This is a genomic window from Pseudomonas sp. LBUM1648 (assembly GCF_059716145.1).
Genome location: NZ_CP166808.1, coordinates 4,331,919 through 4,562,604, shown reverse-complemented (window position 1 = coordinate 4,562,604; position 230,686 = coordinate 4,331,919). Strand labels below are relative to the sequence as shown.

Here is a 230,686-nt window from a genome sequence, read left to right as displayed (position 1 = left end):
CAATATTGCAGGCAACTGTCGCTGACTTCGCGACCAAGGCGCCCGGCCTTCAGCTTGGCCATCGAAGCGAGACGGGTGACGTCCTGGCCTTTGATGTACTGCTCGGTGGCCTGATAGACCAGCGCGCGCAGGCATTCGATTTCGGTCTGCAGTTCGGCGAGGCGGAAGTGGATCACCTGATTGTCGATCAGTGCACTGCCGAAGGTCTTGCGCTCCTTGCAATACTCAATGGTGCTGTCGATGCAGTATTCCAGGCCCTTGATCATGTTCGCCGCACCGAACAGACGTTCCTCCTGAAACTGCAGCATCTGCATCATGAAGCCTGCGCCTTCGTGACCGATGCGATTGCGCTGCGGCACGCGCACGTCGTCGAAAAACACTTGGGCGGTTTCCGAACTGCGCATGCCGAGCTTGTCCAGATGCGAACTGAGGCTGATCCCGGGCGTGTTCATCGGCACCATGATCAGCGACTTATTGATGTGCGGCTTGTCGTCCGAAGTGTTGGCCAGCAGGCAGATGAAATCGGCGCTCGGCGAGTTGGTAATCCACATTTTGCTGCCGTTGATCACGTAGTCGTCGCCATCCTTGCGCGCGCTGGTCTTGAGCCCGGCAACGTCAGAGCCGGCACCGACTTCGGAAACTCCGATGCAGCCGACCTGCTCGCCGGTGATCGCCGGACGGAGGAATTCTTCGCGCAGTTCATCGGAGCCGAAGCGCGCCAGCGCCGGGGTACACATGTCGGTCTGCACGCCGATCGACATCGGAATGCCGCCGCAGTGAATGGTGCCGAACTCTTCGGCCGCGACAATCGAATAGCTGTAATCGAGGCCCATGCCGCCGAATTTTTCCGGTTTGGAAATCCCTAGCAAACCGAGTTCGCCAGCCTTGCGGAAAATCTCGTGGATCGGAAAGCGTCCGGCCTTTTCCCATTCCTCGACGTGCGGATTGATCTCATGGTCGACAAACTGGCGGACGGTGCGGCGCAGCGCTTCGTGTTCCGGGGTGAAGATCATTTTTATTGTTCTCCGTAAGATCCGTGGCGGTCAGAACCGGCTGACGCCGAAGCTGTTGGGTTGCAGTGCGCGAATGTCCGCTTCGTGACAGATATCCAGCAGGTAGCCGAGCAGGGTGCGCGTGTCGCGTGGATCGATCAGCCCGTCGTCCCACAGGTTGGCGCTGCCATACAGCGCGGTAGATTGGCTGTCGAGTTTCTGCGCGGTGACCTGTTCGAGCATGTCGAGCATTTTTGGATCAGGCACCAGCCCGTCCTTGAGCTGTTTGGCTTCGGTGACGATGCGCAGCACCTTGCCGGCCTGGGCGCCACCCATCACCGCCGTGCGGCTGTTGGGCCAGGCGAAGATGAACCGTGGATCGAGACCGCGTCCGCACATCGCGTAGTTGCCGGCGCCGTAGGAGCCGCCGACGACAATCGTCAGTTTAGGCACCCGTGCGTTGGCCACCGCTTGAATCAGTTTCGAGCCGTGTTTGATAACGCCTTGCTGCTCGGATTCGGTACCGACCATGAAGCCGGTAGTGTTTTGGAAAAACAGCAGCGGCGTCTGGCTCTGGTCGCACAGCTGGATGAACTGCGCAGCCTTGCTCGCGCCGTTGGGGGTGATCGGGCCGTTGTTGCCGATGAAGCCGCAGGCGCGGCCCTGGATTTTCAACTGGCCGCAAATGGTTTGCTGATCGAACTCGCCCTTGAATTCGAGGAACTCTGATTCATCGGCGATGCGCGCGATGATTTCGCGCACGTCATAAGGCTTTTTCGGATCGTCCGGGATCAGCCCGAGCAGTTCGTCGATGGGGTAGAGCGGCTCCTTGTACTGCGGTTCCGGCAGCCACGGCAGTTGTTCATTCCACGGCAACATGCGCAGGATTTCCCGAACCTGACGCACGCCGTCGGCATCGTTCTCGGCCAGGTATTCGGCAGTGCCGGCGACCTGCGCGTGCATCTCGGCGCCGCCCAGTTCTTCATCGGTAGCCACTTCACCGGTCGCCGCTTTGAGCAGCGGAGGGCCGGCGAGAAACAGCTTGGCTTTGCCGCGCACCACCACCACGTAATCCGACAGCCCGGGTTGATAAGCGCCACCCGCCGTGGCCGAACCGTGAACCACGGTAATCTGCGGCAAGCCCATCGCCGACATGCGCGCCTGATTGGCAAAGCTGCGCGCGCCTTCGACGAAAATTTCCGCCGCGTAATTGAGATTGGCGCCGCCGCTTTCGGCCAGGGTGATCACCGGTAGTTTGTTTTCCTGGGCGATCTGTTGCAGGCGCAGGGATTTTTTCAGGCCGCTGGGCGAGATCGTCCCGCCCTTGATCGCGCTGTTGTTCGCCACCACCATCGCGCGAATGCCCGACACGTAACCGATGCCGGCAATCAGCCCGCCACCGGCCGCGCTGCCGTCCTTGTCATCGTGCAGTTTGTAACCGGCGAGGCTGGCCAGTTCGAGGAACGGCGCGCCGGGGTCGAGCAGCAGGTTCAGGCGTTCGCGCGGCAGCAATTGCCCGCGCTTGTCGAATTTCGCCTTGGCTTCGGCGGCCTTGTTCAGCAAGTTCTGTTCGAGTTGTTGCACTTGCTCGATGGCCGTAAGCATCGCCGCACGGTTGCGGGCGAATGCTTCGCTGTGCGGATCGAGTTGGGACTGGATCTGCGCCATGGCTTACTCCTTGTCCTTGAGTACGTCCGGAAGGTACGCCCGGTGGAAACCGTTGTACGACTCGCTGTGCGTCGCCTTGTGCAACGGCCATGCCCGACTGCCGAGACTGGCGGCGCCGTCGATTTTCAGCGTGCTGCCACTGATGAATGCCGCTGCCGGGCTGAGCAGAAACACAATCGCCGCGCTGACTTCCGACTCGGTGCCGATGCGTTTGAGCGGCACATGTTCGCGCAGGGTCGGGATCACCGCTTTGAACGCGCCTTCGTAGGTGTCCATGCCGCTGGACGCAATCCAGCCCGGCGCAACCGCGTTGACTCGCACCCCGGCATAACCCCACTCGAACGCTGCGGTCTTGGTGAAATTGTCCATGCCCGACCGTGCCGCGCCGGAATGGCCCATGCCGGGCATGCCGCCCCACATGTCGGCGAGCATGTTGACGATGTTGCCGCCGTGCTTGCTCATCGACTGGTTGAACACTTCCCGCGCCATCAGGAAACCGCCGACCAGATTGGTGCGCAGCACGGTTTCGAAACCTTTCTGATTGATAGAAGCCAGCGGCGACGGGTATTGGCCACCGGCGTTGTTGACCAGTCCGTGGATCGGCCCATGTTCTGAGATCAACTCGGTGACCAGCAGTTTGACGGCTTCTTCATCGCGGATATCGCATGCTTTCCAGTGCGCGTGACCACCGTCCTCGGCGATCTCGGCAGCAACCTTTTGCAGCTTTTCCGGCTTGCGCCCGACCAGCAGCACATTGGCGCCGAGGGCTGCGAGCTCATGGGCGGTGCAGCGACCGATGCCGCTGCCGCCACCGGTGACGATGATGGTTTGGCCGCTGAACAGATCGGCTGTGAAAATCGACGCGTAAGCCATGCAAACAATCCTCTAGTCGAACTGCTCGGCGATGCTCTGTGGCACCGGGATCTGGATTTCCAACAGTTGCTGGGCGAAGGCTTTGCCTTGCGGATCGATGCGCAGACTGGCCACGCCACCGCCGCCGAGGGCGTTTTCCAGGAGAAAATTCAGGCTGTGGGTGCCGGGCAAATACCAGCGTTCGACCCGACCGTGAATCGGGTCGAGGACATGGCTCATCCAGTCGACGATGACCGCCGGGGTCAACGCTTCGGCGATCCACGGCAGGTATTCGGGCCGGCGTGGCAGGACGCCAATGTTGCTGTGGTTGCCCTTGTCACCGGAACGCGCCACGGCCAGTTTCACCAGCGCAACACTGGCGTCGGCGCGGCCTTGAGGTTTGGGGGGTTGATCGGCGATTGGTAGATCGTGGCTGTCGAGTGCGGTCAGTGAGGGCAGGGCGCATGGATGTTTTTCACCGGCCATTTCGACGTGCAGCGCGCAGGCACTTTTGTCGATCAGGAACGAAAACAGCCGGATCACCGGATAGACCGTCGGCCGTCCGCCGACGATGCCGGTCAGCCCCGGGGCCATGCCGGTCGCGGCCTGGGCGATTTCCCGGGAGAACACAATCAGCGCCTGTTTGTGCGGATGGCGCACCGCAATTTTTATCACCACTTCGCGGCTGTCGCGCCGCTGGCCGTGGGGGCCGTAAGTGGCTTCGCTGCCCAGAAGTTCAATGTTGGTTTCGCTATAAGGTGCCCAGCCTCGTTGACTGAACATCTCGGCGGTCTTGTCGATGATCGCTTGGCTGACGCGTTGTGCTTTTTCCACCGCGTCGATGCCGGCGATCAGGCAACTGGCGGTGCAGCGGAAGCCGTCCGGCCAGGTGGCGCTGACTTTGTATTTGTCGCTGGGAGGCAGGCCTTTGGCGCCGTGCACATGCACTGCGTTTTTACCTTGTTGCTGAAGTTTGACCTGACTGAAATCGCAGACCACATCGGGCAACAGATAGGCCTGCGGATCACCGATTTCATAAAGCATCTGCTCGCCAACGGTCAGCGGCGTGACCAGTCCGCCGGAGCCTTCGGGTTTGCTGACGATGAATTGGCTGTCGGCGCTGACTTCTATGATCGGGAAACCGATGTGCTCGTAATCCGGCACGTCGCGCCAGTCGGTGAAGTTGCCGCCGGTGCATTGCGCGCCGCATTCGATGATGTGTCCGGCCAGCGCGGCCTGGGCGAGTTTGTCGTAGTCGTGCCACGACCAGCCGAATTCATGCACCAGCGCTGCGCTGACCACGGCGCTGTCGACTACCCGGCCGGTAATGACGATATCGGCGCCCAGTCGCAGGGCTTCGACGATGCCAGGGGCACCGAGGTAGGCGTTGGTCGATACGCACATCGGTGGCAGAGGGGCGCCGGTGAACATTTCGCTGATGCTGGTGAGTTGTTTGAATTGCGGTTGCAAGTCATCGCCCAGCAGGACGGCGATTTTCAGTTCGACGCCGGCCTTGTCGCACGCCGCTCGCAGCGCAGTAGCGCAAGCCTGAGGGTTGACCCCGCCAGCATTGCTGATGACGCGGATTTTCTGCTCGACCAACTGTGGCAGCAGCGGCGTCAGCACGTCGACGAAGTCACCGGCGAACCCGGCCTGCGGGTCTTTCATGCGTGCGCCGGCCATGATCGACATGGTGATCTCGGCCAGGTAATCGAACACCAGGTAATCCAGGCATCCTCCCGCCACAAGCTGCGCGGCGGCGGTTGACGTGTCACCCCAGAAGGCACTGGCGCATCCGATGCGAACGGTTGTGGGCATTTTTGTCTCCGACTCAGGAACCTGCGACAGAAGTGTCTGGAGGCTACCAAGCAAGCGCTTGGTTTGTAAACAACTGAAACTATCTTCTACCCAAGCGCTTGCTTGGTCGCCGTCGGCGGCTTAAATTGCGCGCAACCCTGCGGTTTCAGGGGGCAACAGACTGATCGACTGTAGGAGAGAACGGGTGGACGAGCAAAAAGCCCTGAGGGTCATGCGCGAACTGGTCGACGACGGCCAGTTGACCGACCCGGACAGCGCCCGTGGCAAATTGCTGCAAGTGGCGGCTCACCTGTTCCGCAACAAAGGCTATGAGCGCACCACCGTGCGCGATCTGGCCGGCGCGGTGGGCATTCAGTCGGGGAGCATTTTTCATCACTTCAAAAGCAAGGATGAAATCCTGCGCGCGGTGATGGAAGAAACCATCCGTTACAACACTGCCTTGATGCGCGCAGCGCTCGCCGACGCCAGCAATGTCCGCGAGCGGGTGTTGGCGCTGATTCGCTGCGAATTGCAGTCGATCATGGGCGGCAGCGGCGAAGCCATGGCGGTGCTGGTCTACGAATGGCGCTCGTTGTCCGAAGAGGGCCAGGCCAAAGTTCTCGCGTTGCGCGATGTTTATGAAGACATCTGGCTGCAAGTGCTGGGCGAGGCCAAGGACGCCGGATTTATTCGCGGCGACGTATTTATTACCCGGCGTTTCCTCACTGGTGCACTGTCTTGGACCACCACCTGGTTCCGTGCCGGCGGCAGTTTGAGCCTGGATCAGTTGGCCGATGAGGCGCTGATTCTGGTTCTTGAAGAGCGTTGAAGCACTTTCTATCGGGTCGGGAAACTGGCTAACTGGGCGAAACCGCCTAGCTTGAATGCATTGATCGGTACTTTTTCGGGGAGTGGGGTGTTTTGAAGTCTTCGCCAATTCGGACGGCCGCGGGGCTTGTGCTCGCAGCGCTGGCTGCAATATGGGTAATGCCCACACAGGCAGCGCAATTGGTGCGGGTGGGCGCGGCGCATTTTCCGCCCTACACCGTTCGCCCGGAAAACGGTGCCGACACCGGTCTCTTGCCACAATTGGTCGAGGCGTTGAATCGCCTGCAAAGCGACTATCAGTTCGTGCTGGTACCGACTTCGATTCCCCGGCGTTTCGGTGATTTCAAGCAGGGACGGATCGATATGGCGATCTTCGAAAACCCGGAGTGGGGCTGGAAGGAGATTCCCCACACCGACGTCGACATGGGGCTGGAGGACGCCGAAATTTTCGTCGCACAACGGGAAGAAGGGCGCAAGGAGAGCTATTTTGCCGATCTCACCGGCAAGCGTCTGGCCCTGTTCAGTGGTTATCACTACGAGTTCGCCAACTTCAATGCTGATCCAAAATTCCTTGCCCAGAACTTCAAGGCCACACTGACCTATTCCCACGACAGCAACCTGTTGATGGTGCTGCGCGGGCGCGCGGATATCGCGCTGGTGACCCGCTCCTATCTGAGTGATTACCTGCTGCGCAACGAAAAGGTGCGCGATGAGTTGCTGGTGTCGCAGCGCATCGATCAGGTCTACCACCACTACGCAATTCTTCGTCCAACCGCACCAATAACCGGTGATGCGTTCGGCAAACTGCTGAAAGGTTTGCGCGACAACGGTGAGATGCTGAAAATCTTCGATCCGTACCGGATTGCGGTAGTGCCGGTGCCCCATCACTGAAGCACTGATTGCTGCCCAAGCCTAAATTTCTCCGCTCGGCTCACGTCCCATCGTTGAACTGTCGACGATTATCGTGAGCCCGACCCATGTCCAATCTGAATGACCTGACTGCCCTGGCCTTGCCTTCGGGCAGCCAATTGGTAGCCGATGCAACCGAAAGCCGTCTGAGCCTGAGCCTGGATGGGCAACCATTGATTCGCCTGCGACTGGATCGTGAGGCCAAAGGGCCGATCCAGATCGATGAGCGTTTTGCCCTGCCGCCTGGCCAGGCGCTGTGGGCTGCCTGTTACTGGCTTTTTGCGCGGGACCCGGAGTGCCAGCAATTGACCTGGCAACTCGATCAGCCACCGACCGAGGCCTTGCTCAGCGGTTTGTTGGTAAACACCGATGTGCCCGGTGAATACCGCTGCGAGCGCACGCTGTTCTGGCAACTGCCGCAACCTTGGCTCGGCGCGTCGCTCACTGGCAGCTATCCGCAGCAGATGGTCATCAGCGCTGGCAAGCGCCATCCGTTGCGACCATTGAAGCCGCGCGGTGAGGTTTACCGGCGTTTTGATGCACGCCTGGGAGCGTGGATTTCCCTGCGTACGGTAGAGATCGAAGAGGATCTGCCGCGTTTCAATCGCTGGCAGAACAGTCCGCGGGTGGCCAGTTTCTGGCAGGAAGAGGGCAGCATTGAAAAGCATCGCGAGTACCTGAGCAAACTCGACGCCGATCCGCATGCGCTGACCTTGATCGGCTGTTTCGATGATCAGCCGTTTGCCTATTTCGAAGCCTATTGGGCCAAGGAAGATCGCATCGCACCGTTCTACGAAGCCGACAACTACGACCGTGGCATTCACATGCTGGTAGGGGAGGAGGATCACCGCGGTCCGCACAAAGTAGCGAGTTGGTTATCGGCGCTGGTGCACTACCTGTTTCTGGATGACCCGCGCACGCAGCGCGTGGTTGCCGAGCCGCGTGCCGACAACGCGAAGATGATCGGCCACATGCAGAATCAGTGCTTCCATTGCGAGAAAGAGTTCGACTTCCCGCACAAGCGCGCGGCGCTGATGATCCTGGGGCGTGAGCGGTTTTTTGATCGCTGCAAGTTGGCTTGAAGCAAAAGATCGCAGCCTTCGGCAACTCCTGCACGGGTATCGCGTTAACCCTGTAGAAGTTGCCGAAGGCTGCGATCTTTTTTGTGCGGACAACTCGGTTTCAGCGACGACCCACAGCCACCGCATCCCGACGACTGCCCGACACCTTGCGGCAGTGCACCAGAGCATCACGAATCATGAAGTTGACCAGGGTCGGCGAGACGCCGAGTTCCTTGGCGATGTCCTTTTGCGGCACGCCGTGCAGGCGGTACATCTCGAATGCATAGCGAGTGCGGCTGGGCAGCTCGGTCAGCGCATCGGCAATGTTTTCCAGGGTCGAGAAGTTGATGTGCGAGGTTTCCGGCGAAGCACCTTGAATGACCACGTTCAGCCCTTCCTCTTCAGGGCCGGAATACTTCTGCTCCAGCGCCTGTTTGCGGTAGTGATCGATGGCGAGGTTGCGCACGATCTGGAACAGATAACTCAGTTGAGCCTTGATCGACGACGTGATCGGTGGTGCTGATTGCAGTCGGAAAAACGCATCCTGCACGACATCCTCGGCACGCGAGCGGCAGCCAGTAATGCGCGCTGCAATCTTGACCAGAATCAGTCGGTTGTCGACAAACGCCTGGAGTAGCGGTGAATCGCACCTGCTTGTGGATACTTGTTCCGTCATGGAAATCACCTTGCTGCCAATTGGTTCGTGGGACGCCGGGGAGAGGAGGGGCGCCCTACACATCGAGCGACAAATTATGTTGAATGATAATGATTGTCAAATGAGAAAGAGAAGTAATGCTCTGAATTATTGCGATCTGAGAACTGCGACACGCCGCCGCACCCCGGTCCCATTGACGATCCAGCCTGCCGACTAATTATTTCAAGACGTCATCCGTTCTCATTGGTGAATGGTTCCGGATAAAGAGTCCCGGCCAGACAGCATTCCCATGCCTTGCGCGGTCGGCGTAGACCGCGTCCTGCATGCCCTCGAAGGGCGTGACGCAGCAACCCGATTCCACTAGCAAGCCGAATTCAGGCAGGAAACCTCATGACCGACGCGTTCGAACTCCCCAGCACCCTGGTCCAAGCCCTCAAGCGCCGCGCGGCCCTGACGCCGGATCGACTGGCCTTGCGTTTTCTCGCTGAAAACGAAGAGCAGGCTGTGGTGCTCAGCTATCGCGAACTGGATCAGCGCGCGCGCACCATTGCTGCCGCGTTGCAGGCCGAGGCCGAATTTGGTGATCGCGCGGTGCTGTTGTTTCCCAGCGGTCCGGATTACGTCGCGGCATTCTTCGGTTGCCTGTATGCGGGCGTGATCGCGGTGCCGGCCTATCCGCCGGAGTCCGCCCGCCGTCATCACCAGGAGCGTCTGCTGTCGATCATCGCCGACGCCGAGCCGCGCCTGCTGCTGACCAGCGCCGACCTGCGTGAAGCGCTGCAACAGATCGAAGGTGCGCCGCCGCTGTTGTGCGTCGATACCCTCGACAGCGCATTGGCTGATCGTTGGGTCGAACCCGATCTGCCGACAGACCACATCGCCTTTCTGCAATACACCTCTGGCTCTACTGCATTGCCCAAAGGCGTGCAGGTCAGCCATGGCAACCTGGTCGCCAACGAGTTGCTGATCCGTCACGGTTTCGGCATCGATGTGAACCCGGACGACGTCATCGTCAGTTGGCTGCCGCTGTACCACGACATGGGTTTGATCGGCGGATTACTGCAACCGATTTTCAGCGGCGTACCGTGCATCCTGATGTCGCCGGCGTACTTTCTTGGCCGTCCATTGCGCTGGCTTGAGGCGATCAGCCAATACGGCGGCACCATCAGCGGCGGGCCGGATTTCGCCTACCGTTTGTGCAGCGAGCGGGTCAGTGAATCGGCGCTGGAGCGTCTCGACCTGAGCCGTTGGCGTGTGGCCTATTCCGGCTCTGAGCCGATCCGTCTCGACACCCTTGAGCGCTTCGCCGAGAAGTTCGTGACCTGCGGTTTCAGCGAAGACAGTTTCATGGCCTCCTACGGTCTGGCCGAAGCGACGCTGTTCGTTGCCGGCACCCCGCGTGGCACCGGTATTCCCGCGCTGCGCGTGGATGATCAGGCGCTGGCGCAAAACAGCGCCGAGCCTGGCGATGGCAGCCCGATCATGAGTTGCGGCGTCAGCCAGCCGGAGCACGCGGTGCTGATCGTCGAACCGAGCAGCCTGGTAGAACTGGCCGACAACGCCGTTGGCGAAGTCTGGGCTGCCGGGCCGAGCATCGCTCATGGTTACTGGCGCAACCCCGAGGCCAGCGCCAAGACCTTCGTCCAGCACGCCGGCCGCACCTGGCTACGCACGGGCGACCTGGGCTTCATCCGCGAGGGTGAGTTGTTCATCACCGGTCGTTTGAAGGACATGCTGATCGTGCGCGGGCACAACCTGTATCCGCAGGACATCGAGAAGACTGTCGAAAACGAAGTGGAGGTGGTGCGCAAGGGCCGTGTCGCCGCGTTTACGGTTACTCAGGACGGCGAGGAGGGAATCGGTATCGCCGCGGAAATCAGCCGCAGCGTGCAGAAAATCCTGCTGCCGGACGCATTGATCAAAGCCATCCGCCAAGCGGTGGCAGAGGCATATCAAGAAGCTCCGAGTGTGGTGGTGCTGCTCAATCCGGGCGCGCTGCCCAAGACTTCCAGCGGCAAACTGCAACGTTCGGCCTGCCGCAATCGTCTGGCCGACGGCAGCCTCGACAGCTACGCAGTGTTCCCGTCGACCACTTCCGAAACCCAGGATGCGACGGCATCAGCCTCCGAACTCGAAACCCTGATCGGCAAAATCTGGGCCGAACAGCTGAACGTCAAACAGGTCAACGCCGACGATCACTTCTTCCTGCTCGGCGGCAACTCGATCGCCGCCACGCAAGTGATCGCCCGCGTCCGCGAAGAGCTGGGTCTTGAACTGAATCTGCGCCTGCTCTTCGAAGCCCCGACCCTGTCCGCGTTCGCCGCTGCGGTGGCGCAACAGCAACAGGACGGCGGCAGCGCTCAGGGCGAAATCACTGCCCTGTCGCGCACTGAGCCGATGCCTCAATCGCTGGCACAAAACCGTCTGTGGATCACCTGGCAGCTCGATCCGCAAAGCAGCGCCTACAACATTCCCGGCGGCCTGCGCTTGCGCGGTGAACTGGACGAAGACGCTTTGCGCGCCAGTTTCCAGCAACTGATCGACCGCCACGAATCCCTGCGTACACGTTTCTTCGAACGCGACGGTGTGGCGCTGCAACAGGTCGACGCGACAGCTGAATTCAATCTGCAACTGATCGACATCAGCGACCTGCCAGCCCATGAGCGTGAGGCCCGTGCCCGGCAGATCCGTGAGGACGAAGCGCGTACCCAGTTCGATCTGGAAGAAGGCCCACTGCTGTGGGTGACGCTGATCCGCCTCGACGATGAAGATCACCAACTGCTGGTGACGCTGCATCACATCATCGCTGACGGCTGGTCGCTGAACGTGTTGATCGATGAGTTCTCGCGTCTGTACGCCGCCGCTTCCCAAGGGCAACGTGCCGAACTCGCACCGTTGCCAACTCAATACGCCGACTACGGCAGCTGGCAGCGCCAATGGCTGGCGCAAGGCGAGGGCGAGCGGCAACTGGCGTATTGGAAAGCGCAATTGGGGAATGAGCATCCGACGCTGGAACTGGCCACCGATCATCCGCGTTCCGCCTTGCAGGTTCACAGCGCGGCACGACACAGCGTGCGCTTGGGCGTCAGCCTCAGCCAAGCGATCCGACAGACTGCCCAAGCGAACGATGCCACGCCGTTCATGCTCTTGCTATCGGCGTTCCAGAGCCTGCTGCATCGCTACAGTGGGCAGCGAGATATCCGCATCGGTGTGCCCAATGCCAACCGTCCGCGCCTGGAAACCCAAGGCCTGATCGGCTTCTTCATCAACACCCAAGTGCTGCGCGCTGACGTCGATTCGCGGCTGTCCTTTATCGAGTTGCTGGCGCAAACCCGTCAGGCTGCACTCGGCGCACAAGCGAATCAGGATCTGCCATTCGAACAACTGCTCGAAGCTTTCCCGCAGGCCCGCGAACAAGGTCTGTTCCAAGTCATGTTCAACCATCAGCAGCGCGACCTGAGTGCGCTCAAGCGCCTGCCGGGCCTGCTCGCCGAAGAATTGCCGTGGCACAGCCGCGAGGCCAAGTTCGATCTGCAACTGCACAGCGAGGAAGACCGTAACGGTCGCCTGACGCTGTCGTTCGACTACGCCAACGAACTGTTCGATGCGCAGACGATCGAGCGTCTGGCCGAACACTTCAGCAATCTGTTGCGCGACGTCTGCGAGCGTCCACAGCAGGCCATTGGCGATCTACAACTGCTGACCGCCACTGAACACGATCAGCAAAAAGACTGGAGCATCGCCCCGTGCGCCCCGGCGCAACAATGGCTGCCGGAGCTGCTCAATGAACAAGTGCGCCTGACCCCGGAACGCACTGCGCTGGTCTGGGACGGTGGCAGCCTCGATTTCGCCGAACTGCATGCTCAAGCCAACCGCCTGGCGCATTACCTGCGTGACAAAGGCGTCGGCCCGGATGTCTGCGTGGCCATCGCTGCCGAGCGTTCGCCGCAACTGCTGATTGGCCTGCTGGCAATCATCAAGGCCGGCGGCGCCTACGTGCCGCTGGACCCTGATTATCCGGCTGATCGCCTGGCCTACATGCTCAACGACAGCGGCGTCGAACTGCTGTTGACCCAGACCGAATTGCTTGACCGCTTGCCGGCCAGCGAAGGCGTCAGCGTTATCGCCATGGACGCGTTGCACCTGGAAAACTGGCCGAGCCAGGCACCGGTTTTGCACCTGCACGGCGACAACCTCGCCTATGTGATTTACACCTCCGGCTCCACTGGCCAGCCGAAAGGCGTCGGCAACACGCACGCGGCACTGGCCGAACGTCTGCAATGGATGCAGAACACCTATCGCCTCAACGAAACCGACGTGCTGATGCAAAAGGCGCCGATCAGTTTCGACGTGTCGGTGTGGGAATGCTTCTGGCCGCTGATCACCGGTGCACGTCTGCTGATTGCCGGCCCGGGCGAACACCGTGATCCGCATCGCATTGCTCAGCTTGTTCAGCAATACGGCGTGACCACGCTGCATTTTGTGCCGCCGCTGCTTTCGTTATTCGTCGACGAGCCGCTCAGCGCTGAATGCACCAGCCTGCGCCGTGTCTTCTCTGGCGGCGAAGCCTTGCCGGCGGAGTTGCGTAACCGCGTACTGGCGCAACTGCCAGCGGTGCAACTGCACAACCGATATGGCCCGACCGAAACCGCGATCAACGTCACTCACTGGCATTGCACAACGGCCGATGGCGAACGCTCGCCGATTGGTCGACCGCTGGGCAACGTGGTGTGCCGCATTCTCGACGCCGACCTCAACCCCATGCCGGCCGGCGTACCCGGTGAACTGTGCATCAGCGGCATCGGCCTGGCCCGTGGTTACCTCGGCCGCCCGGCGCTGACTGCCGAACGTTTCGTTGTCGATTCATTGGGTGAGCAGGGCGCGCGTCTGTACCGTACCGGCGACCGTGCATGCTGGACAACCGACGGCGTCATCGAATACCTCGGCCGTCTCGATCAACAGGTCAAGCTGCGCGGCTTTCGTGTCGAACCGGAAGAAATCGAAGCGCGGTTGCTCGCTCAAAACGGCGTCGCCCAAGCCGTGGTGCTGGTACGCGAAACCGCCGCTGGCGCACAACTGATCGGCTACTTCACCGCCACCTACGCCAGCGAAGATCAGGACGCGCAGATCACTCGCCTGAAAACCGCTCTGGCCGCTGAACTGCCGGAATACATGGTCCCGGCGCAACTGATATGCCTTGACGAAATGCCCCTCAGCCCGAGCGGCAAACTCGACCGTCGTGCCTTGCCTGAGCCGCAATGGCAAGTGCGCGAACACGTCGAGCCGGTCACTGAACTTGAGCAACAGATCGCCGCGATCTGGCGTGAAGTGCTGGGTCTGGCGCAAGTCGGCCTGCGCGACGATTTCTTCGCCCTCGGCGGTCACTCGCTGCTGGCCACGCAAATCATCTCCCGCAGCCGTCAGGCCTGCGACGTCGAACTGCCACTGCGCGCCTTGTTCGAACACAGCGAACTCGGTGATTTCGCCGAACAGATCCGTCTGATCCAGGTCAGCGGCCGCACCAATAAACAGCCGCCGATTGAAAAAGTTGATCGCAGCCAACCCGTGCCACTGTCCTATTCGCAACAGCGCATGTGGTTCCTCTGGCAGATGGAGCCGGACAGCCCGGCGTACAACGTCGGCGGCATGGCGCGACTGCGTGGCGTGTTGCATGTCGAGCGTTTCGAGGCAGCGTTGCAAGCGCTGATCCTGCGTCACGAAACCCTGCGCACCACGTTCCCGAGCGTCGACGGCGTGGCCCGTCAGCGCGTGCATGCCGAGACGGGCGTGCGCATGGACTGGAAGGATTTCTCGAAACTCGCGGCTGATGTCCGTGAGCAACGCGTCCAGCAACTGGCCGACGAAGAAGCGCACCAGCCGTTCGATCTGGAAACCGGCCCGCTGCTGCGCGCCTGTCTGGTCAAGACCGCCGAGCATGAGCATTACTTTGTTCTGACCCTGCATCACATCGTCACCGAAGGCTGGGCGATGGATATTTTCGCCCGCGAACTTAGCGCGCTCTACGAAGCCTTTGTCGACGACCGCGATTCGCCGCTCGAACCGTTGCCGGTGCAGTACCTCGACTACAGCGTCTGGCAGCGCAACTGGCTGGAGTCCGGCGAACGTCAGCGTCAGCTCGACTACTGGACCGCGCAACTGGGGCGCGAACATCCGCTGCTGGAACTGCCGGGCGATCGTCCGCGTCCGCCGGTGCAAAGCCATCAGGGTGAACTGTTCCGTTTCGACCTGAGCGACGACCTCGCCGCCCGCGTCCGTGCGTTCAATGCGCAAAACGGTCTGACCCTGTTCATGACCATGACCGCCGCGCTCGCCACGCTGCTTTACCGCTACAGCGGCCAGAACGATCTGCGTATCGGCGCGCCGGTGGCCAACCGCATCCGCCCGGAAAGCGAAGGGCTGATCGGTGCGTTCCTCAACACCCAGGTGTTGCGCTGCCAACTCGACGGCCAGATGTCGGTCGGCGAGTTGTTCGAGCAGGTTCGTCACACCGTGATCGAAGGCCAGTCCCATCAGGATCTGCCGTTCGATCATCTGGTCGAGGCATTGCAGCCACCGCGCAGCGCTGCTTACAACCCGCTGTTCCAGGTGATGTGCAATGTGCAGCGCTGGGAGTTCCAGCAGAGCCGCATGCTTGCCGGTATGACCGTCGAATACCTGGCCAACGATGCGTGGGCGACCAAGTTCGACCTCAACCTGGAAGTCACCGACCTCGACCATCGCCTCGGGTGCTGCCTCACGTACAGCACCGATCTGTTCGACGAACCGACCATCGCGCGCATGGCCAAGCATTGGCGCAATTTGCTGGAAGCGCTGATCGCCGATCCGCAGCAACGCCTTAGCGAACTGCCGTTGCTCGACAAACCTGAGCAGCAGCACCTGCTCGACAGCCTTGGCATCGAGCCGGGTGAGCATCGTCTCGATCAGTGCATCCATCACCTGTTCGCCGAGCAGGCCCTGGTGCGCAAAGACGCGCCGGCCCTGACCTTCGCCGGCCATACCCTGAGTTACGCCGAACTCGACGCCCGCGCCAATCGCCTGGCCTGGGCGCTGCGTGAGCGTGGCGTCGGGCCGCAGGTGCGCGTGGGGTTGGCGCTGGAACGTTCGCTGGAAATGGTCATCGGCCTGCTGGCGATCCTCAAGGCTGGCGGTGCCTATGTGCCGCTTGACCCGGAATACCCGCTCGACCGTCTGCACTACATGATCGAAGACAGCCGCATCGGTCTGCTGCTCAGCGACCGTGCGATGTTCAAAGCGCTTGGCGATTTGCCGCCGAGTGTGGCGCGCTGGAGCCTGGAAGATGACAGCGCGGCACTGGCGGATTACCCGGCCACGGAGCTGCCCTTTATCAGCCTGCCGCAGCATCAGGCCTACCTGATTTACACCTCGGGCTCGACCGGAAAGCCGAAAGGTGTGGTGGTCTCCCACGGTGAAATCGCCATGCACTGCCAAGCCGTGATCGAACGCTTCGGCATGCGCCCGGACGACTGCGAGCTGCACTTCTATTCGATCAACTTCGATGCCGCCACCGAGCGTCTGCTGGTGCCGCTGCTGAGTGGCGCGCAAGTTGTGCTGCGTGCGCAAGGTCAGTGGGACGCCGAAGAAATCTGCGGGCTGATTCGCACCCATCGCATCAACGTGCTGGGTTTCACCCCGAGCTACGGCAGCCAGTTGGCGCAATTCCTGGCGACGCAAAACGAAGTCCTACCGGTGCGGATGATCATCACCGGCGGCGAAGCATTGACCGGCGAACACCTGCAACGGATTCGCGCAGCGTTCAAACCGAGCCTGTTCTTCAACGCCTACGGCCCGACCGAAACCGTGGTCATGCCACTGGCCAGTCTGGCCCCGGATGTGCTGGAGGAGGGCGCCGGCAGTGTGCCGATCGGCAGCATGATCGGTGCGCGTGTTGCGTACATCCTCGACGCCGATCTGGCACTGGTGCCGCAAGGTGCGACCGGCGAACTGTTCGTCGGCGGCGCCGGTCTGGCGCAGGCTTACCATGATCGTCCGGGCATCACAGCCGAGCGTTTTGTCGCTGATCCGTTTGCCGTCGATGGCGGTCGCATGTACCGCACCGGCGATCTGGTGCGCCAGCGCGCCGACGGTCTGGTCGAGTACCTGGGCCGGATCGACCATCAGGTGAAAGTCCGTGGTTTCCGTATTGAGTTGGGCGAAATCGAAACCCGCCTGGTCGATCACGATTCGATCCGCGAAGCGGTGGTGCTGGCAGTGGATGCGCCGAGCGGCAAGCAACTGGTTGGCTACCTCGTCACCGAGATCGCAGAGCAAAGCGAACCCAAACAGGCCGAATTGCGCGAGGCCCTCAAGTCGCACCTCAAGACGCAATTGCCGGATTACATGGTGCCGACGCACCTGATCCTGCTGGCGAGCATGCCGCTGACCGCCAACGGCAAACTCGACCGCCGCGCCTTGCCGGCGCCGGACCCGGAGCTCAATCGTCAGGATTATGTGGCACCGAGCAACGAGCTCGAACAAACCCTGGCGCAGATCTGGTGCGAAGTACTCAACGTCGAACAGGTCGGGCTCAACGACAACTTCTTCGAACTGGGCGGCGACTCGATTCTGTCGATTCAAGTGGTCAGCCGCGCGCGCCAGCAGGGCCTTCATTTCAGCCCGCGTGACCTGTTCCAGCATCAGACCGTGCAGACCTTGGCCGCTGTGGCGAGTCGGAGCGAGCGGGTGACGGCCGAACAAGGTTTGGTCGCCGGTGAATCACGTCTGACGCCGATTCAGCACTGGTTCTTTGATAGCGATATTCCTCAGCGTCAACACTGGAACCAGGCGTTGCTGCTGGAGCCGACCGTTACGCTGGAACCGCACCGTCTGGAGCAGGCGCTGCTGGCAGTGATCGAGCAGCATGACGCCTTGCGTCTGCGCTTCACCGAGGCCAACGGCGCGTGGCAAGCGACGCACCAACAGGTGTCGGATGCGGCAGTGCTGTGGCAAGTGCGAGTGTCCTCGATGGACAAGTGTGAGGCATTGTTCGCCGATGCCCAGCGCAGTCTCGATCTGGAAAACGGCCCGCTTCTGCGCGCCTTGCTGGTCGATGGCCCGGAGGGTCAGCAACGCCTGTTCATCGCTATCCATCACTTGGTGGTCGACGGTGTGTCGTGGCGCGTTTTGCTCGACGATCTGCAAACCGTGTATCGCCAGCTGGACGCCAATCAGTCAGTCAAGTTGCCGGCGAAAACCAGCGCCTTCAAGGATTGGGCGGCAGGCTTGCAGGCTTACGCCGGCAGCGAATCCCTGCGTGAAGAACTCAACTGGTGGCAAACCCAACTGGCGGGCCCGAACGCTGATCTGCCATGCGAAAATCCACAGGGCGGCCAGCAAAATCGCCACGCTCAAACGGTCAGCGTGCGTCTGGATGCAGAACACACCAAACAACTGCTGCAACAGGCGCCAAGCGCTTATCGCACCCAGGTCAACGATCTGTTGCTGACCGCCCTGGCCCGCGTGATGTGCCGCTGGAGCGGACAAGAGTCGGCGCTGATTCAGCTGGAAGGTCACGGCCGCGAAACCCTGTTCGACGAGATCGACCTGACCCGTACCGTCGGCTGGTTCACCAGTGCCTATCCCCTGCGCTTGACTCCGCACAACATCGAAGAGGCCGCCGGGCAGGGCGCTTCGATCAAGGCGATCAAGGAGCAACTGCGCGCGGTGCCGCATAAAGGTCTGGGTTATGGCGTGCTGCGTTATCTGGCCGATGATTACAGCCAGCGCAGCATGTCGGCGCTGCCGAACGCACCGATCACCTTCAACTACCTCGGCCAGTTCGACCAGAGCTTCGGCAGCGATGCGCTGTTCCGTCCGCTGGATGAGCCGGTCGGCGCGGCCCACGATCCGCAGGCACCGTTGCCGAACGAATTGAGCATCGACAGTCAGGTCTATGGCGGTGAATTGCTGTTGCGCTGGACCTTCAGCGCTGAGCGTTACGACGCGCAGACCATCAATGATCTGGCCGACGCCTACCTCGCCGAACTGCAAAGTCTGATCAGCCATTGCCTGCAAGACGAGGCCGGTGGCCTGACGCCTTCGGACTTCCCGCTGGCCAGACTGACCCAGGCGCAACTCGATGCCTTGCCAGTGCCGGCCACGCACATCGAAGACGTTTATCCGCTGACGCCGATGCAGGAGGGCATGCTGCTGCACACCTTGCTCGAACCGGGCACCGGTCTGTACTACATGCAGGATCGCTACCGCATCAACAGTGAACTTGATCCCGAGCGTTTCGCTCAGGCGTGGCAAGCGGTGATCGCCCGTCATGAGGCGCTGCGTGCATCGTTCTGCTGGAACGTCGGCGAAGACATGCTGCAAGTGATTCACACCCCGGGCCGCACGCCGATCGAGTACCTCGACTGGAGCGCGATCAGCGATGCCGATCAAGAGCCAAAGCTGCAAGCACTGCTGAAAAGCGAGCGTGAGGCCGGGTTCGATCTGCTCAATCAGGCACCTTTCCACCTGCGCCTGATCAAGGTCGGGGCGGCGCGCTACTGGTTCATGATGAGCAACCACCACATCCTCATCGATGCCTGGTGCCGTTCGTTGCTGATGAATGACTTCTTCGAAATCTACACCGCCCTTGGTGAAGGTCGCGAAGCCCAGTTGAGCGTGCCGCCGCGTTACCGCGATTACATCGGCTGGCTGCAACGCCAGAGCCTGGCCGAGGCGCGCCAATGGTGGCAGCAGAACCTGCGAGGTTTCGAACGCACCACGCCGATCCCGAGCGACCGTCCGTTCCTGCGTGAACATGCCGGCGAAAGCGGCGGGATGGTCGTCGGCGACCGCTACACCCGACTCAACGTCGAGGACGGTGCCCGTCTGCGCGAACTGGCCCAGGCCCATCAACTGACCATCAACACCTTCGCCCAAGCGGCGTGGGCACTGGTGCTGCGGCGCATGAGCGGTGATCGTGACGTGCTGTTCGGTGTAACCGTGGCCGGGCGTCCGGTGGAAATGCCCGAGATGCAGCGCACTGTCGGCCTGTTCATCAACAGCATTGCGCTGCGGGTGCAGATCCCGGCGGACGATCAGCGCGCCAGTGTGCGTCAGTGGTTGAGCGGTTTGCTCGACAGCAACATGCAGCTGCGCGAGTACGAATACCTGCCGCTGGTGAGCATTCAGGAACAGAGCGAACTGCCGAAAGGCCAGCCGCTGTTCGACAGCCTGTTCGTCTTCGAAAACGCCCCGGTGGAAGTTTCCGTGCTGGATCGCGCGCAGAGTCTTAACGCGACTTCGGACTCGGGCCGCACCCACACCAACTTCCCGTTGACGGCGGTGTGCTACCCGGGCGATGACCTCGGCCTGCATCTGTCGTATGACCAGCGTTACTTCGACGAGTCGACGATCGAGCGGATGCTCGGTGAATTCAAGCGTCTGCTGCTGGCGCTGGTCGATGGTTTCCATAGCGACATGGCCGACCTGCCGTTGCTGGGCGCTGAGGAACAGGACTTTCTGCTTCACGATTGCAACCAGAGCGCCCATGACTATCCGCTGGAGCAGAGCTATGTTTCGCTGTTCGAAGCGCAGGTCGCGCAGCATCCACAGCGGATTGCTGCCAGTTGCCTCGATCAGCAATTGAGTTTCGAGGCGCTGAACCACAACGCCAACCGTCTCGGTCATGCACTGGTTGCGGCCGGGGTGCAGATGGATCAACCGGTGGCGTTGCTGGCCGAACGTAACCTTGATCTGTTGGGCATGATCATCGGCAGCTTCAAGGCGGGTGCCGGTTACCTGCCGCTGGACCCCGGCCTGCCGAGTCAGCGCCTGCAACGGATCATCGAGCTGAGCCGCACGCCAGTGCTGGTGTGCAGCGAGGTGTGCCGCGCCCAAGCGCAGACTTTGCTGGATGAATTCAGCTGCGCCAATCGCCCACGTCTGCTGGTCTGGGAAGAGGTGCAAGCAGCCGCGACATCCTTGGTAAACCCAGGCATCCACAGTGGCCCGGACAATCTGGCCTATGTGATCTATACCTCGGGTTCCACCGGCTTGCCGAAAGGTGTGATGGTCGAGCAGCGCGGCATGCTTAACAACCAGTTGAGCAAGGTGCCCTATCTGCATCTGACTGACGCTGACGTCATCGCGCAGACCGCTTCGCAAAGTTTCGATATTTCGGTCTGGCAATTCCTCGCCGCGCCGCTGTTTGGTGCGCGGGTCGACATCGTGCCGAACACCATCGCCCACGATCCGCAAGGTTTGCTGGTGCATGTGCAGGAACAGGGCATCACCGTGCTGGAGAGCGTGCCTTCGCTGATTCAAGGCATGCTCGCCTCGGATCGCCTGAGCCTCGACGGCCTGCGCTGGATGCTGCCGACCGGTGAAGCGATGCCGCCCGAGTTGGCGCATCAGTGGCTGTTGCGTTACCCGCAGATCGGCCTGGTCAACGCTTATGGCCCGGCGGAATGTTCCGATGACGTGGCGTTCTTCCGCGTCGACCTGGCCTCGACTCGCGGCAGTTACTTGCCGATCGGTACACCGACCGACAACAACTTGCTGTACCTGCTTGATGGCGCGCTGGAACTGGTGCCGTTGGGTGCGGTGGGTGAGTTGTGTGTGGCGGGCACCGGCGTCGGTCGCGGGTATGTCAGCGATCCGCTGCGTACTGCACCAGTATTTGTGCCGAACCCGTTCGGCGCGCCGGGTGAGCGTCTGTATCGCACGGGTGATTTGGCGCGACGTCGTAGCGATGGCGTGCTGGAATATGTTGGCCGGGTCGATCATCAAGTGAAGATCCGCGGCTACCGCATCGAGCTGGGTGAAATCGAAGCGCGTCTGCACGAACAGCCGGAAGTCCGTGATGCGGCGGTTGGCGTGCAGGAAGGCGTAAACGGCAAGCACTTGGTCGGGTATCTGGTTGCTGCGGGTTCGGCGGTCAATCCGAGTGAACGTCTGGAGCGAATCAAACAGCGCCTGCGTGCCGAACTACCGGAATACATGGTGCCGCTGCACTGGTTGTGGCTGGAGCAACTGCCGCTCAACGCCAACGGCAAACTCGATCGCAAAGCCTTGCCGGCGCTGGAGATCGGCCAGTTGCAGAGCCAGGATTACCTGGCCCCGCGCAACGAACTGGAGCAGACCCTGGCGGATATCTGGGCCGAAGTGCTGAAGGTCGACAAGGTCGGCGTGCGCGACAACTTCTTCGAACTGGGCGGCCATTCGTTGCTGGCGACGCAGATTGCTTCGCGGGTGCAAAAAACCCTGCAACGCGACGTACCGCTGCGGGCGATGTTCGAATGCAGCACGGTGGCGGAACTGGCCGAGTACATCGATGGGCTGGCGGCGAGTGATATCACCGAGGAGAAGGTGGATCGCTTGAATGACCTGATGGCGGAGCTCGAAGGTCTATGATTCTCTAGCGCCCTTGTCAGCGATGGCGTTAGTGAGTTCAACAAAATTCAACCTGTACATTCGCGTACATTTCCAGGGTTGACGATCCAGAACCGGCAGCTCAGTCTGCCGGTTCTCTTTTTTCCCGCGCAGGTGAATCGATGCCTTTTTTCACGGTGGACGGACAAGCCCTTCATTACATTGACCAAGGCAACGGCCCGGCTGTGCTGCTGGCCGGCAGTTACCTGTGGGACCAAGCCATGTGGGCGCCGCAGATCGCTGCGCTGTCGTCGCACTATCGGGTGATTGCGCTGGATCTGTGGGGCCATGGCGAGTCCGGGCGATTGCCGCAAGGCACCACATCTCTGGACGACATCGCCCGTCAGGCGCAGGCCTTGCTCGATCATCTGGATATCGATCAGGTGACTTTGGTGGGATTGTCGGTCGGCGGCATGTGGGGCGTGCGTCTGGCACTGGCGGCACCGCAGCGGCTCAATGGTCTGGTGTTGATGGACACCTATGTTGGTGTTGAACCCGAGCCCACCCGTCAGTACTACTTCTCGTTGTTCAAACAGATCGAAGAAACCGGCGAAATCTCGGAGCAATTGCTCGATATCGTCGTGCCTATTTTCTTCCGGCCGGGGATCGATCCACAGTCGGCGCTTTACCAGGACTTCCGCGCAAAACTGGCGGCGTATTCAGCCGATCGCCTGCGCGAAAGCATCGTGCCAATGGGCCGCATCACCTTTGGTCGCGATGATCTGTTGCCGCGTCTGGGCGAGCTGAATGCAGCGACCACGCTGGTATTGTGCGGCGATCAGGACAAGCCACGGCCGCCGTCGGAAGCCAAGGAAATGGCAGAGCTGATCGGCTGCCCGTGGGGGCTGGTACCGGAGGCAGGGCATATCTCCAATCTGGAGAATCCAGAGTTTGTGAATGAGGCATTGCTGAAGTTTTTGGCTGAGCGCAATTAAAAAGATCGCAGCGTGCCACAGCTCCTACAGAGGATCGCATTCTTCTGTAGGAGCTGCGGCACGCTGCGATCTTTTGATCTTGCTTACTTCGGCCCGAGAATCTTCACCAACTTGTCCGGCGTCGGTGCGCCTTGCTGCTGTTGCAGTTCACCCTTGTCGTCCATGTAGAAAATCGCTGGTGTGGCCTGCAACTCCAGGTCTTCCATCAACTGCATGTTCGCCGCGAGTTTGGTCTGCACTGCCGCTGGAATGTCTTTCAACGCCTTGAGCGAACTGCCCTTGCCGGCCTTTTCGTGATCTTCCAGGGCTTTACTCGGATCCTTGGCCGCCAGCAACGCGGCGGACTTGCCCGGGCTGTCTTCGCGGATGATGCCGACCATGATGTGGCGCAACTGCACCTTGCCGGCCTTGACCCACGGTCGGGCCTGTTCCCAGAACATGTTGCAATACGGGCAATTTGGATCGCTGAACAGGTACACCGTGCGCGGCGCATCCTTGTTGCCGTCCTGAATCCAGTTGCTCGCTTCGAACTTGGCCCAGACTTCCTTGGCCAGCGGCGCGTAGACCAGTTTTTGCAACGGTTCGCTGCTCAAGTCTTTGCCATCGGCGTCGTACAGATTGCCCAGCAGCACGTGTTTGCCGTCCGGGGTCAGGTACAGCGCCATGCCGCGGTTCTGGTACTGCGCCGCGTAACCGCGCAAGCCATCGGGGGCATCGAACTGGCCGACGATTTTTGCGCCTTTGGCTTCGATCTGTTTGATCGCCGCAGGCAATTCTTCAGCGGCCTGAACCGACGGCAGTTGCAGCAGGGCAGTGCCCAGAGTCAGCGTCAGCAGGTGGCGGAGGCGGGGCATGGCAGTTTCCTTGAAGAGGTGGACGGTGCGGCGGTCGGATTTGGGGTATCGAAGTTTTCCAGGGCGCGAGCCAGGCTGGCGTTCGACAACTCGCCCAGATGACTGGCCAACAATCGACCATCGGGGTTATAGAACAGGGTAGTCGGCAATGCCATGGAACCCACGGCCTGGCCCAGTCGGCCGCCGCGATCGAACAACACGTTGTTGAGGCTCAGGCCTTGAGTTTCGAGAAATGTCGCGACGCTTTGCATGCTTTCGGCCTGATTGACGAACAGGAACGTCAGGTCCGGGCGTTGCTGCTGGGCATTTTCCAGTACCGGCATTTCGCGCCGGCACGGTGGACACCAGGTCGCCCACAGGTTGATCACCAGCGGGCCGCCCTTATAGTCGCTGAGTTTGATGGTTTCCCCGGCAGCGTTACGCAGGGTGATGTCCGGCAGTCGGGTGCCTTGTTCGTAGATGTTCAGCGACAGCGTCGCCAACAGCCAGAAGGCCACACCGCTGGCGACGCCAAAGCCCAGCGGCCGACGCAGGCCCGGACGCCGCCAGCCGCGATACAGCGCGGCGAGCAGCAGGACGATCACCCCCGGCCAAGCGAGGAAACCGCCATCGCGCAGATCGACGATCTGCCACGGATCGTTGCGGTAGTGCGACCAATACAAAGCCACAAAGGCAATGCGCGCTGCCAGCATGCCGAGCAGAAAAAGACTGAACAGCGCCGACTCGGGATTATCGCCACCGCGTTTGGCCACTCGCCAACCGACGAAGGTTGCCAGTGCCAAGGCACTGATCAGCAGCAGGTGGTTAAGCGCGATGGCAAAGGTGCCGAGGGTGAAAGTCAGCATTAATTGGCGTCTCGGGTGGTGGTCCAGCGTTGCAGGAACGTATCGGCATCGACTTCGCCGGTGATGCGCTGGCTGCGGCGCTCTTCGCCATCGGCGCCGATCCACACGAAACTCGGTGGCCCGGGCACTTTATAACGGCTGAGCAATTCGCGACTGGCGGCGTTGTCGGCGGTGACATCCAGTCGAAGCAGACGTACATCGCTCAGCGCCTGCATCACCTTGTCCTTGCCGAACACCTGCTTTTCCATGACTTTGCACGATACGCACCAGTCGGCGTAGTAATCGAGCAGCACCCACTGGCCCTGAGCCTTGGCGGTATCGAGTTCGCGTTGCAGTGCCGCCGGATCCTTGATCGTGGTGAACGCGTCATGGCCACTCGGCGCGGCGCTGGTTGCACGACCGGCGCTGTAAACCTGCAATGGCTGATACGGATCATCGCTGCCGCCTGCCGCACCTACTACCAGCAAACCGCCCCATAACCCGAGCAGTAATCCAGTAGCACCAAACAGTTGGGCGACACGGCCAAAGCCATCGGACTGTTTCCAGGCGCAATAAGCAGCGATCAACAGCAGGGCACCACACAGACCGAGCCACAACGATGGATCCAGCACCGGGCGCAACATCAACAATGCCGTCGCGAGGAACAGGAAGCCGAAGATGCCCTTGAGCAGATTCATCCAATCGCCGGGTTTTGGCAGGAAGCGATTGCCGACCGTCACCAGCAGCAACAGCGGCACACCAATGCCGATCCCCAGCGAGAACAGGATCAACCCGCCGTGCAAGGCGTTGCCGCTTTGCGCGATATACAGCAGGGCACCGGCCAGCGGTGCGGTCATGCACGGACCGACCAGCAAGCCAGATAGCGCGCCGAGCACGCCAGCACCAATCAGGCTGCCGCCGCTGCGACTGCGTGAGGCGTGTTCCAGTCGATCACGCAAGGCCACTGGCAATTGCAATTCAAAGAAGCCGAACATCGGTAGCGCCAGCACCACAAACACTGCCGCGAAGGCGCCGAGCAGCCACGGATTCTGTAACCAGGCTTGCAAGTTTGCCCCGAGCAGCGCAGCAATCACGCCCATCGCGGCATACACCAGCGCCATGCAAATCACATAACTGCCGGCCAGCGCGAAACCACGGCGCGGCGTCGCGCCACTGCCGACAATCATCCCGGCCAGAATCGGCAACATCGGCAACGTACACGGGGTGAACGCCAATAGCAGGCCGAGGCCGAAAAACACCAGCAGGCTCCAGCCCAGCGCTCGTTGTTGCAGGCAGCTGGCCAGAGCTTGATCCGGTGCTTCGGCGCCTGCCGAGGCGGTCGCTTTGCCGCCCAGATCAATGACCCGGGTTTGCGGCGGATAACAAAGGCCCGCATCGGCACAGCCCTGATAACTGACTTTGATCTGCCCGGTGGCCGCCGCCGGGATCTTCACTTCCAGCCCTTGGCGATAGACCGGTTGTTCACCGAAGAACTCGTCGCTGTGGGATTCACCTTCGGGCAATGTTGGCTGCTGCTCGGCGGTCAGGCCGTCGAACTTCAGACGTTTCTGGTACAGGTAATAGCCGTCGGTGATCTGCCAGAAGAGCTGGGTTTCACCCGATTCCAGGCGTTCGGAGGTGAGTACAAACGCTTTGTCGACCGGCAAAAACTCCGGTTTAGTCTCAAAAGGATTATTCCCGGCCTGGGCCAGGCCCGAGATCAGAAGCGCAAACAGTAGAAAAATACGACGCATGGAGAAGCCTTGTCCCTGTGCAATTGAGGTGCAGAATGGGCGGCGGCGATTAACCGATAATTAACCGTATCCTACAAGGCTCCCCGGGTTCGGCCAATCAGTCACGCAGCAGTCCCGGCCAATTGCTGTCATTGATTGGGTGCGGGCCGGAGACCAGTCGATCCGTCTGAATGTTGTAAATCAGGTACTGGTTGTTGGTGAGAAAGATGTACCAGTAACTGTCTGCGAAAGTTCGATCATTTTGTGCGGCCGTGATCATTCGATTTTTAAACGGGATCAACGCGCCCAGACGATGTTGGCCGAACGGGTTGCGGGTCAGTGTTTTTGCTTTGTAGTTGAGCGTCAGGTAATGACCGTCATTGAGAATGAACCTGAACAGAAAAGGGTGCCCCGTTATTTCTGCCCACGTGCCGGCAATGATTTTGTCAAAGTAGGGAACAATCGGTTTCCAGAGCGTATCGGCGACTTTGTAAATACCGGTGACTCTATCTTCATCCTGGTTGTATTTGCACACGGCCGGTATGTCGCCGTAGTAAAAGAACAGCCAGGCGATGTCTTCGTCGCTTCCGGCGTTGAACCCCAGCGAGGTCGAGGTAAATCCGAAGCGCAGATCCTTGGCATGCAGATCAAATGCATCCCAGCGACCCATGATGGGGCGTGGATAGCCATCGGGTACCGTATTGTCGCCAATGCTGAATTGAGAGTAAGTGTCGGTGTTTTTGAAGAAGAAATAGATTCTATCGGGGCCGGAGCGCCAATCAACGGCAACGAAGTTTTCAAGTTTTGGCATGTTTGTTAATTCCTTTTAACGGGTTGTTTTAATGTGCAGGCAGGTTATCCGGCTGGATTAATTATCAGTAGTGCTTAAGTGTGGGATTTCATTTCTCGGGACTTATTGAAGTGCCGGCAGTGCGCAATTAAGGAATGTGTTCCGCCGGGTGCAGGCCTGCTCAATTCTGCGAGCGGCTTCCCGTCACTACCGAGGATGGCCATAATTGCCGCTTAATCCTCACCTGCTTCACTCGCATTTTTTTCAGGGAGCGCCCATGCACGTACTGGTTTGCGAAGACGATGAGCTGATCGCCAGCGGCATCGTTGCCGGCCTCACGGCTCAAGGGCTGACAGTCGAGCACGTCAACACCGCGTCCAAGGCGCGGGCGATGCTCAAGGTTGCCGAGTTTGACGTGATGGTGCTCGACCTCGGCCTGCCCGACGAAGATGGCCTGAAACTGCTGCAGCAACTGCGTCAGCACGGTCTGGAGATTCCGGTGCTGATTCTGACCGCGCGCGATTCGGTCACTGACCGGGTCGACGGCTTGCAGGCCGGTGCCGACGATTACTTGCTCAAACCGTTCGATCTGCGTGAGCTATTCGCCCGTCTGCAAACCTTGCTGCGTCGAGTGGCCGGGCGCAGCGTCAACCTGATTGAACACGGTGCGTTGACCTACGACCCAAGCAGCCGCGAAACCATGCTGGCCGGGCAACCGGTGGATTTGTCGCGACGCGAACAATCCCTGTTGCAGGCTCTGCTGCACAATCGCGGTCGGGTGCTGTCCACCGAGCAATTGAAAGACAGCGTCTACGGTTTCAATGATGAGCTGGAGAGCAACGCGTTGAACGTGCATATCCACCACCTGCGCAGCAAACTCGGCAAAGGCATCGTCGAAACCGTGCGCGGTCTGGGTTATCGCCTGGGGCCGGCCGATGGTGGAGAACAAGGCAAGTGATGAGCCTACGACTGCGCCTGAGCCTGACTCTCGGCGCCGCGTTTGCGCTGATCTGGGCGCTGGCGGCGGCCTGGATGCTCAGCGACCTGCGCAATCAGATGATGTTTTCCCTTGATCAGCGTCTGGTGGCGTCGGCGCGCATGGTCGCCGGTTTGCTGGAGCAACTGCCGACCCTGCCGAGCAAGGGCGAAGGCACCCATTTCAGTGCCGAACAACTGAACATTCCCGGTGGCATGGCCTGCCAGGTCAGTTCCTTGCGCGGAGAAATTCTCGCACGCAGCCACAACAATCCCGAACAAGCGCTGGAAGCCGAGAAAATGGGCTTCCACGACCAGATGATCGACGGTGCGCCGTGGCGCAGTTTCACTCTCGCCCGGGGCGATGTGCGGATTACCACAGCGGATCGGCAGATCGAACGTGAAGCGCTGAACATGTCGATCCTGCTGGCGGCGTCGGTGCCGGTGGGCGTGGCGTTGCTCGGCTGCCTGTGCCTGCTGTGGCTGGGGATCGGCCAAGGGCTGGCGCCGCTTAACCGTCTGCGTGAGGCCTTGATGCGGCGCAATGCCGATTCGCTCGAACCCTTGCAATTGCAGGCGTTTCCCAGCGAATTGAAGCCTTTGCTCGATACCCAGAATCAACTGTTCCAGCGCATTGGCAAGACCATCGAGCGCGAACGTCGGCTGACCGGCGACGCCGCCCACGAGCTGCGCAGCCCGCTCACGGCGATCAAGACCCACCTGCAAGTGGCGCGAATGACCGACGGTGCCGCCCGCGATCAGTCGCTGGCCAAGGCCGAGGAGGGCGCTGATCGCCTGCATCGCACGCTTGAGCAATTGCTGTTGCTGGCGCGGGTCGAGGGCAGCCTGTCGTTTGACGACGGCTCGCAGTGCAGCGCCGAGCAAGTGGCGCGGCTAGCGATTGCCGATGCCACGGGCGGCGAGCGCCTGCGAATCAAATTGCAACTGCCGGAACAGCTTTCGACAGCACCCTTGCAAATGCCGGCGGTGCTGTCGATTGCCGCGCTGCGCAATCTTCTCGACAACGCCCTGCGCCACACCCCCGAAGACTGTGCGGTCGAGTTGAGTCTGGAAACCATCGGCAACCGCGTACGTTTTATTGTGCGGGACCATGGCCCGGGCATCGCTCAGGATGATCTGCAACATCTGACCCAACGCTTCTGGCGCAATGGTCAGAGTACCGGCTGCGGCCTGGGCCTGGCGATTGTTCAGGCCATCGTCCAGCGTTGCGAATGTGCCCTGCATTTCGACAGCCGCCCGGATGGGCTGCGCGTTGAGTTGACCATGCCATTGCAGGCCATTTGAAACCGCTCTCGCGGGATCTGCATGCGGCACATCAAATGTAACCTCTCTCCAATGGCTATCCGGCTGTCGTGACGTTAAGGTCACGACAGCTTTGACTCAATGGATTGAGGGAACAGCGCCATGGAAGCACCCATCTGTATTCGTCCGGCCATCCTGGCCGACGTCGGCATCATCTGTCGCATCATCGAACGTTCGATCCGATTCGGTTGTGCGCTCGATCATCGCAACGACCCGCTTATCGTCAACGACTGGATCCGGCAGCAATCTGCCGATTTGCTCAGCGCCTGGCTTGCCGACCCGCATTTCTATCTGAATATCGCCTTGCTGGCGGACAAACCGGTCGGTGTCGGCCTGGCTCAGGGCAGTGGCGACATTGTGCTCTGCTATGTACAACCGGAATCCTTTCGCCGTGGCGCGGGGCGAGCGCTGATGAACGATCTGCAAGGCTGGCTGCGGGTGCGCGGTGTGCTCCATGCCCACCTCAACAGCACACGCACTGGCGAAGCGTTCTATCATCATCTGGGCTATCGCGAATCTGAACCACCCCTCATACACAAAGGCTTGCAGATCCTGCCCATGTACAAGCCACTGCCATTATCCGGATGACGAGTCGATCAAGGGGCTAAATCCTCGCCTCGCTTATGCGTTTCCAGAACAGGAAAACCTGCAAGTGCGCCCCGCGACCGGAACGCGCACCTGTCCGGTGTGCTGTTTTGGTCACAATCCATAGCGAATTGAGGGGTCGAGAGATGTCAGTCGCCACCAGCCTTATCGAAGAGTCGCCGGCCCGGGTTACCACGGTGCCAGCGGAAACGTTGTATCAGTTCAATGAATCGCCACTGCTGACCCGTCAGGCACAGCAGGAGTCCAATGCCCGTAGCTATCCGCGCCGCATTCCGCTGGCGCTCAAGCGTGCCAAGGGTCTGTATGTCGAAGACGTCGAAGGGCGCACCTTTATTGACTGCCTGGCCGGTGCCGGCACGCTGGCACTGGGGCATAACCACCCGGTGGTGATCGAAGCGATCCAGCAGGTATTGGCCGATGAGTTGCCGCTGCATACGCTCGACCTGACCACCCCGGTCAAGGATCAATTCGTTCAGGATCTGTTCGGCCTGCTGCCACCGGATCTGGCGGCGCAAGCGAAGATCCAGTTCTGCGGCCCGACCGGCACTGATGCAGTGGAAGCGGCATTGAAACTGGTGCGCACTGCGACCGGGCGCAGCACGGTGCTGTCATTCTCCGGTGGTTACCACGGCATGAGCCAAGGGGCGTTGAGCCTGATGGGCAGCCTGGGGCCGAAAAAGCCGTTGGGCGCGTTGCTCAGCAATGGCGTGCAGTTCATGCCGTTCCCGTATGACTATCGTTGTCCGTTCGGCCTCGGCGGCGCAGCCGGGGTGAAGGCCAACCTGAGCTACCTGGAAAACCTGCTCAACGATCCCGAGGCCGGCGTGCAATTGCCAGCAGCGGTGATCGTCGAGGCGGTGCAGGGCGAGGGCGGGGTGATTCCGGCGGATATCGAATGGCTGCGCGGCTTGCGTCGGATCACCGAGAAAGCTGGTGTGGCGCTGATTGTCGACGAAATCCAGAGCGGTTTCGCCCGTACCGGCAAGATGTTTGCCTTCGAACACGCTGGCATCATCCCGGACGTGGTGGTGCTGTCCAAAGCCATCGGTGGCAGCCTGCCGCTGGCGGTGGTGGTGTATCGCGACTGGCTCGACACCTGGCAGCCGGGCGCTCACGCCGGCACCTTCCGCGGCAACCAGATGGCGATGGCAGCAGGTTCTGCGGTGATGCGTTATCTGGTTGAGCACAAAGTGTGCGAACACGCCGCCGCCATGGGTGCGCGCTTGAGCGAGCACCTGCGCATCCTGCAGCGCGACTTCCCGCAACTGGGCGATATTCGCGGCCGTGGCTTGATGCTTGGCGTCGAACTGGTCGACCCGAACGGCGCGCCGGACGCACTCGGCCATCCACCAGCGTTTGCGCGGCTGGCACCGCTCGTGCAGCGCGAATGTCTCAAACGCGGTTTGATTCTGGAGTTGGGTGGCCGTCACGGCGCGGTGGTGCGTTTCCTCCCGCCGCTGGTGATCACCGCTGCCGAAATCGACTGCGTTGCCGAGATCTTCGGTCGTGCGTTGGCTGCTGCCATCGCCGCCGAGTAAATTTTTCGCCGCGCCGAACGTTCTTTCTACATACCCGGCTGCACCTGCCGTGCAGCCCCCCCCCTACAACGATGGAGAACCAGCATGACGTCAGTATTCGACCGCGAGGACATCCTCTTTCAGGTCGTGGTCAACCACGAAGAGCAGTACTCGATCTGGCCGGATTACAAGGCCGTGCCAGAAGGCTGGCGCACCGTGGGCAAGAGCGGCCTGAAAAAGGAATGCCTGGCCTACATCGAGGAAGTCTGGACTGACATGCGCCCGCTGAGCCTGCGGCAGAAAATGGAAGGGCAGGCTGCGGTTCAATAAGCTTCCGGCCAAAAAGAAACCCGCTGGACTGGAGACAGTCAGCGGGTTTTTTCATGTCCGGAACATGCGTTGTCTTTGCTGGCCTCATCGCCAGCAGGCTGGCTCCCACATGGAATCACCTAACCCTGTAGGAGTGAGCCTGCTCGCGATAAACGATAACGCGGTGTAACTGAACTTACGCCCCACTCAACCCCTTGAGCAGCAGATCCACATTCCCCTCAAGCTCCGCCACCGGATCTTCGGCATCAGTACTCAACACCACCAGATGACTACCGGACTCGGCGATCGCCGCTTTCACTGCGTCTGACGGTTGTCGGTGATGCAGCACCACCGCCACGTCATTGTCCTTGAGCGCCGCCGTCAATTGCTTCAAATCCTCCGGCGTCCACTCTGCATCAGGACGTGGATCCTGCCCGATCAGCTCCAGATTCAGGCTACCGATCAGATAGCCGAAGTGATCGCTCAAGCTCATCACACTCAGATTGTCTGCATTGGCCAGACGCGCCTCGCTGTCGGCGCTGAGTTTGAGCAGGCGCTGTTTCAATGCTGCCAGGTTCGCTTCGATCTTCGGCTTGGCGGTCGGTGCCAGACGCACCAGATCCGCTGCCATCACGTCTGCCATGCGCCCCATGTTGTTGCTCGCCAGCCATGGCTGGCTGTTCAGTCCATCGACCTTCAACCCTGGTTGCACGGCAATACCGGGCAGGGCACCGTCGACCGGGCGTGCGGCATCGACCTCAACAATACGGATGTTGCTGCGACGGGCGATCGGGTACAGCGGGTCATCGGCCCACAGCGAGCGCACGCCGATGACCGCGTCGGCATTACTCGCCAGTTTGTCCAGCGCCGGAGCGCCGCGACCCGTGAAGTAAGCGGTCTGGCGGCTGCCCGGCAAGTTCGCCGGCGCCGCGCGTTCCAGGTTGATATCGGTGCCTTTGAGCAATGCTTCGCCCAAGCCGTAGGTGATCGGTAGCGAGGCGAGCACCCGCAAGGGCTTGGCGCTTTCGGCGGCCATCAACGGGCTGCAGACCACGCCGCACAGCGCCATGCTCAGGGTCAGTTTTCTCAGTGAAAAAGCCATTTATCCAAGGTTCCCTTTCAGGCTGGGTACGACACCGCGCGCGATGGCGGCGAGGGCGAACGCAATGCCGGCGACCAGAATGATCGCGGCGCCGGACGGGATCGGCAGATCGAAGACGATCGGCGCAAGAATCCCGCACAAGGTGCTGACGGTGGCAATCAGTACCGAACACCAGAAGAAGCCCTTGAGCGACTGGCTGAGCAAACGCGCCGCCGCCGCCGGAATCACCAGCAGGGCACCGACCAGAATCGCACCGATGACTTTCACCGCCGCCACAGTGATCAGCGTCACCAGAATCACGAACAAGTAATCGAGGGTCTTCACCGCCACCCCGCGTACCGCCGCCAGTTGCGGATTGAAGCTGGCCAGCATGATGCGGTTGTACAGCGGCAGCGCGAGGGCCATGACCAGCGAACCGACGATGGCCAGCACCGCCAGATCATTGCCGTTGACGGTCAGCACCGAACCGAACAGCACGTTTTCCAGAATGTGTACGTTGATCTTGCCGGCCAGAATCAGCAGCAGGCTCGCACCCAGCGCCAGGGATACCGAGAGGAACACGCCGATCAAGGTGTCAGGCGCCAGACCCGTGCGGTTGCGCAGGTAGTTGAGCAGAATGCCGAACAGCAGGCAGTAACCGAACAGGCTGCCATACGGCCCGGTGTAGGGTTCGCCGAGCAGGATGCCGATGGCCACGCCGGTTAGCGCTGCGTGGCCGACTGCTTCGGAGAAAAACGCAAAGCGCTTGACCACCACCAGCGTGCCGAGGCCGCCGAGCACCGGGCCGATCAACAGACCCGCGAGCAGCGCATTGACCACAAAACCATAGGCCAGCGCTTCGGGCAGGTAACCCGACGAGGCCCAGCCCTGAACCATCAAACGAAAGGCTTCGTAACTCATCAGACAGCGCTCCGTGGATGGGTCGAAAACAGCGTCAGCAGACGCTCCGGGGTCAGCGCCTGTTGCGGTGTGGCATCGAACAGCACGCGACGGTTGAGACCGGTGACGCGATCGGCCAGACGTCCGACAGCCTCCAGATCATGTTCGATCCACAACACGGTGATGCCCGCCGCGCGCCAGCCCCCGAGCAGGCGTTCGAACACCTGAATCCCGGCCTCGTCGAGCGCCGACATCGGTTCATCCAGCACCAGCAGTTGCGGCGCCGGGATGAGCCCTTGGGCGAGCAGGACCCGCTGACGTTCGCCGCCGGACAGCGCGCCCATGCGTCGCTTGCGCTTGTCTTGCATGCCGACCCGTTCCAGCGCCTCACCGATGGCGCCAGCGTAGTGTTTGCTCAAGCCGAGAAACGCCGGGCGGCGCTGGCACATGGCGGCCATGAAATCGTCGACCGTCATTGGCAAGCCGCGGTCGAATTCCAGCGCTTGCGGCACGTAGCCAATGGTGTCGGGCTCGCCGGGCCATTGCAGGCTCAACTGGCCTTGATGCGGCATTTGGCCGAGCAAGGTCTTGATCAGCGAACTCTTGCCACCACCGTTGGGGCCGACCAGCGCATGCACGCTGCCGGGGTGTACCTGGAAGGTGACCTTGTCGAGAATGGTGGTGCGCCCAAGGGTCAGGCTGACATCAGCAAAATCGAGAGTCGGCCCGCAAACCTGTGGGAGCGAGCTTGCTCGCGAAGGTGTCGTGTCAGCCAACGGATGCGTTGAGTGTTCAACCGCATTCGCGAGCAGGCTCGCTCCCACAGGGGTTTCGGACTGGTCAGAGAAGGTTTCTTTGGAGGTCATGCCCCTGACTCCTGAATCGCCCGCACCACGGTGTTGAGGTTGCCGGTCATTTCCTTTTCGTACTTGTCGGTGGTGTATTCGCCGTAGGAAATGTGCGACAGCGGGTACAGCTTCACACCGGACTCTCGCTGAATGGTGTCGACGTAAGAGGACGGAAAGTCCATTTCCGAGAAGATCACTTTCACGTCCAGTTCGCGCAGTTGGTCGATGGTCTTCTTCAACTGGCTCGGGCTCGGCTCGATACCGTGGGCCGGTTCGACCACGGCCGTCACTTCCAGACCGAATTCGCGCAGCAGGTAATCGTAAGCCGCGTGAACGGTGGCGACGCGCAGTTCGGCGTTCGGTGCCTGGGTCAGCTTGGCCAGCGCGTCGGCGCGCATCTGCCGCAGACGTTTGCCGTAGGCACGGGCGTTCTGGGTGTAAGTCTTGGCGTTGTCCGGGTCGAGCTTGCCCAGTTCCCGGGCGATGTTGTTGACCTGGGCAATCGAAGCACTGATCGACAGGAACGTGTGCGGGTTGACCACTTTGCCGGCACCGCGCGCGGCAACTCCGGTGGCGGCCAGCAGCGGCACGTTTTCGTTGGCTTCGATGGTCTTGATGTTCGGTGTTTCGCTGGCGGCGATCATGCGGTCAGCGAAGTCGTCATGGCCGACACCGTTGAGCACGATCACGTCCAGGCCGCTGATACGTTTGATGTCCTCGGCCCGTGGCTCGTAAGCGTGCGGGTTGAAACCGGCCGGAATCAGCGGCACGACCTCGGCCTTGTCGCCGACGATGTTCGCCACGTAGCTGTAATAAGGATGCAGGGTAATGCCGATGCGCAGGCGTTTTGCCTGATCGGCACTGGCCAGTGGGCTCAACAGACAGGCACACAGGCCCATTAGAAACAGGCGCAACAACGGACGGCGTGGCGATGAAATAGACATGGGCAAACGGTCTTCTCTCGGGTGAGTGCGAGGAATCAATGGCGATGTTCGCGGGTAACCCCGGCATCGTATTGCGCGACGATCTGTTTCCAGCCGGCGGCGGACAGGGCCGCGTCGGTCAGCGCTTGAGGCGCCTTGAGTTCGGCTTGGCGGTTGAGCCATATATCTGGCGCCGCTTTGGCATCGGCATCGACGCGCATCAGAAACGAACCGGCGACGGCAGGCGTCTGGCTGTGACCGAAATAGGCGCTGTCGGCCTGCATTTGCCAGACGTGACCGCCACGACTGACGGAACTGGCGTCCTGGGCAAACGGAGCGAAACCTTCATCCGCCAGGTTTTGCGGGGTTGGCAGGGTTTTCTGCTCTTCACGCAGCAACTGGATTTCGTCCAGCGTCACCCGCAGGTCGGCATAGATGCCTTGCTCGGCGGCGCTAAGGTCACGCCGGGCATCGAACTGGTTGCTGGCGACGGGCTCCGGTTCATGGGAAACCCCGCGCCAGGCCACCGCGGAGCCGGCCAGCGCGAGGATCAGCAGACACAACAACAGGACGTTGAGGGTTTCGTGGCCGGCACCTGCCGGGCGCACGATTTGTGTGGTGGGCGTACTCATGGGGCTTCGATATCCGCTTGGTCGATTTCGACTACATGGCCGGGGCCCGCGTCGAACAGCACGTAGAACTCGGCGCCGGGTTTCTTGAAGGTCAGGGTTGAGTCACTACCGAGCTTGCCGGGCATCAGAATGGTTTCGTCGTAGCCAATCACGTCGAGGGTCACGCCCGGGGCGCCGCTGCCGTCGGAAAAACCGCCGGTGCATTGGATCTGCTCGTCGTCGATGGCTTTGCATTCACACATCGGGTTATGCGCCAGAGCGCTGGCGCTGAAACCGGCGAACAGCACCAGCAGCGCGGCGCTCAGCCGCAGGCGGGAAGGGCGAGAGCAGCTCATGGTTTGGCTCCTTGTGTGTTCAGCCAGGCAAGGGTGGCGGGAGAGGCCTGGCTCAGGGGAATCGAGGCCTGATGCATGCTGCCGTCCCAGCCTTCCATGGTGATCCACAGTTCGGCATCGGCTTTGGTTTTTTCCGGGACTGGCAGTTGGGCACCCATGCGGTAAGGGGTGCCGAAGAAAATCACTCCGGCGGCGCGCAGACTGCGGGGTTTGCCGATGCGCAGATAAGTCGCCTTGACCTTGTCGACGCAAGCGTCACACAGGGCGGCATTGAAGCCTTTCAGATAACCGGCCGGGCCGCCGCGCGGCGCTTCTTCGCGCAACTCGGCGAGGCGCAGGCTCCAGGGGCCGACCTGAATTTCGCCGACTTCCCGTTCACCGAGGCCACTGTCGCCGCGGAACAGGGCGGCATCGGCGAAGTATTTGGGCATGAAGCCCAGCGGAATCAGCAGCAACAGCACGTTGATGTGAAACCGCCATTTGTGCCAGAACTGACTCAGGCGTGAGGGTTGAGCGGCAGCAGTGGATTTGCTCACAGGTTGGCCTCCGACACTTCACGATTCATGGCCGGTTGGGGCAGGACACGATTCTTTTTACTTTCCCGCTTGAGTGCGTTGGCGGTCGCCAGGGCGGTGCGTTTGGTCCAGATCAACAGGCCGCTGAGCACCATCATGCTCAGCAGCAGGCCGAAGAAAAACCAGATCAGCTTGATCCACAATCCGCCAAAGTCCCCGGTATGCAGCGGGCGCATGGATTCGGTGACGAATTCCAGTGAGGAACGATCGGACAACAACCGCGAAGCCGCCATGTCACCGTTGTACGGATTGATCGTGGCGGTCTGGAACATCAGCGGATACCAGCCACGGCCACCGACACTCATATGGCTGTAGGCATTGCCCGGCAGGCTGACGAAACTGACCTCCAGGCCGGGGATCTTCTGCTGGGCGATTTCAATGGCGTGATCCAGGCTTATTCGCGTGGGCGGTGAGCCGTCCGGCGAAAGCGGTACAGCCTCACGGGCCATTGCCGGGATGATCGGTTCGCTGGAAATGGAAATCTGGTTATCCGACAGCAACGCCTGAATCAGGAACCAGGTGCCGGTGATGGAAATCACCGCAATGAACCAGATCGACCAGATACCGCTGAGACGGTGGAAGTCTCCCCAGAAAATCCGCGCGCCGTGGCGAAAGCGCAGGGTCGGGTTAAAGAAACCTTTCCAGAAGCGTTTATAAACCACCAGACCAGTGATCAGCGAAACCAGCAAAGGCAGGCCGAGGAACGACACCAGATACCAGCCCCAACTGAAACCGTTGGTGAACGGCACGAGCCACCAGCCATGCAATGCACGGGTGAACGCCTTGAAATTGAAGGTCGGTGCCGTGCCCTGGATCACCCCGGTGTAAGGGTTGACGTAGACCGTCAGCGAACGACCGTCCGGGTAGCTGACCTCTACGTCCAGGGCAAAGTGTGATTCGTCGGGGCGGCTGATGCTTTCGACCACGGTCTGTGGTTCGGCTTTCTTGATCGCCGCCAGCACCTGATCGTAGCTGAGCAGCGGTGCATCGTCCGACGGCTGACTGGCGCGCATCTGCGGATTGGCGAGCCAGACGATCTCCTGGCTGACCACCGCCAACGTCCCGGTCACGCAGACAATCAGGACGAAAAACCAGATGGGTAACGCGAGCCAGCTATGCACCAGGAACCACAGTTTGGAGCGGGATTTCTTCGACATGATTACGCGTCTTGATTTCGGTGGAAGGGAGCACGGCTACGGGCTTCGCAGCACGGGATTCCCCGAAAGGCGTTCGTGGCTTTTGCCTACGCGAACGGCCTGCATCTCTATAGGACGGATGAGCGAGGTAAATCCCGATGATCGATATGAAAGCAAATGTTTCGCAATTCGCATCTGCACCATTGAACCCTTGCGGGAGATCAAACACGATTCATGAATGACGCCATCACCCTCCGCCAATTGATGCCCGCCACCCGCTCCCTATGATGGAAATCACCCGGATTGCCTCAGTGAGCGCCTTTGATGACCCCCAGAACCCTCTACGACAAACACATCGATGCACACACGGTGTGCCGCCTCGACGATCAGGGCCACGTGCTGCTGTATATCGATCGTCAGGTGATCAATGAGTACACCAGCCCGCAGGCTTTCAGCGGTTTGCGCGATGCCGGACGTGACGTCTGGCGCCCGGGCACGGCGCTGGCGGTGGTCGATCACGTCAACCCGACTGCGCCTGTGCGAGTGGCGGCAATGGCTGATGCGGGCGGCGCGCGGCAAGTGTCGTATCTGGCGGAAAACTGCCGGGACTTCGGCATCGAGCTGCTGGATATCCTCGATAAGCGCCAGGGCATCGAACATGTCATCGCTCCCGAGCAAGGCTTCATTCTGCCGGGCATGGTGATCGCTGCCGGCGACAGCCACACCACCACCTATGGCGCACTCGGCGCCTTCGGTTTCGGCATTGGCACCTCGGAAATCGAGCATCTGCTGGCCTCACAGACCCTGGTCTACAAACGCCTGAAAACCCTGCGCGTGACCGTTGATGGCGAACTGGCCCCGGGGCTGACCTCAAAAGACGTGATCATGGCGCTGATCGGCCGGATCGGCGCGTCCGGGGCCACCGGCTTCGCCATCGAGTTTTGCGGTTCGACCATCGACGGTCTGAGCGTTGAAGCGCGGATGACCATCTGCAACATGGCGGTCGAGGCCGGTGCGCGCGGCGCATTCATGGCGCCGGACGACAAAGTCTTCGCCTACCTCAAAGGCAAACCCCGGGCGCCCGCAGGTGAGCTGTGGGAGCGCGGACTGACAGCGTGGCGTGAATTGCGCAGCGATCCGGGCGCGGTGTTCGACCGGGAAGTTCATCTCGACGCCAGCCTGCTCGAGCCGATGGTCACTTGGGGCACCAGCCCGGATCAGGCCGCCGCCATTGGTGCGCGAGTGCCGGATCCACAGGACATCAACGACCCGATCCTGCGTCAGGGCATGCGCCGCGCCCTCAAATACATGGGCCTGGAAGCGGGCATGGCGCTCAGCGATATCGTCATCAGCCATGCGTTTATCGGCTCATGCACCAACGCGCGGATCGAGGATTTGCGTGATGCCGCCAGCGTCGTGCGCGGGCAACGTGTGGCTGGGCATGTGCGGGCGATGATCGTGCCCGGCTCCAGCGAAGTCCGCGCCCAAGCCGAGGCCGAAGGTTTGGCGCAGATCTTTATTGATGCCGGTTTTGAGTGGCGCCAGTCGGGCTGCTCGATGTGCCTGGCGATGAACGACGACGTACTCGCTCCCGGTGACCGCTGCGCTTCGAGCACTAATCGCAACTTCGAGGGCCGTCAGGGCGCCGGCGCGCGCACCCATCTGATGAGCCCGGCAATGGTGGCCGCCGCTGCGATCACAGGACGACTCACCGACATCCGCCACTTTGGAGAACGCTCATGAGCCTGCAGCCCTTCACTCAGGTCAGCGGCCAGGCCGCGCCATTGCTGGCGGCGAACGTCGATACTGACGTGATCATGCCTAAACAGTTTCTCAAGGGTATCGATCGTCAGGGACTGGATCGCGGCTTGTTTTTCGATCTGCGGTTTCTGCCCGATGGCACGCCAAATCCCGAATTCGTGTTGAACAAGCCAGCCTGGCAAGGGGCGAGTTTCCTTGTGGTCGGGCCGAATTTCGGCTGCGGTTCCAGCCGTGAGCATGCGGTGTGGGGCTTGCAGCAGATGAGCATCCGCGCGCTGATCGGCAGCAGTTTTGCCGGGATCTTTTATGACAACTGCCAGCGCAACGGGGTGTTGTTGATCTCGCTGGAAGAGGCGCAGGTGCAGCGGATCGGGCAGCTTGTCGGCCAGCCTGACAGCGCGCGGATCAGTGTTGATCTGGAGGCACAGCAGATTGAATTGGCGGATGGCTCGGTGATTGATTTTCAGATTGATACGTTGCGCAAGACTGCGCTGTTGCTGGGGCTGGATGCGATCGGCAGCACGTTGCAGCGGCGCGAGCAGATCAAGGCGTTCGAGCGCGAGCATCTAGCTAACAACCCTTGGCTGTCCTGATACACCTCTGACCCTGTAGGCGTGAGCCTGCTCGCGATAGCGGCCATTCAGTCAATGATGATGTTGGCTGACACTGTGCAATCGCGAGCAGGCTCACTCCTACATTGGTTTTGTGGGGTTTTAACTACAGGGACAGATCCCGGAAATGCACCTGCAAAAACTCCACACACGCGCGCAATTTCCCCGAATGCGCCAACCGCGTCGGGTACACCGCCCAGACGTTGGCGCTCTGACTGTAATCGTCCAGCACCTGCACCAACCGTCCCTCATCCAGCAACGGCTTCACGTCCCACAATGAGCGCAGCAACATCCCACGACCATCCAGCGCCCATTGCAGGACGATCTCGCCATTGTTCGACGACAACGGCCCGCTGACCCGCACGCTTTCCTGCGTGCCGTCACGATGCAGATCCCAGATGCCGAACGCGTTGTCGCGCTCCTTGATCACCAGGCAATCGTGCTGCTGCAAATCATCTAGTGTCTGGGGCGTGCCGCGACGTTGCAGATAATCCGGTGCGGCACACAACACCCGTCGGTTGCTGACAAGTTGGCGAGCGATGTGCTGGCCGGGAATGTCATCACCCACGCGGATCTCCAGATCGAAACCCTCATTGACGATGTCCACCCCCCGGTCAAACAAATCGAGGCGAATCTCCAGTTGCGGGTAACGCTCGGCCAGCAACGACACTGCAGGCGCGACGTGATTGCGGCCGAAACCGAAACTGCTGCAGATGTGCAGACGCCCAGACGGGCTGTCATGGGCGTCGGAAAGTTCGTCGTGCAGTTGCTGGAAGTCATCGAGAATGCGCAACGCCCAGCGCTGCACCCTTTCGCCGTCCTCGGTCAGAGACACGCGGCGACTGGTGCGGTGCAACAGGCGCGTGCCGAGGGTGGTTTCGAGAATCTGGATGCGCTTGCTGACGTAAGCCGGGGAAAGGCCCAACTCATCCGCCGCAGCGGCGAAGCCGTTCTTGCGGATCACGGTGAGCAGCACGCGCAGGTCTTCGGGCAGGGGCACGGTGTCTTTCTTCTGGGTCATGGCAAAACGAGCACTTGCGGCACAAGCCGCCAGCATAGCATCGGCACTTGCAGGCTCGGTTCAGCGCAGAAAATCCAGCGCTTCGGCGAGCAATAGTTCGGGGATTTCTTCGGCGATGTAATGGCCGGCAGGCAAGGGTTGGCCGCTAACGTTGGCGGCGACCTGCTGCCATTCCTTGAGCGGATCGAAGCAGCGCCCGACCGTGCCTTCGGCACCCCACAAAACCCGCAGCGGCAGATTCAAATGGCGCCGCGCAACGATGTCGGCGCGATCATGTTCCAGATCGATGCCGGCGCTGGCGCGGTAGTCCTCGCAGATACCGCGAGCGCTGCCCGGCTGCTGCAAGCAGCGCAGGTATTCGCCGAACGCTTCGTCGGTAAATGGCTTGAGTCCGGCACTGCGACTGCCCATCACGCTGCGCAGGTAAGACTCGGGATCGGCCTCGATCAGGGTTTCCGGCAGCGGCGCCGGGCGAATCAAGAAGAACCAGTGCCAGTAGGCGCGGGCGAAGGCTTCGTTGGTTTGTGCATACATCGACAGGGTCGGGGCGATGTCCAGCAGCATCATGCGTTGCACGGCGGCGGGGTGGTCGAGCGCCAGGCGATGTGCGACCCGGGCGCCACGGTCGTGGGCAAGGACCGAGAACTGCTCGAAGCCCAGCGCCTGCATCAGTTCGATGTTGTCCCGGGCCATTTCGCGTTTTGAGTAGTTGTGGTGCAACTCGTCGGCGGCCGGGCGCCCGCTATCGCCATAACCGCGCAGGTCGGCGGCGACCACGGTGAAGTGCTCGGCCAGTTGTTCGGCAATCTTGTGCCAGATCACATGGGTCTGCGGGTGACCGTGCAACAGCAACAGGCCCGGGCCGCTACCGCCGAGACGATAGGCAATGTCGACGCCGTTGACGTGACGCTGGTTTTTGAGGAATCCGGCAAACATCGGGCTGATCCTTGTTCAGGGTTTTATAGATGCATCCTGAAATTGTCCGGGGGTTGGGGCAAGGGGCAAAGCGTGAGGGGCGGGTTCATGAAGTGTGTTGTCAGTGATGGCCTCATCGCGGGCAAGCTCGCTCCCACAGAGATCTGAGGGGTGACAGCTATTTATGCCACCCCGCGAAACACTGTGGGAGCGAGCCTGCTCGCGAAGAGGCCAGTGATAACACTCCAAAGCTCAACCTTGTTGAAACATCTCCATCGCCCGCTGCTTGATCTGCTCTTCAGTCAGATCTTCCTTGTGCGTGGCCAGAAACCACAGATGCCCATACGGATCCTTCAACGTCCCGCTGCGATCACCGTAAAACTGATCCTTGACCTCGGACACCACCGTCGCACCGGCATCCAGCGCCCGTTGGAATGATTTATCGACATCGGTCACGTATAGATGCAAACCGACTGATACAGCTTTGTCGGGATTGCTCAATGGCCCCTGATCGCACGGCGAGCCGAGCATGATTGCGCTGTCGCCAATACGCAGCTCCGCGTGGCCGATGCCGCCGTCGGGCATGGCCAGACGCATGACTTCGGTGGCACCGAAGGCTTTCTTATAGAAATCGATGGCCTCAGCAGCCTTTTGGATGCCGAGATACGGGGTAATGCTGTGATACCCCTCCGGGATAGGTTTGACGCTCATGACGTTCTCCCTGATTGTTGTTCTACGAGGTGTAGCTTCACCGGATTACCGGAAAAACCACTATAGGGCTGTCTTCGCGGCCAGGATTTTCGCCCGACGAGCAGCACCCATCATCAGTCCTGGATAAAGTGTGGCCCCGGCCCCTGTTCGCCCAACACGTCACCCTGATTGCGCAACGGGCAGGCTTCCATCGACAAACAGCCACAACCGATGCAGCCCGTGAGCCGGTCGCGCAGCAGTGTCAATTGATTGATCCGCTCATCCAGCTCCCGACGCCACTGCTCAGACAGAATCTTCCAGTCCGCTGCCGTCGGTGCTCGATCATCCGGAAGATTTTTCAGTGCCTCACCGATCTCTGCCAGAGGAATCCCCAGACGCTGCGCAACTTTGATCAACGCCACCCGGCGCAGCACGGTTCGTGGATAACGGCGTTGATTGCCGGCATTGCGCTGGCTCTTGATCAAGCCTTTGGTTTCATAAAAATGCAGCGCGGTGACCGCAACGCCGCTGCGCGCCGCGACCTCGCCGACGGTTAGCTGCTTGTGCACAGTCTCTTTGGTGATCATTTGAAGAGAGCTCTTGACCTTGACTTAACTAGAGGTTTTACCCTGCGCTTCGTCGAGTCGCAAGATTCGCCTTACAGCCAAGTGGGGACTTTTCATGCAAACATCAGCGAAAAACCGCAGCTTCACACAATTGATCGAATTCGAGATCGAGCCACGGCAGCAACCGGCGCTGGTCTCGGCGCTGTCGGTGCAGACCGAGCGTCTGGCCCAGCGCTACGGAGGTTTCGTCAGCGCGAGTGTGCAAGCCAGCGACGATGGCCGGCGGGTATTGAGCTTTCTGCAATGGCAGAGCCGCGAGGCGGGGGAGGCCGCATTCAGCAGTTTCGAAAGCGGCGAGCAGGATTTCTGGCAGTTGATCCGCACCCATCAGGCGAAAACCGTGACTTTCAACTCGTTTCAGGTATTGAGCAGCATCGCCCGCAGTCACGACGATGCACTGCACTGCAATCTGGTGAGTTAGATGGACAACTGGATCAGCTGCTTAGAACGTTTATCGATTTTTATAGATATCTAAGAGATAGGGGCAGTCATTGCTGATTCACTGATAGCCACTATTGAAAGCGTTGATTTCTGCGCGAGCGTACCGGGGCGTAGCCTTTCTCCATCGACCCCCACCGCTCGCCAGGACGCTCCCATGAATCGTTTACTGACTGTTTCTCTGCTGCTCGCTGTCTCCGTACTTGCCGGTTGTGCCTCTCACAACTCTCCAGAGCTGCGCCCCTACACCGAAGAAGAATCTCGGGAGTTGGCGATGGAAGCGCTGAACCGCAGTGGTTTGTCCTTTGACGAATACCACGCTAAGAAAGCTCAGTTGCTCGGCCAGTCGCAGTTCGACAAGAAGGCTGAAATGAGCGCGGAACGTGCCGTACAGCTGCACGGTCGGCCAAGCTGAAAACGAACTGTACTGCTAGAAGTTTTACCCAACTGTCCGTGGGTTTACCGGCCTGCGTGGGATAGGGTCTACACCTGAATGACCCTGACGGATTTGCCCACGATGACCCTCTCGCTTGATCTATTGTTGGGCTTTGCCCTGTTTGCTCTTGTCACCTCGATAACGCCGGGGCCAAACAACACCATGTTGTTGGCATCGGGCGTGAACTTCGGCTTTAACCGCACCATCCCGCACATGCTGGGCATTACCTGTGGCTTTTTTGTCCTGGTGGTGGCGGTGGGGTTTGGCCTGGGCGCGGTGTTCCAGACCTATCCGATTCTTTATACGATTCTGCGTTATGTCGGCGCGGCGTATCTGTTGTATCTGGCGTGGAAGATTGCTCATTCGGGACCGGTCGGTGACAACGTTCAAGGCGAAGCCAAACCGATCAGCTACCTCGGCGCAGCAGCGTTCCAGTGGGTCAATCCCAAAGCGTGGATCATGGCCATCGGTGCCATCAGCACGTACACGCCGATGCAGGGTTACTTCACCAATGTGCTGGTGATCGCTGCGGTGTTCGCCATCATCAATCTGCCGAGCGTCGGCGTCTGGGCGGCGTGCGGCACGCTCCTGCGCAATGTGCTGAAGGACCCGCGCTGGTTGCGCGTGTTCAACTGGGGCATGGCGGCGTTGCTGGTGGTTTCCCTGTACCCGTTACTTCTCGAAAGCTTTAGCTGACGCATTGCTTCAACCGCCGGCCCGATGCCTGTTAAGCTCGGCTTCAGGAGCGTTCCTACGCACTTTTAAATGAAGTTGTTCTTCTTTAACGGCATCCGATCAGGTATTGATGACGCTCTCGAACCGACGCGCAGCTCACAAGGCTGCGCTGTGCCGTTTGCAGATACGAGCCTCCTGATCCCGGAACACGCTCTGCGAGTCTTTTATGAACACACGTCCGTTGTATTTCGATTACGCCGCCACTACTCCGGTGGACGAGCGGGTCATCCAGGTGATGATCGAATGTCTGGGGCTTCACGGTAATTTCGGCAACCCGGCTTCCAGCTCCCATGCTTTTGGCCAGCAGGCCCGGCAAACGGTTGAGCAGGCCCGCCGACAAGTCGCCGAACTGGTCGGCGCGCAAGCCGAACAGATCGTCTGGACTTCCGGTGCTACCGAGTCCAATAACCTTGCTCTCAAAGGTGTAGCCCAAGCGCGCGGCGTGTCCGGCGGGCACATCATTACCAGCCAGATCGAACACAAAGCCATCCTCGATACCGCCCGTCAATTGCAGGACGCTGGCGTTGCCGTGACTTATCTGGTGCCGGACGCCGACGGCCTGATTACCCCGCAAGCGGTCAGCGAAGCGATGCGTGATGACACCTTTCTGGTGTCGCTGATGCTGGTTAACAACGAACTCGGCACCGTCAACGACATCCCTGCCATCGGTGAAGTCGTTCGCGGTCGCGAGGCGTTGTTCCATGTCGATGCGGCTCAGGGCGCGGGCAAAGTGGCAATCGATCTGACGCAATGGCCGGTTGATCTGATGTCGTTCTCGGCGCATAAACTCTACGGCCCCAAAGGCATCGGTGCGCTGTACGTCGGCCCGCGTGCGCAACAGCGCGTCCAAGCGCAGATACATGGTGGCGGGCATGAGAGCGGGTTGCGCTCCGGAACACTTGCGACGCATCAGATCGCCGCGATGGGTGCGGCATTCGCCTTGGCCGCTGCCGTATTCGATGAAGAGAAAAACTCCCTCGTCGCTTTGCGTGAATGCTTGCTCGAACAACTTTTGAGCCTGCCGGGCGTGCGCCTCAACGGCAGTGCCACGCAACGCATTCCGCATACCTTGAGCCTGACCTTCAGCGAAGGCGAGTTCAATAGTGCGGCGCTTAGCCATTCAATCGCATTCTCCGCGACCTCGGCCTGCAATTCCGCGAGTAACGCGCCATCCCACGTGCTGTTGGCACTGGGGCATGACACAAGGCTGGCCGGGCGTACGATTCGCCTGAGTCTCGGCCGTTTCACCACCGCTGAAGATATCGACAAGGCTTTTGAACTGATCAAGACCGCCTGCACCAGTGCTCCGGCATTCTGGGCGACAGGGCTTTAAACGCGCCGACCTGATGGCGACGAACAATAACGATGAAGTGATTGGCAGGAGACATGATGAGTACCCAGACTTTGACCGAGGGATCGGTTCCCCAGCGCCTTGCGCACACCCGTGAACTGATGCGCCGCGAAGGCATTCATGCGCTGTTGGTGCCTTCCGCCGACCCGCATCTGTCGGAATATCTGCCGGGGTACTGGCAAGGCCGCCAGTGGCTGTCGGGTTTCCATGGTTCGGTCGGGACTTTGATTGTCACCCACGATTTCGCCGGCGTTTGGGCCGACAGTCGTTACTGGGAACAGGCGACCAAGGAACTCAATGGCAGCGGCATCGAGCTGGTCAAGCTGCAACCCGGTCAGCCAAGCCCGCTGGACTGGCTAGCCGAGCAGACACCTGAAGGTGGCGTGGTTGCGGTCGATGGCGCGGTGATGGCAGTGGCCTCTGCGCGCACACTGGGCAGTAAACTTGAAGCGCGCGGTGCCCGTCTGCGTACCGATATCGATCTGTTGACGGAAGTCTGGAGCGACCGGCCGACGCTGCCGAATGCACCGATCTATCAGCATCTGCCGCCACAAGCGACCGTCAGCCGTGGCGAGAAACTCGCCAAACTGCGTGAATCCTTGCAGGAGCGCGGCGCCGATTGGCACTTCATCGCCACCCTCGACGATATCGCGTGGCTGTTCAACCTGCGTGGCGGCGATGTGTCGTTCAACCCGGTGTTTGTTTCCTTCGCCTTGATCAATCAGCAGCAGGCCACCTTGTTTGTCGCGCTGAGCAAGATCGATGTGCAGTTGCGCGCAGTACTGGAACACGATGGCGTGACGCTGCGTGATTACAGCGAAGTGTCCGACGCCTTGCGCGCCGTGCCGAGTGGCGCGAGCCTGTTGGTGGATCCGGCGCGCGTCACCAGCGGTCTGCTGGATAACCTCGACAGCGGTGTGAAATTGGTCGAAGGCTTGAACCCGACGACACTGGCCAAGTCGCAAAAAAGTGAAGCCGACGCCGCGCACATCCGTAAAGCGATGGAGCAGGACGGCGCAGCGCTGTGCGAATTCTTCGCCTGGCTGGAGTCGGCCTGGGGCCGCGAGCGCATTACCGAACTGACCATCGACGAGAAGCTCACCGCTGCCCGTGAACGTCGTCCGGATTACGTTTCCCTGAGTTTCAACACTATCGCGGCATTCAACGCCAATGGCGCGATGCCGCACTATCACGCCACTGAAGAAGAACACGCAGTGATCGAAGGCGACGGCCTGTTGCTGATCGATTCCGGCGGTCAGTATCTCGGCGGCACAACCGACATCACGCGGATGGTGCCGGTCGGTACGCCAACCGAAGAGCAGAAGCGCGATTGCACGCGCGTGTTGAAAGGCGTGATTGCGCTGTCGCGGGCACAGTTTCCGAAAGGCATTCTATCGCCGTTGCTGGATGCCATCGCTCGCGCGCCGATCTGGGCTGAAAGCGTCGACTACGGTCACGGCACCGGTCACGGCGTCGGTTATTTCCTCAATGTTCACGAAGGCCCACAGGTCATTGCCTATCAGGCAGTGCCGGCGCCGCAAACTGCGATGCAACCGGGCATGATCACTTCCATCGAGCCTGGTACTTATCGTCCTGGCCGTTGGGGCGTGCGTATCGAGAACCTGGCGATGAACCAAGTGGCGGAGAGTAGCGAGTTCGGCGAGTTTCTCAAGTTTGAAACCTTGACCCTGTGCCCTATTGACACGCGCTGCCTGGTGCCAGCGTTGCTGACTCAGGACGAGAAACAGTGGTTCAACGCTTATCACGCGCAGGTGCGTGAACGGTTGAGTCCGTTGCTCGACGGTGCTGCGCTGGAATGGCTGAACACGCGTACTGCGGCCATTTGATGGGTTGGCACTCAGGCGCTGAAGTCCGCGCTTGAGTGCCGGGATCAATCTAGGTCAAGGCTTCTTCGACGAAGTCCAGGCGATCCTGCCCGAAGAACATCTGGTTGCCGACAAACATTGTTGGGGCACCGAAAACGCCACGTTTAACCGCGGTTTCGGTGTTCACCTTCAGTGCAGCCTTCACGGTTTCATCGTTGGTCAACGCCAGGACTTCATCGGGATCGAACCCATGTTCGATCAATACGCCAGCAACGATTACCGGGTCGTTGAGGTTTGCGCCTTCCACCCACAACGCAGCGAACAGACAATCGATAAACGCCTCAAAGCGTTCCGGCTGGCGTAGCTGTATGCCAGTGACGGCGCGCATCAACAGCAGCGTGTTGATCGGGAAGTGCGGGTTGAACTTGAGGGACACGCCATAGCGTTTGGCGTAACGATCCAGATCCTGAAACATATAGCGACCCTTGGCCGGAATCATTGCCGGCGATGCATTGCCGGTCGCCTTGAATACACCACCGAGCAACATCGGAATGTATGTCAGCTCGCTATTGGTATCAGCGCAGATCTTTGGCAGCTGGGTGTAGGCCAGATACGTCGCAGGGCTGCCTAGGTCAAAATAGAATTCCACGGTTTTCGTCATTGTCGCTGCTCTCTATTTATTGTTTTGGGCGGTGGGTTCACCAGCGTTCGTTCCAGGGACGCAGATCCAGCTCAAAGGTCCACGCATCACGTGGCTGACTGTGCAAATACCAATAGTTTTCGGCGATGTGTTCGGGGTTAAGAATACCGTCCTGATCCTTGGTGGCGTATTTCTCAGGGAAGCTGTTGCGGATGAAGTCGGTATCTATGGCTCCATCGACTACCACATGGGCGACGTGGATGTTCATAGGGCCAAGTTCCCGCGCCATGCTTTGCGCCAGTGCGCGAATGCCGTGTTTAGCTCCGGCGAACGCGGCGAAACCTGACGCACCGCGAAGTCCGGCAGTGGCACCGGTGAACAGAATCGTACCGCGCTGACGGGTGACCATGCGTTTGGCTACTTCACGGGCATTGAGGAAACCGGAGAAACAGGCCATTTCCCAGATCTTGAAATACTTGCGCGCGGTTTCTTCGAGGATGCTGCAGGGCACGTTGGCGCCGATGTTGAATACAAAGGCTTCGATTGGACCGAGGCGGGTTTCGATGTCTTCAATCAGAGCGATTACGTCTTCTTCTTTGCGCGCATCGCAGGCAAAACCATGAGCTTCGCCGCCCTCAGCCTCAATGGCCTCCACCAGCGGCTGCAATTTGTCGGCGCTGCGCCGTGTAACACAGGCGATGAATCCTTCCTTGGCAAAGCGCTTGGCAATGGCTCCGCCGGTTGCATCGCCTGCACCGACAACCAATACGACCTTCTTGTTATTCATGGGTAGACCCCTTTAGTAAACGATCGTTAAGTGAACGAACGTTATGCTAGGATCCGATTAACGTCAAGGCGGTCAATTCGAGGGCAAACACATGCGTTACTCCGCCAGTCACAAGCTGGAAACCCGAGAGAAATTATTGCAGAGCAGTGCGCTGTCGGCGAAGCGATCCGGGTTTTCCACGGTCGGTGTCGATGGTTTGATGAAGGCTATTGGCCTGAGTGGCGCGGCGTTTTACAGCCACTTTTCGTCGAAAGATGCGCTGTTTATTGCCATCGTCGAGAGAGAGTTGGGGCAAAGCATGGAGCGATTGGGTGGGCAAAGCGAGCCGGATCGCGAGCGGCTGCAACGCTGCCTCAGACATTATTTGAGCATGGCTCATGTTGAACAACCCGAATCTGGCTGTGCTTTGCCTGCGTTAGGCGCGGAAATCGCTCGTTCGGATATTCAGGTACGCGAGCAGGCAGAGCTGTGGATCTGCCGGCTCCAGGAGAGTTGGGCGCGGATACTTGAGAGTGACAGTCTGGCATGGTCGGTTCTGTCGCAGTGCGTGGGAGCACTGGTGGTGGCGCGTATGTTGGCCAGCCCGGACATTCAGAGAACAGTGCTGAAGTCCAGCCATGACGAGATTTGTCGCCAGATCACCAGGCAGCCCTGACCTATTTACAGATGACTATCATGCTGCGGCTGGTATAGCCCGCAGGATTGAGGCCGAATGGATAGTCGCCAGGCTCCTCCACGGAATCCCCCGATTTGGCGATAACTTTGTAGCCTTTCGGAGCGCAGGAGCTGGCTGCGCTGTTATAGCACTGGTCCCAGGAGGACGAGAGCCCCGAGCAGTTGATGTGCAGCCCTTTTTTGCCGTGCTTTACCTGGGTTTTCGAGGTCGCCGCGCAACCCGCGATTGCGAGTACGGCGATCAATATCAAAATTCGTTTCATTCCCGTCCTTATAGCGGCCACGAGTCTGGCGCTCGGGTCTGCCTGTATTCGCCTGCGCTCAAAGCGTTTTGAAATCCCTGTACGAAAAAATCCATGTCTGGCATTGGGTTACGAGCCTAAACATGGCCTATATGAACGCCAATTGCCAGACCTTCGTTAAATCCTGTTTCAATCTGCCGCGATGGCAGGCTTGGCGGCACTGCCCATGGTCATGGTCGCGCCGACGGAAGCCAGAATAATGCACAGGATCGCCATCCATTGTGACAGCGTGAGGTATTCCTGCAGAAACAGCAGGCCCGACAATGCTCCGAACGCGGGTTCGATGCTCATCAAAGTACCGAAAGTGCGCGCGGGCATGCGGGTGAGCGCGACCATTTCCAGTGTGTAGGGGAGGGCAGTGGACAGGATCGCGACGCCAATCGCGATTGGAATCAGTGATGGCGTCAGTAGCGCAGCGCCAGCATGCACGATGCCTATGGGGGCTACAAACAATGCCGCAATCATCACGCCTAACGCTGCGGTCGTGACGCCGTTGTCAGCGCCGGCCTTCTGGCCGAACAGAATGTAAAGTGCCCAGCAGACTCCGGCACCCAGGGCGTAACTTGCACCGATCAAATCGATTCCGGCAGTGGTTGCTCCCGTCGGTATCAACAGCATGAGTCCGGCGGCGGCCAGGCCGATCCATAGAAAGTCGATGGCGCGACGGGATGCATATATAGCTACAGCGAGCGGGCCAGTGAATTCGAGAGCAACTGCTATGCCCAGCGGCACTGTGCGCAATGACATATAGAAGAGGAAGTTCATGCCGCCCAGCGCCATGCCGTAGACAATCACTGTGCGCAACGACTTGGATGTCAGCTTCGCGCGCCACGGACGCAGCAGTAACAACATGATCACGCTGGCGAAGATCAGACGCAGAGTGGTAGTTCCTTGAGCGCCCACTACGGGGAACATGCTTTTGGCCAGGGATGCACCGGACTGGATCGATGCCATGGCTATTAATAGCAGGCCAACCGGGAACAGCATGGAGGCAAGAGAGCGTGGTTGGTCATTCATTGCGCGGCATCGTCCGAAATAAGAGCAGAGTATTGTTTTGGCTATTGGGCAATATACTGCGCAATCTCGCCTATGCCGTCTATATATAAGCTGGGTTTTCAGCTGTTTCGATGAAAAGTAAAATTAACGGTTGACGGCAGATTCTGGAAGTCTATAATTCGCCCCACTTCCGGCGCAGTCGAAACGGAAAACTCCTTGAGATTCAATGAGTTATACGGTTTTTGATAGCGGGTTGCTTCAGTTCATCGAAGCCTGGAAGGAGTTGAAAGAGCGGTGATGTTTGGCTCTTTTAACGGTTCGATCTTCTCGGTCGAAAGCGGAGAAAAAGAGGTGTTGACAACAGCGACTAACGCTGTAGAATTCGCCTCCCGCTAACGAGAGATCGGAAGCGCAAGTGGTTGAAGTTGTTGAAGAATTCTTCGAAAACTTCTGAAAATAATCACTTGACAGCAAATGAGGCTGCTGTAGAATGCGCGCCTCGGTTGAGACGAAAGATCTTAACCAACCGCTCTTTAACAACTGAATCAAGCAATTCGTGTGGGTGCTTGTGGAGTCAGACTGATAGTCAACAAGATTATCAGCATCACAAGTTACTCCGCGAGAAATCAAAGATGTAACCAACGATTGCTGAGCCAAGTTTAGGGTTTCTTAAAAACCCAAAGATGTTTGAACTGAAGAGTTTGATCATGGCTCAGATTGAACGCTGGCGGCAGGCCTAACACATGCAAGTCGAGCGGATGAGAGGAGCTTGCTCCTGGGTTCAGCGGCGGACGGGTGAGTAATGCCTAGGAATCTGCCTGGTAGTGGGGGACAACGTTTCGAAAGGAACGCTAATACCGCATACGTCCTACGGGAGAAAGCAGGGGACCTTCGGGCCTTGCGCTATCAGATGAGCCTAGGTCGGATTAGCTAGTTGGTGAGGTAATGGCTCACCAAGGCGACGATCCGTAACTGGTCTGAGAGGATGATCAGTCACACTGGAACTGAGACACGGTCCAGACTCCTACGGGAGGCAGCAGTGGGGAATATTGGACAATGGGCGAAAGCCTGATCCAGCCATGCCGCGTGTGTGAAGAAGGTCTTCGGATTGTAAAGCACTTTAAGTTGGGAGGAAGGGCATTAACCTAATACGTTAGTGTTTTGACGTTACCGACAGAATAAGCACCGGCTAACTCTGTGCCAGCAGCCGCGGTAATACAGAGGGTGCAAGCGTTAATCGGAATTACTGGGCGTAAAGCGCGCGTAGGTGGTTTGTTAAGTTGGATGTGAAATCCCCGGGCTCAACCTGGGAACTGCATTCAAAACTGACAAGCTAGAGTATGGTAGAGGGTGGTGGAATTTCCTGTGTAGCGGTGAAATGCGTAGATATAGGAAGGAACACCAGTGGCGAAGGCGACCACCTGGACTGATACTGACACTGAGGTGCGAAAGCGTGGGGAGCAAACAGGATTAGATACCCTGGTAGTCCACGCCGTAAACGATGTCAACTAGCCGTTGGGAGCCTTGAGCTCTTAGTGGCGCAGCTAACGCATTAAGTTGACCGCCTGGGGAGTACGGCCGCAAGGTTAAAACTCAAATGAATTGACGGGGGCCCGCACAAGCGGTGGAGCATGTGGTTTAATTCGAAGCAACGCGAAGAACCTTACCAGGCCTTGACATCCAATGAACTTTCCAGAGATGGATTGGTGCCTTCGGGAACATTGAGACAGGTGCTGCATGGCTGTCGTCAGCTCGTGTCGTGAGATGTTGGGTTAAGTCCCGTAACGAGCGCAACCCTTGTCCTTAGTTACCAGCACGTAATGGTGGGCACTCTAAGGAGACTGCCGGTGACAAACCGGAGGAAGGTGGGGATGACGTCAAGTCATCATGGCCCTTACGGCCTGGGCTACACACGTGCTACAATGGTCGGTACAAAGGGTTGCCAAGCCGCGAGGTGGAGCTAATCCCATAAAACCGATCGTAGTCCGGATCGCAGTCTGCAACTCGACTGCGTGAAGTCGGAATCGCTAGTAATCGCGAATCAGAATGTCGCGGTGAATACGTTCCCGGGCCTTGTACACACCGCCCGTCACACCATGGGAGTGGGTTGCACCAGAAGTAGCTAGTCTAACCTTCGGGAGGACGGTTACCACGGTGTGATTCATGACTGGGGTGAAGTCGTAACAAGGTAGCCGTAGGGGAACCTGCGGCTGGATCACCTCCTTAATCGACGACATCAGCTGCTCCATAAGTTCCCACACGAATTGCTTGATTCATTGAAGAAGACGATAAGAAGCAGCCCGAAATTGGGTCTGTAGCTCAGTTGGTTAGAGCGCACCCCTGATAAGGGTGAGGTCGGCAGTTCGAATCTGCCCAGACCCACCAATTTTGTGTGGGAAACGCCTGTAGAGAATACGGGGCCATAGCTCAGCTGGGAGAGCGCCTGCCTTGCACGCAGGAGGTCAGCGGTTCGATCCCGCTTGGCTCCACCACTACTGCTTCTGAAGTTTTGAAAGCTTAGAAATGAGCATTCCATCAGTATGATGATGAATGTTGATTTCTAGTCTTTGATTAGATCGTTCTTTAAAAATTTGGGTATGTGATAGAAAGATAGACTGAACGTTACTTTCACTGGTAACGGATCAGGCTAAGGTAAAATTTGTGAGTTACTCTGAATTGAGTATTATCGAATTTTCGGCGAATGTCGTCTTCACAGTATAACCAGATTGCTTGGGGTTATATGGTCAAGTGAAGAAGCGCATACGGTGGATGCCTTGGCAGTCAGAGGCGATGAAAGACGTGGTAGCCTGCGAAAAGCTTCGGGGAGTCGGCAAACAGACTTTGATCCGGAGATGTCTGAATGGGGGAACCCAGCCATCATAAGATGGTTATCTTGTACTGAATACATAGGTGCAAGAGGCGAACCAGGGGAACTGAAACATCTAAGTACCCTGAGGAAAAGAAATCAACCGAGATTCCCTTAGTAGTGGCGAGCGAACGGGGACTAGCCCTTAAGTGGCTTTGAGATTAGCGGAACGCTCTGGAAAGTGCGGCCATAGTGGGTGATAGCCCTGTACGCGAAAATCTCTTAGTCATGAAATCGAGTAGGACGGAGCACGAGAAACTTTGTCTGAATATGGGGGGACCATCCTCCAAGGCTAAATACTACTGACTGACCGATAGTGAACTAGTACCGTGAGGGAAAGGCGAAAAGAACCCCGGAGAGGGGAGTGAAATAGATCCTGAAACCGTATGCGTACAAGCAGTGGGAGCCCACTTTGTTGGGTGACTGCGTACCTTTTGTATAATGGGTCAGCGACTTATTTTCAGTGGCGAGCTTAACCGAATAGGGGAGGCGTAGCGAAAGCGAGTCTTAATAGGGCGTCTAGTCGCTGGGAATAGACCCGAAACCGGGCGATCTATCCATGGGCAGGTTGAAGGTTGGGTAACACTAACTGGAGGACCGAACCGACTACCGTTGAAAAGTTAGCGGATGACCTGTGGATCGGAGTGAAAGGCTAATCAAGCTCGGAGATAGCTGGTTCTCCTCGAAAGCTATTTAGGTAGCGCCTCATGTATCACTGTAGGGGGTAGAGCACTGTTTCGGCTAGGGGGTCATCCCGACTTACCAAACCGATGCAAACTCCGAATACCTACAAGTGCCGAGCATGGGAGACACACGGCGGGTGCTAACGTCCGTCGTGAAAAGGGAAACAACCCAGACCGTCAGCTAAGGTCCCAAAGTTATGGTTAAGTGGGAAACGATGTGGGAAGGCTTAGACAGCTAGGAGGTTGGCTTAGAAGCAGCCACCCTTTAAAGAAAGCGTAATAGCTCACTAGTCGAGTCGGCCTGCGCGGAAGATGTAACGGGGCTCAAACCATACACCGAAGCTACGGGTATCATCTTAGGATGATGCGGTAGAGGAGCGTTCTGTAAGCCTGTGAAGGTGAGTTGAGAAGCTTGCTGGAGGTATCAGAAGTGCGAATGCTGACATGAGTAACGACAATGGGTGTGAAAAACACCCACGCCGAAAGACCAAGGTTTCCTGCGCAACGTTAATCGACGCAGGGTTAGTCGGTCCCTAAGGCGAGGCTGAAAAGCGTAGTCGATGGAAAACAGGTTAATATTCCTGTACTTCTGGTTATTGCGATGGAGGGACGGAGAAGGCTAGGCCAGCTTGGCGTTGGTTGTCCAAGTTTAAGGTGGTAGGCTGGAATCTTAGGTAAATCCGGGATTCTAAGGCCGAGAGCTGATGACGAGTCATCTTTTAGATGACGAAGTGGTTGATGCCATGCTTCCAAGAAAAGCTTCTAAGCTTCAGGTAACCAGGAACCGTACCCCAAACCGACACAGGTGGTTGGGTAGAGAATACCAAGGCGCTTGAGAGAACTCGGGTGAAGGAACTAGGCAAAATGGCACCGTAACTTCGGGAGAAGGTGCGCCGGTGAGGGTGAAGGACTTGCTCCGTAAGCTCATGCCGGTCGAAGATACCAGGCCGCTGCGACTGTTTATTAAAAACACAGCACTCTGCAAACACGAAAGTGGACGTATAGGGTGTGACGCCTGCCCGGTGCCGGAAGGTTAATTGATGGGGTTAGCTAACGCGAAGCTCTTGATCGAAGCCCCGGTAAACGGCGGCCGTAACTATAACGGTCCTAAGGTAGCGAAATTCCTTGTCGGGTAAGTTCCGACCTGCACGAATGGCGTAACGATGGCGGCGCTGTCTCCACCCGAGACTCAGTGAAATTGAAATCGCTGTGAAGATGCAGTGTATCCGCGGCTAGACGGAAAGACCCCGTGAACCTTTACTATAGCTTTGCACTGGACTTTGAATTTGCTTGTGTAGGATAGGTGGGAGGCTTTGAAGCGTGGACGCCAGTTCGCGTGGAGCCAACCTTGAAATACCACCCTGGCAACTTTGAGGTTCTAACTCAGGTCCGTTATCCGGATCGAGGACAGTGTATGGTGGGTAGTTTGACTGGGGCGGTCTCCTCCTAAAGAGTAACGGAGGAGTACGAAGGTGCGCTCAGACCGGTCGGAAATCGGTCGTAGAGTATAAAGGCAAAAGCGCGCTTGACTGCGAGACAGACACGTCGAGCAGGTACGAAAGTAGGTCTTAGTGATCCGGTGGTTCTGTATGGAAGGGCCATCGCTCAACGGATAAAAGGTACTCCGGGGATAACAGGCTGATACCGCCCAAGAGTTCATATCGACGGCGGTGTTTGGCACCTCGATGTCGGCTCATCACATCCTGGGGCTGAAGCCGGTCCCAAGGGTATGGCTGTTCGCCATTTAAAGTGGTACGCGAGCTGGGTTTAGAACGTCGTGAGACAGTTCGGTCCCTATCTGCCGTGGACGTTTGAGATTTGAGAGGGGCTGCTCCTAGTACGAGAGGACCGGAGTGGACGAACCTCTGGTGTTCCGGTTGTCACGCCAGTGGCATTGCCGGGTAGCTATGTTCGGGAAAGATAACCGCTGAAAGCATCTAAGCGGGAAACTTGCCTCAAGATGAGATCTCACTGGAACCTTGAGTTCCCTGAAGGGCCGTCGAAGACTACGACGTTGATAGGTTGGGTGTGTAAGCGCTGTGAGGCGTTGAGCTAACCAATACTAATTGCCCGTGAGGCTTGACCATATAACACCCAAGCAATTTGCGTCGAAAGGCCAGATTGCGGTGTGTGAAGACGAAACGAACCGAAAGTTCGATGTTCACAAAACACCGACAGCTGTCACATACCCAATTTGCTGAAGCGAGGCCAACCGGTCACGACTCAGTACCCGAATTTCTTGACGACCATAGAGCGTTGGAACCACCTGATCCCATCCCGAACTCAGCAGTGAAACGATGCATCGCCGATGGTAGTGTGGGGTTTCCCCATGTGAGAGTAGGTCATCGTCAAGATTAAATTCCGAGACCCCAATTGCGAAAGCAATTGGGGTTTTGTTTTGTCCGCAGGAAAGTTTTTTGCTCGCGTCAGCCACATCAAACCATCGCAACAGCTACCGCTGGGAAAATCGTTCTGAAGTGACCGGGTAGTTTTGGTATGGTGCAGCTCGTTTTTTCACGGACTGATGTCATGCCCACGGATCGGCACTCATTTATGTCAAAGAGTTGCTGTAGAAATGCCTGAGCCAATCCCGATCAAAGATCACGAAAAAGAGACGCGTCTGGTCAACACGCGATTGATCGCCTGCGCCTTGTTCGTCTTCGCTGTCAGCTGTGCCCTCGTCGTTCGCATGTACATTCTGCAAGTTGTGGAATTCGACTATCACTCGACCATCTCTGAAAACAACCGGGTGCACGTCTTGCCAATCCCGCCGACACGCGGGCTGATCTACGACCGCAATGGCGTGCTGCTGGCCGACAATCGTCCCAGTTACAACCTGACCATCACTCGTGAACGCGCGACTGATGTGAATCAGGAGCTGGATGAGGTTATAAATCTTCTGCATCTGCCTGCAGAAGATCGCACCGTGTTCGGCAAGGCTATGAAGCAGTCTCGGCATCCATTCACGCCAGTGACGCTGTTTTACGAACTGACCGAAGAGCAGATTGCCGTGTTAGCGGTCAATGAATTCCGTTTGCCTGGCCTTGATGTCGAAGCGCAGTTCGTCCGTGATTACCCTCTTGGTGCGCACTTCGCCCATTCAATAGGCTACGTCGGCCGGATCAACGAGAAAGAATCCAAGACCCTCGACTCGGTTGAATACCGTGGCACCCAGTCCATCGGCAAAACCGGTATCGAACGCTTCTACGAAGCACAACTGCACGGTCACGTCGGTTACGAGGAAGTTGAAACCAACGCGCAAGGCAGAGTACTGCGCGTGCTCAAGCACACCGACCCGGTGCCAGGCAAAAACATCGTCCTGAGTCTCGACGTCAAACTGCAGGAAGCAGCCGAGGCCGCGCTGGGTGATCGTCGTGGTTCAGTTGTGGCGCTTGATCCGTCCACAGGGGAAGTGCTGGCCATGGTCAGCAATCCGAGTTTTGACCCGAACCTGTTCGTCACCGGCATCAGCTCCAAGGAGTATTCGGCGCTGCGTGACTCCATCGACCGACCGCTCTTCAATCGCGTGCTGCGTGGCTTGTACGCGCCGGGCTCGACTATCAAACCGGAAGTGGCGATCGCCGGCCTAGACGCCGGCGTGGTCACGCCGCAGAGCCGCGTGTTCGATCCGGGCTATTACCAACTCCCGGACTTCGATCACAAGTACCGTAACTGGAACCACAGCGGCGACGGCTGGGTAGATATGGACGCCGCGATCATGCGTTCCAACGACACCTACTTCTACGACCTTGCGCACAAACTGGGCATTGATCGCCTGCACGACTACATGGCCATGTTCGGTCTCGGTGAGAAAGTCTCGCTGGATATGTTTGAAGAATCTCCCGGACTGATGCCGTCCCAAGCCTGGAAGCGTGCCACAAGGCGACAGGCTTGGTTCCCCGGCGAAACAGTCATCCTTGGCATCGGTCAGGGTTATATGCAGGTGACGCCGCTGCAACTGGCTCAAGCCACCGCACTGATTGCCAATAAAGGTGTGTGGAACCGTCCGCATCTGGCCAAGACCGTCGATGGCGTAGCACCTGTGGACGAGCACCCGATGCCGAACATCCTGCTCAAGGATCCGCGCGACTGGGAGCAGGTCAACCATGGCATGCAGATGGTGATGCACGATGCGCGCGGCATTGCCCGGGCGGCAGCAGCGGGTGCGCAATACCGTATAGCCGGCAAGAGCGGCACGGCGCAGGTGGTGGCGATAAAGCAAGGCGAGCGCTACAACCGCGAGAAGACGCTGGAGCGCCACCGCGACAACGCCTTGTTCGTCGGTTTCGCTCCAGCTGAGCATCCGAAGATCGCGATTTCGGTGATGATCGAAAACGGTGAGGCGGGTGGTCGTGTCGCAGGTCCCGTGGTGAGGCAGATCATGGACGCCTGGTTACTCGATCAGGATGGCCATCTCAAGCCGCAATACGCGGCGCCGAGCAAGGCGCCGGGTGATCCGCACGTTTAGTCGGGACTCAGACCTTTTCATCGATTCTTTTGGCATCGATTGCGGCATTGCGTGCGGCCACAATGGCTGCATCCGAGGCCGGCGTGCCCAGCTCACCTTTGCGCCATAACTGATGCGAGAAAAGGCCGTCTATGGCTTCAGCGCTGGGCGTCTTGCCCTTGGGCAGAAAAAGGGCTGCCATATCAATGGTGTTGGCGAAGTTTTCTTTGGTCAGGTTGTACTTGCCCAAATGGCTGCCTCCCCACCCGGCATCCGCCGCGACCAACTCGATGGACGTGTCCCGATAACTGAGTGCCGCCGTTTTCAATGCGCCTGAGGCATTGAGCAGTGAGTTGAGTTGATCCATGTCTGAAGCGCTCAGCTCGTTGTCGGGGTTCAGCGCTTTGAGGTTGCCATCGGCTTCAACAGTAAAGCCGAATTTCTTGTTGGCGATATCCGGGAAGGTGTAACTCAAGGCCGATTTGAAGTCTTCAAACGCCAGTTTCAGCGATTCGTGGGCGTTTTTGTGCTGTTCGGCAATTTGAGGGAAGTCAGCTGCCTGGGATCGGCCGAGCCAGACATCGATCGCTTCCATGGTCGGGCTGATTGTCTGGGCTTCATCACTGGGATGATAAACCGCCGCCGGATTGAGGTTGACCGCCGTCTTTTTGAGGTCTTCGCTGAGCGACGCTGTTGTCAATGGTTGGGCTGTTTTGCTCAGCTCAAAGGCTGATGGCTGGATAAAAGCAGAGTTTAAAGAGATCGCCATTTCGTCATTCCCTGATCGTTGGTTGTCAGCCCTTTATCGGCGAATAGAGGCTTGCCTTTAGTTATAGGGCGACAGTGAGCGTTACTGAATGTGTCGGAGGCATTTCAAAAATCATGCCCCGGGAACCGGGCAACTCATGTCACCTTCTTCACACTTCAAATACTGCTTCAGCGCCTCGACCCGCACCTTGGTCACAGCCGTCATGCAATTGCTGTAAACCCACGGATAAACACTCCCGCCTGTCACGCCGGACGACGAAAACTTGCACTCGGCATCACGAAACCCGATCCACGCCCGCTGCGCATTCACCAACAGCTTCTTGCCATCCGGGTTGTCCTTCAAACGCCCGGTGATCTGCTGATATACCTTATTCAACTCTTTGTCCGCCGCTTTGAAATCCTGGCCGGCACACTGGTTCATGGTGGCTTGGTCGCTGGCATTGGCGCAGTCGACGGCGGCGTGGGCGAGGGCCGGGAAGAGAAATGGCGTCAGGGCCAGGAGCAGGCGTGGGGACATAAGAAATGCTCATTTAAAGTTAAAGAGCAAGCAGTGTAGCCGGACTAAACAGAGTGCCGGGCAGCCGTTTGATACAACTTCAGGTTGGACATGTGGTCATACAAGCCTAGTGTTCAGAACAGGAGGTGACGTGTGAAACCAGTACCTAACAGCTTTGAACGCAAGATAACGCTCAAATCGCCACGATCGCATGTCTGGCGCGCGCTGGTGGATGCCGAGGCGTTCGGCCAGTGGTTTGGCGTAGCGCTGGAGGGCAGACGTTTTATTGCCGGTGAATGGACACAAGGTCAGGTCACATATCCGGGTTATGAACATGTGCTGTGGAATGTGCTGGTCGAGCGGGTCGAGCCGCAGCAGTTGTTTTCATTCCGTTGGCATCCGTATGCAGTCAATCCGAAGATCGACTATTCCCAGGAGCCGACGACGCTGGTCAAGTTCGACCTGCAGGATTACGAGGATGGCACGTTGCTAACGGTGTCCGAATCGGGTTTTGCCCATATTCCCGATATCCGCCAGAAAGAGGCGTATTACATGGACAGCCGTGGCTGGGAAGAGCAATTGAGCAGGCTCGAGCGCTTTCTCGCCGAAAGCGCCAAGGCCCGCCTGCGCGAAGACAGTGACGCTTCGTCGCTCGATGACTGACACGTCTAAGGGTTTTCGGAAGGGCTGCTATGGCGAATGTCTTACACGCGATGGTAGCTATTGCGACTATTGCCGATTGGATCCAGCGCGTAATCTACACACATCAACTGAAGCACAGGGAGTGCTTCAGGATCAGGGATGATCGACCATCTGCAAGGATCGCTGCCGACAGGGAGTCGATAATGGTCTTGGGAAAAACCCGCTTCGGCGGGTTTTTTTTCGTCTGTAAAAAAGTGCTGCGCTTAAACACAAACACCGCCGGATCGCGGTGTTTGTGCCTCGACAGGTTTACGATGCGATCAACTGCCGCAACACATAATGCAGAATCCCGCCCGACTTGAAGTACTCCACCTCATTCAAGGTGTCGATCCGGCACAGCACTTCGATTTTCTCCTGGCGCCCGTCTTCACGTGTGATCACCAGGGGCAGGTTCATCCGCGGCGTCAGTTCGACGCCGCTCAGGCCCAGAACTTCAAAGGTCTCCTTACCGGTCAGGTTCAGGCTCTTGCGGTTCTGATCAAGCTTGAACTGCAATGGCAGCACACCCATGCCCACCAGGTTGGAGCGGTGGATCCGCTCGAAGCTTTCCGCGATCACGGCTTTGACGCCCAGCAGGTTAGTGCCTTTGGCTGCCCAGTCCCGACTTGAGCCCGTGCCATATTCCTGTCCGGCAATCACCACCAACGGCGTTCCCGATGCCTGATAACGCATGGCCGCATCGTAGATCGGCATTTTCTCACCGGTGGGAATGTAAAGGGTGTTGCCACCTTCTTCGCCGCCGAGCATTTCGTTGCGGATGCGAATATTGGCGAAGGTACCGCGCATCATCACTTCATGGTTGCCGCGACGTGAACCGTAGGAGTTGAAGTCTCGCGGCTCCACACCTTTTTCGCGCAGATAGCGTCCGGCCGGGCTGTCGGCCTTGATGTTGCCGGCGGGGGAGATGTGGTCAGTGGTCACCGAGTCGCCCAGCAGCGCCAGTACCCGCGCAGCTTTGACATCCTTGATCTCCGGGAGCGGGCCGGAAATATCGTCGAAAAACGGCGGATGCTGGATGTAGGTCGAGTCGTCCTGCCACACATAGGTTGCCGCCTGCGGCACTTCGATGGCTTGCCACTGCTCGTCACCGGCAAACACCTCGGCGTATTCCTTGTGGAACATCGCGGTGTTGACTTGACTGACCGCGTTGGCGATTTCCTTGCTGCTTGGCCAGATATCACGCAAGTACACCGGATTGCCCTGCTGATCGTTACCCAGCGGTTCGCTGCTGATATCGGTACGCACAGTACCGGCCAAGGCATAAGCCACCACCAGCGGCGGTGATGCCAGCCAGTTGGTTTTCACTAGTGGATGCACCCGGCCTTCGAAGTTGCGGTTGCCGGAGAGCACCGAGGCGACGGCGAGATCGGCTTTCTGAATAGCCTTTTCGATCGGCTCGGGCAAAGGCCCGGAGTTACCGATGCAGGTCGTGCAGCCATAGCCGACCAGAGAGAAGCCGAGCTGGTCGAGGTACTGTGTCAGTCCGGCGGCCTTGTAGTAATCGGTGACCACTTTCGAACCGGGTGCCAGCGAGCTTTTGACCCACGGTTTACGGGTCAGGCCCTTTTCCACGGCTTTTTTCGCCAGCAGCCCGGCCGCCATCATCACGCTCGGGTTGGACGTGTTGGTGCAAGAGGTGATCGCAGCGATGACCACGGCACCGTTTTTCAGGCGATAGGTGTGGCCTTCATATTCGTACTCCGTTTCCCCGACCAGATCGGCATTGCCCACGGCCACGCCGCCGCCACCTTCACTTTCAAGGCGTCCTTCTTCTTTGCTGGTCGGCTTGAATTGCAAATCGAGGAAGTCGCTGAAGGCCTGGGCGACATTCGGTAATGAAACGCGATCCTGCGGGCGTTTCGGCCCGGCAAGACTGGCCTCAACGCTGCCCATGTCCAGCGACAGGCTGTCGGTAAATACGGGCTCCTGACCGGGCAGACGCCACAGGCCCTGAGCCTTGGTATAAGCCTCGACCAGTTTCACCACTTCTGGCGGCCGTCCGGACAGGCGCAAGTACTCCAGCGTGACGTCATCGACCGGGAAGAAACCGCACGTCGCACCGTATTCCGGCGCCATATTGGCGATGGTCGCGCGGTCGGCCAGCGGCAGATCGGCGAGGCCATCACCGTAGAACTCGACAAATTTGCCGACCACGCCTTTCTTGCGCAGCATCTGCGTTACCGTCAGCACCAGGTCGGTGGCGGTAATGCCTTCCTTGAGCTTGCCGGTCAGTTTGAAACCGATCACTTCCGGAATCAGCATCGACACCGGTTGCCCGAGCATCGCCGCTTCCGCCTCGATCCCGCCGACGCCCCAGCCAAGTACGCCGAGGCCATTGATCATGGTGGTGTGGGAGTCGGTTCCAACCAGGGTGTCGGGGAAGGCGTAGGTGCGGCCGTCTTCGTCCTTGGTCCACACGGTGCGGCCGAGGTATTCGAGGTTGACCTGGTGGCAGATCCCGGTGCCCGGCGGCACCACGCTGAAGTTGTCGAAAGCGCTCTGGCCCCAGCGCAGGAAGGCGTAACGCTCGCCGTTGCGCTGCATCTCGATGTCGACGTTCTGTTCGAAAGCGCTGGCGGTAGCGAATTTGTCGACCATCACTGAGTGGTCGATCACCAGATCCACCGGCGACAACGGATTGATTCGCTGCGGATCACCGCCAGCCTTGGCCATGGCGGCGCGCATCGCAGCGAGGTCGACCACGGCAGGGACACCGGTAAAGTCTTGCATCAGCACGCGGGCGGGACGGTACTGGATTTCCCGGTCGGAGCGACGCTCCTTGAGCCAGGCGGCGATTGCCCTGAGGTCGGCGCCGGTGACGGTTTTTTCATCTTCCCAGCGCAGCAGGTTTTCCAGCAGGACTTTCAGCGACATCGGCAGCGTGTCGATATTGCCGAGGCTCTTGGCGGCATCAGGCAGGCTGAAATAGTGGTAGGTCTTGTCGTCGATCTGCAGGGTCTTGAGGGTTTTCAGGCTATCGAGGGACGGCATTACAATCACTCCTTTGAATCCGCACGGCTACGGATTGAGGGGACGGGCAGAGCTAACAACGTAGCCCTGTTTTCAGTAGCTGGCTAATAACTGGACTCTATGGGCAAGTCCAAGGTTCCGACTTCGGCTATCATGCGCCGGTTTTCGTGACAGGCTTTGCTGCAACGCAAGACCTGAGCATCGCGCAGAGGGCGAATAATCGTCCTCTGCCCAGGAGTAAGAATGAACACCCTATTCATGCATTGCCGGCCCGGCTTCGAAGGCGAAGTCTGTTCGGAGATTTCCGACCTCGCGGCGCAGTTGAACGTGGCCGGCTACGCCAAGGCCAAAGCGGCCACCGCGTGCGCCGAGTTTGTCTGCACCGAAGAAGACGGCGCCGAGCGCCTGATGCGCGGTCAGCGTTTCGCCGAGTTGATCTTCCCGCGCCAATGGGCGCGTGGCGTCTTCATCGATCTGCCGGAAACCGACCGCATCAGCGTGATCCTCGCGAACATGGCCGAATTCCCGGTGTGCGGCAGCCTCTGGCTGGAAGTCGTCGACACCAACGACGGCAAGGAACTGTCGAACTTCTGCAAGAAATTCGAAGGCCCGCTGCGCAAGGCCCTGACCGGCGCCGGCAAACTGGTGGATGACGCCAGCAAGCCGCGTCTGTTGCTGACGTTCAAAAGCGGTCGCGAAGTGTTTCTCGGCATGGCCGACGCCGGTAACTCGGCGATGTGGCCGATGGGCATTCCACGTTTGAAGTTCCCGCGTGAGGCGCCGAGCCGTTCGACGCTGAAACTGGAAGAGGCCTGGCACCACTTTATCCCGCGTGATCAGTGGGAAGATCGTTTGCACAGCGACATGACCGGCGTTGACCTCGGCGCAGCGCCGGGCGGTTGGACCTGGCAACTGGTCAATCGCGGCATGCTGGTGACCGCCATCGACAACGGCCCGATGGCCGAAAGCCTGATGGACACGGGGTTGGTGCAGCACTTGATGGCCGACGGCTTCACCTTCAAGCCCAAGCAACCGGTGGACTGGATGGTTTGCGACATCGTCGAGAAACCGGCGCGTAACGCGGCGATGCTCGAAGAGTGGATTGGCGAGGGCCATTGCCGCGAGGCCGTGGTTAACCTGAAATTGCCAATGAAGCAGCGTTACGCCGAGGTGAAGCGCCTGCTTGAGCGCATCGCCGATGGTTTCAAGGCGCGCGGGATCAAGGTCGATATCGGCTGCAAACAGCTGTATCACGACCGTGAGGAAGTGACCTGCCACCTGCGCCGGCACGATGTGAAAAAGACCAAAAGATGACCGAACACCCGGCAATGCGCGACAATGCCGGCCAGTTTCAGGAGTGAATCATGAGTGAAATGATCGACACGCCGGTCGACGGCACCCTCGACGCCACCGGCCTCAATTGCCCGGAGCCGGTGATGATGCTGCATCAGCACATCCGTGATCTGGTGCCTGGCGGACTGCTCAAGGTGATCGCCACTGATCCCTCGACTCGCCGCGACATTCCCAAGTTCTGTGTGTTTCTCGACCACGAACTGGTGGGGCAGCACGAAGAGGCCGGTACTTACCTGTACTGGATTCGCAAGAAGTCCGGCTGACAGACAAAAAAAAGACCTGCAAATGCAGGTCTTTTTTTATGGCTGATCAGCCCAACGAACGACTGATACGAATGCGCTTGCGTGCGCTGCGTGTCAGCCTGATCGACAGCATCAGCGCCGCACAGCTCAAGCCCACGATCAAACCCTGCCACAAGCCGCTCGGACCACGCGGTTCGCCGAGCCAGTCGGTCAGGCCGAGGGCGTAACCCACCGGCAGGCCGATGCCCCAATAGGCAAACAAGGTCAGGATCATCGTCACGCGAGTGTCCTGGTAACCCCGCAGGGCGCCGGCGGCGGTCACTTGGATCGCATCGGAAAACTGGAACAACGCCGAGTACACAATCAACATCGCCGCGATGTGAATCACCGTCGGATCAGCCGTGTAGATCGCCGCAATCGGTTCACGCAGCAGCAACATCATGCTCGCCGACAGACAGGCATAAGCCAGCGCGGTGCCCATGCCGACGCCTGCGGCGAAACGCGCCTCGCGTGGTTCTTCGCGACCGAGAGCCTGACCGACGCGCACGGTCACGGCCATGCCCAGCGAGTAGGGAATCATGAACACCAGTGAGCTGACGTTCAGCGCAATCTGGTGCCCGGCCACCACGGTAGCGCCAAGGCTGCCGATCAGCAGCGCGATCACCGCGAAGATGCTCGACTCGGCAAACACCGCGATGCCGATCGGCAGACCGATCGCCAGCAGACGCTTGATCACCGCCCATTGCGGCCAGTCGAAGCGGCTGAACAGTTCGCTCGAACGATAAGCCGGTGCCCAGCGCTCGTAACCGGCCAGGCCCAGCGCCATCACCCACATCACAATCGCCGTGGCCCAGCCGCAGCCAACGCCACCCATGGCTGGCACGCCGAAGTGACCATAAATGAACACGTAGTTCAGCGGGATATTCAGCGCCAGCCCGCACAGGCCCAGCACCATCGCCGGGCGGGTACGACCGAGGCCGTCACTGAAGCAGCGCAGCACATGGTAGAACGCCACCGCCGGCAGACCACTGGCGATACCGTGCAAATACTGCATGCACGGGCCGATCAGCTCGGGATCGACTTTCATCAGGTGCAGCACCGGTTCGGCGGCAACCAGCATGGTGGTCGCGATCAGTCCGACCACCAGCGCCAGCCACAACGCCTGACGCACGATCGGGCCGATCTCGCTATGGGTGCCGGCGCCGTAACGCTGGGCGACTTTTGGCGTGGTGGCCAGCAGGGTGCCGGTCATCAGCAGGAACACCGGCACCCAGATCGAGTTACCCAGTGCCACGGCCGCCAGATCCTTCGGTCCGACGCGACCGGCCATCACTGCATCGACGAAGCCCATGGCCGTGGTTGCCAGTTGCGCGATGATGATCGGCAACGCCAGGGCGAGCAGGTTCTTGAACTCCAGGCGAATCCGCGCGGGGCGGGTCAGGGAGACGGCGACAGGTTGGTCAGTTACAGAATTCACAGGCAAAGCGTCCACGGAGATTGATGCGCAGGGCGCCGCATTCTACGCCGCTGACGCTTTAGTCAGGAAAAATCCTCTGTTGCGGATTTGTAATCACAAAGCCTGCTGGCCCAACCGTGCATCTGCACCTAAACTGCCGATCCGCCCAAGGAGCCCGCCATGCTGATTGTTGCCGACGAAAATATTCCGCTGCTCGATGCCTTTTTTGAAGGTTTCGGCGAGATCCGCCGGGTACCGGGCCGCTCCATCGACCGTGCGACGGTCGAGCAGGCTGACGTGTTGCTGGTACGTTCCGTGACCAATGTCAGCCGTGCGTTGCTGGAAGGCAGCAAGGTGCGCTTTGTCGGCACTTGCACCATCGGCACCGATCATCTGGATCTGGAGTATTTCGCTGAGGCCGGAATTGCCTGGTCGAGCGCGCCCGGCTGCAACGCCCGGGGCGTGGTCGATTACGTGCTCGGCAGTCTGCTGACCCTCGCCGAAATCGAAGGTGTTGATCTGACTCAACGCACTTTCGGTGTGGTGGGCGCAGGTGAAGTGGGCGGTCGTCTGATCAACGTCCTGAAGGGCCTGGGCTGGAACGTGAAAGTCTGCGATCCGCCGCGTCAGGCTGCCGAAGGTGGCGATTACGTCAGCCTGGAGCAAATCATCGAGCAGTGCGATGTGATCAGCCTGCACACGCCACTGACCCGCAGCGGTGATGGCGCGACGTGGCATCTGTTCGATCAGCAACGTTTGCAGCAACTCAAACCCGGCGCGTGGCTGATCAATGCCGCACGCGGTCCGGTGGTGGATAACGCTGCACTGCGCAAAGTGCTGCTGGAGCGCGAAGACCTGCAAGCTGTTCTGGATGTCTGGGAAGCCGAGCCCGAGGTCGACGTGTCACTGGCTGATCTCTGCGTCCTGGCCACGCCGCACATTGCCGGTTACAGCCTCGACGGCAAACAGCGCGGCACAGCGCAGATCTATCAGGCTTACTGCGACTTTATCGGTGTGCCTGCAAGCATCCAGCTCACTGACTTACTGCCAGCACCCTGGTTGTCGGAAGTGACCTTGCATGCTGACAGCGATCCGGCTTGGGCGTTGGCGATGTTGTGCCGTGGCGTGTACGACCCGCGCCGGGATGACGCAGATTTTCGTCGCAGCCTTGTAGGCAATGTCAGCGAGCAGCGTGCGGCGTTTGATGTGTTGCGCAAGCAGTACCCGGTTCGGCGCGAGATTGAAGGGCTGAAAGTACGGATCGCCGGGGATTCGCCAGTGTTGCAGCAGATTGTGGCTGCGCTTGGCGCGGTGGCAATCTAAGCCACCGCACTGGCAGACAGAAAAAACCCGGCCAAAGGGGCCGGGTCAGGAAGACGGTGGCTATATCACTTTTGTTCGGCAGGCTTGACCAATCGCTTATCCAGTTCGCGGCAGGCGTCCTGGATCATGTCTTCAGTGATCGGTACTTCGCGCCCCTGTTCATCGATAATCGAGCAACCCAGAGTCTGGCCGGGCTTGGTGCGGATCACTTCAATCTTGTCTTCGCTGCTTTGTTGCAAGGACATGGCCTGTCTCCTCATCAGGTTGTGCGCCTAGGTTAAAACCCCCACGTGACCGGGCTGTGACAACTCCCAGCGGTCTGTCGGCGGCGGCATCTCCACTCAAACAGAAATGACCGCTCGTCTCAACCGGGACTTTAGACCAATAGCAACTATGGCCTAGTCTTTGGGGGCATATTTAACCTGACTCATTGTGATTTACAGAGTTCCACCCCATTGAGTTTGTACGCTGGCCCTATTCATCCGCACAGATGTGAACCCGAATGATCTCGATGCTTTCCTCAAGGCACCGGCGCGCCCTGCGCCTGACCAGCCATTTTCTTGCGCCGTATCGTTGGCAGGCCTTCGGCGCGCTGCTCGCGTTGATCCTCACCGCTGGTATCACTCTGTCGATGGGGCAGGGCATCAAACTACTGGTCGATCAGGGATTCATGACCCAGTCGCCGCACCTGCTCAATCAATCCATTGGCCTGTTCATGCTGCTGGTGCTTGGTCTGGCGGTGGGTACATTTGCCCGGTTCTACTTGGTGTCGTGGATCGGCGAGCGTTGTGTGGCGGACATTCGTCGACAGGTGTTCAACCATCTGGTGTACCTGCATCCGGGGTTCTACGAGGACAACCGCAGCTCGGAAATCCAGTCACGCCTGACCGCTGATACGACATTGCTGCAATCGGTGATCGGCTCGTCGCTTTCGCTGTTTCTGCGCAATCTGCTGATGGTCATCGGCGGCGTGGTGTTGCTGTTTATCACCAATCCAAAACTTACCAGCATCGTCGTTATCGCCCTTCCATTGGTGATCGCGCCGATCCTGATCTTCGGCCGCCGCGTGCGTAACCTGTCGCGGCTGAGCCAGGACCGGATTGCCGACATTGGCAGTTACGTTTCCGAAACCCTCGGCCAGATCAAAACCGTGCAAGCCTACAACCATCAGGTACAGGACGAGCAGCGCTTCGCCACCACTGTCGAACAGGCTTTCGAAACGGCGCGCAAACGAATCTTCCAGCGGGCATGGCTGATCACATTGGTCATCGTGCTGGTGTTGGGGGCCGTGGCGGTCATGCTGTGGGTCGGCGGTATGGACGTGATTGCCGGGCGAATTTCTGCCGGTGAACTGGCCGCGTTCGTCTTCTACAGCCTGATTGTCGGCAGCGCTTTCGGCACACTGAGTGAAGTGATTGGCGAGCTGCAACGCGCGGCCGGCGCCGCCGAGCGGATTGCCGAATTACTGCGCTCGGAAAATATTATCCAGCCGCCAACCTCCGGATTGGTAACGTTGCCTGCGCGGGTGAGGGGCGAATTGGAGCTGCAGGATGTAAGGTTTTCCTACCCTTCAAGGCCAGAAAGCTACGCCGTCGACGGTTTGAATCTTACGGTCAGGGCAGGCGAAACCCTGGCATTGGTGGGGCCGTCCGGTGCCGGTAAATCCACGGTGTATGACTTGCTGTTGCGCTTCTACGATCCCGGCCAAGGCCGGATTCTGCTCGATGGCGTGCCATTGACGAGTCTGGATCCGCTGGATCTGCGTCGCTGTTTCGCCCTGGTTTCACAAACGCCGGCACTGTTTTTTGGCAGCGTGGAAGAGAACATCCGTTATGGCTGTCCGACGGCGACGCTGGAGCAAGTCAAGGAGGCGGCGCGGATTGCTCATGCTCACGACTTTATTGAGCAGATGCCCGACGGATACCAGACCCATTTGGGCGATGGCGGTCTCGGACTCTCCGGCGGCCAGCGTCAGCGGTTGGCTATCGCCCGGGCGTTGTTGGTCGACGCGCCGATCTTGCTACTCGACGAAGCTACCAGCGCCCTTGATGCGCAAAGTGAACACCTGATTCAGCAAGCCTTGCCGAGCCTGATGCACAACCGCACCACACTGGTCATTGCCCATCGTTTGGCCACGGTGAAGAATGCCGACCGGATTGCGGTGATGGATCAGGGCAAGCTCGTGGCAATCGGTACGCATCAGGAATTGATTGTGAGCAACCCGTTGTATGCACGGCTGGCGTCATTGCAGTTCAGTGATGGCCAGCACGCGACAACCAACTAGTTGGCGCCCCATAAAAAATGCCCGCATTTCTCAATGCGGGCATTTTCGTTTAATCGAACCGTAGTCGATCACTGATCATCAAAATAGCGTTCATGCCAATCCACCAGCGGTTGCGGCGAATTGAGCTTCTGGCCGTAGATCACCGAATAAGACAGCACGTTTTGCACGTACTGGCGGGTTTCGTCAAAGGGGATGCTTTCCACCCACACGTCGAAACTCAGGTGATCAGCGCCGCGCAGCCACTGACGTACGCGGCCGGGGCCGGCGTTATAGGCGGCGGAAGCGAGTACGCGGTTGCCGTTGAACTGGCTGTGCACCTGGCTCAGATAAGCAGCGCCGAGCTGGATATTCTTGTCCGGATCGAGCACTTGCTGCGGCGAGGCCAGCGGAATGCTGAACTTGCGCGCGGTTTCCTTGGCGGTGCCGGGCATCAATTGCATCAGGCCGCTGGCGCCGACGCCGGAGCGGGCGTCATCCATGAAGGCACTTTCCTGACGGGTGATGGCGAACACCCAACTCGAATGCAGGCCGCGAACCTTGGCTTCCCGCACGAGGGTTTCGCGGTGGGCCATCGGGAAGCGAATATCCAGATCGTCCCAGTACTGCGCCTGACTGATGGTGCGGATCGCCGGGAAATACCACTTCAGGTCGTAGGCAAGTTTGGCCTGGGCGACCATTTCGTCACGGTTGAAGTGGCGGCTGACGTGATACCACTCGCGGCGACCGTCGACGATCTGCCCGCGGGCATGGAATTCCAGCGCGCGGCGCACGCCCGGCGTATTGCGTACCTTGTTGATCAGCGCCTGACTGAGCACCAACGGCTTATTATTCAACGAGTACGGGGATTGGGAGCGATCGGCGGCGAGGAAGCCGTAGAAATCACGTTCTCGGGCGAGCCCTTTGTACAGCGTCTGTGCTTCCGGGTTTTGCGGTTGCGCCAGTTCCAGGCTGCGTGCCTGCCAGTAACGCCAGCGATTGGTGGTCGCCAGATCCTGCGGCAGGCGGCGGGTCAGTTGATAAGCGTCGTCCCAGCGAGCCAGGCGCAGCAACAGGCGCAGGCGCCATTCCGATACCGTGTTGTCACGCAGTTCCGGATCATATTTGGTCATCACGTCCAGCGCGCGGCTGTCGAAACGCCGAGCCAGAGTCAAGCCGATTTCCCGGGCGATCGCGACTTTCTCATCGCGGGAGAAATGCATGCTGCTGGCGTAACCGTCGAGCAACGCCATGGCCTTTTCCGGATCCTGACGGGCCAGGCGGCGCAGGCCAAGGCTGACCACGTCGGACATCGGCTCATCGGCCGGGGTGAAGCGCGATTGTTGATTCAACAGCTCGGGTTTCTGCGCCACATCGACCAGCAAACGACCGCGCGGGGCGAGGGTGCTCAGGCCGTTGACCAAGCTGTTGGCCAGCGGATAGTTGCGCGCCTGAGCCGCAAGTTTGGTGCGCTCCCAGCGTTTCTGTTCGGTCAACTGGCCGTCGGCGGCCCAGATGCCAAACAGCGCATCACATGCGGCGGGTTGCGATTTGCCAGTCAGCCAGAGCTTGTCGGCATTGGCGTAGCCCTCGGCTTTTTTACCGTGGGTGATCTGGTACTGCGCATTGAGGCAGTCCAGTTCAGTGAAGTTGAGTTTCGGGTCGTAATACTTGACGAAGGTCGCCCAGTCCCCACGGTCGGCGAGCCAGCGCAACCAGCGCAGCTTCATCCAGTTGGCCTGGGGCAGGTCGCCGTGTTCGGCGAGGAATTTCTCGATTTCCGCGTTGCTCGCGGTTTTCAGGCGCGCGGTCAGTTCGTCGTAGGCCAGATACGGTTCCAGCGGATAATCGGCCAGAGCCTGGCTGTATCGGAAATACGGGCCGGTATCGCCCTTGGCCAGCGCGCGCTTGGCTTCATCGTAATACTGGCGCTGGGTGGACAGGTCCACCGCCTGGGCGGATTGAACGGCAGTGGCGGTAAGTAGCAAACAGGACAAAACACTGAGAAGGCGACTGCGCATGAGACATCCGGGCAGAGAAATCATGACAAGTGCCGACAAGGATCAGCACTGAATTGTCTGTAGCTTAGCCTTTTGCCAGCAAGCGGCGAAAGCTTTGCCGGCCTCGCAGCACAAGTTCGCAACAAATGTTGTGCAGAGTGCTTCAACAGACAAATTGCCGGCCTGTTGAAGCCCTATCTCAGGTAGAATGCGCGCCCGGTTTTTGGAGAAGCTCATGACCCTGCTCAAATTCAGCGATGTGTCCCTTGCATTCGGCGCGATGCCGTTGTTGGACAAGGTGTCCTGGCAGATCGCCCGTGGTGAGCGGGTGTGCATCATCGGCCGCAACGGCACTGGCAAGTCCAGCATGATGAAACTGGTCAAGGGCGACCAGAAGCCCGATGACGGCTCGGTGTGGCGTGCCCCCGGTCTGAAAATCGGCGAATTGCCGCAAGAATTGCCGGTGGCCGACGAGCGGACGGTGTTCGACGTGGTGGCTGAGGGCCTCGACGGCGTTGGCGCATTGCTCGCCGAGTACCATCACCTGAGCCAGAACATCGTCACCGACGCTGATCTGGACAAGCTGATGCACGTCCAGCACGACCTCGAAGCCCGTGACGGCTGGCGCTTGCAGACTCTGGTCGACAGCACCCTGAGCCGCCTGCAACTGCCGGCCGACAAGACCCTCGCCGAACTGTCCGGCGGCTGGCGTCGTCGCGTACTGCTTGCGCAGGCGCTGGTGTCCGAGCCGGATTTGCTGCTGCTCGACGAACCGACCAACCACCTGGACATCGGTGCGATTGCCTGGCTTGAAGAAGCATTGAAGGATTTCCAGGGCGCCGTGTTGTTCATCACGCACGACCGTTCCTTCTTGCAAAACCTCGCCACGCGCATCCTGGAACTGGATCGCGGCGGCCTGATCGACTGGAACGGCGACTACGCCAGCTTCCTCGTGCACAAAGAAGCCGAGCTCGCTGCCGAAGCCACTGCCAACGCGCTGTTCGACAAGCGTCTGGCCCAGGAAGAAGTGTGGATCCGTCAGGGCATCAAAGCCCGTCGTACCCGTAACGAAGGCCGCGTGCGCGCCCTGAAAGCCCTGCGCGTCGAGCGCAGCGAGCGTCGTGAGCGTACCGGCAAGGCCAACATTCAGCTGGATACCGCCGACAAATCCGGCAAGCAGGTGATGGTGCTCGAGAACGTGAGCTTTGCTCATCCGGGCGGCCCGTTCCTGATCAAGGATTTCTCGATGGTTCTGCAGCGCGGCGACCGTATCGGTCTGCTTGGCGCCAACGGTACCGGCAAGACCACCCTGTTGAAACTGATGCTCAACGGTCTGCAACCGACCAGCGGTAAAGTGGAAGAGGGCACGCGCATCGACGTGGCTTACTTCGACCAGTTGCGTCATCAGCTGGATCTGGAAAAAACCGTTATCGACAACGTCGCTGAAGGTCGCGACTTCATCGATATCGACGGTCAGAGCCGCCACGTACTGAGCTACCTCGGCGACTTCCTGTTCAGCCCGCAGCGTGCCCGCACGCCGGTCAAGGCGCTGTCGGGTGGTGAGCGTGCGCGCTTGCTGCTGGCCAAACTGTTCAGCAAACCGGCGAACCTGCTGGTTCTCGACGAACCGACCAACGACCTCGACGTGGAAACCCTCGAGCTGCTCGAAGAAGTGCTGCTGACCTTCAACGGTACTGTGCTGATGGTCAGCCACGACCGGGCATTCCTCGACAACGTGGTCACCAGCACACTGGTCTTCGAAGGTGAAGGCAAGGTGCGTGAATACGTCGGTGGTTATCAGGACTGGATCCGTCAGGGCGGTTCGCCGCGTCTGTTGGGCGTGACCGAAAGCAAGTCGGGTAAGGCGGATCTGAATTCGGCGGTGGTAACTGCCGAGCCCGCGCCGGCAGCCGCTGCTCCGGCAGCCAAGAAGAAGCTCAGCTATAAGTTGCAGCGCGAGCTGGAAGCCTTGCCAGGCGACATCGACGCCAAGGAACAGCAAATCGCAGCGGTTGAAGCTGAAATGGCCGAAGGTGGTTTCTATCAGCGCCCTGCGGCCGAAACCGCCAAGGTGATTGCATCGCTTGAGCAGTTGCAGGCCGAACTGGATGCTCTGGTGGAGCGCTGGGCCGAGCTGGATGCCTGATTGATCCGGCAATAAAAAAGCCCGGCCTCATTCGCGTGAGGCCGGGCTTTTTGCAGGAACTGCCGAAGGGTTTAGCGTTTGACCAGATGCACCGCCAGCACATCACAAGGCGCGCCGTGCAGTACATCGTTGGCGGTCGAGCCGAGCAGCAGCGCCAGACCATGCCGGCCGTGACTGCCGACCACGATCAAGTCGCAGGTCTTTTCCTTGGCGAAATGGTGGATTTCCTGGCGCGGCTGGCCGTAGGCCAAGTGGCAGTTGGCACCTTCGAGTTCGGAGTACTTGAGCTTCAGGCGCTCAAGGCGTTCCTTGGCTTGATCGAATTGCTGCTGTTGCAGTTGTGACAGGTCCATCGGCACGTCGCCGCCGAATGCCATGGCCATCGGTTCGACAATATGTACCAGCGACAGCTGGGCGCCATTGCTCACCGACAGCTCTCGGGCGCGGTGGATAACAGGGTCGCACTCTTCGGTCAGATCTACGGCGACCAGGATGTGGTGGTAGGGCATGAGGTGCTCCTCCTGAGGTTTCAATATTGGTAAGTATGGCTGGTTTCAAGCGCATTGGTTCCAAAGTGACGCAATGGGCTCATCAAGATTCGGGAGTACAGATATGACGGTCTGGATAGTGGTGTCAATCCTGCTGGTGGTATTGAGTCCGCTGGCGTGGTTGCGCCCATCGCGGGCGCAGAGTGGCCGCATCGCCCTGCGCATGGAGGCTCGGCGCATCGGCCTGGCCATGCAACTGGCACCTCAGGAATGGCCGCACTGGCTGTCGCAAGAGCCGCCGAGCCCTTGTGCGCAGTACCATCGGCCGCGCCGTGGCAATCAGCCGGCGTGCTGGACGTACTGGCAGAAATCGCCGGGCGTGTGGGTCAATCAGTGGCAAGAAGTCTGCGAAGATGGGGCGTTGCTCAATCATTTCGAAAAATTGCCGGACAACGTCTTCAAGGTGGAGGCGGACAAGCAGATGATTGCTTTGTATTGGGGCGAGAAGGGCGAGGCGACGGTTTTGAAGGAAATCGACGCCACACTGAAAGCGCTGGCGTGACTCGCGGAATTTTCGCACTGCAACGGTGCGAAGGGTCCGGCAGACGAGCAATAAAAAGCCCGACATCATTCATCGGGCTGGGTTGGCCAGGCAGGCCGGTAACTCTTTTTCACTGAAGTAACGTCGGTAAGTCAGCAAATTTTTCTGTAGTCCTGCCAGCGTAGCCTGTTAAACAAGGCTTGCCGCGAATTAGGGCGACTTTTCTAACTATTGATCTTATGAATGGCTGCACATGCAGACGCGTGTGGCTGGTCTTCGTGGTACGGAAATGACCGCAAAGTCGCATTTCAACCCGTATTTTGGGCGATTGACAATTGTTGGAAATTCCGTGAAGGTGACGTACCCAAATCAAACGGGCGTATGAATTGAGCGTTTGTCTTACAGAGCGCTCCTACAGAATCCCGACTATCGCGTTGGCGGGTGTGCCGGGTGGATTGGCGTCAGCATCGACGAAAAAGCGTCCTGCCGAGCCATTCGCCTGCGTCCGACGTGTACTGTTCAGCTTCCATATCGTGGAGATCAGTTGATGATTTACGAAGGTAAAGCCATCACGGTTAAAGCTCTTGAAAGTGGCATCGTCGAATTGAAATTCGACCTCAAGGGTGAGTCCGTCAACAAGTTCAACCGTCTTACCCTGAACGAACTGCGTCAGGCCGTAGACGCCATCAAGGCAGATGCTTCGATCAAGGGCGTGATCGTCAGCAGTGGCAAGGACGTGTTCATCGTCGGCGCCGACATCACCGAATTTGTCGACAACTTCAAGCTGCCGGATGCCGAGCTGGTTGCTGGCAATCTCGAAGCCAACAAGATCTTCAGCGATTTCGAAGACCTCAACGTTCCGACCGTCGCCGCGATCAACGGTATCGCACTGGGTGGCGGTCTGGAAATGTGCCTGGCGGCTGACTACCGCGTCATGTCCACCAAGGCCAAGATCGGTCTGCCGGAAGTCAAACTGGGTATCTACCCAGGCTTCGGCGGTACTGTGCGTCTGCCGCGCCTGATCGGTGTCGACAACGCTATCGAGTGGATTGCCGCCGGTAAGGAAAACCGCCCTGAAGACGCCCTGAAAGTCAGCGCAGTCGACGCCGTGGTTGCTCCAGAGAAGCTGCAGGAAGCTGCCCTTGAACTGATCAAACGCGCCATCTCCGGCGAGTTCGACTACAAGGCCAAGCGTCAGCCGAAGCTGGAAAAGCTCAAGCTGAACGCCATTGAACAAATGATGGCTTTCGAAACCGCCAAAGGTTTCGTGGCCGGTCAGGCTGGCCCGAACTACCCGGCGCCGGTTGAAGCGATCAAAACCATCCAGAAAGCCGCGAACTTCGGTCGTGACAAGGCGCTGGAAGTTGAGGCTGCAGGTTTCGTCAAACTGGCCAAGACCTCTGCCGCGCAGAGCTTGATCGGTCTGTTCCTGAACGATCAGGAGCTGAAGAAAAAGGCCAAGGCCTACGATGAAATCGCCAAGGACGTGAAGCAGGCAGCCGTACTCGGCGCCGGTATCATGGGTGGCGGTATCGCTTATCAGTCGGCCTCCAAAGGCACGCCGATCCTGATGAAGGACATCAACGAGCACGGTATCGAGCAGGGTCTGGCCGAAGCCGCCAAACTGCTGGTTGGCCGCGTTGATAAAGGTCGCATGACCGCAGCGAAAATGGCTGAAGTACTCAACGGCATTCGTCCGACCCTATCCTACGGCGATTTCGGTCACGTCGACCTGGTGGTCGAAGCTGTGGTCGAGAACCCGAAGGTCAAGCAAGCCGTGCTGGCTGAAGTCGAAGACAAGGTCAAAGAGGACACCATCCTCGCGTCCAACACCTCGACCATTTCCATCAGCCTGTTGGCCAAGGCCCTCAAGCGTCCGGAAAACTTCGTCGGCATGCACTTCTTCAACCCGGTGCACATGATGCCGCTGGTGGAAGTGATCCGTGGCGAGAAGTCCAGCGAGCTGGCAGTTGCCACCACCGTTGCCTACGCCAAGAAAATGGGCAAGAACCCGATCGTCGTCAACGACTGCCCGGGCTTCCTGGTCAACCGCGTGCTGTTCCCGTACTTCGGCGGTTTCGCCAAGCTGGTCAGCGCCGGTGTGGACTTCGTCCGCATTGACAAAGTCATGGAAAAATTCGGCTGGCCAATGGGCCCGGCGTACCTGATGGACGTGGTCGGCATCGACACCGGTCACCACGGTCGTGACGTGATGGCTGAAGGTTTCCCGGACCGCATGAAGGATGACCGTCGCTCGGCCATCGACGTGCTGTACGAAGCCAAGCGCCTGGGTCAGAAGAACGGCAAGGGCTTCTACGCCTACGAGGCCGACAAGAAAGGCAAGCAGAAGAAAGTCGCCGATCCGTCGGTACTGGAAGTGCTCAAGCCGATCGTTTACGAGCAGCGCGAAGTCACAGACGAAGACATCATCAACTGGATGATGATCCCGCTGTGCCTGGAAACCGTGCGTTGCCTGGAAGACGGTATCGTTGAAACTGCCGCTGAAGCCGACATGGGTCTGGTCTACGGCATCGGTTTCCCTCCATTCCGTGGTGGTGCGCTGCGCTACATCGATTCGATCGGTGTTGCCGAGTTCGTTGCCCTGGCTGACCAGTACGCTGATTTGGGCGCGCTGTACCACCCGACCGCGAAGCTGCGCGAAATGGCCAAAAACGGCCAACGCTTCTTCGGTTAAGCGCCCCCAACTAGAGTGAGAGTGAACTTATGAGCTTGAATCCTAGAGACGTCGTGATTGTCGACTTCGGTCGTACTCCGATGGGCCGCTCCAAGGGCGGCATGCACCGCAACACCCGCGCCGAAGACATGTCGGCGCACCTGATCAGCAAACTGCTGGAACGCAACGCCAAGGTTGATCCTGCAGAAGTCGAGGATGTGATCTGGGGCTGTGTAAACCAGACCCTGGAGCAGGGCTGGAACATTGCGCGCATGGCGTCGCTGATGACCCAGATCCCGCACACCTCGGCCGGTCAGACCGTCAGCCGTCTGTGTGGCTCGTCGATGAGTGCTCTGCACACTGCTGCGCAAGCGATCATGACCGGCAACGGTGACGTCTTCGTGGTTGGCGGCGTCGAGCATATGGGTCACGTGAGCATGATGCACGGTGTCGATCCGAACCCGCACATGTCGCTGTACGCGGCGAAAGCCTCGGGCATGATGGGCCTGACCGCTGAAATGCTTGGCAAAATGCACGGCATTACTCGCGAGCAGCAAGATGCTTTCGGCGTGCGTTCCCACCAGTTGGCCCACAAGGCTACTGTGGAAGGCAAGTTCAAAGACGAAATCATCCCGATGCAGGGCTATGACGAGAACGGTTTCCTGAAACTGTTCGACTACGACGAAACCATTCGTCCGGAAACCACCCTGGAAAGTCTGGCGGCCCTTAAGCCTGCCTTCAATCCAAAGGGCGGCACCGTGACTGCCGGTACTTCGTCGCAGATCACCGATGGTGCTTCGTGCATGATCGTGATGTCGGCGCAGCGTGCGCAGGACCTGGGTATTCAGCCAATGGCGGTGATCCGTTCGATGGCAGTAGCGGGTGTGGATCCGGCGATCATGGGCTATGGTCCAGTTCCGGCGACACAAAAAGCCCTGAAGCGTGCGGGCCTTGGCATCAACGATATCGACTTCTTCGAGCTTAACGAAGCTTTCGCCGCACAGGCTCTGCCAGTGCTGAAAGATCTGAAAGTACTCGACAAGATGAACGAGAAGGTTAACCTGCACGGCGGCGCGATCGCCCTGGGTCACCCGTTCGGTTGCTCCGGTGCGCGTATTTCCGGCACCCTGCTGAACGTGATGAAGCAGAATAGCGGCACCTTCGGGGTGGCCACTATGTGCATTGGTCTCGGCCAAGGCATCTCTACCGTCTTCGAACGCGTTTAAGCGTCTCGTCGATGGAAGCCGGGGCCAAGTGCCCCGGTTTTTGTTTTTGTGGATTTATTTTGTTTTTATTTTGAAAAAATTTGAGTGAGGGCCAAACCATGCCGATACAACCTGGGCTCTACCAACATTACAAAGGTCCGCAGTACCGTGTATTCAATGTTGCGCGGCATTCCGAGACTGAAGAAGAAGTGGTCTTTTACCAAGCCCTGTATGGCGATTACGGCTTTTGGGTGCGTCCCTTGAGCATGTTTCTGGAGTCGGTCGAGGTTGACGGCGAGCAGGTGCCACGCTTTGCTTTGGTGCAAGCCGAACCGAGCCTTTTTTCCAAGGCCTGAGGCGAGTGCGCACAGAACCCTGTGCTTGACCTCACCTTGTATCAACTATATATAGCGGTGCCGCGTCAGGCGCCAACCGCCTTTCACTTCTAGAATTCAGGAATTTTCTGATCCATGGGCAAATCGCTGGTCATTGTGGAATCCCCGGCTAAGGCCAAGACCATCAACAAGTATCTGGGTAACCAATACGTGGTGAAGTCGAGTATCGGCCATATCCGAGACCTGCCCACCAGCGGTTCGGCTAGCGCCAGCAAAGAGCCAGCCGCCAAGCGCGGCAAGGCTGCCGCAGGCGAAGGTCCGGTGCTCACGCCGAAGGAGAAGGCGCGCAAGCAGCTCGTCTCGCGTATGGGTGTCGATCCCGATCATGGCTGGAAAGCCAAGTACGAGATCCTCCCGGGCAAAGAGAAGGTGATCGAAGAGCTGCGCAGGCTCGCCAAAGATGCTGACACCATCTATCTCGCAACCGACTTGGATCGCGAGGGGGAAGCCATTGCCTGGCACCTGCGCGAAGCCATCGGTGGTGACGACAGCCGCTACAAGCGCGTGGTGTTCAACGAAATCACCAAAAAGGCCATTCAGGAGGCCTTCTCCAAGCCGGGCGAGCTGGACATCGATCGTGTCAACGCTCAGCAGGCGCGTCGCTTCCTCGATCGCGTCGTTGGCTACATGGTCTCGCCGCTGCTGTGGGCCAAAATCGCCCGTGGCCTGTCCGCCGGTCGTGTGCAATCGGTTGCCGTGAAACTGGTGGTCGAGCGTGAGCGTGAAATCCGTGCGTTCAACCCGGAAGAGTACTGGGAAGTGCATGCCGATCTCGGCACCACCAAGGGATCGACAGTACGTTTCGAAGTCGCCCGCGAGAAAGGCGAAGCCTTCAAGCCGCTGAACGAAGCCCAGGCCATGGCCGCGCTGGAGAAGCTCAAATCTTCCAGCTACAGCATCGTCAAGCGCGAAGACAAACCGACCAGCAGCAAGCCGTCGGCACCGTTCATCACGTCTACGTTGCAACAGGCTGCGAGCAACCGCCTGGGCTTCGGCGTGAAGAAAACCATGATGATGGCCCAGCGTCTGTATGAAGCCGGCTACATCACTTATATGCGTACCGACTCGACCAACCTCTCGGCGGATGCCGTGACGATGGCGCGTGCTTATATCGAAGACGAGTTCGGCAAGAAATACCTGCCGGAAACGCCAAACGTCTACAGCAGCAAGGAAGGCGCACAAGAGGCTCACGAAGCGATTCGTCCGTCCGATGCCAATACCATTCCGAGCAAGCTTGCCGGCATGGAGCGTGATGCGGAGCGTCTCTACGAGCTGATCTGGCGTCAATTCCTGGCTTGCCAGATGCTGCCGGCGCAGTACCTGTCGACTACCGTCAGCGTCGGTGCTGGTGATTTCGAGCTGCGCGCCAAGGGCCGTATCCTGAAATTCGACGGTTACACCCGCGTCATGCCGCAAATTGCCAAACCTGGTGACGACGACGTGCTGCCCGATATGGCGCAGGGCGATGTGATGAAGCTGATCAAGCTAGATCCATCGCAGCACTTCACCAAGCCGCCGGCGCGTTACTCCGAAGCCAGCCTCGTGAAGGAAATGGAAAAGCGCGGCATCGGTCGTCCTTCGACCTACGCGGCGATTATTTCGACCATTCAGGATCGCGGTTACGTGACCCTGCATAACCGTCGTTTCTATTCGGAAAAGATGGGCGACATCGTTACCGAGCGTCTGTCGGAGAGCTTCTCGAACCTCATGGACTATGGCTTCACCGCCGGCATGGAAGAGAACCTCGATGACGTGGCCCAGGGCGAGCGCGACTGGAAAAACGTGCTGGACGAGTTCTACGGCGACTTCAAAAAGAAACTGGAAGTAGCCGAAAACCCTGAAAGCGGCATGCGTGCCAACCAGCCGGTAATGACTGACATTCCGTGCACGACTTGCGGCCGCCCGATGCAGATCCGTACCGCATCGACCGGTGTATTCCTCGGCTGCTCGGGCTACAGCCTGCCACCGAAAGAGCGCTGCAAGGCCACTGTCAATCTGGTGCCGGGCGACGAGATCGCTGCGGACGACGAGGGTGAATCGGAATCCCTGGTGCTGCGCGGCAAGCACCGCTGCCCGATCTGCAGCACGGCGATGGACGCTTACCTGCTCGACGAGAAGCGCAAGCTGCACATCTGCGGTAACAACCCGGATTGCGCGGGCTACGAAATCGAAGAAGGCAGCTATCGCATCAAGGGCTACGAAGGTCCGAGCCTGGAGTGCGACAAGTGCGGCAGCGAGATGCAGCTCAAGACCGGCCGTTTCGGCAAGTTCTTCGGTTGTACCAATGCGACGTGCAAGAACACCCGCAAACTGCTGAAAAGCGGTGATGCGGCGCCGCCGAAGATGGATCCGGTGAAGATGCCTGAGCTGAAATGCGAAAAGGTCAACGACACCTACATCCTGCGTGACGGTGCGTCTGGTCTGTTCCTTGCGGCCAGTCAGTTCCCGAAAAACCGTGAGACCCGTGCTCCGCTGGTGATCGAGATTCTGCCGCACAAGGACGAAATCGATCCGAAGTACCACTTCCTGTGCGAAGCGCCGCAGAAGGATCCTGATGGTCTGCCAGCGGTGATCCGCTACAGCCGCAAGACCAAGGAGCAATACGTGCAAACCGAAGTCGACGGCAAGCCTACTGGTTGGAAGGCGTACTTCGACGGTGGTAAATGGACGGTTGAAGACAAGCGCTCTGCAAAGGCCAAGGCTGAGTAAGCGTTAGGCTGATACTGAAAAGGCCGCATGAGAACCTATGGGTTTTCATGCGGCCTTTTTGTTTTGTGCTTGCGGTGAGATCGGCTGATCCACGACACTGTCCGGCCTGTGTGAAGCAATTATTTCGTTGTGGAGACTGCCGTCATGGCCCACGAGTTCTATACCCGTACCAATCAGAAAATCTATTTCGCCGGCCTGTCGCTGGAAGCCTTGGCTCGGGCTGAAGAGGGGCGGGCGATGAACTCCTTGGCGCTGATTCAGGCTGGGCGCGAATCGACGTTGTTCCACTTGTACGGCGCGCTGTTGGGTTTGTGTCACGAGATCGCCGGGTTCTATCGACTGCCGCAGGCCAATGCGCCACGGGCCGAGATGTTGCTGACACGCGAAGTGCTGGAGTCGATTGCCATTCCCGAGCTGGCTGAAATGGTTGAACTGGCGGGCAATCCGGAAACCTGGCTGGCAAAACTGTTGGCAGCGCATTCGGCGCTGTTCCAGCCGCCACGGGCGCCACGCAAGCCCAAGGGTGACGTCACACAGCCATTGATTCAGGCGGTTAACCTGGATGAGGAAGAGGCGCCGCAGGAGTTGAGTCGAGAGGAGCTTGAGAGTTGGCGGCAAAACCTCAAAGGTCTGGCCATTCGTTTTCGCGAAGGTTTGAACGAGTGCTGACGAGGATTGACACGGTGGCAATCTGAAACATGCTGCTGGTCAAGATCCCGAGCGAAGCCTGAATGATGTCTATATACTGCCTGCCTTTCGTGGAGAACAGACCTATATGCCAACGTCCTTTCTAGAAATTGTCGAGTTACCCGACGGCCGAATCGAACTGCGCAGGGCTGAGGACGAGGGTTCTTTGGTGACTCTGGATTTCTCCGAGGATGCCAAGACATTCCTGCAGGGCCAGCACGTGGAAATCGCCAAGGCGATGTTGAGCGTCGGCGTGCAGATGGCAGGCCGGATGATTGAAGGTGAGTTTGATAAGGAAGAAGGGCCTCGGGTTCTTCATTGATTCCCGACTGCTTTTGGTTCCTGTCGATACCGCTTCAGATCGGCTTCTCTATCCATGGAGAAGCCCTGCGCTTCAAACAGCGCACCAAACCAGCCAATCAACCCAATCGAATGTTCAGACTCTGAGCGTCGCCTGTGCGTGCAGCGCTGATCAGTTGTTGTCGTGAACTCGTGTTCAGTGGGTTGAGCCAAGTGACTACCGTATGGCTGCGACCTAGACGCAACGCTTCGCAGGCCAATTGATGAGCACTTTGTGTGCCTCTGGGCTGCAGCAGCAGAATGCGCTCGCGGTTCAGGCCTGCATCCCGCAACCATGATTGGGTCAGGCTGGCGGGTGGCGCAATCAGCGTCAGCCAGCGTGCGTCTTGATCGTCGCTCAATTCGCGAAGTATCGGGGCGAGCAGGTTCAGGCAGCTCCCGGTCGCACCGCGCAGTGACAGCTCACTGAATACTTCGGGTTCGGCATTCCAAGGGCGTTCGACCACGTCTTTCAGGATCGGCGCCATCGGTTGCGCCAGAAACGCTTCGAATAAAGGCAGTTGTGTTTGCTGAGGTGTGTGTGGGAACTGCATAAAGCCTCCTTTAGCGGCGGATTACGCCGACACTCAAGCCTTCGATCACCAGTTCCTGATCTTTCAGGTCGACTTCGATGGGGGCAAATTCAGGGTTTTCTGCTATCAGCCAGACTTTGCTGCCTTCACGCTTGAAGCGTTTGACGGTCACTTCATCGCCGATGCGGGCGACGACAACCTGGCCATTACGCGCTTCACGGGTGGTGTGGACTGCCAGAAGGTCGCCGTCGAAAATGCCAATGTCCTTCATGCTCATGCCGTGCACGCGCAGCAGATAGTCGGCACGTGGGTGGAAGAATGCCGGATTGATGTTGCAGGATTCTTCAATGTGCTGCTGGGCAAGGATCGGCGCGCCGGCTGCGACTCGGCCGATGATGGGCAGGGTAGAGTCGTCGGCCTTGGCTTCGAAACCTGGGATTCGAATGCCGCGAGAAGCGCCCGGGGTCATTTCGATGGCGCCCTTGCGGGCCAGTGCCTTGAGGTGTTCTTCCGCAGCATTGGGCGATTTGAAACCCAGTTCCTGAGCGATTTCCGCGCGGGTCGGCGGATAGCCATTGTCTTCGAGGCAACGTTTGATGAAGGCCAGAATCTCGGCTTGGCGTGGCGTCAGCTTTAGCATAATGATCGCTCTGTCTTTTTATACAGTGACTGGGATTATATACAGTGAAGCGGTCTTGGCAATGCCCGTTTTTTTGCAGGCCGCCGGACGGTCGGCAGACGTGCTTATTAATGCACTGGCCTTGTGTGGTTAAATAGCTGACCGACCATTCCCAAAACGAACAGGCAGGCTTGACAAGGCACAGGCTGAAACGTATGTTTCAAACAAGTGTTTGTCAGGCGGAGTAGCCATGGCCCAGTCGGAAACCGTTGAACGCATTCTTGATGCTGCCGAGCAGTTGTTCGCGGAGAAAGGTTTCGCTGAAACCTCATTGCGTTTGATTACCAGCAAGGCTGGCGTCAACCTGGCAGCGGTGAACTATCATTTCGGCTCCAAGAAAGCGCTGATTCAAGCCGTTTTCTCGCGATTCCTCGGGCCGTTCTGTATCAGCCTCGATAAGGAACTGGAGCGACGCCAGGCCAAGCCTGAAAACAAGCCGACCCTCGAAGAGTTGCTGGAAATCCTTGTTGAGCAGGCGCTCGTGGTCCAGCCGCGCAGTGGCAATGATCTGTCGATCTTCATGCGGTTGCTCGGTTTGGCGTTCAGCCAAAGCCAGGGGCACCTGCGTCGTTATCTGGAAGACATGTACGGCAAGGTGTTCCGCCGTTACATGCTGCTGGTCAACGAGGCGGCGCCGCGCATTCCTCCGATAGAACTGTTTTGGCGCGTGCACTTCATGCTCGGTGCGGCGGCGTTCAGCATGTCCGGCATCAAGGCTTTGCGTGCGATCGCAGAGACCGATTTCGGCGTTAACACCTCCATTGAGCAAGTCATGCGCCTGATGGTGCCGTTCCTTGCCGCAGGCATGCGCGCAGAGACCGGCGTCACCGACGCTGCCATGGCCACCGCGCAGTTGCGCCCGCGCAGCAAATCAACGCCGGTAGCCGCCAAGGTTTGACCGCACACGGGTGGGCGCGGCAGCTTGTATCCGCTAAGCTAGCCGCCCATGCCGACTCTCGTTCTGAACCCGTTCTCTATCGATATCGCTGACCTGCCGGGCACTGCCTTCGGTGGCGATCTCGTGCGCAACGGGTTTTTCGTTTTCAAGGAATCTCTATGACTGCTGGCCTGCAAGGCTCGTTGATGGTGGACGTCGCCGGTACCTGGTTGACGGCCGAAGATCGCCAATTGTTGCGCCAGCCCGAAGTGGGCGGCCTGATCATTTTTGCCCGCAATATCGAGCATCCGCGCCAGGTGCGTGAACTCAGCGCGGCGATCCGTGCGATTCGTCCGGATCTGCTGCTGGCGGTGGACCAGGAGGGCGGCCGCGTGCAGCGTCTGCGCCAAGGCTTTGTGCGCCTGCCGGCCATGCGCGCCATCGCCGACAATCCGAACGCCGAATATCTGGCCGAGCAATGCGGCTGGATCATGGCCACCGAGGTGCTGGCGGTCGGACTCGACCTGAGTTTCGCCCCGGTGCTCGATCTGGACTACCAACGCAGCGCCGTGGTTGGCACGCGTTCGTTCGAAGGAGATGCCGAGCGCGCCGCTCTGCTCGCCGGAGCCTTCATCCGTGGCATGAACAGCGCCGGGATGGCCGCCACCGGCAAGCACTTCCCTGGTCACGGCTGGGCCGAAGCGGACTCTCATGTCGCGATCCCGAATGACGAGCGAAGCCTCGACGAAATCCGCGCCAACGACCTCGTACCCTTCGCCAGACTCAGCAAGCATCTGGCTGCGGTCATGCCAGCCCACGTTATCTACCCGCAAGTCGATTCGCAGCCCGCCGGTTTCTCCCGCCGCTGGTTGCAGGACATCCTGCGCGGCGAGTTGCAGTTTGACGGCGTGATCTTCAGCGACGATCTGTCGATGGCCGGCGCCCATGTGGTCGGGGACGCCGCCAGTCGTATCGAAGCGGCACTCAGTGCCGGTTGCGACATGGGCCTGGTGTGCAACGACCGCGCCGCCGCCGAGTTGGCCCTGAGCGCCGCACAACGGATGAAGGTCAAGCCATCGGCGCGCATCGCGAGGATGCGTGGTCAGGCGTTCGCCAGCACCGACTACCGTCAGGATCCGCGTTGGCTCACCGCTATCGGCGCGCTGAAAGAAGCTCAACTGATCGATTGAGGATTTTTCGCTATGACGGTTTACGCAATCATCGGTGGCACCGGCCTGACCCAGCTTGAAGGTCTGAGCATTCGCCAATCGCTGGCGGTGGACACCCCTTACGGCGCGCCGTCGGCCGACGTGCAAATCGGCGAATATGCCGGCAAGGAAGTGCTGTTCCTTGCCCGTCACGGCCACCCGCATCGTTTCCCGCCGCACAAGGTCAACTACCGCGCCAATCTGTGGGCTCTGAAGCAGGCAGGTGCCGAAGCGATCATTGCGGTCAATGCCGTTGGCGGGATTCATCCGGCGATGGGCACCGGGCATTTCTGCGTGCCACATCAGATCGTCGATTACACCAGCGGGCGCGAGCACACTTACTTCGCCGATGATCTGGAACATGTCACCCACATCGATTTCAGCTTCCCCTACAGCGAGCCGCTGCGTCAGCAATTGATTGCTGCGGTGGCCGCCGAAGGTTGCGAGTACAGCGATCAGGGTGTTTACGCCTGTACCCAAGGCCCACGCCTGGAGACTGTTGCCGAGATCGTGCGACTGGAGCGTGATGGTTGCGACATCGTTGGCATGACCGGTATGCCGGAAGCGGCACTGGCTCGCGAACTGGATCTGGACTATGCGTGTCTGGCGCTGGTGGTGAATCCGGCAGCGGGCAAGACCGCCGAAGTGATTACCATGGCCGAGATCGAGCAGGCGTTGCATGACGGGCTGGGGAAGGTCAAGTCGGCGTTGGCGCGGTTGTTGGCTGGCTGAAGGGGTGAGAAACGCATGACGACAATCATCAGTCAGCTTCACTCGCTGCCGTGGACTGAGGCATTCAGCCGTAATGCTCTGGCCAAGGCTCGCGATTACGCCATCGAGGATCGGATAGAAATCCATTTAGTCGATGACGAGATGATTGAGGCGGCCTGCGCGGGTTCTGAAAACTACGTCTATCAACAGATCATCTACTTGATTAAAGATCAGCAGGAGCAATTCGGTCTGCGTTGCTTTTGCTCCTGTCCGGTCGAGATCAACTGCAAGCACAGCGCGGCGGTGCTCTTTCACTTGCAGGCTCGCGCCGATAAAGCGCCTGAAAGTGATGCCCCGGTTCAACTGAGCCGATCACTGGAACATTGGCTCTCCAGTATTCCTGTGGCGACCCAGCAGACTGAAGAAACCTCGCAAGCGGCCAGTACGCGGCTCTTTTACAAACTCAATGCAACACCGGTGCCGGGCAAGTGGCTGGTAGAAATCTTCAAGGTCTACCAGCTCAAGAGCGGAGAGCTGCGCGACGTCAAACCGTTGTTCTCGCTATCAGACATGCTGATGCGTCAGCCCGGTTATCTGACCGAACTTGATCTGCGAATTGCCAGGCTGCTCGTGGCCATGCACTCCCATCATGCCTATTACAGTGGCTATCCGCTGGAGGGCAGCAGTGGCGCCGAACTGCTCGAAATGCTGTTGAAAACGTCGCGCCTGTATCTGGATTTTGAAGTGTTGCAGCCGCTGACTGCGGGCGCCAGAAGAAGCGCGCAGTTTGCCTGGGCCGAACAAGCCAATGGCAGTTTTCGCCCGCAATGGAGCAGCGATGAGGCGTCGGTGGAAACCGTACTCGCGCTGGAGCCGCTGTATTATCTGGATCGCGAGCGGCACCACATCGGCCCGCTGTTTAACGAGCTCGATGAGAAACTCGCCTGTCATTTGGCATTGGCACCAGAGATTCCGGCCCGCCAAGCGATGCAGTTCAGCCATCGGATGAGTGCGGCAACGCAAGTGGCCCCGCCGCACCAGCTCACGGAGCGGATCGTCGATGATGTGTTGCCCAAGGCTCATCTGACCCTCGCCAGCGGCAAACGCTACACGCGCTGGCAGTACGAACCCGAGCATCGTGCAGCTTTGCTGTTCACCTACGACGGTCATCCCGTCCAGGATCGCAACCCGCAGGTGATGGTTCTTGCGGGCGTTGAAACCCTGCGTATTCAGCGTCAGCCTGCTGCCGAAAAAGCCCTGCGTCAGCAGCTACAGAAACACGGCTTCAAGAAGGCCACGCGCAAAAGCAGCGTTGATCATCCGGGTGAGAGATTTGACCTGCCCGATGATTCGACGTGGCTCACCTTTGCTCAAAATGGCATTCCCGCATTGCGCGAGGCAGGCTGGCAGATTGACGTCAGCAAGAACTTCCATTTCAACGTAGAGCCGGTCGAGCATTGGTACGCCGAGGTTGAGGAAGAGTCGGGACGGCAGTGGTTTGATTTGCAATTAGGGATTGTCGTTAACGGCGAACGCCACAGCCTGTTGCCGATTTTTCTGCACCTGTTGCGCACTCATCCACTGCTTCTCGATCCAGCCAGACTCGCTCAGCGCGGTGATGATGAGCTGCTGTTGGTCGAGTTGGGTGCCGGTCGCTTCAGCAATAACATCAGTGGCAAAGTCGCCCTGCCTTTTGGCCGGGTCAAACCGCTGATGGCCACGCTCAGTGAGTTGTATCTGGGCAATCATCTCGGCGATAAATTGCGCTTGAGTGCTCCCGATGCAGCGCGCCTGAGTTTGCTTGAAGGTGTATCGCTCGATTGGCAGGGTGGCGAGCGGCTGCGCAATTTTGCCAAGCGCCTGCGTGAGTCAACTCATACGCAAGTCGCCGCGCCGGCCGGACTCAACGCGCAGATGCGACCTTATCAGCTCGAAGGCCTCAACTGGATGCAAACCCTGCGCGAGCTGGAGGTTGGCGGCATTCTCGGTGACGATATGGGGCTGGGTAAAACCTTGCAAACCCTGGCTCACCTGTTGACTGAAAAGCAGGCCGGGCGGCTTGATCATCCGGCGTTGGCCGTGATGCCCACCAGCCTGATCCCCAACTGGCTGGACGAGGCACTGCGTTTCACGCCGCAGTTGAAGGTGCTGGCGCTGCATGGCACCGCGCGGAAAAAAGACTTCGCCAGTTTTGCTGAATACGATTTGGTGCTGACTACTTACGCCTTGCTGCCCAGGGATCTTGAAGTTCTGCAGCCGCGGCTATGGAGCGTGCTGATTCTAGATGAGGCGCAGAACATCAAAAATCCGCTCAGCAAGGCAGCTCAAGCCGCGCGTGATTTGCAGGCCCGTCAGCGCTTGTGCTTGAGCGGCACGCCGCTGGAAAACCACTTGGGTGAGCTGTGGTCGCAGTTCCACTTCTTGATGCCCGGTTGGCTCGGCGACAGCAAATCCTTCAATCGCGACTACCGCACGCCGATTGAAAAGCACGGCAACGCCGAGCGCATGCAGCATCTGACGGCGCGGATAAAACCCTTTTTACTGCGCCGCAAAAAAGATCAGGTGGCGACCGAGTTGCCGCCGAAAACCGAGATTGTCCATTGGGTTGATCTGAGCGACGGCCAGCGCGATGTCTATGAAACGGTTCGTGTGGCAATGGACAAAAAAGTGCGCGACGAAATTGCCCGCAGTGGCGTGGCGCGCAGTCAGATCATCATTCTGGATGCCTTGCTCAAGCTGCGTCAGGTCTGTTGCGACTTACGCCTGATCAACATGCCGTTGACGGCAAAGGCGCTGCGCTCCGGGAGTGGCAAGCTGGTCAGCCTGATGGAAATGCTCGAAGAGTTGCTGGGCGAGGGGCGCAGGATCCTGCTGTTCTCCCAGTTCACCTCGATGCTGGCCTTGATCGAGCAAGAGTTGCAGCAACGTGACATTGCCTATTCGTTGCTGACCGGTGAAACCACGGATCGGCGCACACCGGTGAAGGATTTTCAGGGCGGCAAGGTGCCGCTGTTTCTGATCAGTCTGAAGGCCGGGGGTACCGGTTTGAATCTGACCGCTGCGGACACGGTTATCCACTTCGACCCTTGGTGGAACCCGGCGGTGGAAAATCAGGCAACCGATCGTGCGTATCGAATCGGGCAAAACAATCCGGTGTTCGTTTACAAGCTGATAGCTCGTGGCACGGTAGAGAAAAAAATACAGGCGTTGCAGCAGGAGAAGGCTGCATTGGCTGTGGCGGTGCTCGAGGGTGGCACGACGGGGGGATGGAAATTGGAGCAGAGCGACATCGAGGCATTATTTGCGCCGTTGCCTGTTGCCAAGGGTTGATTGCCTAAGCCGGATACCAATATTTGATGGCCCCATCGCTGGCAAGCCAGCGATAGCTATTTAACAGGCGACGAACATCTCAGCGCTTGTCGAGCTTATCCGGCAACGGCGCAAACAACGCTTCAATATCGTCATTCTGCAATTTCCAGTCGCCAGCCTTGCGTCCATCCAGAACGCCCGCAGCCAAGTCGGACTTTTCCTTCTGCAGATGCTGAATCTTCTCTTCGACCGTGCCCCGGGCAATCATCTTGTAGACGAACACCGGTTTCTCCTGGCCGATCCGGTACGCGCGGTCAGTTGCTTGATTCTCGGTCGCCGGGTTCCACCACGGATCGTAGTGAATCACCGTATCCGCTTCGGTCAGGTTCAGACCTACGCCGCCGGCTTTCAGGCTGATCAGAAAGATCTGACGCTTGCCGCTCTGAAATTCCTTCACCGGCGTGCGCCTATCCCGGGTTTGGCCGGTCAATAAGGCGTAAGCGACATTGCGTTTTTTCAACTCGTTCTCGATCAGTGACAGCATCGAAGTGAACTGCGAAAACAGCAGAATCCGCCGACCCTCTTCGAACAACTCCTCAAGCATTTCCATCAGGCTGTCGAGCTTGCCCGAGGTGCTGCCGCGGGCGGGCAGGGTGGCGTCGTTGACCAGGCGCAAATCACAGCAGACCTGACGCAACTTGAGCAACGCCTCAAGAATGATGATCTGGCTGCGCGCTACCCCTTTGCGCGTGATCTCGTCGCGGACTTTCTTGTCCATGGCCAAACGCATGGTTTCGTACACGTCGCGTTGGGCTTCGTTGAGATCGACCCAATGGATGATTTCAGTCTTCGGCGGCAGTTCGGTGGCCACCTGCTCTTTAGTGCGGCGCAGCAGAAACGGCTTTATCCGACCGTTGAGGTGCTGAAGTCTGACTTCACTGCCGCGCTTTTCAATCGGCACTCGGTAATCGGCGTTGAAGCTTTTGACGTCGCCGAGCCAGCCGGGCAGCAGAAAGTGAAACAGCGACCACAGTTCGCCGAGGTGATTCTCCAGTGGCGTACCGCTCAGGCACAGGCGCTGGCGCGCATTCAAATCGCGGGCCGCTTGAGCGGCTTTGCTGTTCGGGTTCTTGATGTATTGCGCTTCATCCAGCACCAACACATGCAGCGGCTGTTTGGCCAGAATCTCGACGTCCTTGGGCAGCAGCGCGTAGGTGGTGAGGATCAAGTCGAAGTCGGCCAAATGCTCGAAGTGCTTCTTGCGGCTGGCGCCATATAGCGCCACGACTTTCAGTTGCGGCGTAAAGTGCGCCGCTTCATCGAGCCAGTTCGGAATCAGGCTGGTAGGCATCACCACCATGCACGGCCGATCCAGGCGTCCAGCGTTTTTCTCGCTAAGAATATGCGCCAGAGTCTGTAGGGTTTTGCCCAGGCCCATGTCATCCGCAAGAATCCCGCCGACTTCCAGTTGCCGCAGCGATTGCATCCAGCTCAAGCCTTCAAGCTGATAGGGGCGCAGCGTCGCGTTCAAGCCTTCTGGCGCTTCTGTGCTGAAATCACGGATGTCGCGCAGGCGCTGGGCGAACGTGCGGATCTGCTCGCCGCCTTCCCAAAGCAGCGGAATGCCTTCCAGCGAATTCAGGCGTGTGGCGTCGGCCTTGCTCAGGCGCAGGGTGGTTTCGCCGGGCTCTTGCAGATAGAACTCGCCCAGGGTCGCCAGCACCGGTTTCAGTCGGCCCAGCGGAAGCGCAACCTGCAACGGCCCGTGTTCGATATTGCGTTGGGGGACATTGACCAGAATCAGCTCGTCGTCGCGCCGGCGCGCGAGGCGTTCCGGATTGAGAATCTCGGCGTGCGAGCGCATCAGATTGAGCAGAATCGGCAGCAGGCTCAGGCGCTCGCCGTTGACGATGATGCCCAGTTCCAGATCAAACCAGTCGCGCTCCGGTGCCTGTTCGACGGTGGCGTACCAATCATCGACTGCGGTCAGGTCGAAGCCGAACTCCTCATCGATCTGCAATTCCCAGCCTTGCGTGCGCAGCTTTGGCAGATCGTTGAGGGTAAAGGTCAGCCATGCGCTGTCATTGACCATCTCGTAGAGTTCGCCGGCGCTTTCCGGGAGTGCTTTGCTTTGGCGCGTGGCGATGCGGAAACCGAGGATTCGTAACTGTTCGCGGTAGGACTGTTCGACTTCCGGATGGCGTTTTATCCGCAGTGTCTGGGTTTCCTGACGAATCAGGATGTCGCTGTTTTTCTGCCCGCTGACGTATTCGTCCAGATAACTGAACGACAGCGCCGCGCGATGTTGAATGTAGCGCTGCATCTTGCCGTTGCGCGGCTCGAAAGCGCTGAACTCGACACTGGCCAGCCACAGGCGCGGTATCGGTTGCACGTTGTCGACCAAAACCTGCGGCGGCGCTTTCGGGCTGCGGTTTTCCAACACGGCCTGAAGTTTTTCCAGTAGTTCGGCGTCTTTGGCGGCGGCGGGGTAGTCGAGGGTTTCCTGGATTTTCAGCAGCACCGCTGCGCAGTGCTTGCAGTTGCTGCGAACCGGGCAAGTGCATGCCGCGTCGACCAGCAGCAAAGTGCTTTTTGCCGACTCGCGCAGTTGAATGGTCTGACGGTAGACGTTACCGCCAGAGCCTTCGCAACTGGCTGTAATGGTCGCATCGCCGACTTGGGCGATGCGTACCCGGTTTTCCAAAGCGTAGCGGCGGCCACGCTCCAGGCTCTGTTCCTTGAATCGGCTGACCCAGGAGGGTGCCAACGGTTTACTCAGGGGCGCGGACATAAGGACTTCGGTCAGTCCGGAATGGCTTCAGGCGCTTCCCGTGGCGCAGGCGCCGTCAGGGAAGTGATCTTGATCAGCAGGGCCAGGTGGCCGTTGTCGAGATAATTGAGTTGGCCGTTTTTGGTGTGACTGTCCTGTTTCAGGCGCTCACTGGCGGTGACCATACCGTTGCTGTCGATCTGATTGACCCAGAAGTCGGCAGCCACGTCGGTGAAACGCCCGAGTTTCATCTCAAGCGTGCCCTCGATCGGGAACTGGCCGAACTGCTCCTGGCCGTCGCTGACCGCTACTTTCGCCGGTGCCTCGCCGAGGGTTTGCTTCCAGGCCCTGTGCATCAACACGCTGTACTCCCCGCTGGCAGTGAGCTTTGCGGCAACTTCACCCAGTGCGGGCGTGCGCTTGGTTTCATCGCCAAGTCGTTGTGCGCCGGCGGCCCAGTCTTCCGGCGCGGCGCGGCTGACAATGGCCGGTACGGCGTTCTGACGGACCAGAATCATTTCGACCTGATACGTGTCATCGGCAAACGCCGTGGGTGCTACCAAAGTCAGTAGCAAAGTCAGTGAGCGAAACAGGCGCATGCGGCGTCCTTCAAGCAGTTTTCGGAATGAGGCGCTCGAACAGCGCCTCTACAGTATTAAAGCGCTCTTCCGGGCGCTCCATCGGCACCTGAAACTTGAACATCGTGGCGCCTTCGAATTTGTAGCGTTTGGGCTGGCTCTGGATCAGTTTGATCAAGGTCATCGGGTCGACCGGCGTCTGCGCGGCGAACTCGATACGGCCACCTTGCGGGCCGCCATCGACCTTCTTGATGCCCAGCTGTTCGGCCTGCAGTTTCAAGGCCGTGATGCGCACCAGATTTTTGGTCGGTTCCGGCAGCAGGCCGAAGCGGTCGATCATTTCCACTTGCAGATCCTTCAGGCCTTCCTCATCGATGGCCGAGGCGATGCGCTTGTACAGGATCAGACGGGCGTGGACGTCCGGGAGATAGTCTTCCGGAATCAGTGCCGGAACCCGCAGGTTGACCTCCGGGCCACCGCCGAGCGGTTGATCGAGGTTCGGCTGCTCGCCCTTACGGATTGACTTCACCGCGCGCTCGAGCATTTCCATATACAAAGTGAAGCCCACAGCCTGAATCTGGCCGCTCTGGCCATCGCCAAGCAATTCGCCGGCGCCACGGATCTCCAGATCGTTGGTGGCCAGCACGAAACCGGCGCCGAGATCCTGGGTATTGGCGATCGCCTCCAGACGTTTTTCCGCGTCCGAAGTGATTTGCTGGCGCGGCGGTGTCAGCAAGTACGCGTAAGCCTGGTGGTGACTACGCCCCACGCGACCGCGCAACTGGTGCAGTTGCGCCAGGCCGAACTTGTCGGCGCGCTCGATGATGATGGTGTTGGCGCTCGGCACGTCGATGCCGGTCTCGATGATGGTCGAGGCGATCAGCACGTTGAAGCGCTTGTGATAGAAGTCGCTCATCACCTGTTCGAGTTCGCGCTCGCGCATCTGCCCGTGACCGATGCCGATCCGCGCTTCCGGCACCAGTTCGGCCAAATCGGCGGCGCATTTCTCGATGGTCTTCACGTCGTTGTGCAAGTAGTAAACCTGACCGCCACGCAACAGTTCACGGAGCAGGGCTTCTTTGACCGTGCTTTTGTTCTGTTCCATAACGAAGGTGCGCACCGACAGGCGTCGGGCCGGTGGCGTAGCGATGATCGACAGGTCGCGCATGCCCGACACCGCCATGTTCAGCGTGCGCGGAATCGGCGTAGCGGTCAGGGTGAGGATGTCGACTTCGCTGCGCAGGGCCTTGAGCTGTTCTTTCTGGCGCACACCAAAGCGGTGTTCTTCGTCGATGATCACCAGGCCAAGGTTTTTGATCTTCACATCGTCGGAAAGCAGCTTGTGCGTGCCGATGACGATGTCGATCTTGCCTTCTGCCAGATCAGCGATTGCAGCATTTACTTCCTTGGTCGATTTGAAGCGGCTCATCACTTCCACGGTCACCGGCCAGTCGGCGAAGCGGTCGCGGAAGCTGTTGTAGTGTTGCTGAGCGAGCAGGGTGGTCGGCACCAGAATCGCCACCTGGCGGCCGCCGTGCACGGCGATGAACGCCGCACGCATGGCCACTTCGGTCTTGCCGAAACCAACGTCGCCGCAGACCAGACGATCCATCGGTTTCGGCGCGAGCATGTCTTCGCGCACGGCTTCGATGGTGGACTGCTGGTCCGGGGTTTCTTCGAACGGGAAGCCTGCGCTGAACGTTGCGTAGTCGGCCTTCGGGTCGGCGAACGCATAGCCTTCGCGAGCGGCGCGGCGGGCATAAATGTCGAGCAGTTCGGCGGCGACGTCACGCACCTGTTCAGCGGCTTTGCGCTTGGCTTTCTGCCAGGTCTCGGAGCCGAGGCGATGCAGCGGGGCCAGCGCATCGTCACTGCCGGTGTAACGGGCGATCAAGTGCAGGTTGGCGACCGGCACGTAGAGTTTGGCGTTCTCTGCGTATTCGAGCGTGAGGAACTCGGCAGCCTGATTGTCGATTTCCAGAATCGTCAGGCCCAGATAACGACCGACGCCGTGGTCAATGTGCACCACCGGTGCGCCTTCACGCAGCTCGGTGAGGTTCTTGATCACCGCATCGTTGTTGCCGTCGGCACGCTTCTCGCGGCGACGACGCTGCATCACGCGTTGACCGAACAGCGGACTTTCCGCGACCAGTGCCAGCGCCGGATCGTCGAGCATCAAGCCTTCGTCGAGCGGGGCGATGGTGATCGCCAGGCGATCCTTGCTCGCGACGAAGTCCGGCCAGCTGTCGACGGTTTTCGGCCGCAGCTTCAAGCGTTCGAGCAACTCCAGCAGGACTTCGCGACGGCCCGCCGATTCGGCGGTGAACAATACGCGGCCAGGGAATTCGTCGAGGAAGGTCGAAAGTGCCGCCAACGGTTGTGTGGCTTTGGCTTCGATTGCCAGGTTCGGCAGTGCCTGCGCCGGGAAGCGTTCGCGGCCGACCCCGGTTTCCACGTCCTGCTGACTGGCAACTACGCGTGGCCAGTTCTTGAGTCGTGCAAAGCAGTCTTCCACCGGCAGGAACAATTCCGCAGGAGGCAATAGAGGACGCGATGGATCGACGCGGCGCTCTTCATAACGGTTACGCACGTCGTTCCAGAAGTTCTCTGCCGCTTGTTCGATGCCCGGTAGCGAGAACACTTGCGTGTCCTGGGGCAGGTAATCGAACAGGGTCGAGGTTTCGTCGAAGAACAGCGGCAGGTAGTACTCGATACCGGCCGGGGTGATACCGCTGCTCAAATCCTGAAAGATCGGGCAGCGCCGGAAGTCGACGTCAAAACGCTCGCGGAAACGCGCCTTGAAGCGAGTGACCGCATCTTTTTGCAGCGGGAACTCACGTGCCGGCAGCAGCTTGACCGAATCGACCTTGTCGATGGAGCGCTGGTTTTCCGGATCGAAGGTGCGCAGGGTTTCGATTTCGTCATCGAACAGGTCAATGCGATACGGCAGTTTGCTGCCCATCGGGAAGAGATCGATCAGCGCGCCGCGAACCGTGAATTCACCGTGCTCATAAACGGTGTCGACGTAGCGATAGCCACTGGCTTCAAGTCGCGAACGCATTTGCTCGACATCGAGCTTCTGGCCGACGTCCAGTACCAGGCTGCTGCCGAGCAGGAATTTGGTCGGCGCCAGACGATGCAGGGCCGTGGTGATCGGCACCACCAGTACGCCATGCGCCAGTTCCGGCAGCCTGTACAGGCTGGCGATGCGCTGGGAAATGATGTCCTGGTGCGGCGAAAACAGGTCGTACGGCAGGGTTTCCCAGTCGGGGAAATGCAGAACGGGCAAATCCGGGGCGAAGAAACTCAGCTCCTGTTCCAGCCGTTCGGCACTCTGGCTGTCGGCGGTCAGTAGCAGGGTGAAGCGCTTGGCAGCGCTGGCAGCCTCGGCAATCGCCAGGCTCAGGGCGGCACCGGGCAGATTGCCCCAGTGCTGTTTACCTGCCTCGGCAGGGAGAAGCGGTAGACGCAGAACAGGCACGGAAGGTTGAGCTCCAGGCGTTGCGACAAAGTCGGTAATTGTAGCGGCGTCCGATGCTGCCTGTCAGTTGCAGACTGCGTCTATCTTCACTGTTTGCGCAAAATGTAGTGGTAACCATAAAAAAGAGCACTTTTTTTGGGGTTATGTAGTGCCGAAACGGGGTGGTGTTACGGAGGGTTACAGACATCGTCTAACAGTCGTCGAAAAATTGACTGTGCTGGAGGCCCCGGTTTTACTGGGCTGGCGAGGGGCGTAATTTTTTTGAACGGAATTTTGTTACCGATTGCGCGACAAGCGCGCATTGCTACAAGAGGCTCGCGGCGGCATAATGTAGCCCCTTTTTTCTGCCCCTACATGTGGAAGGTTCCCGTGACTCAGAAGCCCGACCAGTGTCTTGGTGAATGGATCGACCGTGAAGCACTCGCAGAAGCGATGATCCCGCTTATCGGTCAGCTCTACCGCAATAACAACGTGGTGAGCTCGATCTATGGCCGCAGCCTGATCAACCAGTCTGTCATCGCGATTCTCAAAGCTCACCGCTTTGCTCGCCATCGTTCTTCCGACGATAGCGAACTCTCCGTCCACGAAACATTCCCACTGCTCAAAGCCATGAGCGAGCTCAAGCTCGGCGCGGCTTCGGTGGATCTGGGCAAGTTGGCGTTCAAATTCCGCAACGAAGCCAATGGCCGCACTGCCGAGCAGTTCGTCCGCGAAGAAATGGCTGACGTGGTTGGCCAGCAAAACGCTTCGGCCCGCAAAGGCACTGACGTTGTACTGTACGGCTTCGGTCGTATCGGCCGTCTGCTGGCGCGCATCCTGATCGAGAAAACCGGTGGTGGCGACGGTCTGCGTCTGCGGGCCATCGTGGTGCGCAAAGGCGCCGACAACGACCTGACCAAGCGCGCCAGCCTGCTGCGTCGCGATTCGGTACATGGTTCGTTCAACGGCACCATCACCATCGACGAAGAAAACAACACCATCACCGCCAACGGTAACCTGATTCAGGTGATCTACGCGAAGAACCCGACCGAGGTGGATTACACCCAGTACGGCATCAAAGACGCGCTGCTGGTGGACAACACCGGTGTATGGCGTGACGCTGATGGCCTGGGTCAGCACCTGGCGTGCCCGGGTATCGACCGCGTTGTTCTGACCGCGCCTGGCAAAGGCAAACTGAAGAACATCGTTCACGGCATCAACCACGGTGAAATCACCGCTGACGACAAGATCGTGTCCGCTGCTTCCTGCACCACCAACGCCATCGTGCCGGTGCTGAAGGCTGTGAATGACAAGTTCGGCATCATCAACGGTCACGTCGAAACCGTTCACTCGTACACCAACGACCAGAACCTGATCGACAACTTCCACAAGGGCGATCGCCGTGGTCGTTCCGCTGCGCTGAACATGGTAATCACCGAGACCGGTGCTGCCACCGCTGCTGCCAAGGCTCTGCCTGAGCTGGCCGGCAAGCTGACCGGTAACGCGATCCGTGTTCCGACGCCGAACGTGTCGATGGCTATTCTCAACCTGAACCTTGAGAAAGCCGCTACCCGTGAAGAGATGAACGAGTACCTGCGCTACATGGCGCTGCACTCCGATCTGCACAAGCAAATCGACTTCGTCAATTCGCAGGAAGTGGTATCCACCGACTTCGTTGGCTCGCGCCACGCCGGTGTGGTCGACGCTGAAGCGACCATCGTTCAGGACAACCGCGTTGTTCTGTACGTCTGGTACGACAACGAGTTCGGCTACAGCTGCCAGGTTGTTCGCGTGATGGAAGACATGGCCGGTGTAAACCCGCCAGCATTCCCGCGCTAAGCCTTAGCTGCAAATGAAAACGCCCCGACTTTGGTCGGGGCGTTTTTTTATGCCTGGTAAATCTCTGTTGCCTGTTCCGGCCTCATCGCCAGCAGGCTGGCTCCCACACTGGATCTTTGTCGTTCACAAATCCCCTGTGGGAGCGAGCCTGCTCGCGATGGCGTCCTATCGGGCGCCGCCAGCAACAGCCGCTTGCGCAGTGCGCAGTTCATGCTTGTTGCCCCGGAACAACACCAGCGTCGCAATCAACCCCAGCACCGCCGCACCACTGAGCCAGATCCCCGGCGCAGCCTTGTTGCCCAGCACATGAATCAGATAAGTGCACGCTGCCGGTGTAAAACCGCCGAAGGTCGCAGTCGCCAGGCTGTAGGCCAGCGAGAACCCGGTTGTACGCACTTCTACCGGCATGATCTCGGTCAGCGCCACCACCATCGCGCCGTTGTACGAGCCGTACAGGAAAGACAGCCACAACTCGACGATCAGCAAATGGCTGAAGCTCGGATTCGCCACCAGCCACGAAAGGGCAGGGTAAGCGGTCAGAATCGCCAGAATCGTCGCTGCCAGCAGTAGGGGTTTGCGTCCGATCTTGTCAGACACCGCACCCATCACCGGCAGCCAGAAGAAGTTCGACAGGCCGATGCACACCGTTACCAGCAGCGCATCCAGATCCGACAAATGCAGTTCAGACTTGCCGAAAGTCGGGGTGTAGGCAGTGATCAGGTAGAACGACACCGTGGTCATCACCACCAGCGCCATGCCGGCGAGCACGATGCCGAAGTTCTGGCCAATCGAGCGGACGATTTCCTGCAAAGTAGGGCGATGCTTGCGCGCCTGGAATTCCGGGGTTTCCTCCAGCGAGCGACGAATCACGAAGATCACCGGCACGATCATGCAGCCGATCAGAAACGGCACGCGCCAGCCCCAATCGCCCATTTGCTCCGGGCTCAGCCAGTGGTTGAGACCGACGCCGAGCAGGCCAGCGAACACCACGGCCGCTTGTTGGCTGGCGGACTGCCAACTGACAAAAAAGCCTTTGCGGCCCGGCGTGGAAATTTCCGCCAGATAAACCGAGACGCCGCCCAGTTCAACCCCCGCCGAGAACCCTTGCAGCAAGCGGCCAAGCAACACCAGCAAGGGTGCGGCGACACCGAGCGTCGCGTAGCCGGGGACGCAGGCAATCAACACGGTGCCGGCGGCCATCATCGCCAGAGTGATGATCAGGCCCTTGCGACGGCCATGGCGGTCAATGTAGGCGCCCAGAAAGATTGCGCCGAGTGGGCGCATCAGGAAACCGGCACCGAAGGTTGCCAGCGAAAGCATCAGGGAGGCGAAGGCGCTGTCTGTAGGGAAGAAAGTCTTGGCGATCGCCGTGGCGTAGAAGCCGTAGACCATGAAGTCGAACATTTCGAGAAAATTGCCGCTGACAACGCGAAAAATCGCCTTGCCTTTGCCGGTCGTTGAAGACATTTCTGGATACTCACTTTAAATCTTGTAAGAAAGCGTTTCGCTCGTATCCCATAATGGCCGGCGTGCTTTTGCGGGGAGATGAAGAATTGTTAACTGGACGGTGGCAGGGGGTTGTGGTGTTGGCGGTCGTCTTGTCCGGCTGCGGCAATGGCGACTCCATGGAGAGCATTGGCGGTCCGACCATGGGCAGCACGTATTCGATCAAATACGTACGTCATGCAGGTCTTGCTGATCCTGCACAAGTTCGCCGCGAAGTGGAGGGCATCCTCGCCGAAGTCGATCGGCATATGTCCACTTACCGCAGCGATTCGGACATCGAGCAATTCAACGCATTGCCCGCCAATAGTTGTCAGAAGATGCCCGCTTCCGTACTCGAATTGGTTCGGATCGGTGAACAGCTGTCAGAGCAAAGCGAAGGTTCCTACGACCTCACCGTCGAACCGCTGATGAATCTCTGGGGCTTCGGCCCGCAAGGTCGCGAAGAAAAAGTCCCAAGTGCTGCTGCATTGGCCGAGGTGCTGCAACGGGTCGGTCATCAGCATCTGCGAATCGATGGCGATCAGTTGTGCAAGGACGCCGCCGTTGAAGTCGACTTCAACAGCGTTGCCGCCGGTTATGCCGTCGATAGGATTGCCGCACGACTCGACGCCATGGGCATCCACGATTACCTCGCCGAAGCCACGGGAGAGCTCAAGGCCAAGGGCAAAAAACTCGATGGCTCACCATGGCGCATTGCCTTGGAAGAGCCCCGCGATGATCAGCGAGTCGCCGAGCGCATCATCAATGTCGATGGCTACGGCGTTTCCACCTCCGGCGATTACCGCAACTATTTCCTGCGAGATGGCCGGCGCTATTCCCACACCTTCGATGCGCGTAGCGGCGCACCTTTCCTACATGATCTTGCGTCAGTCACGGTGATTCATCCTTCAGCGTTGATGGCCGATGGACTATCGACGCTGTTGCTGATTCTCGGGCCTGAAAGGGCTTGGGACTATGCCGAAAAACACGACATTGGTGCATTCTTTGTGATTCGTGCCGATACAGGTTTTGTTATCCGCACCAGCAAGGCTTTCGAGCGGTTCAGTGGCGTAAAAACTGACTGAGGACAATACGAAAGCTGGCGTTGTAGTGCAGGCAAAAGTAGCCTACGACGCGACCAAGGGTTAATGTGCGCGGCGTTGACGCTTCTATAGACTGTGTCCGGGTTCATTACTGGCCCCCAATTGTTCCTTCGCGCCGCCGTTCGGCGTGATTTAGCCGCAGGTGCTGCTGGCACCGCGGCCTGTTCTGAGGAGTACGCATGGCTGTCTACAACTACGACGTGGTGGTGCTGGGTTCCGGCCCGGCGGGAGAAGGCGCGGCAATGAACGCCGCCAAAGCAGGGCGCAAGGTCGCGATGGTCGACAGCCGTCGTCAGGTCGGCGGCAACTGCACCCACCTCGGTACCATCCCGTCCAAGGCACTGCGTCACTCGGTGCGGCAGATCATGCAGTTCAACACCAACCCGATGTTCCGGGCCATCGGCGAGCCACGCTGGTTCTCCTTCCCGGACGTGTTGAAAAGCGCCGAGAAAGTCATCTCCAAACAAGTCGCCTCGCGCACCGGCTACTACGCCCGTAACCGCGTCGACGTGTTTTTCGGCACCGGCAGCTTCGCCGATGAGCAAACCATCGAAGTGGTCTGCGCCAACGGCGTGGTCGAGAAGCTGGTGGCCAAGCACATCATCATCGCCACCGGTTCGCGCCCGTATCGCCCGGCGGACATCGATTTCCACCATCCGCGTATCTACGATAGCGACACCATCCTCAGCCTCGGCCACACCCCGCGCAAATTGATCGTTTACGGCGCCGGCGTGATCGGTTGCGAATACGCCTCGATCTTCAGCGGTCTGGGTGTACTGGTTGAACTGGTGGATAACCGCGGTCAGTTGCTGAGCTTCCTCGACTCGGAAATCTCCCAGGCGTTGAGCTACCACTTCAGCAACAACAACATCACCGTGCGCCACAACGAAGACTACGATCGTGTCGAAGGCGTGGACAACGGGGTGATCCTGCACCTCAAGTCCGGCAAGAAGATCAAGGCCGACGCCTTGCTCTGGTGCAACGGCCGTACCGGTAATACCGACCAGTTGGGTCTGGAAAACATCGGCGTCAAGGTCAACAGCCGTGGCCAGATCGAAGTCGACGAGGCTTACCGCACCTGCGTGCCGAACATCTACGGTGCCGGCGATGTGATCGGCTGGCCGAGCCTGGCCAGTGCCGCCCACGACCAGGGCCGTTCGGCCGCTGGCAGCATCGTTGATAACGGTAGCTGGCGCTTTGTGAATGACGTGCCGACCGGCATTTACACCATTCCGGAGATCAGCTCGATCGGCAAGAACGAGCAGGAACTGACCCAGGCCAAAGTGCCGTACGAAGTCGGCAAGGCATTCTTCAAGAGCATGGCGCGGGCGCAGATTGCCGGCGAGCCGCAAGGCATGCTGAAGATCCTGTTCCACCGTGAAACCCTGGAAGTGCTGGGCGTTCACTGCTTCGGTTATCAGGCGTCGGAGATCGTGCACATCGGTCAGGCGATCATGAACCAGCCGGGCGAGTTGAACACTCTGAAATACTTCGTCAACACGACGTTCAACTACCCGACCATGGCCGAAGCCTATCGGGTAGCGGCGTACGATGGCCTCAACCGGCTTTTTTGACGGGCTCCGGCCGGTGGCCTGAGCCGGCCGGGGAGACCGATTTCAGCAATTCTCGAGGGTGGCAGTGGCCAAACCGGGAAAGTCTGTAATCAGGCTGTCAACGCCGAAGTCGGCGAGTCTGCGCATCAGCGCAGGCTCGTTGACGGTCCACACCGACACATGCAGCCCCTGACGCTGCGCCTTTTGCAGGCGTTCCGGCGTACACAGCGTCCAGTTCAGCGCAAGAATCTCACAGCCGTAGCTCTGGGCGACCTTCAACGGGTCGAGCCAGGCGTACTCGGCTACCAGTCCGCGTGACACGTCCGGCACCAGATCCAGCGCAGCTTTCAGTACTTCGCGCGAACTCGAGGTGATCGTCACCTTGTCCAGCAGGCCGTGGCGCTGAGCCATTTCACGAATTGCCAGCACCGTGGTTGCGGCGCGGGTGCGTGAGGCGCTTTTCACTTCAAGCTGCCAGTGCTCGAAATCACACTTTTCGAACAGCTCTTCCAGCGTCGGAATCGGGCACGGCTTGATCCAGCCCGGGCCGCCCTTGCGCGCGTCGTACGTCACCAGTTCGGCGGCGCTGTGCTCGACGACTTTGCCGCGACGCTCAGTGGTGCGTTTGAGGGTCGGGTCGTGGATGACCATCAACTCGCCGTCCTTGGACAGGTGCAAGTCAAGTTCGCAGCGGCGCACGCCGTGCTTGAGACATTCCTGAAAACTGCTCAGGGTATTTTCCGGTGCTTCGCCCTTGGCGCCGCGGTGGCCGTAGATGAGGGTCACGGTTCTTCCTTAATTTAAATGCCTGATTCGTTCTGTTCGCGGGCCAGACGTCGTTCCTGGGCCTGCTTCTGCAAGATATAACGAGCGAGCAGTTGGCGTTGGGCATCGGTCAGGTGTTCGAACTCGGTGCCGACGTCATAGCCGTCGCCCTTGCGGTCGCAATGGGTGACGCGTGCGCGTAACAGCAGGCCCAGCGCTTGCGGCATCAGCACCAGTTTCACCGACAGATGCGCGTCGGTAGCGATTGGCGTCGGATACTGAAAGTCGATCCCGCCTTCGGAGATGATCACCGGTTGCGGTTCGCCGATATGGCCGAGCACGGTCAGCGCGACCACCTGGCTCAGCAGGTCGATGCGTTTGTTCTGGGATTTCAGGAACGCGGCGATGGCCCGGTCGCGCTCGCTGATCTGGCGCAACAGGTGCTGCGACTCGAATTCGCTCAGGTGCAGTTCGCTGAGCAGGTTGAAGAGTGGGGAAGCATCCTGCAACACTTCCTGGCCTGCGGCTTCGGGAGCGGACAGGGGCCGAATTTCCAGTGCGATCGTGTCCTCGATACGGTAGTATTCGCGGCGATCTTCTTCATCTAATGTCGACATGGCGAACCCATGGTAGCGGCGGTGGTCTGAGTGTAAAGCTGGTTATCGACCCCCGCCACAAGGACGTTCCTTTTCCCTCCGAACAAGCCCCGACATGTTCAGACCTCTCTTCGTATTTATCGGCACGCGTTATACCCGTGCAAAGCGTCGCAATCATTTTGTGTCATTCATTTCCCTGACTTCGATGATCGGGCTCGCCCTTGGCGTGGTCGTAATGATCGTCGTGCTTTCGGTGATGAATGGCTTCGATCATGAGATGCGCACCCGTGTGCTGGGCATGGTGCCCCACGCGACCATCGAGTCCACTGAGCCGATCAACGATTGGCAAAGCCTGGCCACCCGGGTCAAGCAGAACCCGCAGGTGACGGCGGTTGCGCCGTTCACCCAGATGCAGGGCCTGCTGACCAACAACGGTCAGGTGTCCAAGGTGTTGCTCAACGCCATCGACCCTGCGCTTGAGCGCAATGTGTCGATCATCGACAACTTCATGAAGCAGGGCAAACTCGACAATTTGACGCCGGGCAGCTTCGGCATCGTGATTGGCGACAAGGCCGCGACCAAGCTGGGCGTGGGCATCGGTGACAAGATCACCTTTGTCGCACCGGAGGTCAGTGTGACCCCGGCCGGGATGTTCCCGCGCATGAAGCGCTTCACCGTGGTCGGCATTTTCCATGTCGGCGCCGGCGAGCTCGACGGCTATCTGGGCGTCACCAACCTGCAGGATCTGGCGAAAATGCATCGCTGGAAGCCTGATCAGGTGCAGGGCATCCGTTTGAAATTCGATGATCTGTTTCAGGCACCACGCGTAGCCTGGAATATCGCCCAGCAGCTCGGCGAAGACCATTACTACGCCCGCGACTGGACCCGTACCCATGGCAACCTGTATCAGGCCATCCGCATGGAGAAAGCCATGATCGGTCTGCTGTTGCTGCTGATCGTTGCGGTGGCGGCGTTCAACATCATTTCCACGCTGGTGATGGTGGTGAACGACAAGAAGGGCGACATCGCCATTCTGCGCACCCTCGGCGCCACGCCGGGGACGATCATGCGCACGTTCATGGTGCAAGGCACGGTCATCGGCGTAGTCGGCACAGCCATTGGCGCTGTGCTCGGGATCCTCGCTGCGCTCAACGTCAGCGCGGCGATTTCGGCTCTCGAAGGGCTGATCGGCCACAAATTCCTTAATGCTGACGTGTATTTCATTGATTATCTTCCGTCGCAGGTGCAGAGCCAGGATGTGGTCATGGTTTGCGCGGCTGCGTTGATCTTGAGTTTCCTCGCCACCCTGTATCCCGCCTGGCGTGCCGCGCGCACCCAGCCGGCGGAGGCGCTACGTTATGAGTGAGTCGGGCATGAGTGAAAAAGCAATCTTGAGCTGCCGCCACCTGGGCAAATCCTACGAGGAAGGCCCGGAGTCGGTGCAAGTGCTGGCCGGTCTGCAACTGGAGTTGCACCCGGGCGAGCGTGTGGCGATCGTCGGCACCTCGGGATCGGGCAAAAGTACTTTGCTCAACCTGTTGGGCGGCCTCGATACGCCAACAAAGGGCAGCGTCTGGCTCGACGGTGAAGAGCTGTCGGCCCTGAGCGAGAAGAAACGTGGTCTGCTGCGTAACCGCGCACTGGGTTTCGTTTACCAGTTTCACCACCTGCTGCCGGAATTCACTGCGCTGGAAAACGTCTGCATGCCGCTGCTGATCGGCACGACGCCGATCCCGGAAGCCCGTCAGCGCGCCACGGCATTGCTGGAGCGGGTAGGGCTGGGCCATCGCCTGGAGCACAAGCCGGCGGAACTGTCCGGTGGTGAGCGTCAGCGTGTGGCCATCGCCCGCGCCCTGGTGAACAAGCCGGGTCTGGTGATGCTCGATGAGCCGACCGGCAACCTCGACTCCCACACCGCCCAGGGCATTCAGGATTTGATGCTGGAACTCAGCACCTCGATGCGCACGGCGTTCCTGGTGGTGACTCACGACATGAACCTGGCTCGCCAGATGGATCGCGTCCTGCACTTGCAGGAAGGTTGCCTGACGCCCATCTGATTGGCTGAAACCCGGCGTCTGAAAAGGCGTCGGGTCTTTTATTTTTATACGGTGCCCCAGCGAATGTTCAGACCGTTATCGATCTTTATCGGCACGCGCTATACCCGCGCCAAGCGCCGCAATCGTTTTGTTTCGTTCATTTCGATGACCTCGATGATCGGCCTCGCCCTCGGCGTTTTGGCGATGATCGTGGTGTTGTCGGTGATGAACGGCTTCCAGCGTGAAATGAGCTCGCGCATCCTCGGTATGGTGCCGCACGCGACCATCGTCGGCGTCAAACCGATTGATGACTGGCAGCCCGTGGCTGCCGCTGCCATGAAAAACCCAGAAGTCACCGCCGCCGTGCCGTTCACGGAAATGGAAGGCATGCTCTCCTACAAAGGCCTGATGCAGCCGATCCAGATCAGCGGCATCGATCCGGCCCAGGAAGGCAAGGTGTCGATTGTTGCCCAGCACATCGTTCAGGGGCGTCTCGATGCTCTGAAGCCGGGCGAATTCGGCGTGGTGATCGGTGAAATCACCGCGCGTCGTTTCCGTCTGAATGTCGGTGACAAAATCACCCTGATCGTACCGGAAGTCAGCACCGCGCCGGGCGGCATCACGCCGCGCATGCAGCGCCTGAACGTGGTCGGCGTGTTCAAGGTCGGCGCTGAGCTGGACGGCTCGATGGGCCTGATCCACATGGCCGATGCTGCGACAATGCAGCATTGGGAACCGAATCAGGTGCAGAGCGTGCGTCTGGCGGTGAAAGACCTGTATGCCGCGCCGAAAGTCTCCTCGGACATCGCCGCCGGCCTCGGTGCCGACTTCAAGGCTGACGACTGGACCCACACTCAGGGCAGCCTGTTCAGCGCCATGAAAATGGAAAAAACCATGATCGGTCTGCTGTTGCTGATGATCGTCGCGGTGGCGGCGTTCAACATCATCGCGACCTTGATCATGGTGGTAAACGACAAGGGCGCGGACATCGCGATCCTGCGTACCATCGGCGCTACACCCCGGCAGATCATGGCGATTTTCATGGTGCAGGGCACGGTGATCGGGATTGTCGGGACGTTGATTGGCGGCGTGCTGGGCGTGATCGCGGCGCTGAATGTCAGCGAACTGGTGGGCTGGGTTGAGCGGGTGACCGGGCAACACATTTTCAGTTCGGATGTGTATTTCGTCAGCAATCTGCCGTCGGAATTGCAGGGCGGTGATGTGCTGTTGATCTGCTCCGCCGGGTTCATTCTGAGCTTCCTGGCGACGGTGTATCCAGCGTGGCGGGCGGCGAAGATCGAGCCTGCTCATGCGCTGAGATATTCGTAAACTCTGAAAACGCCATCGCGGGCAAGCCCGCGATGAGGCCTGTACTGCTGGCCTCAGTCTTCCTTAGGCAACTCAATCACAAACCGCGTCCAGCCCTCAGCCGATTCGCAATGAATCTGCCCACCATGGGCCCGGACAATCGATTGAGTAATCGCCAGCCCCAACCCCGCATGTTCACTGCTGCCTTCCTGCCGCGCCGGATCCGCCCGATAAAACCGGTCGAACAACCTCGGTAACTGGTCTGCCGAAATCCCTTCACCACTGTTCTCGACGGATATTCGCACTGCGTTCGCTTGATCGAGGATTGATAAGCGCACCACACCTTCAGTCGGCGTAAACCGCAGCGCGTTATCCAGCAAGTTCGACAAGGCCCGGCGCAACATGCTGCGATCACCTTCGATTCGTGCATGCCCTTCACGAGTCAGTGTCACCCCTGCGTCCTCAGCCAAGGGCGCAAAAAACTCTATCAGCGCCTCCGCTTCGTCCGCCAACTCCAATGGCTCACGCTTGGGCATTAACAAACCGTGATCAGCCTTGGCCAGGTACAACATGTCGTTGACCAGTTGCGCCATCCATTGCAGCTCTTCGAGATTGCTGTGCAGCGCTTCGCGGTAATCCTCAATCGGCCGTGGGCGGGTGAGGGTGACTTGGGTGTGGGTCAGCAGGTTCGACAACGGCGTGCGCAGTTCATGGGCGATGTCGGCCGAAAACGCCGAAAGACGCTGAAACGAGTCGTCGAGGCGTCCGAGCATGGCGTTGAAGCTGTGGGCCATTTCCGCAAGCTCTGGCGGCATTTGCGCTTCCGGCAGTCGGGCATTGAGCGACTGCGCCGAAATCCCACGGGCTACTGCGCTCATGCGCCGTAACGGTCGTAAACCGCTGCGTGCTGCCCAAGCGCCGAGCAGCGCGGTGGCCAGTGCTGACAATCCGACGGTCAGCCAGATCAAATGCTGCATACGTTGCAGGAAGTGTTGGTGATGGGTGATGTCCAGTAACAGCGTCAATTGTGGCGAGTCGGTTTTATCCGGGTAGAGCGGGGCGTTGAGAACGCGGTAGTCGGCGCCGTCATCGCTGATGGTCGACAGACCATTTTTTCGCGGCAAGTCTTGCGGTATGCGGGGCGAACTGTCGAACCAGCGCTGCCCCTGGGCCCCGGTGATACGCAGGGAAAGATCAGCCTGCCGGCTCAGCTCATCGGCCAGTCGTGCCTGGCTTTCACTGGGCTGAACATCCTGCAGGGCCCGGCGCAGGCCGATCAGTTTGCTGTCCAGTTGTTGCTGGTCGAGTTCGATGAAGTGCGCCTCGCTGGCACGATTGAACAGCACCCCGGCAAACAGCGAAACCACGGCGGTACAAGCGGCAAACAACAAGGCCAGGCGCGAACTCAGGGACAACCGGCGCATCAGGCTGAGCGCTCTTCAAGCACGTAACCCATGCCGCGCACGGTGTGGATCAGTTTGTTGGGGAATTCGTCGTCGATCTTCAGGCGCAGTCGGCGGATGGCTACTTCGATGACATTGGTGTCACTGTCGAAATTCATGTCCCAGACTTGCGAGGCGATCAGCGATTTAGGCAGCACTTCGCCCTGGCGGCGCAGAAGCATCTCCAGCAGGGCGAACTCCTTGGCAGTCAGGTCGATGCGCTGGCCACTGCGTTCGACCCGGCGTCGAATCAGATCAAGGCGCAGGTCGGCCAGTTGCAGGCTGGTTTCCACAGCAACGGCGCTGCCACGGCGCAACAGGCTGCGCACCCGGGCCAGCAGTTCGGAGAAGGCGAAAGGTTTGACCAGATAGTCGTCGGCACCGAGTTCGAGGCCGTGCACTCTGTCCTCCACTGTGTCTTTGGCAGTCAGAAAAAGTACCGGCGTATCGAGCCCGGCACTGCGCACCGCTTGCAGGATCTGCCAGCCATTGCGTCCTGGCAGCATCACGTCGAGGATCAACAGCGCGTAATCACCGCTCAGGGCCAATTGCTGGCCGCTGTCGCCGTCGGCCACCAGTTCGGTGTTGAAACCCGCCTCGGTCAGGCCCTGACGCAGGTATTGGCCGGTTTTCGCTTGGTCTTCGACGATCAACAGTTTCATGGGCGACTCGGTGTGTAGGAACTCGGATTTTAGGATCTCAGGCTTTATAACGTGAGAGCAGGCGACAAATGCCAACCTGACAAAGTTGTAATCTGCCTGTCAGGTAGATGCCAGCGCAGGCGCGCTAGAGTTTCCCACAGGCTGAACCTTATCTTGTGGGAGTACGACTATGTTTTTGCGTAAACCTTTGGCCTTGGCCGCGTGTTTGCTGGCGCTGGGCTCGCCCGTTTGGGCAGGGCCGGCACACACCTACGACTTTGGCCAATCGGCGCCTGCGGCCAACGCCACGCGCAGCATCGAAGTGGTGATGGGCGACATGTCGTTCGATCCGAAAACCATTCAGATCAAGGCCGGTGAGACCGTTCGCTTTGTGCTGGTGAATAAAGGTCAATTGCTACACGAATTCAACCTCGGTGACGCGGCGATGCACGCCGAGCATCAGCAGGAAATGTTGCATATGCAGCAAAGTGGCATGCTCACGCCTACCGGTATGAAAGAAATGTCCCACGATATGGCGGGCATGGATCACGCTGCGATGGGCCATGGCATGAAGCATGACGACCCGAACAGTGTGCTGGTCGAGCCGGGCAAAACCGCCGAGCTGACCTGGACCTTCAGTAAAGCAACCAGCCTGGAATTTGCCTGCAATATCCCCGGTCATTATCAGGCGGGCATGGTCGGCAAACTGACTGTCAGTCAGTAAGCACTCAAAGGCGCGGGCAAAGGCTGGTAGAATCCGCTGATTATTCAGTCAGGTTTCCGCCATGCATCCCGCAGCCGAACATTCGCCGCTGGGCAAATCCAGCGAATACATCGCCACGTACACACCGTCTCTGCTTTTCCCGATCCCGCGCACCGCGAAATGGGCCGAGTTGGGCCTGACCGCCGACACCCTGCCTTATAAGGGCGTGGACTTCTGGAACTGCTTCGAACTGTCGTGGCTGTTGCCGTCGGGCAAACCGGTGGTGGCCATCGGCGAGTTCAGCATTCCGGCGGATTCGCCGAACATCATCGAGTCGAAGTCGTTCAAGCTGTACCTGAACTCGCTGAACCAGACGCCGTTCGCTGATGTTGCCAGCCTGGAAGCGACGCTGGTCAAGGATCTGTCTGCCGCTGCCGGCAAACCGGTGGGCGTGCGGGTTCGCAGTCTTAAAGACGTGGAAGCCGAAGGTGTCGTGGCGTTGCCGGGTGTGTGCATCGACGATCTGGATATCAGCGTCAGCAACTACGAGCATCCGCGTCCGGAACTGCTGCGTTGTGATGATTCGAAGGTTGTGGAGGAGAGCGTGCATAGCCACTTGCTCAAATCCAACTGCCCGGTGACCAGTCAGCCGGACTGGGGCAGTGTGGTGGTGGAATATCGCGGTGCGGCGCTGGATCATGCCAGTCTGCTGGAGTACATCGTCAGTTTCCGCCAGCACTCGGACTTCCATGAGCAGTGTGTCGAGCGGATCTTCCTCGATCTGCAACGGTTGCTGAAACCGGAGAAGTTGACGGTGTTTGCGCGGTATGTGCGTCGTGGCGGGCTGGATATCAACCCGTATCGCAGCACTGAGAGTTTGCAACTGCCGAACCACCGTCTGGTTCGCCAGTAAGACCTACAGGCAGAAATGAAAAAGCCCTGTCAGTGATGGCAGGGCTTTTTGCGTTTCGGCGGGAATCAGATCCCCATGCTGCCCAGTGTATTGATGATGTTGCGCAGCGTGCCAGCAATGGCAGGGTGTTCGACTTCAAAGCGTTCGACGGCCAGGTTGACGCCATCAGCGAGGCTGGCATCCTGGGTCTTGGTTTCGAGTTCAAGCTCCAACTCGATCTGCTGCATCAGCGTATGCAGATCTTCCCGTTCGGCCTCAGTCAGTGGCGGATTCTGTTCCAACTGCTCGCGCAGGGTATCTAGCTGTTTCTGCAATTCTTGGGCGGGCATGGTGTTTTCCTTTTATCGAGAGGCACTGGCATTGACCGCAGACGCGCGCCAAAGGTCTATGGCTGACCTTTAGATTAATCCACTCTCGACCACCCTGCATGATCCCGATCAGGGCTTTTCGCCTTTGAGGCGGCGCAGGCTGATGTCCGCCAGACAGGTTTCGAGCTCGCCCAGATGATCAATCACCGAGTGCACGCCGAGTCCGAACAACTGCATTGTCGCCTTGCCGCGCAGTTGTTCGCGCTCCTTCTGGCTCAGGGCCTGCCATTCGCCCGGCGCGAGCCCGCACAGCGAACCGCAGGAGGCGAGCCCGATTGTCCATAACCCGGCATTCAATCCCGATTGCAGCAATCGTGGTTCACCGCTGACCAGCACGCAGCCGTCGAGACTGGCGACGTTCAAGTTCATCAACGCTTGCCAGCAGGCGTTGGGAGCAGGCCACGGATTGACTGTTGCTGAATGTTGCGCCGGCTTGATCCACGCCGGCAACGAAGCCGACAGCGGTTGTGCAAGGGCGGGGGGCAATTCATCAAGCCAGGCGCACGGAATCTGCTGGCGCTGCAAACCGAGCAGGCTGTCCAGCGCGCCCAGTGTGGCATCGGCATGTTCGGGCAGGGCGACACCTCCTTGTCGGGCGCGGGCACCGAAATCCACCAGACAGCCGCTGAGGCCGAACAGCACGGCAGTCAGTCCGGGAGCAGCGAGGGGCAAGGTTTCGGCGTGTGACATGGCAACGTCCCTGAAATAACGATCAGACTAGGGCGTGCCGGTGACAGTTGGATGACAACTGTGTGAAGGGCAGCGTAGGAAACTTCTCACAGGTGCCTTTATTCGCGGACTGCCCAAAAGACCTTTTACGCTTATACTAGCGCTCTTAACGCCCAGGCCCTCGATGCCCGCGCCAGTACAAATCCAAGGAGTTTTTCTATGCGCTGGAGCCCTCCGCTCGCTCAGCTTTGTGTATATGCCGGCCTGCTGCTGGCGCCGTTGGCTGCTCAGGCCGCCACGGAAGAAGACCCTTGGGAAAGCGTCAACCGTCCGATCTTCCAGTTCAACGACTTCGTTGATACCTACGCGCTCAAGCCGTTGGCACAGGGTTATGAGTTCGTGACACCGCAATTTGTCGAAGACGGCATCCACAACATGTTCCGCAACGTCGGTGATGTCACCAACCTGGCGAACAACATCCTGCAGGCCAAACCGGCTGCGGCTGGCGTCGACACTGCGCGCCTGATCTTCAACACCACGTTCGGCCTGCTTGGCTTCTTCGACGTCGGCACCAAAATGGGCCTGAACCGCAGCGACGAAGATTTCGGCCAGACCCTCGGCTATTGGGGTGTGGGTAGCGGCCCGTACGTGATGCTGCCGTTGATGGGGCCAAGCACTTTGCGAGACGCGCCGTCCAAGTACGTCGACGGCTATACCGGCCCTTACCGTTATATCAACGACGTGCCAGTGCGTAACTCGGTGTTCGGCCTGAATATCGTCGACACCCGTGCCAGCCTGTTGTCGAGCGAAAAGCTGATCAGCGGCGACAAGTACACCTTCATCCGCAACGCCTACTTGCAGAACCGCGAGTTCAAAGTGAAGGATGGCCAGGTCGAAGACGACTTTTAATCTCGACCAGTAAGAAGAAGGCGACCCTCGGGTCGCCTTTTTTGTGTGTGCGCTTATTTCATCTGCAGAATAGTCAGGCCGAGCTTTTGGCCGCCGCCATCTTGCGCCCGGACCCAGACTACTTCGGTATCGGCTTCAAGCCCGCTGAGCGCTGCATGCTCGGAATCGATGCGCACGCTCAAACGGTCACCTACCGCGAACTGGCGCGGCGCCTCGACCTGCATGCCACTGCTGGAGAGATCGATACACACCGCTGACACCTGATCCCCTTCATGAATCAACACGACATCGGCATCGACCCGCATGCGGATGAAATCGCGTTTTTCGCTGTAGTCCCGGCCGGTTTGACTCATGGCTTCATCCTTCCATTGGGTTACGGTTTGAGCCGTTCTTATAACTCTCGGTGATTTGACAAGTAAAGTCGTCAAGCGACCATCGGCGCATGCTTGAAACGCCCCGCGGATGGGAGTACCGTCTGCGCCTTAGAAGGGCACCTCTGGTGCAACCGTGTACGGAGCAAACGCTCTAAAGCGGTGCAGCAGAGAGGCTAGAAAGCGAATCCAGTAGTCAGTGCAGGGCCTGTCGCCCCGCCAACTACGCCAACCTAATTCTGGCGCCGTTTGCCCACATGCCAAAAACCAGTGCCACGCTGCTGATAATCGATGATGACGAAGTAGTGCGCGCGAGCCTCGCGGCCTATTTGGAAGACAGTGGTTTCAGCGTCCTGCAGGCCAGCAATGGCCAACAGGGTCTTCAGGTATTCGAGCAAGACAAGCCCGACCTGGTCATCTGCGATCTGCGCATGCCGCAGATGGGCGGTCTCGAACTCATCCGTCAGGTCACCGAGCTGTCGCCGCAAACACCGGTGATCGTGGTGTCGGGTGCCGGCGTGATGAACGACGCGGTCGAGGCGTTGCGCCTGGGCGCGGCGGATTACCTGATCAAGCCTCTCGAAGATCTGGCCGTGCTCGAGCATTCCGTGCGCCGGGCCCTGGATCGTGCGCGCCTGCTGCTGGAAAACCAGCGCTATCGCGAGAAGCTGGAAAAGGCCAACCGCGAACTCGAAGCCAGCCTGAACCTGCTCCAGGAAGACCAGAACGCCGGTCGCCAGGTGCAGATGAACATGCTGCCGGAAAGTCCATGGAGCATCGACGAGTTCAAGTTTGCGCACCAGATCATCCCGTCGCTGTACCTGTCGGGTGATTTTGTCGACTATTTTCGTGTCGATGAGCGTCGGGTCGCGTTTTACCTGGCGGACGTATCGGGTCATGGCGCCTCTTCAGCCTTCGTCACCGTGCTGCTGAAGTTCATGACCACGCGTTTGTTGTTCGAATCCAAGCGCAACGGCACATTGCCGGAATTCAAGCCTTCGGAAGTCCTTGGTCATATCAACCGGGGACTGATCAGTTGTAAGCTGGGTAAACACGTCACAATGGTCGGTGGAGTCATCGACGAGGAGACCGGTTTGTTGACCTATAGCATTGGCGGCCATCTGCCTTTGCCTGTGTTGTACACGCCTGACAGTGTTCGTTATCTCGAAGGACGCGGTCTGCCGGTGGGCCTCTTCAATGAAGCCACCTACGAAGACCACGTGCTTGAGCTGCCACCGACGTTCAGCCTGACGCTGATGTCTGATGGCATTCTGGATCTTTTGCCAGAACCTACGCTCAAAGAAAAAGAAGCGGCTTTGCCCGAACGGGTGAAGTCAGCGGGCGGCAGCCTGGATGGTCTGCGGCAAGTGTTTGGATTGGCCACGCTAGGGGAGATGCCGGATGATATCGCCCTGTTGGTGTTGAGCAGGAATCTTTAATGAGTACCGGTAGAATCCAGTTCGCCGAGCAGGACGGCACCTTCGTCCTGAAGTTCGTCGGTGAAGTTCGCCTGACCCTGTGTTCGGCGTTGGATGCGACTATTGAGAAAATCTTCACCGCGCTGAATTTCAACGCGATCGTGATCGATTTGACCGAAACCCGCAGCATCGACAGCACCACATTGGGCCTGTTGGCCAAATTGTCGATCCTGTCGCGGCAGAAGGTCGGCCTGCTGCCGACCGTCGTCACCACCCACGATGACATCACCCGTCTGCTGCAATCGATGGGTTTCGAGCAGGTGTTCAACATCGTCAACCACCCAGTGCCATGCCCGGAGTGCCTGGACGACCTGCCGGATCAGGATCAGTCGGAAGAGGTTGTGCGGATCAAGGTGCTGGAAGCGCACAAGATCCTCATGGGGTTGAACGATTCCAATCGTGAAGCCTTCCATGATCTGGTGAATGCCCTCGAACGGCACTGATCCTCTGAAGTGATGTTGTCTGGGCCGGCCTCTTCGCGAGCAGGCTCGCTCCCACACTGATGCGGCGTCGATCACAAATCCCCCTGTGGGAGCGAGCCTGCTCGCGAAAGCGGCCGCAAGATCACCAAGAATTTCCCAGCTGCCACAAAAAAGGGCGAACCCAAACGGGTTCGCCCTTTTTGCATTCCAGCGACTCAGATCACAGCTTGGCTTGCAGCAATGCCTCAAGCTTTTCCTGATCACGGGCAAACTGACGGATGCCTTCAGCCAGTTTCTCGGTGGCCATCGCGTCTTCGTTGGACAACCAGCGGAACTGCGCTTCGTTCAGGCTCAGACGCGCTTCACCGGCATGACCCGGCGCCAGTTTGCGCTCCAGCTTGCCGGTGTCTGCCGCCAGCTTGTCGATCAGGTCCGGGCTGATGGTCAGGCGGTCGCAGCCGGCCAGTTGTTCAATCTGGTTCAGGTTACGGAAGCTCGCACCCATCACCACGGTCTTGTAGTCATTGGCCTTGTAGTAGTTGTAGATGCGCGTAACCGACTGCACGCCCGGATCATCGGCACCGGTGTAGTCGTTGCCGTTGGCCTTTTTGTACCAGTCGTAGATGCGGCCCACGAACGGCGAGATCAGGAACACGCCAGCATCGGCGCACGCAGCAGCTTGTGCGAAGGAGAACAGCAGGGTCAGGTTGGTCTGAATGCCTTCCTTCTCCAGCACTTCGGCCGCGCGGATACCTTCCCAGGTCGAGGCGATCTTGATCAGTACGCGGTCGCGGCCAATGCCGGCCTTGTCATACAGCTCGATCAGACGGTGCGCGCGTTTCAGCACGGCGTCTTTATCGAACGACAGGCGCGCATCCACTTCAGTGGAGATACGGCCTGGAATCACTTTGAGGATTTCCTGACCCACCGCGACGCCAAAACGGTCGCTGGCCAGGCCCACATCGCCCTTGCAGTCGCTGACGCAGGCATTCAGCAGCTCGGCGTAAGCAGGAATGGCCGCTGCCTTGAGCAGCAGGGAAGGGTTGGTGGTGGCGTCGACCGGCTTGACCCGGGCAATCGCTTCGAAGTCGCCGGTGTCGGCAACCACGGTGGTCATTTGTTTGAGTTGTTCCAGCTTGGAAGTCATGTGTGTGCTCTGTCCTGTGGGTTTGACGACATTACCCGAGCGCTGACAGCCACTCAAGGGCGGGTGCGTGTATCGACGGCCCATGCGGCAACAACCTGAAAACGATTGTTTGAAAGGGAGGGCGCGGTATCGATGAATACGATGCCAAAACCGCTCACAGGTTCAACGCAACTGACCTGCGTACAGATCAGTCGCGCATGGCCTACTGCGCGTTCAATTGAGTGGCGGCGGCCATTTTTGCCGGTTTCGGTTGCCCGCCCGAGGTCAGCAGGCCGAAGTTTTTCTCGCGATCGTTACTGCCCGAGTCACTGTTCTTCCATTCGTATATCGATGTCAGCGGGATGTTGAGTCTTTTTACATCGGCGATGAATGCGCTGATTTTGTTGGCTTGTCCGTCATTGCCACCGTTGGAGGTGAGCGCCGAGATGCCCCATTCACTGAGGACGCCGGGCAGGTGGAAGTTCTGCTGGATGAAGGCCTGCGCATTGCTGATCTGCGTGGCGGTCATGCCGTAGGGGTGATAGGAGATCGCGTTCAGGCATTTCGGGTATTCACTGACGATGCGGCTCAGCGCCACGGTTGAGGCAGAGCCGGCCGTCGGTGGCCGGGCGAAACCGTAGCCGACCCGTGGCGTCGATTGCGGTTTGTCCTGCAACGACTTGCACACCGCGCTCATGAACGGCACGAACGTCGTGTCGAAATTGCGAGTCGGCCAATAGGTTTCAAGGTCCGGCTCATTCCAGATTTCAATCGCCGCCAATTGCGCGCTGTAGGTTGTCTCCAGACCGGTCAGCGCGTTGGCAAAGGATTCGCCAGCCGTTGCCAGTTCGGCGCTATTGCCTGACGCCGAGGTCAGCGGCTTGATGGCGCGCACGGTCAGCAAAACTGGCAGGCCAGCGGATTTGGCCGCTGCAAAGGCATCACTGACCTGCTTTTGATAGGCCTTGGCGCTCAGGCTGTCGCTCCACACGCCGAAGCGCACAAAGCTGAATCCTGCTTCTTTGATGTGTGCGGCATCTTCGGCGGTGAAGTTCTGAATCTTCACCTGAACACCGATGGTTCTGGCGGGGAGGTTGGGGAACAGTTCACTGGCGTGAACCTGCGTCGCGGCACTGAGCGCCAGTAACACTGAGGCGCTGAGCCGTTTGAGATGGGCTGATTTCATGTCGGTTCTCCCGATGGGAATGACAACGGCGAATAGTTATCTTGTTACATGAATTACGAAACTAACAACGACGCTTAGTGCGCGAATGTTATTAATTGTCAGGAAGTCATTATCCGAAAATCACAGTTATTTTTAGTCCGGTAATTCTGGTTGGGGCGCTTTTGGGCCTGTGGTACTTAATACGCTGTAGTAACAGGGCGAATCTATTTCTGAGTGCATGAAGATCTAGTGGGTTCATTAAAGTTCGCTCTAGATGTTGGCAGTTTGATATTACACAGGAAAGTAAACCTTGTTCAAAAAGATCCTTGTCGTCTGCGTGGGCAATATATGCCGAAGTCCGACAGCAGAACTTCTGCTGCGTAACGCGCTGGCGCCTTCAACGATCTCGGTGACCTCCGCAGGCCTCGCCGCACGTGTCGGCGAAGGCGTTGAAGCCTCGGCGCGGCAGGTGCTGGAGGATCACGGGCACAGTGCCCAGGGGTTTCAGGCGCGGCAACTGACAGCCGACATCGTCAATGAATCAGACCTGATTCTGGTCATGGAAAAACAACACGTAAATCAAGTATTGAAAATTGCCTCTCACGCCAGAGGCAAAGTGTTTTTGCTCGGCAAGTGGCAGAGCGAGCGCGAAATACAAGATCCCTATCGTCAAGGCAAGGCCGCTTTTATTCATGCCCATGCATTGATTGAAGATGCTGTCAGCTCATGGGCACAACGTCTCGCACGTTGATGAATATTCTTCAGATCAGTGAATGGTAAGAACAGACTTATGCAGTTACCGTCAGTAATCGCCAGCCGTGATAACGATCAAGACAGTATTGATCTGCTCGGCATATTCGGCAGTTTGATTGACCAGAAGTGGTTGATCGGCGCGTTCACCGGCGCCTTCATGGCCGCCGGTGTTGCCTATGCAGTGTTGGCCACGCCCGTGTACCTGGCGAACGCGCTGGTGCAGGTCGAACCGAAAAAGAACGACATGCTCGGTTTTTCCGACCTCAACAGCATGCTCGGTGGGCAATCGCCGTCGGTGACCGAAATCGGCATCATCAAGTCCCGCGCAGTGATCGGCAAAACCGTCGATGACCTGCGTCTGGATATCGATGTCACTCCCAACCGGTTCCCGGTTATTGGCGGTTTTCTCGCCCGCCGTTATCGCGGCGAAACCGAGTTAAGCGTCGCGCCGCCGCGTTTCGGCTTCAACAGCTACGCGTGGGGCGGTGAGCGTGTGGACATCGCCCGGCTCAACCTGCCGAAAGAGCTGTTGGGCAAGAAGCTTACGCTGATCGCCGGTGAGCAAAATCACTTTCAGTTGTTCGATGAGAACGACAATTTGCTGGTCGACGGCGTCACCGGCGAAGCCTTCGCTCAAGACGGTATTGAAGGCCTGATCGCGCAGCTTTCGGCCAACCCCGGCACGCGTTTCGAAGTGGTGCGTAATCCACGGATCGTGACCATCCAGAGCTACCAGGATGCGTTGGATATCACTGAACAGGGCAAAGAGTCGGGAATTATTCGTCTGGCGCTGGCCAGCTCCGATGCGCCCGAGGCGGTGAAGATCCTCAACAAGATTGCCGCGCTCTACGTGGAACAGAACGTGCGACGCACCTCGGCTGAAGCGGCGCAAAGCCTGGCTTTTCTGCAAAGCCAGTTACCGCAGGTCAAACGCGATCTGGCCAAGGCCAGCGATGCGCTCAACGCCTACCAGACTCACGGCAAAACCGTGAATATCTCCCTGGAAACCCAATCGGTGCTCGGTCAGTCCGTGGCGCTCGAAACGCGAATTTCAGAGCTGAAAATGCAGCAGGCGGAGATGGATCGCAAGTTCACCAAGCAGCATCCGGCCTATCGCGCGTTGATGAGCCAGATCGGTGAATTGACCCAACTGCAGAAGTCACTGGAAGGCAAGGTTCAGGACTTGCCGGCCACGCAACAGGAATTGCTCAACCTGACCCGCGATGTTGAAGTTGCCTCGCAGATCTACACGCAACTGTTGAACAAATCCCAGGAGCTGGACATCGTCCGGGCCGGCGCTGTCGGCAACGTACGTTTGGTGGATGCGGCGGATGTCGACCTGACCAGTCCGGTCAAACCGAAAAAACCTTTGATCGTACTCATCGCAACGTTCCTCGGCGCCTTCCTCGGCGTGGCGCTGGTACTGCTGCGCAAATCCCTGAGCCGTGGTCTGGAAGGGCCAGAGGCCATCGAGCAACTCGGCCTGCCGGTCTATGCGTCGATTCCCTATAGCGCACTGCAACAGGAAGAGGACGGGAAAAAAGGTCGCGCTCGCGACGGCGCCGACAAACCGGCGTACCTGTTGGCATTGCGCAACCCGACGGATCTGTCCATCGAATCGATCCGCAGCCTGCGCACCTGTCTGCACTTCGCCGGCCTGGACTCGACCAACAACCGCATCATGATTTCCGGGCCGAGCCCCCAGGTCGGCAAGACCTTCGTGTCCTCCAACCTTGCCGCCGTCATGGCGCAGAGCGGCCAGCGTGTGGTGCTGATCGATGCCGACATGCGCAAAGGGCATCTGCACAAGACCCTGAACGTACCGATCGAAAATGGTCTGTCGGACTTGCTGGTCAAACGCTGCAGCGTCGAACAGGCGATCAATAAAATCGAAGGCGCCGACCTGCACTTCATCAGTCGTGGCCAAGTACCGCCCAATCCTTCCGAGCTGTTGATGCACGCCAATTTCCGCGAGCTGCTGGCGCAACTCAGCGACATGTACGACGTGGTGATCATCGATACACCGCCGCTGCTGGCCGTGACCGACGCGGCGATTGTCGGCCGTGATGCGGGCATCAGCCTGATCGTCACGCGCTTCGGGGTGAACCCGGCCAAAGAGATCGAGTTGACCATTCGCCGCTTTGCCCAGAACGGCATCGAGCTCAAAGGCGCGGTATTCAACGGCGTCGAGAAGCGCGCGTCCAGCTATTACGGCAACGGCGGCTACGGCTATTACAACTACGAATACGCGTCCGACAAGTCCTGAGTTTCAGCGGTTGTCCTTACTTTTGAAGTGGGTGAATTGTGAAGAAAATACTGCACGTGGCTGAAACGATAAAAGGTGGCGTCGCGACGGTGATCCGCACGATTTCAACGTCCCCCGAAGACGACGCTGCCAACTATCAGCTGGTCTATCTGGTCCCGCAGGATCAGGAAAAAGAACTGCACGGCATCGCACCGCAGCAGATACGTACTTTCGCCCGTACCGGGCGCAATGTGCCGTCGCTGCTGCGTTTCGCCTGGCGTCTGGCCCAGGTGATGCTCAAGGAGAAACCGGACGTGGTGCATTTGCACAGCACCTTTTCCGGGGTAATCGGTCGTTGCGTGTGTGTGCTGTTGCGACCGTGGCGCAAACCGAAAATCGTCTACTGCCCACACGCCTTTTCGTTCCTGATGGAAAGCTCGCCGACCAAGCAGAAAGTCTATGCGTGGATCGAGCGCGTGTTGCAGAAGGTCACCGACGTGATCATTTGCGTCAGCCAGTACGAACTGGATAAAGCCGCACGGTTTGGCATTGATCGCAAGCGCATGAAGCTGATCTACAACGGCATTCATCACCGCGACGATGCGGCGAAAACCCACAATCCAGAGCCTATTCACCTGCTGTTTGTTGGCCGTCTCGACTACCAGAAAGGCTTCGACGTGTTGCTCAAGGCTTACGCCAAGGTGCAGCGCAACGATCTGAAACTGACGGTGGTGGGTAGCGCTGTCAACGAGGATGCGGTCGAGTGCCCACCCATGGACTCGGTTGAATACTTGCCGTGGGTTACGCCGAGCGAAGTGCACGCGCTGTATCAAAAAGCCGATGCGCTGATCGTCCCGAGTCGTTGGGAAGGCTTTGCCATGGTGCCGCTGGAAGGCATGGCCATGGGGCTGCCGGTGATTGCCAGCAATTGCACGTCGTTGCCCGAGTTGGTCACTGACGAAGTGTCCGGTTACGTCTTTCCCTCAGGTGACCATCAGGCACTCGCCGACGTGCTTTCGAAAATCCAGAAGCCACGGTTGCTCGACCTCGGCAACGAAGGTCGCAGCATCGTCCGCGAGCGTTTCAGCGCTGCGTTGATGATTCGCCAGACCTACGATCTGTATCGCGCTCCCTCTTATTAAGTAGAACTCAAGCTTATGAACGTAACGATTTTGCATGGCTACAGTGCGTCCAACTCCGGTGACGGCCTGCTCGTCGATCTGGCCATTGCCCTGGTGCAGCGCAACTTTGGTGATGACACCGCGATCAGCGTCGTGGCTTCCGATCCCGAGTCCTTCAGCTATTTGCCGCACCCGCGTTTTGACGCGCCGGTGATGGCGGCCAAAGGTTTGGGCCGGGTCAAGCAAGCCGTGTTTCTCAATCAGTCCTACGCGGGGCTTGCCGATCTGTTGAAGAAAACCGATCTGATCGTCGGCGTCGGTGGCGGGTACATGCGCTCGAAAAGCGCTTTTGAACACATCAAACTGAAACTGGGCCACGCCAAGCAACTGGAAACCGCAATCCTCAGCAAGGTACCGTCGGTCTACCTGCCGCAGAGCATCGGCCCGTTCCACGGCGAGAGCAGCAAGATCGTCGAGCATTACGCCAGCGCCGATGCGGTGTTCGTGCGCGACAATCGCTCTTCGGCGATCTTCGATGCCTGTGAAAACGTCTACCGCGCGCCGGATCTGGCGGTGCAGTCATTGGCGAGCAAAATCCTTCTGCAACCCAAGTTCACCCGCTGCGCCTCATCGCCGGCAACCGTCTGTGTGGTGCTGCGCAAGCCGCCAGAGTGGAGCAAGGAAAAGAAAGTCGCCTACGTGGCCAACCTGAAGTTGTTGCTGCAGCGCCTGAAAAACAAAAGCAAAGTCGTCTGCGCCGTACAAAGCGCTGTGCGTGGCAACGATGACGGTGCGTTCTATCGCGAACTGGGCATCACCGAAGACCTGCTGTCGCTGAAGGCCACCATTGCTAAATATCAACCGGACCTGGTGATCTCCGTACGCCTGCACGGCGCCATCGAATCGCTGCTCTCCGGCGTGCCGGCGTACCACATCAGCTACGAGCGCAAAGGCTTTGGCGCCTATCAGGACATGGGCGTCGAGGACTGGGTCATCAACGGCGGCGACATCGATGTCGACACCATCATCAACACGGTTTACGCACCGAATGCACTGTCGAATTTCGGCAAGCGCCTGACCGATACCTGCCGCGAGATCGAGGCGAAAACCGTGGCCATGGACGACATCATCAAAGGGATCGTTCGATGATATTTCGGCTACTGCTTCGCGGCGGTGCATTAGGCGCGAAGTTTTTGCTGGTGCTGGCCATCACCCATTTCCTCGGTTATGAGGCCCTGGGTTTTTACGGCGTGGTGGTCGCGGCGTCGTTGATCGCGTCGAAGTTCTACAGCGTCGGTTTCAGTTCCGAGATCAATCGGTTGATCAGTGTTGGTGGCAGTTCGCGCCGGGTTGTCGACAAGGTTTTACTGCTGTACCTGGCGGTGGGGCTGGTGTTGTCGCTGGTGACCGTGGGGATTTACTCACTGTTCCAGCAAGTTGATGCGCCGATCGCGCTGATCGCTTGTGTGACGCTGGTGTTGCTCACCGAGCACCTGTCGTTCGAAATCAACTCGTTCGTGTTTTCCGCACAGAAAGCCACGGCGGGTGCGTTGCTGTTTTTCATCAAGACCGGCCTGTGGGCGTTGTTGGCCGTGGGCGGGATGATGCTCGGCTGGGTGTCGGGCGTCGCCAGTGTGTTGTGGCTGTGGGTCGCCGCCAACGTGCTGGTGATCATCGCGGGTTACTTGATTGTGGTGAGAGTTCATCACGGGCGAGAAGCCGGGACGCTGGCTACGGGCGCCGTGTGGAAGGCCGGGTTGCCGTTCTATCTCGGCACCGGGTTGATCGCGTTGAGTCAGTACGCCGAGCGCTTTCTGATCATCGACCTTGAACCCTACGCCAGCCTCGGTAAATACGTATACGCGTGGTCGGCCGCCAACACCTTGCAGGCGTTGTCTTACGCGGTGGTGGCGGTGGTCGGCATTCCGGTGCTGGCCAAGCGTTTTCAGGCGGATCAACAGGCGTTCACGGTCAAGCAGCTGTTCGTAAACAAGTGGGTTGCACGTTCGCTGGTGGTATCCGCTGCCGTGGCGGTGGCGATTTATCTGTTCTTCAACATCGTGCTCGATTACGTCGCCACCAGCGTGCCGCGTCCGGATAACGCGCTGCTTGCCGTGCTGATTATCTCCTTCGCCCTGCGTGCGATTGGCGACATCGTCTGGGGCGGGTTGATCGCTTCGAAAAACAGTCGGGTGTCACTCGCCAGTGCGGCGATCTGCTTGCTGGTTTCGGTGCCGGTCAGTTACGTGCTGATCAAGCACTATTCGATCTATGGCGCGGCCTGGGGCAACGTCTTCGCGATCATTGTGCAACTCGGCGTGATTGCTCTGTTGACCCGCGTGACCGGCACGAAAAAGGCTGCCGTGTCATGGGCCTGAAGTTGCCGTGCATCGAGTTTCGTGGCAAGAAACTTGATTCATACGTCTCGTTCCTGATCCTCTTCACCGGTTTGTTTCTGTCGGTGGCCATGCCACTGCTGATCCCCCGTGATCCCGGCCCGGATGCCATGACGTTGTGGTCGTCTTACGCCCGCGCCGACAACTGCAATTTCTGGAACCCGTTCTCGCCGGATCGCTCCTCCTACGAGTGTTCGGCATTCCTGCTGCGGCCCACCGGGATCAACCTGACCAATGCCTGGGCCTATGGCATGTTCTGCAACTTTTTCCTCACGGCGATTCCGGTTGTGGTGTTCCGACGCATGCCGTTGGCGATCTTCGGCACCCTGTGTCTGTGGGGCATCGTGCGCTCGTTTTTCCTGGAAAACCTGACCAAGGAAATCATCGTATCGGTGGCGGTGTTGAGCATTTTGCTCAGCTCGTTGACACGCAAATATCGCGGCGGATTTTTCCTCTCGGCGGTGATCTACGGCGTACTGATCCGGCCGTACTGGATTCTGTTTTCGCTGTCCTGGGTCGGCGTCTGCGTGATGAAGAAGTACGTGTCGCGTTTCACCTTCTTCCTGATGCTGTTCCTGTTCTACCTGGCGGTGGCCATGGCGATCCAGGTGGCGCTCGGGTTTCCGGTGTCGTCGATTCGCGCCAGCAACAACGAGTTGCGCACGGCGGGGGAGGAGGGCTCGAAGTCGTTGATCGTGTCCTGGCTCAGCGGCAGTGACTTCGTCTCGCAAGCGCTGGATTCGATGATCATCTTCTTCCGGCTGTCGTTCCCGGTGGAGCTGATTCTGCTATCGGGGCCGGGCCAGGTGATCTTTGTGGCGTTGATGATCATGACCGCGCTGCTGCTGTTCAAAGTCATCACCTCGACCGATTACAAAGGCGCGCCGATCCAGACCAAACCCAAGGAACTGATCGCGATTCCGCTGGCGTTTTTGCTGGTGCAAGGCTTGTTCGAGCCAGACTTCGGCTCTTTCGCCCGGCACTTCTCGATGGTGGTGCCGGTGCTGTTTGTCGGCCTGGGATTGATGCTGCGCGCGAACAAACCGGTGCAGGTTGAATCAAGAGTTCTGAATTGAGGCAGATGCTTTATGTCGAGCAAGAAAAAGTCCCTGGAGATCGAAACCCTGCGTGGCCTGGCGTGCCTGCTGCTGGTGCTCTATCACGTCATCGGCCCGTTGGGCGGTGGTTTGAAGATTGATCTGGGCTCGCCGTTCCGGGTGCTCGCCGACTCGATGGTGTACGTGCGCATGCCGCTGTTCACCTTCATTTCCGGCTACATCTATTCCATCTACAAAATCCGCGGTAATGACTTTTCGACGTTCTTTTCCGGCAAGGTGCGGCGGTTGATCGTGCCGCTGTTTTGCGTGGGCGTGCCGTTCTCCGTGTTGCAAGCGGTAGGGCCGGGGGTGAACAAGGATGTCGGTGTGATGGACGCGTTGTTGTCGTTCTGGGTGCCGATCAATCACTTCTGGTTCTTGCAGGCGGTGTTCATCATTTTCATGTTCGTCGGCTTGCTGGAGTGGCGCGGCCTGCTGCGCTCGGCGACCCGCTTGTATCTGCTGTTCGCGTTTGCCGCCGTGGTATTTCTGCTGCCGCCGTTCACGTTCGACGCGTTCGGCATCAACGGCGCAATCTATCTGCTGCCGTTTTTCGTGGCGGGGATGATTGGCCAGGAAAACGTCAGCCAGTTGAAGCAGACGTTCAAGGTGATCGGCCCGTTGGTGTTTGTGTTGATCTCGCTGACGCTGTTGTATGTGGCGGCGGTGGATCGCGAGTTGATTGTTGATCGCCGCAGTCTGATTGGTCTGACCGTGGGCTGCGTGTCCTGCTTCGCGCTGCTGTCCAGTGACATGCGCTCGAAGTGGCTGACCTGGCTGGGCGGTTATTCCTATGCGATTTTCCTGTTCCATGTCTTGTTCGCGGCCACCTCGCGGTTTGTACTGGGGCGCCTGGGCGTGAAGGATGAGAGCCTGCTGGTGTTCGGTGGTGTGGCGTGCGGTTTGCTCGGGCCGGTGGTGTTGTCGATGATTTTCAGTCGGTTCAATTTCACTTCCGTGCTGTTTTTGGGTGAGCGTGCGGCGAGTAAAAAACCGCCGGCGACCATCACTCCGGTGGTGCAGGCCTGAGAATGCTAAAAGCTTCGCGAGCAGGCTCGCTCCCACACTGGATCTGTGTCTACACACGATCACTGTGGGAGCGAGCCTGCTCGCGAAGGGGGCCACTACGGACTAAAGGAAATTTTGCATGTTGGTAGTTGATGACACCCGGCCAGTTGCGGCCGCGATGGTTGAGGTGGGCGATGCGCGCGAGCGTTTTGCTCAATGGCGCGAAGGCAAGGCTGGCAAGGTTTTGTCCGTCTCGGTGATCGGCGACAGCTACAGCGCCGGGCAGGATTTCTATCTGAACAAACTGGTGCAGCGTGTGGCCGGCGAGGTGGGTTTTGCCGGCCCCGGTTACGTCGGCTTCAACCATGGCGCGGCACTGGGCGGCACCCATTTCAAATACACCCGCAGCAGCGAAAAGTACTTTGGTGGTGGCTGGGATGTGTCCAGCCTCGGCCAGGCCAGCCCCGACAGCCGCACGGTGACGGGGCGTCCCGGCGCCTGGTTGCAGATCGATGCCAACCCGACACCCAGGATCAGCACGGCGGTCACTCAGGCGAAGTTGCTCTATCTGGGCAATGGCGAGTCCAGTGAACTGCGCTATCGCTGGACGCCATCGGAAGACTGGAAGCCGTTGACGCTGGCCGGTTCCGGCGTTCAGGAAGTGCCATTGCCGGGCACGCCGACAGCGGCGGATTGGGCGTTCAAACTGGAAGTGGTGAAAGGCGCGCCGACGCTGTTCGGCGTGTGGATGAGCAATGATCAGAACGGTGTGCGGGTGTCGAAACTCGCGGCGTCCGGCGCGGCATCTGCTGACTTCTATCACAAGGATCCGCACTGGCAGATGCAGTGGAAAGCCGCCGTGTCGAAGATTCCCGCCGACGTTTACCTGATCATGCTCGGTGGCAACGATCAGGGCTTTGGGGTGAAGCCCGAGGCGTATCTGCAGAACGTTCAGGGGCTGGTGGGGATGATCCGCGAGATCCAGCCGAAGGCGAGCATCAACCTGATCATGCGGCAGGACACTACGCGCTCCAGTGCGTATCCGATGTCGGCGTATGCACAGGTTCTGCAACCCTGGGCGCATGAGCAGCATCTGGGTTACGCGAACCTGCAATGCGCCTTTGGCCCCGACGTTAAACGCTATGCTGCCGCGATGATTGGTCCGGACAAGATTCATCCGGTGCCGGCCACAGGCGGAAAGGTGATTGCCGATTATTTCTATGGCTGGATCGTGGGTGGCCACACAGGCAATTGCAGCGAAATACCTATCCGTTGATCGTTCCCACGCTCTGCGTGGGAACGATCAGGCCGCGTCAACTATTCGAAGGCCTCGACCTGATCGAGCAATTCCGTGAGCTTCTGCGGCATCAACCGCGTATCACAACGGGTTTCCACGTTGATGATGATCGCCGGGTCGTTACAGCAAATGCGCACGCGAAAGCGCCAGTCGCTGAAAATCACTTTCAGACCATCGCGGTCGTCGATTTCCAGCGCCTGTTCGCCGTAAAGCTTTTTCAGATGGGCGAGCAGGGGATAGGGATCGGCCATCGTCCGGCGAATATCGCCGGACGAAGGAAACATGCCAATGCGCTCCACCAACAGGATGGTGCCCAGCCAGGACTCGTTGGCGCTGGGCAACGGCTGGTGGCGTGACAGCCAACTCACCACCCCGAGGTTGCCCACCTCGCGTTCAATCTCTACGGAATGTTGTGCAATGTTCATGGTGACCTGCCTGAAGTGAAGAGTGGGCGTCGAGTGTCTGGGCCGTCTCAGCGGCCCTTGAGGTACACGTTTTCGTAGCAGAAGTTGGTCGCTTGCAGATAACCCTCGGCATCGCCGCAGTCGAAGCGCAGGCCCTTGAACTTGTAGGCCAGCACGCAACCGTTCTGCGCCTGTTTCATCAGCGCGTCGGTGATCTGGATTTCGCCGCCCTTGCCCGGCTGGGTATCGGCGATCAGGTCGAAAATGTCCGGGGTCAGGATGTAGCGGCCGATGATCGCCAGGTTCGACGGGGCGTCCTGTGGCGCCGGTTTTTCCACCATGTTGTTGACCCGGTAGATGCCATCGGAAATCAGCTCGCCAGCGATCACACCGTACTTGTGCGTTTGATCAGCCGGGACTTCCTGGATGGCGACGATCGAGCAGCGGAATTTCTTGTACAGCTGGATCATCTGCGCGAGGACACCGTCGCCTTCCAGGTTCAGGCACAGGTCGTCGGCCAGTACTACGGCGAAGGGTTCGTCGCCGATCAATGGGCGACCGCTGAGAATGGCGTGGCCCAGGCCTTTCATTTCTACCTGACGGGTGTAGGAGAACGTGCAGGTGTCGATCAGCTCACGGGTGCCGGCGAGAAACTTCTCTTTCTCGGTGCCGCGAATCTGGTGTTCCAGTTCATAGCTGATGTCGAAATGGTCTTCCAGCGCACGCTTGCCCCGGCCTGTGACGATTGCCATGTGTTGCAGGCCGGCGTCCCGAGCTTCTTCAACGGCGTACTCGATCAACGGTTTGTTGACGATCGGCAGCATCTCTTTCGGCATTGCTTTGGTGGCCGGCAAGAAACGCGTGCCGTAACCGGCAGCGGGGAACAAACATTTACGAATCATAAAAGTATCCTGGACAGTCATGGAACACAGCCAACGGGTGCGTGCACTAACGAAGGAGTGCAAGTTTCAATAGTTATTGAACGAATGCTTTAATACCTGAGTCAGGTTGTTAATGGCAAATAGCGGAGGCGGTAAAACACGACAATGTTATGCGATGTCGGTTAGAGCGTTATTAGTTATTTTTAGTCGGTATCTGTTGATAGTGATGAGTGCACTTGCAGTGCTAATAAGTACCGGGCAATACAGTGTGACCTGCAAAAATAAATATTGCCAGTCATTGAACTAGTTTTGTTTTCGGTTGTTGTCGCCTTGTTTGTGTGGATTGCGACACATCTCCACAACAAGAGGCTTGACACGCTACTTGGCACTTATCCAATTACGGACCCGCGCTATGAAGATTCTGGTAACCGGTGGCGCCGGCTATATCGGCTCGCACACCACACTTGCTTTGCTTGAAGCAGGTTATGAAGTTGTCGTGCTGGATAATCTCTGCAACAGCAGCGACGCGGCATTGCATGCGGTGGAAGCCATCTGTGGCAAGAGTGCGCTGATGATTCGCGGTGATGTCTGCGACCGGGCGCTGCTCGACCGGATTTTCCAGGAGCATGCCATTGGAGCGGTGCTGCATTTCGCCGGGCTCAAAGCCGTCGGCGAGAGTGTGCGCAAGCCGCTGGCGTACTACGAAACCAACGTCAGCGGCAGCATCACGCTGTGTCAGGCGATGGCAGCGGCGGGGGTGTTCCGGCTGGTGTTCAGCTCCTCGGCGACGGTGTATGGCGAGCCTGAGCAAATGCCGATCCGCGAGGATTTCCCGACCGGTAATCCGACCAATCCCTACGGCCAATCCAAACTGATTGTCGAAAACGTCCTGCGCGACCTGAGCCAGTCCGAGCCGCGCTGGAGCATCGCCTTGCTGCGGTACTTCAACCCGATCGGCGCGCATCACAGCGGTCAGATGGGCGAAGACCCGAACGGCATCCCCAATAATCTGGTGCCTTATATCAGCCAGGTCGCGGTGGGCAGCCTGCAAGAACTGTCGATCTTCGGCAACGATTACCCGACCGTCGACGGCACCGGCGTGCGTGACTACATCCACGTTGTGGATCTGGCGGACGGCCACCTCAAGGCTTTGCAGTCGATCACTGACCGCACCGGCATTCACACCTGGAACCTCGGCACCGGCGATGGCTACAGCGTATTGCAAGTACTGCGCGCCTTCGAGCAAGCCTGCGGGCAACCGGTGCCATATCGGATGATGCCGCGTCGTTCGGGGGATATCGCCGAGAGTTGGGCGGACGCTTCCAAAGCAGAGCAAGAGTTGGGCTGGAAAGCCACGCGTAGTTTGCAGGACATGGTCACCGATACTTGGCGCTGGCAATCGAACCATCCCAAGGGTTATCTCGGCTGATGTCGTTTTGATGCGAAATGTTAGTTTCGGTCAGGTGTTAGATATCGTCGGGAAAATACGCTGGAAATGCCTTTTGCAAGTCCGTAGATATAAACCTGCCGTTCGACTTTTATCAGTTGGGTAAGACTGTGAAAGAACAACGGATCTTGTTCGCATTTTTCGCGGACTTGAACTCTACCACCTCTAACACCAATCGGTTTTTAACAGATTGAATGTTAGAAAGGAGTTGATATGAAAAAAGTGATGGCAGTTGCCCTGTTGACGATGTTGAGCAACTGGGCTGCCGCAGCTGAAGCACCGCTGACGGCGGTGACCAATGTAGGTGGCAGTGTGGCGGCTTCTCAAGCGCCTGCAGCCAGTACTGCAATGGTTGCCAGTGCAGTAGCGGCGTCCAACAGCGGTGGCAGTGCCAACGGCGGTACCACCGGCACCACAGGTACCACCGGTACAACCGGCACGCATAACTAACAGAAGTTTTGTTAGTGCAGTACAGGGTCGCCCGACGCAAGTCGGGTGACTTCTTTTTAGATTCGCCCTTGAATAGCGTAGTGCCATTATGACTCGTAGTTTTTCTCTTTTGATGTTGGCAAGTTTCGCTTTACAAGGTTGCATGTTTTCCCCGGGCCAATACCTGAGTACCAGTGACATCACCCGCCAAGGGGCCAGTGAAAGCAGCCGGGTCGAGCTGATCCCGATCACCCCCAAGCTGATTTCCACCACCCGCGCCACGCACAAGCGCGAGTCGCTGCCGGCGGAGCTGTTGGCGACCCCGGCCGAGTACCGCATCGGTAACAACGATGTCTTGTACATCACGGTCTGGGATCACCCTGAGCTGACAGCCCCGTCCGGCGCGCAACAACAGATCGATGCCAACGGCCGACTGGTGCGCTCCGACGGCACGCTGTATTACCCGTTCATCAAGGAAGTCCAGGCCGCCGGCCGGACTATCCAGCAATTGCGCGCGGACATCGAACAACGGCTGTCGGCGTTCATCGCCGAACCGCAAGTGGATGTCGCGGTGCTGCGTTTCGCCAGTCAGAAAGTCGTGGTCACCGGCGCGGTGGCCAAGGGCGGCCCGCAAGCGATTTCGACCAATCCGCTGAGCGTGGTCGAAGCCCTCGGTTCCGCCGGTATCGATACCAACAATGCTGACTTGTCGGGCCTGACGCTGACGCGCAACGGCCGGGTTTATCCGCTGAATCTCGACTCGCTCAATCAGCAGGATTCCGAGTTGCAGGGTGTCTACCTCAAGGGGGGCGACCAGTTGTATCTGCCGTACAACGACAACAAGCGCATTTACGTCATGGGCGAGGTCAACCAGCCGCGCGCATTGAGCTTCAAGACCGCCACCATGAACCTGTCGGATGTGCTCGGCTCGGTCGGCGGCTTGAGCCAGACCACCTCCAACGGCAACGCGGTGTACGTCATCCGTGGCGTGGAAAACCTCGACGTCGAGCCGGCGAAGATCTACCAGTTGAACGCTGAATCGCCGACCGCCATGGCGCTGGCCACGCACTTCGAAGTCCGTCCCCAGGACGTGGTCTACGTCGGGCCTGCCAACGTGACGCGCTGGAACCGCTTCATCAGCCAATTGGTGCCGTCGGCGTCGATTGTCGGGACCGGGGCTTCCGCTGCGAAGAACTGGAGCGAATACAGTAACAACAGCAAATAAGGCCGCCGACTGTGAACACGTTGAAAGTTGGCGTCTGCCTGAGTGCGGCCCTGTTGTTGTGTGGCTGCAACCCGCTGATGAGCGCTTCGTTGAACAACCTCAAGTCGGCGGTGATCGGGCCGGACGAGGTGGACGTGACCGCGGCTCAGGTGGCCGAGGTCAACTATCCGCAACTCAAACTGACCACGCCGTCCGGCTCCGGGGTGTTGGCGCTGGTGCGCGAGCGTGAAGACCTGCAGTTCTGGGTCGCCTCCGGCAAACAAGTGTTGCTGCTGCGTGATGGCCTTGCCGTGCGCAGTATCGGTCTGGGCCTGGAAGGTGATCTGGACGGCACGCGTCTGGCGGATAACTCACCGTTCAAGCAAGGCCTGCATCAAGTCGCCGATGGTTACACCACTCGGCGCTGGATCGATCTCTACAAGGGCCAGGAAGTCGGGGTGATCGTCAACAGTCGCTTCTCCCGCAAGTCCATGGACACCCTGACCATTCTCAACAAGGACTACAGCGTGCTGCGTGTCGATGAGCAGATTGACGCCCCGGCCATTGGCCTGAGTGCGACCAATCGATATTGGGTCGATCCCGTCGACGGTTTCATTGTGCAGAGCGAGCAACAGCTGACGTCGCAGTTGCGCGTGAAGATCGTGCAACTGACGCCCGCGCGCAGGCATGTCCCGTGAAGCGCCTGAGGATTTTATCGGCATGCCTGCTGTTGATCTCCAGCGTCAGCCAGGCCGCAGTCACCGTCAGCGGTGACGTCGCCAACCCCGGGCCGGTCAAGCTACCGGCGGGCGGGCGCCTGCTCGATGTAATCAACGAGGCCGTACCGAATGCCGAAGGTTATTGGCTGGCGGGTGTTTTGTTGCGGCAGTCATTGCTGGAAGAACAGGCGCGGCTCAAGGCTGGCGTGCTGTTTGATCTGGACGTGTTGCAGCGCATGGCGTTGCTCTTCGACAAACCGAGCCGTGCAGCGCTGGCACTGCGTTTGACCGAGCAAGTTCGGCAGATGCAGGTGACGGGGCGGCAGGTTGCCGATCTCGATCCGGTCGCGGTGGAAGTCGGTTTCGCGCGCAACATTCGTCTCGACGATGGCGATCGCCTGATCTACCCCAAACGCGTCGATGAGGTCGAAGTGCTCGGTGCTGTCGCCGAGACCTGCCACTTGCCTTATCAGCCGCTGCTTGAAGCGCGTGAATACCTTGAAGGCTGCACGCCGCTGGACGATGCCGAGGTCGATTACCTGTGGTTGATTCAGCCCAATGGCGTGGTCCGGCGCGTCGGCATCGCACACTGGAATCGCGAGAGCGGGCACTTCCCCGTAGCCGGCAGCAAGATTCTGGTGCCGGTAAAAAATGATGATCTTGATCCGCCTGTCCCTGAGCTGAATCAGCAGTTGGCCGAATTGATTGCCACGCAGCTGGCCGAGGTGGTTCGTTGAATTTACGTTTTGCAGCTGTGTTGTTATTGCCGTGTGGTCTGGCGCATGCCGAGCCGCGCATCACTCAAAATGACTTCGGTGGCACCGGCCTGTTGCAGACGCCGACGGCGCGCATGGCGCCGGCCGGCGAACTGAGCGTCAACGCCAACCGCACCGAGCCTTACAGCCGCTACAGCGTGTCGCTGCAGCCGCTGGACTGGCTCGAAGGTTCCTTTCGTTACACCGCGATCACCAACCGGCCGTACGGCTCCGAGGCCCTCAGCGGCAGCCAAAGCTATAAGGATAAGGCGGTCGACGCCAAAGTCCGGCTGTGGCAGGAAAGCCATTGGCTGCCCGATGTAGCCCTGGGCTTCCGAGATATCGGTGGTACGGGTTTGTTCTCCAGTGAATTCTTTGTCGCCAACAAGCGCTTCGACAATTTTGATTTCAGCGCCGGCATTGCCTGGGGTTATCTGGGCAATCGCGGCGACATCGACAACCCGTTGGGCTATGCCAGCGATCGCTTCGATACCCGGCCCGCCCTCGAAGGCACCGGTGACGTCAACTCGGGTTCGTACTTTCGCGGCAAGCCTTCGTTTTTCGGTGGCGTGAGTTACCAGACGCCCTGGGATCGGCTCAGCCTGAAACTCGAATACGAAGGCAACGACTACAAGCACGAGCCGAAGGACAACATCATCAACCAGGACTCGCCGATCAACTTCGGCGCGGTGTTCAAAGTGGCGGACTCCGTCGATGTCAGCGCCGCGTGGGAGCGCGGCAATACGGCGATGTTCGGCATCACGTTCCACACCAATTTCGCCACCCGCAAGGCACCCGCCAAGACCTACGACCCAACCCCCGAACCGTTGCCGGCGAAGATGCCGACCACGTCGATGGAGCAGGTCGACTGGGCCAACGTCTCTCAGCGTTTGCAGCAGAACGCCGGCTACAAGGTCGAGCGCATCACCCAGCGTGATTCCGAGCTGATCGTGTATGGCGAGCAGCAGCGTTACTTTCATTCGTCCAAGGCTGTCGGCCGTGCGAGCCGGATTCTGGATAACAGCGTCAACGACGACATTAACTGGTTCACCATGGTCAACAAGCGCTACGACCTGCCGCTGGAAGAAACCAGCGTGCCGCGCCAGACCTTCCGCGAAGTGATCAACAACGAGGAACCGCTGCTGTCGCTGCACCGCACCACCGAGATCAATCCGGCGATGCCGCACAACGAGAAAACCCTCTACACCGAAGCGCCGCAGCACTTCAGTTATGGCGTCGGCCTGGGCTTCAAACAGAACGTCGGCGGCCCGGATGGCTTTCTCTATCAATTGAGTGCCGACGCGGACGCCGAATATCGCTTCAACCGCAACACCTGGTGGAGCGGCTTGCTCAGCGCCAACCTGATCAACAACTTCGACAAGTTCACCTACGATGCACCCAGCGGCTTGCCGCGCGTGCGTACGGATTTGCGTCAGTACCTGACCGAATCCGAGGTGACCATGCCGATGTTCCAGCTCAGCCATACCGAGCAACTGGATAAAGACTGGTATGGCATGGTTTATGGCGGTTATCTGGAGTCGATGTTTGCCGGGGTAGGGGGCGAGGTGCTGTTTCGTCCGACCGGTGAGCGCTGGTCGGTGGGCGCGGATCTGAACTACGTGCGTCAGCGTGAGTTTGATCAGGGCTTTGGTCTGCGTGATTACTCTGTGGTCACCGGGCACATCACTGGCTACACGGATTTGCCTTACGACACGCTCGCGGCCATTAGCGTCGGCCGGTATCTGGCCGGTGACTGGGGCGGCACGCTGGACATCTCCCGCGAGTTCTCCAACGGCGTGCGCTTCGGCGCCTGGGCCACCATCACCACAGCCAGCAGTGCCGAGTACGGGGAAGGTAGCTTCGACAAAGGTCTCTATCTGTCGATCCCGTTCGACGAAATGATGAGCATGTCGACCATGCGCCGCGCCAACCTGGTGTGGGCGCCACTGACCCGTGACGGTGGTGCGCGGCTCAATCGCGGTTACCAACTGCACTCGATGACCGATAGCCGCGATGACGACATGTTCTATCGCAACTTCGAGAAGATCACCGAGTAACGGCTGATCGATCAACGTTCAAGCCGACGCTATCCCTGTAGGCGCTGCGGCACGCTGCGATTTTTTGATCCTGATCCTTGAAGATCAAAAGATCGCAGCGTGCCGCAGCTCCTACATGGGTCATGTGACGAACCCCGGATCCTGGCCAACACGCGATCCCCTGTAGGAGTGAGCCTGCTCGCGATAGCGTCGGCACATTCGAAATCAACATTGACTGACTCACCGCTATCGCGAGCAGGCTCACTCCCACAGGGATCTTTGGCGGCCCCAAATCCCGCGCACAAAAAAGGGGACTTTCGTCCCCTTGCTGTGTTGCCTTGCGTAATGCTGAACCTCAGTAAATATCCTTCGACAGCAACGTAAACGGTGTCTTCACCAGGATCTTCAAGTCCAGCCACAGCGACCAGCTGTTGATGTACTGCAGGTCAATCTCGACGCGCTTCTGCATCTTGTCGAGGGTGTCCGTCTCACCGCGGCAGCCACTGATTTGAGCCAGCCCGGTAATGCCCGGTTTAATCCGGTGACGCGCCATGTAAGCGAGGATTTTGCCCGAGTAGAAATGGTTGTGCGCGACAGCATGCGGACGTGGGCCAACCAGTGCCATGTGCCCTTGCAGCACGTTGAACAGTTGCGGCAACTCATCCAGCGAAGTGCGGCGGATGAAGCGGCCAACGGGGGTGATGCGCGAGTCGTTGCGGCTGGCCTGTTTGACGTCTTTGTCATCGTGCACACGCATCGAGCGGAACTTCCAGACCTGAATCACCTTGCCGTTCCAGCCGTGGCGATCCTGCTTGAAGAACACCGGGCCTGGCGAGTTGATCTTCACCGCCAGGGCAATGATCGCCAACACCGGACTCAACACAATGATCGCCAGCAGCGCCACGGCTTTCTCCACCAGGCTTTTGCTCAGGGCAGCGGTCGGGCGACTGGTCAGCGGGCTTTCGTTCAGGTAGATCGCCGGCAGGCCGTCCACGACTTTAACCGAGTGATTGAGCAGCGTCAGACTGTTCAAGTCCGGCACCCACACCACATCGACGTTGGCACCGAGCAAATCGACATACATCGCTTCGATTTTCGCCGCTTCCGACAGGGGCAGGGTGATGTACAAACGGCGGATGTCGTGGGCCTTGATCAGCTCAAGCAACTGTTCCTGAGCACCGACGATGCGCGGGGCATCCGACTCCAGCGCAGGCACGGTACCGTTACTGATCAAACCTACCAGTGGCAGGTTCTCGATCTGGCTCAGCTTCTTCGCCAGACCCAGCGCCAGCTCACCCGTACCAACGATCAGGGTCTTGTGCTCGCTTTTGCGTGAACGCTGATAGAACTTCGAAAACGCATGCAACGGTGCATACAACAGCGCCTGTCCGAGGAAGCCATACACCGCCCAGCTGAGAATCACCTGTCGGGAAAACAGCTCATCGGCCTTGCAGATAAACGCGATGCACGCCAGCGCCGCCATGGTCATGGACCAGCCCATAAACAGGCGACCCAACCCCGTCAGATAGTTATCGCGTTTGCGATACACACCACTGAACGTATAAGCCGGCACCGAAGCCAGTACCGCCAGCGTTGCGCACATTCGGTAGTAGAACGCGACCGTACCGGTGTGCTGCTCGGCCAGTACAAACAACAGAGCAACGATAAATCCCTGTGCCAGCGCCCATTGGCCCCAAAAGGTCAGTCCCTTGAGGCCCGTGCTTCGATTGATACTGAGAGAAAGATCCATACGATATCCCCAAAAGACGTCCATTCAGGTTTCAACAGTTGAAAGCCGAGTTGTTAGTCAGAGTTATTATTTTTGTTTTAACGAGTGTCCTGAGGTAACAACGCCGATATGCCGAACTGTCGTCAGTCAATAGACTAAGTTATTGCCGGGAATGGTGTCTGACGAGTTCTAACAAGATGGCACAATGCCAACTTTTTAATAATTAAATATTAGGGTGTTAGAAAAGGTCGCAGAGAAGGGGGTGAATAATCGAAGGGGTATTTGTTACTGTTTGAGGGGTGGAGGCAGGGATTTTATTCATCAAGGGAGGTGAAGCCAAACAGAGTGCTCTTGTTGTATTTGTAGTCGCACTTTTTTCTGTTTGTAGTGTTCGCAGATATCGCTGTCTTTAAGCCACGATTTCTTGAATGAGGCAGTAGCCGCGGTTTCTTACAGCGCGGAACAGTCGCTCACCCTTACTGGCGCTTTTGAATTTGTCTTGCAGGCGACTCAGGCACATCTCCAGCCCACGATATTGCTCCGGCTCTCGGCCGATACTGAGGATCAGTTCATCGCGGCTGACTACGCGCTCTTCGTGGTGCAGCATTTTTCTGACCAGTGCAGTTTCGAGCCCGGTGAGACTGATCTCTACGTCTTCTTTGATCAATGCGCCTTGATCATTGTCGAGGTGCCAGGTCTCAGTGTAAGGAGCAGCACTGTCGAGAGCGGGAGGCGGGTTGCCGGCTTCAGCGGTTATTGCCGGAGTACTGTGAAATGGATTCGCCGATTGAGCGGCCAGCCATTCAGACTCAAGCGTGGCCAATATGCGCTGGGTGTCATGTTCAATTGTGCGAGCGACATTTTTACGGGTGCTGCCTGGGTAAGTGAACTCCATCAGCACGGGGGCGGAAGAGGGCGAAGTAGCACCTTCAATAAACATTTGCGCCTGAGACGTACCAAACGAATTGAATCGTTCGCTGGACAGAATGCTCTCAAGCTCACGTTGCGACGTTGTACTGTGAGTCACGACGACAAAATATTTTCTGGGGAGGGTTGTACTAGTTTCCATGTCTCTCTCCTTAACTGCGTACCAAAATTGGCTAAAAGGTAAATCGGCAGGCGAGCAATGACTTCCTCGGAAGTAATCGACAGGCAGGGTCTGGGCCCGAAAATGGCCCTCGATAAGTTCCACTCGTTCTGCTGCTATGTTGTTAAGTTTATTGTTATGTTGGCGCGCTCATTCAATCGCTTTGTTATTAGTAGGCGTGAAGTACAACTAGAGCTATATGGCTGCATCAGACGATCCTTCGTAAGCATGCAAAAGGGTGGCTGCCCTTGAATCAGGCAGTCGATATCAGGCCGCGCATCAGGCGATAGCCATAGCCGCGGATACTCTGAATCGCGTTTGTACCATACATGTCCTTGATTTTTCCACGCAAGCGGCTGATTGATTTCTCCAGCGCCCTTGGGTCGTAGAAATTGGTATTGAGCCCCATGATGTTGGCAATTTCATCATGGCTGAGGATGTGGTTGCCGGTTTGCGCAAACGCTTCCAGGATCTTCATTTCAGCGAAAGAGATATCCAGCTTCTTGCTGGTGCTCATCAGACAGATACGAGTAGGGTCGAGCGTCAGATTGATATCTCTTTTCCATTCTTCACTGTTGAAGAACTCGGCAAGCAACTCGGCACCTTCGTCGGAAAGGGTATTGAGCTTGATACAGAAGTCCGCCCCGGCAAGAAAATACTTGATCTTGTTGAAGGCGCCGCGACCAGTGATGACCGCACAAATGATGGGCTTCAAGTTATCGGTGCGCAGGTTCTCCACCAGCGCAAGATTGTCTTCAAGGGCTTGCGGGCTGTCGATGACAATGAAGATGGCTCGATATGAACCAGAGAGTTCATTCTGCTTATATGAGCTAGTGTACGAATTGGCATCAAGCGCCATGTCGGTGCGGACGTGCTTGGCGAGTAGCGCTCTAAAATGTTCAGCCACGCCACGGGTACGGCCCAGAGTAAGAACACCGGGTTCGTCGTTTGTCGGGCGCGGACTTCTAGTCGCCAAGTTCCCTGAGAGCATCATGCATTGACTCGAATTAGGTGCTGACATCGGGATGTTAAAGCACCGGTTCTCATCTGTGACTGACAATTGGTAACATTCGACCAGTTTTTAGACGTGGCTCCCGAGTTTTCTAACAATAATTAAGCTTTTCAGGCTTTTAGTTGATTTTTTCGGGAGTGTGAACTAGTCGTTAGATGGTGGCAATATGGAATTGTGCCACTATTTTGAACTCAATGCGACAGCTTTGTTTATGTCCTTTGGCCACTGTCTGGCCATCCAAGAGAATGTGATATTGATCACACTTTATTGGGCACGCAACTTTTTTCTATATAAAGGCCTAAATATTTCCCGAGTAGTTCGTAGGCGGACGATTACTAACATGGCTTGAGTGTGTCTTTTGATAAGACATATTCTGCGTCGCCTAGTCAGGCAACGGGTGTCGATATACCGATTGTTTCATTTCAGATACTCAATTCCTGAGTGCAGTTTAACGGGCCGCTCGCGATGAGCGCTCTGACGGAGGATTAATGGATTTCTGGACCTTTTTCCAGGTGTTGATTTTAGGCGCGGTAGAAGGCCTGACCGAGTTCCTGCCCATCTCAAGTACGGGCCACCAGATTATCGTCGCCGACTTGCTGGAATTCGGCGGTGAACGTGCCATGGCGTTCAACATCATTATTCAGCTCGGCGCCATTCTTGCCGTGGTCTGGGAGTTCCGGCCGAAAATCTTCGAAATCGTCAAAGGCCTGCCCACCGAACGCAACGCACAACGCTTCACCCTCAACCTGTTGATCGCCTTTCTTCCGGCCGTGGTTTTGGGCGTGCTGTTCGCTGATGCGATCCATGAATACCTGTTCAACCCGATCACCGTGGCCGTCGCTCTGGTCGTCGGTGGCATCGTCATGTTGTGGGCGGAACAGCGCAGCCACGTGGTGAGCGTCGATCATGTCGACGACATGCGCTGGTCTGACGCGTTGAAGATCGGTTTCGTACAATGCCTGGCGATGATTCCGGGCACCTCGCGCTCCGGCTCGACCATCATCGGTGGCCTGCTGTTCGGCCTCTCGCGCAAAGCCGCTACCGAGTTCTCGTTCTTCCTCGCCATGCCGACCATGGTCGGCGCCGCCGTGTACTCAGGCTACAAATACCGAGACCTGTTCGAACAAAGCGACCTGCCAGTCTTCGCCCTCGGCTTTGTCACGGCGTTCATCTTCGCCATGATCGCCGTGCGTGGCCTGCTCAAGTTCATCGCCAACCACAGCTACGCCGCGTTCGCCTGGTATCGGATCGCGTTTGGCTTGCTGATTCTGGCAACGTGGCAGTTTGGCTGGGTCAACTGGACAGCAGCGGCGGCAGGCTGATTACTGACTGCTGATCAACGCGGCGACGGCGAGGTCGTTTAACTCGCTGTCGGGGGATTCCTGGCGGAAGCGCTGCAAGGCTGAGGTGAAATACGCGGCTTGCAGCATGCCGTCGCTGGCGAGGTAATAACGCGCCGCTTCGATTTCTTCTACCGAATAAACACGTTTATTCAGTCCGGAAACGTTCGACGTCCCATCAAACGAAACCAGCGTCCCGGTGAAAACCAGAAAGCCAGACATCTGCGTAGATTGAAAAGGGCCATCTTCTCCATCACCGCAGCCCTTCGCAAAATCGCAGGATGCGTAGGCGTTGGCATAAAGAGTCGAGAGTAAAGCGAGGAGGGTGAATCGCTTGAATAAAACACGGCTAAACGCGGGCATAACCTGAAGACGTCCTGTCAGTACAACAATACTCCGGGCAACGCTCATTCGTTGCCCGCACATCCAACGCATCGATCAACGCCCCGCCAACAACTCCGCCGCCTGATCCAGCAACGCCAGCGGATCCTTGGCCTTGTGAATATCCACCGACAACAACTGGCGGAATTTACGCGCCCCCGGAAACCCGGTGCCCAGGCCCAGCACATGCCGCGTGATGTGATGCATCGACCCACCGGCCAGCAAATGCTCGGCAATATAAGGCCGCAACTGCGCCAACGCCTCGGCCCGACTGATCACCGGTGCCGAACTGCCGAACAACTGCTGATCCACCTCCGCCAGCAAATACGGATTGTGGTAAGCCTCACGCCCCAACATCACACCGTCGAACGTCTGCAAATGCTCATGGCAGGCCTCCATCGTCTTGATCCCGCCGTTCAGCACAATCTCCAAGTCCGGAAAATCTGCTTTCAGCTGCGCAGCAACGTCATAACGCAACGGCGGAATGTCGCGATTCTCCTTCGGCGACAACCCCTCCAGAATCGCAATCCGCGCATGCACCGTAAAACTCGTACACCCGGCATCCCGCACCGTCCCGACGAAATCGCACAACTGCTCGTAACTGTCCCGCCCATTAATCCCGATCCGATGCTTCACCGTCACCGGAATCGACACCGCATCCCGCATCGCCTTCACACAATCCGCCACCAACTGCGGATGACCCATCAGGCACGCGCCGATCATGTTGTTCTGCACTCGATCGCTTGGGCAGCCGACGTTAAGGTTCACCTCGTCGTAACCGTGCTCCTGAGCCATACGCGCGCAGGCGGCCAGATCCAGCGGAACGCTACCGCCTAGCTGCAAGGCGAGAGGGTGCTCGGCTTCGTTGTGACGGAGGAAACGTTCGTGATCGCCATTGAGCAGCGCGCCGGTGGTGACCATTTCGGTGTAGAGCAGGGCGTTCTTCGACAGGAGGCGTAGGAAGAAACGGCAGTGACGGTCAGTCCAATCCATCATTGGGGCGACGGAGAAGCGGCGGGAGAGTGGGGCTGGTGTGGCGGTGATAGGGGACATTGGCGGTTCTGGATTGGGTGAGGCCGGGAGGTGGAGGAGTTTATCAGGATTGGGGGGTGAGGGCTTATGGAAGTCAAATGGCGAAGGGAGGCCTTCTGCACATATGGGCGAAAGAGGGGTGTAAATAAATCGGTCCCCTTTTTCTCTTTTTCTAGAGCCACACGCAGACGATCGATGACCATTCGACCGAGTCCGTGGGTGGAGCAAAGAAGATCGAAGCGCTGGGCGCGCTCAAGCTGATGTCGGGCGGCTCCGCGAGCATAGCGGCGGTGGATGATCTGCACCAAGCAATCGGCCGGGATCTGAACGTGGTTGTGGGGCAGAAGCACAACTTTACGGTGGGAGAAGATATGAGGGAGCGAATTGAAGGGTTGCGCGAAAGCGTGCTGGAGTGAGCCAGCGCTTACAGGCGTCAAAAAATTGGGTCGGCTCGGAAAGTGTGAATTTGTTCCAGGTGGTTTGCGAAATTCTTGATTTGCTGAAACAGATGAACGCGCAGCTTTCTACACACAGACACATTTGCCCGCCCCGGCCTCTAATTCCGGTGATTCAACGATGTTTACAAATCTTGCGACGTCCGCTGCCACGCACAACCAGCGACTGAAGAAAGTCACGCTGTAAGCATTTGGATGGTGAAAAATTTGCTTTCCTGAGCGTTGCAGATGTAAAACCTGTAAAGGCTTCTGGCCAGCGTCCGCGCAGAGCGATTGGAATTTTTTATAGGGATTTTCTTGTGATTACAGATTGGATTGAGGTCGGTGAAGTATCCGCTGAGCGCGATTTGAATTTGACTCATTATTTTTTTGACGCGGGTGTATCGGCCGAACTCGTCAAAAACAAAAAGCAGTACCTTCTTCTTGGGCGCAAAGGTGCCGGTAAAACTGCCGTTTTTTTGCACCTTCTGCAAAAGCCAGCAAAAATTTTCAAAGAAAGCGATATTGTAATTGGGATGTCGCTCCAAAGTTATAACTGGCAGGCTCATCAGCTTCTTTGCAATCAGCTTCGCTCCGGTGGTTTTCAGCATCGGGACTCTTGGCGTTTTGTGCTGTGCGTAGAGAGTATTCGAGCTGCAATGAGTCATTTTGAAGAAAAACAACTAGCCGTCCCCAAGGAGATTCTGAAGGCTGCAAAAGTTCTTCAGAAATTATTCAATGGGCCAATTCCAACTTGGGTTGACTTGCTAGGAGCAAAGCTCTTTACCCTTGCCAATGCAAAGCTTCCTGAGCTTGGTGCGGGGGATGAAGGTATAACGGTCTCCGGCGGAGAAGTCAGCTTTGAGCAAATAAAAGATGATAGTTCTCTGAAGGGAAAGCTAAACCAGAATATCGAAAACTTGACTAATTGGCTTGAAAAGTCGTTAAAGACTTTGCCAGATGATATACGGATCTTCTTGATTTTTGACCGGCTAGATGAAGCTTGGGTTGCAAACTTCGTCGAGCAGTCGAAGTCGATTATTTCAGGTCTGCTCCATGCTTCAGAGCATGTTTTGCAAAATTTTAATGGTCGAATTCGGCCGCTTGTTTTTCTACGTGAAGATATTTTTTCGACCTTCGATATCAACGATAGGAACAAGCTGCGAGAAGACTGCAGCAGTAGCTTGCGCTGGACGCAAGACGCAATTGAAAAGCTAGTATTGGCGCGTATTAACTATTATGCAAAAGAAGCAAACCAGCCTGCCGTCGCTTCTTTGCATGATATTTTCCATGAGAGAGAAATGCGAAGCAGGACGCCGCCGGTTAAACATATCTTCAACCGGACAATGGGCCGTCCGCGTGACATGGTGGCGTTTCTAAGCCGTTCTTTCCGTACAGCACGAGAAGAGAATCTAGTAGACAATGACAGTGATAAAATTCAGGCAAAGGCAATTTATCTTGCTGAGCCTGGGTACAGTGAGTATCTATACGAAGAGCTTAGCGACGAATGGCGAAATCAAAATGCTCACTTTCATGATTATTTAGGAACACTAGAAAATCTGCGATACGCTGCCATTACAACTGTGGAGCTTGAAGAGGCATTGGCGAATAAGCACATCGTGTCTGACCGTGCCGGCTTCAGGAGTATTGTAAGATTCTTGTTTGAGAACTCCATAATTGGCATAACAGTAGGAAACTCTTCCCAATGGCGTTATCGCTGTTTTTACCCGACTCAAGCTTTTATCGACACTGACACCATTAAGGTCCACCCCGGCTTGATCAAGCGTCTTGGACTACTAGAGGGCAGCTCTGAAAAAGCTGGAGCAACCAATCACGCTGATGCTGCAGACGATTAAATATCTTTAGCCTCGATCCATTAGAACCCTCTAAATTAACAATTAAGATGGGTTTTTATTCTACGAAAAGGGGGCAGACTTATTTTTTGATATGGAGCTAAAGCTCGGGAAATAAATCTGTCCCTGTTTTTATTCAATCCGGGCATTTTATTTCCGATAGTACGTGGAGATCTCTCTCCAAACGTATTTGTATCGGAACTCAAGCCAACGGATTAATAGTTTGTCCCTCTGGCGTCGAAAGCGACTACTAGCTCGGGCTTCCAACATTTGCGCGATGTCAGAATTTAATTGCTCTCGGTTAAATGCAGACCAGATGATTGGAATCACGCAGTCAAAATTCGTGTGGCAGACAGGTGCGACTTCCTCGTAGAGCATTCGTTTTATCTCTAGCGGGTCGTAATCTTCGGTCTGTCGGGCGATAGATTCGTAGTCCACCTCATTGTCGACAAACGCATCGGACAATGCCCAGTAGATGTCATATCGATCTTTTGCAGTCATTGTCCGATTCAAATTAGCGTTGGTCGTTTTCATCGCGGAAACGCCGGCAACGACTTTGAATTCTGGTCGTACATGAGGGGCTGGGGTTTCAATGTGATACGTGCGGCTGGCTTCGCCATGTTTGACTCCCTGTCATCGAATTAACCGCTGCCGACTGTATCAGACTTGCTTTGGTCAGTGACTGGCGGCGATGCACTCGACGTTTTTCGTCAATCTAAACAGTAATGCTCGCGCTTGTTTAAATGAATCTCGCTGGCACAACCCTAGCCCTACACAACCTTGCGCCTCCCCCTACACCTAAGACAGAATCCGCCGGCTTGTGCGTCTAGCTCGCGGGTTCTATCGTTCCTGGGTCACTGAAAACCAGTGATCGGGTTTGGTAGCCCGTCTCCGTCAGAAGCACAAGACTACTGTCTTTCGAGGGCGTTTCTCGTCTTCGTTTTATGGTGGTCATGCGCGGGGCGTCTTCGGATGCGCCGGGGTTCCTGACGACCGGTCTACCAACCTGCGTATGGCCTCCACCCTTCGTTTGGTAGCGAGAGTGATGGCTCCTTTTCGTTAATCCGTCAGGAGTTACACCATGTTCAAACCAACACCCAACCCACCAGAAACCGATCCCGCATCCCCCTACGAATCCCCCCATTCCAAAAAGCTCCACGAAGCCGCCGAGCGTGCGCTTGATCACTATCTCCTTCCCGCCAGCCAGATCATGGCCAGCACTAACGAGCCCGAACGCATGTACTTCGCCAATCCGAAGTACGACACGGAATCCCTGCTGGCCAACGCCAGTGAAACGCTGAGTTCCGCGTCCGAGTTGCTCAACAACTTCGCTGCGCTGCTTGATCCCTCAAACCGCAAAACCGCGCTAGGCATTGCGCAGGTGGTGATGTTGGGCGAGTTGGCGGTGAATCAGGCGTTGGATCACGTCGAAATCAAGCCGTAAAACCCGTGTCCCTCTGCGGCGTGCGGCAGGCCGTCGCCGCAGAGGGGTGGGCATCTGAATCGGTTTTTCCAGCGTCTTTTTGCGACAGTAGCGATGTGCCACAATTTGTGATGGCAATGCGTCATCACGCGACTCTAAAAGTTCAACCATTGTACAAAAATAAAAAGTTGTACAAGTTTTCCTAAAGTTTATAGCATCACTTCCAGATACCTTTGCTGAATCGATAAATCTTGCGCCCAGACGCCCTGTTTGCGACGTGATGGTTTTGTCTGCCGATGCTTGTGTCGGGTCTCTTTGACGCATCAACAGCATCGCATTTTGCATTTCCGGGACAGCTGGAGCGTCCCGTTACACGCCTTGGATGACGACCCCCGAATGTCTGGACGGTGACTGCGGTTGCCGAAGATCTATTTTTTGTGCCTGGCGTTTCGCGTCAGGGCGTTTGAGGCTGAATATGGCAGTTGCATCGAATTTCCTGGGTGATATCAAAGTTTCCCGCAAGCTGGGAACCGGTTTCGGCATTCTTTTGCTGGCTGTTTTGGCGGTTGCTTTCATTGGCTATAACAGCAACGGCGTGCTGGTTGATCGCTTGAGTACGACGCGGCTGATCGGCACGTTGAATGACGCTACGCAAAATATGCGTCTGTCCGAGAAACAGTACGAAGCCGCTGCTGACGTTGCCTTCGTCGATTCTTATCACGCTCAGTTGAATGTCTTGCAGGGCCTTGTGAGCAAGGCGCTGGAAACGTTGACGCGCGCTGAAAACCAGCAAGCCTTGAAGGCGTTGCAAGCCACGATTGTTGCCTACGATCAGAAGGTAAAGCGGCTGATTGATGCCGATAAGTCGACGACGGATGCCCTGAAACCGCTGGGTGCGCTGTCGGACAAGTATGCACAGACCTTTGCCGGCATGCTTGAGAGCACCACAACCAATGCTCTGGCGTCCGCCGATGGCGAGAGTGTTCGGGAGTTGCGCACGGTGGCCGACTTGCGCAACGGCATGACGACGTTTCGCCTGATGTTGCGTCGTTACATTGCGGTGCCCGACGACGCGAACAAAAAAGTGCTGATGGAAACCATCGACACGTTTCTGAGTGATATCACCAAGGCGCGTACCAGCCTGCCGGCGACCCTGTCGAGTCAACTGGAAGAAGCGCACGCCGGGATGCGTCGTTATCGCGAAGTCTTGGTGGAAGTGGCCGGGCTGTTTGAGCAGAAGCAGAGCATGCGCCAGCAGGTCGACCAGGAAAGCAAGGCGATGGACAGCATCATGAACGGCCTGATGGACACCCAGCAGCGCCTGGCGCGTGAAGATCAGCGCTCAGCCTTTATTCAGATGGCGGTGTTGACCGTGTTGGCGCTGGTGGTCGGGCTGTTTGCTTCGGTGGTCATCTCGCGGCAGATCACTTTACCGCTGGCGCTGACGGTTGATCTGGCTCGACGTATTGCCAAAGGCGATTTGACGGTTCAGGCCAAATCGGCGCGCAAAGATGAGTTGGGCGATCTGCAAAACGCGATGCAGGACATGGCGCAGAACCTGAATACGCTGGTGCAAGGCATCGGCAACGGCGTCACGCATATTTCCACCTCAGCGGAAAAACTCTCGGCCATGAGCGAGCAGACCAGCGCGGGTGTTCGTCAGCAGAAAAGTGAAGTGGATCAAGTCGCCACGGCGATGCACGAAATGGCTTCGACGGTGCAGGAAGTTGCCCGTAACACAACAGACGCCTCGGCTGCCGCGACCTTGGCCGATCAGCAGGCGCGTCACGGCAGTACGGTGGTGAAGCAGGCGACGGTGCAGATCAGCGAGCTCGCTGTGGCCATTGAAGAGTTGGGCGGTGCGATGAACGTGCTGTCTCAGGACAGTGAGCAGATCGGCAAAGTGATCGATGTGATCAAAGCCGTCGCGGAGCAGACCAATTTGCTCGCGTTGAACGCCGCTATCGAAGCGGCGCGGGCAGGCGAGCAGGGCCGTGGTTTCGCCGTGGTGGCAGACGAAGTGCGTTCGCTGGCGCAGCGGACACAGGACTCGACCAAGGAAATCGAAGCGCTGATCGTCACCCTGCAACAGGGCACGCAAGCAGCCTCGACGCTGATGGCTTCCAGCCGCGAGCGCACCCTCGATACGGTGGTGTTGGCGCAGAAGGCCGAGCTGGCGATTACCGAGATCAATCAGTCCATCGGGACGATCCAGGAGATGAGCCTGCAGATCTCGGCCGCGGCCGAGCAGCAAAGTGCCGTGGCCGACGAGATCAATCGCAGCATCGTCAGTGTGCGTGATGTGGCCGACCAGTCGGCGGTTGCCAGCGAAGAGAGTGCAGCGGCGACGATTGAGTTGGCTTCGCTGGGGCAGGACTTACAGCGAATGACCGCGCATTTCCGCACTTGATTTTGTGAACGATGAGCCCACGGCGCCTTCAAAATATCCAGGCGCCGTTGGGCTACAGTTATGGCTGGGTAGCACATAACCGAACAGCTGCTTATTGATCACATGGACGTTTACAACCCGTTATCAGGGGGTTTCATGACCGAATTTCCAAAATCATCCGCCTCTCCCGGAGGCTGCCAGGGCTGTAAAAACAAAGGCGCGCCGGATCTGGATTTCGCCTTCGCGTTTCAGCCGATTGTGGATCTGCGCGATCAAACGACCTTTGCCCATGAGGCCTTGGTTCGCGGCGTGAATGGCGAAGGTGCGTTGTCAGTCCTGGAGCAGGTGGACGATCAAAACCGATATCGATTTGATCAACTGTGTCGTGTGCGGGCGATTTCCACGGCGGCTCAGTTAGGTATGACCGAGTACCTCTCGATCAACTTTTTGCCGAATGCCGTTTACCGTCCGGAATTGTGCATTCGCAGCACGCTTGAAGCAGCGCGCGCTCACGGGTTCCCGCTGGATCGTCTGATCTTCGAGGCGGTTGAGGGCGAGCACGTTGAAAAGAACAGCCATCTGACGAACATTCTGCGTGAGTACCGTGAGTTTGGTTTCAAGACGGCAATCGACGACTTTGGCGCAGGCTATTCCGGCCTTAACCTGTTGGCGGATTTTCAGCCGGATTTGATCAAGCTGGACATGGCGCTGGTCCGGGATATTCACCTTGATCGTGTGCGCCAGACCATCGTGCGTAACGTCGTGAACATGTGCAGAGAGTTGGGCGTTGAGGTGATCGCCGAGGGCATTGAAGATGCCCAGGAAAGAGACTTTCTCGCCGATTGCGGCATTTATCTGATGCAGGGTTTCTGGTTCGCAAAGCCTGCTTTCAAATCGCTGGCGCAGATCACCAAAGGTGCGTGGCTGGAGAGATGATCTCGTTCAGCTCGCACTGATCCGCTCGATAACGGCGGCCAGCGCAGGTCGCTTGTTCTGCCACTCAGCCTTGGTTATCCCCAACAAAACCACATCAATCCTAACGGCATCCTTCACCACGTTCTGCCGCCTCACACCTTCAATCTCAAACCCGAACTTCTGGTGCATCTTCACTACCGCTGAATTCATCGCCAGTACTTCGCAATTCAGCTTTTCCAGCCCCGCCACATCAAACGCGTAATCGAGCATCCAGAACTCGACCACGCTGCCCAAGCCCTTGCCCTGCAAGCCAACGTCCAGATAAAACGCCCAATCTGCGGTTTTCTGCGCAGCGTTGATCGCGTTCAACGAGACGATCCCGACCGCATGCTGATCCTTGATCACCACAAACACTTGCTGGCGTGGATTGCCCTGCAAGGACGCCAACCAGTTCGCGTGTTCCTGTTCGCTGATTTCATGGGAGGTGTACATGAACTTGCGCACGTCTTGCTGATTGCGCAGGGTACGCACATGCGCCTGGATGGCGGGGCTGGCGTTAGTGAGGGGGAGGAATTGCATGGTGATGTCCTTGTCTGGCGGTCAGGCGATACTGAACCGGCGCTGTCGATCCGGAAAATTTCATGTTGCGGTGTACGGGGCAGGCCTAGGATGTTGGCACAAGATCGTTGCTTTTCATCCCGAGGGGAATCGTGCCATGCGCCTTGATGTCTTCAAAGTGTTGTTGATTGCGGGAACGGTGTCGGTGTTGAGTGCGTGTTCGGGGGCGGGCGGGTTGACGACCAGCAGTTGTTTTTCGGCGGATTGTCAGTCGCTGGACGGGTAGAGCCATGCGACGACTTTGAAGTTTGGCGGGAGCAGTATTGGTAGTAGCTTGAACCAGTACAGCTCCGGGATGTTGCATGACGATTGAGTGTTTGTGCCTGAACCTGAAAAAAAGTGGGGCCGCTCGCGACCCGTCGGGGATAAATCCCCTCACCACAGGTTCAATGTGAGCCTGACTGCTCAGTGCAGGTCTGGTTGATTGAGTGTCAGGCTCGATTGCTTACTGCGGCACGGCCAGCCATTCACCAATGACCTTCTGGTATTTGCCAGTGACTTTGCTCAAGTGCAGCCACTGATCAACGTAAAGCTTCCAACTGATGTCATCACGCGGCAGCAAATAAGCCTTCTCCCCGTACTGCATGAACTGCTGCGGATTGACCGCGCACAATCCCGGTTTCAGCTTCTGCTGATACAGCGCTTCCGAGGCGTCGGTGATCATCACGTCGGCCTTGTTGTCGAGCAGTTGCTGGAAGATCGTCACGTTGTCGTGCAGGGCCAGTTGCGCCTTGGGCAGGAAGGCGTGGACGAAGGCTTCGTTGGTGCCGCCGGCGGGTTCCACCAGGCGCACGCCGGGCTGGTTGATCTGTTCGACGGTCTGGTATTTGGCTTGATCGGCGCAGCGCACCAGCGGGATTTTGCCATCGACGTCGAGGGTGTTGCTGAAGTAGGCCTTTTTCTGTCGGTCCAGCGTGACCGAAATCCCGCCCATGCCGATGTCGCACTTGCCGGCCTGCATGTCCGGCATCAGGGTTTTCCAGGTCGTTGGTACCCACTCGACCTTGACCCCGAGGCTGTCGGCCAGCGAGCGGGCCATGCTGATGTCGATGCCTTCGAAGTCGCCGTCGGTGCGTTTGAAGGTGTAGGGCTTGTAGTCGCCGGTGGTGCAGACGCGCAGTTGGCCTTGTTGCTGGATGGTGTCGAGGTGCGACGGTTGTTCCGCTGCCTGCGCGCTCAAGGTCAGGGGCAGGGCCAGCAAGGTACCGAGCAAGATTCTGGTTTTTGTCATGTCTGTCGGGCTTCAAAGGGATCGGAGCGAGAAGTTAACCACGTTCTCGGCGCTGATCCCTATCGTCGAAGTGCACTTACAAGCCCAATCCTTCCTGCACCACCTGCAACAGGTTGTTCTCGGTCAACGCAATGGCATCCAGCTCCTGCCCGGTTTCAACGGTCTGCAGCCACCAGTGGCTTTCGTGGTGTTCATCGACGGTGCGCAACAGATAAGTGTTTCGCTCCGGCAGGGTGATTTGTACCCGTCCAGAACCATCTTCGGTAAAGCGTGCGATGGGATCAAATGTCAGGGTTTGGTCATTCGCCTCGATCACCAGTTGGTCGATGGCGTAATCGTGGGATTCGCCATCCGGGGAGGTTTCGCAAATGTGCGTTGGATTGCGCCGAATCTTCAGGCCGACTTCGGTCACCGGTTGCAGCCACGCCTCGATGCGGTGGTACAGGTCGTAGACCTGCGCGGGCCAGCAATCGATCTCCAGTTCCGCGCAGGTGATGTCGGCCGCGTGGTTGTGCCGGGTTTGCTTGAGCTTCGCGGCGAGTTCGTCTGCTTTACTCATTTCGGTTCCCTGTATTTGATGGCTGCTTATTAATCGTAGACCTTTCAACGGGGTACGGCCTTGCCTTGCGTCATGCGCTTGCAACACTGGCGTGTCCAAATCAGCCCTGACCACGTCTGGTCAGGAACGAAAACCACGGACGCAGGCGTCCCAAGGAGCGGGTACATGAAAAAGCTGTTTACAATTTTGGCGGTGATTGCGCTGACGGCCGGTAGCATCGGTCTGAGTTCGGCGCGCCAATCCCAGTCCGGCAAGGTGCAGGCGGAATCGGTGGCGGGGGTATTCGATTACTACCTGTTGGCGCTGTCCTGGTCGCCGACGTTTTGCCTTACGCACAAGGATGACGTGCAGTGTTCGGGCAAAGGTTACGGCTTTGTCCTGCACGGTCTGTGGCCGCAATACGCCAAGGGCGGCTGGCCGGAGTCCTGCCCGCCACTGACCACGTTGTCGGCGGCGCAAAGCAACAAAGGCATGACGCTGTTCCCGACCAAGAAGTTGCTTGATCACGAATGGTCGAAACATGGCACGTGCAGTGGTCTCGGCGCGATGGGCTATCTGGATGCGGCGGATAAGGCTGTTGGCGCGGTAAAAATCCCGCAAGAGCTGCAACCGTTCAGCACCTCCTATTACTTTGAGGCGCAAGAAATCGCCGACTTGTTCCGCAAAGCTAACCCGGGGATTCCAGCGGATGGCATCGCGGTGATTTGCAGCGGCCCGGAATTGTCCGAGGTGCGCGTGTGCATGGGTAAAGACTTGCAGCCTGGCGCTTGTGGCAAGGGTGTGAAAACTCAGTGCCGGGCGGGGGATATTCGCGTGCCGCCGTCGCGCTGAGGTGATTTGAATCAGAATTGCTGAGCGCTGAGCGCTGAGCATTGAACAGAGAGCAGAGAGCAGAGAGCAGAGAGCACTGAGCACTGAGCTCTGAACCTGTGGTGAGGGGATTTATCCCCGATGGACTGCGCAGCAGTCCGGTTTCTTGGGGCCGCTGCGCGACCCATCGGGGATAAATCCCCTCGCCACAGGGGCCTCGTGTCCACGCTGCTTATCTACTGCAAAACCGATCGTAAAAATAAATCGACCTGTGGCGATCATCCAAATCCACCGTGCGCCGATACAACTGGGCGAGAGCGGGGTGTTTGCCCCCTGCATCCGTGTGAACTACGCTCACAAAACATAAGGGTTTCGGGCTTGCGCCCCTGTCGTACCTGCCCAGGACATGCTTTTGCCTATCCCCATTCACGATCCACAACAGGCCCCCGGCGCGCTTAAACGCTTGCCGCTGCGTAAAGCGGCAGCGTTGTTTGTCGTTGCGGTGAGCTTGTGCCTGTTTGGTCTGTTGTATCTACAGCTGGAGCAGTCGCGGCGTCAGGATCTGGCGGTGGCGCAAATGGCCTCGAGCAACCTGACCCGGGCGATGGCGCAGCAGGCAGAAGACACGTTTCTCGCGGCGGATCTGGTGATGACCAGCCTGGTCGACTGGATTCAGGATGATGGTTACGGCGCGGCGCAGAAGCCGCGGCTGCAAAGAACCTTCGCCCGCCGGGTGCAGCAACTAAGTCAGTTACACGGCATGTTCCTGTTCGACCAGCAGGGACAGTGGGTGCTTACCTCTTTCAACGATCTGCCCCATGACATCAACGTGGCTGACCGTGAGTACTTCAAGTTCCATCAGCAGAACGCCTCGACCGTGGCGCACATCGGCCCGGCGATTCGCAACCGCGAGGATGGTGAGTGGATCATCCCGATCTCCAAGCGCGTCAATGACCGCGCCGGCAATTTTCAGGGTGTGTTGCTGGCCGGAATCAAGATGGCGTACTTCGACCAATTCTTCAAAAGCTTCAGCCTCGACGACAACGGCATCATGTTCCTCGGCCTGACTGACGGCACCTTGCTCGCTCGTCGTCCGTTTGACGAATCGCTGATCGGTACGTCACTGGCCCAGGGCGAGATCTATCAAAAGCTGTTGCCCAACGCCGCGGCCGGTACGGCGATGTTCAATTCGGTGGTCGACGGCGTTAATCGTTTGTACGGCTATCGACAACTGGCGTCGTATCCGTTGGTGGTGTCTGCCGCGACCTCACGGGACACAATTCTCAAGGGTTGGTATGAACGTGCGTTCCAGTCCAGCGTGATCGTGGCGCTGGTGATCCTGGGCATTGGGCTGTTTGGCTGGGTGTTCATCCATCAGGTGCGCGACGGTGAGCGGATCGAGAAGAACCTGCGCAAGGCACAACGCTCGCTGGAGCAGATCGCCACCCACGACAGCCTCACCGGACTGGCGAACCGGCGACTGTTTGAACGGTCACTCGAAATCGAGTTTGCCCGGGGTGCGCGGCAGGTCAGCCCGGTCAGCCTGATCATGCTCGATATCGATTTTTTCAAGCGTTACAACGATGCTTATGGCCACGTGGCCGGCGATCATTGTCTGACGCAAGTGGCGCAGGTGCTGAAGAACTGCTGCCAGCGCAAGTCGGATCTGGCAGTGCGCTACGGGGGCGAGGAGTTCGCGGTGCTGTTGCCCGATACCGACATCAACGGCGCATTGGCGATTGCCGGGCAGATTCGCCGCAGCGTGATCGACAAACGCATTACCCACAGTGGATCACCCACCGAATATCTCACCGTGAGTCTGGGCTGTTATTCATTTATTCCCAATGGCAATGACAGCCCGGAAGTGTTTATCCAACGGGCGGATGCGGCGCTGTATCAGGCGAAAAATGCCGGGCGCAACCGGGCGGCGGTGCTGTCGCCGGAGGACGGTTTAGCGGAACTCATGCGCTCCGATCGCTAAAACCAAACCTGTGGGAGCGAGCCTGCTCGCGAAAGCGTTGTGTCAGACAAAAATGTTTGTACTGATTCACAGCATTCGCGAGCAGGCTCGCTCCCACATTGGTATTGCGGTTTACCAAGGGTGGCTCTTGTTCGTTCAGCCGCCCGTGCCACCGCCTGCGCCGCCCGTCCCGCCGCCGGCCGAACCCGTGCCGCCACCGGCACCCGAGCCCGAACCGCTGGCGCCGCCATTAGTGCCAGTACCGGAACCGGCGCCATTGGCACCGCTACCGCCAGAAGGCGCGCCCGGCGTGTTGTCTGGCGGCATGGTCGAGCCGCTGGTGGCGCCGGATTTGGTGCCGGTAGCATCAGCGCCATCGTTGGCCGCGAAGCTGGCGGCCGAAGCCGTGGCCAGCAGGCCGGCAAGCAATAACGAGGTGAATTTGCGCGTCATCATGGTAGGTCTCCAAAAAGGGGATTTACCTGATATTGGTCTGACGCGCCGAACGCTTGGTGCCGGTAGAGTGACGAGCGGTCAATCAAATGGCCTCCTGATCTTCGCGAATATTGGCTATTTGTCGAACCACGCGCCGGGACTAACGTAGCCACACATTCACTTGCCCTGGAATCCACCATGAAAGCCCGTACCGATTTCTACACCGCTTCCCCAGACGCTCTGAAAGCGATGATCGCCCTGGAAACGGCCGTCTCCAAACTGCCGCTGGAAAAAAACCTGATCGAACTGGTCAAGCTGCGCGCCTCGCAAATCAACGGCTGCGCGTTCTGCATCGACATGCACACCGCTGATGCGATCAAGGGCGGTGAAACGCCACGTCGTCTGTTCGCCGTGACCGCATGGCGTGAAGCGCCGTTCTTCAGCGACCGTGAACGCGCCGCGCTGCTGTGGACCGAATCGCTGACCCAGCTGAGCCAGACCCACGCCCCGGACGAAGATTACGACGTCGTCGCTGCGCAGTTCACGGCGAAAGAAATGGTCGACCTGACTGTGGCGATCAGCACCATCAATAGCTGGAATCGTCTGGCGGTGGGCTTCCGTAAAACGCCGCAAGCCTGAGGTCACACCGCAGATCAATGTGCATCGGCACTCGGCGCGGCCGGTGGTTGTACCTTGCGCATCAAGGGCACCATGGCGGTGGCGATGACGAAGCACACCATTATCATCAGGAACGTGTCGCCGTAGGTTTGCGTTTGCGCCTCGCGGTAGGTCAGCAGCCATAACTGACGCAGGCTGGCGGTGACGCCGATTTCGCCGCTCTGGCCCAGGGTGGCGAGGTTGCCGCCGACCTGGGACAGCCACTGATTCATCGCCTCGTTGCTGCTGTTCAGATGCTCGGCCAGCCGTGTGAAGTGCAGGTTGGTGCGGTCATTGAGAATGGTTGCGCAGGCAGCAATGCCAATCGCGCCACCCAGATTGCGCATCAGGTTGAACAGGCCCGACGCATGTTTGAGCCGCGCCGGCGCCAGCCCGCCGAGGGTCAGCGTCACCGCCGGCGGCACCGCCAGTTGCTGGGCAATCCCGCGCAGGGCTTGCGGCAGCATCAACTCTCCGGCGCCCCAGTCGTGGGTGATCGGGCTGAACTCCCACATCGACACCGCGAACAAACCCAACCCGATCATCATGATCCAGCGCAAATCCATCCGGTTGGCCAGAAAGGCGTACAGCGGAATCGCCATGATCTGGAACACCCCGGTGGAGAAAACCGCCAGACCGATGTCCAGCGCGCTATAGCCACGCACCCGGCCGAGGAACAGCGGCGTCAGGTAAATCGTCGCGAACAGACCAATCCCGGTGACGAACGAAAAAAAGCAGCCGAGCGCGAAGTTGCGATCCTTGAGTGCGCGCAGATCGACGATCGGATTCGCCACGTGCAACGTGCGGCCGATGAAGGCCAATCCCGCCAACCCGCTGATCCACGCGGTGGTCAGAATCGTCTGATCGCTGAACCAGTTCCAGCGCGGCCCCTCTTCGAGGGTGTATTGCAGGCAGCCGAGAAACAGCGCCAGAAACACCATGCTCAGATAATCCGCGCCTTTAAGCAGTGACAGTTCCGGTTGATCGATCTTCACCAGCATCGGCACCGCCACGGCAACGAAAATCCCAGGTACCAGGTTGATATAGAACAGCCAGTGCCACGACGAAATATCGGTAATCCAGCCACCGATCACCGGCCCCAATGTCGGCGCCAGTGAAGCGACCGCGCCGATGGTTGCGGCGGCAATCACCCGCTGTTTGCCGGTGAAGAAAAAGAACGCGGTGGTGAATACCAGCGGAATCATCGAGCCGCCGAGAAAGCCTTGCAGCGCGCGAAAGGCGATCATGCTCTGGATGTTCCAGGCCATGCCGCAGAGCAGGCTGGCGAGGGTGAAGCCGACCGCCGAGGCACAGAACAGCCAGCGCGTGGAGAACACTCGCGATAACCAGCCCGACAGCGGGATCACGATGATTTCGGCGATCAGGTAACTGGTCTGCACCCACGCGGTTTCATCGGTGCCGGCGGACAGTCCGCCATCTATATCGCGCAACGACGCCGAGACGATCTGAATATCCAGCAGCGCAATGAACATGCCGATGCACATCGTCGCAAAGGCGAAGACTTTGGTAGCGGTCGCCATGTTTGCCGCGTTGAACGGTTGCGCCGGGGCGGCGAGGGTGGTGCTCATGGCGCGGCTGCCACGGCGCTGTTTTCAGGTTGCGCGCGGGTGTCGACTTCAGCGGTCACTGACAGGCCCGGACGCAAATGGCCGAGCACGCCATCAGCCGGGTCGAGCCGAATTCGCACCGGTACGCGCTGGACGATTTTGGTGAAGTTGCCGGTGGCGTTTTCCGGCGGCAGTACGCTGAATTGCGAACCGGTAGCGGGGGCGAGGCTGTCGAGGCGTCCGTGGAATTGCTGACCTGATAACACGTCGGCACGAATGCTCACGCGTTGGCCGGGTTTCATCCGCGCCAATTGGTCTTCCTTGAAATTGGCATCGACCCACAAGCCGCTCGCCGGGACCACTGACAGTTGCTGCGAACCGGCCTGTGCGTAGGCGCCGACCCGCGCGCGGCGGTTGCCGATGACGCCATCGACCGGGGCGCGTAATTCGGTGTAGCCGAGGTTGAGTTGCGCCAGATCACGTTCGGCGCGCGCCTGCTGGAGAGCGGCGCGGGCTTGCTGTTTCTGCGTATCGATCACCGCCAGTTGACGTTGCGCGGCGAGCAGTTCGGCTTGCGCGCGGGCACTCAGGGCCTGGGCGGTTTTGAAGGTGGCGTCGGCGCGCTGGGCGCTTTCCACCGAGACGGCATTGGTGGTCACCAGACGTTTGTAGCGCGCGTTGTCATCCCGCGAGCGCGCGGTTTCGGCACCCGCCGCATCAATGCCGGCACGGGCCTGACCGATCACCGCGTGTTGCAGTTGCTCGGTGGCGTCGAGGTTGGCCAAAAGCGCTTGTTCGGCCGCCACCGCGCCTTCGGCTTTGGCCAGGTTGGCGCGGTAATCGCGCGCATCGAGGCGGATCAACACGTCACCCGCCTTAACCGGTTGGTTGTCGCTGACCAGCACTTCTTCGATGTATCCGGCGACCTTTGGCCCGATCACCGTGACGTCGCCTCCGATATAGGCATCGTCGGTTTCCTCGAGAAAGCGCCCGGTGCCCCACCAGTGCACGGCATACAAACAGGCGAACACCAGCGCGATCAAACCGGCACAGGGAATCAACAGACGTTTAAGCAGGGGAGGCCTGGCGCTGACCGGGGTGACGAGGGCAGGTTCGAGGGGGGGCATGCTGGTCATGGAGGGATACCTGCGGAAACGGGTCGTTATTACGGCCGTAATATGACGCAGGTAATATTTTGTGGCAATTGAAATCTTCGACCGATCGTCAGTTGTCCCTCCAAGGGATATATGCGGGTTCCAGGCGGGCCCTAGGGGAAACCCTGATGTCTGGCAAATCAATTGTTTAAGAAATGTAAGCGCTGTAGGAAGCGTCTTGCATTTGTGTAGGAGGGCTCCGACTATCACGATCATTGATAGGGTGGCATTACGCCATTTGATGATTGCAAGGATGTTGCGTGCCGTATTCGCTTCAAGCTGTGTTTCGTCGTTGTGCCACGCGTTGCCCGCTGTTGTCGGCCTTTGTGTTGAGTGTGTGTGCCTCCTCGCTTGAAGCGGCCGAACCTGTCGCGCCGGGCCAAGAAGTGCTGCGCCAGCAGCAACAGCAACAGCGCGATCTGCAACAACTTCAGCTTGAGCAAAGAAAGCGCCAACTGGAGCGCGGCGCGTTCGGCCCGGCAGCGGTCACTCCGACGATTCCCCAGACCGTAACCCCCGATGAGCGTTGCTGGCCGTTGAGCGGCACGCGCATCGGCGGCGTCACGTTGATCGACAGCGACAAACTCAACGCCCGGATCAAACCGCTGCTGGCACCGTGCATGGGCGTCGGCCAGATCAATCATCTGCTGGCGACCATCACCGCGATCTATGTCGAGAAGGGCTACATCGCCAGCCGCCCGTACTTGAGTAGTGCACCGGCGGCGGGGCAGTCGCTCGACGTCATGGTCGACGAAGGCTATATCGAGTCCATCGAACTGGCCGATCAGAGCCTGCCGGTTTCCCTCGGCGGCGCCTTCCCGGGGATGCTCGGTGGGCCGCTGAACCTGCGTGACCTGGAGCAAGGTCTGGATCAGTTGAACCGCTTGCGCTCGGTCGATCTCACCGCCGATATCACCCCCGGCAGCCAGCCCGGCGCCTCACGAATCATCCTGCGTTCGCGCACCTCCGGACAGTCACGCTGGGCCTTGAATGCGGGAATCGACAACCTCGGCAGTGCCAGCACCGGGCGCGACCGCGACATGCTCAGCCTGAGTCTCGACAGCCCGCTGGAGCTCAACGACCTGTTAAGTCTCAGTGCCAGCGACACGCTCAATCAGGGCGACCGCTATAACCGCAACGCCAGCCTGTATTACGCGATCCCTTACGGTTATTGGACCTACAGCGCATTCGCCAGCCACGCCGAATATCGCGCGCCGTTTAAATTGCCCAGCACCACTTTTCACAGCACCGGCATCACCGATCAAGTGAGCCTGCGCGCCGACCGCGTGCTGTGGCGCGACCAGAGCCGCCAGCTCAGCGCCAACCTGCAACTGGCGCACAAGGACGTCGACAGCTATCTGGAACACGTGCGCCTGGGGATTCAGAGCCCGACCCTGACCGTGGCCGAAGCCGGACTCAATCTGTTCTGGCTCGACCGCGCGGTGTGGAACCTCGATGTCAATTACGCCCAGGGCCTGCGCTGGTTTGGTGCAGATGACGACTCGCAGCATCCAGTCAAAAACCTGCCCAAGGCGCAATTCCACAAGTACCGCGCCGGCCTTAGCCAATGGCGCAACGGTCAGCTCGGCGCGCAAGCCTGGCAGTGGCAGAGCCAGCTCAATTTGCAGTACAGCCCCGATCCGTTGCCTGCCATCGAACAACTGCTCGGCACCGATGATTCGGCGGTGCGCGGTTATCGCGTCAGCAGTGCGTCCGGCGCCAGCGGCGCGATCTGGCGCAACACCTTGCGCCTGCCGCTGCGCGGTGAATGGCCGATGCAGATCACCCCGCGCGTCGGCCTCGACCACGGCTGGATCAAGGCCGATCACGGTGCCCAGGGCCAACGCCTGAGCGGCGCCAGTGTCGGCCTGAATCTGGGCTGGAAAAACCTGCAAGTGGACGTCGATTACCAACGCGCCCTCAACACGCCCAAGGGTCTGCAGCATGAGCCGCAGACCTGGCTGATGCGGGTCGGCTTACAGATATGAGCGCTACATAAACAAAGAATGCAGTGAACAAACAGCCGTCGGATCTGAGCGCGACAGCCACGGCCAGGAAAAATCGCGCGACGTGATGCCGTACTCACATGGAGACGTTTTTATGCCAGCACACACCTTTGCATTTCATCTTTCCCCACGGGGCAAATTGCGCTGGGCAATCGCCAGCCTGTTCTTCGCCGTGCACCTGCCCAGCGCTCTTGCCGGTGGTGTCGTCGTCGCCCCGGGCCCCGGCGGCACCGCGCAACTGCAAACCCAGGGCGGTGTGCCCATCGTCAACATCGTCGCGCCCAACGGTTCGGGCCTGTCGCATAACCAGTTCCTCGACTACAACGTCGACCGTCAGGGACTGGTGCTGAACAACGCCTTGCAGGCCGGACAATCGCAGCTCGCCGGGCAACTGGCGGCCAACCCGCAATTGCAAGGGCAAGCCGCGAGCGTGATCCTCAACGAAGTGATCAGTCGCAACCCGTCGGCGATCAACGGCGCGCAGGAAATCTTCGGTCGCGCCGCCGATTACGTGCTGGCCAACCCCAACGGCATCTCGGTCAACGGCGGCAGTTTCATCAACACGCCGAACGCCAATCTGGTGGTTGGTCGCCCTGAATTGAACGACGGCAAACTGCAATCGCTCAACACCCGCGACGCCAGCGGTCAGTTGCAGATTCAGAGCGGCGGCCTGCGTAACGCCGAGGGCTCGATCAACCTGATCGCCCCGCGTATCGACAGTCAGGGCGCGCTCACTGCCCGTGATCAACTCAACCTCACGGTCGGACGCAATCAGGTGGATTACGCCAGCGGCCAGGTGAAAACCGTGGACCCGGCAGGCAGCACCGCTGATCAGCGCATCGACGCCAGCCTGTTCGGCGCGATGCAGGCCGGTCGCATCAACATCGTCAGTACCGCCGAAGGTGCCGGCGTGCGGGTCGGTGCGGTGCAGGTGGCCGGGCGTGACGGGGTGCAGATTCGTTCGGCCGGTGACCTCAGTGTCAGCGGTGAGGCCGTGACCGACAGCCTCGATGTGACCCGCGCGGGTATTCGTAGCAGTCAGGGCGATGTCGGCCTGCACAGTGGCAAAGACCTGACCCTGGCCGCGACCGATGTCAGCGGCCGTGATGTGACTGTCGACGCCAAACGCAACCTGACCCTGAGCACCGTGGAAAGCCGCAAACTCCAGGAAAAGCGCGAAAACTGGAACAACAGCACCATCGGCATCACCTGGGAAACCTACGACCGCACCCAGACCGACAGCGAAGCGCGTCAGCACGGCAGCCAAATCGTTGCCAGCCGTGACGTGAAACTGTCCTCCGGCAAAGACACCGAACTGAACGCGGCCAAGGTCGAAGCGGCGAAGAATCTGGATGTGAAAAGCGGCGGCGATCTGCGCCTGACCGCCGCCACCGAAAGCCACACCCAGACCGATCAGGGCAACCACCGCAAGCACCTGTGGAAAGCCAATTGGAACACCAGTAGCGAAGAGCAACGCAGCGTCACCACCCAGTTGAAGGCTGGCAACATCGCCCTGCAAACCGCTGCATTGTTGCGCTCCGAAGGCGCCGAACTGGACAGCACGGGCGACCTGCAACTGGCCGGCAAACAAGTGGAAATCGCTACCGCCACACGCAGCAATCGCAGCAGCGACAATAGCTACTCCGGCGATCTGGTCGGCGGTGGCTTCTTCGGCAAGACCGGCGATGCCGACAAGGGCCAGAGCCAGCATCAGGGCAGCAAAATCAACGCCGCCGGCAAGCTGATCGTCAAGGCTGACGACGTGCGTATCAGCGGCAGTCAGGTGCGTGGCGGCACCGACGCGAGCGTGATCAGTGACAAGGGTTCGCTGATTGTCGACGGCGTCCAAGACACCTCGCATAGCAACAACCACGACAAGGACAGCAAGTTCTTCGGCATCACCAAAAACGAGTCGCGCCAGAATGCCAAGGACAGCACCACGGTACGCAGCGAACTGGTGTCTGACAGCAACCTCAAGCTCAAGAGTGCCAAGGACATCGAAGTCGCTGGTTCGACGGTGAAGGCGGGCGGCGCGCTGACGGCGGACGCGGCGGGGGATGTGAATGTGCATTCCGCGCAGAACACTCACGACAGCAGCACCACCACTGAAACCCGTGGCTTCGACGCTTATGCGAAAGAGCAAACGCCGGAGCAGTATCGCGCCGGGATTCATTACGAAGACAAGCAGCAAACGGTGACCAGCAACGACGTCACCCAGCAAGGTTCCAGCCTTAGCGGCGGCAGCGTGCAGGTGAAGGCTGGCGGCGACCTGACGATCAAGGGCAGCGAGGTGAAATCCACTGCGGGCGATACCCGCCTGAGCGGCCAAAACGTGTCGTTGCTGGCCGAAGAAGACAGCCACAAAACCTCCACCGACAAGAGCAGCACCGGCGGCGGTTTCTACTACACCGGCGGCCTCGACCGCGCCGGCAATGGCGTCGATGTCGCCCACAGCACGTCGCAAGACACCACGAGCAAAACCACTGCGCAAACCAGCAGCGTGCAGAGCAGCGGCGGTTTGACGATCAATGCCGACAAGCTCGCCACCGAAGGTGCTCAGGTGAGGGCCGGTAATGGTCTGAACATCGCGGCCAACGAAGTCGACAACCGCGCGGCCAGCAATAACGAAAGCAGCACCCACACCGAGAGCAATTGGTCGGCGGATATCGGCGCCAACGTCGAGTACAAAGACATCGCCCGGCCAATAGCCGGTGCGGTCAAGGATGTGCTGAACGGCAAGGTGCCGGACAAGGACGCGCTGGCCAATCTCGGCCAGCCGAACGTCGGCATTGATGTCGCGGTCGGTCACGGCAGCGCCAATAAAACCGAGCAAAGCAGCAACGCTGTAGTCAGCCGCTTCGACGCTGGTAACGTCGACGTGAAAGTCGCTGGCACGCTGCAAGACCAAGGCACCCAGTACAGCGCCGGCGCCGGCAAAGTGAACATCAGCGCCGACAAACTGGTCGCCGATGCCGCGAGCAACACCCACAGCAGTACTGATAACGCGGTAGATGCCAAGGTTGATGTGCGCGTCTACACCAAAACTGGTGAGGACGTGAATGTCGCCGGCAGCGGCGCGGGCGGCAGCAGCCAATCGAGCAAGGACAGCTCCACCGCGGTGGTCGGCGGTTATGCCGGCAGCCAGGGTGTGAACATCAAAACCGCAGGCGATGCCCAGTTCGAAGGCAGCCGTATCGACGGCGGGCAGGGCAGCGTGAGCATCAAGACCGGCGGCGATCTGGCGCTCAATCAGGCCACCGACCGCCAGAGCAGCAGCGACACCAGCCTGCGCGGTAATGGTTCGCTGACGGTCGGCACCTTGCCGGGCACCGACGGCACCAACGTTGACCTCGGCGCCGGGTTCCAGCTCGATCACAGCGGCAAGCAGACCTCTGATACTCAGGCCCATGTGGCGAGCATCAGTGGCAACGGCGTGCAACTGAGCAGCGGCGGCGATCAGGTCCAGCAAGGTACGAAAATCGACAGCGCGGGCGCCATCGATCTGAAGGCTGAGGGCAAGCTCGATCTGCAAGCGGCCGCCGACACCCACAGCGCTACCGGCAGCAATCTCGGCGGTGGTTTGAAGGGCGGTGGCAGCAAAACCAGCAGCGAGAAGAGCCGCGATCAGGGTGGCAATCTCAGCGGTAACTTCAACATTGGTCGGGTCAACGAGAGCTCGCAGACCCTGACCGGTGGCCAACTCAACAGCCAGAGCGGTATCGCCCTGAGCGGTGACTCGGTTCACTTGCAAGGCACACAGGTCACGGCGCCAAACGTCAGCATCAATGCGCAGAAGGGCGGTTATGTGCAGGAGTCGGCGCAGTCCACTGAAAGCCGTAACAACTGGAACGTCGCACTGAATGCCGGCGGCAACCTGAGCAGCAAAACCCCAACGGCCGCCGAAGAGAAGGCCAGTAGCGATCACGGCTTCAATGCCGGCGCCAAAGTGGGCGTGGATTACCTGCACGGCACCTCGCAGCAGAACAGCCAGATCAAGGCTGACACGGTGCTGCTGAACAGCGCGGGTGATGCAGAACTGGCGGGTGCGCGGATTGATACGAAGTCCGTCAGCGGCAAGGTCGCGGGTGATCTGACAGTCGAGAGTCGTCAGGACTCAAAGACTCAAGCCAAAGTTGATGTCGATCTTGCCCTGACCGCGAAAAAGAATCCGCCAAGCGACAAGGAAAAACTCGCCGGTACCGATTACAAGCCAACGCTGAAAGCGCAGGGCGAATACGCGCACAAGGACAGCGTGACCCAGGCTTCCGGCATCAGTGGCAGCCAAGGTGTGAGCTTGAATGTTGACGGCGCCACACAACTAACCGGCGCGCGGATCTCGGCGAGTGAAGGGAAAGTTGATCTGGGTGGTTCGAAGGTCAGCAGCACTGACCTGAGCAACTTCGATTACGGGGTAAAAGCCGGGCTTGATCTGCCGCAGAAGAAGGAAGAAAACGCCCCTAAGGTGACTCTTGAAAACGGCAACCTGAAGGTCGGCCCGGTCACCCTGAGTGGCCACTTGGACGGCCAGCCACTGCAAGCCGGGATCGACAACAAAGACTAACCGGCCCGCCCCTGTAGGAGCTGCCGCAGGCTGCGATCTCTCACTTTGATCTTCCAAAAAAAGATCAAGAGATCGCAGCCTGCGGCAGCTCCTACAGGGAAATTTTGCAGATGATCAGAATGATTTGCCGGGCTTAATAGGAAGCATTACTATTCACGCCCCTTCCCTCACCACGCCGCCCATACCCCCATGCGTCCCCGCAGACCCGGCTTTTTCGAGCATTACGAAGAGTTGATCGGCACCTGGACTCGTCGCCTGCGCAATCGCGCGCAGGCCGAGGATCTGGCGCACGACACCTTTGTGCGGGTGCTTGAGTCCGATTCGGCGGCAGTGCAGCAACCCCGGGCGTATCTGCATCAAACCGCGCGCAATATCGCGGTGGATGGGTATCGGCGTGAGGATCGGCGCGGTGCCATGGAGTCAGAGGCGATCGATCACAGTGTGTCGTCGTCCGGCGACCCGGAGCATTACATGCATGCGATCCAGTTGGCCGACTCCATCGAACGGGCGCTCACCGAGTTGCCGGTCAATTGCCGCAAGATTTTTGTCTGGCAAAAGATCGAAGGGTTGACCCAGGCGGAAATCGCCGAACGCCTTGGCCTGTCCAAGAACATGGTCGAAAAGTATATGATCCGCACCCTGCGGCACCTGCGTGATCGCCTCGACGGGCTGCAGTCATGAGCGGCCGCCGCTTTTCATCCCCAGCCCAACAGGACATTCCATGATGGATTCTCGTGATTGCGCGTGCGGGCAAACGACGGTGCGCGATGACGCGGCTCGCTGGTTTGTACGTTTGCAGGAGCCGGCCATCAGTGCCGACGAGCAGCAGCGCTTTGACGCCTGGCTGAACGAACATCCGCAGCACCGTGACGAATTTCAGTTGCTGCAGGGTTTGTGGACGGCGGCGGATCTGCTGCCGGCACCACGTCTCAAAGCCCTTGTTGAAACCACGCCTGCGCGCCGCGAACGGCGCCCGTTGCTGCGTTATGCGGTGGCGGCCAGTGTGCTGGCGGTGGCGCTTGGACTCGGGCTGTTCAGCGGTTTGAATCACCCGGGGAGTTACAGCGCCGAGTTTTCTACCGCCCTCGGCGAACGCAAACATGTGGCGCTGCCGGATGGATCAGTGATCGATCTGAACAGCCGCAGCCGCTTGCAGGTGCGCTATGAAAAGGACCGCCGCGTTATTGAGTTGAGCGAAGGCGAAGCGATGTTCAGTGTTGAGCATGACAGCGCCCGGCCGTTCGTGGTCGAGGCCGGTAGTGGCAAGGTGACGGTCACTGGCACTCGTTTCGATGTGCGCCGTGATGTGTCGCAGACCCGTGTCGCGGTGGAGCAGGGCACGGTGAAAGTGCAGGGGCATGATGCGCCCGAAAACGAGTTCATCAACCTGACCGCAGGCTTGGGCACTTATGTCGATGGGCAAGGCAAAGTCGCGGCGGCCTACGCGGTCAACCCGGCGGAACTGACGGCGTGGCGCAGCGGCAAACTGGTGTTCAACAACGCCAGCCTCAGTGAGGTTGCTGCTGAAGTGTCGCGTTATCGCGACAAGCCGCTGACGGTCGCCAACCCGGCCGTGGCCAGTCTGCGGCTGACCAGCGTATTCAAATCCGACAACACCGACGCCTTGCTCAAAGCCTTGCCGAGCATCCTGCCGGTGGCCGTTCGCACCCTCGCCGATGGCAGTCAGGAAATAATTTCAAAATAGCATTCAGGTTTTTTTCGAGTTCATCGTCTTCCTGTTCAACTGCAACTGGTTTGCATTAACAGCCGCACACTCTTGCGATCCACAGGACTACGTTCGACGTGAAAACCATCCCTGCCAACAACAAGAAATCTCCTTGGTTGCCGCTGGCCCTTGCGCTGGCGGTCAACGCTGCCATGCCTTTGGCATTCGCGGCCGACGCCATTCATATCCGCGCCCAGCCGCTGGGTCAGGCCTTGAGTGAACTGGGCCAGCAAACCTCGTTACAAGTGTTTTTCAGCCCGGAGCTGGTCGCCGGCAAACAGGCTCCGGCGGTCGATGGTGATATCTCGCCGGAGCAGGCGCTGCGCCAATTGCTGCAGGGCAGCGGTCTGGATTATCAGATCAACGAAGGTTCGGTGACCCTGTCGCCCACCGCGACTTCCGCCGCCACCAACGGCCCGCTGGAGCTCGGCGTGACCGACATCAAAGTGGTCGGCGACTGGCTCGGTGATGCCGACGCCGCCGTGGTGCAGAACCACCCCGGTGCGCGCACGGTGATCCGCCGCGAAGCGATGGTCGAGCAGGGCGCAATGAACGTCAGCGACGTCCTCAAGCGTGTGCCGGGCGTGCAGGTGCAGGACTCCAACGGCACCGGCGGCAGCGACATCGCGCTGAACGTCGGCGTACGCGGCCTGACGTCGCGTCTGTCACCGCGCTCCACCGTGCTGATCGATGGCGTACCGGCAGCGTTCGCGCCGTATGGTCAGCCGCAACTGTCGATGGCGCCGATTTCTGCGGGCAACCTCGACAGCATCGACGTGGTCCGTGGCGCCGGTTCTGTGCGTTATGGGCCGCAGAACGTCGGCGGGGTGATCAACTTCGTCACCCGCGCGATCCCGGAAAAAACCACCGGTGAAATCGGCACCACCCTGGAAACCACACAGTACGGCGGCTGGAAACACATTGACACCGCGTTCCTCGGCGGCACCGCCGATAACGGCATGGGTGTAGCGTTGCTCTACTCGGGCGTCAACGGCCACGGCTATCGCGAGCGCAATAACGGCAACGACATCGACGACGTGCTGCTCAAGACGCACTGGGCGCCGACTGATCAGGACGATTTCAGCCTCAACTTCCACTACTACGACGCCAGCGCCGACATGCCCGGTGGCCTGACGCAGAAGCAGTACGACGACAAACCCTACGATTCGGTGCGCGACTACGACAACTTCACCGGTCGGCGCAAAGACGTGTCGTTCAAGTGGATTCGCCAGATCGATGAGCGTACCCAGGCCGAAGTGCTGACCTATTACACCGACAGCTTCCGTGGCAGCACCATCGCCGCCCGCGACCAGAAAACCCTCAGCTCGTATCCGCGTTCCTACTACACCTTGGGCATCGAGCCGCGTGTGTCGCGCGTGTTTGACGTTGGCCCGACGACTCAGGAAGTCAGCGTCGGTTACCGCTATTTGAAAGAGGCGATGCACGAGCAGTCGAGCCGTCTGGCGCTGGTCAACAATCAGCCGGTGGTTACGCCGACCTCCGACGGCCATGTGTTTCAGGATCGCACCGGCGGCACGGAAGCCAACTCTGTGTATTTCGACAACAAAATCGACGTCGGCAATTGGACGATTACGCCGGGTATTCGATTCGAACACATCAGCACCGACTGGCACGACCGCGCCGTGCTCGACACTGCCGGCAAACCGGTACCGGAGAAAAACCGCAGCATCGAGAGCAACGAACCGCTGCCGGCACTGAGCGTGATGTATCACTTGTCGGATGCGTGGAAGCTGTTCGCCAACTACGAGACGTCGTTCGGCAGCCTGCAATATTTCCAGCTCGGTCAGGGTGGTTCCGGTGACAACACCGCCAACGGTCTGGAGCCGGAAAAGGCCAAGACTTACGAGATCGGTACGCGCTACAACGATGACGTGTGGGGCGGGGAAGTGACGCTGTTCTACATCGACTTCGACGATGAACTGCAATACATCAGCAATGATGTGGGCTGGACCAATCTTGGTGCGACCAAGCACCAGGGGATTGAAGCGTCGGTGCATTACGACATGGCAGCGCTCGATCCGCGCCTTGATGGTTTGACCGCGAATGCTGGTTTTACTTATACCCGTGCGACTTATGAGGGTGAGATTCCGGGGTTCAAGGGACGTGATCTGCCGTTTTATTCGCGTCAGGTGGCGACGGTGGGGTTGCGGTATGACGTCAATCGCTGGACCTACAATCTCGACGGGTTTGCTCAGTCCAAGCAGCGCTCGCCGGGTACCGGGGTGAATGCTGATGGCAGTTTCAATGGCAATTACATTACTGACGGTACGGCGGATGGGCAGTACGGCGATATTCCGGGTTATGTGACCTGGAACGTGCGCGGGGGGTATGACTTTGGGCCTCAGGTGTCGAATCTGAAGTTGGGGGCGGGGGTGAAGAACGTCTTCGATAAGCAGTACTTTACGCGTTCCAGTGATAATAATTCGGGGATGTATGTGGGGGCGCCGCGGACGTTTTTTGTGCAGGCCAGTGTGGGGTTTTGATTGATTGGTTGATTGGGTGAATATCCGTTTTTGGGGTGATGGCTGATTAGGGTTCCGCCCTTACGGCGGGTCACTTTGGCAAACGCCCCAAAGTAACCAAAGGTCTGTGCCCTGACGTACGGCCCTTGCTTAGGCTCGGGTTCCTTCGCTGCGGGATTGATCCGGGGGCATCGCCTCCGGTTTGCTGCGCTGCACCTCCTCTCGATGTGTTTGGCTTCGCCAAACGGTCGCTGCGCTCCCACCCCCGGATCAATCCCTCCACTCAGCCTGCCGACGGGCCTTCAGATCAAGAGCGGTACTCGAGCTAACGCTCATTGTGATGAGTGGTGCGGCTTTACCGCGTGCGGGGTGTACTCGTTTTCTTGTGGGAGCTGGCTTGCCAGCGATGGCGGCCTGATAGCCGACCAGGCTCTGGCGGGTCTACTCATTCCCTGTAGATACCGTCTTGCCCCTCATCGGGCAAGGGCAATTTTCGGGTCAAATGGCTGGCCCGATTTAAGAACGGCGTAGACAAAATGTAGGAGTTTGCGCATCGCTGCACAGATGATTTGCTTGGGGGCCTTGCCGTTGGCCTTCAAGCGGTCCTTCATGGCGATGATTGCCTTGTTGTGCTTCAGTGCAACCAACCCAGGCATGTATAGACCCGCCCGAACGCGAGCCGATCCGATCCTCGAAATCACTGTTCTGCCTTTGAATTTTCCCGAGTCCTGCAGCTTTGGGTTCAACCCGGCGGCAGCGACCAGCTTGCGAGGGTCGTCATATTTACGCAGGTCGCCCAACTCGGCCAGCAGCCGCTCAAGGGTTTTCTGGCCGATACCGTCGATGGTCACGATCAAGTCGCGCATTTGGCGCATGTCTGGATCATCGTCGATGTGTTTTTTGATTGATTTGTGAGTTTCAACGATCTCTTTCTCGATGTGACGCAGCACAGAGTTGATCGAGTCTTTGACCTTTTCGTCGGATACATCCAGGCGATTGAGCTCCATTTGCTCCATTTCCTGAAGGTCATCCAAGCGACGTACCATCGCCTTTAGCTGACGATATTTCAGCGGCTCTGGAGCCCAAAGCTGAAGCTTTTCAGCCTTTTCCCGAGCAAAGTCAGCGATCAATTTGGCGTCGCTTTTGTCGGTTTTGATCCGGCGCAGCTCGCTGTCGGCGTAAGCGTGGGTCGTAGCCGGATTGACGACGCAGACCCGGTAACCCTTGTTGTAGACGAACTCGGCAAGTTCCAGGTGATAAACGCTGGTGGCTTCCATCACGATCAGAGCTGTAGGCTCGACCTGCTTGTTCAGCCAGGCGTCAAACTCTTTGAAACCTTTTGAGTCGTTAGCCAGTTTGGCCTTGGTTTTGTGCTTGCCGTTTGGCAGGTGAGTGGCGATATCAAAGGTATTTTTAGCGACATCGACGCCGACGAAATTGGACATGACCGTTTCTCCATTAATCCGTTTTCGATCATCACTGCACTCTGTCCAACCTTGCGAATGCGGGCTCTCGCCAGAGACGGGCCCAAGATACCGTTCGAACTATACGAGTGAGTGTGGAGGGCTGGAGCACGATCTACATCACAGGCAAAAAGCCTAAGGAGCTGCACGGCTTCCAAGTCCCTCCCTCGATGATCAGTCGAGAACTATCGCTCCTGACGGAGCGATAGTCGAGATACAAGGAGCTGCCGAAGGCTAGGGCCGCGATCGGACGATCTTTTGATCTGCTTTGGCTTTGGCTTTGGCTTTGGCTTTTGATCTTGCTCTTGCTCTTCAGCCCATCGGCAGGCCGAGCGAAGGTGTTCATCCGGGGGGTAGGCGCGCAGCGCCGTGCGGCGAAGCCGCACACATCGAGAGGAGGTGCAGCGAAGCAAACCGTAGGCGATGCCCCCGGATGGACACCGTAGCGAGGGAACACTGAGCCTAGGCGAAGTGCCGTACGTCAGGGGGCAGCCTTTTTGGTTACTTTTTCGGCGCCTGGAAAAAGTGACCCGCCGTAAGGGCGGAACCCTAATCAGCAACACCCGCAGCAACGGATATGCCCCCAACCCCAACCCCAACCCCCAAACAACAATCTGGCAGATGCACTAAGTTCAGACTTTCAACACCTTCCCACCAATGGCCACCGCCACCAGCAACACCGCCATCAGCCCGAAAGCAAAACTCAAACTGCTGGCATGAGCAACAAAACCAATCACCGCCGGCCCCGCCAGAATCCCCGCATAACCCAACGTAGTAATCGCCGGCACCGCAATACTTTCCGGCATCACGGTTTGTTTGCCCACCGCCGTGTACAACACCGGCACGATATTCGAGCAACCGGCACCGACCAACGCATAACCGACCAGTGCAGCCTCCCAGCTCGGGGCGAACGTTGCCAGAAACAAGCCTGCCGCCGCCAACAGGCCACCAAACAAAATGATCCGCGTCGCCCCGACAATCCGAACAATCCGGTCACCCATCAAGCGTCCGGCGGTCATGGTCAGAGCGAACGCCGCGTAACCCAGCCCCGCATACGCCGTGTCGATCCCGCGCTCTTGCGCCAGGAACACCGCACTCCAGTCCAGCGCCGCACCTTCGGTGAGGAATACGATGAAGCACATCCCGCCGATAAACAGCACGATGCCGTGGGGGATGGCGAATGCAGGCCCGGAGCTTTCGCTGCCATAGGGCAACATGTGCGGTACACACTTGAACAAAGCGGCGATCAACACCGCCACCACCACCAGCATCGCGCCCAACGGCGAAAGGCCGAGGCCGAGCAGGGCGCTGACGCCTGCCGCGCCGACGATGCCGCCAAGGCTGAACAGACCGTGGAAACCCGACATCATGTTCTTGCCGCTCGCACGCTCGACGATCACCGCTTGCAGGTTTACCGTCGAATCCACCGTGCCGAGGCCGGCGCCGAACATGAACAGCGTGGCGATCAGCGCCGGAATCGACGACACCGTCGCCAGCAACGGCAATGCCGCGCAGATCAACAGCGTGCCGCCAGTTGCCACTCTGCGGCAGCCGAATCGCGTTGCCAGAATCCCCGCCATTGGCATCGCCAGAATCGAACCGACGCCCAGGCATAACAGCAACAATCCCAGCGTGCCCTCATCAAGCCCGGCCCTAGTCTTGGCGTACGGCACCAGTGGCGCCCATGCGGCAATGCCGAGCCCGGCGATGAAGAAAGCGATGCGCGTGGACATCTGTTGCAGGCGTCCGGGGACGAAAGTGTCTTGGGGGTTGAGGCTGGTCATATCGATCCTTGGCAAAAAACGTCGCGTCCCCGAAGGACAGTGATTGAGCGTCGAGGTTCGATCGCAGGTGTTCCGGGGACGTGCAGTCGACATCCTAACCTGTGGGAGTGAGCCTGCTCGCGATAGCGGTGGATCAGTCGACATTTTTTTGCCTGGCACACCGCTATCGCGAGCAGGCTCACTCCTACAGGTGGTTGCGGTTTACAGTGGACTACTTTGGCAGCAGGGCACAAAAGTGATGACGCAGTTCTACGATGCGCGGGGCAACATCTACGGAGTGATCTCTCCCGAGGCGCTACGCATGGCGGGAATCGACTTGCCGACCAGCGCTGGCGAATGTGCGTCATCACGCCAGACCTGGAGTCATCACGCCGTCGCTCTCTGCTGCGAATGGCCCGAAGGTCAGCGGCCAGCAGACAGCAAATCCCACCGCAGCGACGGTCTGCTCGTGGGTCCGTTCCAGACGTCGCCGCCATTTGACGTGCTGATCATCAACACCGACGGTACCCTCGCCGAGCGCAGTGGCAATGGCCTGACGATCTTCTCGCAAGCCCTGACCGAGCAAGGTGTACTGCCCGAGCAGGGCGCTCTGTTGCGCGTGCATCATGACAAAGGGAGCGCGGTTGAGACCTCTGTGAAACCGGCCGAAGTCGAAGGCGTGAGAGGATTCTGGCTGGATCTCGGCCAACCCGAATTCGGCCCGTCCGCGGTCGGTGCACAGAACGTAGAAAGCCGCGAATTCAACGGCTGTGGAACAAGCCATATTCAATCCCTGGCACAACTCGATCCGTCGTGGAGCCACAGCCAGTTCGTGCGTATCGGCAATCCGCACTGCGTGACGTTGCTGACAGAAGTTGCCGCGCTGCCCAGTAACGAACAGATGCGCGAATCGCCACTGAACGAAGGCCTGACGCGAATCGCTTATGCCATGCCCACCGGCTCAGGGCAGCCCTGTCAGGCGGGCGTAAATCTGCAATGGGCCGCGCGCGAGTCCGCACGATGTATCGTCGCCCGGGTGTTCGAACGCGGCGAAGGGCCGACGGCCTCCTCAGGCACCAGCGCCAGCGCAGTGGCCTCAGCGGCGTGGCGGGTCGGATGGGTCGAGGCAGGTGAAGTACACGTCGTCATGCCCGGCGGCACGGCGCCTATCCTGCTCGAAGAAGCAAATGGAGAATTGCTGCGCCTCAGCCTGTTCGGTACGGCCCAACCGATCCTCTAGCGCTGCCGAAGGTTTGCGATACCGTCAATGAGCCTTGAACAACGTCACGCTCACCACCTGATCACCCTCGACAACCAGCCGCAGCAACGCCTGCGGAGTGGGCAACGCCTCAAAACACTCAATAATCACCGAGTGCGCCGACGTCGCCAGCAACGACAAGCTTCGGGCGTGCCTCAACTGGCGTTTCACCGGGCGCCAGTCCCGAGGCCAAGCCGGTTTTGAGGTGTACGCTCAGCGGTGGGCCAACCATGCCCGAGGCTACGATCGCAGCGAATGACACCGCTCCACGCAGGCGCGGGTCGAGGCCGTGGCTAGCTGCAAATGCCCGTACACGACACCCTTAGACGAACTCCACCACCGGCATCTGCCGCTTCATCAACACCTCGCCGCCGCGAATCGAATACAGCGGCAAGCCCTGACTGCGAATAACCTCGTAATCGCTGTCCGCCGACAGAATCAGCAGGTTCGCCGGGCGCCCCTGTTCCAGGCCATAACGCTCGCCCAAGTGCATGGCTTTGGCGCTGTTGTCGGTCACCAGATCCAGCGCACTTTGCAGGTTGCGGTAACCGAGCATGTGGCAGATGTGCAGCCCGGCTTCCAGCACGCGCAGGATGTTGCCGTTGCCCAGCGGATACCACGGATCGACGATTGAATCCTGGCCAAAACACACGTTCATCCCGGCTTCCAGCAACTCGTTCACCCGGGTCACGCCACGGCGTTTCGGGAAGTTGTCGAAGCGGCCTTGCAGGTGAATGCTTTCGGTCGGGCAGGAGACAAAACTGATCCCGGAATGGCCAAGCAGGCGGAACAGTTTGGCGCAGTAGGCGTTGTCGTAAGAGCCCATTGCCGTGGTGTGGCTGGCGGTGACAAGGGCGCCCATGTCGCGGCTGCGTGCCTCTTCGGCAAGCACTTCAAGGAAGCGCGAATGCGGGTCGTCGGTTTCGTCGCAATGCACGTCGACCAGGCAACCGGTGCGCTCGGCCAGGTCCATCAGGAACTTCACCGAACTCACACCCTGATCGCGGGTGTACTCAAAGTGCGGAATCCCGCCGACCACGTCGGCGCCCATACGGATCGCTTCTTCCATCAGTTCGCGGCCGTTGCGGAACGACTCGATGCCTTCCTGCGGGAACGCGACGATTTGCAGGTCGATCAGATGACGACTTTCCTCGCGCACTTCAAGCATGGCTTTGAGTGCAGTGAGTTGCGGGTCGGTGACATCGACGTGGGTGCGCACGTGCTGGATGCCGTGGGCGGCCAGGGTCTGAATGGTTTTCTTGGCGCGGGTCTTGGTGTCTTCTTCGGTGATGGTGACCTTGCGCTCGCCCCAGCACTCAATGCCTTCGAATAGCGTGCCGCTCATGTTCCAGCGCGGCTCGCCAGCGGTGAGGGTCGCGTCGAGGTGAATGTGCGGCTCGACGAAGGGCGGCACCACCAGATTGCCGCCGGCGTCGAGGTCGTCCGGGCCGAGGGACGGCGCTTCGGTCTGGCGGGCGATGCTGCGGATCAGCCCGTCCTCAAGGTGCAATTCGTGCAAACCTTCCTGGTTGCGCAATCGGGCGTTGATGATGTGCATCAGGCGAATCCTTTTTTATAAGTCTTGAAGTGGCGCGCTGGCGCTGCGGGCGCCGAGCAGGCCGGTGACGATGACATACGTTAGCGCGGCAGCGGCGATGCCTACCAGCGGCGCAACCCACGGCGAGCTGAACGCGGCGACGGTGCCGACCCCGTAGGCCCCGAGGCCCGGCCAGTTGAAGGCCGGCAGCCGTGCGTCGGCCAGGCGCGGATAGTGCCCACGCCAGCGGAAGAAGAAGTCGGCCATGATCACCCCGCCAATCGGCGGGATCACCGTGCCGAGCAGAATCAGATACGGCACCAGCATGTCGTACATGCCCAGCAGGGCGAGCAGGGTGCCGATCACTGCGCCGGCCAGGGTTACGGTTTTGCGTCGGCCGGTGCGCAGCAGATTGCAGCCGGCGACGGCGAAGTTGTAGATGGTGTTGTCCTGGGTGCTCCAGATATTGAGTAGCAGCATGGCCATCGCGGCCATGGCGAAGCCTTGCAGGAGCAGCACTTCCACCACGTCCGGTTGTTGATAGACGATGGCGCCGTACGCACCGATCAGCACCATCAAGCCGTTGCCGATGAAAAATCCGATCAGGCTGGCCAACACCGCGACTTTTGCCGAGCGCGAAAAGCGCGTCCAGTTGGTCGCCTGGGTCGCGCCGCTGACGAAGGTGCCGAACACCAGGGTGATCGCGGTCGACCAATCCAGCGAGCCGCTTGGCACCACGCTGAGCAAGCCCTCGAAACCGCCGACTTTCACCGTCGCCACCCACATCGACAACATCAACAGCAGCATCATCGCCGGCACCGCGATGTACGACAGAATCTCCAGGCCGCGATAGCCGACATACGCCGTGGCGCAAAACACCAGGCCGAACAGCACCATCAAACCCAGCACCGCGCCTTCGCCCAGATCAAAGTATTTACCGAGCACCACCGCAGCGGTCGCTGTGCCCCAGGCGTACCAACCAATCTGGGTGAAGCCGAGGATCAGGTCGCTGAGCTTGCTGCCGACTTCGCCAAAACAGAAACGACCCATCAGCACCGAATTGAGACCGCTCTTGAAAGCGATGTAACCCAGGCCCGCCGCGTACAGGCCGAGCAGCAGGTTGCCGACGATGATCACCGCCATCATCTCGGCAAAACCGAACGCCACACCGAGCTTGCCGCCGGCAAACATGGTCGCGGTGAAGAAGGTGAAGCCCAGCAATACCATGGCGGTCGAGGCCAGGCCTTTGCGTGCATGCATGGGGACTTCACTGAGGGGGTAATCGTTGCCGGGATCGTTTTGCGTCATGGGGCGTTCCTTGCTGAAAAGGGGAGACGCGGGGGAGGGTTGCAGTGGTCGTGCCAGGTTTGAGTAGCGTCCGTCCCAATGTTTGAAGATGTCTAAGTTATTGATTGTTGAACATCTAAGTGTTGGATCAGTAGGCATGTCGTGTTCTAACGAATTTATTGTTTGTGTGAAAATCTTCATATTTTGAATTAAGTATGGATTGCTCCCATGGTCTTGTTGGAATAATCCTACAGGATATTAGTCTTATTCCTGCCTTTAATTTATTGACCGTAAAGGCTTGATCCAATATATCTATAAGTGCAAGTGATTCACGATTTTTCAGAAAATTCTAATGGCGATACAAGGATGTGCGATGAATATTCGAAACGTTGATATCGAAACTATTAAAGATGTTATTCGGGCGGACGGCGTTATGATGAGCGCTGGCTTTGGGGAGAAGTACGTAGATCCACTTCTTATGCAAGTTGAGAACACTCCCCCGGGAATGGAACTGACTAGGCCTGTACATACGGGGGCGGCAACAAGTAATTGTACTCAATGTTTCAGTCGGTGTTGCTATGCTTCTTACTCTCCGAAATCAATAAAAAGTGGCACCTGTTATGGACTGGTATCCAGAGCCAATGTAGTCGTTTTTAACTAGGTATGTGCCGCCTCAAGGCGGCATTTCAATTGACATAAGGAAGTGTTAGTGAGTGATTTCTCGATGGTTGATTCTATGGCGACTTATTCTGGCTCACACAGGGTTTTAGTGAATGAATTTTTAAATAGCCTGTATGAGAGTAAAAAGTTTGATCTTGCTTGTCTGATTGATAAGAAGCTGGCTAATGCCTTTGCTATACACGTGGCAAATAAGGTTGAAAGCTATGTTCGCCAATCCATCGAGGCAGAGGTGTCACATGTTAATGAAAACCTTGGGGTCAGTATGGCCTACGAGGATTTTTTAGAGCAGGACGAATTGTATCTCGAGTTTTTGAGGAAGTACGAGTCGCTGAGGTACTTGCTGGATAAACTTTTTGTGGATGAGCTAGAGAATTTCTCACTAGTTAAAGAGTGTTTTGCAAAGTCGCTTCCAGAATTGCTGCGTAGTGGTTTTTTGGATGGTCCTCATGAAGTGAGTGATGTGTTTTTGCTGGGAGACGAGAGTCACGATGGAAATAAAAACGTGGCACTTTTTTATGTTCAAGGATGCCCTGCTTTTGCCTTGAAGTTGCGTGATTTGGAGTTGGAAAGGAAAACAAGCGAGTTTCTTGGAGCTTTTTTCAATGAACAATGTGGTATTCGCGGTTGGGAGTTTCCAGAATATATATCGGGGCAGGGTTTCGGGTGGGTGAAGTGGTGTGATCAGGTTCCTTTGAAAAGCAAGGCGGAAGTAGAGAATTACTATAGATTGGCAGGTTATTTGATTGCTGCGGCTGCGTCGTTAGGAATTACCGACCTCCATTATGAAAATATCGTAACTCATCAAGGAAACCCCGTTCCGGTCGACTTGGAGGCGGTATTTCATCATGTCTATGTTGATGCGCCGCGTTTGGGAATACCCAGAACAGGGCTTGTGCCGAATGTTATTAAGTACACAGATGGACTTGCCGACACCGAGCACGCGGGCATAGGAAATATATTTCGGAAACAATCCGTTAGAAAAGTATCATTAAACACAAATCCAAATGCGGTGGTGTTTGATGGTGAGGTACAGAATCCAATAGACTATATTGAACATATCGTTGCAGGTTGTGTTGAATGCTACAAGGTCATAATTTATGAGTATCAGCGTTTTGTAGAGTTTTTGAATCAAACTTCTAATCTGAGAAATAGAATAATCTTGAGAGATACGGCTAACTATTGCTTGGTGATTGAGGCTTCCTATCATCCGCGGTTTCTAAAGAATAACCAGGATAGAAAAAAATACATCGAGTCTTGCCTAGGATCAGTCGAAGATCATCGGGCTGACTCCGCTCTCTTAAGGGCGGAGGTTGAATCCTGCTTTTTTGGGGATGTTCCCAGATTTACTTCTTGTGCGAAAGATCTTGCTGTTTGGTCAACTCATGCTGCTGAAAGTATTAAGCTGATTAATTATGTAAGCGGATACGACAGTGTGAGGGATAATTTATATCGCATAGTGAATGAGGGGTTTGGTAGCGAGATTCAATTTTTAAAGTGTGTATACCGAGAGGCGGAAAAAATAGTTGAATTGAACTGTAGGTTTAATCAGGTTCATGGTTTTGAGGAAGAAGAAGGTTCTAATTGCTTGGTTCTAAAAGCAACGCCTTCTGCAGTAAATATAACTGCTAAACACATGATTGATACTCGGTCTCCTCCTTTAATGTTTACTAGTAGGTGTGAAAGCTATCTCGAGTTAACTACCGTAGGGTTTGATTTGTTTTCAGGTTCGGGTGGGCTTGGTTATCTCGCTGCTACTGGGAGATTATTCGAATCAGAATCGGAGAATAAGGAGTTTTTGTTTGCATATTTTGAGATGATTTTAGGTGATGAGTTGCTATCGTCGTCTCCAATAGGTGGAGCATATGTCGGTGGGCTAAGTTCTATAGCGCCAATTTTTATAGATGGAAATTCCTCCTTTATTTCAACTGCAACCGATAAAATTGTTGCGGCTTTTTATTCTGAAGAATATAAAAATCTAGGTTCGGGCTTGATCTATGGTCTTGCTGGAGCTTTGGTGGTCGCCAGCTGTTATTTTCAATTGTCAAAGAAGGAGGAGTGGCAAGATGTTTCTAGATTACTATTCGAAGCGTTAGTCGCGAGATCTGAATTAGACGGTGAGCAGATAATATTCCCTAGTAATATCTCAATGCATCCTAAAAAAATATTATGTGGGCTTTCGCATGGGCAAGCAGGTATCGCTTATTCGATCGCTGTATATGCGATGGTTTTTGATATATCTGATCGAACGGTCGTTCCATTGATAAAAGGCGTAATTACGTCGGAAATCAACTGCTTTGAGCGGCAACTTGGCAACTGGCCAGATTTAAGGCATAAGCCTCGAAGCATAGAGCTTCAAAATGAGTTTGGATGGGCGCATGGAGGCGCGGGAATTATTTATGTTTTCGATTTTTTGAGAAGACATTTTAATATCGACGTGCTTGACAGGTTTTTGCAGGAGCACAATTTTCGAGCGATGTTCGAGAAGAATTTCAAAGCTTCGGCCAGTAAAGAAAATTTCTCAGTTTCAAACGGAGTGTTGGGGGTAGAGTTAATTTATCAGCGACTATTCAAGAAAGCTTTGAACGTCGATTTAGAAAGTAAGTATTGGTCGATTCAGGGGGCGTCTACTTTAGGGTGTGGTCTGATGAAAGGGTGTGCCGGAGAGCAACTAGCCCTGAATTCTCTAATGACGGGTGACCAATCTTTTCCTCTGTTGCCTCATGAACTGTTCAAGCTGAGTTTTCGGGAAGTATCCAAATGAATGTCAAAGGATTTGTTGATACTTATACGCTACTGAAGTTGTCCATGAAATCAAAGGACGTAAGTCGTTTGGCCTTTTTAGTAGTGTTGATTTTCCTTACCGCGATAGGTTTTGGTCTCGTACCGTTATTTTTGCAGAGGATGCTTGCGGTTGCATCAGGTAATCATGAGCAGTTTTTGATGTTTTTGAGCCTGGTAGTCGGCGTTATTTTTATATCTCAGGTGTTTTCTCATTTGTCCGATGTAATGACAATGATGTTTATCCAGCGGGTGAATATAAATCTTGGTGAGATGTTCATTAAGAGATCTATTCGTTTGTCTGCATGTGAGAGCCTGATAAAAGGCCCGGCGCAACTGGCGCAGGTGCTGCAATGTGCTTCTGCGAGTATGGATAACACAATTCGATCAATGCTGGTTAGTATACTGCCCTCTATCGTTCAAATATTCGTATCGTTAGTTGTGTTGTGGTTTTTTAAAGATTTTTTCGTAATGTTCATGATTTTTTTGTATGTTTTTACGTATGCAATTATTAGCTCTTCAATGATTGGGCGCTTGTCAGAGTTGTTCAAGGTTGTGATATTAAAAGAGATGGGGAGTTCAAAAACCATTCATGGCATTGTTTCTAATATTGAGACAATACGTATATATTTGGCCGATGAATTTCTGTTGCGTTTTTTTTCGTGAAGATCAAGAAGGTGTTTATCAGTCTTGGTTGGGTTTTTATAGGAGAAGTACTTGTCTAGAAGTTTTTAGGGTATGTGTTTTTTCGCTTGTTTTTTTTGTTGTTCTTTATGAGTCTTCACTAAGGTTACTTTCCGGAGAGATAGGTGTTGGTCATTTTGTAATGGTTGCAGCCTATATGTTTCAGGTGTGTCAGCCATACGATGCTCTTTTAAAAAGTATTGGTAGCATGATTGAATCACTCGGTGGCTTTGCACCCTTGCTGAAACATCTCGACGCTTGTGAAGTTCGGCATGTTGGTAAAGGTAATGAGCTTCCGAATATTAGTCATCACCTGGAATTTTCTAATGTTCGATTTTCTTACCCTGAGCGACCTACAGAAAAGGTGCTGCACGATTTGTCAATCCGATTTATTCCGGGTGAAGTAGTTGCGATCACCGGTCCATCTGGTGTGGGTAAGTCGACAATTGTCAAGTTGCTGATGCGGCTCTATACACCCTCTTCGGGTTTAATTAAATATGGTGGTGTTGCGATAGAAGATTTGTCTGATCAAGACTTCTATTCTAGGTTTTCTTTCGTATCCCAAGAGGTTGGTTTATTCAACGGGTCGTTAAGATTTAATCTAAGAATCGCTGATCAAAATGCACCTGATGAAAGATTAGAAGCAGTTTTAAAACTTGCTGACCTTGGTGGATTTCTAAAAGGCTTGCCATCCGGGCTGGATACGGAAATTGGAGACAGGGGTTTAATGTTGTCGGGAGGCGAGCGTCAACGTCTTGCCTTGGCAAGAAGTTTTTTGCGAGACCATAAGGTCGTCGTTTTTGACGAGAGCACGGCATTCCTTGATGAGGTTGCTGAGCGAGCAGTGATCTCAAATATCAAAAAATATAATGCGTCTAATATTGTGATCATTGTTGCTCATCGAGAGTCGATATTAAAGTTGGCTGATCGAGTGGTCTCGTTTAATGGCGAATTTTGCGTGGAGCTTTAATCGTGAGAATATTGTCTGTTTCAATTAAAGGGTACCGCTCTGTTGATGATGTGTTTCTGAATCTTGATGGTTTGAATATTTTTCATGGTGAAAATGGAGTTGGGAAAACTAATTTATATAATGCACTCAAGCTCGTGCAGGCTGCTGCAACGGGAGAGTTTTCGAAGTTTATCGTTCGGGAGGGTGGCATGCAGTCGATCCTTTCGGAGAATTCAAAGCGCAATGCAGACCGTTCAAAAATTATTTTTGAAGTGCGGTTCTCGACTTTTTCAGATGATGATGGCTATTACAGTTACGGAATCACAGCGGGACTAGTGCCGCAAAAAACCGCTTTTGGAGAAAAGATTGTATTGGGCGATGGTTTTGAGTTTGAACCTCAAATCAAAACTGAAAAACTGATTTTTCATAATGGACGGAAAAGTCATACTTTGATGTTCCGAGAAAATGGTTTCTTGAAGGTGATGGATCGAGAAATGGCCGTTCTCGACATGTCGAATGCTATTCGACTATTCCCCTCTGCTACGGCATTAAGCTCTCTCACGGATGCAGAACGTTTTCCGGAGGTATTACGCGTCAAACATGAAATTATGGGGTGGCGTTTTTATCACGGTTTCAGGACTGATATTGAGTCGCCCATTCGCAAGCCTTGCTACGCAGTTAGTGACACGGTACTTCATTCGTCTGGAGCAAATCTCGCTGCGGTTCTGGCGACGCATAAATATATAGTTCAAGATCTCGATGTTGTTGAAGAGTTGATTGCGGATACATTCGGAGGGGCTATTTTGGAGATTTCAAGGCCGGAACGTACCGTTTCTTTTGGACTTCGATTTCCTCAAAGTAACCGCACAAGCAATGCGTGGGAACTGTCTGACGGCACTTTGCAATATATTTGCCTAGCTGTTGCGCTGACATCCAGTTCTTTGCCTCCATTCATTGTTTTGAATGAGCCTGACAACAGTTTGCATCCCGATATGCTCAGGTCGTTGGCTGTTTTGATTAGTTCTGCCAGCAAGCGATCGCAGATTTGGGTTGTTACTCATTCACCGATATTGAAAGATATTCTTGAAGAGTCAGGGACGTCTAAATCTCGGCATGTCATTAAACGGGGGCTTCATACATGGATTGAAGGGTTGGCTCTAAATGGTGAAGTTAATACTTTTTGACACAATCGAAAGCTGGGATTTTGATTCACACAGCGCAGGGATAGGCATGAAATTGGTGCATTGATGATGCATCTTGGAACACTGATTCTTCGGCATTTAGCGACTCTATATGAGTGGTTTGGCCTTTGTGCACTTGCGCCATTCCGGGACGCGGACGCCGCGCGTCAAAGAAATCGCAGCAATGCAGCGACGATCGCTTCAGGGGCGTCTTCCTGGACGAGGTGGCCGGCGTTGGGGATTGGGTGAAATTGTGATCCCGGGATCATCTGGTGTAACGCCCGACCCCGTTCGATGGGAATCCATTGGTCGTCCTCACCCCAGAGAATCTGCACCGGGCAGCGTATCGCCGGGTACAGATTTTCGGCTTCACGGGTATAGCGTTCGTCCATCTGCGCGATCTGCCGATAGAACGCCGCTTGCCCCGGATCGCCGAGCCACGGCTGCACGTACGGGGCCAGTTCATCATCGGGAATATCCCGGTGTATCGCCCCGCGAATGTAGGTCGGCACGATGGCGCGCTGGATGTAATCCGGCAGGCCGCTGAACGCCGCTTCATGCTGGCGCACGTGCTGCACGAACGGTGACCCCCACGGCGTCAGCGCCACCGGGTCGATCAGCGTCAGGCTGCGGTAATCCTTTTCGTTGAGCAGATGCGTGCGCAGTACCGTGGCGCCGCCGAAGTCGTGGGCGACTACGTCGGGGCGCTGGATGTTCCAGTGATCGAGCAGTTGCGCGAGGAGTTGGTTTTGCACGCCGAGTGACACGTCAGCGTCCGGTTGTTCCGAGCGCCCGTAGCCCAGCAAATCGAAATAATGCACGCGGTGCGTGGCGAAAAAGTGCGGCGCGATGCGATGCCAGACATAGGACGAGAAGGGCGTGCCATGCACGAACACAAGCGGCGGGCCGTCGCCGCGTACGGCATGCCGCACCGGGTAGCCGTTGAAGTCAAAGACCTGATCCAGCAGCCAGTCCGTCATGGGCCTGTCCTCTTGGCGGGTTTGAGCCAAAGAGCATAGGCATAAAAAAACAGCCGGGGAGGCTGTTCTCTATTTCCCTGGATAAACACCGATCCCGTAGGAGCTGCCGAAGGCTCGGGCCGCGTTCGGCAGCTCCTACACGGGGTATCGGTGTTGGATCATTCGCCGCGATAGATGCAACCGCTGGTGCAGGTCTCATGAATACGGATCGCGCTGAGTTCCGGCAGCAGCGGCTTCATTTCATTCCAGATGAATTTGGCCAGCACTTCACTGGTCGGGTTTTCCAGGCCAGGAATGTCGTTCAGGTAGTTGTGATCCAGACGCTCGTACAGCGGCTTGAAAATCGCCTTGATCTCGGAGAAGTCGCGGATCCAGCCGGTGTGCGGATCAAGGTCGCCGCTGAGGTGAATCGCCACCTTGAACGAGTGACCGTGCAGACGCCCGCACTTGTGGCCGTCCGGGACGTGCGGCAGGCGGTGGGCGGATTCGAATGTAAATTCCTTGAAGATTTCCACAGTATTTTCAGCTCTGTTCAGATGGCGTTCGCCGCAGCGATTCGGGCAGGCCGCGAGTTTATCAGCTTGTGTTTGGCCGTGCTGACTAAAGGGTCAGCAAGCGTTCGGCGAGGCGACCGTTGGCAGTCAGTTCGAGGAATTCGTCACCGAGGCGCCGGCTCTCGTCCATTGCCGCGTGCCAGTACTTCTGCCGGCTCGACGCATCGCCCATGAAGCGTTTGAAGTCGTTCCTGTCGGGCAGTTTGCCGTAGGGCAGGCGCGCCAGATACTCCTTCGACGGCGCCAGCAACAGCACGTCCTGCAAGCGCTCCACCGATGCGCGGCGCCACGGCAGGGTTTTGTCGAACCAGCCCGGAATCACCCGGTCGGTGAAGTGCGGATAGAGCACGATGCCGTCGCCGCTGTAGGGCAGGTCGAGGTGATAGTCGAGCAGACCGCCGTCGCGGAACGTCCCCTCACCGGCGCCCGGCAAATCGCGCACGCCTTCCATCACCATCGGGATCGAACCCGAGGCCAGCAGCGCCTGACGCAGATTGCCGGCGTTGAGTTCGACGAAGCGCGAGGGGAAATCGTTCAGCGCATTGACCGGTGGCGCCAGGCGCGGATCGTGAATGATCAGCCGTTCGAAGTGCCGCGAGAGCCGCGCGCGACCACGCAGGTTGTCGGCGATCACCGAGCCCAGCGCCAGGCCAAGTCGGCCACGATGATCATCAGCGAGGCGGCCCTGGCTTTTGACCACCATGATGTTCAGGCGGTAATCGGCGTTGTTCAGGATGCTCGCGTCGCGACCGTCGAGCAGGTCGTTGAGCATGCGCTGCGAGCTCTGACTGATCTCGGCCATGGTCACGCCTTTGTTGAAATTCTGCTCGGCGTACAAGCGCCCGAGGCGGCGGATGCCTTCGGCGGCATCGGGCAGGCAGGCACTGGCGAAGCGCCAGGAACCGACCGAGGCGCCGATCAGCGAGCGCTCGCGTGGCGCGCTCGGCAGCCATTCACCGAACAACGCCAGATCCAGCCCCTGAATCCCCAACGCCTTCGGTCCACCGGCCGCGCCGGGCAGGGTGCCGACGTCGGCGGCGTTCAGACCCTGGGCTCGAATCCGCGCCATGGCTCGGGGGCCGGCCTTGAGGGTGAGGGCGGGGAATTTGATGTGGATGGCTGTCATACCGGTCTCGATCGTTAGCAAGCGAAGGATTATAGAACCACTGCTACCACAGGGGGACCCTTTATTGCCTTGGAGCAATGATGGCAATTCAGTTTCAGTTAAGTTGCTCCCGCTAAGGTGCCCACCGTCGCAACACATAAAAAATACGGAGACACCCATGAAAACCCTGACTGCCCTTTCCCTCGCCTCGATCCTCGGCCTCACCGCCAGCCTCGCTCACGCTCGCGATCTGGGACCCGATGAAGCCCTGCGTCTGCGCGACGCTGGTACTATCGTCTCCTTCGAGAAGCTCAATGCCACGGCACTGGCCAAACACCCGGGTTCAACGATCACCGAAACCGAGCTGGAAGAAGAGTACGGCAAGTACATCTACCAGGTCGAAATGCGTGATCCGCAGGGGCTGGAGTGGGATCTGGAATTAGACGCGGTCAGCGGGCAGGTTCTCAAGGATCATCAGGATACGTAATGAAGGTGAATGTTCGCGCCACCAGTCGCACTGCGTTGGCGCTTGTGATTTTCTGCTCGGCTGCGATGGCTCGCGACCTCGATCAGGACGAAGCCCTGAAGCTGCGTGAGCGCGGGGTGATTCTGCCGCTGGAGCAAGTGCTGCAGCAGGCCATGGATCGCTATCCCGGGGCGAAACTGCTGGAAGTCGAGCTGGAAGAGAAACATGACGTCTACATTTATGAAGTCGAGTTGCTGACAGCCGAGGGTGTTGCGCGTGAGCTGCACCTGAAAGCCGATACCGGTGAACTCGTGAAAGACAAGGAAGATTGATCGATGCGTTTGCTTCTGGTGGAAGACCACGTACCGCTGGCCGACGAATTGATCGCGGGCCTGCAACGCCAAGGCTATGCGGTGGATTGGCTGGCGGACGGCCGCGATGCGGTGTATCAGGGCAGCAGCGAGCCCTATGACCTGATCATCCTCGACCTCGGCCTGCCCGGTGTACCGGGGCTTGAAGTGCTGGCGCAATGGCGCGCGGGCGGTCTGGCGATTCCGGTGTTGATCCTGACGGCGCGCGATTCCTGGGCCGAACGTATCGAAGGCCTCAAGGCTGGCGCCGACGATTACCTGACCAAACCGTTTCACCCCGAAGAGCTGCACCTGCGCGTTCAGTCGTTGCTGCGTCGCTCCAAGGGCCAGGCCAATCAAAGCACGCTAAAGGCTGCCGGCCTTCATCTGGACGAGGGCCGCCAATGCGTGACCCGCGACGGTGCGGACATTCTGCTGACCGCCGCCGAATTCCGCCTGCTGCGCTATTTCATGCTGCATCCGGAACAGATCCTCTCCAAAAGCCACCTCGCCGAACACCTCTACGACGGTGAGACCGAGCGCGACTCCAACGTCCTCGAAGTCCACGTCAATCACCTGCGCCGTAAACTCGGCAAAAGCGTGATCGAAACCCGTCGCGGCCAGGGTTACCTGTTCGGCGGGCAAGCTTCGTGAGATCAATCCAGCGCCGCTTGAGCCTGGGGTTGATCAGCGTGATGGTGGTCGTCGGCCTGGTGCTGGCGCAGACCAGTCTGTGGTTGTTTGAAATGGGTTTGCAGCGCTACCTCGAAGCCGGGTTGCGTAACGACAGCGAGAGCCTGCTGGTGGCGCTGGTGCGCGGGCCGCAGGGTTTGCAACTGGATGAGCGACATTTGTCGCCGGCCTATCAGCGGCCGTTTTCCGGGCATTATTTCCGCATCGACTTTGCCGAGAGCCATTGGCGCTCGCGCTCGTTGTGGGATCAGGATCTGCCGCTGCTTGAACGCCCCGGCCTGCACAGCAACCTGCAATTGGGGCCGGACGGTCAGCAGTTGCTGGTGCTGCGTTCGGACTATCGGCGGCTGGGGCAATCGATATCGATCAGCGTCGCGCAGGATTACACGCCCGTTCGCGAAAGTTTCCAGCGTATGCGCCAGATCGGCCTTGGCTTGGGATTGGCCGGGTTGTTGCTGATTCTGTTTTTGCAACGGCTGACCGTGCGCCGCGCCCTGAAGCCGCTGGAAAAGGCCCGCGAGCAGATCGCTCAGTTGCAGCAGGGCCAGCGTTCACAACTGGACGATCAGGTGCCCGTTGAGCTGGAGCCGTTGGTAGCGCAGATCAACCATTTGCTCGCGCACACCGAAGACAGCCTCAAGCGTTCACGCAATGCCTTGGGCAATCTGGGCCATGCGCTGAAGACACCGTTGGCGGTGCTGTTGAGCCTGGCGTCGAGCGAAAAACTCGATGGCCATCCCGAGCTACGCAAGATCCTCAAGGAACAGCTGGAACAGGTGCAGCAGCGACTTAACCGCGAGCTCAATCGCGCACGGCTGTCCGGCGATGCGCTGCCGGGTGCGCTGTTTGATTGCGACGCGGAACTGCCGGGGTTGTTGGCGACGTTGAACATGATCCACGGCGAACATCTGGCGTTGAGCTATGTGGCGCCGCCGGGGCTGCAATTGCCGTGGGATCGTGAGGATTTGCTCGAGTTGCTCGGCAACCTGCTGGATAACGCCTGCAAGTGGGCGGATGCCGAAGTGCGCTTGAGCGTGATTGAACGAACCGACGGTTTTGCTCTGAGCGTTGAGGATGACGGGCCGGGGATTCCCGAGGAGCAGCGTGCTCAGGTATTCAGCCGGGGCGCGCGGCTGGATGAGCAGACTCACGGGCATGGTCTGGGATTGGGGATCGTGCGCGATATCGTCGATACGTGGGGTGGGTTGTTGGTGTTGGGCGAGAGCGAGTGGGGCGGGTTGAAGGTGGTGATCGAGTTGCCTAAACGCTGATCACCCAAACACCACCAATCCCTTGTGGGAGCGAGCCTGCTCGCGAATGCGGTGGGTCAGACACATCATCGTTTACTGACACACCGCTTTCGCGAGCAGGCTCGCTCCCACATTGGGTTTTGCAATGGGCCGTCAAACCCGAAACTGATCCATCAAACTCTGCTGCTGATTCGCCAGGCTGTTCAGCGACTGACTCACCCGCGCCGACTCATTCGCCTGCTCCGACAACGACTCCGTCACATCGCGAATCGTCGCCACGTTGTTGTTGATCTCCTCAGCCACCGCGCTTTGCTCTTCGGCGGCACTGGCGATCTGCAGGTTCATGTCGCTGATCACCGTCACTGCATCACCAATCTGCCGCAGTGCGGTCACCGCTTGGCCAACCTGCTCGACGCTGCCCTGGGCCTGACGATGGCTGTTGCCCATCGAACCGACCACATCCTGCGTGCCGCTCTGCAGTTGTTCGATCACCTGACGGGTTTCTTCCACCGACTCCTGCGTGCGGCGGGCGAGGTTGCGGACTTCGTCGGCGACCACGGCGAAACCACGTCCGGCCTCACCGGCACGGGCCGCTTCGATGGCTGCGTTGAGTGCCAGCAGGTTGGTCTGCTCGGCGATGGCGCGGATGGTTTCCAGCACGGCGCCGATCTTCTCGCTGTTGGCGGCCAGACCTTCGACCTGAACCATCGCCGCGCTCATGTCGGCGGCGAGGGTGTCGATGCTGGCGGTGGTGCGGTCGATCACGGTCAGGCCCTGACGCGTGGCGCGATCAGCATCCTTGGCCGCTTCCGCTGCTTGCGCGGCGCTGCGGGCGACGTCCTGTGCCGTGGCGCTCATTTCGTGGGAGGCGGTCGCAACCTGATCGACCTGACGGTATTGCTGTTCCATGCCGGCGCTGGTCTGGGTGGCGATCGCCGAAGACTGGTCGGCGGTGTTACGCGCGTCCTGCACCGAGCGTTTCACCTCGGCGATGATCGGCTGCAACTTGTCGAGGAACTTGTTGAACCAACCGGCCAGTTGACCCAGTTCATCCTTCTTGTCATAGGCCAGACGTCGGGTCAGATCACCTTCGCCGCTGGCGATGTCTTCGAGCATGTGCGCGACGCCGAGGATCGGTTTGGTCACGCTGCGCGCCATCAGCCACACCAGCAGCAGGCCGATTAACGCGGCGAGTACACCGAGGCTCAATTCGATCAGGGTACCCGAGGTGTTGCTCGCATCCAGTTGCTGCTTGAGTGCTTCGGCGCGCTCCACCAGCACTTTTTCCGGCACATCCAGCAACACCGCCCACGACGGCCCGCCGGGAATCGGCTGGAACGGCGACAGTACTTTCAACTGGCCGTTGCTGTGCAGGCTGCTGACGCTGGCGCTCGACGACAGCATACGCAACAGCTCGGCGCCGCTGGTCTTGTCCACGGCATCCAGGCGCTGGCTGAGTTTGCCGGCGTCCGGGCTGTAACCGGCGAGCAGGCCGACCGGGCTGATGATGCTCACGGCGGTCTGACCGTCGTAGAGCTTTTTGCTCGCGCCCTGACTGATCGCTTGCAGGCTGTTGAGGTTGATGTCCACCGACAGCGAGGCGATGACTTTGCCGTTGACCATCAGCGGGAAGACGATGCTGGTCATCAGCACGTTCTGGCCATCGATCACATAAAAGTACGGTTCAATCACGCACGGTTTGAGCGTGGTACGCGGGCAGGTAAACCAGGCGTTGGCCGCCTGACCGCTGGGGCCGGTGCTGGTGTCGGCCATGTCGCTTTCCGGCAGGGCCATCGAGGTGACTTTGCCCGGGGTCGGTTGCGACCAGTACAGGGCGAAGCGGCCCTTGTCGTTGCTGCCGAGTTCGGCCTGACCTGCGAACAATTCGTCCTTGCCGTCCAGTGCGTTGGCTTCGAACACCAGCGACAGGCCGAGCAAGTCAGGGTTGGCTTGCAGGGCTGACTTGACCTGACGGGTCATGTCTTCGCGCAGGTCGAAGGCATCGAGGAAGCGTTTTTCGGCCTGTTCACGCAGGAACAGCACCTGACGCGAAAAACCGTGGCCGTACTGATAAGCGTCCATGAACTGCTGGCGAATGCCCGCCGCTTGCACCTCGCCCTGAGACTCGATGCGCGCCTGCGCCGATTCAGTGAGCATCTCCATGCTCGAAGCTTTCACCAGTTCGGAACTGTGCTCCATGCGATACAGCGAAAGACCCACCAACAGGGTCACGATACCCGCCAGGCAAAGCCCGGCAAGCAGGGTGATTTTCCATTGGATGGAAAGTTGTCTGAGCGACATGGAAACATCCTTATTCGATAAATATCTGAGACTTTGCACTGTAACGGCCGCGTTTCGGCTTTCTTTATTTTTGAAACACAATATGACCAATTGCCGCATGCGGAGGCTGGAAACCCTGTTTGGGGTAAACACAAAACCTGTGGTGAGGGGATTTATCCCCGACCGGCTGCGCAGCAGTCGCAAAACCCGCAAATGCGGTGTGCCTGTAAGAATGCAGGAGGGCGGCTTCGCCACCCATCGGGGATAAATCCCCTCGCCACAAAGATTGTGCCTGGCCCTGGATAATGGGCAGTTGTTTTGACACCGCCGCCACTCTGCGGCACAGTGCGCGCCCTTCTAATAAGACCCTCTTTGCAAATCCGCCGGTGCTTCAAGGGCGGACTCATCCTGTCTGGCGGTGAATTGTCCACCGCAGTGTTTTTGAGGTAGTGAAATGAATGCAGTGATTGCTGCGGTCGGCGTCATGCTGATCCTCAGCCTGTCCCGCGTGCACGTGGTGATCGCCTTGATCGTCGGTGCATTGGTCGGCGGCCTTACCGGTGGTCTGGGCATCGACGCCACGCTCAAGGCGTTCAACAGCGGTCTGGGCGGCGGGGCGACGGTGGCGTTGTCCTACGCGTTGCTCGGCGCTTTCGCTGTGGCGATCGCCAAGTCCGGCTTGGCCCATGCGCTGGCCGACAAGGCACTGGCCATGGTCGACCGTCAGCACTCGACCGGTGGTGGCAGCGTCAAATGGCTGCTGATCGGCCTGTTGTGGGTGGTGGCGATTGCCTCGCAGAACATCCTGCCGATCCACATCGCGTTCATTCCGCTGCTGGTGCCGCCGCTTTTATATGTGCTGACCAAGCTGCAACTGGATCGCCGGTTGATCGCTTGCGTCATGACGTTCGGCCTGATCACGCCGTACATGTTCCTGCCGGTGGGTTTTGGCAACATTTTCCTCAATGAAATCCTGTTGGCCAACGTCGCCCGCAGTGGTGTCGACATCAGCGGCGTCAACGTCACTCACGCCATGGGCATTCCGGCGCTGGGCATGGTGTTCGGCCTGGCGATGGCGTTCATCAGCTACCGCAAAAAGCGTGTTTACGACCTGACGAAAATCGAGCAGGTCGAGCAGGTGGTCGTGCAGTACAACCCGATGAGTCTGATGATTGCCGGTGTGGCTATCGCGGCGGCATTCATCGTTCAACTGCTGCTGGACTCGATGATTATCGGCGCGCTGGCCGGCTTCCTGATCTTCTCGGTATCGGGCATTGTCAAGTGGCGCGAGACCGATGATTTGTTTACCGAAGGCATGAAAATGATGGCAATGATCGGCTTTATCATGATCGCCGCCTCCGGGTTTGCCGAAGTGATGAAGGCCACCGGACAGGTGCAGACACTGGTCGAGTCGTCGGCGTCGTGGATCAATCACAACAAGGGTGTTGGCGCGTTGCTGATGCTGCTGGTGGGGCTGCTGGTGACCATGGGCATCGGTTCGTCGTTCTCCACCGTACCGATTCTGGCTGCCATTTTCGTGCCGTTGTGTGTGCAATTAGGCTTTAGTCCGCTGGCCATCGTCTGCATTGTCGGCACCGCCGGCGCGCTGGGCGACGCCGGTTCGCCCGCCTCGGATTCGACCCTTGGCCCGACCTCCGGCCTGAACATCGACGGCCAGCATCACCACATCTGGGATACCGTGGTGCCGACCTTCCTGCATTACAACTTGCCATTGCTGGCGTTCGGCTGGGTGGCCGCGATGGTTCTCTGAACCCACAGGGGATTGGGGGGAATTGCTGACTCAACTTTTGATCTGGCGTGCCGTTAAAGCCTTTAACCACGCCAATAAAATCAAAAGAGTGAGCTTCCCCCATGCGCTTGAGTCTCAAGGCCAAAGTCCTGTCCCTTGCCGTTCTCCCGGTATTGCTCTTTGCGCTGGTCATCAGCCTGACCACGCTGTTCATCCTCCAGGAACAGGCGCACAAAGAGGTCGAACAGACCCGCGAACGCCTGCTCGGCGACGCCAAGGCCACTCTGCAAAGTTACGTCGCCGTGGCCATGACCACGATCAAACCGCTGTATGACGCTGCCGCCCCCGGTGATGCCGAGTCGCGCGCGCAGGCGATCAAACTGCTGTCGGGCATTCGCTACGGCAAGGACGGCTACTTCTTCGGCTACGACTCCGAGACCGTGCGCCTGTTCAAGGCCAACGATCCGGAAGGCGTGGGTAAAAGCTTCAAGGACAACCGCGACCCGAACGGGGTTTTCGTCAACCTCGGTCTGGTGAAAGTGGCGAAGGACGGCACGCACTATCTGCAATACAGCTCGCCGCTGCCGGGCAACGCGCAAGTGCTGGTGCCGAAACTCGGTTACACCGAATACCTGGCGAAGTGGGACATGGCGGTCGGCACCTCGGTCAACCTTGACGGCATCGAAGCGCAGGTGGCGCAGGTTGAAGCGCAGGTACAGGAACGCATGCAAGGCGTGATCCTCAGCATCGTCGGCGTGGCCGTGGTGGTGCTGTTGGTGATCGCGGCGGCGGGGATGCTGCTGGCCAACACGATTCTGCGTCCACTGACTCTGATGAAAGCCAACCTCGACGACATTGCGGCGGGCGAGGGCGATTTGACCCGTCGTTTGAACATCACCAGCCAGGACGAACTCGGTGAACTGGCCGGCTCGTTCAACCGTTTCGTCGACAAGATCCACGGCCTGGTGCGGCAGATCACCGAGATGACCACGCAACTGACCGGGCTGGTGACGCAGGTGTCGGATCAGGCCCAGCGTTCGGATCAAGCCATGGAGCGCCAGCGCCACGAGACTGATCAGGTGGCCACGGCGATCAACGAAATGTCTGCCGCCGCCCAGGAAGTCGCCAAGAGCGCGCAAAACGCTGCGGTCGCGGCCCAGCAGACCGACGAAGAAGGGCAGAGCGCCAAACGCGTGGTGGCCGGCAGCATCAAACAGATTCATGCGCTGGTGGATGACATCCGCAGCAGCGGTGTGTCGCTGGACAGTTTGCAGCAGGACGTGAGTTCGATTGTCGGCGTGCTGGGGGTGATTCGCTCGATTGCCGAGCAGACCAACCTGCTGGCCTTGAACGCCGCCATTGAAGCCGCGCGGGCTGGTGAGGCCGGGCGCGGATTTGCCGTGGTGGCCGATGAAGTGCGGGCGCTGGCCAGTCGTACGCAGATCAGTACTCAGGAAATTCAGGGGATGATTGATCGCTTGCAGGCGGGCACGCAGTCGGCGGTGGAAGCGATGCGCCGTTCCAGCGAGGCGGGTGATGGCACCTCGCAGCAGGCCAATCAGGCGGGGGCGTCGCTGGATGCGATGGCGGAATTGATCGCGACGATCAACTCGATGAACGCGCAGATTGCCAGTGCGGCGGAAGAGCAAACGGCGGTGGCCGAAGAGATCAACCGCAGCGTGCATCAGATTGCGGTGGCGGTGGACAGCGTGGCGGATGAGACTCAGTTGGGGGCGCAGACTTCGCGCAGTCTGGCGGATCTGGGGCAGCGACTGGGCAAACTGGTTGGGCAGTTCCGTATCTGAGTGTCAGGGAAAGCCCCTCACCCTAACCCTCTCCCGAAGGGAGAGGGGACTGATCGGGGGATATTGAGGATGTACGGCGACTTGAACCTGCTATACCGAATCCATAATCGACTCAATCTTTCAGGTCGATGCATGACGCAAGACACCTCGGTCAGTCCCCTCTCCCTCCGGGAGAGGGCCAGGGTGAGGGGCTCTTGATCTTCAACCTCTCAAGGCCTGTCCCAATAAGGCACTTCACCGAAACATTCGATGAAGAAATCAATCACCGTCCGCACCTTCACCGACAACCGACGACTCCCCGGCCACAGCACCGCAATCTGCTGCGGCTCCAGACTGTTCGATACCTGATATTCCCTCAGCACCGGCACCAGCGTGCCTTCGCGCACCGCTTCGCCAATCAGCCACGACGGAAACATCACCAGCCCCAGGCCTTGCTCGGCGGCTTGGGTGAGGGTATCGGCGTGGTTGCCGGTGATCGGACCTTTGACCGAGTAGGGCGTCCAGTCCTGCCCGTCACGACGGAAAAACCAGCGCTGCTGGCCGGTCGCGCCTTTGTAGGCCAGGCATTGATGCAGCGCGAGTTCGTCGGGGTGTTGCGGTGTGCCGTGACGTTTGAGGTAAGCGGGGCTGGCGGCGACCTGGAAGCGATGTGGCGCCAGAATCCGCGCCTGCATGCTCGAATCATGCAACGGGCCGATGCGGAACAGCAGGTCCGCACCTTCCTGCAACGGGTCGACGTAGTGGTCAGTCTGCTGGATATCCAGTTGCAACTTCGGATAACGCGCGCACAACTGGCCCAGCCACGGCGTCAGATGGCGCTGGCCGAACACCACTGGGGCGTTGATTCGTACAAGGCCGGTGGGTTCGCTTTGCTGCTCCTGCAACGCCTGTTCGGCTTCTTCCAGTTGCACCAGCACCAACCGCGCATGATGGCCGAGCATGCGCCCGGCCTCGGTCGGTGTGACCGCGCGGGTGTGGCGGTAGAGCAATTGCTGGTTGAGCGCCTGCTCCATCAACTGAATCTGCCGGGAAATCGACGAGGGCGCCACGCCTTCGCGGCGGGCGACTTCGGAGAAACTGCCGTGGTCTAGCACCGCCACAAATAGCCTGAGTGCCTTGAATCCGAGTTCGTTGAGCCCGTGCATGAATCATCCTGCTGTGCGAGTTACGCAAAAGTGTTGTCCGGATGCTCCCATTTATCGCAAAGCGCCGCCAGTCGATAATCCGCGCCATCGATTATTTGCGTGGGTTTTAGTTATGCAGACGTTGGATGAGGTGAGTGTTGCGCCGCCGGTGGCGAAACCGGGGTTGCGATTGTTGTTACTGCCGCTGGTGATTCTGGCGGGCATGGGGCTGTCGGTAGAGGCCGGGTTGCTCGGGCCGCTGGGGGTGCAGGTCGGACATTTGTGGGCGACCTTGAGCATTTTCGGCGTTGGGGCGGCGATTCTGTTTTTGCTGCTGTTGTTCAGCGGCCCGCAACAAGGACCGGCGCTGAACACATTGCCTCGCTGGCAGTTGATCGGCGGTATTCTCGGGCCGATCTACGTGGTGGTGCTGACCTTGGCGACCCCGCACATTGGCATTGCCATGACCATGATTGCGATCCTCTCCGGGCAGGTTGGCAAGAGTGTGTTGATTGATCACTTTGGCTGGTTCGGCGCGGCTCGCAAGAAGGTCAACGGTGAGCGCTGGATGGCGCTGCTGCTGATTGTTGCGGCACTTGTCTTGATTGCTCGGGGTTGATGATGAATCTGATTATTTTGTTGGCCGTGGTAGTCGCGGCAGGCGCGGTGTTGAGTGTTCAGGCCGCGATCAATGGGCGTCTGGGTGAAACCGTTGGGGTTTTGCGCAGTAGTTTGCTGACGTTTGCCGTGGGGGCGTTGGTTACGGGGTTGTTGATTCTGTTTTTTGAACCGGCCCATGCCGTGAGTTTGCTCGATGTGCCGAAATGGCAGCTCAGTGGTGCGTTGTTCGGGGTGGTTTACATGATTGTGATGGTTGGCGCTGTCCCACGGATTGGTACGGCGGTGGCGACGGTGGCGGTGATTGTCGGGCAGTTGGGGATGGGGATGTTGATTGATAATTTTGGCTGGTTGGGGAATCCGGCGATCGATCTTTCTTCGAGTCGGATTTTGGCGATGGTTTGTTTGGGGTTGGCTTTGGTGTTTATGTATCGCAGTAGTGTTCGCTCTTCTGACTGAGTACATATCCGTTATTTTTGTGAGGGCGACTTAGGGTTCCGCCCTTACGGCGGGTCACTTTTTCCAGACGCCGAAAAAGTAACCAAAAAGGCTTGCCCTGACGTACGGCCCGCTCGCTGAGGCTCGGGGTTCCTTCGCTCCGGGATTGATCCGGGCGCATCGCCTCCGGTTTGCTTCGCTGCACCTCCTCTCGACGTGTTTGGCTGCGCCAAACGGTCGCTGCGCTCCCACCCCCGGATCAATCCCTCCACTCAGCCTGCCGACGGGCGTTTGAGATCAAGAGCGGTATTCGAGCTTGCGCTCATTGTGTTGAGTGGGGCGGCATGCGCCGCGTGCGGGGTGTACTCATTTTCATGTGGGAGCTGGCTTGCGAGCGATGGCGGCCTGACAGCCGACCAATCTCTGGAGGGTGCACCCATTCCAATTGTAGGAGCTGCCGAAGGCTGCGATCTTTTGATCCGCTTCCGCTTCGGCTTCCGCTTCGGCTTCGGCTTCGGCTTCGGCTTCGGCTTTGGATTTGGCTTTGGCTTTTGATCTTGCTCTTCAGCCCATCGGCAGGCCGAGCGAAGGTGTTCATCCGGGGGGTAGGCGCGCAGCGCCGTGCGGCGAAGCCGCACACATCGAGAGGAGGTGCAGCGAAGCAAACCGTAGGCGATGCCCCCGGATGGACACCGTAGCGAGGGAACACTGAGCCTAGGCGAAGTGCCGTACGTCAGGGGGCAGCCTTTTTGGTTACTTTTTCGGCGTCTGGAAAAAGTGACCCGCCGTAAGGGCGGAACCCTAATCAGCAACACCCGCAGCAACGGATATGCCCCCAACTCCCAACCCCCAAACCCCCAAACCCCCAAACAAAATCAAAAGATCGTCCGATCGCGGCCCGAGCCTTCGGCAGCTCCTACACTGATTCCTACGGCTTGCCCTTCAAGCCTCAGACAACCACCACTGAAGGAGTCTGTCCCATGCCCGATAAAAAATGCGATTGTCCCGGCTGTAGCTGCACAATCAAGGAAAACGAACATTCATATGCCGTGCACGGCAAACACTATTGCTGTGAAGCCTGCGCCCACCACCACAAGGGCGGTGAAGAGTGTTCAAAAAAAGGCTGCCATTGCGCGCACCCTAAATAACAGCGCCCACAAAAAAGCGGAGCCTAATCAGGCTCCACTTCCAGTTTCAGACTTTCATCCTCCAGCCGTTCCGTATGCCGGACTGTTCCTTGCAATCGTCGCCCCTCAACCCTGACCACCACGGTTTTCGCTTGATCAAGATTTTCAGGAAACGGTGCCGGCACTCTCAGAGCAAAGCAATACGGATCATGTTCGACGGCTTCAAGCCCCACCTCACAATCGACACTTTTGGTGATACGTCCGAACAATGTGTCCAGGCCGTAATCCAGATGCGCCGGACTGCTGATGTGGCTCATTGTGCATTCCCCCGAATGATCCCGATCGCTGCGCAAAGCTTAGCTGGTCGGTCGCCAGACAACGTTTTCCACACCGAATTTTTCCGCCATCGGTTTGCTGGTCTTCTGTACTTTTTCGCGGCCGAAACGCGGGATTCGACCCACGCCCGCGTCGCAACTCGCCCAGTGCCACGCCTCGGCGTTGTCCATTTTGTCCGAGCGGATAATGAACGACTTGGGCGTGCCGTGAAGGGTGTATTCGATGACGTAGAGTTTTGCGTTGTTCATAAAGCCCGTATTCCTCCCTGTGGTAATAGAAGGATCGCAGCGCACCGGGAAAATTCACTCGGATTGTCCGACGGTATCTATCAAAGGCGACACACTGACGCACTGGTTACCATGGCGTCTTCGCCAACCCCAATGAATGCTCGCCATGGCCCTCGCCGCGCCGCCCGATCTCAGTGGCACCGATGTGCCCGTTCAGCCGCTGGCGCGCACGTATCCGCGTGGTTTGTATATCGAGCAGCACGCGGAAAATGCCGGTGCCGGCACTGGCCGCGTTCGGTCGCATCGCGATCATTGCCGCGCCGGTGGACGGCCATGTGCAGTTGCCAGCATTGGCGTTGTATCGCAAGGGCGGTTCGGTGGTCGGGATCAACTCGCTGCTGTACGGCGTTGAGGCGTGCGCGGCCATGCTGGAACAGTTCGGCCGGTTCTTCGATGAAGACTTGCTGCCGTTGCCGCAAGGTCTGGTCGAAGCACCGCTGGCCGAGGGACTTGCGCGATAGCGGAGTGTCAGTTGATGCATGGGTGACTGAAACACCGCTATCGCGAGCAGGCTCGCTCCTACAGTTGCTCCGCAAGGATTTCAGGATTGAGGTACGCCGTTTTCCCAGGCAGACCAGTTTTTGAGGATGTCCTGCACCAGCGGATTGCCGGTGCGATAGAGGTTTTCCAGCGCCGGGACAAAACCACCCTGATCGGCATACTTGAGCAAATTATCCACTTCACTACCGCCCGGTTCAGGACGGTCGAAGTCGGAGCCGGCGCGCACCACTGCCAGGCGTTGCACATCGACGAGTCCTTCACGGCTGGCGCGCAGCAGGGCTTCGTAGGTGGAGTTGTCTTCCTGTTGCGTCGTGCAGTACTCGCCCTTGTTGTCGGTTAGCAATTTGGTCCAGACCTCGGCCCGTTCACTCAGGCGTGTGCCGGAAAACCAGGTGTTGCCCGCCAGTGTGTCGCAACGGGTGACGACTGGCGGTTGGTTGGCGGGCGCTGACGGGTACTTCAAACGCCAAGCGGCGGATTCCTTGCTCTCGCTCAGTTCGACCTTGTGGCTCAGGGCGAAGGCCTTGGCCTGCAATGTCGGATTGAGCTCGAAGACTTCGGTCTTGTAATCCAGCGGCGGTTTTTCGTTCGGGCCTTTGGTGTTGATGCCGATGTAGCCGGTCGGCCAGGTCGAGGGCGCATCACGGGAATCCAGCTCCCACTGCGTGCCGAACTCCACCAGATAGTGCGCCCACGCGGCGGTGCCGATGGTCCCGTGTTTGGGGCTGATCCCGGCGATGCCGGCGATCAGGAAGTAGCTTTTGCGCAGGTCGAATTTCGGCGACATGGCCAGTGCCAGCGTCGAGGCTGCCGCGTTGGTCTGGCCCATGCCGGTGGTCAGCAGGCACACCTGCTGCGTGTTGCAGCGGATGCTCGGGTACTCGGCGGACAGGCCCGGCACGCGGACTTCCTGTTTGAGCTCAAGGCGATCGATCCAGTGCTGCGCCTCGGGGGCGAACATGGTGATCAGCACGACTTTGGGCTGGATTGGCGCATCGCTAGCCCATGCGGTGGAAGAGAGCAGGGCGGCAGCGGCCAGTGAAACTCGCATCATTGCTTGCATAAAAATCTCCTGATTTCAGAACTGATAACCGATGCCGGCGTAGTAACCCCAGCCGTTGGAACGCGCGCGGAAGTTACCGTCGCCGAAATTCAGCTCACTGCCGTCCTCCCAGTTGCCGCCGTTGTGGAAATAACGCCCGACCAGGGTAAAGCGCAAATGGGTGAACGAGTACAGCAAGACGTTGGTCGCCACCGTCGCGTTGGCGGTGCGCGCCGGGTTGTCCTTGTGCATGTCTGAGCCGAAATCGAAGTTGGTGAAGCCGATGTAGGTCAGCGAGGCGCCGTTGCTGAATTTGTCGATGGGCACGATGTACTTGAGCTGCGCGCGGTAGCCATCCCACGAATATTCATTGCTCGCGCCATAGTTTTCCCACTGGTAGCGCCCATAGAAGTTGGCTGACAGGTTGACTCGCGAATGGGTGTCGATGTCGGTGCCGAAGCCGCTGTACAGGGTGTTGGCGCGGTTTTCCTTACGGCTGCCATGGTCGTAGATCCAGTCGAACGCGACGTACCACTCCTTGAACGGGCCGATGGCCAGGCTGCGGCCGGCGAGGTAGTCGATGGAAATGCGCGGTTCGTGTTCCATGAACACCGGCGAGCCGTGGTCCCACACGCCTTTGTCGTGGCTGTTACCGATGTTGAAGATCTTCGGCACGTCGATGTAGCCGTACAGCTCGAAAGGGCCTTTGCGTCCGAAGTACTCGTATTCGAGATAGATGTCATCGGCCGGCTGCGGGCCGAAGCTGATGTCTTTGCTGCCGATCAGGGTCAGGTCCTGGTTGTACCAGTCCGACAGGTACGCACCTTTTTGCGGCGGACTGGCTTCGGGGCTGAGGGTTTCGCCCTGGGCGGATTCTTCGGGGAGCGCCGGTTGCGCCATCGCGCTGTGGCTGAGAACTCCGGTAACGCCGGTCAGTAGCAGGGAAACAGCAAACGTGCGCACAAACGGGGCGCGAAAAACGGAAGCGACGTGCATTCAAAGTCCTTTTTTGCGGATCAAGGCCCGGATTCTGTGGGCCTACTGGATGTGTGGCGAAAATGCCGGGATTGACGGTTCGCAAACGTTTGCATAAGCCATACCAACTCCTCCCGGTTGCCACTGTAGGAGCTGCGGCACGCTGCGATCTTTGGATTTTGCTTTAAAGATGAAGAGCAAAAGATCGCAGCGTGCCGCACCTCCAACAAGGGCGATGTTGTGCGTTCAAATCTCCCTTTCTATTGGCCGAAACCCTCGTCCTAGAGCGGCTAGTATTAAAGTATTAACACCATTTAATCCGTGCCCCATGTCTGGGCGTCTACTAGCGTTGTGAGCATTCAACGGTTTTCTGATGACCGTCGCGCTCTTGATTCGCGTGTGGAATAAGCAGGCTTCGCACGCCTTCAAGGAAGAATTGACCACGACAAGGAGTAGCCCGTGGAAGCAAGGTTTGGTGTCGCCCTCGTCTCGCGTTTTTCCCCTCTTTCCCTTGCTGTGCACCTGAGCGTCGCCGGACTGTTGTTGGGTGGCGTGAGCACCCCGGCGCTGGCCACGTGCTCCACGGCCGGCTCGACCGTAACCTGTACCGGCGTGCCGAGCCTGCCGCTGTTTCTCAACAACTTCAACAGCGCCACCAACGGCCTCACGGTCAACGTCAACAGCGGGGCGCAGATGAACGCGACCCTCGGCGGCCACGTGATGGACCTGACCGGGGTCAACATCAGCCTGAACAACTCCGGCACCATCGACCCGGCGTTGCTTGGCCTGGTCTCCGTACTGAGCGGCGGTGCGTTTATCGGTACCGGCGCGACGAGTACAGTCAGCGTGCTCAACAACGCCAGCGGGATCATCCGCGGGACGGGCATGTTGCTCGGGCTGAATCTGACCAGCATCGACGGCCTGGGCATTGCGGTGAACAACGCGGCGGCCGGCACCACCAGCATCACCAACAACGGCACCATCACCTCGACCGGGCTGTCGGTGGGCGGAATCACCTTGGCCGATACCCCGGTGGTGGGGGTCTACGGTGGCTCACAAGTCAACATGACCAACAGCAGCACCGGCATCATCAACGGCCGGATCGCCTTCGAGACGTCGGCGGCGGGCAACACCTTTACCAACGCCGGCACGATTACCGGCGGCGTTTCGATGGGCGCGAGCAGTACCAACACCTTCACGGCGGTGACCGGCTCCAGCGTCAACGTGGGTGACGGCGTACAGGTCAGTGTGGGGCTGGGTGGGCTGATCGGCATCAACCTGACCTTCGCCCCGACTGGTACGGTCGACGGTGGCGCGGGCGGCACCAACAGCCTGATCCTGCAGAATCCGATTGGCGTCGGCGGCGGCACCACGGGTGTCGGCACTGCGTCCAGCGCCACTTATGTCAACTTCAACAACCTGACCATCAACAGCGGCGCCTGGACCTTGCAGGGGCCGTTGGTCAGCGGTGCGACCACGCTTAACGGTGGTATCGCCCAATTCAACAACAACGCCACCTTCGGCAGCGGTGTGTTGACCTCTAACGGCGGGATTCTGCAGGCAAGCAACGCCGGGTTGAACATCAATAATCTGATTTCCCTCGGTGCCGGTGGTGTGACGGTGCAAGGCACCAACGCCACCACGTTGAGCGGGGTGATCTCCGGCAGCGGTGGCCTGACCAAAACCGGCTCCAGCCAACTTAACCTCAGCGCCGCCAACACCTATCTGGGTAACACCACGCTCAATGGCGGCACGGTGCAGGTCAGCAACAATCAGGCGTTCAGTACCGGCACCCTCAACGTGACTGGCGCGACGACGCTGAGTGCACCGGGCACCATCAGCCTGGCCAACGCCATCAGCCTCGGCGGCACATTGACGGCTGGCGGCACGGGAGCACTGACCCTCGGTGGCTTGATCAGCGGCGGTAGCGGCCTGACCAAAACCGGCACCGGCAGCCTGACCCTCAGCGGCGCCAACAGCGGTTATACCGGCACCACCACCCTGAGCGCCGGCAGCTTGCTGGTGACCAATAACGATTCGCTGGGCAGCGGCGCGCTGACCACCGCTGCTGGCACCAGTCTCGACAGCACCGCCAACGTGACCCTGGCCAATAACATTGCGATGACCGGCGCCCTCAACGTGCTCGGCAGCAATGCGCTGACCCTGGGCGGCGTGTTGTCCGGCACCGGCGGCATCACCAAATCCGGCACCGCCAGCCTGACCCTGACCGGTAACAACACCAACAGCGGCAATACCGCGCTGAATGCCGGCAGCCTGTTTGTCGGCAGCAACACCGCGCTCGGTACCGGTGCGCTGAACACGGCGGCCGGCACTACGCTGGACGCGACCGCTGCCGTCACCCTGGCCAACGCCGTCGCGCTGGCGGCAGATCTGACCATCGGCGGCACGCAGGCGCTGGGCCTGAGCGGCGTCATCAGTGGCGCCGGCAACCTGATCAAGAGCGGCACCGCAAACCTGACCCTCAGCGGCAATAACACTTTCACCGGCGGCACCGCGCTCAATGCCGGGACGCTGATCGTCGGCTCCAACACCGCGCTGGGTACCGGCGCATTGACCACGGCGGCGGGCACCACGCTCGACGCCAGTACCGCAGTGGCGCTGACCAACGCTGTCAGCCTCGGCGGCAATCTGGACATCGGTGGCAGCGCCAACCTGACCTTGGGTGGCGTGGTCAGCGGCAGTGGCGGGCTGACCAAACGCGGGTTCACGAGCCTGATTCTCAACGGCGCCAACACCTTTACCGGCGGCACGACGCTGACGGCCGGTACGCTCACCGTCGGTAATGATGCGGCATTGGGCACTGGCGCCTTGTCGGTCACCGACACGGCAACGCTGGACAGCAACACCGCCGTTAATCTGAACAACAACGTCAACCTCAACAGCGCCCTGACCATCGGTGGCAGCAGCGGCCTGACCCTTGCCGGTGTGATCAACGGTGCCGGGCAGTTGCTCAAGAACGGCGCGGCCAACCTGACCCTCAGCGGCGCCAACACCTTCACCGGCGGCACCACGTTGAACGCCGGTAGCCTGACCGTCGGCAACGGCGCGGCACTCGGCACGGGCGCACTGACCGTGGCCGGGGCAGGGACCCTCAACAGCAATTCGGCGGTGACGCTGAACAACGCGATCACCCTCAACGCCAACCTCACCGCCGGCGGCGCCAACGCGCTGACCCTCGGTGGCGTGATCAGTGGCGGCAACGGTTTGATCAAGACCGGCGCGTCGAGCCTGACCCTCAACGGCGCCAATACCTACACCGGCACCACGGCGCTGAACGCCGGCACACTGATCGTCGGTTCCAACACTGCGCTGGGCACGGGCAGCGTCAACGCGTCGAACGGCACCACACTGGATGCCAACACCGCAGCGACACTGGCCAACAACGTCAACCTCGGCGGCACCCTGACCCTGGGCGGTACCAATGCGCTGACCCTTGGCGGTGTGGTCGCCGGTATCGGCGGACTGGTCAAAAATGGCGCCGCCGACCTGACCCTCAACGGCGCTAACACCTATTTCGGCAACACCGCACTGAACACTGGCAAGCTGATTGTCGGCAGCAACACCGCGCTGGGCTCGGGCACATTGAATGCGGCGGCAGGCACGACGCTGGACGCCAACACCGCCGTCAGCCTGAACAATGCAGTGGCCCTGGCCGGTGCCTTGAATGTCGGCGGCACGGCCGATCTGACCCTGACCGGTCTGGTCAGCGGCGCCGGCAGTCTGGTGAAAAACGGCGCGGCCAATCTGATCCTCAACGCGGCGAACAACTTCCTCGGCGGCACGACCCTGAACGCCGGCACCCTGACTGTCGGCAACAGTTCGGCGCTGGGCAGTGGTGCCTTGACCGTGGGCGGCGCCGCAACGCTGGACAGCAATTCGCCGCTGGTTTCGCTGAACAACGCAGTCGCCCTCAATGCCGCACTGACCGTCGGCGGCACGCAGAACCTGACCCTCGGCGGCGTCACCAGCGGCACTGGCGAGCTGATCAAGAACGGCGCGGCCAATCTGACTCTCAACGGCAACAACACCTTCAGCGGCGGCACCACCCTCAACGGCGGCACCCTGACCCTTGGCAATGCCAACGGCTTGGGCAGCGGCGCGTTGATCGTCGGTGGCGCGGCGACGCTGGATAACAGCGCTTCCTTCGGCATCGGCAATGCGATCACGTTGAACGCCGGTCTGACCGTCGCGGGCAACAATGACCTGAGCCTCAACGGCATCATCGACGGCGCCGGCAGCCTGACCAAAAACGGTCTGTCTGACCTGACGCTGGCGGGCAATAACACCTTCACCGGCGCTCTGAACATCGTGTCCGGCAGCGTCACCACGTTGAACACCAATGCACTGGGCAGCACCTCAGGCGTGAATATCAGCGCTGGCGCGGGCCTGAATCTGGGCAGCGACGCCAGCCTTGGCGCGCTGACCGGCAGCGGCAATGTGCAGCTCACCGGCAGCAACACGCTGACCGTCGGCGGCGGCAACGTCACCAGCACCTTCGACGGCGGCCTCAGCGGCAGCGGTGGCCTGATCAAGGTCGGCACGGGCACGTTGAACCTCACCGGGATCAACGGCATTACCGGCAACACCGCCATCAATGGCGGCACCGTGGATCTCAGCGGTTCGCTGGCCAGCGCGCAGGTCAACGTCAACACCGGCGGCACTCTGAGCGGTACCGGCTCGGCGCTTGGCACGGTGAACATCAACAATGGCGGGCATCTGGCGCTTTCGTCGGGCAACACCTTGTCGGCAAGTGCGCTGACCCTCGCTGCCGGCAGCAACGTCGATGTGGCGCTGGGCACACCCTCGACCGCCTCGCTGATGAACATCGGTGGCAACCTCACCCTCGACGGCAATCTCAACGTCACCGACGCCGGCGGTTTTGGTGTCGGTGTGTATCGCCTGTTCAACTACACCGGTGCCCTGACCAATCTGGGTCTGGACGTTGCCGGCGTGCCGGTCGGTTACGCGCTCGGCGATCTGGTGGTGCAGACCGGGGTGGCCAATCAGATCAACATTCAAGTGTCGGCACCGAACTCCAACATCCGTTACTGGGACGGCAGCCAGGCCATTGCCAACGGCGTCGTCGATGGCGGCAGCGGCATCTGGAACGCGGTCGGCACCAACTGGACCGACGCCAACGGGCTGGTCAATCAGCCTTGGGCCGGCGACTTCGCGGTGTTCCAGGGCACGGCGGGTACGGTGACAGTTAACGGCACGCAGTTGGTCACTGGCATGCAGTTCCTCACCGATGGTTACAGCCTGGTCAACGGCACGGCGGGTCAGTTAACCGCCGTCAATGGCACTGGCGGGACCACGGCGGTGCGGGTCGATCCGGGCGTGACCGCCACCATTGGCGTGAACATCGATGGCAGCGGCATTCTCAACAAACTCGACACGGGCACCCTGGTGCTCAACGGCGCCAACACCTACAGCGGCGGCACGCAACTGGACGGTGGCAAGATTATCGTCGGCAGCAACACGGCGTTGGGCAGCGGCACGCTGACCGCTAATGCCGGTTCGCAACTGGACAGCAACGCAGCAGTGACCCTCGGCAACGCCGCAACGCTCAACGGCAACCTGACCGTGGTCGGCAGCAATGCGCTGACCCTCAACGGCGTGATCGGCGGCACGGGCGGTCTGATCAAAAACGGCGCGGCCAATCTGACCCTCGGCGGCAACAATGCCTTCCTTGGGCCAGTGGCGCTGAACGCGGGCGGACTGATTCTGGCGTCGAACGCGGCGCTGGGTTCGGGCACCTTGAACGCGGCGGGTGGCACCACGCTGGATGCCGCCACCGCAGTTTCGGTAAACAACGCGGTCAACCTGGCCGGCAATCTCGGCATCGGCGGCACGGCGAATCTGACCCTTGCCGGGACTATCAACGGCGCCGGCAGCCTGACCAAAAACGGCGCGGCCAACCTGACCCTGAGCGGCAATAACAACTTCCTCGGCGGCATCAACCTGAACGCTGGCACCCTGACCGCCGGCAGCAATTCGGCGTTGGGTCTGGGCAACTTGACGGTGGCCGGCGCCTCGGCGCTGGACAGCAACAGTGCGCTGAGCCTGGGCAACAACGTGGTGCTCAACGCCAACCTGAGCAACACCGGCAGCAACAACCTGACCCTTGCGGGAGTCGTCAGCGGCGCTGGCGGGCTGATCAAGAATGGCGCGTCGAACCTGACCCTCAACGGCATCAACACCTTCAGCGGTGGCACCACGCTGAATGCCGGCACAGTGACCCTCGGCACTGGCGCTTCGCTGGGTGCCGGCGCACTGACCGTGGCGGGTGCATCGACCCTCGACACCTCCGGACCGCTGGTGCTCGCCAACAGCTTCAACGTCAATGCCAATTTGAGCCTGGCCGGCAACAACAACCTGACCCTTGGCGGTGTGATCGCCGGGGCGGGCACGCTGACTAAAAACGGTCTGGCCGATGTGACGCTGTCTGGCAACAACACCTTTAGCGGCACCTTCGATGTGTTGTCTGGCAGCCTGACTACCCTCAGTGGCACGGCGCTGGGCAATAACGCCACGGTCAATCTCGGCGGTGGCGCGGCGCTCAACCTCGGCGCTTCCGGCAGTCTCGCCAGCCTCAGTGGCAACGGCACCGCGCTGATCGGCACCGGCAACACGCTGAGCCTCGGTGGCAACAACGTCAGCAGCACGTTTGCAGGCATTCTCAGCGGTGACGGCGGCTTGACCAAACTCGGCACCGGCACTCTGACCCTGAGCGGCATCAGCGACCTGACCGGCGACACCAACGTCAACGCCGGCACCTTGCAGGTCAACGGTTCGCTGGCCAGCGGTAATGTGCTGGTCAACAGCGGCGGCACCCTCGGCGGCGGCGGTACATTGACCGGTGCAGTGACGGTGGCCGATGGCGGTCATCTGGCGGGCGTTACCGGCAGCACCTTGTCGGTGGATTCTCTGGTGTTCAACGGCAACTCCAACTTCGACGTCGGCCTCGGTACGCCGGTGTCCGGTGGCGGTAATGCGCTGGTCAACGTCGGCGGCAACCTGACCCTCGACGGCGCTCTCAACGTCAGCGACATCGGCGGCTTCGGCAGCGGCGTCTATCGCCTGATCAACTACACCGGCGGACTGACCGACAACGGCATGCTCATCGGCACCGTGCCGGGCAGCGTCACCCCGGGCGATCTGACCCTGCAAACCGCGCTGGCCAATCAGATCAACCTGCTGGTTACCGCACCGGGCGTCACCGTGCAGTTCTGGGACGGCAATCAGCTGATCGCCAACGGTTCGGTCGATGGCGGCAGCGGCACCTGGGGAACTGGCATCACCGACTGGACCGACGTCAACGGCACCACCAATCAGGCCTGGACCAACAACTTCGCGGTGTTCCAGGGCGCGGCGGGCACTGTGACCGTCAACGGTGCGCAAACCATCACTGGCATGCAGTTCGTCACCGATGGCTACAGCCTGCAAAACGGCACGGCGGGTTCGCTGAATCTGGTCAATGGTTCACTCGGCAACGCTTCGGTGCGGGTCGACCCGAACGCCACCGCGACCATCGGCGTGGCACTCAACGGCGCCGGCACCCTCGGCAAATACGACACCGGCACGTTGGTGCTCAACGCCGCCAACGGCTACACCGGCGGCACTGCGCTCAACGGCGGCAAGATCGTGGTCGGCAACAACGCAGCCCTCGGCACTGGCGTGTTGACGGCGGCCAACGGCACCGCGCTGGACAGCAACACCAGCGTCAGCCTCGCCAACGATGTGGTGCTCAACGGTGGCTTGAACGTCGCTGGCTCCAACGCCTTGACCCTCGGCGGTGTTGTCAGCGGCAGCGGCAGTCTGATCAAGACTGGCGCCTCGAGCCTGACCCTCAACGGCAGCAACACTTACAGCGGTGGCACTCAGCTCAACGCCGGCACGCTGATTCTCGGCAACAACAGCGCGATCAGCAGCGGCGCACTGAGTGTGCTCGGCAACGGCAGCCTCGACAGTACCTCGGCGCTGCAACTGGCCAACGCCATCAACCTCGGCGCGCAACTGACCCTGGCCGGCACCCAGAACACCACGCTGCTGGGCGCTGTGACCGGCACTGGCAGTCTGGTGAAAAACGGCGCAGGTGACCTCGTGCTCAGCGGCGCCAACACCTACAGCGGTGGTACTACGCTGAACGGCGGCATTACTCGCGGCGACACCAGCAGCCTGCAAGGTGCGATCGTCAACAACGCGGCGCTGACCTTCGAGCAGAATGCTGACGGCAGCTACACCGGCAACCTCACCGGCACCGGTACGCTGAACAAAACCGGCAGCGGCGAATTGCTCCTCACCGGCAACAACACCTTCACCGGCAACACCTCGGTGCAGGCCGGCGCATTGACTATCAACGGCGTGCTCAACAGCGCCAATGTCAACGTCGCCAGCGGTGCGAGTATCGGCGGTGGCGGGCAACTCGGCGGGGCGCTGCAACTGGCCGACGGCGCAACCCTGGCCGGTGGCGGCACGGCGACACCGTTGTCAGTGGGCTCGCTGGCGTTGTCCTCGGGCACCGACCTGGACTTCAGCCTCGGTTCGGCCACCAGCTCTACAACAGTGGTCAACGTCGCTGGCAACCTGACCCTCGACGGCACGCTGAACATCAGCAACGCCGGCGGCTTCGGTACCGGGGTCTATCAACTGTTCAGTTACGGCGGCAGCTTGACCAACAACGGTCTGGTCTATGGCAGCCTGCCGGTCTCGGCGGCCAACTTGACCCTGCAAACCGCCATCGCCAATCAGGTAAACCTGCTGGTGCAGGGCACACCGGGGGAGGTGCAGTTCTGGAACGGCGGCACCACCAATCCTGATGGCAGCATCGGGGGCGGCAGCGGTGTGTGGGGGCCGGACACCAACTGGACCGATCCGACCGGCACCCAGGCGTTGGCGTCCAACGGTCAGTTCGCGGTGTTTGGCGGGCAGGGCGGTACGGTCACCGTCCAGGGCAATCAGAACTTCACCGGCCTGCAATTCCTCGCCAACGGTTACAGCCTTGTGCCTGGAGCTGGCGGCACGCTGACTCCGGTCAACGGTGCCGACGGCAGCCTCGCGCCAGTGCGGGTCAATGCTGGCGGCAGCGCGGAAATCTCCACACCGCTGGTGGGCACGGGCGGTATCGAGAAACTGGATTCCGGCACCTTGGTACTGAGCGGCGCCAACACTTATAGCGGTGGCACCACCGTCAGTGGCGGTACGCTGGTCGGCAACACCACCAGCCTGCAAGGCAACATTCTCAACAACGCTTCGCTGTTGTTCGTGCAGAACTTCAACGGTCAATTCAACGGGTCGCTGCGCGGACTTGGTGCGATGCTCAAACGCGGGACCGGTACCTTGCTGTTGACTGGTGATAATCCGTTCAGCGGTACCGTTTCGGTCGATCAAGGCGTGCTGCAGGTGGGTAGTCGTGCCGCGCGCGCCTCGTTGGGCGGGCAAATCACCGTGGCCAGCGGCGCGGCCCTGAGCGGTAACGGCAGCGTCGGTTCAATCGTCAACAACGGTCTGGTGGCTTCAGGTGGCGAGGCGGGAACCCTGAGCGTCGCCGGTAACCTGACCAATGCTCCAACCGGTGTGTTGGCGCTGACCATCAGTTCGCCAACCGCTACACCGCTGGCAGTCGGCGGTGCGGCGGCGCTTGGCGGCGGCTTGCAGGTGAATTCGCTCGCACCGTTCACCGGCAACACCGTGTATTCGCTGATCACGGCGGGCGGCGGTGTCACCGGCACCTTCAGCAGTGCCGATTTGCCGCAGTACGCTTTCCTCAACAGCTCGCTGGTCTACGGTGCCGATTCGGTGACCCTGGCGGTCAGCCGCAACGGCAACTCGTTCGCCGACGTGGCGGCCACGGGCAACCAGCGCAACACCGCGTCAGCGTTGTCGCGTAACGGTGCGGCGGGGGCTGCGTTGCAGAACGAAATCGTCAACCTCAGCGTGGCCGGTGCACGCAATGCCTTCGACAGTCTGTCCGGCGAAATCCACGCCAGCACCGCCAGCGCAATCCTTGAGGATTCGCGCTACGTGCGGGAGGCCGTCAACGATCGCATGCGCCAACCGTCGTGCAGCGCGCCGGATGATCCACGCCGCGCCCTGGCGCCAAGCGACAACCAACTGAGCAGCAACGGTTGCCACGGCGAAATGGTCGGCTGGGCGCGCGCACTCGGCGCTTGGGGTGAATCGGATGGCGACAGCAACAGCGCCAGGCTTGATCGCAACCTCAGCGGCTTCATGCTCGGCACCGACAAGCAGCTTGATGACCAGTGGCGCGTGGGCATGGCCGCCGGTTACACCCGCAGCGACCTCGACGCGCATGATCGTCGTTCGGATGCCACGGTCGAGAGCTATCACCTGGCGGCGTACCTCAACTCGCAGTTGGACGCACTGGCCGTGCGCCTCGGCGCGGCTTATAGCTGGCACGACATCGAGACCAAACGCGACGTCAGCGTCGGCACCTACAACGACCGCTTGAAGGCCAACTACGACGCACGCAGCGCCCAAGTGTTCGGCGAAGTCGGTTACACCATCGACGCCGCCGGTATTGCGCTGGAGCCGTTCGCCGGTCTGGCTTACGTCAACTACGACACCGACAAGGCCAAGGAAAAAGGCGGAGCAGGGCGCCTGAAGGCCGATGCCGATCAAGACATCACCTTCTCCACCCTCGGCTTGCGCGCCGGCAAAGTCATCACCCTGGCCAACGGCGGGCAATTCACCCCGCGCGCGGCCGTCGGCTGGCGGCATGCCTTCGGCGACACCAAGCCTGACGCGGATCTGACCTTCATCGACGGCGGCGCCTCGTTCAGCACTCAGGGCGTACCGATTGCCAAGGACAGTGCCATCGTCGAAGCGGGCGTGGACTTCCAGATCAGCCCGACCGGCAAACTCGGAATCGGCTACTCGGGACAACTGTCGAACGACAACAACGATCACGCGATGACCGTCAGCTTCAGCCTTGGCTTCTGATTTAGGGTCGAAGCACTTTTAGCCGCCCGAAAGGGCGGTTTTTTTTGGTTAAAGCAAAAGATCGCAGCCTGCGGCAGCTCCTACACGGGAATTCGCGTTTTCCTGTAGGTGCTGTCGCAGGCTGCGATCTTTTGATCTTTATTGTTGCGGATCGATATTGTCCAAGGCCCGATTGACTGCAAGTTCACCGAGCATGACGATCTGGGCGATGCCCAGCACGGTGTTTCGATTTTGGCCGTTCAGCACGGCGGCAAATTCGGCCAGCATCACGTTGGCAGAGGCCAATGATTCGCAGGCGTTGGCGAGTAGGGATTCGGTGTCGATGTTGGGCGCGACCATGAACATGGTGCTGGGGGGATTTGGACTTGGCTTGATCATGATGAATCTCCGTGTGAATAAAGAGACCACCTTCTGCCGCCAAGCAGATTGGGTGGCGGACTACACAAGATTGGCGGACCGGCTCACACGAAAAACCGGCATTCCCGAAGGAATCCTTGTGCAACCCGCCATGACAGATGTGTGAGGACAAGAAAGCATCGCCACTCATTTCAGGGTTGCTCGTATGAACAGATAAATCCGAGCCGCCAAGCCCGTTCGCTGAGACATTTCAGCGACGAGTAAACGATAGAGGCCACCCACCATGCACACAAGCCGGGCGATTCTGGCGTTGTTGTAGGCAAAGACGCAACCCGCCGTAGCCCAAACATGTAACCAGTGAAATCGGTGTAGGAACCGTCTAACAGTGGCAGATGATTTTTCATCAGGGCACTTTCTGCGCTTTTGCAGTGAAGTGTTCATTGACTGCTCGCGTAGGCGCCTTGACAGTCACCAGACAAATTGCAAGTTCCGCTCTCTGCTAGAATCCGCCCCATTCCCTGCCAGAGACCCTCCTGATGAGTGAGCCGATTCGTCTGACCCAATACAGCCACGGCGCCGGTTGTGGCTGCAAGATTTCTCCGCAGGTGCTGGAAGTGATTCTGGCCGGCAGCGGCGCGCAGAACCTTGATCCGAAGCTGTGGGTCGGCAATGCCTCGCGCGATGACGCGGCGGTGTATGAGATCGATGCCGAGCGCGGCGTTGTGTCGACCACTGATTTTTTCATGCCGATTGTCGATGACCCGTTCGACTTCGGCCGTATCGCCGCGACCAACGCGATCAGCGACATCTACGCCATGGGCGGCGATCCGTTGATGGCGATTGCGATCCTCGGCTGGCCGGTCAATGTGCTGGCGCCGGAAGTGGCGCGGGAAGTGATTCGTGGTGGGCGTGCGGTGTGCGACGCCGCAGGTATTCCGCTGGCCGGCGGGCACTCGATCGATGCACCGGAGCCGATCTTCGGCCTGGCCGTGACCGGTCTCGTCGAAAAACGCCACATGAAGCGTAACGACACCGCCACCGCTGGTTGCTTGCTGTACCTGACCAAACCGCTGGGCATCGGCATCCTCACCACCGCCGAGAAGAAGGGCAAGTTGCGCCACAGCGACGTTGGCGTGGCTCGCGACTGGATGTGCACGTTGAACAAACCCGGCAGCCGCTTCGGCAAACTGGCCGGCGTCACCGCGATGACCGACGTCACCGGTTTCGGACTGCTCGGGCATCTGGTGGAAATGGCCGATGGCAGCCAACTGACCGCGCGCATCCGCTATGACCTCGTGCCGCGTCTGGACAGCGTCGAGTATTACCTCGATCAGGGCTGTGTGCCCGGCGGTACGTTGCGCAATTTCGACAGTTACGCAAGCAAGGTTGGGCGCGTGCAGGAGTTGCACAAACGCGTACTGTGCGACCCGCAAACCAGCGGCGGCCTGCTCATCGCCGTCACGCCTGAAGGCAATGACGAGTTCCTCGCCGTCGCCGCCGAACTGGGCCTGAACCTTGCGCCAATCGGTGAACTGGTTGAGCGACAGACGAACGCAGTCGAGGTGATTTGATGTTCCGCGACTGCACTGATTACCGTGACATCTTCCTCAACGACCGGCCGATGATGGATGCCCGTGCGCCGATTGAATTCGCCCACGGCGCGTTTCCCGGCGTGGTCAACTTGCCGCTGATGAATGACCGTGAACGCGAACTGGTTGGCACTTGTTACAAGGAACACGGGCAGCAAGCCGCGATTGCCTTGGGTGAGCGGTTGGTGTCCAACGAGGTCAGGGAGCAGCGCATTCAAGGCTGGGTCGAGTTCGCCCGGGCCAATCCCGATGGCTACCTGTACTGCTTCCGCGGCGGCCTGCGTTCGCAGATCGTCCAGCAATGGATCAAGGAAGAGGGCGGTATCGATTACCCGCGTGTCGGCGGCGGTTACAAGGCTATGCGTACTTTTCTGCTGGAGACCGTCGATCAGGCGGTGGCCGAGTGTGAATTGGTACTACTGGGCGGCATGACCGGGACCGGCAAAACCGAAGTGCTGGTGCAGTTGAGCAACAGTCTGGATCTGGAAGGCCATGCCAATCACCGGGGGTCGAGTTTCGGCAAACGGGCCATCGGGCAACCGACCAACATCGATTTCGAAAACCGGTTGGCCGTCGATGTGCTGAAGAAGCGTGCGGGCGGGATCAGTCAATTTGTCCTGGAGGACGAAAGTCGAGTGGTCGGCAGTTGCGCCTTGCCATTGCCGCTGTACAAAGGCATGCAAGCGGCACCGCTGGTCTGGCTGGAAGACAGCATCGAAAACCGCGTCGAGCGCATCCTCCAGGATTATGTGATTGACCTGCACGCCGAGTTCGTCGCGGTGCATGGCGAGCAGGGCTTTGCGCTGTATGCCGAGCGGCTGATTTCCAGTCTGCACAACATTCAGCGACGCCTGGGTGGCGAGCGCCATCAGCGAATGTTTTTGCAGATGGAAGAGGCGCTGTCCGAGCAGGCGCGCAGCGGGTCAGTCGAGCTGTTCCGGGACTGGATCGAAGTGTTGCTGCGCGAGTATTACGACCCGATGTATGTGTTTCAGCGGGAGAAGAAGGGCGGGCGGATCGAGTTTGCGGGTGAGCGCGGGGCGGTTATCGAGTATTTGCGCGAGCGGGTCAGTTTGAAAGATTGAGGCTGATTTTACCGGCCCCTTCGCGAGCAGGCTCGCTCCCACATTGGGTTTTCGGTGGACACGAATCAGGTGCCTTCGTCAGCCCCTGTGGGAGCGAGCCTGCTCGCGAAAGGGCAGGCACGGACACCGCACAACTCAAGTCGGGCAAGATTCCTTGCCATTATCCAGCCCCTGCTTGTAGCTATGGCTCTGCAGACTGGCCTTGCCGTTGTGCCAGGTCAGGGTCAGCACATACAGCGAGTCAAAGTCGTTGCCCGCCCAGTCATCGGTGATGCTCTGCTTTTCGCCGACCGCGTTGCCTGCCACCTTGTTGATCAGCTCCGGCAGATAGCCGTGTGACCAGGCGGTGTAGATCGTCGAGTTGTGATACTTGTCATCAAGCAGCTCACGCGCCAGATCGCTGGTGTCGTTGGCCGAGAACTCGATGTTCACCGGCAGGCCGAGCTTGATCGCGGCCGGGCTGATGGTCATCAGCGGGCGAATGTAACTGTAGGAATTGTCCAGCTCGCCTTCCTCGACATTGCGCGTCGGATTGGCGGCGAACACGTAGTCAGCCTTGCCGAATTTCTCCGGCAGCAGCGTCGACAGGTCGATGGCACGGTTCAGGCCCTGGCAGTTGAGCTGGCCGAGACCGCCCTCGGGTTTTTCAGCGTGGCGCAGGAACACCAGAGTCTGCGTGCCGTCGACCGGCTGCGCACGGCTTTCACTGGATTCCAGCGACAGAAACAGCGCGCTGACCGCCAACAGGGAGGGCAGGGCCACATAAGCGCGATGTTTGAAGCGTTTGGCGAAACTCATAAGGTTCGTCATGAAATTAAGAATTCTTCAGCGTGTTCGGTTAAGGCTGACAAACCTTTACACCGCGGGCTCCCAGCACCGGGTGTTTTCCATGTCGTTTGCGCTTCCCTTGCGAAAGGCATAACTCAGAGTCCTCTGAGGCCGTTTGGTTCGATCGGCAAAAGTGCGCAGCACTCTATCGGCAACCCTCAATGGCTTGTTCGCAGGTTAGCGACAGGATGTTGCGAAATTAAGTAAGCAGGTGGCCGTCCGGGAAAAGAACCCGAGCTAGAGCGGATGATCCTGGATTATGCTCAGGCCTTTCATTTGTGACTGGATGCTTCCCATGACCGATCTGTCCGCGTTCCCGATCACCCAAAAGTGGCCCGCGCAGTACCCAGACTGGATTCAGCTCTACTCTTTGCCGACCCCCAATGGCGTCAAAGTCTCGATCATGCTCGAAGAGATCGGCCTGCCGTACGAGCCGCACCGCGTCGGTTTCGACACTAATGACCAGTTGTCCCCGGCGTTCCTGTCGCTGAATCCGAACAACAAGATCCCGGCGATCCTCGACCCCCACGGCCCTGAAGACCAACCGTTGCCGCTGTTCGAATCCGGCGCGATTCTGATCTATCTGGCCGACAAGAGCGGGCAATTGCTCGCTCAGGAAGGCGCGCTGCGCTACGAAACCATTCAGTGGCTGATGTTCCAGATGGGTGGTATCGGCCCGATGTTCGGCCAACTCGGCTTCTTCAACAAATTTGCCGGCAAGGACTACGAAGACAAGCGTCCGCGTGATCGCTACGTCGACGAAAGCAAACGCCTGCTCAAGGTGCTCGACACCCGCCTCGAAGGGCGCGACTGGATCATGGGCGAGCGCTACACCATCGCCGACATCGCCACGTTTCCGTGGGTGCGCAATTTGATTGGCTTCTACGAGGCCGGTGACTTGGTCGGCATCAGCAATTTCCCGAATGTCACCCGCGTGCTGGAACGCTTCCTGGCGCGACCGGCGGTGGTGCGTGGTTTGACTATTCCTCAATAAAGGCCTGTGTATGCGTTCATTCGATTTCAAGCAAGTCGACGTTTTCAGCCAGATAGCGCTCAAAGGCAATCCGCTGGCGGTGGTATTTGGCGCCGACTCCCTGAGCGATGAACGCATGGCTGCGTTTGCCGCATGGACCAATTTGAGCGAAACCACGTTCATTCTTGAACCGCGGGATCCTCGCGCCGATTATCGGGTGCGGATTTTCACCACGTTGAACGAATTGCCGTTTGCCGGTCATCCAACGCTCGGTACCTGCCATGCCTGGCTCGAGGCGGGGGGCACGCCAATGGGCGACGAGATCATTCAGGAGTGCGGCGTCGGGTTAGTGCGGATTCGGCGCGAGGGCAAGGAACTCGCGTTTCTCGCACCGCCACTTATAAGGACGGGACCGGTTGAGTCCGAGATTATGGCGCGAGTGCAGCGAGGTCTTGGCCTTGCCAGCGACGCCATTGTTCGTGCGCAATGGGTGGACAACGGCGCGGGATGGCTGGCCGTGATGCTCAGCGATCGGCAGCAGGTGCTGAACCTGCAACCGGATCATGCGCAAATGCTTGGTCTGGCGGTTGGCGTCATCGCTCCGTGGGATCCTGAGCGCGAGGGTGATGAGGCACAGTTTGAGGTGCGCGCGTTTATTTCCGGGGATGGTATGCCCGAGGATCCGGCCACCGGAAGTCTGAATGCCGGGATGGCTCAATGGTTACTCGGCGAAGGGCTGGCGCCAGATTCCTACACCGTCAGTCAGGGTTTGAGCATGGGCCGAGCGGGGCGGATTCGGGTTCATCGGCTTGGCGACGAAATCTGGGTTGGCGGTGCTGTGGTGACCTGCATTGACGGACAGTTGACTCTCTGAAGGCAAGACGCGCCAGCGTAACCCCGATGATTATTGCACCCCCGGTAATGCACTCTTGATTGATCCAGGTTTGTACCTCAACCCCCGCAAGGCATAAGCTTCGCCCCCTACGACTTTCGTCTCATCTGCAGGTTTCAGGAAGGCCCCATGTCCAGTCAGTTCCCCGAAGCACGTCCCCGCCGTCTGCGCCGCAATGCGAGCCTGCGCAGTCTGTTCCAGGAAACCGAATTCAGCCTGAACGATCTGGTGCTGCCGATTTTCGTCGAGGAAGAAATCGATGACTTCGTGCCGATCAAGAGCATGCCCGGGGTGATGCGCATTCCCGAGCGCAAACTGGCCAGCGAGATCGAGCGCTACGCCCGTGCCGGCGTCAAATCGGTGATGACCTTCGGCGTGTCCCACCATCTGGACAGCAACGGCAGCGATACCTGGCGCGAAAACGGTCTGGTCTCGCGCATGTCGCGCATCGCCAAGGATGCCGTGCCGGAAATGATCGTGATGTCCGACACCTGCTTCTGCGAATACACCGATCACGGCCACTGCGGCGTGATGCACAACCATGAAGTCGACAATGATCAGACCTTGGTCAACCTCGGCAAACAAGCCGTGGCAGCGGCGCGGGCGGGCGCAGATGTGATTGCCCCGTCGGCGGCGATGGACGGTCAGGTGCGAGCGATTCGCCAGGCACTCGATGCCGCCGGTTTCACCCAGATTCCGATCATGGCCTACTCGACAAAATTCGCCTCCGCACTTTACGGCCCGTTCCGCGAGGCCGGTGGCAGCGCGCTCAAGGGCGACCGCAAAAGCTACCAGATGAACCCGATGAACCGCCGCGAAGCCCTGCGCGAATCGCTGCTGGACGAACAGGAAGGCGCCGATGCGCTGATGGTCAAACCGGCCGGCGCGTATCTGGACATCATCCGTGATATCCGCGAAGCCTCGAACCTGCCGCTGGCGGCGTATCAGGTCAGCGGCGAGTACGCGATGATCAAGTTCGGCGCACAAGCCGGGGCGATTGATGAAGATCGCGTGGTGCGTGAAAGCCTTGGGGCGATCAAGCGCGCGGGTGCAGATCTGATCTTCACTTACTTTGCGATGGACCTGGCGCTGGCCGGGATCTAAACAGCACTGCACTCCTAAAGGGTTTTGTGGTGTGTCAGGGGCAGGGGAGGAATGGCCTGATGCCGTGATCGCGGAAGTAGCGTTCTATGACTTTCGGATCGGCGCTGTTATCGGCAATCGCCACATAGGTATCCGGGCGCAACAGATAAAAGCCGTTGCGCCCCAACCCCGCCGTTTCAAACGCCGGGCGCCAGTCGAATACGTGCAGCGGCAAATGATGCTCAACGCACCAGGCGATCATCTCGTCGCTGGTGTCGCCGTACACATGCACCTGCCAGCACGGTTGGCGTAGCGGCTCATAATTATCCCCTTCACCGTCATGCGCCCACGGCAAGCGATCACCGCCGTGGACATGGCCGGCCGTGCCTTGGCTGAGCGGCATGCCGCGATAGTTGAGAGTGACCTGTGACACGGTGCGAAAGAGAAATTCGCGACTGGCCTCGAACGAAGCCATTTTCGGGATCAGAAACGGTGCAAGCCGCATGCGCAGCAGATCGGCCATGCGCCCCTCAGCGGTGACGAAGCTGAACACTTTGTCGGTGGTGGAAACTAGCCGCCGGGCAAACGCGATGCGCTCGGTTTCGTAAGTGTCGAGCAGTCTGGCCTCGGCAGCGCCGCTGAGCACGGCGGCGAGTTTCCACGCCAGATTGATCGCGTCACCGATACCGGTGTTCATGCCCTGGCCGCCCGCCGGGCTGTGCACGTGCGCCGCGTCGCCGAGCAAAAAAGCGCGGCCACTGCGAAAATGCTCAGCCACGCGGTGATGCACGCGGTAGGTGGAAAACCAATGCACGTCTTCGATATGGACTTTCAGGTGCTCGATGGCGCGGCTGCTGACATCAGAGAATTCCAGGGTTTCGACGCGATCCGCGCGTTCGTCGCGCACGGTGCCGATCAGTCGTGCACGGCCTTCGCCCGCCAGTGGGAACACCGCGAGAAAGTCCGCTTCGTCCAGATCCAGATGCAACTCGCCATTGAGCGCCGGGCCGCTGGCCTGTACATCCGCCACGTAGAAAATCTGCTGATAGGTCCCTCCGGGGAATTCGGTGTCGAGGTTTTTACGCACCACCGATCGCGCGCCATCGCAACCAGCCAGGTAACAGGCCTGGCAGATTTCCTGCTCGCCATCGGGCAGACGCAAATGCGCGGTGAGGCCGTCGCCGGTTTCCGCGAAACTCTCCAGCAACGTATTGCGTTCGACGCGGACGCCATAGTCTTCGAGGCGTTCGATCAATAGCCGTTCATGCTCATCCTGCGGGAAGATTTCGACGAAAGAGTAAGGCGTCAAGCCTTCGCCGATGCGGTTGAGCGGCAATTGCGCGACGGGTTTGCCGTTGACCCAGAAGTTTGCCGCCGCCACGCGATGGCCGTTGCGCACAACGGTGTCGGCCAGATCCAGTTGCCGATACAGCTCCAGGGTTCGCGCCTGTACCGCCAATGCCCGGGAGGTGGTGCCGGGGGCAGAAGTCTTGTCGATGATGCGTACTTGCACGCCGAGTTTGCTCAGCCACAGGGCCAGCACCAGACCGGTGGGGCCGGCGCCGATGATCAGGACGTCGCTGCGGTTCATGGGCCTGTCCTCCGTTTGCTGTGGAGCAAGTATGGATCAGAAGGAGAGGGTGGCCAGGCCCGGCCGTCTTCGCGAGCAGGCTCGCTCCCACTTTGGAATACAGTCCCCTATGGGAGCGAGCCTGCTCGCGAAGTGGCCTTATCAAGCGCCACAAAACCCAAAAAGGCCCCGCAACCGTGAAGCTGCGAGGCCTTTTTCATGCTGCGGCGTTGTTTAGAAGTCGATGGTGCCCGACAACTTCGCCACTCGCGGTTCACCTTGCGTCAGATAACCGCCCTGAGCCGATTCCCAGTACTTCTTGTTCGCCAGGTTCTCCACGCCCAGACGCAAGGTCACGTCTTTTTCCGAGACCTTGAAGGCATAACGCGCACCCGCGTCGAAGCGGTTCCAGGTTGGCAGGCTGAGGTTGTTTGCCGCGTCGGCGTATTGACCGCCGGTGCGCAGCATCCGCGCATTCAGCGCGACGCCTTGCAGGCCGGGTACATCCCAATCCACGCCGGCGTTGAACTGGAAGGTCGGCACGCCGATGGCGCGGTTGCCGTCGTTGGCACCGTTGAGGGTGTTCTTCAGTTCGGTGTCCATGAGGGTCAGGCCGCTGATCAGGCGCAGACCGTTGATCGGCTCGCCGAACACGTTCATTTCCACGCCTTTGTTGATCTGCTCGCCTTCACGCACGTAGGTGCACGTGGTGGCGCTGTCGATTTCACAGTAGCCGTCGCTCGGCTGCTCGATGCGGTACACACCCAGGCTCGCGCCGTAAGTGCCCATGTCGACTTTCACCCCGGCCTCGGTCTGCTTGGAGCGGGCCGGTGCGTAGACTTCGTTGCCATTGGTCACGCGAAAGCCACCGGAGCTGGTCGGCGAAGTCGGGCCCTGGGCCAGGCCTTCGATGTGGTTGGCGTAGAACGAAACGTGCTCCCACGGCTTGAATACGAGGCCGTACACCGGCGTGGTGATCGACTCGTCGTAGCTCGAAGAGCGCGGGCCGCTGCCATAGCTGGCGTAACCGTAACCTTGCACGACCAATTGCTGACGACGCAGGCCGGCGGTGATCAGCAGTCGATCATCGAAGAAACCGAGAGTGTCGGAGATCGCGAGGCTGCGGTTGAAGGTCTTGCCGACGATGCCCGGGTCATTCAGGTCGCCACCGGAAAAGTTGCCGACCGGCGACGGGGTTTGCACCGGGTGGTAGATGTTGTTGGCGTACTTGGTCAAGTCAAAATCATAGGCGCTGCGCTGTTCGGCCCAGATGCCGGTCAGGCCGAAATTGAGCTTGTGGCTGACCGGGCCGGTGTTGAATTTGCCGTTAAGGCCGGCCATCACACTGGTGTTGTCTTCATCGTGGGGAATGAACGAGCCGGTGGTGAACGATGCACCGTTATTGCCGACCAGCGTGGTCGAGTTATAGCGCCCGACTTCACGAGTGTGCTTGGCGCCGCCAGCGGCGTAGGCGGTCCAGTTGTCGTTCAGGTCGTACTCGGCGCGGAGCATGCCGAAGGTGTCTTCGATGTCGGTGTAGCCCCATTTCGGCGCGTAGTTGGTGTCGGCTGATGGCGCATCCGGAATGTGCGTGGCGGTGCCGAGGTTGACCGAGTTGCGGCCACCGTTGACGCGCTCTTTCTGATAGGCGAAGTCGCCGGAAATTCGCAGCGCATCGCCGCGATAGTCGAGGCCGATGGCAAACAGTTTCGAACGCTGGTTCTCGTGATCAATGCCGGTATCGCCTTCGCGCTGGGACAGGTTGATCCGTGCGCCGAAGCGGTTGTCTTCACCGAAACGCTGGCCGATGTCGAAGTGATGACCGATGCGGCCTTCGCTGTTGATGTCGGTGGTGTAGCGGCGCAGCGGCACGTCGCCGGCGCGCTTTGGCTGCAGGTTGACGCCGCCACCGATGCCGGAGCCGGTTGGGGTCACGCCGTTGATGAAGGCGTTGGGGCCTTTGAACACTTCCACGCGCTCCAGGGCGTCAGTGGAAATGATCTGCCGTGGCAGTACGCCGTACAGGCCGTTATAGGAAATGTCGTCGCCGTTCAGCGGCAGGCCACGGATCATGAAGACTTGCGACTGGTTGGAAAAGCCGGACGCCTGGCGCACCGACGAATCATTGAGCAGCACGTCAGCGACGTTTTCGGCTTGCTGATCCTGGATCAGTTGTTCGGTGTAGGACGCGGCACTGAAGGGTACGTCCATCATGTCCTGATTACCCAGCACGCCCAACTGGCCGCCACGAGCGACCTGACCACCGGAATAAACCGGTGGCAAGGCGTTTGGCGCTGGGGCCTGGGCGTTGATGTTGACGTTGTCCAGCAGCAGTTCTTTGCCGTCTTCTTCAGCGGCATGGGCAGTGACAGTCAGGGAGCACAGCAGGGCGAGAAGCGTCGGGCGGAACGGGACGGCAAGTCGGGCTGAAGCGGGCATGTTTCGTACCTGGAGGCGCACGGCCGGTGAGAAAAGGTTAAGACGGCGCGGAACTCCTTGCGCAAATGCGACTCCAGGTGCAAATGATAGATTTTCTCAGTAACGTTTTGCAATCAGTTTGTCATCACCCCTTGAAGGCGCTAGGCCGATGGGCATTTTGCCCCCCGTGGTGAGGGGATTTATCCCCGATGGGCTGCGCAGCAGTCCCCTTTTCAGTAAAAAAGCAGGGCCGCTTCGCGCCCCATCGGGGATAAATCCCCTCGCCACAGGGTCAGTGTGGGTCTGGCTTGTGGAATACCATTGGTCGTATGGTGAACCCGGCTCAACGGACTGGATGGAGCAACATGCACACCCCTCGATTACTTATCACCCTCGCCGCAATGCTCGTACTGGCCGGTTGCGCCAGCCAGCGTGGCGGCGAACCCGCCCCGCGCCCACCGGCTGAAGTGAAGGCCGAGATCGTGCGCCTGATGCCCGCCAAAACCGCCGATCGCCAAGGCTGGGCCACCGATATCTACGCCGCGTTCGCTGCACAAGGCATCAGCCCGACCACACAGAATCTGTGTTCGGTGCTGGCCGTGGCCGAACAGGAATCCACCTTTCAGGCCGACCCCACCGTGCCCGGTCTGGGCAAAATCGCTCGCGATGAAATCGACCGTCGCGCCGCCAAAGTCCATATCCCCAGCCTGTTGGTCAGCGGCGCCCTGCAAGTGCGTTCGACCAACGGCAAGAGCTACAGCGAACGCCTGAGCAGCGCGCGCAGCGAAAAGGAGTTGAGTGCGATTTTTGACGACTTCATCGGCAGGGTGCCGATGGGGCGCACACTGTTCGGCGGCTTCAATCCTGTGCATACCGGCGGACCGATGCAGGTCAGCATCGAGTTTGCCGAACAGCACGCCAAGGATTATCCGTACCCGGTCGACGGCACCATCCGCCGCGAGGTGTTCAGCCGTCGTGGTGGGATGTATTTCGGCATCGCGCATCTGCTCGGTTACCCGGTGAGTTACCGCGAGCCGCTCTATCGTTTCGCCGACTTCAACGCCGGTTGGTACGCCAGCCGCAACGCGGCGTTCCAGAACGCGGTCAGTCGCGCGTCGGGTATCCCGCTGGCGCTGGACGGCGACTTGATTCGCTACGATTCGATCATGCCCGGCGGCACGGAACTGGCGGTACGCACCCTCGGCAAGTCGTTGGGCATGCGCAATCCGACCATTCGCGATCAACTGGAGAAGGGCAAAACCCTGGAATTCGAAGAGACCAAACTCTATCAACGGGTATTCGAGTTGGCGGAGAAGGCCGAAGGCAAGTCATTGCCGCGTGCGGTGCTGCCGGGGATCGTGCTGCAGAGCCCGAAAATCACCCGAAAGCTGACCACCGCGTGGTTCGCCAAACGCGTGGATGAACGCTACAAACGTTGCATGGCCAAGGGTGGCTGATTGTTGCAGGCATAAAAAACCCGGCTGAGGGGAGCCGGGTTTTTCTGGGTTGTTGCGATGACGCCATTCATTCAAGCGTTGCGCAGTTCGTTCAGGCGATCAGCACCACCTTCAGCGACGGTGTTGCCTTGCAGGCGATCCGAGCCATCGGCAGCGACGGTGTTGCCTTGCAGACGATCCGAGCCATCGGCAGCGACGGTGTTGCCTTGCAGACGATCCGAGCCATCGGCAGCGACGGTGTTGCCTTGCAGACGATCCGAGCCATCGGCAGCGACGGTGTTGCCTTGAAGGCGATCCGAGCCATCGGCAGCGACGGTGTTGCCTTGCAGACGATCCGAGCCATCGGCGGCGACGGTGTTGCCTTGCAGACGATCCGAACCGTCAGCAGCAACGGCGTTCTGGTACAGACGGTCCGAGCCATCGGCGGCGATCATCGTGTGTGCTGGAGTAGCGGCAAAAGCGTTAACTGCGAAAACCGAGAAAGCGATGCTGAGAAGAGTTTGGCGTTTCATGATGGTGTGCTCCGGGGTGTTATTGGTTGGTATGGAGCAGATGTTACGCCGGAGATTTTTTATGAGAACTTCATTGCTGTGATTGTGAACATCGACGCCGCTGATGATTGCCAGAGCCCGCAGCTTAGAGCCTCACAGCACCTTCACAGCGCGCCCGATGGCCTGAATCGGCCCGGTCGGTTTGCCGATCGGCGAGCCGTTGGCGCCTTCCAGCGTCAGCTCGAACAACTGATTGGGTTGCAGTGGCGGCAACTTATCCAATTCAACCTTCAGCGCCTGCCCGGGCTTGACCAGCCCCAGCGACACAGGCCCTTGCCAGCCATCGGCCTTGGTCCAGAATTCCAGCGCCTTGTCTGCCGGCACCTCGACCACGCCTAGCGGTATCAATTGAATCTCATGTGAGTTGCTGGCCTGAATTACCCAGCCCGGGGCCTTGTCCTGCGGCGCGACCAGCACCACCAGATAACTCGGCTTCGGCGTGGTCTGGGTCAGCAGGATTGAACCCAATATCAACGTTGCGGCTAACCCGGCAGCACTCAAACCGCGCCACAGCGGCAGCAGATTCCACCAGGAGGTTTGCGCCGGGCTGGATACTTTTTGCGTAAGTCGTTCGACACTGCGCTCAATTCGCGGCCACAACAGGGGGGATGGCTGTTGCGGCTCGGCGAGGTCGGTGAGGTCCAGCAGGCGTCGTTCCCAGACATCCACTGCAGCACGCAGTTCAGGATCAGTCGGCAGGCGCCGTTGAACGTCGGCGCGATCTTCAGCCGAGAGCGTGCCGAGCACATATTCGCTGGCCAGCTCATCGCGTTCCGATTCAGTGGTCATCCCATGCACTCCCGCAAGGCGTTGAGGCTGCGTTTGATCCACGCTTTGACGGTGCCCAGCGGCGTGTCGAGGCGCGCGGAAATCTGCGCATGGCTGTAGCCGTCGACATACGCATGAATGATGCAGCTCCGGCGTTGAGGATCGAGTTGTTCCAGGCAGCGGTGAATGCGCGCCGAATGCGCCTGGGAATCGAAGCCGTCATCGTCGTGCGTGGGCATTTCATGATCTTCGCTGAACGGTGTTTCCCGAGCCTGATTACGCAGCAGGTTCAACGCCAGGTGCCGGGTCACGGTGAACATCCAGCCACGCGCCGAACCTCGCGCCGGATCAAACCCTGCCGCGCCGTTCCAGATCTTGATGAAGGCCTCATGGACAATGTCCTCCGCCAGTGCTGTGTCGCGCACCAGCCGTTTGGCCACGCCGAGCAGGCGCGGGCCTTCCTGCACATACAAATCGCGCAGGGCCGACCGCTCGCCGCGGGCACAGGCAGCGAGACGGGCTTCGTAATCGAATTCAGTTTCGGGTAAGGACATGCAGTGCAATCTAGCTCATTTTCCGCATTACAACGCAGAACCCTGTGGGAGCGGGCAAGCCAGCTCCCACAGGGGGGCAGGGTGAGCCTGAGAAATCAGTTCGCCGCCCAGAAAATGTAATCCGCCTGATACTTCACCACTTCCTGCTTACCCTTGTTTGCCGCTGTACATTCACTGCTCGGCGCCACGCCGCCCTTGAGCGCGACACGCTGGATGTAGCTAACGCCGGTCATCGCGCCTTTGCCTTCTGCAGGGTTGGCCTTGACCAGTTGATAGGGCAGGTTGCCCGGGCTCGACGGCGCTACCGCCAGTTGCGTGCCGGTGACTTTCGAACCGTCCTCGGCCTGCCAGGTGGCTGGTGGGCCGAAGTAGTTGCCGACCTTCTTGCCGCTGCGATCATTGAGCACCGCTTTGGGACCGACGAAGGTCCACTCGGTCTGCCCGGCCATATTGGGTTTGTCGCGGCATTCGTAGGTGATCTCGCCGACCCCGGTGGTTTCCAGCGCGATCTTGTGGCCGTCCGGGACTTTGATGGTGTCGGGGTAACTGCTTTGGGCGAACGTTGCCGAGGAGGCTGCGAGCAAACCGGTGAAGCAAATCAGCTGTGTGGCGTTCATCAGTGTTTTCTCCGAAAAGGGTAGATCGCTGGCAGCCAAGGAGGGCTGTTACAGGGACTACCCATGGCGGAGCCGATTGGATGCAGTGCCTGAAAAATATTTTTCAAACACCACAAATTCCCTGTAGGAGCTGCCGCAGGCTGCGATCTTTTGACTTTGATTCTTTAAACAACAAGATCAAAAGATCGCAGCCTGCGGCAGCTCCTACACAAGTTCGGCGATTGGGCGGGAAACCACCAACCCGGAAGCTTTCAGGAGTTCTTGCGTATACGGATGCTGCGGCGCCGCAAAGATCGCTCGCGACGAGCCCTGTTCCACGACCTTGCCATCCTTGATCACCATCAAGTCGTGGGCCAGGGCATGCACCACCGCCAGATCATGGCTGATGAACAGATACGTCAGCCCATGCTTGATCTGCAATTGCCGCAACAACTCCACCACTTGCTTTTGCACCGTGCGATCCAGTGCCGAGGTCGGTTCATCGAGCAGAATCAGCGCCGGTTCCAGCACCAATGCGCGGGCGATGGAAATGCGCTGACGCTGGCCGCCGGAGAACTCATGGGGATATCGATGACGACTTTGCGGGTCCAGCCCGACTTCTTCGAGCACCCGGATCACCGCTGCCTCACGCTCGGTCTCGGTACCGATGCCGTGGGTCAGCAAACCCTCGGCGATGATCTGCTGCACCGACATCCGAGGGCTGAGGCTGCCGAACGTGTCCTGAAACACCACTTGAATCTGCCGCCGCAACGGCCGCATCAAACGCTGATTAAGCAGACTCAGTTGCTTGTTGCCGAAACGGATATTGCCCTCCGATTCCACCAGCCGCAGGATTGCCTGACCCAGCGTCGACTTGCCCGAACCTGACTCCCCGACAATGCCCAATGTCTTGCCCCGTTGCAGGCTGAAGCTCACGCCATCCACCGCTTTGATGTACTCCTGCTGCCGACTGAACAAAGCCTTGGGCAACGGGAACCACACCTTCAGGTCATCGACTTCCAGCAAGTTGTGCTCATACAAGCTCGGCACCGGCGCGCCGCTGGGTTCTGCCTCGATCAGCAAGCGGCTATAAGGATGCTGCGGCGCGCGAAACAATGCTTCGCAATCGGCCTGCTCGACGATCTCGCCGTGGCGCATCACGCACACCCGCTGGGCGATGCGGCGCACCAGATTGAGGTCGTGGCTGATCAGCAGCAACGACATGCCCAGCCGCTGCTGCAACTCGATCAACAGCTCAAGAATCTTCTGCTGCACGGTCACGTCCAGCGCCGTGGTCGGCTCGTCGGCGATCAGCAGCTCCGGCTCGTTGGCCAGTGCCATGGCGATCATCACCCGTTGCCGCTGGCCGCCGGAGAGTTGATGGGGATAGGCTTTCAAACGCTGCAAGGGTTGGCGAATGCCCACCAGTTCCAGCAGCTCCAAGGTACGCGCACGGGCCGCTCGACCCTTGAGCCCCTTGTGAATCTCCAGCACTTCGCTGACCTGTTTTTCCACCGTGTGCAGCGGGTTCAGCGAGGTCATCGGCTCCTGGAAAATCATCGCAATCCGGTTGCCGCGCAAACCACGCATTTGCTGTTCACTGGCGTGCAGCAAGTCGACCCCGTTGTAGCGAATCGAGCCACTGCTGCTGACGGTTTTGCCGGGCAACAAACGCAAGATCGAATGCGCCGTCACCGACTTGCCCGAACCGGATTCACCCACCAGCGCCAGGCACTCGCCGCGGCGGATATCGAGGTTCAGACCGTGCACCACTTCCTGCCCGGCGAAAGCGACACGCAGGTCGCGGATCTCGATCAAATGGTCTTTCATGTCAGCTCCTCGGATCAAGATCGTGGATCAAACGCATCACGGCAGGCTTCACCGATGAAAACCAACAACGACAGAATCAGCGCCAAGGCAAAAAACGCCGTCAGCCCCAGCCACGGCGCTTGCAGATTGCGCTTGGCCTGGCCGATCAACTCGCCCAGCGACGCGGTGCCGGCCGGCATGCCGAAACCGAGAAAGTCCAGCGCGGTGAGGGTGGCGATGGCGCCGGTCAGAATGAACGGCAGGTAGGTGAGGGTGGAGGTCATCGCGTTGGGCAGGATGTGCCGGCGCATCAGCTCACTGTCGGTCAGGCCCAAGGCCCGCGCGGCTTTGACGTATTCCAGATTGCGCCCACGCAAGAACTCGGCACGCACCACGTCGACCAGCGCCAGCCACGAAAACAACGCCATGATCCCCAGCAACCACCAGAAACTCGGCGAGACGAAACCCGACAAAATGATCAGCAGATACAGCACCGGCAACCCCGACCAGATCTCCAGCACCCGTTGCCCGAGCAGATCGACCCAACCGCCGTAATAGCCCTGCAACGCCCCGGCAACGATGCCGATCAGCGCACTGATGCCGGTGAGGATCAGCGCAAACAAAATCGAAATCCGCGTGCCGAATATCACTCGCGCCAAGACGTCCCGCGCCTGATCGTCGGTGCCCAGCCAATTGCTGGAGGAGGGTGGACTC

180 protein-coding genes, 2 tRNA genes, 3 rRNA genes and 6 pseudogenes (2 of these 191 only partly in view) are annotated in these 230,686 nt (G+C 58.8%); 105 read left to right on the top strand and 86 right to left on the bottom strand.

What is annotated here, in order from left to right; all coding sequences use genetic code 11:
* The 4 genes in view from atuD to ACA043_RS20575 are tightly spaced (at most 30 nt apart) and all read right to left on the bottom strand, a layout consistent with a single transcriptional unit that may run on beyond the window.
* On the bottom strand, nt 1-1,013 hold the 5' portion of the coding sequence (atuD, locus tag ACA043_RS20590) for a citronellyl-CoA dehydrogenase (RefSeq protein ID WP_401267163.1). The gene continues 145 nt to the left of window position 1, outside the view; 1,013 of the gene's 1,158 nt are visible here — the first part of the coding sequence; it begins with the start codon at nt 1,011-1,013; its stop codon lies off the left edge, out of view.
* 30 nt (nt 1,014-1,043) lie between these two features.
* The gene (gene atuC / locus ACA043_RS20585; RefSeq protein ID WP_497657829.1) at nt 1,044-2,660 is read right to left on the bottom strand and encodes a geranyl-CoA carboxylase subunit beta; all 1,617 of its coding nucleotides are present in this window, start codon (nt 2,658-2,660) and stop codon (nt 1,044-1,046) included.
* A gap of 3 nt (nt 2,661-2,663) precedes the next feature.
* Entirely contained in the window at nt 2,664-3,533 is an 870-nt protein-coding gene (locus ACA043_RS20580; RefSeq protein WP_497657828.1) for an SDR family oxidoreductase, read from the bottom strand.
* A gap of 12 nt (nt 3,534-3,545) precedes the next feature.
* A complete protein-coding gene (locus ACA043_RS20575; RefSeq protein WP_497657827.1) occupies nt 3,546-5,330 on the bottom strand; it encodes an acyclic terpene utilization AtuA family protein in 1,785 nt (594 codons plus the stop codon).
* Between the two features lie 184 nt (nt 5,331-5,514).
* Between ACA043_RS20575 and ACA043_RS20570 the strand changes: the two genes are divergently transcribed.
* From ACA043_RS20570 to ACA043_RS20560, 3 genes are all read left to right on the top strand, one after another.
* Nucleotides 5,515-6,138, top strand: coding sequence for a TetR/AcrR family transcriptional regulator (locus ACA043_RS20570; RefSeq protein ID WP_187679538.1), 624 nt, complete (start codon nt 5,515-5,517; stop codon nt 6,136-6,138).
* Nucleotides 6,139-6,230: 92 nt separating this feature from the next.
* Nucleotides 6,231-7,028 (top strand): substrate-binding periplasmic protein, encoded by a 798-nt coding sequence (locus tag ACA043_RS20565; protein WP_497657826.1) that lies wholly within the window; start codon nt 6,231-6,233, stop codon nt 7,026-7,028.
* Between the two features lie 86 nt (nt 7,029-7,114).
* Nucleotides 7,115-8,128: a GNAT family N-acetyltransferase gene (locus ACA043_RS20560; protein WP_497657825.1), complete on the top strand. Its 1,014-nt coding sequence runs from the start codon at nt 7,115-7,117 to the stop codon at nt 8,126-8,128.
* Nucleotides 8,129-8,228: 100 nt separating this feature from the next.
* Here the strand turns inward: ACA043_RS20560 and ACA043_RS20555 are convergent, their stop codons facing one another.
* Nucleotides 8,229-8,783: an RNA polymerase factor sigma-70 gene (locus ACA043_RS20555; protein ID WP_064120208.1), complete on the bottom strand. Its 555-nt coding sequence runs from the start codon at nt 8,781-8,783 to the stop codon at nt 8,229-8,231.
* A 369-nt stretch (nt 8,784-9,152) separates the two neighbouring features.
* Here ACA043_RS20555 and ACA043_RS20550 point away from each other — a divergent pair, with 369 nt between their 5' ends.
* Together ACA043_RS20550 and ACA043_RS20545 are read left to right on the top strand one after the other, a co-directional pair.
* On the top strand, nt 9,153-22,151 hold the full coding sequence (locus tag ACA043_RS20550; RefSeq protein WP_497657824.1) for a non-ribosomal peptide synthetase: 12,999 nt from the start codon (nt 9,153-9,155) through the stop codon (nt 22,149-22,151).
* Between the two features lie 140 nt (nt 22,152-22,291).
* On the top strand, nt 22,292-23,104 hold the full coding sequence (locus ACA043_RS20545; RefSeq protein WP_497657823.1) for an alpha/beta fold hydrolase: 813 nt from the start codon (nt 22,292-22,294) through the stop codon (nt 23,102-23,104).
* An 83-nt stretch (nt 23,105-23,187) separates the two neighbouring features.
* Here ACA043_RS20545 and dsbG read toward each other — a convergent pair whose 3' ends face one another.
* The 4 genes from dsbG to ACA043_RS20525 form a co-directional block, all read right to left on the bottom strand.
* Entirely contained in the window at nt 23,188-23,958 is a 771-nt protein-coding gene (gene dsbG / locus ACA043_RS20540; RefSeq protein ID WP_401267180.1) for a thiol:disulfide interchange protein DsbG, read from the bottom strand.
* A complete protein-coding gene (locus ACA043_RS20535) occupies nt 23,934-24,803 on the bottom strand; it encodes a TlpA disulfide reductase family protein (protein ID WP_187679532.1) in 870 nt (289 codons plus the stop codon). The genes dsbG and ACA043_RS20535 overlap by 25 nt, the downstream gene beginning before the upstream one ends.
* On the bottom strand, nt 24,803-26,536 hold the full coding sequence (gene dsbD / locus ACA043_RS20530) for a protein-disulfide reductase DsbD (RefSeq protein WP_497657822.1): 1,734 nt from the start codon (nt 26,534-26,536) through the stop codon (nt 24,803-24,805). Before dsbD ends, ACA043_RS20535 begins: the two co-directional genes overlap by 1 nt.
* Before the next feature lie 97 nt (nt 26,537-26,633).
* The gene (locus ACA043_RS20525; protein ID WP_497657821.1) at nt 26,634-27,326 is read right to left on the bottom strand and encodes a hypothetical protein; all 693 of its coding nucleotides are present in this window, start codon (nt 27,324-27,326) and stop codon (nt 26,634-26,636) included.
* A gap of 256 nt (nt 27,327-27,582) precedes the next feature.
* Between ACA043_RS20525 and ACA043_RS20520 the strand changes: the two genes are divergently transcribed.
* From ACA043_RS20520 to ACA043_RS20500, 5 genes are all read left to right on the top strand, one after another.
* Entirely contained in the window at nt 27,583-28,263 is a 681-nt protein-coding gene (locus ACA043_RS20520) for a response regulator (protein WP_187679529.1), read from the top strand.
* A complete protein-coding gene (locus ACA043_RS20515; RefSeq protein ID WP_401267188.1) occupies nt 28,263-29,585 on the top strand; it encodes an ATP-binding protein in 1,323 nt (440 codons plus the stop codon). Before ACA043_RS20520 ends, ACA043_RS20515 begins: the two co-directional genes overlap by 1 nt.
* A gap of 120 nt (nt 29,586-29,705) precedes the next feature.
* Nucleotides 29,706-30,191, top strand: a complete 486-nt coding sequence (locus tag ACA043_RS20510) for a GNAT family N-acetyltransferase (RefSeq protein WP_401267190.1) — start codon at nt 29,706-29,708, stop codon at nt 30,189-30,191.
* Between the two features lie 143 nt (nt 30,192-30,334).
* The gene (locus ACA043_RS20505) at nt 30,335-31,747 is read left to right on the top strand and encodes an aspartate aminotransferase family protein (RefSeq protein ID WP_401267192.1); all 1,413 of its coding nucleotides are present in this window, start codon (nt 30,335-30,337) and stop codon (nt 31,745-31,747) included.
* Between the two features lie 84 nt (nt 31,748-31,831).
* A complete protein-coding gene (locus ACA043_RS20500; protein ID WP_187679525.1) occupies nt 31,832-32,056 on the top strand; it encodes an MbtH family protein in 225 nt (74 codons plus the stop codon).
* Nucleotides 32,057-32,231: 175 nt separating this feature from the next.
* Here ACA043_RS20500 and ACA043_RS20495 read toward each other — a convergent pair whose 3' ends face one another.
* From ACA043_RS20495 to ACA043_RS20460, 8 genes are read right to left on the bottom strand one after another with little or no spacing between them, the layout of a single operon-like run.
* Nucleotides 32,232-33,137, bottom strand: coding sequence for a metal ABC transporter substrate-binding protein (locus ACA043_RS20495; protein ID WP_497657820.1), 906 nt, complete (start codon nt 33,135-33,137; stop codon nt 32,232-32,234).
* Nucleotides 33,138-34,037 carry a metal ABC transporter permease gene (locus ACA043_RS20490; RefSeq protein ID WP_007917717.1) on the bottom strand — a complete coding sequence of 300 codons (900 nt, stop codon included), beginning with the start codon at nt 34,035-34,037 and terminating at the stop codon, nt 33,138-33,140.
* Nucleotides 34,037-34,882, bottom strand: a complete 846-nt coding sequence (locus tag ACA043_RS20485; RefSeq protein ID WP_497657819.1) for a metal ABC transporter ATP-binding protein — start codon at nt 34,880-34,882, stop codon at nt 34,037-34,039. Before ACA043_RS20485 ends, ACA043_RS20490 begins: the two co-directional genes overlap by 1 nt.
* On the bottom strand, nt 34,879-35,808 hold the full coding sequence (locus ACA043_RS20480; protein WP_497657818.1) for a metal ABC transporter substrate-binding protein: 930 nt from the start codon (nt 35,806-35,808) through the stop codon (nt 34,879-34,881). The genes ACA043_RS20485 and ACA043_RS20480 overlap by 4 nt, the downstream gene beginning before the upstream one ends.
* 35 nt (nt 35,809-35,843) lie before the next feature.
* Nucleotides 35,844-36,419 (bottom strand): DUF6162 family protein, encoded by a 576-nt coding sequence (locus tag ACA043_RS20475; RefSeq protein WP_497615021.1) that lies wholly within the window; start codon nt 36,417-36,419, stop codon nt 35,844-35,846.
* Nucleotides 36,416-36,754 (bottom strand): hypothetical protein, encoded by a 339-nt coding sequence (locus tag ACA043_RS20470; RefSeq protein ID WP_497657817.1) that lies wholly within the window; start codon nt 36,752-36,754, stop codon nt 36,416-36,418. The genes ACA043_RS20475 and ACA043_RS20470 overlap by 4 nt, the downstream gene beginning before the upstream one ends.
* Nucleotides 36,751-37,290, bottom strand: a complete 540-nt coding sequence (locus ACA043_RS20465) for a PA2404 family protein (RefSeq protein ID WP_497657816.1) — start codon at nt 37,288-37,290, stop codon at nt 36,751-36,753. The genes ACA043_RS20470 and ACA043_RS20465 overlap by 4 nt, the downstream gene beginning before the upstream one ends.
* Nucleotides 37,287-38,486 carry a PepSY-associated TM helix domain-containing protein gene (locus ACA043_RS20460; protein ID WP_401267208.1) on the bottom strand — a complete coding sequence of 400 codons (1,200 nt, stop codon included), beginning with the start codon at nt 38,484-38,486 and terminating at the stop codon, nt 37,287-37,289. Before ACA043_RS20460 ends, ACA043_RS20465 begins: the two co-directional genes overlap by 4 nt.
* Nucleotides 38,487-38,789: 303 nt before the next feature.
* On the opposite strand from ACA043_RS20460, the gene leuC reads away from it, so the two are divergent.
* Together leuC and leuD are read left to right on the top strand one after the other, a co-directional pair.
* Nucleotides 38,790-40,208: a 3-isopropylmalate dehydratase large subunit gene (gene leuC, locus ACA043_RS20455; protein WP_489879121.1), complete on the top strand. Its 1,419-nt coding sequence runs from the start codon at nt 38,790-38,792 to the stop codon at nt 40,206-40,208.
* Nucleotides 40,205-40,819, top strand: a complete 615-nt coding sequence (gene leuD / locus ACA043_RS20450; protein WP_497657815.1) for a 3-isopropylmalate dehydratase small subunit — start codon at nt 40,205-40,207, stop codon at nt 40,817-40,819. Before leuC ends, leuD begins: the two co-directional genes overlap by 4 nt.
* Before the next feature lie 124 nt (nt 40,820-40,943).
* Here leuD and ttdR read toward each other — a convergent pair whose 3' ends face one another.
* From ttdR to soxR, 4 genes are all read right to left on the bottom strand, one after another.
* Nucleotides 40,944-41,894, bottom strand: coding sequence for an L-tartrate utilization transcriptional activator TtdR (gene ttdR, locus ACA043_RS20445; protein WP_489879123.1), 951 nt, complete (start codon nt 41,892-41,894; stop codon nt 40,944-40,946).
* Between the two features lie 24 nt (nt 41,895-41,918).
* The gene (locus ACA043_RS20440) at nt 41,919-42,794 is read right to left on the bottom strand and encodes an alpha/beta fold hydrolase (protein ID WP_497657814.1); all 876 of its coding nucleotides are present in this window, start codon (nt 42,792-42,794) and stop codon (nt 41,919-41,921) included.
* Between the two features lie 231 nt (nt 42,795-43,025).
* Nucleotides 43,026-43,484: a VOC family protein gene (locus ACA043_RS20435; RefSeq protein WP_187679514.1), complete on the bottom strand. Its 459-nt coding sequence runs from the start codon at nt 43,482-43,484 to the stop codon at nt 43,026-43,028.
* 113 nt (nt 43,485-43,597) lie between these two features.
* On the bottom strand, nt 43,598-44,050 hold the full coding sequence (gene soxR / locus ACA043_RS20430) for a redox-sensitive transcriptional activator SoxR (protein WP_497657813.1): 453 nt from the start codon (nt 44,048-44,050) through the stop codon (nt 43,598-43,600).
* A 94-nt stretch (nt 44,051-44,144) separates the two neighbouring features.
* Here soxR and ACA043_RS20425 point away from each other — a divergent pair, with 94 nt between their 5' ends.
* From ACA043_RS20425 to ACA043_RS20405, 5 genes are all read left to right on the top strand, one after another.
* Entirely contained in the window at nt 44,145-44,510 is a 366-nt protein-coding gene (locus tag ACA043_RS20425; RefSeq protein WP_497657812.1) for an antibiotic biosynthesis monooxygenase, read from the top strand.
* Between the two features lie 174 nt (nt 44,511-44,684).
* Nucleotides 44,685-44,942, top strand: a complete 258-nt coding sequence (locus ACA043_RS20420; protein WP_187679511.1) for an outer membrane protein assembly factor BamD — start codon at nt 44,685-44,687, stop codon at nt 44,940-44,942.
* A gap of 102 nt (nt 44,943-45,044) precedes the next feature.
* Nucleotides 45,045-45,659, top strand: a complete 615-nt coding sequence (locus ACA043_RS20415; protein WP_187679510.1) for a LysE family translocator — start codon at nt 45,045-45,047, stop codon at nt 45,657-45,659.
* A gap of 205 nt (nt 45,660-45,864) precedes the next feature.
* Nucleotides 45,865-47,031, top strand: a complete 1,167-nt coding sequence (locus ACA043_RS20410) for an aminotransferase class V-fold PLP-dependent enzyme (protein ID WP_497657811.1) — start codon at nt 45,865-45,867, stop codon at nt 47,029-47,031.
* A 56-nt stretch (nt 47,032-47,087) separates the two neighbouring features.
* Nucleotides 47,088-48,896 (top strand): aminopeptidase P family protein, encoded by a 1,809-nt coding sequence (locus ACA043_RS20405; RefSeq protein WP_497657810.1) that lies wholly within the window; start codon nt 47,088-47,090, stop codon nt 48,894-48,896.
* Between the two features lie 49 nt (nt 48,897-48,945).
* Here the strand turns inward: ACA043_RS20405 and ACA043_RS20400 are convergent, their stop codons facing one another.
* Both ACA043_RS20400 and ACA043_RS20395 read right to left on the bottom strand, forming a co-directional pair.
* Nucleotides 48,946-49,536: a 2-hydroxychromene-2-carboxylate isomerase gene (locus tag ACA043_RS20400; protein WP_187679507.1), complete on the bottom strand. Its 591-nt coding sequence runs from the start codon at nt 49,534-49,536 to the stop codon at nt 48,946-48,948.
* A gap of 37 nt (nt 49,537-49,573) precedes the next feature.
* On the bottom strand, nt 49,574-50,302 hold the full coding sequence (locus ACA043_RS20395; RefSeq protein WP_187679506.1) for an SDR family oxidoreductase: 729 nt from the start codon (nt 50,300-50,302) through the stop codon (nt 49,574-49,576).
* Between the two features lie 91 nt (nt 50,303-50,393).
* On the opposite strand from ACA043_RS20395, the gene ACA043_RS20390 reads away from it, so the two are divergent.
* The gene (locus ACA043_RS20390) at nt 50,394-50,957 is read left to right on the top strand and encodes a TetR/AcrR family transcriptional regulator (RefSeq protein ID WP_187679505.1); all 564 of its coding nucleotides are present in this window, start codon (nt 50,394-50,396) and stop codon (nt 50,955-50,957) included.
* A gap of 1 nt (nt 50,958) precedes the next feature.
* On the opposite strand, the gene ACA043_RS20385 is transcribed toward ACA043_RS20390, so the two are convergent.
* Nucleotides 50,959-51,240 carry a hypothetical protein gene (locus tag ACA043_RS20385; protein ID WP_187679504.1) on the bottom strand — a complete coding sequence of 94 codons (282 nt, stop codon included), beginning with the start codon at nt 51,238-51,240 and terminating at the stop codon, nt 50,959-50,961.
* 168 nt (nt 51,241-51,408) lie between these two features.
* Nucleotides 51,409-52,296 (bottom strand): threonine/homoserine exporter RhtA, encoded by an 888-nt coding sequence (gene rhtA / locus ACA043_RS20380; RefSeq protein ID WP_187679503.1) that lies wholly within the window; start codon nt 52,294-52,296, stop codon nt 51,409-51,411.
* A 668-nt stretch (nt 52,297-52,964) separates the two neighbouring features.
* On the opposite strand from rhtA, the gene ACA043_RS20375 reads away from it, so the two are divergent.
* The 6 genes from ACA043_RS20375 to mrdA all read left to right on the top strand — a co-directional run bounded on the left by ACA043_RS20375 (nt 52,965) and on the right by mrdA (nt 60,292).
* Nucleotides 52,965-54,501, top strand: a 16S ribosomal RNA gene (locus tag ACA043_RS20375).
* Nucleotides 54,502-54,583: 82 nt separating this feature from the next.
* Nucleotides 54,584-54,660, top strand: a tRNA-Ile gene (locus ACA043_RS20370).
* 31 nt (nt 54,661-54,691) lie between these two features.
* A tRNA-Ala gene (locus tag ACA043_RS20365) sits at nt 54,692-54,767 on the top strand.
* Nucleotides 54,768-55,017: 250 nt separating this feature from the next.
* Nucleotides 55,018-57,911: ribosomal RNA gene (locus tag ACA043_RS20360) — 23S ribosomal RNA — on the top strand.
* A 151-nt stretch (nt 57,912-58,062) separates the two neighbouring features.
* Nucleotides 58,063-58,178, top strand: a 5S ribosomal RNA gene (gene rrf, locus ACA043_RS20355).
* The 16S, 23S and 5S rRNA genes sit together here with 2 tRNA genes alongside, the layout of an rRNA operon.
* Before the next feature lie 221 nt (nt 58,179-58,399).
* Nucleotides 58,400-60,292, top strand: coding sequence for a penicillin-binding protein 2 (gene mrdA / locus ACA043_RS20350; protein WP_497657809.1), 1,893 nt, complete (start codon nt 58,400-58,402; stop codon nt 60,290-60,292).
* Nucleotides 60,293-60,299: 7 nt separating this feature from the next.
* Here mrdA and ACA043_RS20345 read toward each other — a convergent pair whose 3' ends face one another.
* Together ACA043_RS20345 and ACA043_RS20340 are read right to left on the bottom strand one after the other, a co-directional pair.
* The gene (locus ACA043_RS20345) at nt 60,300-61,040 is read right to left on the bottom strand and encodes a hypothetical protein (protein WP_489880924.1); all 741 of its coding nucleotides are present in this window, start codon (nt 61,038-61,040) and stop codon (nt 60,300-60,302) included.
* 111 nt (nt 61,041-61,151) lie between these two features.
* Entirely contained in the window at nt 61,152-61,556 is a 405-nt protein-coding gene (locus ACA043_RS20340; RefSeq protein ID WP_401271934.1) for a lysozyme inhibitor LprI family protein, read from the bottom strand.
* Nucleotides 61,557-61,688: 132 nt separating this feature from the next.
* Between ACA043_RS20340 and ACA043_RS20335 the strand changes: the two genes are divergently transcribed.
* Nucleotides 61,689-62,198 (top strand): SRPBCC family protein, encoded by a 510-nt coding sequence (locus tag ACA043_RS20335; RefSeq protein ID WP_187677508.1) that lies wholly within the window; start codon nt 61,689-61,691, stop codon nt 62,196-62,198.
* Nucleotides 62,199-62,486: 288 nt separating this feature from the next.
* Here ACA043_RS20335 and acnA read toward each other — a convergent pair whose 3' ends face one another.
* A complete protein-coding gene (acnA, locus tag ACA043_RS20330) occupies nt 62,487-65,228 on the bottom strand; it encodes an aconitate hydratase AcnA (protein ID WP_497657808.1) in 2,742 nt (913 codons plus the stop codon).
* A 222-nt stretch (nt 65,229-65,450) separates the two neighbouring features.
* Between acnA and rlmM the strand changes: the two genes are divergently transcribed.
* Both rlmM and tusA read left to right on the top strand, forming a co-directional pair.
* Nucleotides 65,451-66,521, top strand: a complete 1,071-nt coding sequence (gene rlmM, locus ACA043_RS20325; protein ID WP_187677510.1) for a 23S rRNA (cytidine(2498)-2'-O)-methyltransferase RlmM — start codon at nt 65,451-65,453, stop codon at nt 66,519-66,521.
* A gap of 50 nt (nt 66,522-66,571) precedes the next feature.
* Nucleotides 66,572-66,823 (top strand): sulfurtransferase TusA, encoded by a 252-nt coding sequence (gene tusA, locus ACA043_RS20320; protein WP_007953079.1) that lies wholly within the window; start codon nt 66,572-66,574, stop codon nt 66,821-66,823.
* Nucleotides 66,824-66,869: 46 nt separating this feature from the next.
* Here tusA and ACA043_RS20315 read toward each other — a convergent pair whose 3' ends face one another.
* The gene (locus ACA043_RS20315; RefSeq protein WP_489880928.1) at nt 66,870-68,279 is read right to left on the bottom strand and encodes an MATE family efflux transporter; all 1,410 of its coding nucleotides are present in this window, start codon (nt 68,277-68,279) and stop codon (nt 66,870-66,872) included.
* A 159-nt stretch (nt 68,280-68,438) separates the two neighbouring features.
* Here ACA043_RS20315 and pdxB point away from each other — a divergent pair, with 159 nt between their 5' ends.
* The gene (gene pdxB / locus ACA043_RS20310; protein ID WP_489880929.1) at nt 68,439-69,581 is read left to right on the top strand and encodes a 4-phosphoerythronate dehydrogenase PdxB; all 1,143 of its coding nucleotides are present in this window, start codon (nt 68,439-68,441) and stop codon (nt 69,579-69,581) included.
* Nucleotides 69,582-69,646: 65 nt separating this feature from the next.
* Here the strand turns inward: pdxB and ACA043_RS20305 are convergent, their stop codons facing one another.
* Entirely contained in the window at nt 69,647-69,826 is a 180-nt protein-coding gene (locus tag ACA043_RS20305) for a PA1571 family protein (RefSeq protein WP_401271930.1), read from the bottom strand.
* A gap of 257 nt (nt 69,827-70,083) precedes the next feature.
* Between ACA043_RS20305 and ACA043_RS20300 the strand changes: the two genes are divergently transcribed.
* Nucleotides 70,084-71,865 (top strand): ABC transporter transmembrane domain-containing protein, encoded by a 1,782-nt coding sequence (locus ACA043_RS20300; protein WP_497614992.1) that lies wholly within the window; start codon nt 70,084-70,086, stop codon nt 71,863-71,865.
* Nucleotides 71,866-71,933: 68 nt separating this feature from the next.
* On the opposite strand, the gene ACA043_RS20295 is transcribed toward ACA043_RS20300, so the two are convergent.
* Entirely contained in the window at nt 71,934-73,862 is a 1,929-nt protein-coding gene (locus ACA043_RS20295; RefSeq protein ID WP_489880931.1) for a transglycosylase SLT domain-containing protein, read from the bottom strand.
* A gap of 214 nt (nt 73,863-74,076) precedes the next feature.
* Between ACA043_RS20295 and ACA043_RS20290 the strand changes: the two genes are divergently transcribed.
* Nucleotides 74,077-75,987 (top strand): ATP-binding cassette domain-containing protein, encoded by a 1,911-nt coding sequence (locus ACA043_RS20290; RefSeq protein ID WP_187677516.1) that lies wholly within the window; start codon nt 74,077-74,079, stop codon nt 75,985-75,987.
* Nucleotides 75,988-76,058: 71 nt separating this feature from the next.
* Here the strand turns inward: ACA043_RS20290 and ACA043_RS20285 are convergent, their stop codons facing one another.
* Nucleotides 76,059-76,496 (bottom strand): universal stress protein, encoded by a 438-nt coding sequence (locus ACA043_RS20285; protein WP_489880932.1) that lies wholly within the window; start codon nt 76,494-76,496, stop codon nt 76,059-76,061.
* A 103-nt stretch (nt 76,497-76,599) separates the two neighbouring features.
* Between ACA043_RS20285 and ACA043_RS20280 the strand changes: the two genes are divergently transcribed.
* The 7 genes from ACA043_RS20280 (at nt 76,600) to ACA043_RS20250 (ending at nt 85,008) form a co-directional block, all read left to right on the top strand.
* A complete protein-coding gene (locus tag ACA043_RS20280; RefSeq protein WP_489880933.1) occupies nt 76,600-77,037 on the top strand; it encodes a hypothetical protein in 438 nt (145 codons plus the stop codon).
* Nucleotides 77,038-77,563: 526 nt separating this feature from the next.
* Entirely contained in the window at nt 77,564-79,711 is a 2,148-nt protein-coding gene (gene fadB, locus ACA043_RS20275; protein WP_305438885.1) for a fatty acid oxidation complex subunit alpha FadB, read from the top strand.
* A 29-nt stretch (nt 79,712-79,740) separates the two neighbouring features.
* On the top strand, nt 79,741-80,916 hold the full coding sequence (gene fadA, locus ACA043_RS20270) for an acetyl-CoA C-acyltransferase FadA (protein ID WP_007910465.1): 1,176 nt from the start codon (nt 79,741-79,743) through the stop codon (nt 80,914-80,916).
* Nucleotides 80,917-81,014: 98 nt separating this feature from the next.
* Nucleotides 81,015-81,251: a DUF1653 domain-containing protein gene (locus tag ACA043_RS20265; RefSeq protein ID WP_042560169.1), complete on the top strand. Its 237-nt coding sequence runs from the start codon at nt 81,015-81,017 to the stop codon at nt 81,249-81,251.
* A gap of 114 nt (nt 81,252-81,365) precedes the next feature.
* The gene (gene topA, locus ACA043_RS20260; protein WP_489880934.1) at nt 81,366-83,999 is read left to right on the top strand and encodes a type I DNA topoisomerase; all 2,634 of its coding nucleotides are present in this window, start codon (nt 81,366-81,368) and stop codon (nt 83,997-83,999) included.
* A gap of 144 nt (nt 84,000-84,143) precedes the next feature.
* The gene (locus ACA043_RS20255) at nt 84,144-84,668 is read left to right on the top strand and encodes a DUF6586 family protein (protein WP_489880935.1); all 525 of its coding nucleotides are present in this window, start codon (nt 84,144-84,146) and stop codon (nt 84,666-84,668) included.
* 106 nt (nt 84,669-84,774) lie between these two features.
* Nucleotides 84,775-85,008 carry a hypothetical protein gene (locus ACA043_RS20250; RefSeq protein WP_008082203.1) on the top strand — a complete coding sequence of 78 codons (234 nt, stop codon included), beginning with the start codon at nt 84,775-84,777 and terminating at the stop codon, nt 85,006-85,008.
* Nucleotides 85,009-85,105: 97 nt separating this feature from the next.
* Here the strand turns inward: ACA043_RS20250 and sulA are convergent, their stop codons facing one another.
* Both sulA and lexA read right to left on the bottom strand, forming a co-directional pair.
* Nucleotides 85,106-85,579, bottom strand: a complete 474-nt coding sequence (gene sulA, locus ACA043_RS20245) for an SOS-induced cell division inhibitor SulA (RefSeq protein WP_187677522.1) — start codon at nt 85,577-85,579, stop codon at nt 85,106-85,108.
* A gap of 10 nt (nt 85,580-85,589) precedes the next feature.
* Entirely contained in the window at nt 85,590-86,198 is a 609-nt protein-coding gene (gene lexA / locus ACA043_RS20240) for a transcriptional repressor LexA (RefSeq protein WP_003226590.1), read from the bottom strand.
* 229 nt (nt 86,199-86,427) lie between these two features.
* On the opposite strand from lexA, the gene ACA043_RS20235 reads away from it, so the two are divergent.
* The 4 genes from ACA043_RS20235 (at nt 86,428) to ACA043_RS20220 (ending at nt 92,363) form a co-directional block, all read left to right on the top strand.
* Nucleotides 86,428-87,135 carry a TetR/AcrR family transcriptional regulator gene (locus ACA043_RS20235; protein WP_007910473.1) on the top strand — a complete coding sequence of 236 codons (708 nt, stop codon included), beginning with the start codon at nt 86,428-86,430 and terminating at the stop codon, nt 87,133-87,135.
* A 158-nt stretch (nt 87,136-87,293) separates the two neighbouring features.
* Nucleotides 87,294-88,304, top strand: coding sequence for a beta-N-acetylhexosaminidase (nagZ, locus tag ACA043_RS20230; protein ID WP_401271868.1), 1,011 nt, complete (start codon nt 87,294-87,296; stop codon nt 88,302-88,304).
* A gap of 12 nt (nt 88,305-88,316) precedes the next feature.
* Nucleotides 88,317-89,054, top strand: a complete 738-nt coding sequence (locus tag ACA043_RS20225) for an S-methyl-5'-thioinosine phosphorylase (protein ID WP_401271867.1) — start codon at nt 88,317-88,319, stop codon at nt 89,052-89,054.
* Between the two features lie 15 nt (nt 89,055-89,069).
* Complete coding sequence (locus ACA043_RS20220) at nt 89,070-92,363, top strand: DEAD/DEAH box helicase (RefSeq protein ID WP_497657807.1); 3,294 nt, start codon at nt 89,070-89,072, stop codon at nt 92,361-92,363.
* Nucleotides 92,364-92,442: 79 nt separating this feature from the next.
* Here the strand turns inward: ACA043_RS20220 and ACA043_RS20215 are convergent, their stop codons facing one another.
* Genes ACA043_RS20215 through mfd form a run of 3 tightly spaced genes read right to left on the bottom strand, consistent with a single transcriptional unit; the run spans nt 92,443 to nt 99,171 of the window.
* Complete coding sequence (locus ACA043_RS20215; protein WP_489880938.1) at nt 92,443-95,133, bottom strand: DEAD/DEAH box helicase; 2,691 nt, start codon at nt 95,131-95,133, stop codon at nt 92,443-92,445.
* An 11-nt stretch (nt 95,134-95,144) separates the two neighbouring features.
* Complete coding sequence (locus tag ACA043_RS20210) at nt 95,145-95,711, bottom strand: CsiV family protein (RefSeq protein ID WP_497657806.1); 567 nt, start codon at nt 95,709-95,711, stop codon at nt 95,145-95,147.
* Between the two features lie 10 nt (nt 95,712-95,721).
* Nucleotides 95,722-99,171, bottom strand: a complete 3,450-nt coding sequence (gene mfd, locus ACA043_RS20205; RefSeq protein WP_497657805.1) for a transcription-repair coupling factor — start codon at nt 99,169-99,171, stop codon at nt 95,722-95,724.
* A gap of 354 nt (nt 99,172-99,525) precedes the next feature.
* On the opposite strand from mfd, the gene ACA043_RS20200 reads away from it, so the two are divergent.
* Nucleotides 99,526-100,989 (top strand): glyceraldehyde-3-phosphate dehydrogenase, encoded by a 1,464-nt coding sequence (locus tag ACA043_RS20200; RefSeq protein ID WP_187677529.1) that lies wholly within the window; start codon nt 99,526-99,528, stop codon nt 100,987-100,989.
* A gap of 165 nt (nt 100,990-101,154) precedes the next feature.
* Here the strand turns inward: ACA043_RS20200 and ACA043_RS20195 are convergent, their stop codons facing one another.
* Nucleotides 101,155-102,456, bottom strand: coding sequence for an MFS transporter (locus tag ACA043_RS20195; RefSeq protein WP_401272247.1), 1,302 nt, complete (start codon nt 102,454-102,456; stop codon nt 101,155-101,157).
* A 53-nt stretch (nt 102,457-102,509) separates the two neighbouring features.
* Between ACA043_RS20195 and ACA043_RS20190 the strand changes: the two genes are divergently transcribed.
* Nucleotides 102,510-103,559, top strand: coding sequence for an FAD:protein FMN transferase (locus tag ACA043_RS20190; protein WP_497657804.1), 1,050 nt, complete (start codon nt 102,510-102,512; stop codon nt 103,557-103,559).
* A 197-nt stretch (nt 103,560-103,756) separates the two neighbouring features.
* Nucleotides 103,757-105,151: a Si-specific NAD(P)(+) transhydrogenase gene (gene sthA / locus ACA043_RS20185; protein ID WP_007984277.1), complete on the top strand. Its 1,395-nt coding sequence runs from the start codon at nt 103,757-103,759 to the stop codon at nt 105,149-105,151.
* Nucleotides 105,152-105,193: 42 nt separating this feature from the next.
* Here sthA and ACA043_RS20180 read toward each other — a convergent pair whose 3' ends face one another.
* Both ACA043_RS20180 and ACA043_RS20175 read right to left on the bottom strand, forming a co-directional pair.
* Nucleotides 105,194-105,916 carry a glycerophosphodiester phosphodiesterase gene (locus ACA043_RS20180; RefSeq protein WP_305438872.1) on the bottom strand — a complete coding sequence of 241 codons (723 nt, stop codon included), beginning with the start codon at nt 105,914-105,916 and terminating at the stop codon, nt 105,194-105,196.
* A 14-nt stretch (nt 105,917-105,930) separates the two neighbouring features.
* Nucleotides 105,931-106,512: a PilZ domain-containing protein gene (locus ACA043_RS20175; protein ID WP_489880940.1), complete on the bottom strand. Its 582-nt coding sequence runs from the start codon at nt 106,510-106,512 to the stop codon at nt 105,931-105,933.
* Nucleotides 106,513-106,606: 94 nt separating this feature from the next.
* Between ACA043_RS20175 and ACA043_RS20170 the strand changes: the two genes are divergently transcribed.
* The 3 genes from ACA043_RS20170 (at nt 106,607) to ACA043_RS20160 (ending at nt 109,856) form a co-directional block, all read left to right on the top strand.
* On the top strand, nt 106,607-107,857 hold the full coding sequence (locus ACA043_RS20170) for a lipoprotein-releasing ABC transporter permease subunit (RefSeq protein WP_497657803.1): 1,251 nt from the start codon (nt 106,607-106,609) through the stop codon (nt 107,855-107,857).
* A gap of 7 nt (nt 107,858-107,864) precedes the next feature.
* On the top strand, nt 107,865-108,548 hold the full coding sequence (gene lolD / locus ACA043_RS20165; RefSeq protein ID WP_497657802.1) for a lipoprotein-releasing ABC transporter ATP-binding protein LolD: 684 nt from the start codon (nt 107,865-107,867) through the stop codon (nt 108,546-108,548).
* Nucleotides 108,549-108,611: 63 nt separating this feature from the next.
* Entirely contained in the window at nt 108,612-109,856 is a 1,245-nt protein-coding gene (locus ACA043_RS20160) for a lipoprotein-releasing ABC transporter permease subunit (protein WP_401266196.1), read from the top strand.
* A gap of 53 nt (nt 109,857-109,909) precedes the next feature.
* Here the strand turns inward: ACA043_RS20160 and ACA043_RS20155 are convergent, their stop codons facing one another.
* Both ACA043_RS20155 and ACA043_RS20150 read right to left on the bottom strand, forming a co-directional pair.
* Nucleotides 109,910-111,259 carry a heavy metal sensor histidine kinase gene (locus tag ACA043_RS20155; RefSeq protein WP_497614977.1) on the bottom strand — a complete coding sequence of 450 codons (1,350 nt, stop codon included), beginning with the start codon at nt 111,257-111,259 and terminating at the stop codon, nt 109,910-109,912.
* The gene (locus ACA043_RS20150; RefSeq protein WP_187677537.1) at nt 111,259-111,939 is read right to left on the bottom strand and encodes a heavy metal response regulator transcription factor; all 681 of its coding nucleotides are present in this window, start codon (nt 111,937-111,939) and stop codon (nt 111,259-111,261) included. Before ACA043_RS20150 ends, ACA043_RS20155 begins: the two co-directional genes overlap by 1 nt.
* 169 nt (nt 111,940-112,108) lie before the next feature.
* On the opposite strand from ACA043_RS20150, the gene copI reads away from it, so the two are divergent.
* Both copI and queF read left to right on the top strand, forming a co-directional pair.
* Nucleotides 112,109-112,642, top strand: a complete 534-nt coding sequence (gene copI, locus ACA043_RS20145; RefSeq protein WP_497657801.1) for a copper-resistant cuproprotein CopI — start codon at nt 112,109-112,111, stop codon at nt 112,640-112,642.
* Between the two features lie 61 nt (nt 112,643-112,703).
* Complete coding sequence (gene queF, locus ACA043_RS20140; protein WP_187677539.1) at nt 112,704-113,534, top strand: NADPH-dependent 7-cyano-7-deazaguanine reductase QueF; 831 nt, start codon at nt 112,704-112,706, stop codon at nt 113,532-113,534.
* Nucleotides 113,535-113,599: 65 nt separating this feature from the next.
* Here the strand turns inward: queF and ACA043_RS20135 are convergent, their stop codons facing one another.
* Both ACA043_RS20135 and pcrP read right to left on the bottom strand, forming a co-directional pair.
* Entirely contained in the window at nt 113,600-113,863 is a 264-nt protein-coding gene (locus tag ACA043_RS20135) for a DUF4404 family protein (protein ID WP_187677540.1), read from the bottom strand.
* Nucleotides 113,864-113,971: 108 nt separating this feature from the next.
* A complete protein-coding gene (gene pcrP, locus ACA043_RS20130; RefSeq protein WP_497657800.1) occupies nt 113,972-114,592 on the bottom strand; it encodes an HAD superfamily inactivated hydrolase PcrP in 621 nt (206 codons plus the stop codon).
* A 198-nt stretch (nt 114,593-114,790) separates the two neighbouring features.
* Here pcrP and ACA043_RS20125 point away from each other — a divergent pair, with 198 nt between their 5' ends.
* Nucleotides 114,791-115,480 carry an MlaA family lipoprotein gene (locus tag ACA043_RS20125; protein ID WP_187677542.1) on the top strand — a complete coding sequence of 230 codons (690 nt, stop codon included), beginning with the start codon at nt 114,791-114,793 and terminating at the stop codon, nt 115,478-115,480.
* Nucleotides 115,481-115,533: 53 nt separating this feature from the next.
* On the opposite strand, the gene ACA043_RS20120 is transcribed toward ACA043_RS20125, so the two are convergent.
* Complete coding sequence (locus ACA043_RS20120) at nt 115,534-115,833, bottom strand: PilZ domain-containing protein (protein WP_187677543.1); 300 nt, start codon at nt 115,831-115,833, stop codon at nt 115,534-115,536.
* 275 nt (nt 115,834-116,108) lie between these two features.
* Between ACA043_RS20120 and rssB the strand changes: the two genes are divergently transcribed.
* Nucleotides 116,109-117,290 (top strand): two-component system response regulator RssB, encoded by a 1,182-nt coding sequence (gene rssB / locus ACA043_RS20115; RefSeq protein ID WP_150604487.1) that lies wholly within the window; start codon nt 116,109-116,111, stop codon nt 117,288-117,290.
* On the top strand, nt 117,290-117,772 hold the full coding sequence (gene rssC, locus ACA043_RS20110; protein WP_042560140.1) for an anti-sigma factor antagonist RssC: 483 nt from the start codon (nt 117,290-117,292) through the stop codon (nt 117,770-117,772). The genes rssB and rssC overlap by 1 nt, the downstream gene beginning before the upstream one ends.
* Nucleotides 117,773-117,971: 199 nt before the next feature.
* Here the strand turns inward: rssC and tal are convergent, their stop codons facing one another.
* Both tal and ACA043_RS20100 read right to left on the bottom strand, forming a co-directional pair.
* Nucleotides 117,972-118,898: a transaldolase gene (gene tal / locus ACA043_RS20105; RefSeq protein WP_201237474.1), complete on the bottom strand. Its 927-nt coding sequence runs from the start codon at nt 118,896-118,898 to the stop codon at nt 117,972-117,974.
* A gap of 202 nt (nt 118,899-119,100) precedes the next feature.
* Complete coding sequence (locus ACA043_RS20100) at nt 119,101-120,063, bottom strand: glycoside hydrolase family 5 protein (protein ID WP_497657799.1); 963 nt, start codon at nt 120,061-120,063, stop codon at nt 119,101-119,103.
* 289 nt (nt 120,064-120,352) lie between these two features.
* On the opposite strand from ACA043_RS20100, the gene ACA043_RS20095 reads away from it, so the two are divergent.
* The 8 genes from ACA043_RS20095 to ACA043_RS20060 all read left to right on the top strand — a co-directional run bounded on the left by ACA043_RS20095 (nt 120,353) and on the right by ACA043_RS20060 (nt 129,938).
* Entirely contained in the window at nt 120,353-120,793 is a 441-nt protein-coding gene (locus ACA043_RS20095; RefSeq protein ID WP_187677546.1) for a low molecular weight protein-tyrosine-phosphatase, read from the top strand.
* Nucleotides 120,794-120,832: 39 nt separating this feature from the next.
* Nucleotides 120,833-123,061: a polysaccharide biosynthesis tyrosine autokinase gene (locus ACA043_RS20090; protein WP_497657798.1), complete on the top strand. Its 2,229-nt coding sequence runs from the start codon at nt 120,833-120,835 to the stop codon at nt 123,059-123,061.
* 38 nt (nt 123,062-123,099) lie between these two features.
* Nucleotides 123,100-124,182 carry a glycosyltransferase gene (locus tag ACA043_RS20085; RefSeq protein WP_187677548.1) on the top strand — a complete coding sequence of 361 codons (1,083 nt, stop codon included), beginning with the start codon at nt 123,100-123,102 and terminating at the stop codon, nt 124,180-124,182.
* A 15-nt stretch (nt 124,183-124,197) separates the two neighbouring features.
* Nucleotides 124,198-125,310: a polysaccharide pyruvyl transferase family protein gene (locus ACA043_RS20080; protein WP_187677549.1), complete on the top strand. Its 1,113-nt coding sequence runs from the start codon at nt 124,198-124,200 to the stop codon at nt 125,308-125,310.
* Entirely contained in the window at nt 125,307-126,539 is a 1,233-nt protein-coding gene (locus tag ACA043_RS20075) for an MATE family efflux transporter (RefSeq protein ID WP_497657797.1), read from the top strand. Before ACA043_RS20080 ends, ACA043_RS20075 begins: the two co-directional genes overlap by 4 nt.
* Complete coding sequence (locus tag ACA043_RS20070; RefSeq protein ID WP_497657796.1) at nt 126,530-127,633, top strand: hypothetical protein; 1,104 nt, start codon at nt 126,530-126,532, stop codon at nt 127,631-127,633. The genes ACA043_RS20075 and ACA043_RS20070 overlap by 10 nt, the downstream gene beginning before the upstream one ends.
* A 12-nt stretch (nt 127,634-127,645) precedes the next feature.
* The gene (locus ACA043_RS20065; RefSeq protein WP_187677552.1) at nt 127,646-128,683 is read left to right on the top strand and encodes an acyltransferase family protein; all 1,038 of its coding nucleotides are present in this window, start codon (nt 127,646-127,648) and stop codon (nt 128,681-128,683) included.
* A 118-nt stretch (nt 128,684-128,801) separates the two neighbouring features.
* Nucleotides 128,802-129,938, top strand: a complete 1,137-nt coding sequence (locus tag ACA043_RS20060; protein WP_497657795.1) for an SGNH/GDSL hydrolase family protein — start codon at nt 128,802-128,804, stop codon at nt 129,936-129,938.
* Between the two features lie 41 nt (nt 129,939-129,979).
* On the opposite strand, the gene ACA043_RS20055 is transcribed toward ACA043_RS20060, so the two are convergent.
* On the bottom strand, nt 129,980-130,384 hold the full coding sequence (locus tag ACA043_RS20055; RefSeq protein WP_187677554.1) for a phosphohexomutase domain-containing protein: 405 nt from the start codon (nt 130,382-130,384) through the stop codon (nt 129,980-129,982).
* Nucleotides 130,385-130,431: 47 nt separating this feature from the next.
* Complete coding sequence (gene galU, locus ACA043_RS20050) at nt 130,432-131,265, bottom strand: UTP--glucose-1-phosphate uridylyltransferase GalU (RefSeq protein ID WP_187677555.1); 834 nt, start codon at nt 131,263-131,265, stop codon at nt 130,432-130,434.
* 391 nt (nt 131,266-131,656) lie between these two features.
* Between galU and galE the strand changes: the two genes are divergently transcribed.
* The 6 genes from galE to ACA043_RS20020 all read left to right on the top strand — a co-directional run bounded on the left by galE (nt 131,657) and on the right by ACA043_RS20020 (nt 137,855).
* On the top strand, nt 131,657-132,673 hold the full coding sequence (gene galE, locus ACA043_RS20045) for a UDP-glucose 4-epimerase GalE (protein ID WP_489880952.1): 1,017 nt from the start codon (nt 131,657-131,659) through the stop codon (nt 132,671-132,673).
* Between the two features lie 231 nt (nt 132,674-132,904).
* Nucleotides 132,905-133,141: a hypothetical protein gene (locus ACA043_RS20040; protein WP_016775457.1), complete on the top strand. Its 237-nt coding sequence runs from the start codon at nt 132,905-132,907 to the stop codon at nt 133,139-133,141.
* Nucleotides 133,142-133,229: 88 nt separating this feature from the next.
* Nucleotides 133,230-134,345, top strand: a complete 1,116-nt coding sequence (locus tag ACA043_RS20035; RefSeq protein ID WP_187677557.1) for a polysaccharide biosynthesis/export family protein — start codon at nt 133,230-133,232, stop codon at nt 134,343-134,345.
* Between the two features lie 11 nt (nt 134,346-134,356).
* The gene (locus ACA043_RS20030; RefSeq protein WP_497657794.1) at nt 134,357-135,022 is read left to right on the top strand and encodes a YjbF family lipoprotein; all 666 of its coding nucleotides are present in this window, start codon (nt 134,357-134,359) and stop codon (nt 135,020-135,022) included.
* The gene (locus ACA043_RS20025; protein ID WP_497657793.1) at nt 135,019-135,780 is read left to right on the top strand and encodes a capsule biosynthesis GfcC family protein; all 762 of its coding nucleotides are present in this window, start codon (nt 135,019-135,021) and stop codon (nt 135,778-135,780) included. The genes ACA043_RS20030 and ACA043_RS20025 overlap by 4 nt, the downstream gene beginning before the upstream one ends.
* Nucleotides 135,777-137,855, top strand: coding sequence for a YjbH domain-containing protein (locus ACA043_RS20020; RefSeq protein WP_497657792.1), 2,079 nt, complete (start codon nt 135,777-135,779; stop codon nt 137,853-137,855). The genes ACA043_RS20025 and ACA043_RS20020 overlap by 4 nt, the downstream gene beginning before the upstream one ends.
* 334 nt (nt 137,856-138,189) lie before the next feature.
* Here the strand turns inward: ACA043_RS20020 and ACA043_RS20015 are convergent, their stop codons facing one another.
* The 3 genes from ACA043_RS20015 to ACA043_RS20005 form a co-directional block, all read right to left on the bottom strand.
* A complete protein-coding gene (locus tag ACA043_RS20015) occupies nt 138,190-139,584 on the bottom strand; it encodes an undecaprenyl-phosphate glucose phosphotransferase (protein ID WP_187677561.1) in 1,395 nt (464 codons plus the stop codon).
* Nucleotides 139,585-139,972: 388 nt separating this feature from the next.
* Entirely contained in the window at nt 139,973-140,632 is a 660-nt protein-coding gene (locus ACA043_RS20010) for a winged helix-turn-helix domain-containing protein (protein WP_187677562.1), read from the bottom strand.
* 271 nt (nt 140,633-140,903) lie between these two features.
* Nucleotides 140,904-141,644, bottom strand: coding sequence for a winged helix-turn-helix domain-containing protein (locus tag ACA043_RS20005; protein WP_497657791.1), 741 nt, complete (start codon nt 141,642-141,644; stop codon nt 140,904-140,906).
* Nucleotides 141,645-142,150: 506 nt separating this feature from the next.
* Here ACA043_RS20005 and ACA043_RS20000 point away from each other — a divergent pair.
* Nucleotides 142,151-142,984: an undecaprenyl-diphosphate phosphatase gene (locus ACA043_RS20000; protein WP_187677564.1), complete on the top strand. Its 834-nt coding sequence runs from the start codon at nt 142,151-142,153 to the stop codon at nt 142,982-142,984.
* On the opposite strand, the gene ACA043_RS19995 is transcribed toward ACA043_RS20000, so the two are convergent.
* Together ACA043_RS19995 and dusA are read right to left on the bottom strand one after the other, a co-directional pair.
* Complete coding sequence (locus ACA043_RS19995) at nt 142,985-143,365, bottom strand: DUF2388 domain-containing protein (RefSeq protein ID WP_401266248.1); 381 nt, start codon at nt 143,363-143,365, stop codon at nt 142,985-142,987. It lies immediately after the preceding gene.
* A gap of 75 nt (nt 143,366-143,440) precedes the next feature.
* A complete protein-coding gene (gene dusA / locus ACA043_RS19990) occupies nt 143,441-144,436 on the bottom strand; it encodes a tRNA dihydrouridine(20/20a) synthase DusA (protein WP_497657790.1) in 996 nt (331 codons plus the stop codon).
* Between the two features lie 155 nt (nt 144,437-144,591).
* On the opposite strand from dusA, the pseudogene ACA043_RS19985 reads away from it, so the two are divergent.
* Nucleotides 144,592-145,057, top strand: a pseudogene (locus ACA043_RS19985) (hypothetical protein); the annotation flags it as partial.
* A gap of 4 nt (nt 145,058-145,061) precedes the next feature.
* Nucleotides 145,062-146,705 (top strand): P-loop ATPase, Sll1717 family, encoded by a 1,644-nt coding sequence (locus ACA043_RS19980; protein WP_497657789.1) that lies wholly within the window; start codon nt 145,062-145,064, stop codon nt 146,703-146,705.
* 147 nt (nt 146,706-146,852) lie between these two features.
* On the opposite strand, the gene ACA043_RS19975 is transcribed toward ACA043_RS19980, so the two are convergent.
* Nucleotides 146,853-147,203: a DUF7079 family protein gene (locus ACA043_RS19975; RefSeq protein ID WP_497659669.1), complete on the bottom strand. Its 351-nt coding sequence runs from the start codon at nt 147,201-147,203 to the stop codon at nt 146,853-146,855.
* Between the two features lie 580 nt (nt 147,204-147,783).
* On the opposite strand from ACA043_RS19975, the gene ACA043_RS19970 reads away from it, so the two are divergent.
* From ACA043_RS19970 to rimA, 4 genes and pseudogenes are all read left to right on the top strand, one after another.
* Entirely contained in the window at nt 147,784-148,146 is a 363-nt protein-coding gene (locus ACA043_RS19970) for a DUF6124 family protein (RefSeq protein WP_123532299.1), read from the top strand.
* A 361-nt stretch (nt 148,147-148,507) separates the two neighbouring features.
* A pseudogene (locus tag ACA043_RS19965) lies at nt 148,508-149,677 on the top strand (methyl-accepting chemotaxis protein); the annotation flags it as partial.
* Nucleotides 149,663-150,535: a methyl-accepting chemotaxis protein gene (locus ACA043_RS19960; protein ID WP_370872673.1), complete on the top strand. Its 873-nt coding sequence runs from the start codon at nt 149,663-149,665 to the stop codon at nt 150,533-150,535. The pseudogene ACA043_RS19965 and the gene ACA043_RS19960, both read left to right, overlap by 15 nt.
* A gap of 135 nt (nt 150,536-150,670) precedes the next feature.
* Entirely contained in the window at nt 150,671-151,450 is a 780-nt protein-coding gene (rimA, locus tag ACA043_RS19955; protein ID WP_497657788.1) for a S6 modification regulatory phosphodiesterase RimA, read from the top strand.
* A gap of 6 nt (nt 151,451-151,456) precedes the next feature.
* Here the strand turns inward: rimA and pseH are convergent, their stop codons facing one another.
* The gene (gene pseH, locus ACA043_RS19950; protein ID WP_497657787.1) at nt 151,457-152,008 is read right to left on the bottom strand and encodes a UDP-4-amino-4,6-dideoxy-N-acetyl-beta-L-altrosamine N-acetyltransferase; all 552 of its coding nucleotides are present in this window, start codon (nt 152,006-152,008) and stop codon (nt 151,457-151,459) included.
* Between the two features lie 136 nt (nt 152,009-152,144).
* On the opposite strand from pseH, the pseudogene ACA043_RS19945 reads away from it, so the two are divergent.
* A pseudogene (locus ACA043_RS19945) lies at nt 152,145-152,360 on the top strand (hypothetical protein).
* A 132-nt stretch (nt 152,361-152,492) separates the two neighbouring features.
* Here ACA043_RS19945 and ACA043_RS19940 read toward each other — a convergent pair.
* Both ACA043_RS19940 and ACA043_RS19935 read right to left on the bottom strand, forming a co-directional pair.
* The gene (locus ACA043_RS19940; protein WP_497657786.1) at nt 152,493-153,278 is read right to left on the bottom strand and encodes a transporter substrate-binding domain-containing protein; all 786 of its coding nucleotides are present in this window, start codon (nt 153,276-153,278) and stop codon (nt 152,493-152,495) included.
* Between the two features lie 76 nt (nt 153,279-153,354).
* On the bottom strand, nt 153,355-153,837 hold the full coding sequence (locus tag ACA043_RS19935) for a hypothetical protein (RefSeq protein WP_401266273.1): 483 nt from the start codon (nt 153,835-153,837) through the stop codon (nt 153,355-153,357).
* 165 nt (nt 153,838-154,002) lie between these two features.
* Between ACA043_RS19935 and ACA043_RS19930 the strand changes: the two genes are divergently transcribed.
* A complete protein-coding gene (locus ACA043_RS19930; RefSeq protein WP_187677577.1) occupies nt 154,003-154,668 on the top strand; it encodes a ribonuclease T2 in 666 nt (221 codons plus the stop codon).
* A gap of 391 nt (nt 154,669-155,059) precedes the next feature.
* Nucleotides 155,060-156,628 (top strand): sensor domain-containing diguanylate cyclase, encoded by a 1,569-nt coding sequence (locus ACA043_RS19925; protein WP_489881080.1) that lies wholly within the window; start codon nt 155,060-155,062, stop codon nt 156,626-156,628.
* A gap of 135 nt (nt 156,629-156,763) precedes the next feature.
* Here the strand turns inward: ACA043_RS19925 and ACA043_RS19920 are convergent, their stop codons facing one another.
* Entirely contained in the window at nt 156,764-157,063 is a 300-nt protein-coding gene (locus tag ACA043_RS19920) for a hypothetical protein (RefSeq protein WP_497657785.1), read from the bottom strand.
* Between the two features lie 177 nt (nt 157,064-157,240).
* Between ACA043_RS19920 and ACA043_RS19915 the strand changes: the two genes are divergently transcribed.
* On the top strand, nt 157,241-157,681 hold the full coding sequence (locus tag ACA043_RS19915; protein WP_497657784.1) for a carboxymuconolactone decarboxylase family protein: 441 nt from the start codon (nt 157,241-157,243) through the stop codon (nt 157,679-157,681).
* A 14-nt stretch (nt 157,682-157,695) separates the two neighbouring features.
* On the opposite strand, the gene ACA043_RS19910 is transcribed toward ACA043_RS19915, so the two are convergent.
* Both ACA043_RS19910 and ACA043_RS19905 read right to left on the bottom strand, forming a co-directional pair.
* The gene (locus ACA043_RS19910) at nt 157,696-159,288 is read right to left on the bottom strand and encodes a DHA2 family efflux MFS transporter permease subunit (RefSeq protein ID WP_497657783.1); all 1,593 of its coding nucleotides are present in this window, start codon (nt 159,286-159,288) and stop codon (nt 157,696-157,698) included.
* Nucleotides 159,285-160,403, bottom strand: coding sequence for an HlyD family secretion protein (locus tag ACA043_RS19905; protein WP_497657782.1), 1,119 nt, complete (start codon nt 160,401-160,403; stop codon nt 159,285-159,287). The genes ACA043_RS19910 and ACA043_RS19905 overlap by 4 nt, the downstream gene beginning before the upstream one ends.
* A gap of 278 nt (nt 160,404-160,681) precedes the next feature.
* Here ACA043_RS19905 and ACA043_RS19900 point away from each other — a divergent pair, with 278 nt between their 5' ends.
* The 5 genes from ACA043_RS19900 to ACA043_RS19880 all read left to right on the top strand — a co-directional run bounded on the left by ACA043_RS19900 (nt 160,682) and on the right by ACA043_RS19880 (nt 171,218).
* On the top strand, nt 160,682-162,409 hold the full coding sequence (locus ACA043_RS19900) for a ShlB/FhaC/HecB family hemolysin secretion/activation protein (protein WP_497657781.1): 1,728 nt from the start codon (nt 160,682-160,684) through the stop codon (nt 162,407-162,409).
* Between the two features lie 112 nt (nt 162,410-162,521).
* Entirely contained in the window at nt 162,522-166,988 is a 4,467-nt protein-coding gene (locus ACA043_RS19895) for a hemagglutinin repeat-containing protein (protein WP_497657780.1), read from the top strand.
* Between the two features lie 189 nt (nt 166,989-167,177).
* Nucleotides 167,178-167,669, top strand: a complete 492-nt coding sequence (locus tag ACA043_RS19890; protein WP_401266303.1) for a sigma-70 family RNA polymerase sigma factor — start codon at nt 167,178-167,180, stop codon at nt 167,667-167,669.
* 40 nt (nt 167,670-167,709) lie between these two features.
* Nucleotides 167,710-168,693 carry a FecR family protein gene (locus ACA043_RS19885; protein ID WP_401266306.1) on the top strand — a complete coding sequence of 328 codons (984 nt, stop codon included), beginning with the start codon at nt 167,710-167,712 and terminating at the stop codon, nt 168,691-168,693.
* Between the two features lie 98 nt (nt 168,694-168,791).
* Nucleotides 168,792-171,218, top strand: a complete 2,427-nt coding sequence (locus ACA043_RS19880; RefSeq protein WP_497657779.1) for a TonB-dependent siderophore receptor — start codon at nt 168,792-168,794, stop codon at nt 171,216-171,218.
* A 452-nt stretch (nt 171,219-171,670) separates the two neighbouring features.
* Here ACA043_RS19880 and ACA043_RS19875 read toward each other — a convergent pair whose 3' ends face one another.
* Together ACA043_RS19875 and ACA043_RS19870 are read right to left on the bottom strand one after the other, a co-directional pair.
* Complete coding sequence (locus ACA043_RS19875; protein ID WP_497657778.1) at nt 171,671-172,642, bottom strand: IS110 family RNA-guided transposase; 972 nt, start codon at nt 172,640-172,642, stop codon at nt 171,671-171,673.
* 650 nt (nt 172,643-173,292) lie between these two features.
* Nucleotides 173,293-174,444, bottom strand: coding sequence for an MFS transporter (locus ACA043_RS19870; protein WP_497614866.1), 1,152 nt, complete (start codon nt 174,442-174,444; stop codon nt 173,293-173,295).
* Between the two features lie 238 nt (nt 174,445-174,682).
* On the opposite strand from ACA043_RS19870, the gene ACA043_RS19865 reads away from it, so the two are divergent.
* Entirely contained in the window at nt 174,683-175,663 is a 981-nt protein-coding gene (locus tag ACA043_RS19865; RefSeq protein WP_497657777.1) for a diaminopimelate epimerase, read from the top strand.
* A gap of 24 nt (nt 175,664-175,687) precedes the next feature.
* Here the strand turns inward: ACA043_RS19865 and ACA043_RS19860 are convergent, their stop codons facing one another.
* The 3 genes from ACA043_RS19860 to codB form a co-directional block, all read right to left on the bottom strand.
* Nucleotides 175,688-175,852 carry a hypothetical protein gene (locus ACA043_RS19860; RefSeq protein WP_489881071.1) on the bottom strand — a complete coding sequence of 55 codons (165 nt, stop codon included), beginning with the start codon at nt 175,850-175,852 and terminating at the stop codon, nt 175,688-175,690.
* 151 nt (nt 175,853-176,003) lie between these two features.
* Entirely contained in the window at nt 176,004-177,239 is a 1,236-nt protein-coding gene (codA, locus tag ACA043_RS19855; protein ID WP_401266319.1) for a cytosine deaminase, read from the bottom strand.
* A 15-nt stretch (nt 177,240-177,254) separates the two neighbouring features.
* Complete coding sequence (codB, locus tag ACA043_RS19850; RefSeq protein ID WP_401266322.1) at nt 177,255-178,526, bottom strand: cytosine permease; 1,272 nt, start codon at nt 178,524-178,526, stop codon at nt 177,255-177,257.
* A gap of 688 nt (nt 178,527-179,214) precedes the next feature.
* Between codB and ACA043_RS19845 the strand changes: the two genes are divergently transcribed.
* Genes ACA043_RS19845 through ACA043_RS19830 form a run of 4 tightly spaced genes read left to right on the top strand, consistent with a single transcriptional unit; the run spans nt 179,215 to nt 184,781 of the window.
* Nucleotides 179,215-181,947 (top strand): DUF4135 domain-containing protein, encoded by a 2,733-nt coding sequence (locus tag ACA043_RS19845; protein WP_497657776.1) that lies wholly within the window; start codon nt 179,215-179,217, stop codon nt 181,945-181,947.
* Nucleotides 181,944-182,630 carry an ABC transporter transmembrane domain-containing protein gene (locus tag ACA043_RS19840; protein WP_497657775.1) on the top strand — a complete coding sequence of 229 codons (687 nt, stop codon included), beginning with the start codon at nt 181,944-181,946 and terminating at the stop codon, nt 182,628-182,630. The genes ACA043_RS19845 and ACA043_RS19840 overlap by 4 nt, the downstream gene beginning before the upstream one ends.
* A complete protein-coding gene (locus ACA043_RS19835; protein WP_497657774.1) occupies nt 182,557-183,618 on the top strand; it encodes an ABC transporter ATP-binding protein in 1,062 nt (353 codons plus the stop codon). The genes ACA043_RS19840 and ACA043_RS19835 overlap by 74 nt, the downstream gene beginning before the upstream one ends.
* A gap of 2 nt (nt 183,619-183,620) precedes the next feature.
* A complete protein-coding gene (locus ACA043_RS19830) occupies nt 183,621-184,781 on the top strand; it encodes an AAA family ATPase (protein ID WP_497614856.1) in 1,161 nt (386 codons plus the stop codon).
* A 164-nt stretch (nt 184,782-184,945) separates the two neighbouring features.
* Here the strand turns inward: ACA043_RS19830 and ACA043_RS19825 are convergent, their stop codons facing one another.
* The 3 genes from ACA043_RS19825 to ACA043_RS19815 form a co-directional block, all read right to left on the bottom strand.
* A complete protein-coding gene (locus ACA043_RS19825) occupies nt 184,946-185,758 on the bottom strand; it encodes an alpha/beta fold hydrolase (RefSeq protein ID WP_401266332.1) in 813 nt (270 codons plus the stop codon).
* A gap of 158 nt (nt 185,759-185,916) precedes the next feature.
* Nucleotides 185,917-186,273 (bottom strand): 6-carboxytetrahydropterin synthase QueD, encoded by a 357-nt coding sequence (queD, locus tag ACA043_RS19820; RefSeq protein WP_003223505.1) that lies wholly within the window; start codon nt 186,271-186,273, stop codon nt 185,917-185,919.
* A gap of 85 nt (nt 186,274-186,358) precedes the next feature.
* Nucleotides 186,359-187,438 (bottom strand): patatin-like phospholipase family protein, encoded by a 1,080-nt coding sequence (locus ACA043_RS19815; RefSeq protein ID WP_489881065.1) that lies wholly within the window; start codon nt 187,436-187,438, stop codon nt 186,359-186,361.
* 157 nt (nt 187,439-187,595) lie between these two features.
* Here ACA043_RS19815 and ACA043_RS19810 point away from each other — a divergent pair, with 157 nt between their 5' ends.
* From ACA043_RS19810 to ACA043_RS19795, 4 genes are read left to right on the top strand one after another with little or no spacing between them, the layout of a single operon-like run.
* Nucleotides 187,596-187,904, top strand: a complete 309-nt coding sequence (locus ACA043_RS19810; protein WP_187677596.1) for a PepSY domain-containing protein — start codon at nt 187,596-187,598, stop codon at nt 187,902-187,904.
* The gene (locus ACA043_RS19805) at nt 187,904-188,215 is read left to right on the top strand and encodes a PepSY domain-containing protein (protein WP_187677597.1); all 312 of its coding nucleotides are present in this window, start codon (nt 187,904-187,906) and stop codon (nt 188,213-188,215) included. Before ACA043_RS19810 ends, ACA043_RS19805 begins: the two co-directional genes overlap by 1 nt.
* 3 nt (nt 188,216-188,218) lie before the next feature.
* Entirely contained in the window at nt 188,219-188,887 is a 669-nt protein-coding gene (locus ACA043_RS19800; protein WP_187677598.1) for a response regulator transcription factor, read from the top strand.
* On the top strand, nt 188,884-190,197 hold the full coding sequence (locus ACA043_RS19795) for a sensor histidine kinase (RefSeq protein ID WP_187677599.1): 1,314 nt from the start codon (nt 188,884-188,886) through the stop codon (nt 190,195-190,197). Before ACA043_RS19800 ends, ACA043_RS19795 begins: the two co-directional genes overlap by 4 nt.
* A gap of 132 nt (nt 190,198-190,329) precedes the next feature.
* Here the strand turns inward: ACA043_RS19795 and ACA043_RS19790 are convergent, their stop codons facing one another.
* Both ACA043_RS19790 and ACA043_RS19785 read right to left on the bottom strand, forming a co-directional pair.
* Nucleotides 190,330-191,085: a methyl-accepting chemotaxis protein gene (locus ACA043_RS19790; protein WP_401266348.1), complete on the bottom strand. Its 756-nt coding sequence runs from the start codon at nt 191,083-191,085 to the stop codon at nt 190,330-190,332.
* A gap of 102 nt (nt 191,086-191,187) precedes the next feature.
* Nucleotides 191,188-191,334 (bottom strand): annotated as a pseudogene (locus tag ACA043_RS19785) (HAMP domain-containing protein); the annotation flags it as partial.
* 1,576 nt (nt 191,335-192,910) lie between these two features.
* Here ACA043_RS19785 and ACA043_RS19780 point away from each other — a divergent pair.
* Together ACA043_RS19780 and ctpM are read left to right on the top strand one after the other, a co-directional pair.
* Entirely contained in the window at nt 192,911-194,227 is a 1,317-nt protein-coding gene (locus ACA043_RS19780) for a Na+/H+ antiporter family protein (RefSeq protein ID WP_401266340.1), read from the top strand.
* 101 nt (nt 194,228-194,328) lie between these two features.
* A complete protein-coding gene (gene ctpM, locus ACA043_RS19775; protein WP_497657773.1) occupies nt 194,329-196,011 on the top strand; it encodes a methyl-accepting chemotaxis protein CtpM in 1,683 nt (560 codons plus the stop codon).
* 209 nt (nt 196,012-196,220) lie between these two features.
* Here ctpM and ACA043_RS19770 read toward each other — a convergent pair whose 3' ends face one another.
* Entirely contained in the window at nt 196,221-197,156 is a 936-nt protein-coding gene (locus ACA043_RS19770; RefSeq protein WP_497657772.1) for a LysR family transcriptional regulator, read from the bottom strand.
* Nucleotides 197,157-197,268: 112 nt separating this feature from the next.
* Between ACA043_RS19770 and ACA043_RS19765 the strand changes: the two genes are divergently transcribed.
* The 3 genes from ACA043_RS19765 to ACA043_RS19755 all read left to right on the top strand — a co-directional run bounded on the left by ACA043_RS19765 (nt 197,269) and on the right by ACA043_RS19755 (nt 199,339).
* A complete protein-coding gene (locus ACA043_RS19765; RefSeq protein ID WP_489881062.1) occupies nt 197,269-197,754 on the top strand; it encodes a DMT family transporter in 486 nt (161 codons plus the stop codon).
* Entirely contained in the window at nt 197,754-198,212 is a 459-nt protein-coding gene (locus ACA043_RS19760; protein WP_095191284.1) for a DMT family transporter, read from the top strand. The genes ACA043_RS19765 and ACA043_RS19760 overlap by 1 nt, the downstream gene beginning before the upstream one ends.
* Before the next feature lie 959 nt (nt 198,213-199,171).
* Nucleotides 199,172-199,339, top strand: a complete 168-nt coding sequence (locus ACA043_RS19755) for a metallothionein (RefSeq protein WP_497657771.1) — start codon at nt 199,172-199,174, stop codon at nt 199,337-199,339.
* A gap of 23 nt (nt 199,340-199,362) precedes the next feature.
* Here ACA043_RS19755 and ACA043_RS19750 read toward each other — a convergent pair whose 3' ends face one another.
* Together ACA043_RS19750 and ACA043_RS19745 are read right to left on the bottom strand one after the other, a co-directional pair.
* A complete protein-coding gene (locus ACA043_RS19750; protein WP_401268419.1) occupies nt 199,363-199,635 on the bottom strand; it encodes a hypothetical protein in 273 nt (90 codons plus the stop codon).
* Between the two features lie 39 nt (nt 199,636-199,674).
* Entirely contained in the window at nt 199,675-199,902 is a 228-nt protein-coding gene (locus ACA043_RS19745; protein WP_008081484.1) for a DUF6555 family protein, read from the bottom strand.
* A gap of 145 nt (nt 199,903-200,047) precedes the next feature.
* On the opposite strand from ACA043_RS19745, the pseudogene ACA043_RS19740 reads away from it, so the two are divergent.
* Both ACA043_RS19740 and ACA043_RS19735 read left to right on the top strand, forming a co-directional pair.
* Nucleotides 200,048-200,143 (top strand): annotated as a pseudogene (locus tag ACA043_RS19740) (AraC family transcriptional regulator); the annotation flags it as partial.
* A gap of 13 nt (nt 200,144-200,156) precedes the next feature.
* Nucleotides 200,157-200,402, top strand: a pseudogene (locus ACA043_RS19735) (quinone oxidoreductase family protein); the annotation flags it as partial.
* Nucleotides 200,403-200,482: 80 nt separating this feature from the next.
* Here the strand turns inward: ACA043_RS19735 and ACA043_RS19730 are convergent.
* Both ACA043_RS19730 and ACA043_RS19725 read right to left on the bottom strand, forming a co-directional pair.
* Nucleotides 200,483-201,505 carry a purine-nucleoside phosphorylase gene (locus ACA043_RS19730; protein ID WP_497657770.1) on the bottom strand — a complete coding sequence of 341 codons (1,023 nt, stop codon included), beginning with the start codon at nt 201,503-201,505 and terminating at the stop codon, nt 200,483-200,485.
* Between the two features lie 15 nt (nt 201,506-201,520).
* On the bottom strand, nt 201,521-202,480 hold the full coding sequence (locus ACA043_RS19725; RefSeq protein WP_489881060.1) for a nucleoside-specific channel-forming protein Tsx: 960 nt from the start codon (nt 202,478-202,480) through the stop codon (nt 201,521-201,523).
* Nucleotides 202,481-202,918: 438 nt separating this feature from the next.
* On the opposite strand from ACA043_RS19725, the gene ACA043_RS19720 reads away from it, so the two are divergent.
* Nucleotides 202,919-213,442, top strand: a complete 10,524-nt coding sequence (locus ACA043_RS19720; RefSeq protein WP_497657769.1) for an autotransporter-associated beta strand repeat-containing protein — start codon at nt 202,919-202,921, stop codon at nt 213,440-213,442.
* Between the two features lie 138 nt (nt 213,443-213,580).
* On the opposite strand, the gene ACA043_RS19715 is transcribed toward ACA043_RS19720, so the two are convergent.
* Complete coding sequence (locus ACA043_RS19715) at nt 213,581-213,820, bottom strand: DUF6124 family protein (protein ID WP_497657768.1); 240 nt, start codon at nt 213,818-213,820, stop codon at nt 213,581-213,583.
* Between the two features lie 515 nt (nt 213,821-214,335).
* Between ACA043_RS19715 and selD the strand changes: the two genes are divergently transcribed.
* Both selD and mnmH read left to right on the top strand, forming a co-directional pair.
* The gene (gene selD / locus ACA043_RS19710; protein WP_497614832.1) at nt 214,336-215,370 is read left to right on the top strand and encodes a selenide, water dikinase SelD; all 1,035 of its coding nucleotides are present in this window, start codon (nt 214,336-214,338) and stop codon (nt 215,368-215,370) included.
* Nucleotides 215,370-216,473 (top strand): tRNA 2-selenouridine(34) synthase MnmH, encoded by a 1,104-nt coding sequence (gene mnmH / locus ACA043_RS19705; protein ID WP_401268407.1) that lies wholly within the window; start codon nt 215,370-215,372, stop codon nt 216,471-216,473. Before selD ends, mnmH begins: the two co-directional genes overlap by 1 nt.
* 135 nt (nt 216,474-216,608) lie before the next feature.
* On the opposite strand, the gene ACA043_RS19700 is transcribed toward mnmH, so the two are convergent.
* Nucleotides 216,609-217,283: a histidine phosphatase family protein gene (locus ACA043_RS19700; RefSeq protein ID WP_187677614.1), complete on the bottom strand. Its 675-nt coding sequence runs from the start codon at nt 217,281-217,283 to the stop codon at nt 216,609-216,611.
* Between the two features lie 313 nt (nt 217,284-217,596).
* Between ACA043_RS19700 and ACA043_RS19695 the strand changes: the two genes are divergently transcribed.
* From ACA043_RS19695 to hemB, 3 genes are all read left to right on the top strand, one after another.
* Entirely contained in the window at nt 217,597-218,295 is a 699-nt protein-coding gene (locus tag ACA043_RS19695) for a glutathione binding-like protein (protein ID WP_187677615.1), read from the top strand.
* A 10-nt stretch (nt 218,296-218,305) separates the two neighbouring features.
* Nucleotides 218,306-219,148, top strand: a complete 843-nt coding sequence (locus ACA043_RS19690; RefSeq protein WP_497657767.1) for a PhzF family phenazine biosynthesis protein — start codon at nt 218,306-218,308, stop codon at nt 219,146-219,148.
* A gap of 147 nt (nt 219,149-219,295) precedes the next feature.
* Nucleotides 219,296-220,270, top strand: coding sequence for a porphobilinogen synthase (gene hemB, locus ACA043_RS19685; RefSeq protein ID WP_187677617.1), 975 nt, complete (start codon nt 219,296-219,298; stop codon nt 220,268-220,270).
* Nucleotides 220,271-220,304: 34 nt separating this feature from the next.
* Here the strand turns inward: hemB and ACA043_RS19680 are convergent, their stop codons facing one another.
* Nucleotides 220,305-221,840: an FAD-dependent oxidoreductase gene (locus ACA043_RS19680; RefSeq protein ID WP_497657766.1), complete on the bottom strand. Its 1,536-nt coding sequence runs from the start codon at nt 221,838-221,840 to the stop codon at nt 220,305-220,307.
* A gap of 213 nt (nt 221,841-222,053) precedes the next feature.
* Nucleotides 222,054-224,258, bottom strand: coding sequence for a TonB-dependent receptor (locus tag ACA043_RS19675; RefSeq protein ID WP_497657765.1), 2,205 nt, complete (start codon nt 224,256-224,258; stop codon nt 222,054-222,056).
* A gap of 344 nt (nt 224,259-224,602) precedes the next feature.
* Between ACA043_RS19675 and ACA043_RS19670 the strand changes: the two genes are divergently transcribed.
* Nucleotides 224,603-225,694: a DUF1615 domain-containing protein gene (locus ACA043_RS19670; RefSeq protein WP_401268397.1), complete on the top strand. Its 1,092-nt coding sequence runs from the start codon at nt 224,603-224,605 to the stop codon at nt 225,692-225,694.
* Nucleotides 225,695-225,765: 71 nt separating this feature from the next.
* Here ACA043_RS19670 and ACA043_RS19665 read toward each other — a convergent pair whose 3' ends face one another.
* From ACA043_RS19665 to ACA043_RS19640, 6 genes are all read right to left on the bottom strand, one after another.
* A complete protein-coding gene (locus tag ACA043_RS19665) occupies nt 225,766-226,206 on the bottom strand; it encodes a hypothetical protein (RefSeq protein WP_401268396.1) in 441 nt (146 codons plus the stop codon).
* Between the two features lie 132 nt (nt 226,207-226,338).
* Entirely contained in the window at nt 226,339-227,034 is a 696-nt protein-coding gene (locus tag ACA043_RS19660) for an anti-sigma factor (protein WP_187677622.1), read from the bottom strand.
* Nucleotides 227,031-227,567: a sigma-70 family RNA polymerase sigma factor gene (locus tag ACA043_RS19655; RefSeq protein WP_489880336.1), complete on the bottom strand. Its 537-nt coding sequence runs from the start codon at nt 227,565-227,567 to the stop codon at nt 227,031-227,033. Before ACA043_RS19655 ends, ACA043_RS19660 begins: the two co-directional genes overlap by 4 nt.
* A gap of 95 nt (nt 227,568-227,662) precedes the next feature.
* Nucleotides 227,663-228,184, bottom strand: coding sequence for a DUF3455 domain-containing protein (locus ACA043_RS19650; protein WP_489880335.1), 522 nt, complete (start codon nt 228,182-228,184; stop codon nt 227,663-227,665).
* A 204-nt stretch (nt 228,185-228,388) separates the two neighbouring features.
* The gene (locus ACA043_RS19645) at nt 228,389-229,993 is read right to left on the bottom strand and encodes an ABC transporter ATP-binding protein (RefSeq protein WP_497657764.1); all 1,605 of its coding nucleotides are present in this window, start codon (nt 229,991-229,993) and stop codon (nt 228,389-228,391) included.
* A gap of 14 nt (nt 229,994-230,007) precedes the next feature.
* A protein-coding gene (locus tag ACA043_RS19640; protein ID WP_187677626.1) for an ABC transporter permease crosses the window boundary here: on the bottom strand, nt 230,008-230,686 show its 3' portion. 344 nt of this gene lie beyond the right edge of the window; the window shows 679 of its 1,023 coding nt (coding positions 345-1,023); its start codon lies beyond the right edge, outside the window; its stop codon occupies nt 230,008-230,010.

Coding starts and splice junctions, on each gene's coding strand:
- mrdA (WP_497657809.1), top strand. CDS start 58,400: ATGCCTGAGCCAATCCCGATCAAAGATCACGAAAAAGAGACGCGTCTG.
- ACA043_RS20435 (WP_187679514.1), bottom strand. CDS start 43,484: ATGAGCGTCAAACCTATCCCGGAGGGGTATCACAGCATTACCCCGTAT.
- ACA043_RS19920 (WP_497657785.1), bottom strand. CDS start 157,063: ATGATGACGCGCAAATTCACCTCGTTATTGCTTGCCGGCCTGCTGGCC.
- ACA043_RS19670 (WP_401268397.1), top strand. CDS start 224,603: ATGCACACCCCTCGATTACTTATCACCCTCGCCGCAATGCTCGTACTG.
- ACA043_RS20515 (WP_401267188.1), top strand. CDS start 28,263: ATGAGCCTACGACTGCGCCTGAGCCTGACTCTCGGCGCCGCGTTTGCG.
- copI (WP_497657801.1), top strand. CDS start 112,109: ATGTTTTTGCGTAAACCTTTGGCCTTGGCCGCGTGTTTGCTGGCGCTG.
- ACA043_RS20075 (WP_497657797.1), top strand. CDS start 125,307: ATGATATTTCGGCTACTGCTTCGCGGCGGTGCATTAGGCGCGAAGTTT.
- ACA043_RS20100 (WP_497657799.1), bottom strand. CDS start 120,063: ATGAAATCAGCCCATCTCAAACGGCTCAGCGCCTCAGTGTTACTGGCG.
- ACA043_RS19645 (WP_497657764.1), bottom strand. CDS start 229,993: ATGAAAGACCATTTGATCGAGATCCGCGACCTGCGTGTCGCTTTCGCC.
- ACA043_RS19750 (WP_401268419.1), bottom strand. CDS start 199,635: ATGAGCCACATCAGCAGTCCGGCGCATCTGGATTACGGCCTGGACACA.
- ACA043_RS20285 (WP_489880932.1), bottom strand. CDS start 76,496: ATGCCCTACCACCACATCCTGGTCGCCGTAGATCTGACCGAAGAGTGC.
- galU (WP_187677555.1), bottom strand. CDS start 131,265: ATGATTCGTAAATGTTTGTTCCCCGCTGCCGGTTACGGCACGCGTTTC.
- ACA043_RS20475 (WP_497615021.1), bottom strand. CDS start 36,419: ATGAGTACGCCCACCACACAAATCGTGCGCCCGGCAGGTGCCGGCCAC.
- topA (WP_489880934.1), top strand. CDS start 81,366: ATGGGCAAATCGCTGGTCATTGTGGAATCCCCGGCTAAGGCCAAGACC.
- ACA043_RS20190 (WP_497657804.1), top strand. CDS start 102,510: ATGGCCGGCGTGCTTTTGCGGGGAGATGAAGAATTGTTAACTGGACGG.
- ACA043_RS19745 (WP_008081484.1), bottom strand. CDS start 199,902: ATGAACAACGCAAAACTCTACGTCATCGAATACACCCTTCACGGCACG.
- ACA043_RS20505 (WP_401267192.1), top strand. CDS start 30,335: ATGTCAGTCGCCACCAGCCTTATCGAAGAGTCGCCGGCCCGGGTTACC.
- ACA043_RS19660 (WP_187677622.1), bottom strand. CDS start 227,034: ATGACCACTGAATCGGAACGCGATGAGCTGGCCAGCGAATATGTGCTC.
- ACA043_RS19765 (WP_489881062.1), top strand. CDS start 197,269: ATGCAGACGTTGGATGAGGTGAGTGTTGCGCCGCCGGTGGCGAAACCG.
- ACA043_RS19695 (WP_187677615.1), top strand. CDS start 217,597: ATGACCGATCTGTCCGCGTTCCCGATCACCCAAAAGTGGCCCGCGCAG.
- ACA043_RS20295 (WP_489880931.1), bottom strand. CDS start 73,862: ATGCGCAGTCGCCTTCTCAGTGTTTTGTCCTGTTTGCTACTTACCGCC.
- ACA043_RS19650 (WP_489880335.1), bottom strand. CDS start 228,184: ATGAACGCCACACAGCTGATTTGCTTCACCGGTTTGCTCGCAGCCTCC.
- ACA043_RS19930 (WP_187677577.1), top strand. CDS start 154,003: ATGAAAAAGCTGTTTACAATTTTGGCGGTGATTGCGCTGACGGCCGGT.
- ACA043_RS20395 (WP_187679506.1), bottom strand. CDS start 50,302: ATGAATAACAAGAAGGTCGTATTGGTTGTCGGTGCAGGCGATGCAACC.
- ACA043_RS20055 (WP_187677554.1), bottom strand. CDS start 130,384: ATGAACATTGCACAACATTCCGTAGAGATTGAACGCGAGGTGGGCAAC.
- soxR (WP_497657813.1), bottom strand. CDS start 44,050: ATGATCACCAAAGAGACTGTGCACAAGCAGCTAACCGTCGGCGAGGTC.
- ACA043_RS19890 (WP_401266303.1), top strand. CDS start 167,178: ATGCGTCCCCGCAGACCCGGCTTTTTCGAGCATTACGAAGAGTTGATC.
- ACA043_RS20150 (WP_187677537.1), bottom strand. CDS start 111,939: ATGAAACTGTTGATCGTCGAAGACCAAGCGAAAACCGGCCAATACCTG.
- fadA (WP_007910465.1), top strand. CDS start 79,741: ATGAGCTTGAATCCTAGAGACGTCGTGATTGTCGACTTCGGTCGTACT.
- ACA043_RS19655 (WP_489880336.1), bottom strand. CDS start 227,567: ATGTCCTTACCCGAAACTGAATTCGATTACGAAGCCCGTCTCGCTGCC.
- ACA043_RS19975 (WP_497659669.1), bottom strand. CDS start 147,203: ATGACTGCAAAAGATCGATATGACATCTACTGGGCATTGTCCGATGCG.
- ACA043_RS20065 (WP_187677552.1), top strand. CDS start 127,646: ATGTCGAGCAAGAAAAAGTCCCTGGAGATCGAAACCCTGCGTGGCCTG.
- ACA043_RS20410 (WP_497657811.1), top strand. CDS start 45,865: ATGAACACACGTCCGTTGTATTTCGATTACGCCGCCACTACTCCGGTG.
- ACA043_RS20470 (WP_497657817.1), bottom strand. CDS start 36,754: ATGAGCTGCTCTCGCCCTTCCCGCCTGCGGCTGAGCGCCGCGCTGCTG.
- ACA043_RS19780 (WP_401266340.1), top strand. CDS start 192,911: ATGAATGCAGTGATTGCTGCGGTCGGCGTCATGCTGATCCTCAGCCTG.
- ACA043_RS20265 (WP_042560169.1), top strand. CDS start 81,015: ATGCCGATACAACCTGGGCTCTACCAACATTACAAAGGTCCGCAGTAC.
- ACA043_RS20220 (WP_497657807.1), top strand. CDS start 89,070: ATGACGACAATCATCAGTCAGCTTCACTCGCTGCCGTGGACTGAGGCA.
- ACA043_RS19725 (WP_489881060.1), bottom strand. CDS start 202,480: ATGCACGTCGCTTCCGTTTTTCGCGCCCCGTTTGTGCGCACGTTTGCT.
- ACA043_RS19870 (WP_497614866.1), bottom strand. CDS start 174,444: ATGACCAGCCTCAACCCCCAAGACACTTTCGTCCCCGGACGCCTGCAA.
- pcrP (WP_497657800.1), bottom strand. CDS start 114,592: ATGTCACACGCCGAAACCTTGCCCCTCGCTGCTCCCGGACTGACTGCC.
- ACA043_RS19690 (WP_497657767.1), top strand. CDS start 218,306: ATGCGTTCATTCGATTTCAAGCAAGTCGACGTTTTCAGCCAGATAGCG.
- ACA043_RS19675 (WP_497657765.1), bottom strand. CDS start 224,258: ATGCCCGCTTCAGCCCGACTTGCCGTCCCGTTCCGCCCGACGCTTCTC.
- ACA043_RS20010 (WP_187677562.1), bottom strand. CDS start 140,632: ATGGAAACTAGTACAACCCTCCCCAGAAAATATTTTGTCGTCGTGACT.
- ACA043_RS20255 (WP_489880935.1), top strand. CDS start 84,144: ATGGCCCACGAGTTCTATACCCGTACCAATCAGAAAATCTATTTCGCC.
- ACA043_RS20280 (WP_489880933.1), top strand. CDS start 76,600: ATGACGGTCTGGATAGTGGTGTCAATCCTGCTGGTGGTATTGAGTCCG.
- ACA043_RS20005 (WP_497657791.1), bottom strand. CDS start 141,644: ATGATGCTCTCAGGGAACTTGGCGACTAGAAGTCCGCGCCCGACAAAC.
- ACA043_RS19825 (WP_401266332.1), bottom strand. CDS start 185,758: ATGACGGACTGGCTGCTGGATCAGGTCTTTGACTTCAACGGCTACCCG.
- galE (WP_489880952.1), top strand. CDS start 131,657: ATGAAGATTCTGGTAACCGGTGGCGCCGGCTATATCGGCTCGCACACC.
- ACA043_RS20090 (WP_497657798.1), top strand. CDS start 120,833: ATGCAGTTACCGTCAGTAATCGCCAGCCGTGATAACGATCAAGACAGT.
- ACA043_RS20035 (WP_187677557.1), top strand. CDS start 133,230: ATGACTCGTAGTTTTTCTCTTTTGATGTTGGCAAGTTTCGCTTTACAA.
- ACA043_RS20390 (WP_187679505.1), top strand. CDS start 50,394: ATGCGTTACTCCGCCAGTCACAAGCTGGAAACCCGAGAGAAATTATTG.
- ACA043_RS19940 (WP_497657786.1), bottom strand. CDS start 153,278: ATGACAAAAACCAGAATCTTGCTCGGTACCTTGCTGGCCCTGCCCCTG.
- ACA043_RS19915 (WP_497657784.1), top strand. CDS start 157,241: ATGAAAGCCCGTACCGATTTCTACACCGCTTCCCCAGACGCTCTGAAA.
- ACA043_RS19700 (WP_187677614.1), bottom strand. CDS start 217,283: ATGACGAACCTTATGAGTTTCGCCAAACGCTTCAAACATCGCGCTTAT.
- ACA043_RS20125 (WP_187677542.1), top strand. CDS start 114,791: ATGCGCTGGAGCCCTCCGCTCGCTCAGCTTTGTGTATATGCCGGCCTG.
- lexA (WP_003226590.1), bottom strand. CDS start 86,198: ATGCTAAAGCTGACGCCACGCCAAGCCGAGATTCTGGCCTTCATCAAA.
- ACA043_RS19790 (WP_401266348.1), bottom strand. CDS start 191,085: ATGGAACAGCAATACCGTCAGGTCGATCAGGTTGCGACCGCCTCCCAC.
- ACA043_RS20175 (WP_489880940.1), bottom strand. CDS start 106,512: ATGTCGACATTAGATGAAGAAGATCGCCGCGAATACTACCGTATCGAG.
- pdxB (WP_489880929.1), top strand. CDS start 68,439: ATGCTGATTGTTGCCGACGAAAATATTCCGCTGCTCGATGCCTTTTTT.
- ACA043_RS20425 (WP_497657812.1), top strand. CDS start 44,145: ATGCAAACATCAGCGAAAAACCGCAGCTTCACACAATTGATCGAATTC.
- ACA043_RS20160 (WP_401266196.1), top strand. CDS start 108,612: ATGTTCAGACCGTTATCGATCTTTATCGGCACGCGCTATACCCGCGCC.
- ACA043_RS19885 (WP_401266306.1), top strand. CDS start 167,710: ATGATGGATTCTCGTGATTGCGCGTGCGGGCAAACGACGGTGCGCGAT.
- ACA043_RS19995 (WP_401266248.1), bottom strand. CDS start 143,365: ATGCCCGCGTTTAGCCGTGTTTTATTCAAGCGATTCACCCTCCTCGCT.
- ACA043_RS20215 (WP_489880938.1), bottom strand. CDS start 95,133: ATGTCCGCGCCCCTGAGTAAACCGTTGGCACCCTCCTGGGTCAGCCGA.
- ACA043_RS19875 (WP_497657778.1), bottom strand. CDS start 172,642: ATGTCCAATTTCGTCGGCGTCGATGTCGCTAAAAATACCTTTGATATC.
- ttdR (WP_489879123.1), bottom strand. CDS start 41,894: ATGCTGGCGGCTTGTGCCGCAAGTGCTCGTTTTGCCATGACCCAGAAG.
- ACA043_RS20400 (WP_187679507.1), bottom strand. CDS start 49,536: ATGACGAAAACCGTGGAATTCTATTTTGACCTAGGCAGCCCTGCGACG.
- ACA043_RS19715 (WP_497657768.1), bottom strand. CDS start 213,820: ATGATCAAGCCAAGTCCAAATCCCCCCAGCACCATGTTCATGGTCGCG.
- ACA043_RS20485 (WP_497657819.1), bottom strand. CDS start 34,882: ATGACCTCCAAAGAAACCTTCTCTGACCAGTCCGAAACCCCTGTGGGA.
- queF (WP_187677539.1), top strand. CDS start 112,704: ATGCATCCCGCAGCCGAACATTCGCCGCTGGGCAAATCCAGCGAATAC.
- ACA043_RS20510 (WP_401267190.1), top strand. CDS start 29,706: ATGGAAGCACCCATCTGTATTCGTCCGGCCATCCTGGCCGACGTCGGC.
- ACA043_RS19800 (WP_187677598.1), top strand. CDS start 188,219: ATGCGTTTGCTTCTGGTGGAAGACCACGTACCGCTGGCCGACGAATTG.
- pseH (WP_497657787.1), bottom strand. CDS start 152,008: ATGCAATTCCTCCCCCTCACTAACGCCAGCCCCGCCATCCAGGCGCAT.
- codA (WP_401266319.1), bottom strand. CDS start 177,239: ATGCACATCATCAACGCCCGATTGCGCAACCAGGAAGGTTTGCACGAA.
- ACA043_RS20070 (WP_497657796.1), top strand. CDS start 126,530: ATGGGCCTGAAGTTGCCGTGCATCGAGTTTCGTGGCAAGAAACTTGAT.
- ACA043_RS20520 (WP_187679529.1), top strand. CDS start 27,583: ATGCACGTACTGGTTTGCGAAGACGATGAGCTGATCGCCAGCGGCATC.
- ACA043_RS20460 (WP_401267208.1), bottom strand. CDS start 38,486: ATGTCGAAGAAATCCCGCTCCAAACTGTGGTTCCTGGTGCATAGCTGG.
- rimA (WP_497657788.1), top strand. CDS start 150,671: ATGACCGAATTTCCAAAATCATCCGCCTCTCCCGGAGGCTGCCAGGGC.
- ACA043_RS20495 (WP_497657820.1), bottom strand. CDS start 33,137: ATGGCTTTTTCACTGAGAAAACTGACCCTGAGCATGGCGCTGTGCGGC.
- ACA043_RS19680 (WP_497657766.1), bottom strand. CDS start 221,840: ATGAACCGCAGCGACGTCCTGATCATCGGCGCCGGCCCCACCGGTCTG.
- ACA043_RS20155 (WP_497614977.1), bottom strand. CDS start 111,259: ATGCGCCGGTTGTCCCTGAGTTCGCGCCTGGCCTTGTTGTTTGCCGCT.
- acnA (WP_497657808.1), bottom strand. CDS start 65,228: ATGCCGTCCCTCGATAGCCTGAAAACCCTCAAGACCCTGCAGATCGAC.
- rssB (WP_150604487.1), top strand. CDS start 116,109: ATGCCAAAAACCAGTGCCACGCTGCTGATAATCGATGATGACGAAGTA.
- ACA043_RS19960 (WP_370872673.1), top strand. CDS start 149,663: ATGCAGGACATGGCGCAGAACCTGAATACGCTGGTGCAAGGCATCGGC.
- ACA043_RS20555 (WP_064120208.1), bottom strand. CDS start 8,783: ATGACGGAACAAGTATCCACAAGCAGGTGCGATTCACCGCTACTCCAG.
- ACA043_RS20440 (WP_497657814.1), bottom strand. CDS start 42,794: ATGTTTGCCGGATTCCTCAAAAACCAGCGTCACGTCAACGGCGTCGAC.
- ACA043_RS19835 (WP_497657774.1), top strand. CDS start 182,557: ATGGCATTGTTTCTAATATTGAGACAATACGTATATATTTGGCCGATG.
- selD (WP_497614832.1), top strand. CDS start 214,336: ATGAGTGAGCCGATTCGTCTGACCCAATACAGCCACGGCGCCGGTTGT.
- ACA043_RS20420 (WP_187679511.1), top strand. CDS start 44,685: ATGAATCGTTTACTGACTGTTTCTCTGCTGCTCGCTGTCTCCGTACTT.
- mnmH (WP_401268407.1), top strand. CDS start 215,370: ATGTTCCGCGACTGCACTGATTACCGTGACATCTTCCTCAACGACCGG.
- ACA043_RS20405 (WP_497657810.1), top strand. CDS start 47,088: ATGAGTACCCAGACTTTGACCGAGGGATCGGTTCCCCAGCGCCTTGCG.
- tal (WP_201237474.1), bottom strand. CDS start 118,898: ATGACTTCCAAGCTGGAACAACTCAAACAAATGACCACCGTGGTTGCC.
- ACA043_RS19805 (WP_187677597.1), top strand. CDS start 187,904: ATGAAGGTGAATGTTCGCGCCACCAGTCGCACTGCGTTGGCGCTTGTG.
- ACA043_RS20305 (WP_401271930.1), bottom strand. CDS start 69,826: ATGTCCTTGCAACAAAGCAGCGAAGACAAGATTGAAGTGATCCGCACC.
- ACA043_RS19895 (WP_497657780.1), top strand. CDS start 162,522: ATGCCAGCACACACCTTTGCATTTCATCTTTCCCCACGGGGCAAATTG.
- ctpM (WP_497657773.1), top strand. CDS start 194,329: ATGCGCTTGAGTCTCAAGGCCAAAGTCCTGTCCCTTGCCGTTCTCCCG.
- ACA043_RS20225 (WP_401271867.1), top strand. CDS start 88,317: ATGACGGTTTACGCAATCATCGGTGGCACCGGCCTGACCCAGCTTGAA.
- lolD (WP_497657802.1), top strand. CDS start 107,865: ATGAGTGAAAAAGCAATCTTGAGCTGCCGCCACCTGGGCAAATCCTAC.
- ACA043_RS20550 (WP_497657824.1), top strand. CDS start 9,153: ATGACCGACGCGTTCGAACTCCCCAGCACCCTGGTCCAAGCCCTCAAG.
- ACA043_RS19815 (WP_489881065.1), bottom strand. CDS start 187,438: ATGACAGCCATCCACATCAAATTCCCCGCCCTCACCCTCAAGGCCGGC.
- ACA043_RS19760 (WP_095191284.1), top strand. CDS start 197,754: ATGATGAATCTGATTATTTTGTTGGCCGTGGTAGTCGCGGCAGGCGCG.
- ACA043_RS20345 (WP_489880924.1), bottom strand. CDS start 61,040: ATGGCGATCTCTTTAAACTCTGCTTTTATCCAGCCATCAGCCTTTGAG.
- ACA043_RS20480 (WP_497657818.1), bottom strand. CDS start 35,808: ATGTCTATTTCATCGCCACGCCGTCCGTTGTTGCGCCTGTTTCTAATG.
- ACA043_RS20060 (WP_497657795.1), top strand. CDS start 128,802: ATGTTGGTAGTTGATGACACCCGGCCAGTTGCGGCCGCGATGGTTGAG.
- ACA043_RS19810 (WP_187677596.1), top strand. CDS start 187,596: ATGAAAACCCTGACTGCCCTTTCCCTCGCCTCGATCCTCGGCCTCACC.
- ACA043_RS20545 (WP_497657823.1), top strand. CDS start 22,292: ATGCCTTTTTTCACGGTGGACGGACAAGCCCTTCATTACATTGACCAA.
- ACA043_RS20500 (WP_187679525.1), top strand. CDS start 31,832: ATGACGTCAGTATTCGACCGCGAGGACATCCTCTTTCAGGTCGTGGTC.
- ACA043_RS20415 (WP_187679510.1), top strand. CDS start 45,045: ATGACCCTCTCGCTTGATCTATTGTTGGGCTTTGCCCTGTTTGCTCTT.
- ACA043_RS19730 (WP_497657770.1), bottom strand. CDS start 201,505: ATGCAAGCAATGATGCGAGTTTCACTGGCCGCTGCCGCCCTGCTCTCT.
- ACA043_RS20490 (WP_007917717.1), bottom strand. CDS start 34,037: ATGAGTTACGAAGCCTTTCGTTTGATGGTTCAGGGCTGGGCCTCGTCG.
- fadB (WP_305438885.1), top strand. CDS start 77,564: ATGATTTACGAAGGTAAAGCCATCACGGTTAAAGCTCTTGAAAGTGGC.
- ACA043_RS20015 (WP_187677561.1), bottom strand. CDS start 139,584: ATGGATCTTTCTCTCAGTATCAATCGAAGCACGGGCCTCAAGGGACTG.
- sulA (WP_187677522.1), bottom strand. CDS start 85,579: ATGCAGTTCCCACACACACCTCAGCAAACACAACTGCCTTTATTCGAA.
- ACA043_RS20340 (WP_401271934.1), bottom strand. CDS start 61,556: ATGTCCCCACGCCTGCTCCTGGCCCTGACGCCATTTCTCTTCCCGGCC.
- ACA043_RS20525 (WP_497657821.1), bottom strand. CDS start 27,326: ATGCCAAAACTTGAAAACTTCGTTGCCGTTGATTGGCGCTCCGGCCCC.
- ACA043_RS20235 (WP_007910473.1), top strand. CDS start 86,428: ATGGCCCAGTCGGAAACCGTTGAACGCATTCTTGATGCTGCCGAGCAG.
- ACA043_RS20250 (WP_008082203.1), top strand. CDS start 84,775: ATGCCAACGTCCTTTCTAGAAATTGTCGAGTTACCCGACGGCCGAATC.
- ACA043_RS19905 (WP_497657782.1), bottom strand. CDS start 160,403: ATGACCAGCATGCCCCCCCTCGAACCTGCCCTCGTCACCCCGGTCAGC.
- ACA043_RS20120 (WP_187677543.1), bottom strand. CDS start 115,833: ATGAGTCAAACCGGCCGGGACTACAGCGAAAAACGCGATTTCATCCGC.
- ACA043_RS20385 (WP_187679504.1), bottom strand. CDS start 51,240: ATGAAACGAATTTTGATATTGATCGCCGTACTCGCAATCGCGGGTTGC.
- ACA043_RS20575 (WP_497657827.1), bottom strand. CDS start 5,330: ATGCCCACAACCGTTCGCATCGGATGCGCCAGTGCCTTCTGGGGTGAC.
- ACA043_RS20080 (WP_187677549.1), top strand. CDS start 124,198: ATGAACGTAACGATTTTGCATGGCTACAGTGCGTCCAACTCCGGTGAC.
- atuC (WP_497657829.1), bottom strand. CDS start 2,660: ATGGCGCAGATCCAGTCCCAACTCGATCCGCACAGCGAAGCATTCGCC.
- ACA043_RS19840 (WP_497657775.1), top strand. CDS start 181,944: ATGAATGTCAAAGGATTTGTTGATACTTATACGCTACTGAAGTTGTCC.
- ACA043_RS19865 (WP_497657777.1), top strand. CDS start 174,683: ATGACGCAGTTCTACGATGCGCGGGGCAACATCTACGGAGTGATCTCT.
- ACA043_RS20135 (WP_187677540.1), bottom strand. CDS start 113,863: ATGCCCGCCCAAGAATTGCAGAAACAGCTAGATACCCTGCGCGAGCAG.
- ACA043_RS19755 (WP_497657771.1), top strand. CDS start 199,172: ATGCCCGATAAAAAATGCGATTGTCCCGGCTGTAGCTGCACAATCAAG.
- rssC (WP_042560140.1), top strand. CDS start 117,290: ATGAGTACCGGTAGAATCCAGTTCGCCGAGCAGGACGGCACCTTCGTC.
- leuC (WP_489879121.1), top strand. CDS start 38,790: ATGACCCCCAGAACCCTCTACGACAAACACATCGATGCACACACGGTG.
- dsbG (WP_401267180.1), bottom strand. CDS start 23,958: ATGCCCCGCCTCCGCCACCTGCTGACGCTGACTCTGGGCACTGCCCTG.
- ACA043_RS19665 (WP_401268396.1), bottom strand. CDS start 226,206: ATGAAACGCCAAACTCTTCTCAGCATCGCTTTCTCGGTTTTCGCAGTT.
- ACA043_RS20580 (WP_497657828.1), bottom strand. CDS start 3,533: ATGGCTTACGCGTCGATTTTCACAGCCGATCTGTTCAGCGGCCAAACC.
- ACA043_RS19970 (WP_123532299.1), top strand. CDS start 147,784: ATGTTCAAACCAACACCCAACCCACCAGAAACCGATCCCGCATCCCCC.
- ACA043_RS20300 (WP_497614992.1), top strand. CDS start 70,084: ATGATCTCGATGCTTTCCTCAAGGCACCGGCGCGCCCTGCGCCTGACC.
- ACA043_RS20000 (WP_187677564.1), top strand. CDS start 142,151: ATGGATTTCTGGACCTTTTTCCAGGTGTTGATTTTAGGCGCGGTAGAA.
- ACA043_RS20170 (WP_497657803.1), top strand. CDS start 106,607: ATGTTCAGACCTCTCTTCGTATTTATCGGCACGCGTTATACCCGTGCA.
- dusA (WP_497657790.1), bottom strand. CDS start 144,436: ATGTCCCCTATCACCGCCACACCAGCCCCACTCTCCCGCCGCTTCTCC.
- codB (WP_401266322.1), bottom strand. CDS start 178,526: ATGACGCAAAACGATCCCGGCAACGATTACCCCCTCAGTGAAGTCCCC.
- ACA043_RS20560 (WP_497657825.1), top strand. CDS start 7,115: ATGTCCAATCTGAATGACCTGACTGCCCTGGCCTTGCCTTCGGGCAGC.
- rhtA (WP_187679503.1), bottom strand. CDS start 52,296: ATGAATGACCAACCACGCTCTCTTGCCTCCATGCTGTTCCCGGTTGGC.
- tusA (WP_007953079.1), top strand. CDS start 66,572: ATGAGTGAAATGATCGACACGCCGGTCGACGGCACCCTCGACGCCACC.
- ACA043_RS20195 (WP_401272247.1), bottom strand. CDS start 102,456: ATGTCTTCAACGACCGGCAAAGGCAAGGCGATTTTTCGCGTTGTCAGC.
- ACA043_RS19770 (WP_497657772.1), bottom strand. CDS start 197,156: ATGCACGGGCTCAACGAACTCGGATTCAAGGCACTCAGGCTATTTGTG.
- dsbD (WP_497657822.1), bottom strand. CDS start 26,536: ATGCGTCGTATTTTTCTACTGTTTGCGCTTCTGATCTCGGGCCTGGCC.
- ACA043_RS20290 (WP_187677516.1), top strand. CDS start 74,077: ATGACCCTGCTCAAATTCAGCGATGTGTCCCTTGCATTCGGCGCGATG.
- ACA043_RS20040 (WP_016775457.1), top strand. CDS start 132,905: ATGAAAAAAGTGATGGCAGTTGCCCTGTTGACGATGTTGAGCAACTGG.
- leuD (WP_497657815.1), top strand. CDS start 40,205: ATGAGCCTGCAGCCCTTCACTCAGGTCAGCGGCCAGGCCGCGCCATTG.
- ACA043_RS19935 (WP_401266273.1), bottom strand. CDS start 153,837: ATGAGTAAAGCAGACGAACTCGCCGCGAAGCTCAAGCAAACCCGGCAC.
- ACA043_RS19910 (WP_497657783.1), bottom strand. CDS start 159,288: ATGAGCACCACCCTCGCCGCCCCGGCGCAACCGTTCAACGCGGCAAAC.
- ACA043_RS20200 (WP_187677529.1), top strand. CDS start 99,526: ATGTGGAAGGTTCCCGTGACTCAGAAGCCCGACCAGTGTCTTGGTGAA.
- rlmM (WP_187677510.1), top strand. CDS start 65,451: ATGAACACCCTATTCATGCATTGCCGGCCCGGCTTCGAAGGCGAAGTC.
- ACA043_RS20535 (WP_187679532.1), bottom strand. CDS start 24,803: ATGCTGACTTTCACCCTCGGCACCTTTGCCATCGCGCTTAACCACCTG.
- hemB (WP_187677617.1), top strand. CDS start 219,296: ATGTCCAGTCAGTTCCCCGAAGCACGTCCCCGCCGTCTGCGCCGCAAT.
- sthA (WP_007984277.1), top strand. CDS start 103,757: ATGGCTGTCTACAACTACGACGTGGTGGTGCTGGGTTCCGGCCCGGCG.
- ACA043_RS20210 (WP_497657806.1), bottom strand. CDS start 95,711: ATGCGCCTGTTTCGCTCACTGACTTTGCTACTGACTTTGGTAGCACCC.
- nagZ (WP_401271868.1), top strand. CDS start 87,294: ATGACTGCTGGCCTGCAAGGCTCGTTGATGGTGGACGTCGCCGGTACC.